Origin of the sequence: Nocardia sp. CA-129566 (assembly GCF_050956075.1) — a bacterium.
GTDB lineage: Bacteria > Actinomycetota > Actinomycetes > Mycobacteriales > Mycobacteriaceae > Nocardia.
Genome location: NZ_CP192085.1, coordinates 8,370,763 through 8,601,448, shown reverse-complemented (window position 1 = coordinate 8,601,448; position 230,686 = coordinate 8,370,763). Strand labels below are relative to the sequence as shown.

The 230,686-nt window shown below is 66.6% G+C and carries 188 protein-coding genes, 1 tRNA gene and 2 pseudogenes (2 of these 191 running past the window's edge); 109 read left to right on the top strand and 82 right to left on the bottom strand.

The features are described 5' to 3' along the window. Together ACQP0C_RS38215 and ACQP0C_RS38210 are read left to right on the top strand one after the other, a co-directional pair. On the top strand, positions 1–1,076 hold the final stretch of the coding sequence (locus ACQP0C_RS38215; protein ID WP_433728178.1) for an ATP-dependent DNA ligase. It extends 1,234 nt beyond the left edge of the window; the window shows 1,076 of its 2,310 coding nt (coding positions 1,235–2,310); the start codon falls outside the window, past its left edge; its stop codon occupies positions 1,074–1,076. A 113-nt stretch (positions 1,077–1,189) separates the two neighbouring features. Next, complete coding sequence (locus tag ACQP0C_RS38210) at positions 1,190–1,369, top strand: antitoxin (RefSeq protein WP_433728176.1); 180 nt, start codon at positions 1,190–1,192, stop codon at positions 1,367–1,369. 50 nt (positions 1,370–1,419) lie between these two features. Here ACQP0C_RS38210 and ACQP0C_RS38205 read toward each other — a convergent pair whose 3' ends face one another. Then, on the bottom strand, positions 1,420–2,067 hold the full coding sequence (locus ACQP0C_RS38205) for a cysteine hydrolase family protein (protein ID WP_433728174.1): 648 nt from the start codon (positions 2,065–2,067) through the stop codon (positions 1,420–1,422). Positions 2,068–2,423: 356 nt separating this feature from the next. Here ACQP0C_RS38205 and ACQP0C_RS38200 point away from each other — a divergent pair, with 356 nt between their 5' ends. After that, positions 2,424–3,590, top strand: a complete 1,167-nt coding sequence (locus tag ACQP0C_RS38200; protein ID WP_433728172.1) for a lipase family protein — start codon at positions 2,424–2,426, stop codon at positions 3,588–3,590. Positions 3,591–3,656: 66 nt separating this feature from the next. Here the strand turns inward: ACQP0C_RS38200 and ACQP0C_RS38195 are convergent, their stop codons facing one another. The 5 genes from ACQP0C_RS38195 to ACQP0C_RS38175 form a co-directional block, all read right to left on the bottom strand. Then, positions 3,657–4,301 (bottom strand): ammonium transporter, encoded by a 645-nt coding sequence (locus tag ACQP0C_RS38195; protein WP_433728170.1) that lies wholly within the window; start codon positions 4,299–4,301, stop codon positions 3,657–3,659. A gap of 212 nt (positions 4,302–4,513) precedes the next feature. After that, complete coding sequence (locus tag ACQP0C_RS38190) at positions 4,514–5,230, bottom strand: hypothetical protein (protein WP_433728168.1); 717 nt, start codon at positions 5,228–5,230, stop codon at positions 4,514–4,516. A 17-nt stretch (positions 5,231–5,247) separates the two neighbouring features. Next, the gene (locus tag ACQP0C_RS38185; RefSeq protein WP_433728166.1) at positions 5,248–5,985 is read right to left on the bottom strand and encodes an energy-coupling factor transporter transmembrane component T family protein; all 738 of its coding nucleotides are present in this window, start codon (positions 5,983–5,985) and stop codon (positions 5,248–5,250) included. Beyond that, the gene (locus tag ACQP0C_RS38180; RefSeq protein WP_433728164.1) at positions 5,985–8,123 is read right to left on the bottom strand and encodes an ABC transporter ATP-binding protein; all 2,139 of its coding nucleotides are present in this window, start codon (positions 8,121–8,123) and stop codon (positions 5,985–5,987) included. The genes ACQP0C_RS38185 and ACQP0C_RS38180 overlap by 1 nt, the downstream gene beginning before the upstream one ends. 73 nt (positions 8,124–8,196) lie before the next feature. Next, entirely contained in the window at positions 8,197–9,663 is a 1,467-nt protein-coding gene (locus tag ACQP0C_RS38175; protein ID WP_433728162.1) for a flavin-containing monooxygenase, read from the bottom strand. A gap of 142 nt (positions 9,664–9,805) precedes the next feature. Between ACQP0C_RS38175 and ACQP0C_RS38170 the strand changes: the two genes are divergently transcribed. Further along, complete coding sequence (locus tag ACQP0C_RS38170; protein WP_433728160.1) at positions 9,806–10,864, top strand: AraC family transcriptional regulator; 1,059 nt, start codon at positions 9,806–9,808, stop codon at positions 10,862–10,864. Here ACQP0C_RS38170 and ACQP0C_RS38165 read toward each other — a convergent pair. Next, the gene (locus ACQP0C_RS38165; RefSeq protein WP_433728158.1) at positions 10,861–11,640 is read right to left on the bottom strand and encodes a metallophosphoesterase; all 780 of its coding nucleotides are present in this window, start codon (positions 11,638–11,640) and stop codon (positions 10,861–10,863) included. The two genes, ACQP0C_RS38170 and ACQP0C_RS38165, sit on opposite strands and share 4 nt — an antisense overlap. Positions 11,641–11,820: 180 nt before the next feature. Further along, on the bottom strand, positions 11,821–12,258 hold the full coding sequence (locus ACQP0C_RS38160) for a MarR family winged helix-turn-helix transcriptional regulator (RefSeq protein WP_433728156.1): 438 nt from the start codon (positions 12,256–12,258) through the stop codon (positions 11,821–11,823). An 86-nt stretch (positions 12,259–12,344) separates the two neighbouring features. On the opposite strand from ACQP0C_RS38160, the gene ACQP0C_RS38155 reads away from it, so the two are divergent. The 3 genes from ACQP0C_RS38155 (at position 12,345) to ACQP0C_RS38145 (ending at position 15,602) form a co-directional block, all read left to right on the top strand. Continuing rightward, positions 12,345–12,998: a TIGR03086 family metal-binding protein gene (locus tag ACQP0C_RS38155; RefSeq protein ID WP_433728154.1), complete on the top strand. Its 654-nt coding sequence runs from the start codon at positions 12,345–12,347 to the stop codon at positions 12,996–12,998. A gap of 313 nt (positions 12,999–13,311) precedes the next feature. After that, a complete protein-coding gene (locus tag ACQP0C_RS38150) occupies positions 13,312–14,502 on the top strand; it encodes an NAD(P)/FAD-dependent oxidoreductase (protein ID WP_433728152.1) in 1,191 nt (396 codons plus the stop codon). Positions 14,503–14,642: 140 nt separating this feature from the next. Continuing rightward, on the top strand, positions 14,643–15,602 hold the full coding sequence (locus ACQP0C_RS38145; RefSeq protein WP_433728150.1) for an RNA polymerase sigma-70 factor: 960 nt from the start codon (positions 14,643–14,645) through the stop codon (positions 15,600–15,602). A gap of 151 nt (positions 15,603–15,753) precedes the next feature. Here ACQP0C_RS38145 and ACQP0C_RS38140 read toward each other — a convergent pair whose 3' ends face one another. The 4 genes from ACQP0C_RS38140 to ACQP0C_RS38125 all read right to left on the bottom strand — a co-directional run bounded on the left by ACQP0C_RS38140 (position 15,754) and on the right by ACQP0C_RS38125 (position 20,667). Further along, on the bottom strand, positions 15,754–16,524 hold the full coding sequence (locus ACQP0C_RS38140) for an RluA family pseudouridine synthase (RefSeq protein ID WP_433728148.1): 771 nt from the start codon (positions 16,522–16,524) through the stop codon (positions 15,754–15,756). 21 nt (positions 16,525–16,545) lie between these two features. Beyond that, a complete protein-coding gene (locus ACQP0C_RS38135; RefSeq protein ID WP_433728146.1) occupies positions 16,546–17,553 on the bottom strand; it encodes an adenylate/guanylate cyclase domain-containing protein in 1,008 nt (335 codons plus the stop codon). A 113-nt stretch (positions 17,554–17,666) separates the two neighbouring features. Then, a complete protein-coding gene (locus ACQP0C_RS38130) occupies positions 17,667–19,997 on the bottom strand; it encodes a galactose oxidase-like domain-containing protein (protein ID WP_433728144.1) in 2,331 nt (776 codons plus the stop codon). A gap of 64 nt (positions 19,998–20,061) precedes the next feature. After that, positions 20,062–20,667 carry a PadR family transcriptional regulator gene (locus ACQP0C_RS38125; protein WP_433728142.1) on the bottom strand — a complete coding sequence of 202 codons (606 nt, stop codon included), beginning with the start codon at positions 20,665–20,667 and terminating at the stop codon, positions 20,062–20,064. A gap of 115 nt (positions 20,668–20,782) precedes the next feature. On the opposite strand from ACQP0C_RS38125, the gene ACQP0C_RS38120 reads away from it, so the two are divergent. Continuing rightward, the gene (locus tag ACQP0C_RS38120) at positions 20,783–21,244 is read left to right on the top strand and encodes a hypothetical protein (RefSeq protein WP_433728140.1); all 462 of its coding nucleotides are present in this window, start codon (positions 20,783–20,785) and stop codon (positions 21,242–21,244) included. Positions 21,245–21,314: 70 nt separating this feature from the next. On the opposite strand, the gene ACQP0C_RS38115 is transcribed toward ACQP0C_RS38120, so the two are convergent. Both ACQP0C_RS38115 and ACQP0C_RS38110 read right to left on the bottom strand, forming a co-directional pair. After that, on the bottom strand, positions 21,315–22,697 hold the full coding sequence (locus ACQP0C_RS38115) for an FAD-binding oxidoreductase (protein WP_433728138.1): 1,383 nt from the start codon (positions 22,695–22,697) through the stop codon (positions 21,315–21,317). A 75-nt stretch (positions 22,698–22,772) separates the two neighbouring features. Next, a complete protein-coding gene (locus tag ACQP0C_RS38110; RefSeq protein WP_433728136.1) occupies positions 22,773–23,273 on the bottom strand; it encodes a protein-tyrosine phosphatase family protein in 501 nt (166 codons plus the stop codon). A 206-nt stretch (positions 23,274–23,479) separates the two neighbouring features. Here ACQP0C_RS38110 and ACQP0C_RS38105 point away from each other — a divergent pair, with 206 nt between their 5' ends. Continuing rightward, positions 23,480–23,701, top strand: a complete 222-nt coding sequence (locus tag ACQP0C_RS38105) for a hypothetical protein (RefSeq protein WP_433728134.1) — start codon at positions 23,480–23,482, stop codon at positions 23,699–23,701. Positions 23,702–23,937: 236 nt separating this feature from the next. On the opposite strand, the gene ACQP0C_RS38100 is transcribed toward ACQP0C_RS38105, so the two are convergent. From ACQP0C_RS38100 to ACQP0C_RS38080, 5 genes are all read right to left on the bottom strand, one after another. Continuing rightward, positions 23,938–24,456, bottom strand: coding sequence for a hypothetical protein (locus tag ACQP0C_RS38100; RefSeq protein WP_433728133.1), 519 nt, complete (start codon positions 24,454–24,456; stop codon positions 23,938–23,940). A 127-nt stretch (positions 24,457–24,583) separates the two neighbouring features. Then, entirely contained in the window at positions 24,584–25,567 is a 984-nt protein-coding gene (locus tag ACQP0C_RS38095; RefSeq protein WP_433728131.1) for an aldo/keto reductase, read from the bottom strand. Between the two features lie 85 nt (positions 25,568–25,652). Then, a complete protein-coding gene (locus ACQP0C_RS38090; protein WP_433728129.1) occupies positions 25,653–26,231 on the bottom strand; it encodes a TetR/AcrR family transcriptional regulator in 579 nt (192 codons plus the stop codon). A gap of 28 nt (positions 26,232–26,259) precedes the next feature. Then, positions 26,260–27,480, bottom strand: coding sequence for a cytochrome P450 (locus tag ACQP0C_RS38085; RefSeq protein ID WP_433728127.1), 1,221 nt, complete (start codon positions 27,478–27,480; stop codon positions 26,260–26,262). A 78-nt stretch (positions 27,481–27,558) separates the two neighbouring features. Then, positions 27,559–27,936, bottom strand: coding sequence for a metalloregulator ArsR/SmtB family transcription factor (locus ACQP0C_RS38080; RefSeq protein ID WP_433728125.1), 378 nt, complete (start codon positions 27,934–27,936; stop codon positions 27,559–27,561). A 116-nt stretch (positions 27,937–28,052) separates the two neighbouring features. Here ACQP0C_RS38080 and arsM point away from each other — a divergent pair, with 116 nt between their 5' ends. Further along, positions 28,053–28,859 (top strand): arsenite methyltransferase, encoded by an 807-nt coding sequence (gene arsM, locus ACQP0C_RS38075; protein ID WP_433728123.1) that lies wholly within the window; start codon positions 28,053–28,055, stop codon positions 28,857–28,859. Between the two features lie 10 nt (positions 28,860–28,869). Here arsM and ACQP0C_RS38070 read toward each other — a convergent pair whose 3' ends face one another. The 4 genes from ACQP0C_RS38070 to ACQP0C_RS38055 form a co-directional block, all read right to left on the bottom strand. Continuing rightward, positions 28,870–29,775, bottom strand: coding sequence for a LysR family transcriptional regulator (locus ACQP0C_RS38070; protein ID WP_433728121.1), 906 nt, complete (start codon positions 29,773–29,775; stop codon positions 28,870–28,872). 118 nt (positions 29,776–29,893) lie between these two features. Beyond that, on the bottom strand, positions 29,894–31,315 hold the full coding sequence (locus ACQP0C_RS38065) for an amidase (RefSeq protein WP_433728119.1): 1,422 nt from the start codon (positions 31,313–31,315) through the stop codon (positions 29,894–29,896). Positions 31,316–31,334: 19 nt separating this feature from the next. After that, positions 31,335–31,832: a DUF2871 domain-containing protein gene (locus ACQP0C_RS38060; protein ID WP_433728117.1), complete on the bottom strand. Its 498-nt coding sequence runs from the start codon at positions 31,830–31,832 to the stop codon at positions 31,335–31,337. Beyond that, positions 31,829–32,266: a DUF4267 domain-containing protein gene (locus ACQP0C_RS38055; RefSeq protein WP_433728115.1), complete on the bottom strand. Its 438-nt coding sequence runs from the start codon at positions 32,264–32,266 to the stop codon at positions 31,829–31,831. The genes ACQP0C_RS38060 and ACQP0C_RS38055 overlap by 4 nt, the downstream gene beginning before the upstream one ends. 228 nt (positions 32,267–32,494) lie before the next feature. Here ACQP0C_RS38055 and ACQP0C_RS38050 point away from each other — a divergent pair, with 228 nt between their 5' ends. Further along, complete coding sequence (locus tag ACQP0C_RS38050) at positions 32,495–32,995, top strand: tetratricopeptide repeat protein (protein WP_433728113.1); 501 nt, start codon at positions 32,495–32,497, stop codon at positions 32,993–32,995. 137 nt (positions 32,996–33,132) lie between these two features. Further along, positions 33,133–33,987: pseudogene (locus tag ACQP0C_RS38045) on the top strand (glycosyltransferase 87 family protein); the annotation flags it as partial. A 251-nt stretch (positions 33,988–34,238) separates the two neighbouring features. Here ACQP0C_RS38045 and ACQP0C_RS38040 read toward each other — a convergent pair. Beyond that, entirely contained in the window at positions 34,239–36,110 is a 1,872-nt protein-coding gene (locus tag ACQP0C_RS38040; RefSeq protein WP_433734771.1) for a potassium transporter Kup, read from the bottom strand. A gap of 445 nt (positions 36,111–36,555) precedes the next feature. On the opposite strand from ACQP0C_RS38040, the gene ACQP0C_RS38035 reads away from it, so the two are divergent. From ACQP0C_RS38035 to ACQP0C_RS38000, 8 genes are all read left to right on the top strand, one after another. Next, positions 36,556–37,224, top strand: a complete 669-nt coding sequence (locus ACQP0C_RS38035; protein ID WP_433728111.1) for an MspA family porin — start codon at positions 36,556–36,558, stop codon at positions 37,222–37,224. A gap of 59 nt (positions 37,225–37,283) precedes the next feature. Further along, entirely contained in the window at positions 37,284–37,961 is a 678-nt protein-coding gene (locus tag ACQP0C_RS38030) for an MspA family porin (RefSeq protein WP_433728109.1), read from the top strand. Positions 37,962–38,093: 132 nt separating this feature from the next. Beyond that, positions 38,094–38,741 (top strand): YcnI family protein, encoded by a 648-nt coding sequence (locus tag ACQP0C_RS38025; protein ID WP_433728107.1) that lies wholly within the window; start codon positions 38,094–38,096, stop codon positions 38,739–38,741. A 118-nt stretch (positions 38,742–38,859) separates the two neighbouring features. Next, the gene (locus ACQP0C_RS38020; protein WP_433728104.1) at positions 38,860–39,450 is read left to right on the top strand and encodes a hypothetical protein; all 591 of its coding nucleotides are present in this window, start codon (positions 38,860–38,862) and stop codon (positions 39,448–39,450) included. Positions 39,451–39,833: 383 nt separating this feature from the next. Beyond that, positions 39,834–40,472, top strand: a complete 639-nt coding sequence (locus ACQP0C_RS38015) for a sigma-70 family RNA polymerase sigma factor (protein ID WP_433728102.1) — start codon at positions 39,834–39,836, stop codon at positions 40,470–40,472. Continuing rightward, positions 40,472–41,107 carry an ATP-binding cassette domain-containing protein gene (locus ACQP0C_RS38010; RefSeq protein WP_433728100.1) on the top strand — a complete coding sequence of 212 codons (636 nt, stop codon included), beginning with the start codon at positions 40,472–40,474 and terminating at the stop codon, positions 41,105–41,107. Before ACQP0C_RS38015 ends, ACQP0C_RS38010 begins: the two co-directional genes overlap by 1 nt. 52 nt (positions 41,108–41,159) lie before the next feature. Continuing rightward, positions 41,160–42,002, top strand: a complete 843-nt coding sequence (locus ACQP0C_RS38005; protein ID WP_433728097.1) for a metal ABC transporter permease — start codon at positions 41,160–41,162, stop codon at positions 42,000–42,002. Next, entirely contained in the window at positions 41,981–42,769 is a 789-nt protein-coding gene (locus ACQP0C_RS38000; RefSeq protein ID WP_433728094.1) for a metal ABC transporter solute-binding protein, Zn/Mn family, read from the top strand. The genes ACQP0C_RS38005 and ACQP0C_RS38000 overlap by 22 nt, the downstream gene beginning before the upstream one ends. Before the next feature lie 44 nt (positions 42,770–42,813). Here the strand turns inward: ACQP0C_RS38000 and ACQP0C_RS37995 are convergent, their stop codons facing one another. Next, entirely contained in the window at positions 42,814–44,436 is a 1,623-nt protein-coding gene (locus ACQP0C_RS37995) for a class I adenylate-forming enzyme family protein (protein ID WP_433728092.1), read from the bottom strand. Then, a complete protein-coding gene (locus ACQP0C_RS37990; RefSeq protein WP_433728090.1) occupies positions 44,433–46,229 on the bottom strand; it encodes a CoA transferase in 1,797 nt (598 codons plus the stop codon). The genes ACQP0C_RS37995 and ACQP0C_RS37990 overlap by 4 nt, the downstream gene beginning before the upstream one ends. 127 nt (positions 46,230–46,356) lie before the next feature. Between ACQP0C_RS37990 and ACQP0C_RS37985 the strand changes: the two genes are divergently transcribed. After that, the gene (locus tag ACQP0C_RS37985) at positions 46,357–47,556 is read left to right on the top strand and encodes an acyl-CoA dehydrogenase family protein (protein ID WP_433728088.1); all 1,200 of its coding nucleotides are present in this window, start codon (positions 46,357–46,359) and stop codon (positions 47,554–47,556) included. Between the two features lie 7 nt (positions 47,557–47,563). Here ACQP0C_RS37985 and ACQP0C_RS37980 read toward each other — a convergent pair whose 3' ends face one another. The 6 genes from ACQP0C_RS37980 to ACQP0C_RS37955 form a co-directional block, all read right to left on the bottom strand. Then, complete coding sequence (locus ACQP0C_RS37980; protein WP_433728086.1) at positions 47,564–48,724, bottom strand: hypothetical protein; 1,161 nt, start codon at positions 48,722–48,724, stop codon at positions 47,564–47,566. After that, positions 48,721–48,843, bottom strand: coding sequence for a hypothetical protein (locus ACQP0C_RS37975; protein WP_433728084.1), 123 nt, complete (start codon positions 48,841–48,843; stop codon positions 48,721–48,723). Before ACQP0C_RS37975 ends, ACQP0C_RS37980 begins: the two co-directional genes overlap by 4 nt. After that, a complete protein-coding gene (locus tag ACQP0C_RS37970) occupies positions 48,840–50,045 on the bottom strand; it encodes an MFS transporter (protein ID WP_433728082.1) in 1,206 nt (401 codons plus the stop codon). Before ACQP0C_RS37970 ends, ACQP0C_RS37975 begins: the two co-directional genes overlap by 4 nt. Positions 50,046–50,202: 157 nt before the next feature. Continuing rightward, the gene (locus ACQP0C_RS37965; protein ID WP_433728080.1) at positions 50,203–50,451 is read right to left on the bottom strand and encodes a hypothetical protein; all 249 of its coding nucleotides are present in this window, start codon (positions 50,449–50,451) and stop codon (positions 50,203–50,205) included. A 5-nt stretch (positions 50,452–50,456) separates the two neighbouring features. Then, positions 50,457–50,927, bottom strand: a complete 471-nt coding sequence (locus tag ACQP0C_RS37960) for a DNA-directed RNA polymerase subunit beta (RefSeq protein WP_433728078.1) — start codon at positions 50,925–50,927, stop codon at positions 50,457–50,459. 62 nt (positions 50,928–50,989) lie between these two features. Further along, entirely contained in the window at positions 50,990–51,151 is a 162-nt protein-coding gene (locus tag ACQP0C_RS37955) for a hypothetical protein (RefSeq protein WP_433728075.1), read from the bottom strand. Positions 51,152–51,410: 259 nt separating this feature from the next. Between ACQP0C_RS37955 and ACQP0C_RS37950 the strand changes: the two genes are divergently transcribed. Both ACQP0C_RS37950 and ACQP0C_RS37945 read left to right on the top strand, forming a co-directional pair. Then, the gene (locus ACQP0C_RS37950) at positions 51,411–52,289 is read left to right on the top strand and encodes a helix-turn-helix domain-containing protein (RefSeq protein ID WP_433728073.1); all 879 of its coding nucleotides are present in this window, start codon (positions 51,411–51,413) and stop codon (positions 52,287–52,289) included. Beyond that, complete coding sequence (locus tag ACQP0C_RS37945; RefSeq protein ID WP_433728071.1) at positions 52,286–52,492, top strand: DUF397 domain-containing protein; 207 nt, start codon at positions 52,286–52,288, stop codon at positions 52,490–52,492. The genes ACQP0C_RS37950 and ACQP0C_RS37945 overlap by 4 nt, the downstream gene beginning before the upstream one ends. A 66-nt stretch (positions 52,493–52,558) precedes the next feature. On the opposite strand, the gene ACQP0C_RS37940 is transcribed toward ACQP0C_RS37945, so the two are convergent. Further along, a complete protein-coding gene (locus ACQP0C_RS37940) occupies positions 52,559–53,146 on the bottom strand; it encodes a GNAT family N-acetyltransferase (RefSeq protein WP_433728069.1) in 588 nt (195 codons plus the stop codon). A 100-nt stretch (positions 53,147–53,246) separates the two neighbouring features. Next, complete coding sequence (locus tag ACQP0C_RS37935) at positions 53,247–53,690, bottom strand: NUDIX hydrolase (protein ID WP_433728067.1); 444 nt, start codon at positions 53,688–53,690, stop codon at positions 53,247–53,249. A 274-nt stretch (positions 53,691–53,964) separates the two neighbouring features. On the opposite strand from ACQP0C_RS37935, the gene ACQP0C_RS37930 reads away from it, so the two are divergent. After that, positions 53,965–54,882 (top strand): TIGR04222 domain-containing membrane protein, encoded by a 918-nt coding sequence (locus tag ACQP0C_RS37930; RefSeq protein ID WP_433728065.1) that lies wholly within the window; start codon positions 53,965–53,967, stop codon positions 54,880–54,882. Positions 54,883–55,205: 323 nt separating this feature from the next. Here ACQP0C_RS37930 and ACQP0C_RS37925 read toward each other — a convergent pair whose 3' ends face one another. Next, the gene (locus tag ACQP0C_RS37925) at positions 55,206–55,616 is read right to left on the bottom strand and encodes a RidA family protein (protein ID WP_433728063.1); all 411 of its coding nucleotides are present in this window, start codon (positions 55,614–55,616) and stop codon (positions 55,206–55,208) included. Positions 55,617–55,694: 78 nt separating this feature from the next. Between ACQP0C_RS37925 and ACQP0C_RS37920 the strand changes: the two are divergent. Beyond that, a pseudogene (locus ACQP0C_RS37920) lies at positions 55,695–56,066 on the top strand (winged helix-turn-helix transcriptional regulator); the annotation flags it as partial. Positions 56,067–56,155: 89 nt separating this feature from the next. Here ACQP0C_RS37920 and ACQP0C_RS37915 read toward each other — a convergent pair. Both ACQP0C_RS37915 and ACQP0C_RS37910 read right to left on the bottom strand, forming a co-directional pair. Continuing rightward, positions 56,156–56,521 (bottom strand): darcynin family protein, encoded by a 366-nt coding sequence (locus tag ACQP0C_RS37915; RefSeq protein ID WP_433728061.1) that lies wholly within the window; start codon positions 56,519–56,521, stop codon positions 56,156–56,158. A gap of 64 nt (positions 56,522–56,585) precedes the next feature. Further along, on the bottom strand, positions 56,586–57,518 hold the full coding sequence (locus ACQP0C_RS37910; RefSeq protein WP_433728059.1) for an NAD(P)H-binding protein: 933 nt from the start codon (positions 57,516–57,518) through the stop codon (positions 56,586–56,588). A 66-nt stretch (positions 57,519–57,584) separates the two neighbouring features. Between ACQP0C_RS37910 and ACQP0C_RS37905 the strand changes: the two genes are divergently transcribed. The 3 genes from ACQP0C_RS37905 to tsaA all read left to right on the top strand — a co-directional run bounded on the left by ACQP0C_RS37905 (position 57,585) and on the right by tsaA (position 60,131). Beyond that, positions 57,585–58,556: a LysR family transcriptional regulator gene (locus ACQP0C_RS37905; RefSeq protein ID WP_433728056.1), complete on the top strand. Its 972-nt coding sequence runs from the start codon at positions 57,585–57,587 to the stop codon at positions 58,554–58,556. A 166-nt stretch (positions 58,557–58,722) separates the two neighbouring features. After that, positions 58,723–59,679, top strand: a complete 957-nt coding sequence (locus tag ACQP0C_RS37900; RefSeq protein ID WP_433728054.1) for an alpha/beta hydrolase — start codon at positions 58,723–58,725, stop codon at positions 59,677–59,679. A 47-nt stretch (positions 59,680–59,726) separates the two neighbouring features. Continuing rightward, positions 59,727–60,131 carry a tRNA (N6-threonylcarbamoyladenosine(37)-N6)-methyltransferase TrmO gene (gene tsaA / locus ACQP0C_RS37895; RefSeq protein ID WP_433728052.1) on the top strand — a complete coding sequence of 135 codons (405 nt, stop codon included), beginning with the start codon at positions 59,727–59,729 and terminating at the stop codon, positions 60,129–60,131. A 172-nt stretch (positions 60,132–60,303) separates the two neighbouring features. Here the strand turns inward: tsaA and ACQP0C_RS37890 are convergent, their stop codons facing one another. Beyond that, a complete protein-coding gene (locus tag ACQP0C_RS37890; RefSeq protein ID WP_433728050.1) occupies positions 60,304–61,131 on the bottom strand; it encodes an SDR family NAD(P)-dependent oxidoreductase in 828 nt (275 codons plus the stop codon). Positions 61,132–61,376: 245 nt separating this feature from the next. On the opposite strand from ACQP0C_RS37890, the gene ACQP0C_RS37885 reads away from it, so the two are divergent. From ACQP0C_RS37885 to ACQP0C_RS37870, 4 genes are all read left to right on the top strand, one after another. Continuing rightward, complete coding sequence (locus ACQP0C_RS37885; protein ID WP_433728047.1) at positions 61,377–62,567, top strand: NAD(P)/FAD-dependent oxidoreductase; 1,191 nt, start codon at positions 61,377–61,379, stop codon at positions 62,565–62,567. Beyond that, positions 62,564–63,484: an RNA polymerase sigma factor SigJ gene (sigJ, locus tag ACQP0C_RS37880; RefSeq protein ID WP_433728045.1), complete on the top strand. Its 921-nt coding sequence runs from the start codon at positions 62,564–62,566 to the stop codon at positions 63,482–63,484. The genes ACQP0C_RS37885 and sigJ overlap by 4 nt, the downstream gene beginning before the upstream one ends. A gap of 20 nt (positions 63,485–63,504) precedes the next feature. After that, positions 63,505–64,047 carry a YceI family protein gene (locus tag ACQP0C_RS37875; protein WP_433728043.1) on the top strand — a complete coding sequence of 181 codons (543 nt, stop codon included), beginning with the start codon at positions 63,505–63,507 and terminating at the stop codon, positions 64,045–64,047. A gap of 130 nt (positions 64,048–64,177) precedes the next feature. Next, positions 64,178–65,119, top strand: a complete 942-nt coding sequence (locus ACQP0C_RS37870) for an alpha/beta fold hydrolase (protein ID WP_433728040.1) — start codon at positions 64,178–64,180, stop codon at positions 65,117–65,119. Positions 65,120–65,265: 146 nt separating this feature from the next. Here ACQP0C_RS37870 and ACQP0C_RS37865 read toward each other — a convergent pair whose 3' ends face one another. Further along, complete coding sequence (locus tag ACQP0C_RS37865) at positions 65,266–65,475, bottom strand: TOBE domain-containing protein (RefSeq protein ID WP_433681062.1); 210 nt, start codon at positions 65,473–65,475, stop codon at positions 65,266–65,268. A 178-nt stretch (positions 65,476–65,653) separates the two neighbouring features. On the opposite strand from ACQP0C_RS37865, the gene ACQP0C_RS37860 reads away from it, so the two are divergent. Further along, positions 65,654–66,058, top strand: coding sequence for a pyridoxamine 5'-phosphate oxidase family protein (locus ACQP0C_RS37860; protein WP_433728037.1), 405 nt, complete (start codon positions 65,654–65,656; stop codon positions 66,056–66,058). 74 nt (positions 66,059–66,132) lie between these two features. On the opposite strand, the gene ACQP0C_RS37855 is transcribed toward ACQP0C_RS37860, so the two are convergent. The 4 genes from ACQP0C_RS37855 to ACQP0C_RS37840 are packed head-to-tail and all read right to left on the bottom strand — an operon-like array spanning position 66,133 to position 69,180. Next, the gene (locus ACQP0C_RS37855) at positions 66,133–67,182 is read right to left on the bottom strand and encodes an ABC transporter ATP-binding protein (protein WP_433728034.1); all 1,050 of its coding nucleotides are present in this window, start codon (positions 67,180–67,182) and stop codon (positions 66,133–66,135) included. Then, positions 67,179–67,991 carry a molybdate ABC transporter permease subunit gene (modB, locus tag ACQP0C_RS37850; RefSeq protein WP_433734770.1) on the bottom strand — a complete coding sequence of 271 codons (813 nt, stop codon included), beginning with the start codon at positions 67,989–67,991 and terminating at the stop codon, positions 67,179–67,181. The genes ACQP0C_RS37855 and modB overlap by 4 nt, the downstream gene beginning before the upstream one ends. Beyond that, the gene (gene modA, locus ACQP0C_RS37845; RefSeq protein WP_433728032.1) at positions 67,991–68,770 is read right to left on the bottom strand and encodes a molybdate ABC transporter substrate-binding protein; all 780 of its coding nucleotides are present in this window, start codon (positions 68,768–68,770) and stop codon (positions 67,991–67,993) included. Before modA ends, modB begins: the two co-directional genes overlap by 1 nt. A gap of 11 nt (positions 68,771–68,781) precedes the next feature. Beyond that, the gene (locus tag ACQP0C_RS37840) at positions 68,782–69,180 is read right to left on the bottom strand and encodes a TOBE domain-containing protein (protein ID WP_433728030.1); all 399 of its coding nucleotides are present in this window, start codon (positions 69,178–69,180) and stop codon (positions 68,782–68,784) included. A gap of 268 nt (positions 69,181–69,448) precedes the next feature. On the opposite strand from ACQP0C_RS37840, the gene ACQP0C_RS37835 reads away from it, so the two are divergent. The 4 genes from ACQP0C_RS37835 to ACQP0C_RS37820 all read left to right on the top strand — a co-directional run bounded on the left by ACQP0C_RS37835 (position 69,449) and on the right by ACQP0C_RS37820 (position 74,167). Continuing rightward, a complete protein-coding gene (locus ACQP0C_RS37835) occupies positions 69,449–70,000 on the top strand; it encodes a class I SAM-dependent methyltransferase (protein WP_433728028.1) in 552 nt (183 codons plus the stop codon). A 127-nt stretch (positions 70,001–70,127) separates the two neighbouring features. Continuing rightward, positions 70,128–72,341 carry a hypothetical protein gene (locus tag ACQP0C_RS37830; protein ID WP_433734769.1) on the top strand — a complete coding sequence of 738 codons (2,214 nt, stop codon included), beginning with the start codon at positions 70,128–70,130 and terminating at the stop codon, positions 72,339–72,341. A gap of 105 nt (positions 72,342–72,446) precedes the next feature. Next, the gene (locus ACQP0C_RS37825; protein ID WP_433728026.1) at positions 72,447–73,391 is read left to right on the top strand and encodes an ATP-binding cassette domain-containing protein; all 945 of its coding nucleotides are present in this window, start codon (positions 72,447–72,449) and stop codon (positions 73,389–73,391) included. After that, positions 73,388–74,167 (top strand): ABC transporter permease, encoded by a 780-nt coding sequence (locus ACQP0C_RS37820; protein ID WP_433728023.1) that lies wholly within the window; start codon positions 73,388–73,390, stop codon positions 74,165–74,167. The genes ACQP0C_RS37825 and ACQP0C_RS37820 overlap by 4 nt, the downstream gene beginning before the upstream one ends. Here ACQP0C_RS37820 and ACQP0C_RS37815 read toward each other — a convergent pair. Then, a complete protein-coding gene (locus tag ACQP0C_RS37815) occupies positions 74,151–77,327 on the bottom strand; it encodes a BTAD domain-containing putative transcriptional regulator (RefSeq protein WP_433728021.1) in 3,177 nt (1,058 codons plus the stop codon). The two genes, ACQP0C_RS37820 and ACQP0C_RS37815, sit on opposite strands and share 17 nt — an antisense overlap. 310 nt (positions 77,328–77,637) lie before the next feature. On the opposite strand from ACQP0C_RS37815, the gene ACQP0C_RS37810 reads away from it, so the two are divergent. The 3 genes from ACQP0C_RS37810 (at position 77,638) to ACQP0C_RS37800 (ending at position 80,028) form a co-directional block, all read left to right on the top strand. After that, a complete protein-coding gene (locus ACQP0C_RS37810; RefSeq protein ID WP_433728019.1) occupies positions 77,638–78,282 on the top strand; it encodes a DUF4097 family beta strand repeat-containing protein in 645 nt (214 codons plus the stop codon). Between the two features lie 310 nt (positions 78,283–78,592). Beyond that, positions 78,593–78,787 (top strand): ferredoxin, encoded by a 195-nt coding sequence (locus ACQP0C_RS37805; RefSeq protein WP_433728016.1) that lies wholly within the window; start codon positions 78,593–78,595, stop codon positions 78,785–78,787. A 20-nt stretch (positions 78,788–78,807) separates the two neighbouring features. Beyond that, a complete protein-coding gene (locus ACQP0C_RS37800; RefSeq protein WP_433728014.1) occupies positions 78,808–80,028 on the top strand; it encodes a cytochrome P450 in 1,221 nt (406 codons plus the stop codon). 1,035 nt (positions 80,029–81,063) lie between these two features. On the opposite strand, the gene ACQP0C_RS37795 is transcribed toward ACQP0C_RS37800, so the two are convergent. Next, positions 81,064–81,594 (bottom strand): hypothetical protein, encoded by a 531-nt coding sequence (locus ACQP0C_RS37795; protein ID WP_433728012.1) that lies wholly within the window; start codon positions 81,592–81,594, stop codon positions 81,064–81,066. A 310-nt stretch (positions 81,595–81,904) separates the two neighbouring features. On the opposite strand from ACQP0C_RS37795, the gene ACQP0C_RS37790 reads away from it, so the two are divergent. Continuing rightward, complete coding sequence (locus ACQP0C_RS37790; protein WP_433734768.1) at positions 81,905–82,552, top strand: type IV toxin-antitoxin system AbiEi family antitoxin domain-containing protein; 648 nt, start codon at positions 81,905–81,907, stop codon at positions 82,550–82,552. After that, a complete protein-coding gene (locus tag ACQP0C_RS37785; RefSeq protein ID WP_433728010.1) occupies positions 82,549–83,298 on the top strand; it encodes a nucleotidyl transferase AbiEii/AbiGii toxin family protein in 750 nt (249 codons plus the stop codon). The genes ACQP0C_RS37790 and ACQP0C_RS37785 overlap by 4 nt, the downstream gene beginning before the upstream one ends. 434 nt (positions 83,299–83,732) lie before the next feature. Here ACQP0C_RS37785 and ACQP0C_RS37780 read toward each other — a convergent pair whose 3' ends face one another. The 6 genes from ACQP0C_RS37780 to ACQP0C_RS37755 all read right to left on the bottom strand — a co-directional run bounded on the left by ACQP0C_RS37780 (position 83,733) and on the right by ACQP0C_RS37755 (position 88,758). After that, a complete protein-coding gene (locus ACQP0C_RS37780) occupies positions 83,733–84,020 on the bottom strand; it encodes a tetratricopeptide repeat protein (protein ID WP_433728008.1) in 288 nt (95 codons plus the stop codon). Further along, positions 83,971–84,258, bottom strand: coding sequence for a tetratricopeptide repeat protein (locus ACQP0C_RS37775; RefSeq protein ID WP_433728006.1), 288 nt, complete (start codon positions 84,256–84,258; stop codon positions 83,971–83,973). Before ACQP0C_RS37775 ends, ACQP0C_RS37780 begins: the two co-directional genes overlap by 50 nt. A gap of 290 nt (positions 84,259–84,548) precedes the next feature. Next, on the bottom strand, positions 84,549–85,142 hold the full coding sequence (locus ACQP0C_RS37770) for a hypothetical protein (RefSeq protein ID WP_433728004.1): 594 nt from the start codon (positions 85,140–85,142) through the stop codon (positions 84,549–84,551). Between the two features lie 216 nt (positions 85,143–85,358). Beyond that, on the bottom strand, positions 85,359–86,060 hold the full coding sequence (locus ACQP0C_RS37765; protein WP_433728002.1) for a hypothetical protein: 702 nt from the start codon (positions 86,058–86,060) through the stop codon (positions 85,359–85,361). 730 nt (positions 86,061–86,790) lie between these two features. Then, positions 86,791–87,738, bottom strand: a complete 948-nt coding sequence (locus tag ACQP0C_RS37760) for a helix-turn-helix domain-containing protein (RefSeq protein ID WP_433728000.1) — start codon at positions 87,736–87,738, stop codon at positions 86,791–86,793. A gap of 789 nt (positions 87,739–88,527) precedes the next feature. Continuing rightward, positions 88,528–88,758 (bottom strand): hypothetical protein, encoded by a 231-nt coding sequence (locus ACQP0C_RS37755; RefSeq protein WP_433727998.1) that lies wholly within the window; start codon positions 88,756–88,758, stop codon positions 88,528–88,530. 642 nt (positions 88,759–89,400) lie between these two features. On the opposite strand from ACQP0C_RS37755, the gene ACQP0C_RS37750 reads away from it, so the two are divergent. Next, entirely contained in the window at positions 89,401–89,730 is a 330-nt protein-coding gene (locus tag ACQP0C_RS37750) for a trypco2 family protein (protein WP_433727996.1), read from the top strand. A 148-nt stretch (positions 89,731–89,878) separates the two neighbouring features. Then, entirely contained in the window at positions 89,879–93,127 is a 3,249-nt protein-coding gene (locus ACQP0C_RS37745; protein ID WP_433727994.1) for a tetratricopeptide repeat protein, read from the top strand. Between the two features lie 808 nt (positions 93,128–93,935). On the opposite strand, the gene ACQP0C_RS37740 is transcribed toward ACQP0C_RS37745, so the two are convergent. The 3 genes from ACQP0C_RS37740 to ACQP0C_RS37730 form a co-directional block, all read right to left on the bottom strand. After that, positions 93,936–94,008 (bottom strand) — tRNA-Arg (locus ACQP0C_RS37740). 782 nt (positions 94,009–94,790) lie between these two features. Then, positions 94,791–95,624 carry a DUF1542 domain-containing protein gene (locus ACQP0C_RS37735; RefSeq protein WP_433727991.1) on the bottom strand — a complete coding sequence of 278 codons (834 nt, stop codon included), beginning with the start codon at positions 95,622–95,624 and terminating at the stop codon, positions 94,791–94,793. A gap of 80 nt (positions 95,625–95,704) precedes the next feature. Continuing rightward, the gene (locus ACQP0C_RS37730) at positions 95,705–96,847 is read right to left on the bottom strand and encodes an acyl-CoA dehydrogenase family protein (RefSeq protein WP_433727989.1); all 1,143 of its coding nucleotides are present in this window, start codon (positions 96,845–96,847) and stop codon (positions 95,705–95,707) included. Positions 96,848–97,065: 218 nt separating this feature from the next. Between ACQP0C_RS37730 and ACQP0C_RS37725 the strand changes: the two genes are divergently transcribed. The 6 genes from ACQP0C_RS37725 (at position 97,066) to ACQP0C_RS37700 (ending at position 104,405) form a co-directional block, all read left to right on the top strand. Continuing rightward, on the top strand, positions 97,066–97,791 hold the full coding sequence (locus tag ACQP0C_RS37725) for a ParA family protein (protein WP_433727987.1): 726 nt from the start codon (positions 97,066–97,068) through the stop codon (positions 97,789–97,791). Continuing rightward, positions 97,791–98,723, top strand: coding sequence for a hypothetical protein (locus tag ACQP0C_RS37720; RefSeq protein WP_433727984.1), 933 nt, complete (start codon positions 97,791–97,793; stop codon positions 98,721–98,723). The genes ACQP0C_RS37725 and ACQP0C_RS37720 overlap by 1 nt, the downstream gene beginning before the upstream one ends. Before the next feature lie 701 nt (positions 98,724–99,424). Then, a complete protein-coding gene (locus ACQP0C_RS37715; RefSeq protein ID WP_433727982.1) occupies positions 99,425–100,672 on the top strand; it encodes an NlpC/P60 family protein in 1,248 nt (415 codons plus the stop codon). Between the two features lie 210 nt (positions 100,673–100,882). Beyond that, positions 100,883–101,278: an ArsR/SmtB family transcription factor gene (locus tag ACQP0C_RS37710; RefSeq protein WP_433727979.1), complete on the top strand. Its 396-nt coding sequence runs from the start codon at positions 100,883–100,885 to the stop codon at positions 101,276–101,278. A gap of 356 nt (positions 101,279–101,634) precedes the next feature. Next, a complete protein-coding gene (locus ACQP0C_RS37705; RefSeq protein ID WP_433734767.1) occupies positions 101,635–102,561 on the top strand; it encodes a cation diffusion facilitator family transporter in 927 nt (308 codons plus the stop codon). Positions 102,562–102,764: 203 nt separating this feature from the next. Next, a complete protein-coding gene (locus ACQP0C_RS37700; RefSeq protein ID WP_433727976.1) occupies positions 102,765–104,405 on the top strand; it encodes a long-chain fatty acid--CoA ligase in 1,641 nt (546 codons plus the stop codon). Between the two features lie 15 nt (positions 104,406–104,420). Here ACQP0C_RS37700 and ACQP0C_RS37695 read toward each other — a convergent pair whose 3' ends face one another. The 3 genes from ACQP0C_RS37695 to ACQP0C_RS37685 all read right to left on the bottom strand — a co-directional run bounded on the left by ACQP0C_RS37695 (position 104,421) and on the right by ACQP0C_RS37685 (position 106,578). After that, positions 104,421–104,969, bottom strand: coding sequence for an HD domain-containing protein (locus tag ACQP0C_RS37695; RefSeq protein WP_433727974.1), 549 nt, complete (start codon positions 104,967–104,969; stop codon positions 104,421–104,423). Positions 104,970–105,078: 109 nt separating this feature from the next. Continuing rightward, positions 105,079–105,471, bottom strand: a complete 393-nt coding sequence (locus ACQP0C_RS37690) for an SCO5389 family protein (RefSeq protein ID WP_433727972.1) — start codon at positions 105,469–105,471, stop codon at positions 105,079–105,081. A gap of 60 nt (positions 105,472–105,531) precedes the next feature. After that, positions 105,532–106,578: a nitronate monooxygenase gene (locus ACQP0C_RS37685; protein WP_433727970.1), complete on the bottom strand. Its 1,047-nt coding sequence runs from the start codon at positions 106,576–106,578 to the stop codon at positions 105,532–105,534. A 305-nt stretch (positions 106,579–106,883) separates the two neighbouring features. On the opposite strand from ACQP0C_RS37685, the gene ACQP0C_RS37680 reads away from it, so the two are divergent. From ACQP0C_RS37680 to ACQP0C_RS37650, 7 genes are all read left to right on the top strand, one after another. Further along, complete coding sequence (locus ACQP0C_RS37680; RefSeq protein ID WP_433727968.1) at positions 106,884–107,708, top strand: M23 family metallopeptidase; 825 nt, start codon at positions 106,884–106,886, stop codon at positions 107,706–107,708. Between the two features lie 106 nt (positions 107,709–107,814). After that, positions 107,815–108,798, top strand: a complete 984-nt coding sequence (locus ACQP0C_RS37675) for a DNA-binding response regulator (RefSeq protein WP_433727966.1) — start codon at positions 107,815–107,817, stop codon at positions 108,796–108,798. 285 nt (positions 108,799–109,083) lie between these two features. Beyond that, entirely contained in the window at positions 109,084–116,547 is a 7,464-nt protein-coding gene (locus tag ACQP0C_RS37670; RefSeq protein ID WP_433727963.1) for an amino acid adenylation domain-containing protein, read from the top strand. Positions 116,548–116,764: 217 nt separating this feature from the next. Further along, on the top strand, positions 116,765–132,277 hold the full coding sequence (locus ACQP0C_RS37665; protein WP_433727961.1) for an amino acid adenylation domain-containing protein: 15,513 nt from the start codon (positions 116,765–116,767) through the stop codon (positions 132,275–132,277). Positions 132,278–132,462: 185 nt separating this feature from the next. Next, positions 132,463–143,313, top strand: coding sequence for an amino acid adenylation domain-containing protein (locus ACQP0C_RS37660; protein WP_433727959.1), 10,851 nt, complete (start codon positions 132,463–132,465; stop codon positions 143,311–143,313). Between the two features lie 274 nt (positions 143,314–143,587). Next, positions 143,588–144,583, top strand: a complete 996-nt coding sequence (locus tag ACQP0C_RS37655; RefSeq protein ID WP_433734766.1) for an alpha/beta hydrolase — start codon at positions 143,588–143,590, stop codon at positions 144,581–144,583. A 264-nt stretch (positions 144,584–144,847) separates the two neighbouring features. Beyond that, complete coding sequence (locus ACQP0C_RS37650; RefSeq protein WP_433727957.1) at positions 144,848–146,095, top strand: Nramp family divalent metal transporter; 1,248 nt, start codon at positions 144,848–144,850, stop codon at positions 146,093–146,095. A 141-nt stretch (positions 146,096–146,236) separates the two neighbouring features. Here ACQP0C_RS37650 and ACQP0C_RS37645 read toward each other — a convergent pair whose 3' ends face one another. Both ACQP0C_RS37645 and ACQP0C_RS37640 read right to left on the bottom strand, forming a co-directional pair. After that, positions 146,237–146,644 (bottom strand): nuclear transport factor 2 family protein, encoded by a 408-nt coding sequence (locus ACQP0C_RS37645; protein ID WP_433727954.1) that lies wholly within the window; start codon positions 146,642–146,644, stop codon positions 146,237–146,239. 10 nt (positions 146,645–146,654) lie between these two features. Beyond that, entirely contained in the window at positions 146,655–147,584 is a 930-nt protein-coding gene (locus ACQP0C_RS37640) for a zinc-binding dehydrogenase (RefSeq protein ID WP_433727952.1), read from the bottom strand. 109 nt (positions 147,585–147,693) lie between these two features. Here ACQP0C_RS37640 and ACQP0C_RS37635 point away from each other — a divergent pair, with 109 nt between their 5' ends. After that, entirely contained in the window at positions 147,694–148,050 is a 357-nt protein-coding gene (locus tag ACQP0C_RS37635; RefSeq protein WP_433727950.1) for a winged helix-turn-helix transcriptional regulator, read from the top strand. Positions 148,051–148,125: 75 nt separating this feature from the next. Here ACQP0C_RS37635 and ACQP0C_RS37630 read toward each other — a convergent pair whose 3' ends face one another. After that, a complete protein-coding gene (locus ACQP0C_RS37630; RefSeq protein WP_433727947.1) occupies positions 148,126–149,151 on the bottom strand; it encodes an SDR family oxidoreductase in 1,026 nt (341 codons plus the stop codon). Between the two features lie 90 nt (positions 149,152–149,241). After that, on the bottom strand, positions 149,242–150,045 hold the full coding sequence (locus ACQP0C_RS37625; protein ID WP_433727945.1) for an enoyl-CoA hydratase-related protein: 804 nt from the start codon (positions 150,043–150,045) through the stop codon (positions 149,242–149,244). A gap of 163 nt (positions 150,046–150,208) precedes the next feature. On the opposite strand from ACQP0C_RS37625, the gene ACQP0C_RS37620 reads away from it, so the two are divergent. Then, positions 150,209–151,483: a TetR/AcrR family transcriptional regulator gene (locus ACQP0C_RS37620; protein ID WP_433727943.1), complete on the top strand. Its 1,275-nt coding sequence runs from the start codon at positions 150,209–150,211 to the stop codon at positions 151,481–151,483. Positions 151,484–151,821: 338 nt separating this feature from the next. Here the strand turns inward: ACQP0C_RS37620 and ACQP0C_RS37615 are convergent, their stop codons facing one another. Continuing rightward, a complete protein-coding gene (locus tag ACQP0C_RS37615) occupies positions 151,822–153,342 on the bottom strand; it encodes an aldehyde dehydrogenase family protein (RefSeq protein ID WP_433734765.1) in 1,521 nt (506 codons plus the stop codon). Positions 153,343–153,713: 371 nt separating this feature from the next. On the opposite strand from ACQP0C_RS37615, the gene ACQP0C_RS37610 reads away from it, so the two are divergent. The 4 genes from ACQP0C_RS37610 to ACQP0C_RS37595 all read left to right on the top strand — a co-directional run bounded on the left by ACQP0C_RS37610 (position 153,714) and on the right by ACQP0C_RS37595 (position 157,130). Further along, a complete protein-coding gene (locus ACQP0C_RS37610; protein ID WP_433727941.1) occupies positions 153,714–154,715 on the top strand; it encodes an ATP-binding cassette domain-containing protein in 1,002 nt (333 codons plus the stop codon). Then, positions 154,715–155,533 (top strand): ABC transporter permease, encoded by an 819-nt coding sequence (locus ACQP0C_RS37605; protein ID WP_433727939.1) that lies wholly within the window; start codon positions 154,715–154,717, stop codon positions 155,531–155,533. The genes ACQP0C_RS37610 and ACQP0C_RS37605 overlap by 1 nt, the downstream gene beginning before the upstream one ends. After that, complete coding sequence (locus ACQP0C_RS37600; protein WP_433727937.1) at positions 155,530–156,384, top strand: ABC transporter permease; 855 nt, start codon at positions 155,530–155,532, stop codon at positions 156,382–156,384. The genes ACQP0C_RS37605 and ACQP0C_RS37600 overlap by 4 nt, the downstream gene beginning before the upstream one ends. Before the next feature lie 155 nt (positions 156,385–156,539). Continuing rightward, on the top strand, positions 156,540–157,130 hold the full coding sequence (locus ACQP0C_RS37595; protein ID WP_433727935.1) for a Uma2 family endonuclease: 591 nt from the start codon (positions 156,540–156,542) through the stop codon (positions 157,128–157,130). A gap of 28 nt (positions 157,131–157,158) precedes the next feature. On the opposite strand, the gene ACQP0C_RS37590 is transcribed toward ACQP0C_RS37595, so the two are convergent. Continuing rightward, a complete protein-coding gene (locus ACQP0C_RS37590; protein WP_433727933.1) occupies positions 157,159–158,355 on the bottom strand; it encodes a lycopene cyclase family protein in 1,197 nt (398 codons plus the stop codon). 109 nt (positions 158,356–158,464) lie between these two features. After that, positions 158,465–158,941: a hotdog fold domain-containing protein gene (locus ACQP0C_RS37585; protein ID WP_354960685.1), complete on the bottom strand. Its 477-nt coding sequence runs from the start codon at positions 158,939–158,941 to the stop codon at positions 158,465–158,467. A gap of 657 nt (positions 158,942–159,598) precedes the next feature. Between ACQP0C_RS37585 and rpsJ the strand changes: the two genes are divergently transcribed. From rpsJ to rpsQ, 11 genes are read left to right on the top strand one after another with little or no spacing between them, the layout of a single operon-like run. After that, positions 159,599–159,904, top strand: a complete 306-nt coding sequence (gene rpsJ / locus ACQP0C_RS37580) for a 30S ribosomal protein S10 (protein ID WP_003938093.1) — start codon at positions 159,599–159,601, stop codon at positions 159,902–159,904. Positions 159,905–159,918: 14 nt separating this feature from the next. Then, positions 159,919–160,584, top strand: a complete 666-nt coding sequence (gene rplC / locus ACQP0C_RS37575; protein ID WP_433727931.1) for a 50S ribosomal protein L3 — start codon at positions 159,919–159,921, stop codon at positions 160,582–160,584. After that, the gene (gene rplD, locus ACQP0C_RS37570) at positions 160,581–161,255 is read left to right on the top strand and encodes a 50S ribosomal protein L4 (protein ID WP_364391070.1); all 675 of its coding nucleotides are present in this window, start codon (positions 160,581–160,583) and stop codon (positions 161,253–161,255) included. Before rplC ends, rplD begins: the two co-directional genes overlap by 4 nt. Further along, positions 161,252–161,557, top strand: coding sequence for a 50S ribosomal protein L23 (gene rplW / locus ACQP0C_RS37565; RefSeq protein ID WP_040686547.1), 306 nt, complete (start codon positions 161,252–161,254; stop codon positions 161,555–161,557). Before rplD ends, rplW begins: the two co-directional genes overlap by 4 nt. Before the next feature lie 33 nt (positions 161,558–161,590). After that, on the top strand, positions 161,591–162,427 hold the full coding sequence (gene rplB / locus ACQP0C_RS37560; protein ID WP_433727929.1) for a 50S ribosomal protein L2: 837 nt from the start codon (positions 161,591–161,593) through the stop codon (positions 162,425–162,427). 15 nt (positions 162,428–162,442) lie between these two features. Next, the gene (gene rpsS / locus ACQP0C_RS37555) at positions 162,443–162,724 is read left to right on the top strand and encodes a 30S ribosomal protein S19 (protein WP_040686549.1); all 282 of its coding nucleotides are present in this window, start codon (positions 162,443–162,445) and stop codon (positions 162,722–162,724) included. Continuing rightward, positions 162,721–163,131, top strand: coding sequence for a 50S ribosomal protein L22 (gene rplV / locus ACQP0C_RS37550; RefSeq protein ID WP_387295067.1), 411 nt, complete (start codon positions 162,721–162,723; stop codon positions 163,129–163,131). Before rpsS ends, rplV begins: the two co-directional genes overlap by 4 nt. Continuing rightward, positions 163,132–163,941 carry a 30S ribosomal protein S3 gene (gene rpsC, locus ACQP0C_RS37545; RefSeq protein WP_355179663.1) on the top strand — a complete coding sequence of 270 codons (810 nt, stop codon included), beginning with the start codon at positions 163,132–163,134 and terminating at the stop codon, positions 163,939–163,941. Between the two features lie 3 nt (positions 163,942–163,944). Continuing rightward, positions 163,945–164,361 carry a 50S ribosomal protein L16 gene (gene rplP / locus ACQP0C_RS37540; RefSeq protein WP_014349059.1) on the top strand — a complete coding sequence of 139 codons (417 nt, stop codon included), beginning with the start codon at positions 163,945–163,947 and terminating at the stop codon, positions 164,359–164,361. Next, positions 164,361–164,600, top strand: coding sequence for a 50S ribosomal protein L29 (rpmC, locus tag ACQP0C_RS37535; protein ID WP_040686552.1), 240 nt, complete (start codon positions 164,361–164,363; stop codon positions 164,598–164,600). Before rplP ends, rpmC begins: the two co-directional genes overlap by 1 nt. After that, positions 164,597–164,863: a 30S ribosomal protein S17 gene (gene rpsQ / locus ACQP0C_RS37530; RefSeq protein WP_364391063.1), complete on the top strand. Its 267-nt coding sequence runs from the start codon at positions 164,597–164,599 to the stop codon at positions 164,861–164,863. The genes rpmC and rpsQ overlap by 4 nt, the downstream gene beginning before the upstream one ends. A 100-nt stretch (positions 164,864–164,963) precedes the next feature. On the opposite strand, the gene ACQP0C_RS37525 is transcribed toward rpsQ, so the two are convergent. After that, positions 164,964–165,452, bottom strand: coding sequence for a hypothetical protein (locus ACQP0C_RS37525; protein ID WP_433727927.1), 489 nt, complete (start codon positions 165,450–165,452; stop codon positions 164,964–164,966). Positions 165,453–165,564: 112 nt separating this feature from the next. On the opposite strand from ACQP0C_RS37525, the gene ACQP0C_RS37520 reads away from it, so the two are divergent. The 6 genes from ACQP0C_RS37520 to ACQP0C_RS37495 all read left to right on the top strand — a co-directional run bounded on the left by ACQP0C_RS37520 (position 165,565) and on the right by ACQP0C_RS37495 (position 172,416). Continuing rightward, positions 165,565–166,776 carry a helix-turn-helix domain-containing protein gene (locus ACQP0C_RS37520; RefSeq protein WP_433727925.1) on the top strand — a complete coding sequence of 404 codons (1,212 nt, stop codon included), beginning with the start codon at positions 165,565–165,567 and terminating at the stop codon, positions 166,774–166,776. 4 nt (positions 166,777–166,780) lie between these two features. Then, on the top strand, positions 166,781–167,242 hold the full coding sequence (locus ACQP0C_RS37515) for an NUDIX domain-containing protein (RefSeq protein ID WP_433727923.1): 462 nt from the start codon (positions 166,781–166,783) through the stop codon (positions 167,240–167,242). A gap of 226 nt (positions 167,243–167,468) precedes the next feature. Then, positions 167,469–167,894 carry a hypothetical protein gene (locus ACQP0C_RS37510; protein WP_433727922.1) on the top strand — a complete coding sequence of 142 codons (426 nt, stop codon included), beginning with the start codon at positions 167,469–167,471 and terminating at the stop codon, positions 167,892–167,894. Between the two features lie 109 nt (positions 167,895–168,003). After that, entirely contained in the window at positions 168,004–169,287 is a 1,284-nt protein-coding gene (locus tag ACQP0C_RS37505) for an MFS transporter (RefSeq protein ID WP_433727920.1), read from the top strand. A gap of 419 nt (positions 169,288–169,706) precedes the next feature. After that, positions 169,707–170,180, top strand: coding sequence for an EXLDI protein (locus ACQP0C_RS37500; RefSeq protein WP_433727918.1), 474 nt, complete (start codon positions 169,707–169,709; stop codon positions 170,178–170,180). 49 nt (positions 170,181–170,229) lie between these two features. After that, positions 170,230–172,416 (top strand): MMPL family transporter, encoded by a 2,187-nt coding sequence (locus tag ACQP0C_RS37495; protein ID WP_433727916.1) that lies wholly within the window; start codon positions 170,230–170,232, stop codon positions 172,414–172,416. 135 nt (positions 172,417–172,551) lie between these two features. Here ACQP0C_RS37495 and ACQP0C_RS37490 read toward each other — a convergent pair whose 3' ends face one another. The 5 genes from ACQP0C_RS37490 to ACQP0C_RS37470 form a co-directional block, all read right to left on the bottom strand. Further along, positions 172,552–175,344: a hypothetical protein gene (locus ACQP0C_RS37490; RefSeq protein ID WP_433727914.1), complete on the bottom strand. Its 2,793-nt coding sequence runs from the start codon at positions 175,342–175,344 to the stop codon at positions 172,552–172,554. 160 nt (positions 175,345–175,504) lie between these two features. Beyond that, on the bottom strand, positions 175,505–175,900 hold the full coding sequence (locus tag ACQP0C_RS37485; RefSeq protein WP_433727912.1) for a VOC family protein: 396 nt from the start codon (positions 175,898–175,900) through the stop codon (positions 175,505–175,507). Positions 175,901–175,926: 26 nt separating this feature from the next. Then, complete coding sequence (locus ACQP0C_RS37480; RefSeq protein ID WP_433727910.1) at positions 175,927–176,670, bottom strand: lysostaphin resistance A-like protein; 744 nt, start codon at positions 176,668–176,670, stop codon at positions 175,927–175,929. Between the two features lie 87 nt (positions 176,671–176,757). Then, positions 176,758–177,708 carry an RluA family pseudouridine synthase gene (locus ACQP0C_RS37475; protein ID WP_433734764.1) on the bottom strand — a complete coding sequence of 317 codons (951 nt, stop codon included), beginning with the start codon at positions 177,706–177,708 and terminating at the stop codon, positions 176,758–176,760. A gap of 178 nt (positions 177,709–177,886) precedes the next feature. Further along, positions 177,887–178,054, bottom strand: a complete 168-nt coding sequence (locus ACQP0C_RS37470; RefSeq protein ID WP_433727908.1) for a hypothetical protein — start codon at positions 178,052–178,054, stop codon at positions 177,887–177,889. A 301-nt stretch (positions 178,055–178,355) separates the two neighbouring features. Here ACQP0C_RS37470 and ACQP0C_RS37465 point away from each other — a divergent pair, with 301 nt between their 5' ends. After that, positions 178,356–178,958 (top strand): maleylpyruvate isomerase N-terminal domain-containing protein, encoded by a 603-nt coding sequence (locus tag ACQP0C_RS37465; protein ID WP_433727906.1) that lies wholly within the window; start codon positions 178,356–178,358, stop codon positions 178,956–178,958. On the opposite strand, the gene ACQP0C_RS37460 is transcribed toward ACQP0C_RS37465, so the two are convergent. Both ACQP0C_RS37460 and ACQP0C_RS37455 read right to left on the bottom strand, forming a co-directional pair. Then, a complete protein-coding gene (locus tag ACQP0C_RS37460; protein ID WP_433727904.1) occupies positions 178,948–179,511 on the bottom strand; it encodes a TetR family transcriptional regulator in 564 nt (187 codons plus the stop codon). The two genes, ACQP0C_RS37465 and ACQP0C_RS37460, sit on opposite strands and share 11 nt — an antisense overlap. Beyond that, positions 179,508–180,560: a saccharopine dehydrogenase gene (locus ACQP0C_RS37455; RefSeq protein ID WP_433727902.1), complete on the bottom strand. Its 1,053-nt coding sequence runs from the start codon at positions 180,558–180,560 to the stop codon at positions 179,508–179,510. The genes ACQP0C_RS37460 and ACQP0C_RS37455 overlap by 4 nt, the downstream gene beginning before the upstream one ends. Positions 180,561–180,975: 415 nt before the next feature. Between ACQP0C_RS37455 and ACQP0C_RS37450 the strand changes: the two genes are divergently transcribed. From ACQP0C_RS37450 to ACQP0C_RS37440, 3 genes are all read left to right on the top strand, one after another. After that, positions 180,976–181,881: a sulfotransferase family protein gene (locus ACQP0C_RS37450; RefSeq protein WP_433727900.1), complete on the top strand. Its 906-nt coding sequence runs from the start codon at positions 180,976–180,978 to the stop codon at positions 181,879–181,881. 94 nt (positions 181,882–181,975) lie between these two features. After that, on the top strand, positions 181,976–183,823 hold the full coding sequence (locus tag ACQP0C_RS37445; protein ID WP_433727898.1) for an ABC transporter ATP-binding protein: 1,848 nt from the start codon (positions 181,976–181,978) through the stop codon (positions 183,821–183,823). Next, positions 183,820–185,556, top strand: a complete 1,737-nt coding sequence (locus ACQP0C_RS37440; RefSeq protein ID WP_433727895.1) for an ABC transporter ATP-binding protein — start codon at positions 183,820–183,822, stop codon at positions 185,554–185,556. Before ACQP0C_RS37445 ends, ACQP0C_RS37440 begins: the two co-directional genes overlap by 4 nt. Positions 185,557–185,633: 77 nt before the next feature. On the opposite strand, the gene ACQP0C_RS37435 is transcribed toward ACQP0C_RS37440, so the two are convergent. Both ACQP0C_RS37435 and ACQP0C_RS37430 read right to left on the bottom strand, forming a co-directional pair. Then, positions 185,634–186,341, bottom strand: a complete 708-nt coding sequence (locus ACQP0C_RS37435; protein WP_433727893.1) for a siderophore-interacting protein — start codon at positions 186,339–186,341, stop codon at positions 185,634–185,636. Between the two features lie 130 nt (positions 186,342–186,471). After that, a complete protein-coding gene (locus ACQP0C_RS37430) occupies positions 186,472–186,942 on the bottom strand; it encodes a hypothetical protein (RefSeq protein WP_433727891.1) in 471 nt (156 codons plus the stop codon). A gap of 165 nt (positions 186,943–187,107) precedes the next feature. On the opposite strand from ACQP0C_RS37430, the gene ACQP0C_RS37425 reads away from it, so the two are divergent. Next, entirely contained in the window at positions 187,108–188,397 is a 1,290-nt protein-coding gene (locus tag ACQP0C_RS37425) for a SidA/IucD/PvdA family monooxygenase (protein ID WP_433727889.1), read from the top strand. A 77-nt stretch (positions 188,398–188,474) separates the two neighbouring features. Here the strand turns inward: ACQP0C_RS37425 and ACQP0C_RS37420 are convergent, their stop codons facing one another. Further along, positions 188,475–189,137, bottom strand: coding sequence for a GNAT family N-acetyltransferase (locus ACQP0C_RS37420; RefSeq protein ID WP_433727887.1), 663 nt, complete (start codon positions 189,135–189,137; stop codon positions 188,475–188,477). Positions 189,138–189,322: 185 nt separating this feature from the next. Here ACQP0C_RS37420 and ACQP0C_RS37415 point away from each other — a divergent pair, with 185 nt between their 5' ends. The 5 genes from ACQP0C_RS37415 to ACQP0C_RS37395 are packed head-to-tail and all read left to right on the top strand — an operon-like array spanning position 189,323 to position 204,052. Beyond that, complete coding sequence (locus ACQP0C_RS37415; protein ID WP_433727885.1) at positions 189,323–190,093, top strand: thioesterase II family protein; 771 nt, start codon at positions 189,323–189,325, stop codon at positions 190,091–190,093. Positions 190,094–190,100: 7 nt separating this feature from the next. Then, on the top strand, positions 190,101–191,429 hold the full coding sequence (locus tag ACQP0C_RS37410; RefSeq protein WP_433727883.1) for a polyketide synthase: 1,329 nt from the start codon (positions 190,101–190,103) through the stop codon (positions 191,427–191,429). After that, entirely contained in the window at positions 191,422–194,436 is a 3,015-nt protein-coding gene (gene nbtC / locus ACQP0C_RS37405; RefSeq protein WP_433727881.1) for a nocobactin polyketide synthase NbtC, read from the top strand. The genes ACQP0C_RS37410 and nbtC overlap by 8 nt, the downstream gene beginning before the upstream one ends. An 11-nt stretch (positions 194,437–194,447) precedes the next feature. Next, positions 194,448–198,968, top strand: a complete 4,521-nt coding sequence (locus ACQP0C_RS37400) for an amino acid adenylation domain-containing protein (RefSeq protein ID WP_433727879.1) — start codon at positions 194,448–194,450, stop codon at positions 198,966–198,968. Positions 198,969–199,012: 44 nt separating this feature from the next. Beyond that, positions 199,013–204,052, top strand: a complete 5,040-nt coding sequence (locus ACQP0C_RS37395; protein WP_433727877.1) for an amino acid adenylation domain-containing protein — start codon at positions 199,013–199,015, stop codon at positions 204,050–204,052. Positions 204,053–204,273: 221 nt separating this feature from the next. Here the strand turns inward: ACQP0C_RS37395 and ACQP0C_RS37390 are convergent, their stop codons facing one another. Further along, positions 204,274–205,254, bottom strand: coding sequence for an ABC transporter substrate-binding protein (locus tag ACQP0C_RS37390; RefSeq protein WP_433727875.1), 981 nt, complete (start codon positions 205,252–205,254; stop codon positions 204,274–204,276). A 215-nt stretch (positions 205,255–205,469) separates the two neighbouring features. On the opposite strand from ACQP0C_RS37390, the gene ACQP0C_RS37385 reads away from it, so the two are divergent. From ACQP0C_RS37385 to ACQP0C_RS37375, 3 genes are all read left to right on the top strand, one after another. Further along, positions 205,470–207,182, top strand: coding sequence for an MFS transporter (locus ACQP0C_RS37385; RefSeq protein WP_433734763.1), 1,713 nt, complete (start codon positions 205,470–205,472; stop codon positions 207,180–207,182). A 43-nt stretch (positions 207,183–207,225) separates the two neighbouring features. Then, positions 207,226–208,272 carry an MAB_1171c family putative transporter gene (locus ACQP0C_RS37380; RefSeq protein ID WP_433727873.1) on the top strand — a complete coding sequence of 349 codons (1,047 nt, stop codon included), beginning with the start codon at positions 207,226–207,228 and terminating at the stop codon, positions 208,270–208,272. A 157-nt stretch (positions 208,273–208,429) separates the two neighbouring features. Continuing rightward, complete coding sequence (locus ACQP0C_RS37375) at positions 208,430–208,816, top strand: hypothetical protein (RefSeq protein WP_433727871.1); 387 nt, start codon at positions 208,430–208,432, stop codon at positions 208,814–208,816. A 231-nt stretch (positions 208,817–209,047) separates the two neighbouring features. Here the strand turns inward: ACQP0C_RS37375 and ACQP0C_RS37370 are convergent, their stop codons facing one another. Further along, positions 209,048–211,084, bottom strand: a complete 2,037-nt coding sequence (locus tag ACQP0C_RS37370) for a M13 family metallopeptidase (protein ID WP_433727868.1) — start codon at positions 211,082–211,084, stop codon at positions 209,048–209,050. A 96-nt stretch (positions 211,085–211,180) separates the two neighbouring features. After that, positions 211,181–213,223 carry a M13 family metallopeptidase gene (locus ACQP0C_RS37365; protein WP_433727866.1) on the bottom strand — a complete coding sequence of 681 codons (2,043 nt, stop codon included), beginning with the start codon at positions 213,221–213,223 and terminating at the stop codon, positions 211,181–211,183. A 346-nt stretch (positions 213,224–213,569) separates the two neighbouring features. Here ACQP0C_RS37365 and rplN point away from each other — a divergent pair, with 346 nt between their 5' ends. The 4 genes from rplN to ACQP0C_RS37345 are packed head-to-tail and all read left to right on the top strand — an operon-like array spanning position 213,570 to position 215,012. Then, complete coding sequence (gene rplN / locus ACQP0C_RS37360) at positions 213,570–213,938, top strand: 50S ribosomal protein L14 (protein WP_040686591.1); 369 nt, start codon at positions 213,570–213,572, stop codon at positions 213,936–213,938. 1 nt (position 213,939) lies between these two features. Next, entirely contained in the window at positions 213,940–214,257 is a 318-nt protein-coding gene (gene rplX / locus ACQP0C_RS37355; protein WP_355183835.1) for a 50S ribosomal protein L24, read from the top strand. A 1-nt stretch (position 214,258) separates the two neighbouring features. Continuing rightward, positions 214,259–214,822, top strand: a complete 564-nt coding sequence (gene rplE / locus ACQP0C_RS37350) for a 50S ribosomal protein L5 (RefSeq protein ID WP_355183833.1) — start codon at positions 214,259–214,261, stop codon at positions 214,820–214,822. 4 nt (positions 214,823–214,826) lie between these two features. Next, the gene (locus ACQP0C_RS37345) at positions 214,827–215,012 is read left to right on the top strand and encodes a type Z 30S ribosomal protein S14 (protein ID WP_062983162.1); all 186 of its coding nucleotides are present in this window, start codon (positions 214,827–214,829) and stop codon (positions 215,010–215,012) included. A gap of 87 nt (positions 215,013–215,099) precedes the next feature. Here ACQP0C_RS37345 and ACQP0C_RS37340 read toward each other — a convergent pair whose 3' ends face one another. Both ACQP0C_RS37340 and ACQP0C_RS37335 read right to left on the bottom strand, forming a co-directional pair. Next, on the bottom strand, positions 215,100–215,750 hold the full coding sequence (locus ACQP0C_RS37340; protein ID WP_433727862.1) for a Uma2 family endonuclease: 651 nt from the start codon (positions 215,748–215,750) through the stop codon (positions 215,100–215,102). Between the two features lie 68 nt (positions 215,751–215,818). Further along, complete coding sequence (locus ACQP0C_RS37335) at positions 215,819–218,626, bottom strand: helix-turn-helix transcriptional regulator (protein ID WP_433727860.1); 2,808 nt, start codon at positions 218,624–218,626, stop codon at positions 215,819–215,821. 276 nt (positions 218,627–218,902) lie between these two features. Here ACQP0C_RS37335 and rpsH point away from each other — a divergent pair, with 276 nt between their 5' ends. The 9 genes from rpsH (at position 218,903) to map (ending at position 224,440) form a co-directional block, all read left to right on the top strand. Next, positions 218,903–219,301 carry a 30S ribosomal protein S8 gene (gene rpsH, locus ACQP0C_RS37330; protein WP_433680969.1) on the top strand — a complete coding sequence of 133 codons (399 nt, stop codon included), beginning with the start codon at positions 218,903–218,905 and terminating at the stop codon, positions 219,299–219,301. A 15-nt stretch (positions 219,302–219,316) separates the two neighbouring features. Further along, a complete protein-coding gene (gene rplF, locus ACQP0C_RS37325) occupies positions 219,317–219,856 on the top strand; it encodes a 50S ribosomal protein L6 (protein WP_433727857.1) in 540 nt (179 codons plus the stop codon). Positions 219,857–219,858: 2 nt separating this feature from the next. Continuing rightward, positions 219,859–220,266, top strand: coding sequence for a 50S ribosomal protein L18 (gene rplR, locus ACQP0C_RS37320; protein ID WP_354952713.1), 408 nt, complete (start codon positions 219,859–219,861; stop codon positions 220,264–220,266). A 31-nt stretch (positions 220,267–220,297) separates the two neighbouring features. Next, a complete protein-coding gene (gene rpsE, locus ACQP0C_RS37315) occupies positions 220,298–220,960 on the top strand; it encodes a 30S ribosomal protein S5 (RefSeq protein ID WP_040686598.1) in 663 nt (220 codons plus the stop codon). Continuing rightward, a complete protein-coding gene (gene rpmD, locus ACQP0C_RS37310) occupies positions 220,961–221,140 on the top strand; it encodes a 50S ribosomal protein L30 (RefSeq protein WP_062983142.1) in 180 nt (59 codons plus the stop codon). 1 nt (position 221,141) lies between these two features. Continuing rightward, positions 221,142–221,585: a 50S ribosomal protein L15 gene (gene rplO, locus ACQP0C_RS37305; protein WP_433727855.1), complete on the top strand. Its 444-nt coding sequence runs from the start codon at positions 221,142–221,144 to the stop codon at positions 221,583–221,585. A gap of 138 nt (positions 221,586–221,723) precedes the next feature. Next, a complete protein-coding gene (secY, locus tag ACQP0C_RS37300) occupies positions 221,724–223,046 on the top strand; it encodes a preprotein translocase subunit SecY (protein ID WP_433727853.1) in 1,323 nt (440 codons plus the stop codon). After that, positions 223,043–223,588 (top strand): adenylate kinase, encoded by a 546-nt coding sequence (locus ACQP0C_RS37295; protein ID WP_433727850.1) that lies wholly within the window; start codon positions 223,043–223,045, stop codon positions 223,586–223,588. The genes secY and ACQP0C_RS37295 overlap by 4 nt, the downstream gene beginning before the upstream one ends. Positions 223,589–223,642: 54 nt before the next feature. Continuing rightward, on the top strand, positions 223,643–224,440 hold the full coding sequence (gene map / locus ACQP0C_RS37290; RefSeq protein ID WP_433727848.1) for a type I methionyl aminopeptidase: 798 nt from the start codon (positions 223,643–223,645) through the stop codon (positions 224,438–224,440). 1,725 nt (positions 224,441–226,165) lie between these two features. On the opposite strand, the gene ACQP0C_RS37285 is transcribed toward map, so the two are convergent. Together ACQP0C_RS37285 and ACQP0C_RS37280 are read right to left on the bottom strand one after the other, a co-directional pair. Beyond that, complete coding sequence (locus tag ACQP0C_RS37285; RefSeq protein ID WP_433727845.1) at positions 226,166–226,948, bottom strand: class I SAM-dependent methyltransferase; 783 nt, start codon at positions 226,946–226,948, stop codon at positions 226,166–226,168. Positions 226,949–227,023: 75 nt separating this feature from the next. Further along, complete coding sequence (locus ACQP0C_RS37280; protein WP_433727843.1) at positions 227,024–227,569, bottom strand: helix-turn-helix domain-containing protein; 546 nt, start codon at positions 227,567–227,569, stop codon at positions 227,024–227,026. Between the two features lie 73 nt (positions 227,570–227,642). Here ACQP0C_RS37280 and ACQP0C_RS37275 point away from each other — a divergent pair, with 73 nt between their 5' ends. The 3 genes from ACQP0C_RS37275 to ACQP0C_RS37265 all read left to right on the top strand — a co-directional run. Beyond that, entirely contained in the window at positions 227,643–228,650 is a 1,008-nt protein-coding gene (locus ACQP0C_RS37275; RefSeq protein WP_433727841.1) for an alpha/beta hydrolase family protein, read from the top strand. A gap of 125 nt (positions 228,651–228,775) precedes the next feature. Further along, positions 228,776–230,671: a PPE domain-containing protein gene (locus tag ACQP0C_RS37270; RefSeq protein WP_433727839.1), complete on the top strand. Its 1,896-nt coding sequence runs from the start codon at positions 228,776–228,778 to the stop codon at positions 230,669–230,671. Further along, positions 230,668–230,686, top strand: the 5' portion of a protein-coding gene (locus ACQP0C_RS37265) for an ESX secretion-associated protein EspG (RefSeq protein ID WP_433727837.1). It continues 770 nt past the right edge of the window; only the first 19 of its 789 coding nucleotides appear in the window; the start codon lies at positions 230,668–230,670; its stop codon lies beyond the right edge, outside the window. The genes ACQP0C_RS37270 and ACQP0C_RS37265 overlap by 4 nt, the downstream gene beginning before the upstream one ends.

The following is a 230,686-nucleotide window of genomic DNA, read 5'->3' as shown; positions in this document are numbered from 1 at the left end:
ACGAGGTCATCGTCACCTTTCACGGCGAGCGACTGCGGGGTCGCTACGCGCTGATCCAGACCAATGGCACCCAATGGCTGATGCATCTGATGCAGGACCAGTCGCCGCAGGAGGATGGATCGGACGATGGTGCGAAGCGGCCCGCCAGCGGTCCGGTCGGACCGCTGGCCGCGATCACCGTGCCGAAACCCGCGGGGCCGGTGCCCCTGCCACGTGGCCTCACGCCGATGCTCGCGACCGCGGGCGAGGTCGCCGAACTCGATGATGCCCAGTGGTGCTTCGAAACCAAATGGGACGGCTTCCGGCTGATCGCCGAAATCGAGTCCGGCGCACTGACATTGCGCAGCCGACGGGGTAATACCGTGACCGATCGCTATCCCGGGATCGCGGTGCTCGCCACCGAATTGGCCGACCACGATGTGGTTCTCGACGGCGAGGCGGTGGTGTTCGACGATCACGGAGTGGCCAATCTCGGTCTGCTGCAGGCGGATGCCGCCCGTGCCGTTTTCGTCGGCTTCGATGTGCTGTACCTGGACGGGACCTCGCTGATCCGCAAACGGTATTCGGACCGTCGGCGGGTGCTCGAGGCGCTCGCCGCCAATGCGCCCACGCTGATGGTGCCGCCGCGACTGGACGGCTCCGGCGCCGATGCGCTGCGCCGCAGTCAGGAGCAGCGCATGGAGGGTGTGATCGCCAAGCGCAGGGATTCGGTGTATCTGCCGGGTAAGCGCGGACATTCGTGGGTGAAGCAGCGCAACTGGCGCACCCAGGAGGTGTTGATCGGTGGTTGGCGGCGCAGCGAGGCCCGCGACTTCAAATCGCTGCTGGTCGGCATACCGCACGATGGCAGGCTGTACTACGTGGGGCGGGTCGGCACCGGTTTCAGTGAGCCGGTCATGCGCGAGCTGGCCGAGCGGCTCGGCAAGTTGGCGCGCAAGACCGCCCCGTTCGACAACGACCTCACCGCCGAGGAACGCGAGGATGCGGTGTGGGTGACTCCGAAACTCGGTGGGACCGTGCGCTTCATGAACTGGACCGAGACCGGTCGCCTCTGGCATCCCGCCTGGGTCGGCTGATCGGTCGGCGGGCCGAGTGTGACGGTGGTCGCCGATGGTTTGCCGGTTGATTCGGGTATTCGCTGGGTATCGTGAGTTCGCGGTTGTGTCGGCTCGAAAACGAGGAGTGCGTGGTGGATTTCAAGAATCTGGCGAACAAGGCCATGGACCTGGCCCAGCAGCATGCGGACAAGGTGGATACCGCCATCGATAAGGTGGGCGATCTCGTCGACAAGCAGACCGACGGCAAGTTCGCGAACCAGGTCGACGCGGCGCAGGAAGCCGCGAAGAAGGCCATCCACCAGGACAGCTGAGTTCGCCGCTGGCGGAGGCGGTCCGCCGATCCGCCAGCGCACGCGGTCGGTCAGCTCTGTTCGCGGGCCAGCAGCGCAATGATGGTCGCGCTGTCGGTGACCATGGCATGTCCCTGGAACTCGAATTCGTCGTAGGCCCGCGCCATCGCCTCCTTATCGCGGCCGCCGACGGCATCGCTGATGATCACCGGCACGAAGCCGAGATCGGTGGAATGGGTGACCGTCGGTGCGATGCCGATCTCCAGTGCGACGCCGGTGATCGCGTACGCGCCGATGCCGAGATCGCGCAGCACCGCGGCCAGTGGGGTGCCCTCGAATGCCGACATCGAGGTCTTGTCGAAGATCACCTCGTCCGCCGTCGGCCGCAACTCCGGGACCAGTTCGAAGGCCGGGGTGTCGCGCTGCAGGATGAATTTCACATCGTCCACGGAATCGACCTGCTGCCAGCTCATTGCCATTCGCAGCGCGAAGGTCCCGCTGAGCCGCCGCGGCAGGAAGAAGTGCCGCAGGAAGATGATCGGATAACCGCCGCGGCGGGCCGCCTCGACAATGCGCGCCACCCGCTCGATGATCTCGGGGCCGTCCGGCAATTGGGAGAGCACGCCGACCTGCATGTCGTAGACGATCACCGCCATGCGGTGCGGCGCACACACATCGGCGAGTCCTTCGGGAATGTCCAGTCCGTTGCCATGCCGCATGGTCAGCTCACTCCTATTCGACACCGGTCACGGCCGGGGTACGGCCTGCCGGTGATTCGGTTGCGCGATAGCCACTTCCAAAGCGTGCCGGAGCCCGCTTCGACCCCACTGTAACCATGTCGGAAATCGGACATGTGCGGCGTCGTCGATGCCCCCGAATGACCGTTGCCGGGGCCTCTGATCAGGCAGTACGGTTGTGGCACTCGAGATCGGGCGGAGTCGGCGCAGACGCGTTCCCGGCGTGCTGCGCGTCGCGCCGCGTCGGAACACTGGAGGCCCCGATGAAACATTTGCATGCACCATTCGTCGGAAGTCACCGGATATCCGCTCCCACAGCGATACCGATCATCCTCGCGATGGTGGCGTTCGCCGTCGTACCCGTCGCCGCAGCGGTGCCCACTCCGGATCAGGATCCGTTCTACTCGGCCCCGGCCGACGTCGGCGAATACCCCGCCGGTGCCGTGCTGCGGACCCGATCCATCGCGTTGTACGGTCTGCCGCTTCCGGTTTCGGCCTGGCAGGTGCAGTACCGGACCAATGACGGGAACGGTGGGCCGATCCCGGGCACGGCCACCGTGCTGGTTCCGAATTGGCCCTGGTTCGGTCCCGGCCAACGGCCGCTGCTGTCGTATCAGATCGCCGAGGACAGTCTCGGCGTCCGGTGCGCGCCGTCGTACGCGCTGCGCGGTGGCTGGGATCTCGGCGGTGCGAACAGCTATATAGATACGCTGTTCATCGCGGAGGCATTGCGTCGCGGCTGGGCGGTGGTGGCCAGCGACTACGAGGGGCCGGACTCGCGATTCCTGGATGGCGTCAATTCCGGCCGTGCGGTGCTCGATGGCATTCGTGCCGCTCGCGCGCTCGCGCCGGATGGGGTCGGACCGGCGAGTCCGGTCGGCGCGTGGGGTTACTCCGGCGGTGCCTTCGCCACCCTATGGGCGGCCGAGCTGCAACCGGAATACGCGCCGGATATCGAGTTCGCGGGGATCACCTCCGGCGGGGTGCCCGCCGATTGGCCAGCCATGGCCCAAGGCGTCGACGGCACCATGCAGGCGGGTCTGGCGATGCTGGCGCTGGTCGCGATCGTGAAGAACGAGCCGGATTCCGGTGTGTCGGAACTGCTCAACGAGCGCGGTCGCGCCGCGGTCGCCGAGGATGCGGCGGCCTGCGGTCCGGATTTCGTCATCAAGTACGTCGACGCGCACGTCGACGATTTCGCCGCCGTGCCGGATGTGTTGTCCCACCCGTACTTCCGGGCGGCGACCGACCGGCAGGAGTTGGGTGGCAGTGCCCCGGTCGCGCCGCTGTACCTGTACCACAGCACGACCGACGACGTGATCCCCGTCGCGGGATTCACCGACCTGCTGGGCCGGTACTGCGCGCAGGGTACCGATATCAGCTCCGTGTACTCGGCACTGCCGGGACACGATGTGACCGCTCTCGGCGAGGCGGCCGGTGCGATGGGCTTCCTCGCCGATCGCTTCGCCGGTATACCGGTGGCCCCCGGCTGTCATGACGGGTGAATACGAAAGACGCGACGCGCTAGGGGATTCGTAGCGACGTCGCGTCCGGAGTGCGTGTTCGCGGCCCTACTTGACCGGCGGGTCCTGCCATTTGGTGGTGCCGGGCGCGGCGGCCAGGGTGCTGATCAGATCGATGCCCGCGATGACCAGTGCCGGTCCGCCGACCACGATGGTGCCGATGATGCCGCCGATACCCGCACCGGCGATGACGCTGGCGATCACCGTCGGTCCGCCGATGATGCCGGTGAGTCCGACCAGGGCGCCGATCACCGTGCCGAGAAAACCGCCGATCGCGGTGGCAATGCCGAACTGGGACAGGAAGTTGTCCTGTGCGCGCTGATTCTCCCGCGGTGACGCGATCGGCGTCGCCACCTGGTGTGCCTGCGTGTAGTCCTTGACCGCGGTCAACTCCAGCACCCGGCCGGCGTCCTCGACCTTATGCGGCAGCGCGAATTCGTATCCGTCCTGCCGGAACGACAGCGGCAGCGTGACGACCGTATTGCCCGCGATGTCCTTGATATCCACTGTGTTCGCCGACATCTGGAACGACCCGTTGGTGAGTGTGGTGACGATCTTGTCGCCCACCAGTTTTGCCTCGTAACCGATATCGGGCACGGGCGTGGCGCTCGGCTGCGCATAGGAGGTGCCCGCGCCGACCGCGACCGCGGCGACGATCGGCACGGCGGCCGCGGTGATCTTGCGGAGAATCATTCCGGTGGTCCAATCTTCATCAGTTCTTGCAAGCCGTAGCAACACTCCGCACGCGAAGAATCCTTCCCCCCGGCGCCGTGCAGAGTCACGATGTGATCAAGAGAACAGCACTCCGATGACAATGTACCGTGTACGAACGGTTTCGAGGAATGCTTTTCGGGGTATTCACTCTTGCTTGGTGACTAATCTTGCTACGGCTCTTGACTATACGGTCACGGAAACGGTTGCAGAACGTTGATGGCGCGGGCGATCACCAAGATCACCAGCACCAGCGAGATCGCCGATTGCACCATCATCATCGCCTTCGCCCACCGCGACATCGGCATCACATCGGTCGGGCTGAACGCCGTCGCATTGGTGAACGACAGATACAGATAGTCGAAGAACTCTGGCTCCCACTCGGTTTCGGTCAGCTCCGGATTCTGCATCTGCACGAACAGGAAGTCCGGCAACGGCTTTCGCGCATAGGCGCGGGCCGCGGGTCCGCCGCGATCGAACTCCCAGTACCAGAGGCCGAATACCACCACATTGGTCAACCAGACCGCCCCGCCCAACTCGAGCAGGTTCACGGGATCGCGAAGGGTGCTCTCGAGGTCGAAGGCCCATCTCGGAGGCCACTGGATCAGCGCGGCCACCAGCCGACCCGCCGAGATCGCCGTGGCCAGACTCAGCACTCCGGTCAGCAGCAGGCCGCTATTGCGCAGCCACCGCTCCTCCCGGTTGACCCGGAACGGATTCACCACCACCAGCACACCGAGCAGCCACACCTCCAGTGCGGGCAGCAGCAGCCAAATGGGCTGCGGCCAGAGTTTCTTCAGCGGCCCGAACTGCAACCCAACGATCACCAACACGGCCAGCGTCACCGCGACACGGGACTCTCCCTCTGTCTTGCGCTGCCACGCGGGCACCTCGTCGCTTTGCTCCGGCACCGGGCCAGTATCGCCGATCAGGTGAGCAGATCGAGTACGACCGCGCCGACGCAGACCGCGATGACCACGGTCAGCGCCAGCGCATCATTGCGTCCGGGAGAGTTGGGGCGGGCGGTGAGCTGTCCGGTGCCGCCGCGCGCGGTAATGGCCTCGCCGAGTTCGGTTGCCCGGCGGCTGGATACGGCCATGGCGGCGGTGAGGATATCGACGAGCGGATTATCGGCGGCGCGATAGAGCCCGCGGTCGCGCGGGCGCAACCGGCGTGCCGCCCGCAGCACCCGGATCTCCTCTATCAGCAGCGGCAGTCCGCGCAGCGTGAGCGCGATGACCACGGCGCATTCGTCGACGGGCACCCGGAGTTTGCGCAGTGGGGCACCGAGTTTGGCCAGTGCCGGGGCGATATCGCCCATGGGGGTGGTCCAGGCGATCAGGAACGAGGCGGCCAACAGGACCAGGCCGAAGACCATGACATTGATGTAGCGCAGTACGGCCTCGGTCCCGATCGGCACATTCAACAGCGCGCCGACGCCGATCGCCGCCCAGAACCACCACGGCAGGCGCGGCAGTGTGCTCAGCGGGAGTTTGGCGAGCGCGCCGATCGCGATCAGGAATGCGACCATCAGGCCGAGCACCCACCAGGACGGCAGGAACATCAGCACCAGGCTGATCAGGAAGACCCCGATCATCTTGGTTCCGGCCCACAGGCGGTGCACCGGGCTGGAAACCGGTACCTCGCGGAATAGGACGGTGCTCATCAGTGTCCTCCGTTCCCGAGCCGCCAGGCCGGATCGCCCGGGCGTGGTCCGGGTAGCGCGGCGTGGGAATCCAGCTGGTGCGCAGGCAGGTTCGCGGCCGCGGCGGCGTCGACGACGGGGTCGGTCTCCAGGATGCGCCCGGCCTCGAGGTGGACGGTGCGGTCGCAGACGGCGGCCATATCGCGCACGTCATGCGAGATGACGATCAGGGTGAGCCCGGAATCACGCAGGTGGGCAAGCAGTTCCACGACATCGGCTCGGCCCTCGGGGTCCAGTCCGGCCAGCGGCTCGTCGAGTACCACGACCGGCGCGTGACTGGCCACGATGGCCGCGAGCACCACCCGCTTGGCCTGTCCGCCGCTGAGTTCCTCGATGGACCGTGCGGCGAGTGCGCGATCGAGCCCTACCGCGTCCAGTGCGCGTCCGACCGCACCGGAACCGGTGGCGCGCCCGCCCCAGTCCGCGATCTCGGTGCCGACCGTCTGCTTCTGCAACTGCAGCCGGGAGTGCTGGAACGCCAGCTCGACCCGGCCGATCTGCTTGGCGATCGGCCGGCCATCGACTTCACAACGGCCGGAACTGGGGTGGATCAACCCGGCCATGATCCAGGCCAGTGTCGACTTGCCGGATCCATTGCCGCCGACCACCAGCAGCGCCTCACCGCGCCGCACGGTCAGGTCGACACCGTGCAAAGCCGGTGCCGCCCACGGTGTTCCGCGGTTGTAGGTATGGCGGACATCGCGCAGGCGCATGATGGTCTCGCCCATCGGGCGGCGGCGGATCGTGCAGACCGGCTGCGGCCAGGCGGGCAGGTGCTCGACGGTCCGGCCACCGGCCAGATGCACCACTCGATCGGCGGCGGCCGCATCGGCCTCGTGATGGGTTACCAGCACCACCGCCATGCGGTGGCGCTTGGGCAGTTCGGCCAGCAGTGCGACCAGATCGCGGCGACCGTCCGGGTCGATCATCGAGGTGGCCTCATCGGCGATGAGCAGGGCGGGGCGGCGGGCCAGCGCCGCGGCCACCGCGAGTCGCTGCTGCTGACCGCCGGACAGCGTCGCGGTCTCCCGATCGCCCATGCCGTCCAGGCCGACCTCGCGCAACAGAGCGTCGATATCGACCGCGGCGGCGAGTTCGGTGGACAGACCCCAGACCACATCGTCGGCGACCAGCACGCCGAGGGTCTGACTCTCCGGCCGCTGCAGCACCAGCGCGGTGCCGCCGAGGTGGCCGAGGCCGGCGGCGCCGGGACGGTCCACACTGCCCGAGGTCGGTGGGCGACCGGCGAGCAGCCGGGTCAGCGTCGACTTCCCGGATCCGTTGTGGCCGACGACGGCGACGAACTCACCGACGTCGACCGTGAGATCGATGCCGGACAGTGCGTCCACCGACATGCCCGGATAGCGGAATCCGGCACCGCGCAGCCGCACCGGCAGCGGCGCGATGGGCCGGTCGTCGGGTGGTGCGTCGAGCCGATCCTGACTGGGCAGCCAGGCCAGCCGGTCGAGTACCGAGCCGAGGACGAACCAGGAGAACACCGCCGTCACGATGATGCCCACGAGCACGCCGCCGCCGACCAGGGCCCACCACCAGCGGATCGCGGCGTCGGCGGCGTCGGCGATGCCACGTCCGAGCGGTTCCAGCTGTGCCTGCTGTGCCGCGATCCGCTCCAGGCCGTCGGCGGTGCTGCGAATGGTGTTGAACAACAGCGTCCGCGACCTGGACAGCACCAGCAGAGTTCCGATGGCGAAGGCCGCGAACCCGAGACCGGCGAGCACGGACAACCCGACCACCGCGGGCAATCCGCCGCGCCGCCGTTTCACCGTGCCGATGATGCCCCCGATGGTCGCGGAGCTGATGATGCCGAATGCGGGCACCAGGCCCGCCGCGACAAAGCTGACCAGTGCGGCCGCACCGGTCGCGGTGATCAGGGCGCGGAGCCGATAGCGCTGCGCGATCATGGCCAGCGGTACCGCGGCGACCAGTTGCAGTGCCGCGGCGAACGGGATCAACGCGCCAACGGTGACCAGTCCGACGGTGGCGCCGCCGAGCACCGCACCGGCGGCGAGCTCGATCGGACGCAGCGGTCCGCGCTCGATGGCTCGCTCGGTGGGGTGCACGCCGGGCCGATCACTCACGAAACAAGTCTGCCAGCTTCCTGTGCAGAGTTCGTGTGGTCTTTTTGTGGAGACTATGTGGCCGTGGTTGCGTTCACGCGACCCGCGTCAGTTCGTAATCGTCGGCTCTGAGCTTGCGGACGCGACGACGGTAGGCCAGTTGCCGACCCGGCCAGTTATTGGTGATGCGGCCCGAGCCGGTGCGATACCAGCTGGAGCAGAAGTTCCACGGCGTGCGCGCGAGGCGCTGCTGAACCGCGCTATTGAACCGTGCCTCCGCCTCCTGGCGCACCTCGAGCACATGGCCGGGACGCGCGGCGAGCAGTTGTACGGCCTGACGGATATAGCGGGCCTGCGATTCGATCATGTAGATGATCGAGCCGACGCCGAGATTGGTATTGGGTCCGTAGACCAGGAACAGATTCGGGAAGTCGGGCACGGTGATCCCGTAGTAGGCGTGCGCCCCGCCCTCCCAGGCATCGGAGAGTTTGCGACCCCCGCGACCGTAGATGTGCATGGGCCAGAGGAATTCGGTGCCCTTGAATCCGGTGCCGTAGATGATCACCTCCGCCTCGTGCACCGTGCCGTCGGCGGTGCGCACGCCGTTGGGCACGATCTCGGTGATCGCGGTGGTCTCGACCCGCACATTCGGCTCGGTGAGGGCGGGGTAGTAATCATTGGAGAACAGGCCGCGCTTACATCCGATCGGATAGTCGGGGGTGAGTTTGGCGCGCAGTCCCGGATCCGGCACCTGCTCTGCCAGATGTTTGGTCGCGATCCGGCCGACCCCCCGGGCGATCCAGGGGAATTCGACCAGGCCGAGCGCGACGAATTCGGCGATGGCCCACCAGCCGAAGCGTTCGACGAGCAGTGCGCCGGGTAGCCGCGCGAAGAGTTTGTGCTGGATCGGGGTGTAGTCGGTGTCGAATTTGGGCAGCACCCAGGCCGGTGTGCGCTGGAACAGTGTGAGGTGCTCGACCTTCGGCTGGATCGCCGGGATGTATTGAATGGCGCTGGCGCCGGTGCCGATGCAGGCGACGCGTTTGCCGGTCAGCTCGACGCCGTGATCCCATTCGGCGGAGTGGAAGGCCTGGCCGGTGAAGGAATCGATGCCGGGAATATTGGGCATGGCGGGCCGGGACAACTGGCCGACCGCGGAGATCAGCACGTCGGCGGTGCGGGCGGCCCCGTCCCTGGTGCGCACCGTCCAGCGGCCCGAGGTGTCGTCGAATTCGGCCTCGGTCACCTCGGCGCCGAAATGAATATCCTCGAGCAGCCGGTGGCGCTTCGCGACGGTGCGCAGATAGTCGTGGATGGCGACCTGTCCCGAGTAGCGTTGCGGCCAGTCCGGCTTGGGCTCATAGGAGAACGAGTACAGCGGCGACGGCACATCGCAGGCGGCACCGGGATAGGTGTTCTCCCGCCAGACCCCGCCGATATCGGTGCTCCGCTCCAGCACGGCGATATTGTCGAAACCGTTGCGCCGCAACTCGATTGCCATTCCGATGCCGCCGAAACCGGCACCGATGACAATGACCGACGGCCGCTCGCCAGCTGTCATGTGACACTCCTCACAACGCGCTATGAATCCCACTCTAGAACTGCGCGACCGGCCGTGACCGGCATATCGGGGCCGACCCTTTCGAGCGACCTGCAAGCAGTCGCTACGGAGCCTATCGAGATTTTCGGCCATAATGTCGGCTGTGGAGCGGGTACAGGATCCGGGCATCCGCGACTGGAACTTTCCACGCGGCGTCGCCAGCGTGGCGCTGATGATCGGTTACGCCGGTGAGCGCGGCGTGCCCCTCGCGCGCATGCTCGCCGGGACCGGGCTGACCGAGGCGCTGCTGCACGACCCGGACGCGCAGATCGATGCGCGGACCGAACTCGCGGTGATCCGCAACCTCGTCCGCGAACTGCCCGATACGCCCGCACTCGGTGTCGAAATCGGCCGCCGCTATCGGATCACCACCTTCGGCATTTTCGGCTTCGCCTGTGTCAGCAGTCCGACGCTGGGTGAGGCGATCTCGTTCGCCCTGCGCTATCTGGAGCTGAGCTTCACCTTCTGCCTGCCGGTCGCGGAGTGGGGCGATGGTGAATTCGTCGCCTGGGTGCACGACGAATCCATTCCGGCCGATGTGCGCCAGTTCCTGGTCGAACGCGATGTCAGCGCCATGCATCAGGTCATGAGCGACCTGATCGGCAAACAGTTGCCGCTCACCAGAGCCGAATTCCGTTTTCCCGAGCCGACCTATGTCGATCGGATCATGGAGTTCACTCAGGTCCCACCGCGATTCGGTTGCCCGCAGAATCTGTTCGCCATCGATCCGGCAGTGCTGGAACAGCCACTGCCACAGGCGAATGAGCACACCTGGGCCATGTGCCTGGCCCAATGCCGCGATCTGGTGGACCGCCGCCGCGCCCGCACCGGCATCGCGGCCGAGGTGCGCGAACTGCTGGTCCCCGGCGGTGTCGACGGATTCGCGGCACCGCCCGGAATCGATGCCGTCGCACGGGATCTCAATATGAGCACCCGTACCCTGCGCCGCCACCTCGACGCGGCGGGCACCAGCTACCGCGCGCTGCTGGATGAGGTCCGCCGCGCACTCGCCGAGGAGATGCTGACCGCCACACCGCTTTCGGTGAGCGATGTGGCCATCCGGCTCGGCTACGCCGAATCCTCCACCTTCATCTACGCCTTCAAACGCTGGACCGGCGCGACACCGGCCGTCTACCGGCGCGAGCGCGTCGTGCGGCGCTAATTCGGCGGCACGCTGATCCAGCCGCCCATCGCGATACTGCGGAAATGCGTTGTCATGCGGTGGGTTTCGTCGATCACGTGCAGGGCGACGGCCGGGTCCGGCGCGTAGTCCATGACGCGGTCGGGCAGTTCGAGTTCCCACTCGCCGCCCAGCACCGATGCGGTGCTCGGTGCGACTAGCAGCGGGCGGCCCGCGAAGGTGGTGACGGCCGCGGAATGCGCATGTCCGGTGAGCACACCGACGATGCGTTCGTCGGACGCGACGACCTCGGCGAATTTCTCCGGCTCGGCCAGCGAGATCGTATCGATCACCGGGCTGAACAGATGGGCGGGCGGATGGTGCAGCGCCAGCAGAATGGGCGCGTCGGCGGGCGCCGCGGCCAGTACGCCGCGCAGCCAGTCGTAGGTCTGCTCGGTCAGTTGGCCACCGGATTCGCCGGGAATGCTCGAATCCAGCAGGGCCACGGTCAGATTGCCGACCCGGTGCGCGTGGTTGATCGGCGCGGTCGAGGCGGGTTCGCCGAGCAGCGTCTCGCGGAAGGCGGCGCGGTCATCGTGATTGCCGGGCAGCGTGTAGACCGGGATATCGGCATCGAGCGCCATGCGGGCCTCGGCGTACTGATCGGATTTGCCGGAATCGGTGATGTCGCCGGTCACCAGGATGGCATCGGGCCGGCGGCGCAGATCGGCGAGGAAGGCCATCACCCGCTCGGCGCGTTCGGCGTTGCGGGCGCCTAGATCGAAATGGGTATCGCTGATCTGAGCCACCAGGATCATCGGCGTTCGCTTTCTCTGGGATATCGCTCCATTGCGTCAGAGTGTGCCGACGTCGCGTGCACGGCACTCCATCAGGCTAGATGACCTGCGGGTTCCGCGTCGCCATGAGGCTGACCACCGGTAGAAAGCCGGAGGGTCGGTAGTGGTGGCGGACACAGCGATACCGGCGGGTTTCGGATGTCAGCCCTGCTGTCCGATGATCGACGCCCACAGCGTTTGCATCGACCGTAGGAAGGCCTTGCGCTCGGCGGGGGGCAGTGGGGACAGCAGCCGGTCCTCCTGCTCCTGGATATCGCGTTGTGCACGATCGCGAGTGGTTCGACCGGTCGGGGTGAGCGATACCAGCCGCGCGCGCCGATCGGCCGGATCCGGAGTACGTCGGATGAGGTCGCGCTGTTGGAGTTCGTCGAGCACGCCGATGATGCGGGTCTTATCCGCGCGGATCTTCTTGGCCAGTGCGGCCTGGGTGTAGACGGGTTCGTCGCCGAGGCCGAGCAGGACCACATAGCCCCACATCGTCAGTCCGTGTCGCTCGAGAACCGGCAGCTCCGCGGCGGCGAGGGCGCGGCCGAGCGGCACGAGCATCGCGGCGAGATCGGGGCGCTGCACTTGCGGCATGAGTAGAAAATACTGCTTGGCAAGTGATAAGCATGAGCTTACGATAAGCTTGCGCTTACTAATTTGGACACATCGAGAGGACTGAAATGACCACCGATTCCGAAACCAGTGCGGTAACCGCCGAACTGCGCACCCTCAATGAGCTGGGGGCGAAGGTCGATCTCATCGCACTCGACGCGCAGGCCGTGCGCGCCAGCATCGATGTCGTTTCCCATGTCACCGCCGCCGATCTGGCCAAGCCGACGCCCTGCGCGGGCTGGACGCTGCACGGGCTGCTGGCGCACATGATCACCCAGCACTACGGTTTCGCGGCCGCTTCACGCGGCGAGGGTGACCTGTCGCTGTGGCGGCTGCGTCCGCTGAGCGAGGACCCGGTCGCGGATTACCGCGCCGCCGCCGAACATGTGCTGGCGTCCTTTGCCGAGGACGGTGTGCTCGAGCGGACCTTCCCGCTACCGGAATTCACCCGGGCCTTCGAATTCTCCGGAGCCGAAGCGGTCAGCTTCCACTTCATCGACTACGTCGTGCACTCCTGGGATGTTGCCCGAACCCTCGGTCGGACAGTGAGTTTCGACGACGACCTGCTCGCCGCCGCATTACCGGTGGCCGAGGTCGTCCCGGGCGGCAAGGCGCGGCTGGCACCCGGCGCCGCGTTCGGCCCGGTGATCGCCTGGTCCGGCGACTCCACCCTCGACGACATCGCCGCCATCCTCGGCCGTTCCCCGAACTGGCCCGCATAGGTCTATACGCCCGCGAGTCCGGCGGTCGCCGCGCACCGATCAGCCTGCCGCGCACAGAATCGCCCGGTATCCCGTGCGCGGCACGCGAAAATGCTCGGCTGGCACCCGACGGCGCGTTCGGTCCGGTGATCGCTTGGTCCGGCGATTGCACCCCCGACGACATCGTCGCCATCCTCGGCCGTTCCCCCAACTGACCCGCATCGGGTCTGTGCGCCCGCGGACCGGGCGTGCCGAGTGATCTGCTTCACATGGTGTCAGGATTTTCGTCGCTGCGGTGTCTTGTATTCGAGCCCCTCGGAGCGAAGGAGACACCATGAGCAAGAACACCAATGTGGTCGTGATCGGCGGCGGATATGCCGGAGTGATGGCGGCCAATCGTTTGACGCAGCGCGACGACGTGACGGTGACCGTGATCAATCCGCGCCCGGTCTTCGTCCCGAGGCTGCGGTTGCACCAGCTGGCTGGCGGGACCCACGATGCGGTCGTCGACTACCAGGAGGTTCTGGCCGAGGGTGTCCGGTTGGTCGTCGACAACGCAACGCGGATCGATGCGGTCGAACGCAGTGTGATGCTGGCCGAGGGTGACGGTATCGGCTACGACTACCTGATCTACGCGGCAGGTAGCGGCAACGCCGGGCCGCGGGTGCCGGGCGCGGCCGAGTTCGCCTACCCGGTCGCGACTTTGGAGGCTGCGCAGCGGCTGCGGTCGGTGCTCCTCGACACGCCCATGGGGGCCGCGGTGACGGTGATCGGGGGCGGCCCGACCGGAGTCGAGACCGCCGCCGAGCTGGCCGAGCAGGGGCGCAAAGTCACCTTGGTCTGCGGTGGTGTCCTCGTTCCGTACCTGCACCCCAAGGCGCGGCGCACGGCCCACAAGTACCTGGCCAAGCTGGGGGTGAACGTCATCGAGGGCCCCGATGCAGCCGTCACCGCGGTGACGCGGGACACCGTGCGGCTCGGTGATGGCCGGACGCTGGCGAGCGACGTCACGATCTGGACAGCGGGCTTCGGGGTGCCCGACCTGGCCAACCGCAGCGGGCTGAGCACCGATTCCGCCGGGCGTGTGCTCACCGACGAGACGCTGACCAGCGTCGACGATGAGCGCATTATCGCAGCGGGCGACTGTGCGGCACCGTCGAATCTGCCGTTCCGGATGAGCGCCTACGTCGCGTACTGCCTGGGAGCGCACGCCGCTGACACCGTGGTGCACCGGATCGCGGGTGAGCAGCCCGCACCGATCGACCTGTCGTTCATGGCCATGTGCCTCAGCTTCGGACGGGAGGCCGGGATCTACCAGCTCGGCCACAAGAACGAGACCGGCATGCGGCTGTACTTCAGCGGGTCCGTGGGCAAGAAACTGAAGGAATTCGCCTGCGAAGCAGGCATCAAACACCTCGCGACCGAGGCACACAAGCCCGGCTCGCATCACTGGTTCAAAGACGGCAAACACCGGCCGCAACTGCTGGCGGCCCAGTGCGACAACACGACGGCATCGGTCGCGTAGGACACCGAAAGTCGTCACGCCCCGCTGCCGGTGACCTGCCCGCACGGATGGCGGCACCGCCCCTTGAGCCGGGCCGCCGCACGCCAGGTCATCGGCGGCCCGGATCGAACCGCTGCAAACGGGAGACAGGAGAGGACTCCATGGACACAACGAGTCACCCCGGCGGACAGCGGCGGCCCGGCGGCGCGGCAGCGGGTCGCGATCTCGGTGACCGCGCCACCGTCGAGGCGACGGAAACGTTTGTCGCGCACCGCAAGCTGCTGTTCACCGTTGCCTACGAAATGCTCGGATCGGCGGCCGACGCCGACGATGTCCTGCAGGAGACCTGGTTGCGCTGGGTCGCGGTCGACGCGGCGCACGTCGAGGACCACCGCGCCTACCTGGTTCGGATCACCACCCGCCAGGCGCTCAACCGGCTGCGGTCGATGAAGCGCCGCAGGGAGGCGTATGTGGGGTCCTGGCTGCCGGAGCCGCTGCTCACCACCGCGGATGTGGCCGCCGACGTCGAACTGTCCGAAAGCGTTTCGATGGCGCTGATGCTCGTGCTCGAGACATTGACCCCGACCGAACGGGCGGTGTTCGTGCTGCGCGAAGCATTCGGAATCGGCTACGACGAGATCGCGGCCGCGGTCGACAAGACCCCCGCCGCCGTACATCAGATCGCCCACCGAGCCCGCCGCCACGTCGAAGCCCGCCGACCGCGCCGGTCGGTCACCGCGCGCCAGGCCGAGGCGGCTGTCGAGGCATTCCGGCATGCGCTCGAGACGCGGGACCTGCGGGGCCTGCTCGACGTGCTCGCCCCCGACGTCGTGGCGATCAGCGACGGCGGTGGCATCAAACAGGCCACGCCGCGACCGATTTTCGGCGCAGACAAGGTCGCCCGTTTCATCGTCGGCGGCCTCACCAAGCACAACGTCACGGTTACCGTCGAGCCGACCACGGTCAATGGCGGCCCCGCGCTGGCTCTGCACGTCGACGGGGAACTCGACGGCGTCGTTGCGATGCACGTGGAGGACACCCACATCACCGGCATCTACTACGTCCGCAACCCGCAGAAACTGACCTATATCGAATCCGAAACCCCACTCACCCTGCGATGAACACCGGTCCCACTGTTCGAGGAGTAGATATGACCACGCGAGCACCGCTCGCCACCGATGCGTTTCCGACCGGCACCCCGGAAGGTGTGCAGCGCAGGGGAATTGTTCGGTGAACTCGGGCGCGGCTCACGAAAAGTTTGCGGGCGCTTGGCTATTCGATGGTGTGCAGCAGATCGTCGGCGCGCTGGAGGATCGCGTTGGTGTCGGGAGCGGGCTGGATCGGCTGCCAGAAGTCGGAACTCGGCGTGGCTCGCACGGTGAGTTCCGGGGGCGTGCGCCACGGTGCGGCCAGGCCGAGTTGCCAGGAGTGCAGGTAGGTCCGGTCGTACCGGCCGGACCTGTCGAACAGCGGGTCGCCGAGGATCGGATGTCCGATCCAGGCCAGGTGCACCCGGATCTGGTGGCGGCGGCCGGTGATCGGGCGCACCACGAGCAGGGAGTGTTCGTCGGTGCGCAGGACCGTCGCGAATCGGGTGACCGATGGATAGTTCTTGGTGGCCAGTAGGTCGGTGTCATCCACGAACCAGCGGCCCGCCTGTTCGCGAATGCGCTCGCGGGGCGCGGCGATGCGCACCCGGTTCTTGCGCCCGACACTGAGCGGCAGTTCGATGACGCCGCGATCGGGCAGTCCGGTCGACTCGACGATCGCCAGATACGCCTTCTCTGCCGTCTGCTTATTGAACTGCCTGGTCAGCTGCCCGTGCGCGGTCAACTCCTTGGCCAGCAGCACCAGTCCGGAGGTCACCTTGTCGATCCGGTGCACCGGGTACAGGGTTTCCCCCGCCGCGGCCGCCGCCTCGACGACATCGGTGTCGTGCCGCTCACCGGTGACCGAAATCCCCGCGGGCTTGTTCAACGCCAGCACCGCGGCGTCCTCGGCGATGATGCAGCTCGCGCGCAGTTCGGCCCACTCGAAATCCACCGGACGAGCTTAGGTCCTGCGCTATCGCCTCTTACCATTGCGCCGCAGTGTGTGCGGACGCAGGCGATTGAAGCCGCGGACGCGGACGCTGCGCAGGTTGCGGATATCGAACTCCGGATTGCCCTCCAGCGCGGCGGCGGCATCGTCATCGATGAGTACGGTGCCCGGGCGGGCGACGCCGGTGAGCCGGGAGGCGATATTGACCACCGAGCCGTACAGATCGCCGAAGCGCTGCAGTACCGGACCGTATGCCACCGCGACCCGCAGTTCGGGTGTGCCGCCGACCATCATCGTGCTCTCCTGGATGGACAGTGCGATCCGGGCCGCGTCGGCCGGATCCTCGGCCGCGAACATGACCTCGTCACCGACGTTCTTGATGACCCACCCGCCGTTCTCGGTGATCGCGGCGGTGGTGGTGGATTCGAACGCCTCCAACAGCGTCGAGAGTTCGTCCGGATGCAGATGCCTGGTGAGCCGGGTGTAGCCGACCATATCGGCGAAGCCGACCGCCAACTCCCGCACCGCCTCGCCCGCTGTGGTGCCCGGGTCGAGCGAACGGGCCACCGCCGCGGCCAGATGGCGGCGCCAGGCGTAGGTATTGATCTGTTCGAGCGTCGAGATGGCCGCCTCGGTGGCGGTGCGGGCGGTCTCGGCCGGATCGGCGCCCGGCCCGGCCTCGGCGATGCGATCGCTGATCTCGGCGAGCACCATGTCGACCTGCCATTCCGCGAGTCGCGCCATACCCTGGCCGACGGTGCGCACGGTCGCGGCCTGCTGCCGGGAGTCGGCGGAGGAGAGCGCGTTGAGCGCGCGGAAATTGCGGACCGCGGCGATATCGGCGTCGGTGTAGTCGACCGCGTCGTCGTCGACGCCGGCCGGGAAGCCGAGCGCCCTCCACAGCCGTTTGGTAAGGGTGGTGTTCGCCCCGGATTGCTCGGCGACCTGGGTCCGGTTGTAGCGGCGAGGTCCGTCGAGCAGATACGACTCCACGACCGACTCGACCAGCTCGGATATCTCGGTGGGGACCATGATCGGTACCTTACGGGCCGGGCCGTGCCCGCAGGGTGGCAACCGAGGCGGGTAATGGTGACCGCACGGTCGCATCGGCCGCCGACTGTGGTCGGTCACAATCGGCGGTGCGCTCAGCTCAGGTGCAGCCACTGTCCGGTCGATGGCACGCCCTGGTCGTTCACGACGAACACCAGATACCAGCCCGGTGGTGCGAGCGCCGGATTGGTCGGCAGCGTGATCGTCACCGAATCCGGTGCGGTGCTGGTGAATTCGAGATCGATCAGGCGTTGCTCGTTATCGGAGGAGTGGGTGCAGGCGCCCGGGCGGACGAGATTCACCTCGCGCAGGGTGGCGGCGGTCGTCGCGGTGACGGTTGCGCCGTAGGCGACGGTATCGCTGGCCAGCGCGAGCCGCGGCCGCTCGCCCTGGAACAGATAAGGCGGCCAATAGGTTTCGATGCGCAGTTCCTCGGTCTTGCGCGCCGGATTGGAGCCCGCGGTGATCACCTTGCCGTCGGGGGTGAGCAGCGCGATGGAGTGGTAGAGCCGCGGGACGCGGCACGGTGCGGTGTGCATCCAGGTGCCCATGGCCGGATCGAAGATCTCGGCGTGCGGTGGTGCGGCGTGCGCCATCTCCTCCATGCCGGAACCGCCGGTGGCCAGCACCGTTCGGTCCGGGAGCAGTACCGCGCTCAGGTGCATTCGCGGGTGGTCCATCGGCGGCCCCGGTTGGTATTCCGGTGCCGCCGCGGTCAGGTCGACGATTCTGGTATCGGCCAGCGCCGGTGCGGGACTGTGCATATCGAAACCACCGCCGCCGAGGATCATGACCCGCTGCTGTTGCGCCGGTGGCAGCAGCACGCTGGTGGACTGATTGCGCGATCCCGGATCGGTGAGGCCGGGCACCTCCACGGTGGCGCCGGTCGCCGGATCCCAGATCGACGGTCGCATACCGTTGTTCGCGCCGTACTGGCCGCCGGTGTAGAACAGCCTGCCGTCGGCGAGCAGGACGAGATGTCCGTACATCGGGATCGGGCCGGGCGAGGGCAGCTGGGACCAGGTTTCGGTCCCGGCATCGAAGACTTCCGGAATGACGGATAGGAAGTTGTCGGTGCCGAGACCCGATACCGCGACGATATTGCCGTTCGGTAGCGGTGCCAGTGCCGGATACCAGCGCCCGAAGGTCATATCCGGCTGAGCATTCCAGGTCGAGGTCGCCGGGTCGAAGATCAGTGCGTCCCTGAGCCCGTAGAACGGGTCGTAGCGTTCGGTGCCGCCCGCCGCGAGTAGTCGGCCATCCGGCAGGAACGCCTGGCCGACACAGAACAGGTCGATCGGGGTGGCGGGCGCGCTCAGTTGCGGCCGCGGGTAATGCCATACGCGAGTGCGGAATTCGTGCGCGTCGTGCCGGTCGGGATCGTTACCGGAACCGGCGAAGAACAGCACGTCACCGGTGTGCAGTACGGCTGCGTGCACCGGGTTGATCTCGGTGCCGAAATCGAGAATTCGCCACAGGCCCATATGCGGCGCGTGCGTGAGATCGGTCTCCAGTTCGAGCACGCGCAGATATCCGGCATTGGGCCCCTCGGGTGCGTCGATGGTGAATACCACCAGCTCCGGCGGCGCGTCCGCATGGGGCAGCAAAGCCACTGCCGCGCCTTGGTTTTCGGCGAATCCCCAGTCCGTCTTGGCCCACACGCTCCAGCCGTCGACCGCGTGACCCGAACCCTCCAGACCCCAGCCGATGGTGTAGACACCGGCGTTCACACCGTCGGGATCGTCCACCGCGAAGACGATCAGTTCCGGCCTGCCGTCGCCGTCCAGATCCGCGGCGGTGATGCCCGCGCCCTGGTTCTCCCATCCGTACCAGTCGGGCACCTCGAGCCACGGTGTCCATTCGCCGACCGCCCCGTCGACGGTCAGGCCCTTGGCCAGCCGGAACTGTCCGCTGTTCGGGCCCGGCGGATTGTCGACCGTCAGCAGGACCAGGGTGGTCTGGCCATCGATGGAGGTGAGGCAGATATCGGCGCCTTGGTTCTCCCACCCGTACCAATCTGGTACGGCGATCCACGGCGTCCACCCACCGGTCACCGTGCCGTCGGCGTCCAGATCGCGCCCGATCCGGTAGAACCCCTGGTTCTGGCCGGGGGGATTGTCGATGAGGAAGACCACCAGGTCGAGCCGACCATTGCCGTTCAGATCCCCGATGGCGATGCCCGCGCCCTGGTTCTCCCAGCCGTACCAATCTGGCACCGGCAGCCACGGCCCCCAACTCCGCGTCGTTCCATCGGTGGCCAACCCCTTGCCCACTCGATAGGACCCGGTGTTCTGCCCCTGTGGATCGTCCACCATGAGCACGACGACATCCGGTGTGCCGTCACCATCGATATCCGCGACCGCGATCCCGCAATCCTGGTTCTCCCAGGCGAACCAGTCGGGCACCGGAACGAATTTGCCTGCCACGCAATACATCGTCGCGCCGCAGGCGCCAAAGTGCGCGCTGTGCGGCGAAGTTGGCCGATCCTGCCTAGGACTGCTGGTACGGCAGCAGGGATTCCCTGGACCAGGTCAGCGTGCCCGCGGCCAGATCGGCGATAACACTATCGAGCCAACGCAATTCGGCCTCGGTGACCGCACGCTGGTACTCGTCTTCCAGCATCACCACCCGGGGCAGATGCATCGCGGCGGCCTGTGCCGCATCGGCATCCATCTCGGCGAGCTTCGCGCGCACCGACTTTGCGCGCCGCTCCAGTTCGGTGCGGGCGCCGTCGGGGCCGAGCAGCATTAGAAATGACAGTGCCGCAGGGAAATCCGGATATTCGTTGCGCGGTTCGCCGATCATCTCGGCCAGCCAGCCGGCGCAGGCCGCGCGGCCAGCATCGGTGATCTCGTAGACGGTGCGCTCGGGATATTGCTGATCGCGTCCGGTCTCGCGCACGGTGACCAGCCCGGCCTCCTGCAACCGGCCGATCGTCTTGTACAGCGCGGCGCGCTGGGCGACATTGACGACCTTGTCCTTGCCCCACTCCTTGATCCGCCGCTGGATCGCATAGGGGTGCATCGGTTCCAGATGCAGGATGCCGAGCAGCGCCATCGCCAGTGGCGAGCGCTTGAACTGCGTCGATGCCGTCATACCGACCATTCTAGTGGTGTCCGGACAACTAGGGTCTCAAGAACTAGTTGCAAAGGAACTAGTTTGTGTGTCACTATTGGTTCACCAGCGGAAGCCGCCCGGAAGGAACAGAGAAATGACCGCCAAGACCGCCACCCGGATCCACGTCGACCACGAGACCACCAAGCGCCTCGGTGACTGGACCGCCGCCGATACCTTCGACGTCACCGCTCGCTATGGCAGCGTGGTCATCGACCTGCGCTCGCCGCTGATCACAGGCGACGGCGAGATCGTGGTGCACGCCGACCTCGACCACGCCATGGTCAAACTGCTCGTCCCCGACGACGCCGTCATCGACCAGACCGAACTGCGGTGGACCGGGCGCGGTCGGGTCAAGGATTTCGCGCGGCCCAAGGACGCAGCGGGCCGTGTCATCCGCCTCACCGGCACCAGCAACCGGAGTGAATTCCGTGTGCACCGTGCGGGTATCGCGGTGCTGTCGGCAATGTTCTCGCGGGAGTTCTTCGAGGATGCGCGCCGGGCGCACCGGGAGGGGACCCACCCCACCGTCGCCGATCCGGCCAATGCCCCACGCTGATCCGCGCGGACGTCAGTGCCCAGCCTCGGGTGGGTACCGAGGCTGGGGCACTTGGCATTTCGCTGCGGATTCAGAGTGCGAGTGTCGGGTGCAGTCGGTTGTCGGGATCCGCGGCGGTGCGGATGCGCCGGAGTCGGTCGAGGTTGTCGGCGAAGTAGCGGCGGGGGGAGTCCGATGGTTCGAGATAGTTGACGTACGCGCCTGCCGAATGTGAACCGAGATTTCGATGGGCATCGGCGATCCACTGCCCGGTGTCGGTCGGACCGTCGACGATCCACTGCAGGACGGCCGCGTGGTCGCGCCACGGGAAAACCGTTGCGTCGCCGGGGAGATCGCGCACCGCACCGTCGAGCGGGTCGATGAGTACTCGGCCGGTCGCATCCGTGAGCGTGGTGAGGGTTTCGATGATCCGGTCGGCCAGGCCGGTCGAAATATTGGCTACGACATCGGATCCCGCGACCGCGCAGGTGCGTGGCGCATCGATGCCACCGGCGAGCGCGTCGATCGCCTCGAGATGGTCGAGGGTCTGTCGCCGGACGGACAGCGGGTCGGTACCGGTGGCCGCGGTCAAGGTGCGGGTGTGTTCCGCGCCGGTGTCCGCGGCGCAGACCAGTAGGACCGTGCAGTCCATGGCGCCGTGGCCGTCGGTGGAGGCCTCGACATTGGCCCAGGCGCTCCGGTCCGCGGTCGACAGCCAGTCGGCCCAGCCGGTGATCACTTGTGCCAGTCGTTCGGCTGGAAAGGTCAGGCGCACTATGTCTTTGGGTGTCGCGGGGCAGGTCAGGAAGGTCAGCGAGGTGACGACGCCGAGTTGCCCGCCGCCCCCGCGCAGCGCCCAGAAGAGGTCCGGGTCGCTGGTTGCGGAAACCTCCGCCGACTCACCACTGGAAACCACGATGTGCGCCGAATCGAGCCGGTCGCATGACAATCCGTGCTGCCGCGACTCGATGCCGATACCGCCGCCGAGTGTCAGACCGGCGATGCCGACCGTCGGACAGGTGCCGAGGGGCAGGGTCTGCCCGAATCGGTGCAGACCGTGCTGCACATCGGATAACGAAGCTCCGGCCCCGACGGTGACCCGGCCCCCGTCGTAGCGCACATCGCGCAGTGCGCGCAGATCGATGACCAGCGTTCCGTCCGCCGCGGACGCCCCTATATAGGAATGTCCGCCGCCGCGCGCCGCGATCCGCAGTCCGGACTCCGCCGCGAATGCGACCGCCGCGCGCACATCCTCGACCGATGTCACCTGGACAACGGCGGCCGGAGTTTTCGCGTCGAACCGGGGATCGAAGAGTTGTTTCGCCGAGGCGTATTCGGCGTCGCCCGGCCGCAGCACGCGGCCACGCCACTGCGGGGGTTGTGCGGCGGCACCGCCCGACCATGCGAGAAATCCGGAGCTGGCCAGCGCCGCCCCGGCTCCTAGTGCGCCGCGCAGAAACGACGCCCGTGACATGCGATTGCCGATGCGATGGACCCTATCGCCGCGACCCGTCGCCGCCGCGCCGCCGCACCGGAGGCGTCTCGGCGGCTATTCGAGATCGGAGAGGACCTGCGCCGTGTCGAGGCCGGTCGTCAGATAGTTGACGAAATATTCGTTGTTCAGCGCATAGGGTGAGCGCCGCCGCCGGATCAGGGCGATCGCGTCATCGACCGCATAGCCCAGGTCGAGCAGGGTCTGTGCGACCACCAGCCCCGACCGGTTGTAGCCGTACTGACAGCGCACCATGACCATGCGCCGCGCGCGGACCGCCGCGGCGGCGATCACGGCCAACTCACGCGCCGCCGCCAACTGCTCGGCGTGCAGCGGCCCATCCGGTATCGCGAGGTGATGGTGTTCGATCCCGGGTCCCGGCCCGTGCCCGTCGGCCTGGAAAAGACTGATCACCACATCGAATTCGGTGCCGACCACCACGGGCACCCGTACTCCGTCGCCGCTCCCGTAATGATGTCCGCCCATCCACAGCTGCGGCACGATCTCATCCCACGGCGCATCCGCGTCGGGTGTCGGCATACCTTCGATCCGCACCATCGCTGCCTCCCCACGGCCACCGGCCCACACCTGCCGGGTCGGCCTCATTCCACGGTACCGTCGGCCAGCGCCGCCGCAACGGCCCGAGAAAATGCGCGGATGCCCCGGTTCCGGGGGCAAGCCTTCTTTGGTCTGTCCACCAAGATCACGGGCCCGATAACGTCCCAACGAACGGTGCCCCTCGCCGTTCGGAAAGGATCGACATAATGCGCACCCGCCTCCGCGCCGGACTCTTCATCGGCACCCTGCTGCTGGCCCCCATAGCCGCCACCGCCCCAGCCTCGGCCATCCCCCTCGAACCGGCCACCCCCACCACCCAAACCACCCCCTCCGACCAGGCCACCCCCATCTGGCAGGTCTGCACCACCCCAACCCCCGACCTCACCTGCTACCTGATCACCCTCTCCTCCAGCGGCTCCGGCCGCTGACCCCCACCCAAAAACCACGCCTAAAAGTTGAGAAGGCGCTGGTGCCGGGCGTTCTCGACGTTTGCCTGCATGAGCGCATGGTGATCGCTTGTCCAGGGCTGGATTTGCTGGGCCGAGTGTTCGGGTTTCGGGGGATGTTCGTCGGAAGGTTGGTGGCGCGAGGGTATTTCGGGGCGTGATCGAGTGGGGAATGGGTGCCGGGCCGCGGCTCGGCACCCATTCGATCTGGTGGAGGGTCAGCTGAAGCGGACTTCGGTGATGCGCAGCGATGCGGCGCGGACATCGCCGGACAAACACGGGCCGGTCAGTGCTGATGCGTTGATGATGCCGCCATCGTCGATGACCATCTGCCCGCCGGTGCCGGGGCCATCGACGATGACCACGGTGTTGGTGTTCGCGGTAGCCATTCCGCTCGGGACGTGCCAGGGGCCCCTGATCCGACTGATCTGACCATTCGACCAGTTGATCGACCCGTCGATATTCCCGGTGGCGCCCAAGCAGCCGCCGGTGCCGTTGAAGGTGCCGTTCACCGTGGCGGTGGGGGCGGGGGTGCCCGTGCAGCTGCTGAGGTTGCCGCTCCACGTCGCCGTGATCGGCGCACTCGTCATGCTCAATGGGGTGGTGGTGAAATCGAATTGGCCGCCGGAGCAGCCTCCGGCGATCGGATCGGCCGTGGCCTGCGCCGCACCGAAGACCGTGGTGGCGAGTGCGGCGGCGGCAACCGATGCTGTCGCGATCTTCCGGGAAATTGCCATGTAATTACCTTCTCCTGTTGATCGGCTGTGACCTGATGGAGCAGCTAACGACTAGCAAAGCGGGAAGATCGTAATCCGTGCGCCGTGGACCCTTATCGGCACCCGCCGATAAGGGCCGTGACCAGTGTCAGTGCCCGGCGGCCCTGGCGAGGTGCTCGGGATAGCGTGCCCCGGCGAATGCGGTTGCTGGGGCAGCGGCATCGATGCGGGCGAGATCGTCTGCGGTCAGTGTGATCTCGACGGCGGCGACGTTCTCCTCGAGGTAGGTGCGGCGCTTGGTGCCGGGGATGGGGACCACATCGTCGCCACGGCTCTGCACCCAGGCGAGGGCCAACTGTCCTGCGGTAATGCCCTTTTCGGCAGCCAGCTCGCGCAATGCCGCGACGATGGCGAGGTTGCGGTCCAAATTGTCCTCGGCGAATCGCGGTAGGCGGCGGCGCATATCGTCGGCGGGCAGATCGGCGGTGGAGGTGATCGCACCGGTCAGGAAGCCGCGGCCGAGTGGGGAGAAGGGCACGATGCCGATACCGAGTTCCCGGCAGGTCGGCAGCACCTCGGCCTCGATATCCCTGGTCCACAGCGACCATTCGCTCTGCAGGGCGGTCACGGGGTGGACCGCGTGCGCGCGACGGATGGTCGCCGCCGAGGCCTCCGAAATTCCGAGATGGCGCACCTTGCCCGCTTGTACCAGCTCCGACAGCGCGCCCCAGGTCTCTTCGATCGGGACATTCGGGTCGACGCGGTGCTGGTAGTAGAGGTCGATGTGATCGACACCGAGCCGGGCCAGTGACGCATCGCAGCTCTGCTTCACATACGCCGCATCGCCACGGGCGCCCATGGAACCGTCCTCGCCCCAGACGATGCCGAATTTGGTTGCCAGCACTACCTTTTCGCGGCGGTCGGCGATGGCCTTGCCCACCAGCCGCTCATTGGTCTCCGGGCCATAGACATTCGCGGTGTCCAGCATGGTCACGCCCAGATCCAGCGCACGGTGGATGGTGGCGATGGATTCGTCATCGTTATCGCGCACGCCATAGGCCTGGCTCATGCCCATGCAGCCCAGCCCCTGTGCACCGACGGTCAGCTGTCCGAGCTTCCTGGTCGCAATCATGCGTGGCTCTCCTCCTTGGTCGACGATCGAGTGACGCACGTCCTCGACGCTACGACCTGGAGTGCCCTCCAAGTCAAGGCATAATTCAGTTCGCGAAGGAGCCGATGACGACCGGGGCGACGAACTGTTCGAGCATGGCACGCTCGTCGGCATCGTCGCGACCGGGGGCGGTGAGCAGCGACATGATCACGCGGGCCAGCCAGCGTGCCAGGCGGGATCGGTCGGGGTCGGTGGTCGGCGGCAGCAGGCCCGCGGCAATAGCCTCGATGACCTCGGAGGATTGCCCGATCTCATTGGCAATGCCCGCATCTCCCGCGGTGAACCAGGCGATGAGTGCCGGATCGGCGCGGACCTCGCGCAGTGCGGCGAGCATGACGGTGACAATGCGCTCGCCCGGATCGGTGATATCGCGAGCCTGCTCCGCGACCGCCGCCGCGACCCGACGAGCCTCGCGGTGCACGAACGCGATGCGCAGGGCTTGGCGGTTCGGAAAGTAGCGGTACAGGGTGGCGCGCGAACAGCCCGCGGCCTTCGCGACATCGCCCATTCCGGTATTCGCCACACCACGCTCGATGAACAGCTGCGCCGCGGCGTCGAGAATCTGTTCGGCCGCGATATCGGCGCGCCTGGGACGCAGCCAATCTCCGGGCCGCCCGCCCGTCACCGGGCCGCCCCGTATCCCACTGCCGCCTTCATGGCGACACCCGGAACGGCACCCGGTCCGGCCAGCGCACATAGCTGCCGGGGGCATAGCGGACGCGGTCGATATCGACGACGAAATCCGGACAGCGCGAAAGCAATTCCTCGAGCGCCACACATGCGACCATGCGTGCGGCGGCCGCGCCGAGGCAGTGATGGTTGCCGTGGCTGAAGGTGAGGATCTGCTTGGGCCGTCGAAGCACATCGAGTTCGCTCGCGTCGGGACCGAACTCGCGTTCGTCGCGGTTCGCGGAGGCGTACAGCAGCAGTGCGCGGCGTCCGGCCGGAATGGTCGTGCCGTGCATCTCGGTGTCGCGCACCAGGGTGCGCGCCAGGCCCTGCACCGGCGAGGTGAGCCGCAGGAATTCCTCGACCGCGTCCGGGATGAGCGCCGGATTCTCGATCAGCAGCCGTCGCTGATCCGGTCGCTCGGTGAGCAGTTGCACCGCACCGCCGAGATTGCCGGTGGTGGTGTCGTTTCCGCCGGTGATCATGGTGAAGGCGAAGCCGAGAATCGAGATGATGCCCGCGTAGTCGCCGTCCGCGCCCATGCCGGCGGCGACCAGATGCGAGATCGTATCGTCGGCGGGCTCGGCGCGGCGGCGTTCGATCAGCTGGGTGAAGTACTGCATCAATTCACCGATGGCCTCTTGGGCATCGAGCGGACTGCCGCCGGCGGAGGCGGTCATGATGAGATCGGTCCACTCGTCGAATTTCGGCCGATCCGGTTGCGGCACACCGAGATAATGCGCGACCACCATGCTGGGCAGCGGTTTGAACAGTTCGACGACGATATCGCCCTCGCCCGCCGCCCGCAGCCGCTCCAGCCGCTCGACCACGAATGCGCGCACCTGCGGTTCGACCGAACGCACCTGGCGTGGCGTGAAGCCCTTCATGACCTGCTTGCGGAAGGTCGTGTGATCCGGCGGATCGGTGAAGACGAACGGCCGCGGCTCGGGCAGGCCGATTTCGCCGAGATCGCGATAGTCGACGGTCAGCCCGTTCGCCGAGGAGAACGTCGTGACATCGCGCGCCGCCGCGTGCACATCCGCATAGCGGGACAGCACGTAGTAGTCGCTCGCCGGATCATCCTGGGGCACAACGTGATGCACGGGATCGTGCGCCCGCAGCTCGGCATACATCTGCCACGGGTTGCGCCAGGTCTCCGCGGACCTCAATTCGAACCGCGGCCGGTGAGACAACTCCGTCTTCATGAACCGAGCGTAAGACAAAACCTCAAAACTGTCTAGAACGCGTTCTAGGCAAGGTCCGCCGCGCCAGTGCGGGCGTGCTCATTCGGCTACGGTGACGGGCTCGGCACCCGTGGTACTCAGGATGGCCGAAAGTCGTTGCGGCACTTCAGGTATCGCCCAGTAGAAAACCCAGGTGCCACGACGCTCGCTGTCGATCAGGCCGGCCTCGCGCAGCACCTTGAGGTGGTGGGAGATGGTGGGCTGGGACAGGTCGAACTGTGGGGTCAGCTCGCAGACGCAGACCTCCTCGCCGGGGCGGGAGGCGATCAGCGACAGCAGCCGTAGCCGGACCGGATCGGCCAGCGCCTTGAACGCCGCCGCCAGCTCCGTCGCCGCCCCGTGGTCCAGCGGGCTGGTCAAGGTCGGGACGCAGCAGGCGTTGGCGGAGCCGATTATCGGCAGATCCTGTTTCGACACCTGTCTATATTGACATTCATCGATTCAGGCAGCAATCTGGATCGATATTCATCAATACAGCCAGATTGGCGGGGGTCTTGTCGCGACCTGGTGAACCTACGAACTAGGGGAGCGTCGTGACCGATCAGTACAGCGAACTTCGTGAGACCGTCCGAGCGCGGTATGCCGAGGCCGCGAATATGGTTGCCGACAGTGGTGCCGCCAACGATTGTTGCGGCAGCCCTTCGGTCGAGGTCGACGCCAACTTCGGCGCCAGCCTCTACGGGGCTGCCGACCGCGACCAACTCCCGATCGCCGCGACCGCCGCGTCCCTGGGCTGCGGCAATCCGACCGCGGTCGCCGAACTCCGCGAGGGCGAGCGGGTGTTGGATCTGGGGTCCGGCGGCGGCCTCGATGTCCTGCTGTCGGCGCGGCGCGTCGGTCCGACCGGTAAGGCGTACGGGGTCGATATGACCGACGAGATGCTGGCCCTGGCGCGGGAGAACGCCGCTAAGGCCGAGGCGGCGAACGTCGAGTTCCTGAAGGGCACGATCGAAGCGATCCCGTTGCCCGCCAACAGCATCGATGTGGTGATCTCCAACTGCGTTATCAACCTGTCGGTCGATAAAACCGCCGTATTCGCCGAGATGGCCCGCGTGCTCGTGCCCGGCGGGCGGATCGGGATCTCCGACGTCGTCGCCGACGATGCGCTCTCGGCGCGGCAGCGTGCCGACCGCGGCGATTATGTCGGCTGTATCGCCGGTGCGCTCTCGTTCGCCGAATACCGCGCCGGGCTGGCGGCCGCCGGCTTCACCGAAATCGAGATCACCGCAACCCATTCCGTGGCCGACGGCATGCATTCGGCGATCGTCAAGGCCGTCAAACCAGTGCCGCAGCCGACTGCCGAGGTGGCACCGTGCTGCGGACCGACCTGCTGCTCATGAGGCGCAGCGGTCAGTTGTCGCCGACGACATCGGATACCGTTTCGGCGAATGCCCGGATCAGCGGACTCTCCGCGGCGGTGCGCCACACCAGTGCCCAGCGGGAGGGCGCGGCATCACGGATCGGCACGAATGCCAGGCCCGGCCACGGGTAGTAGCCCGCGAACTCCGCGACGACTCCGGCGACGCACTGTCCGGAGGTCACCGTGTTGACCACCTGCTGCCACGTGGACATCACCGGGCCACGCGCTATCGGCCGGCCCGACGGCGTATGGAAGGGGTTGATGGCCTCCTCCATGTAATGGGGAATCGAGTCACCCGCCACCACCGTGCAGTCGCCGAGATCTTCCAGGCAGATCGAATCGCGTTGGGCGAAGGGGTGATCGGCGGCGACCATGAGCAGCACCGGGGAGGTGTGGGTGACCGGGCCGACGGTGAGATCGGGTTCACGCACCGGCAGCCACAGCAACGCCACATCGACCTCGCCGGACCGCAACGGATCCAAGGGCGCTGGCGGCTGGATCTCCCGATGCTGTAGCTGCGCTGCCGGATAGCGGTGCTGGAACGACTCCATCGCCTCGACGAGATCGTCGAGCCCGAACGGGTGCGGTCCGATACTGCCCAATGTCAGCACCCCGGCGGTGCCGCGCGCGGCGGCGGATACGCTCGCGACACCGTCCATGATCTGCCGGTATCCCGCATTGAGCTCCTGATACAGCTGTGCGCCCAGCGGGGTGAGCCGGACCGCCCTGCTGGTGCGGTCGAACAGCGCGCCACCGACACGCCGTTCCTGCTTCTTGATCGATTGGCTCACCCTCGCCTGGGTGACGTGCAGACGCTCGGCCGTGCGACCGAAATGCAGCTCCTCGGCCAGTGCCAAGAAGATCTCGATATCCCGTAACTCCACTTCGGTCCTCACATCAATACACGCGAGATGTGAATACCGTAGTTGCCGGTTACGAGAAGTGATCAGTTCAAATCGATTATCGGGTCGATCGATTCCGCACGACAGCCAGCGTGACGCTCGCACCGAGAACTCATCGGGAGTCGGAGTCGCCCGATCGTGGTGAAATCGGGGTCTCGAGTCGGAATGCGGCCTCGATGCGGGCGGCGGCTGCGAGCCCGCGGCGTTCGGCGAAGGGGGCGGTGATCAATTGCACCCCGATCGGCAGTCCTTCGGCCGATAGCGCCGCTGGCAACGTGACGGCGGGCAGGCCGAGATAGTTGGCGGCAATGGTCAACTGTTGTGCGGCATACATGTGCGCGACGTTCGCGCTACCGCCGAGGTCGTAGCCGACCGGCCAGGGCAGGGCCGCCGATACCGGGCCGAGCACGATCGGATGGTCGGCGAGGAACCGAGACCAAGCGGCGCGCAGCGTGAGACGCTCGCCGAGCGCGGACATGTAGCCCGCCAGGTCCAGCGGCGGGAACAGTTCGAGCGCGGCGTCGATGAAGGCGTTGAGCCCTTGGCTGCCGACGCGGCGCATGAGATCCAGACGCTGGGTCACCACCTCGGTCGAGACGAGTCGGCCGTAGGCCGTTGCCGTTTCGTCCAGCCGTGGCGCTGCCACCTCGGTGATCGGATGCCCGGCGCGCGCGAGCGCATCCGCGGCCTGCCGCACGGCCGCGCGCACCTGCGGATCGATGCTGCCGTCCGCGCAGACCGCGACCGCGGGCGTTGCGGTGGGATCGTCGAGGTCGCGGGCCGGGATCCACGCCGGATCACGCACATCGCCATCGATCATTACCGCGAAGGCGGCCGATAGGTCGCGCACCGAACGGGCCACCGGCCCTGGCGCGGCGAACAGCTGGTTGGTCGGCGCGGGTGCCGGTCCGGGCAGGCTGGACGCGACCGCGACCCGGCCGGGTGTCGTGCGCAGGGAGGTGACGCCGCAGAACGCGGCGGGCACCCGGAGGGAACCGCCGAAGTCGGTGCCGAGTCCGAGCGGTGTCATACCGGTCGCCACGGCGGCGGCGTCGCCGCCGCTGGAACCGCCGGGGCTGCGCGAGGCGTCCCATGGATTGATGGTCGGGCCCGCGGCGTCATTGTCGGTGTGCCAGCGAGTCGCGAAGTCCGGCATATTTGTTCGGCCGATCACGATCGCACCGGCCCGCCGCAGCGCTGCCACCGACGGCGCGTCCGACGGCGCGACCGCGTTCGCCAATGCCGCGACACCCCAGGTAGTAGGGCTGTCGGCGACGTCGAGATTGTTCTTGACGGTGAACGGCACCCCGTGCAGCGGTCCGATCGGCTCCGCGCGCCGATCGGCCTGCGCCGCCGCGTCCAACGCCGATTCCGCGAATACGGAGGTGATCGCCGCGATCGAGGGATCGATCTCCGCGATCCGCGCCAGATGCGCCGACACCACCTCCGTCGCCGTGACCTCACCCGCCGCGATCATGGCGGCGAGTGACACCGCATCGCGCGTCCACAGCGCGGTTGCCTGGCCTGTTGTCATCATTTCCTCATTTCGTGGGTCAGGCGATTGCCGGTTCAGCGATATCGCTCGCGCGCTCGGGAGGGGGTTCGCGGGCCGGATCGGGTTGTGCGGCAAGGCGTTTGCCGAGCAGCACGAACAAAAGGATCAGCCCGGCCGTCAGCAGGATGTGACCGGCTCCGGCGAGCAGCGCGATCACTTCGGAGCTCGATCGCCCGAGGACGGTCAGGGTGCCGTGGACGGTCATCGCGGCGACGGTAATGACCAGACCGATGTTGTAGACGGTGAAAAACCAGCCGAACAGCCGGTGCGCGCTGAGGACGAACAGCTTCTCCAGCGCAAGGACGATGAGGAACAACAGCATCCCCAGCGCCAGCAGATGGGTGTGGACCACACCGAGCTGGGTCTGCCCGGTGAAATCCTCGATCTTGGTGAGTTCCCGGTAGTACAGACCGGAGACGACCCCGACGATCATGTAGATGTGGGCGGTATTGAGGATCGTCTTCATCGCCGTGGTGTTCATTGCGGTGCCCGTCATCGCTTCTCGCCCCGCAGCAGCAGTGCTGCGGTGGCACAGACGAATGCCGCGGTGAGGCCGTGGACGCCGATCGCAGTGGCGGTGGAGCCGTGGCGGAGCAGAATGGTCAGCATGTCGCCGGTGGGCATCAACGCGATGGTCACCAAGGCGATGCCGGCAGCGCGCCGCTGCCGCGCCGCGATCAGCGCGAACACGATCAGCCCGGTCACGATGTCGCGGACGCCCTTGATATTCAAGAATCCGGTGGCCTCGCCGCGCGGCCAGTCGGGCAGGCCGAAGTTCGGTGCCATCGAATCCGGTGCGAGCAGGTAGCCGCACCCGACCGCCATGATGAACGCCGCACCGAGCAGGGCCCCGGCGGTGCCGAGCCGATCGGTGACGGTGCGCGAACCTTCTAGGGCCGCAGTGGTTTCTGGGTGGTTTTGAACGGACAACGATCTCTCCCGCGTCAAGGTGTAGAACAGTGCCGGTGTCGGCAGTTCCACCCTGCAATGCGCCCGCCTGCCCGATCAACGACGGATCGGGTAATGACCTATTAGTCCAGAGTTATCGCCGATGCGGTGGATCGCGCAGCGGCCACATCGGTGGGCGCACCAATCGAGGGCGCGTTCGGCTACGAACAGCTGCGTAGTACGCACCGATTATTCATCGAAGGGGGATCAATGCGCAGGTCGGCGTTCTGGTTCTGGGGCAGCAGGATTGGAGCGGGGGTGGCCGCGTATTGCGCGATCTTCGCGGTCGGATCATGGTTTTCCGATAGCGGCTACTGGCGAGCCTATGCGGTCGCCGGGATCGGCGGCGTCGTCGCGTGGTGGTTCGGTCACCGGCTGGGACTGCGAACCGCGGCCGAGGAGCGCGGGCCAGTGGCGCATCCGGACATTGCCCAGCGTCGGTGGGAGCTCGGGCAATGTATCGACGCGTTCGGTGCGGAGGATCCGCGCACGCTCGGGGCCCAGCTGGTGCTCGCCGATGCGTGCTGGGCGTCGGGGCAGCAGGACGAAGCGCTCTACTGGTACATGGCAACCCACGCCAGCTGCCTGCGCGCCCTCGGTTCCGACCATCCGATGTCGATCAAGGCAGAGCACCAGTTGCGCGACGCGCACCGCCGATCGAGATTCGGCCTCGGCGAGAATGATTCGGCCGGGTCGTCGGATTCGTCGTAGCCGACACCACCCTGATCGCGGACGCATTCGGCGGCGGTGCCCCCACCTGCGTCTCGTGCTGATCAGGATCCCGATGGTTAGGCTGCGGGCTTGTGCGTGGGCTGTCGCGGTTGTGGTTGGTGTGGGGTGTCACTCGGATGCTGATGGTGGTGTTCACCGGAGTGACGGTGCTGCCGCACAGCATCTGGGATGCCGCGGCCGCGGACTTGACGCTGTACCGCGAATGGGCCGAACTCATTGTGTCCCAGAATATTTTCCCGCTGCACGACGAGCGGTGGCAGTACCCGCCAGGTGCCGCTGCGCTATTGGTGCTGCCCTGGCTGCTCGGTGGCGGGCACGGCTACAACTGGTTGTTCTTCGCACTGGTCGCCGCGGCGGACGCGGGCGTGCTCGCCCTGTTGATCCGGGCCGCGTCGCGCGAGGGCCGGGAGACCGGGCCGTGGGTCTGGACGCTCGGGGTGGCACTGCTGGGCCGGGTCTGTTATGGCCGATTCGATCTGATCGTGGCGGCGGCCGCGGTCGTCGCACTGCTGTGGGCGACGCGCCGTCCCGCGGCGGCTGGCGCGGCCGCCGCCGCGGGCGTGCTGCTGAAGGTGTGGCCGCTGGTGGTCGTGCTGGGGTTGCGCTGGCGGGCGCTGTGGCGGATGAGTGCGGCGGCGGCCGGTGTCGGGGTGCTGGCGAGCGTGGGGCTGACGGTATTGGGTCCGGGCGCGTGGTCGTTCCTGCAGTTCCAGTCGAAGCGTGGCTTGCAGATCGAATCCGTCGCTGCCACACCGCTGTTGATCGCTCGGCTGATGACCGGCGACTGGCGCATCGTGCATCGCTATGGGGCCGAGGAGTTGTCGGGGCCGGGGGTTTCCGCCGTGGCCCTGGGATGCGTGACGGCCATGATCATCGGCGGCGCGGTGCTGCTGGTCGCCTGGTGGCGCATGCGCCCGCCGGCAGCGGATCTGGCCTTGGCCGCGGTGCTGCTCGCCTTGGCGACCAGCCGGGTACTCAGCCCGCAGTACCTGGTGTGGGCGGTGGCGGTGGCCGCGGTCTGCGCGCTCGATTCGCGCACCACGCAGCGCCCCGTCGTGGTCCTGGTGCTGGTTACGGCGCTGGCGAGCCAGGTGGAATTCCCGTTCGTCTACGACCGGGTGGCCACCGGAAGCTGGCCGGGCGTGCTGGTTCTGACATTGCGCAACGGCCTGCTGGTGTGGGCAACCGGGTGGTCGATTGTGCGGCTGTGCCGCAGCACCGGCTACACCTCGATTTGTGAGCCCATGATGACCGTGCAGTCGCGGGGAAGGCCGAAGTATTCGGCGGCGTCGGCGGTGATGTGGCTGGTGGCGATGAACAGTCGCTTGCGCCAGTTCGCCATGGTCGGGGCGTCGCCGCGGCGCAGTTCGATGGTCGAGAGGAAGTACGAGGCCTGGTCGAGTTGCAATAGGCCTTCGGTTTCCGCGGGGTCGAGCAGGGCCAGTGCGGCGGGCACGTCGGGGGTTTCCATATAGCCGTATCGGGCGGTAACGAAGATGATGCCGTCGTCGCGGTAGCCGAGGTGGTCGATGGCGACGCGCTGGTCCAGCGGAACGCGTGGCACGGGCTCGGTTTTGATGGAGATGATCACGATCTGCTTATGCCGGACTTGGTTGTGCTCGACATTGGCCCGCATGGCCAGCGGCGCGGTTTGTTTGCCGCGGTTGAGGAAGATGGCGGTGCCGGGAACGGTGATCGCCGAGGTAGCTCCGCTCTGTAGTTCTTCGACGAATTCGCCGAGCGATCCCTCGCGGCGTTCGCGCTCGGCGGTGACGATTTCGCGGCCGCGCTGCCAGGTGGTCATGATGGTGAACGCGGTGACGCCGATCAGCAGCGGCAACCACGCCCCGTGCACGAGTTTGGTCATATTGGCCGCGACGAACAGCAGGTCGACCGCCAGCAATGGGATCGCGCCCAGCGCGATCAGCCACAGCGGTGTCTGCCATTTCGCGCGGGCGACATAGAAGAACAGCAGCGTGGTGATGGTGATGGTGCCGGTGACCGCCATACCGAATGCGTAGGCCAGCGCCGCCGAGGTGCGGAAGGCGAAGACCAGGGTCAGCACCGAAACCATCAGCAGCCAGTTGATCCATGGCACATAGATCTGGCCGATGGTGGACTCCGAGGTGTGCGCGATGCGGAGCCTGGGCAGATAGCCGAGCTGGGCGGCCTGCGCGGCGACCGAGTACGCGCCGGTGATGACCGCCTGGGAGGCGATGACGGTGGCCGCGGTGGCCAGCAGCACCATCGGTAGTCGCCCCCATCCGGGCACGAGTAGGAAGAACGGGGCGCTGATATTGGCGGGATCGTCGAGGATCAGCGCACCCTGGCCCATATAGCTGAGTACGCACGCGGGGAAGACGAGGACGAGCCAGGCGCGGGTGATCGATCGGCGGCCGAAGTGACCCATATCGGCGTAGAGCGCCTCGGCGCCGGTGACCGCGAGCACGATCGCGGCCAGCGCGAAGAAGGCGATGCCGAAATGGCCGAACAGAAAGCTCAGCGCATACGTCGGTGACAGCGCTCGCAAGATCTCCGGATGTTTGCCGATGCCCGCGATACCGCACACACCGATCGTGACGAACCAGGCGATCATCACGGGCCCGAAAACCCGGCCGACCGCGGCGGTTCCGCGCTTCTGGACCAGGAACAACGCCACGATGATCACCGCGGTGATCGGCACGATCAGCTCTTCCAGCGAGGGTTGTACGACCTTGAGTCCCTCGACCGCCGACAGCACCGAGATCGCGGGGGTGATCATGCTGTCGCCGAAGAACAATGACGCGCCGAAGATACCCAGCGCGGACAGTACGGCGGCGGTGCGGCGGCCGCCCGGCGCGCTCCAGCGCCGCAGCAGCGTGATCAGCGCCATGATGCCGCCCTCGCCATCGTTATCGGCGCGCATCGCCAGCAACACATAGGTGACGGTGACAATGATCATTACCGACCAGAACACCAGTGACACCACACCGAATACGTTGTCCCGGCTGACCGGAACCGGGTGCGGGTCGCCGGGGTTGAACACCGTCTGCAGGGTGTAGATCGGGCTGGTCCCGATATCGCCGAACACCACGCCCAGCGCACCGACCACCACCGCGAGCCGGGCCGTATCGTGCGTGCCGGACGCACCCGACGCCTCTGCTGTCGCTTCCGTATGCGGTCGGTCGGTCACGATGATCCTCCTCGGCGCGGATCGTTGTGCCAGCTGCCCGCGCATCGTGCCGGACGATACCGGCCCCACCCGCCACCTTCAGCACATCCCCGGCTACACGCCGTTTCCGAGCCGTCCTGAACGGGGACGGGAGCGGCCGTTCGAGCGATAGCAAGGCCGGATGCGTATCGCTGCCAGGGCGTGATGGACCCGCTGTACGGCTTCGCTGGTATCGCGCTCGGGATCGTGACTCGCGCCACAGGATTGCTACAGGTGGGAACTCCCGAGGTTCGCGTGCGACTACCGATCCGTCAGCGCCGATGCCCGCGGATCTCGCGGTGTCACCAACGCTGAATCGTCAAGTGGCACACCTGGTGAAGGGTTGGTAGTGAGAGAACATCGTGGCTTCGGCGTGCGCCGGGGTCTGGGGATTGTCGGGGCGGGCGCGGTTGTGGCCGTTGGTTTGCTGTCGACGGGTGCCGCGAATGCCGATGCGTTCGTCGCATTGCCGGACGGGCAGAAGGCCGGTCCGGGCGTGAACGTCATCCGCAATGGCGAGCATGCGATTGTGTCGCCCTCGTTGGCGGCCAATGGTGCCGGTCGCACGGTGTGGGTGTCGGGTAATGCGATCGCCGAGGTCGCTGTCACGCCGGAGGGTGCGGTCGGGCCCAATAACGGCCCTTCGGGCGCTGCGGGCACCAATAATTCGTCGACACATGGCATTTCGCAGCTGAGCACGGGTTACATCGTCGGGTGCCAGGTCAGCATTGCCGACAACGCGATCTCGGCGGGAGTGTCCGGCGGAATCAACCTGAGTGGGGGATCGCTCGGCGGCTCGGTGGGCCTGAACCTCGGGCCCGGTGAGGTGAAGTTCGTTCAGATCGACTACAAGGACATTCCGAAGCCCGGCACGTACTCGGTGGAGTATCAGGACGCCGAGATCGAGATCCAGGGCTGTGCGGGCTATGCGCAGGCGCGTGCGTACACCGTTGTCGAAATCATCGGCGACCACTACTCGAAGACCACCCTCTATGGGGCTCCGTTCAGCATCGGCTGACCCCGTATCTGTCGAATCTCCTCTCGTTCAAGCGAATTCACTCTTCGAGGAAGTCAAAGATGATCAACCGCAAGCTCATTGCCCGGCTCGCCGGCCTGGGTATCGCGACCGTCGCAGCTCTGGGATTCTGCGCAACGGGCGCGGCGAATGCCGATACCTTCGTACCGCTGCCCGGCGCGCACCTGACCAAGACGCTGTCGGACGGCACCGTCGTGGACATCACGCTGTCGGGTGAATCGGCGAATATCAACCCCTCGATGGGGGCGACGCCGCTGCACCGCAATGCGTGGGTGTCGGGGACGGCGTCGGTCGAGTTGTCCGGGCCCGGCGTCAGGGGCGGCCGCATCGCCCCTGGTTACGTTGTCGGCTGCCAGGTCAATATCGCCGGTGGTGGCGCCAATAGCGGTGTGACGGGCACGCTCGACTGGAGTGACGGGCAGAACGTCAAGCCGGGTGTGGGCACCAATAGCGGCGCCAATCTGACATTGGGGCCAGGCCAAGCGAAGTCGTTCTTTCTGCTCGACCTCGAGCAAGCAGATGATTTCGGCCAGGAGGCCCACCGGATCCGGCACGAGTTCAAGGGTCCCAGCGGTGGTGTGTCCTGGGCCGATGAAACCATCGACCTCAATGGATGTGCCGGGTATGCCCAGGCCCGTTCCTTCGTGGGCGTCGAGGTGGAGACCGCCAACGTCGTCACCTGGGTAACCGTGTGGGGCGAGCCGTTCAGTATCGGCTGAGCGATATTCCGATTCCTACCGGCTGGGTCGCCGGATGAGCCGATATCCCTGGTAAAGGGGCATCGCGAGGCTATCGTCACTGCTGAGCATCAGTTGCGTTCGATTCCTTTTTCAGAAGGAGTGATCTCGACGATGAACAAATCTTGGTTGGGACGTGCGGGCTTGACCGGTGTCGCCGCAGCCGCCGTCGTGGTGATCGCCGCGGCTCCCGCATCGGCTCATGTCACGGTGTCGGCGCCGGATGCGGCGCGTGGTGGTTCGGCGGTGCTGGAGTTCCGGGTACCGAACGAATCGGTGACCAATAGCCCGACCGTCGAGTTGGCGGTGCAGATTCCGGGTGTGACCGCTATCGATACCGAGGCGGTGCCCGGCTGGAAAGCGGTGACACACAAGGACGGCAATGTCACCACTGTCACCTGGACCGCCGACTCCGGTGGCGGGATCGGGCCGGGACAGTTCGGGGAGTTCTCGGTGCTCGCCAATGGACTTCCCGATATGGACAAACTCACCATGCCAGCAGTGCAGACCTACGCTGACGGCGAGGTCATCAAGTGGGATCAGTCTGCCAGCGATAAGGGTGAACCCGAATACCCTGCCCCCACATTGGCTTTGGCGGCCGAACAGTCCGGTGGGGCCGAAAACCACGGCGACATTCCGGCGATGTCGACCAGCGGCGGGGCCTCCAGCGATGACACCGCACGCTGGCTCGGAGTCATCGGTATCGTGCTCGGCGCGCTCGGTCTGCTGATCGGTGGCGGCGCGGTGATGCGGCGCAAGTAATGATCGAAACCTCGGATCACGATCCGTCGTGACGGCTTGGATCAGCAGATGACCGAGCGCGGCTGATCGAGCCCTTCCGACTCGCACGCGCGTGCCGAATGGGAGGATGGGCATTGTTATGAACCGCTTGCCCATATCGCCGCACCTGCGGGCAATCCGTGCGGTGATATTCGCGGCGATCGGTGTGTTGTTGTCCGCTGTCGGCCACGCCGAGGCGTCCGGGCACGCGGTGTCGTTGTCGACGCTGATCGTGGCGTTCGCCGCGACGGGTTCGGTGGCGTGGGCGCTGGCCGATCGGCAGCGGGGAATCATTGCGATCGGCGGTGGCCTGCTGGTGATGCAGGCGGCACTGCACCTGTGGTTCGGTGTCGCGGTGGTATCGGGCGCGCATGGCGCATCCCACGCTGTGGCGGTGCCGGGTTCCCTCGCACACGCGGGTTCGCTGGCGATGATCGCCGGGCATGCGGTGGCCGCGGTGATCTGTGCGGTGTGGCTCTGGTGCGGCGAGCGGGCTTTGTTCGCACTGTTGCGCGCGTTGTATTCGCGGATTCTGGCACCGCTTTTGCTGGTGTTGATCCACTCGATAGTGGACGAAGCCGGGGTCGGTATTCCGGTTGTTTCCGAGTGTGCGGCTGTGCCCCTGCGCGGTGCCGTGCTGCGTCATGTGGTGGCTCGACGGGGACCGCCGGTAGGCGTGGTCGTGGTCTGAGAGTCCGCCACGGGCAGCCGGAATGGTTCCGGTGCAGTGGTGCGGGACCGGTAGCCGACGATCCGGTCGGCGCTACATCGGTTCGGCGTGCACGAGTGGCGGACGCCGCCGCCGTGGCCTGCGCGTCCGTCCTGGACGGTAGGTGCGGCGAGCTTTCGCCCAGCGGTCGCCGCAGGAAGGTCCGCGCACTCGTCGGTGCGCGGGGATAAGCCCATGTGCGACCGGTCTTTTCAACGCCGCGTGCTGCGGCGTCGCTGAACCGAGATTGTTCGATAAATGCATTCACTATTGAGAACGCTGCCGTTCGGCAGTGGTATTTCGTTGTCCCTCCTGACATTTCCCGTGGTGCACCCGGGTGAGTCGTGCCGGTCTGGAAACCGCTCATGTCCGACGAAGAACTGACCGCGCTCGCGCTGGCGGCCGGTAAGGGGGATCGGGCGGCGCTGGCCGAGTTCATCCGAGCGACGCAACGTGATGTGTGGCGTTTCGTCGCCCACCTGACCGATGTGCAGTCCGCCGACGATCTCACGCAGGAGACCTTCCTGCGCGCCATGCGCAGCCTGCCGCGGTTCGCGGGTCGGTCCACCGCCCGGACCTGGCTGTTGTCGATTGCGCGGCGGGTGGTCGTCGACCGGTTCCGCAGTGCCGCGGCCCGACCGAAGAACGCGCAGCTGGCCGAGTGGCAGCAGGACCTGGACCATCGCCGCGCGCACGAAAGACCGGATTTTCCAGAGGAAATGGCGATTGCCGATCTGCTGCGCGGCCTGCCCGCGCAACGGCGGGAGGCATTCGTCCTGACCCAGGTACTCGGCCTGTCCTATGCCGAGGCGGCGCAGACCGTGGGTTGCCCGACGGGAACCATCCGCTCGCGGGTCGCGCGGGCTCGCGAAACCTTGGTCGCGCTGTTGCAGGCGGCGCAGACCCCCGCGTCCGGGGAACCGATCGGTGCTCCCGTGCGACTACCGCTCGGTGCGCACCGCCCGATCGGTGGGATCGGGCCGGGTATCGCGGAGGTGGTGTGATGGGCGGGCTGGAGCTGCGGTTGGCGGGGGTGTCGTGCCGTCACGGCCGCATCGAGGTCGTCAGCGATGTCGATCTGGATGTTCCTGGCGGGCAGCGAGTCGCGCTGACCGGCACCAACGGTTCGGGCAAGACGACGCTGCTGCGTGCGGTGCTCGGTCTGCACGGCGCGGTCCGCGGCGAGATCACGGTCGGCGGGCGTACCGGCGGCGGCACTGCCGAGCAGGCGTGGCGTCGCCGGGTCTGCGCATGGATTCCGCAGCGTCCGGCGGCTGGGCGGTTCCCGCTGCTCGCCGGTGAACTGCTGGCCAGCAGCGGGGACCGGGCGGCGGCCGAGGCGATGGCGGCGCGGCTCGGGGTCGCCGCGCTGATCGACCGACCGCTGGACACGCTGTCGGGTGGGCAGTTGCAGCGCATGCACCTGTCGCGCGCGGTGGGCTGTGTGGCGGCGGGCGCGGGTGTCGTGCTGGCCGACGAGCCAACGGCCGCACTCGATTTCGCGGGACAGGACGAGGCGGCCGAGGTTTTGGCCGGACTGCCGGTCACGCTCGTCGTGGTCACCCACGATCGGGCGCTGGCGCGGCGCTGCGACCGGGTGCTGGAGATGGCGGCGGGCCGGTTGCGGGAGGTCGAATGAGATTCGTTGCTGCGGTGCGCATTCCGGCAGTTCGCAAGAAGCGGGTGGCACCGTGAACGGGCCCGCGGAGGTGGCCGATCTGCTCGGGCTCGTCCCGGTGCGGCGGGCCGGACTGGCATTGCTGCTCGGGTCGATCGGGTTGCCGATCGTCGGGGTGGTGATCGTCGGGCTCGACATCATTGCGGTGCGGTTCGCGATGATGCACGTCGCGTTGCTCGGCGCTGCCGTCGGGATGCTGACCGGACTCGATCCGGCGCTGTGCGGGCTGGTGGCCTGCGCGGTCGCCGGAGCCGGGATCTCGCCGCTGGCCCGCACACCGGAAAGCCTGTCCGGGGCAATGGGATTGCTCATGAGCCTGGCCATCGCGGCGGCGTTGCTGGTGCTCGCGCTGGCGGGGGTGAACGCGTCATCGGCGTTCTCGCTGCTGTGGGGCTCGATCCTGTCGGTGCGCACCCAGGACGTGATAGTGCTCGCGGCACTGGCGATTGCGGTGCCCGCGCTGTTGTGGTGGCGGCGGCGCGACCTGGCGCTGCTGCTGCACGATCGGGAGTTGGCGCTGGTATCGGGGGTGCCGGTGCGGTGGCTGACGCTGGTGCTGCTGGTGTTGGTCGCGGTGGCGGTGGCCGGGGCGATTCGACTCACCGGTGCACTGCTGGTCGATGCGCTCACGCTGCTGCCCGCCCTGGCCGCGCGGCGACTCGGCCGTTCGCTGACATCGATCATCGGCTGGGCCATCGGTATCGGCGTCACGGTCAACCTCATCGGCTTCGTCCTCGCCCTCGCCTTCGACCTGCCACCAGGGCCGGTCCTGGTCCTCACCGCGGGGGCAGTCGCCCTCGCGGCCCACCTGATCCCCGAACGGAGATACAACCCATGGCACGTTTCCACCCACTGACCGCGGGGCTGGCCCTCGTCGTCGCCGGTGTACTGCTCGGCGGCTGCTCCAGCTCCGACGGCGACCACGACCACGACGGACACCAGCATCCGAAGATCGTCGCCACCACGACCTGGGAAGCCGCGTTCGCGAAAGCCGCAGGCGCGCAGGATGTCACGGTGATCGTGCCCGCGTCGGTGCACCACGCACCCGACTACGACCCCAAGCCGTCGGATCTGACCGCGGTCGCCGAGGCGGATTTCGTGCTGTACGCGCCGTTCGAACCGTTCGCCGCCAAGATCAAGGAGGCGGCCGGTGCCAAGGCGAAGCTGATCGAGGTGAATCTCGACAACTCCGCCGATAAGGCGACCGCGCAGGTCAAGTCGCTCGGTACCCAGTTCGGCACCGCGGCGGCCGCCGATGCCTGGACGGCGACATTCACCGCCGAATACGACAAGCTGGGCAAGGACATTCGGGCCGCATGGCCGGGCGGCAAGCAGCCGACCGTGGTGGCGCAGGTCTTTTCGACGTGGGCGGCGCAGTTGGCGGGTGCCGAGGTCGTCGGCACCTATGGGCCCGAAGCCGTGACGCCGGGACAGCTGTCCGCGCTCGCGGCGAAGAAGCCCGAGTTCGTGCTCGACAACGCGCACATGTCGAGCGGAACCGTGCTGCCCGACAGCGGCGCGAAGCAGGTGTCGATCGTCAATTACCCGAGCCGAGATCAGGAACTGCTGACCGTCTACCGTGACGCGGCCGCCGCGTTGAAGAAGGTCATGTCCGGTTCCTGAGGACTGTGGGGCAGGCAGGTGAAGTGTCTGCCCCACAGCCGATTTCAGCCGATCGCGGCCCGCATGGCCGCCCGGTCCGGTTTACCCGCCGGAGTCAGGGGCAGCGCATCGAGCAGCAGCAGCGATTCGGGATGCTTCCCTCGCTCCAGTCCGTGCGCACTCAGGTGTGCGCACAATCCGTCCAGGTCAGGTGTGCGACCGGGGCGCGGCACGACGCATGCGGCGAGCCGTTCACCCAATCTCGGATGCGGCACACCGACGCACGCGACATCACGGATGTCGGGGTGACCGGCGAGCAGCTGCTCCACCTCGGCCGGGCTGATATTCGCACCACCCCGGATCACGATCTCCTTGAGCCTGCCGACCACGTGCAGGCGTCCTTCGGCATCGAGAACGCCGAGATCTCCGGTGCGGACCCAGCCGTCGTCGGTGCGATAGCGGGCATCGAGTTCGGGATCGCCGACGTAGCACAGCGGGGTCATCGGGCCGCGCGCCACGATTTCACCGGTCTCACCCGCGGGGGCGGTTTCGCCGGTATCGATGTTCGTGATGCGGATCTCGGCGACGCGGGGATTCGGGCGGCCGACGATAATGCCGGGACCGGCTGCGGCCGTATCGGTTTCGCCGATATCGGTGTGGCAGTTCACGCCGTCGGCGGAACCGTAGAGGTTGATGACCGAGCAGCCGAAGGCGTTTTCGGCTTCCTCGGCGGTGGCTCGGTCCAGCGGTGCACCGCCGAGCACGAGTGCTCGAAGCGAGCTGGTATCGGTGCCGGATGCGTTGTGTTCGAGCATCATTCGGATCATCGCCGGGACGCCGAAAACGTGGGTCGGCCGGTGTCTTTCGATCGCGGCCAGTGCGGCCTCAGGGGTGAAATAGTCGAGCAGGATGAGGGTGCCGCCATGTCGGGCCAGGGTGACGGCGGTGCCGCTGCTGCCGAAGGCCGAGGCGAGGGGGACCAGGAACAGACAGCGCGGCGGTTCGCCCTCGAGCAGCGCGGCCAGGAAGTTGCCGCGGCCGCCAGCGAGCGCATTGTGTGAGTAGGCGATCATTTTCGGCTCCGACTCCGAACCGGAGGAGACCAGGATCCGGGCGGCGGCATCGGGATCGGGACGAGCCGGGACGAACAATTCGCCGTCCGCGCGCAGCAGTTCGGCGAAGGAGATACATCGCTGCGGGGCGGGGTCTTTGCCGACGGCGGCGACGAAACGCAGGTTCGGCAATTCGCCGAGCAGCGCAGCGAGGTCCTCCGCGTGGGCGTGGCCGCGGAAATCGGTGGCGGCCAGGACGCCGACGGCTTCGGCGCGGCGCAGCAGCGATTCGGCCTCCCGCATGCCGCGGCCCGCCGGAAACGGCAGCGCCACCGCGCCCAGCGCGGCCAGGGCCAGGTCGGTGATGACCGCTTCGCGCGAGGCCGGAAGCTGTACGCCGACAACGTCTCCGGGACCGACGCCCGCGGCGGCCAGACCCGCCGCCAGACGACGCACCAGCCGGTCGAGTTGGGTGTAGCAGACCTTGCCCTTGGCATCGAGCAGCGCGGTGCGGTGCGGGTCCAGGCAGCGCTGCGCACGAAACAGCGAATACAGATCGAGGTCGGGACACGCGCCGTCGGCGGCCCACGAACGGCGCAGCCGACGCGGGACCAGATCATGTAGCACAACGCTCATCGGAAGCTCCAGGGAGACGAAACAGTAACAGCGCCGAGTGAGTCGGTGGTCATGGCGTCGGTGAAGCGCGGGTCGCCGGGCAGATCGGCCAAATCGGTGGTCACCGCGGTGGCGTCGATTCCGCTGTCGCGCAAGGTGGCGACGGCTTGTGCGGTGGACAGACCGCGGACCCGGTCGGCGTGCTCGATGGCCGCCGCGGCGTGCTCGTCGGTGGGAGCGAGCCACCCGTCGGCGGTGGCCAGTGGTCGGCGGAACCCGGCCGGTCGGCGCGGGTCCAGGCCCTCGGTGGCCCGGCGCAGCGCGGGCGCGGTGAGCAGATTCGCCGCCGCGAGCAGCGAGGATTCGACCCGGACACCGCGACCGGTCTGCTCGCGGGCGAGTAGCCCGGCCAGGATCGCCTCGCTGCCCAGCATGCCGCCGAGCACATCGAGCAGCGTCATCAGCGACGGCATCGGTGTTTCATCCGCGGGCCGCGCGGCCTCCCCGACGCCGGTTCGGGCCTGCACCATGAAGTCGGTCCCCATCGGGGCATCGGTGAGCCGCCCAGCCCAGCCGCTGGTGTAGGCATAGATCAGGCCGGGGTTGGCCGTCCACAGATCATCAGCGCCCAAACCGAGCTGCTCGGCCTTGCCGGGCGCCCAGTTGTGCAGAAACACATCCGCTCCGGCCGCCAACTCGCACAACCGTTTGCGATCTTCGGCCGATTTGATATCGATCTCGACCGCGTCCTTGCCCCGGTTCAGCGCCAACCAGCGCGCGGAGATATCCGAGCAGGTGGGCGGCATACCGCGCAGCGGATCGCCGCCCGGCGGCTCGATGCGCACCACATCCGCGCCGAGCAGCCCGAGCAGATGCGCGGCCAGCGGAGCCTGCACCCGACGTCCGGCCTCCAGCACGGTAAAACCCGCGAGCGGACGATCGGCGGTCGGTACGGAACCCGAAGCGACAGTGTGCCTTTCGCTGCCGAGGAGCAGCTGCCACGGCATCGTGTCCTCGCCATTGGTGCGCATCTCCTGGCCGCGCTCGGTGAGTGTGCGCAGTCGGCACACGTCCGCGCCGGACGCGTCGGCGGCGGCGCGCACCTGCGCCCAGCTCCGCAGCGCGGTGGTGTCGTGCAGTGCCCGGGGAATCGGTGCGCAGGCGGTCGCATAACGGAATTGAAAGGGTCGCCAGCCTTTTCGCAACGCATCCTGTGGTGCGTCCAACGCCCGCCAGAAGTCGGCCCACACACCGACTTCGAGGGCTTCTACCTCGAATTGGACGCCGTCGGCGGTAGTGAAGGGCGGCCCGCCCGGGGCCAGCGAGGTCGCTTCGTCATCGTCGGCGCACGCCGCCGCGAGATACTGGGAGATGGTCAACAAGGCCGTCCTGTCGACCGCAACGTCTACTCCGGTCAGCGCACCGCCGCGGGCGCGACCGATCAGTGCGGCGAGAAGTCCCTGCACCGTGAGGATTCCGGCGGCCGTCGAGGCGTAGTCCACTGCCAGACCGCGCGCAGTGCCGTCGCGTCGGCCGTGTACGAGCATCAGTCCCGCCGCGGCCTGCGCGGTCGCTTCGTCCTGTATTCGACTGCCCGATCCGCCCCAGGCCACCGCGGCGTGCACGGCACTACCGTCCGGGCCGGTCAGGGTCAGCGCGTCGGCGTCGCCGTCGACCGGTTCGGCGCCGAGCAACCGCAGGTGTTCGGTTGCCGTGGTGATCGGGCCGGGTGGGCTCGCGGTGCGAAATCGCATGCCCCGCAGGGGTGCCGTTAGCTGGTCGGTGCCGGGTGTCCGCATGGTGCCGGGTGTCATGGCTCTCCCTGTTGAACGGTCGCGCTGTCCGTGGGAACTCGGCGCGGCTGCGCGCCGACCAATCCCTCGGACAACAGCAGTCGGACCGTCGGGCACTCGGGTTCCCGGTCAGCGTGGAGGAGAAGTCATGACGCCGTTCACATCTCACAGTGCGGTTGCGGCCACTGCCGCATCGAGGCCGCTCGGGCCGGATGTGGATATCGCGGAATTGCGGGCGCGCGTGGCAGCTTTCGTCGCGGAGAACGTGGTGCCGCAGGAAGACGTGCTCGACGCGGGTGGGCCGCGGGCGGCCGTCATATCCGCAGAGCTGCGGGCGGCGGCGCGGACGGCGGGGTTGTGGGCGTTGCCGCTACCGGTCGAATGGGGCGGCCAAGGACTTCCGTTCGCCGACTACGTGTGCCTGGCCGAAGCCGAGGGCGCCAGCGATCACGGGCCAGCGCTCCTCGGCTCGGCCTCGCTGCTGGATGTGTCGATGCTGCAACGACATGCCAGCCACCGTGTTCGCGAGAGCTACCTGAACGGTCTGGTCTCCGGTGAGCTGCGCGCCGCCTACGCGATGACCGAACCCGATACGCCGGGCACCGATCCGGCCATGACGACCACTCGCGCGACCGCCGAACCGGATGGCTCGTGGACGCTGACCGGTCGAAAGTGGTTCGTCAGCGGCGGCGCCGATGCCGATGTGATCACCGTGCTGGCCCGCACCGATGGCGAGGCGCCCAGTCGCGAAGGGCTCACCCTACTGCTGGTGCCGACCGATACGCCCGGCTTCCAGATCGTGCGCGAGGTACCGGTGTTGGGCGTCGGTGGGCAATGGGAGATCGAAATGGACCGGGTCCGGGTATCCGGCGACCACGTGATCGGCGACCCCGGGCGGGCACTGGCCATCGCGGGCGAGCGGCTGCAACTCGGCCGAACGCTGCGGTGTCTGCGCTGGCTCGGCCAGGCCGAGCGCGCGTATGCGCTGATGTGTGATCGGGCCCGCGGCCGCAACCAGTCGCGCGGGCCATTGGCCGAACGGCAACTGGTGCAACAGCATGTCTTCGAGTCCTTGCTCGCCATCCGCGGCACCCGGCCGCTGGTACACAAAGCGGCCGCACTGATCAGCGCTGGTCACGATGCTCGGGTGGAGGCCGGTCTGGCGAAGGTCGCGGCGGCCCGAACGCTGCAGCAGGTCGCCGACGCCGCGATCCAGATTCACGGCGCGGCCGGGCTGGGACCCGATACCGCGCTACCTCGGCTGCTGCGCACGGGTCGGATGGCACGCATCCTCGATGGGCCCGATGAGCTGCACATCGAGGCCGTGGCGCGGCGGGTGCTGCGCTGACTCGGGTTCAGGTGTCGAACGGTGCGACCGCGCCGGTGTGGATGGCCAGGGCGAGTGCGAAAAAGTAGTCGCCCCAGATGAGTTCGTGCGCGGTGGCCAGGTTGCGATCCAGGTCATAGCACCCGTCCAGCAGCATGCCGGAATGGTTCAGATGCCGGGTTGTCAGCTGCTCGAGCATCTTGATCGCCCTGTTTCTCAGACCCACCGCTCGGTCCGGAATATGGTGTGCAGCAGCAAGTTTGAGCAGTGCGACGACTTCTATGGCGGCTGCGGAGGTGTCCGGCGGCGCGTCCGGTGTCAGCTCTGCGGGCGGAATCAGCGGGGCGGTGTCATCGATCAACTCCTCGGCGGCGTCCAGGTAGCCGGTATCGATATGCCAGCTCGCATCCGCCAGCGCCAGCAGCAGCCAGGCCCGTCCTCGGCTCCAGCCCGTCCTCGGCTGTGAGCACGCAACCCATTCGCCGTCGGTCCACGCCCAAGCCGGGGTGAACACCGGGTCGGTGCGCCATCGGATGAGGTGGGTATCCAGATGCGCTTTGGCCGCGGCCGTACCCGATGCCGTGGCCAGCAGTGGCTGCGGGCGCGCAGCGCAATCGCCGTCGGCCCAGCCCCGTGCCGGGGTGGACACTGGTTCGGTGCGCCGTGGGGTGAGGTGGGTGTCCAGATGCGCTTTGGCCGCGGCCGTACCCGATGCCGTGGCCAGCAGCGGCAGGATGCCCGCCACGCCATCGACGCGGGCCAGCAATCGCGGGCCGCCGAAGGCCGAACCCCATGGCAGCACGCCGAGTTCGTGATCGAAGTCGTCCAGACAGGCTCGTGCGGCTTCCGCGCCCAGTTCGGCAGCGGTGCGGTCACCTCCGGCGTTGGCCGCCAAAGCTGTTCCGTACCAGAAGATCAACCCGCGGGTCGCGGTATCCGCGCCGACCCAGTCCGCCAGGCGAGCGGTCACCTGCGCCGCGGCGGAACGGTCGTCGGCCGATCCGGTGTGCAGAGCCCGCAGCCACAGCAGACCCGCCCAGAAACCACCGGTCCAGGAACCCCGCGAGGTCGTCACCCACGCACCGCTGTTGCGCTCGGCATACAACGGCAACCGCTCACCCACGACAGCGCGCGTCTTTTCGGCACGGTCCAACACCGAATTCAACGCCACCTCGGCCCACCCGCTCATTCCTGCACCTCACCTGGGTAGTCCCCGATGCGGCGAAGCTGCGGATCGCGCCCGAGGCCCAAACCTGTGGATTCGGTGCCATTCGGCTCCGGCGTGACCTCGGCGTTTCGCTCGCTCATGCCCGGTCCCGCAATGCCCATACCACGGCGACACCCGCGGCGGTCACGAACTCCGCGGCCACCAGCAACCAACTGCTGCTGTAACCGATCGAAGGCACCACCGCGCCGAAAAGCGGTGGCCCCACCGCGAACCCGGCAAAAAACCCGGCCGACACCAATGCCGAGTCCCGCCCGGCCCGACCGGGTGCCGCCCGTTGGATCACCAGCACCATCGACACCGCATTACCCGCCATCCCGAATATCCCGACCGCGACGACCGCAACCCAGACCAACCCGCTCACCAGCGGTGCCGCGGCCATGAGCCCCGCAGCGCCCGCCGATCCGACCGCCAATCCCGCGGGCAACACCACCGCCATGCCGGGCCTACTCGCTACCCGCGCCCACCCGATCCGTCCCGCGATCCCGGCCACGCCGAGCACCGCGACGAGTGTCCCCGCCGTGGCGGCGCTGAGCCCGAGCCGACGCTCTCCGAACAGCGCGAGATAGGTATTGATCGAGGCCATTCCCGCACCCAGGAACAGTGAGTACACCGCCAGCCAACGCACGACGCTCGCCCCGGTCGATGCCACACTCGTCGAACCCATTGCGGCAGAGCCGATTTCCGGCTTGGTCGGCGGTGGATCGGTCGGCAACGTCCACCACACCCACAACGTGACCAGCACCGCCGAACCGGCCGCCACCAACACCGACACCCGCCAACCGGCGACCGCCGCCAACGCCGTCAACGGCAGCCCCGCCGCGATCGCGCCCAATTGCACGCCGGACTGCTTCGTGCCCGTCACGCCCGCTCGCTGCGCAGCCGGAACAACGGCCAAAATCGCCTTGTTGGTCGCCGGATTCGCTAATGCCTGCGGTAACCCACCCAATCCAACCGCCACCAGCAACACCGCGTAGCCCGGCGCGGCAGCGATCAACCCCAACGCGAGCGCGACCAGCCCCAACAAGGCAACCAGACATCGCCGCGGGCCGAGCGCATCCACCGCCCGCCCGGCCATCGGCGACAGCAAAGCGGCAGTCCCGAACCCGACCGTCGTCGTGAACCCCAACATCGCCGCGGACAACCCGAGATCCGGCACGATCCGCGGACCCAGCGCCCCCACCAAGAACAGTTGCAGCATGGAAAAACCCATGGCGGCGGTCAACACCCCTGCCACCGACACCGTCGCCACCCGGTCCGCACGGACCTGCGGATGCGTCTGCACCGCCGTTCTCCTCCCAGCCACGCCGCCGTTCGGCGACCCGAACTCACGTAGTCGGGCAAGAGGTTGTCCGGGTTCCCAGCGGAATTCTCCGACCGATTACTTCGCAGGCCGACCGCGCCGATTGCCGTGATGCGCTATGACTGATGCCGACGAACGGTCATCCATCCTCGATGTCGCGAACGCTGGTCGGGTTGATCGTGATCGCGTCGGCCCGGTCCAGATCGGCGTCGGAGTCGGATATCCAACCGTCCGTGACCCGGATCAACGAGCCGTCCGCGCCCTGATAGATCGGTGCGCTCGCGATCGGAGCCAAGGCGAGTTTGTGGGGCGTGTCCTCGTTGAACATGGTGAGCAAAGCCCGTACGGACGGGGCGATTTCGCGCTGCCCGGGCTCGAGCTCGGACATCCGCTTCACGCTCCCGTCGGTGCGGCGGTATCGCCGACCACGCGCGCCCCGATGAGCGGATGCGATACCGCCGGAGATCGGCCCGATCCGGTACAGGCGCGGATGGCGTCGACAACTTTGCGCCCGGAGGGGCGGAAGGTGCATCGTGGTGGTTCGATCCAGCGTCGGAACTCCGCGCATCGGTCACTCGGGCTCGGCAATGCGATGGTGCCGCCCGCCCGGACAACGGACACATTCAATCGGAACATCTCCGCGAACAAGCTGTCATCATCGGGCAGATCGGGGCGCACCAGATACGTCCACCGATTCGAGCGTGGATGCGACAAGATCGGGCCGACACCGGAAAGTCCTTGCTGCATATGAATTTTGACGGCGTGCCCCAGTGGTGCAGGCATGATCAGGCCCGAGATGTATTCGGCACTCATGACGATGCGGCCCAGATGCGGTGGATCGATGTTCGCGGGAAGGTCGCACACCTGCCGGTAGTAGACGCAGCGGGATGCTGGAGTATCCCCAAAAGCTATGTGCTCCACGAGATTTAGATCCCTTCGTCGTGATGGTCGATGCCGGATGGCTCGGCGGAGGCCCACTCACGTAGGGCGTCCGCGAAGCGCGCGACAAGCTCGGCTGGCAAGTCGACGGCAACAGCGACCGGCGGACCGACGAATGGAGTGCGTTGCGGTAGCGCTGGATTCAACATCGTGACCCCCTGGTACGGCGTTGGACTCGGGTGCGCCCGGCCCCGACAACCCCTGAATATCCTCGGGCGGAAGCGGACTGCCTGAGGGGCAAGCTGGCCGTTCTCCCTAACCGGGCGCATATTCAGTTCAGCACCGCTACCACGGATTTGGAACATTCCCCGTCGTATTTTCGTCAACGAATACCCGAGATTCCATAGCGTCGTTCAGACTGGTTCCCAGACGAACGAGAGTTGTTAGCAACCCTTTGGAGCCGACAGCATGACCACTAGTTCGACCCTCCCGCGCCGGATACTTGCGCGCCTGCTCAAGGAAAAGCGGGAAGCGGCAGGGATCGGCCCGGATGACGCCCGTCGAGCGATCGGCGTATCGAAGCAGACGTTCTGGAGGATGGAGACGGGGCAACCGACCCGGATCAATCCCCTGTTCATCTCGCACCTTGCCCAGATGTACGGAGTTGATGACAGGACCACGGACGTCCTCTTGGGGCTGACCGAGGAGTCGCAGCGCAAGGGATGGTGGCACGCCTACGGAGATACGATCCCGAAGCACTTCGATCTCTATGTTGGCCTGGAAGACGCCGCCAAACGATTCAGCGCGTACCAGGCGACGCTACTTCCAGGACTGCTGCAAACCGCGGAATATCGGCGCGCGGTGATCTGGACCGAGATCCCGGCCATGCCGACCAGCGAGGTCGAGCGCCGCATCGAAATCCATACTCGCAGGCTCGCGCGTTTGGAGAGTCGAACCAACGCGCTCGAGGTCAACGTCTTGCTGGACGAGTCGGTATTGCGTCGTGTCGCAGGCTCACCGGAAATCATGGCCGCCCAACTCGCGCACCTGGTCGAGGTTGACCGATTGCCGAACATCTCGGTCCGGGTTGTGCCGCTGGCGGCCGGACTGCACAAGGGCACGAGTGCAGGGTCATTCATCCTTCTCGAGTTCCCCCGTCACCCAACCGCGCAGCTGACGGAGCCACCCGTGATCTACATTCAGGGAGTTACCGGCTGTCTGTACCTCGAAAAGACGGACGAGGTCGATCAGTACCGAGACGCCTATGCTGGGATTCAGGGCGTAGCCCTGGATGAGGCCGAGAGCCGCGGGCTCATCCTAGAGATTGCAGAGGAGTTGACCCGGTGAGTGTCGATCTGTCTGGGGCGCAATGGTTCAAGAGCAGCCGGAGTTCGGCTAACCAAGAGTGCGTCGAAGTTGCGTTCCTCGATGGCGGCATGGTCGGTGTTCGCGACTCCAAGAACCCTGCTGCTGCGGCCCTGGTCTTCTCGCCGGGCGAGTGGAAAGCATTCACTGCTGGCGTCGTCGACGGCGAGTTCGATCGCTCCTAGAACGAGCAGAAGCTCGGTGTAGATTCTCGGAATAGTTATCCGGAATCCGTGTGTCTGACAAGACGCTCACACGTTCCGGCCCTGGCCGTCTTTGATCCAGAACATGCCTCGGCCCGATTCCGCAGGCGCGCGTACCTCGCGTGGCGCGACGCGGTCGAGCCGGTATCCGAGTCGGCGGGGGACTGCGGCGCTGCGAATGTTGGCTTCGTCGCAGCGGATTTCAACGTGGTCGATGCCGGGTAGGGCCAACGCGATTCGAGTCAGCGCGGCGGCCGAGCGAGTGATCACTCCTCGGCCGGTATGCGCGACATGGCACCAGTAGCCGATTTCCAGTGCGCGCGGGCCGATGTGGTCGTGGATTCCGATCGCACCGAGTACGGTCCCCTCGACGTCGAAGATGCCGTAGTTGCAGCTTCCGTCGGGGCTCGGCCAGCTCGTCGCCATCGCGTCGCCGAAGGCGCGGTGCTGCTCGAGCGCCATGGGTTCGGCGAGCCAGTCCATCCATGGATGGAGGTGGTCGAAGGAGGCGCTTATCGCGTCGAATCGGGGCACCAGATCCTCGGGCTGCCACCGACGCAGCAGCAGATCACCCAGGTCGATCTGATGAGGCGGCGCAATACCGGGCGCAAGCGCGGCTGGTTCCTCGGTGTTCATCTTGGGATGTTGGCAGCTCGATCCGTTGTGGGGCAACGCAATAACGTCCGCAGCGCCGACAGCCGACGGCGAGCCGGTCGGCCATCTAACCGGACGGCGATCAACCGCTCGCGCGACCCAGAGCTGGCCTGGTCCGCCACAGCTCAATGCCAATGTCCACGAGTTCGACTCGGTCGAGGTGGACGACGTCGTCGAGCGGATGCCAGGCGGCGAGGTCGGTCGAGCCGTTGATTTCGTTGCGGAGTTCGCCAGCGGTGATCCGTCCCTCGTACACGATTCGGAGCCCGTGGAAGTCGGCGAATTCGCCTCGAGGGCGCGGGTACCGGCGGTTGATCGAGTCGATGCCGATGAGGCCGATGAGCTCGGCGGTGTACCCGGTCTCCTCGGCTACCTCACGGACGGCTGTTGCGATCGGGTCCTCGCCATGGCGCATTCCGCCGCCTGGAAGCGTCCACCGCTTGCCGCCGTCGGGCGCTATCCACCGGGTCAGCAGGATCTCGGTCGCGCCGACGGCTTCCCGCACGCACACAACGTAGGCAGCCACTCGCAACTCTTTCTGCACTCTGCGAGGCTACTCCGAGCGAATAGCGCTATTGGGCAACACAATTCGGCACTGTGCCGCAATGCATCCGCATGCCGCCACGAGGGATTCGCTCAGACCTTCGAGGGCCCACGCGGACGGGGTGTACTCGGCCCGCATCGAATCCCGTTGCGGCACAAGCGTGTCGGGAGGGGATTCCTGAGCGAGCCGGTCACTGGGCGATCGCGCCGATGTGCCTCATAATTGGTTCACGGCCACATTCGGGGAGGGTTCGAACATGACGGGTTTCGTTCTTATCGTCCTGTCCGCGCTGCCGGTTGGGGGATCGGCGCTACTGCGTATCCCGTTGTGGGTGCGTTCGATCCCGGAATTGTCTGCCAGTGAACTCGGCTATCTATACCACGGCGGGCGCGGCGCTGTCGTCACCGCGGTCAAGTCGCTGGATATGGACGACGTGATCACGATGAACGCGCGCCGGAATTTCCAGCGGACCAGGAAAACGCTACCTTCGGACGCCGACGAGTTGGAGCGCGCCGTCTTCACCGATGTACGCGGCCCTGCACGGTTGTCCGAGCTGCCCGAAAAACGGTTCATCCGAAGGGAGTTGGCGGCGACGCGGGACCGGCTCGCGCAGGCAGGCCTGATACCGCGTCCGTGGTGGCGTCGGACGATAGTGGTGGTCACGCTGATTCTGATTGTGGTGGCTGTGGCAGCGTATGGCGAGTCCGATGCCGTCACCTGGGGCAATCTGGCGGTGTTGGTTGCGGGGATTCTTGCCGCGCTCTGCCTGCTGCTATTTAGTCGGCGAACGATCGCGGGCGGGCGGTTGCTGCGCCGGGAGCGTCGCGAGAGCCGTCGTGCACTCGCCGACTGGGAGCCCGCGGAGCCTTCGCCCGCCGGTCCGGCCCTCGACGAGACGGACTCCGCACAGGGAACGGAATTCTTTCGAAACCAGCACTCGCTGTTCAAGCGATTCGTGGCGCTGGGCATGACCGTGGACCTGACCGCGGTCACAGGAATCCCGGTGCCGAGCTATGGCGATCACGGCGGCTCCGATTCGGACGGCTGGCATTGGGGTGGCTTGGGTATCTGGGGTTCATCGGACAGCGGTCACGGGCACTACGGCGCTGGTCACGGGCACTACGACGGTGGTTGCGGTGGAGGTGACAGCGGTAGCGCTGGCGGTGGCTACTGACAGCGTTCCGGGGACGGTGAGCCGTTGTATCACCGATTACCGCGCGGGAAGCCGCCAGGCGTCCCCAACCCGAGAACGACTGCTAGGCCGATGTCACCGAGGTCTACCGGCCCCGCAGGTACCGGTTCGTGACCCGACACGATTAGGACTGTGCGGTAACCGATGATCTCGGACGGCGATTTCGAGATTCCGCTCCCTCCGCTGGCCGTTGGTGAACGGCGTTCGCCAGCTGCGATCCACAGCGCACCGGGCAGGTTCAGTGGTGAGGATCGCCCGGATCCGAACGAAGCCTCACCACTGTCCATGACGCGGGGGCCTGGATCTCAGTCGAGCACGGCGAACGCCTCGACCTCGACGAGTACATCGGGCTCGAACAGGTAGTCGACGCCGATCGCCGACAGGGGCGGCAACGGCTGCGGTATCCCGAGTTCGTCTGCGACGCACTCGATTCCTGCGACGAAGTCGTGGTACTTGTCCGGGCTCCAGTGCGTGACGAAGAACCGGAGACGCACCACGTCGGCGAAGCTTGCCCCGGCCCCGGCGAGGCCCCGTGCGGTGTTGCGCAGTGCGTGCGCGACCTGACCCGTGAGGTCACCTGTCGCGACCGGGTTGCCGACGGCGTCGCGCGCGATCTGGCCGGCCACGTGCACTTGGCGAGTACCCGTGCTGATCGAAACATGGTGGTACGGAACAGGAGTGAACATGCCCTCCGGGGTCAGCAGCTGTACTGCCATGGGTGTCCCTTTCGCTATCGGAGTAGGTATCCGATGTCTACCTGGTACTCCAAGGGAACTTCAACGAGACTAGGTGTCATGCCGGAAACCGCTCCTTCACAGTCGGACAGCCTTCAGCTCACCGCGCAACACCGCGAGCTGCTCGACCACGTGCTCGACAAGTGGTCACTCCAGATCCTCGACGCACTGTGCGAACGGGGCCCGCTGCGCTTCAACGAGCTCCGTCGAACGATCCCCGCCGTGACGCAGAAGTCGCTCACGGCCGCACTCCGGCGCTTGGAGCGCAACGGGATGGTCGAGCGCGTTATCACAAGTACGCGACCCGTCGCCGTCGAGTACCGCCTCACCTCCCTCGGACGGTCGTTGCAAGACCTCATCGACGCACTCCTGCGCTGGGCCACAACCACACTGCCCGACGTCGAGCGCGCCCGCGCGCGCTTCGACGACCAGGCTCGAGCCGAAGAAATGCCATCGCTGTCAGATCGGAAGCAGTGGCGCAAGCGTGAGACCAGATCTGGAGCCGCAGGTCGCGCGGGGGTTCAGGTGGTGATGGTGGCGACGGGTTCGAGTCCGTAGGTTCGGGCGTACCCGTTCTCGGTACCGACGAGGAGGTCGATGACCTCGAAGTAGCGATCCCAGAACGGGGTTTCGCGCAGTGCGTCGATGAGGAGATGATAGGCGTGGTGGTCTTCGGCTTCCCATACCCAGACGTCGGTGATGCGTGCGGAGTAGAACTCGGTGTCGTAGAAGCGTGACCGTACGCCGGTGGTCTTGGCCTCGATGGCGGGCAGGACCTGGGTGGTGAAGGCGTCCACACGTTCCTGGATGGTCAGAGCGAGCCACTCGGGTGTGGTCTTGACGAGCATGAACGCCGTGACCGGTAGTTCGGTTCTTTCAGCGGGCATCAGGGTGCCTCCAAAGGTGTTGGTGCGCTGGGCATCGTGGTTTCCGGGCGACGGGTGGTGGGCCTCAGGACCGGACAGCGGGCATGAGGGTCTGGGCGCACCACTGCTCGAAGCTGGTGGGGGACGCGGTATCCGGGGTGCGGGCGACTCCGGCGTCGAGGCCCTGGTCCTTGGCCCGCTTCATATCGACGACCCCCTGGACGAACTCCTCGTTGAGGCCATAGCCGACGAGGGTGGTGTACAGCTCGTCGAGCGGCTGGCGTTCGTAGCGGACGGGGCGGCCGAGCTGTTCGGTCATGATGCGGGCCACGTCATTGGGCGACAGGTCCTGCGGCCCGAGGACGGGGACGCTGTCGGTGCCGGTCCACGAGCGGTCCAGCAGCAGGCCGGCGGCGACGGCCGCGATGTCGGCGACAGCGACGAGGGGGGCTTTGCGGTCGGCGTCGACGACGTCGGTGAACACGCCCTTGTCGCGGATCGAGTCGGACTCCTCCAGGAGGTTCTCGAAGAAGGACGGGTTGGCCAGGGCACGGTAGGCGACGCCAGCGCCGGCGATGAGGTCGTCCATGGCGAGGGAGGCGGTGACCAGGCCGGCGCAGTCGGCGACCGGGGTACCGCGGCCGAGCGCGGAGACTCCGACGACATGGCCGACGCCGTGCGCGGTGATCGCCTTCACGGCGGGGCGGGTGAAGCCGCTCCAGCCGTCCTGCGGGGTCCGGGAGCCGTCCGGGGGGACGAGCCAGAAGACGGCGTCCGCGCCCTCGAAGGCCCGGTCGAGGACCCCGGCGTCTGCGTGCGAGCCGGTGATCACCTCGACGCGTTCGCGCGCCGCGTCCGGGAGCCGCGCGGGATCGCGCACGATCACCCGCAGTTCCTCACCCGCGGCGGGGGCGGACTCCAGGAGCCGGGAGAGCAGGGGACGGCCGATGTTCCCGGTCGGAGCAGTAATAACGATCATGAAAGCCTCGCAGGTCTGTTGGATCGGTACACCCGTCATCCTGCGGAGCGCCAAGCGTTGCCACAATGGGAACTTCAGCACGGAATCATTGACTGAAATGGAATAATGCTGGTGAACAGCCCGAATCCGGTCATCGACGCCAATCTCGCCATCGCGCTGGACGCCCTGCTGGCCGAGCACAGCGTCACCCGCGCCGCCGCCCGCCTGCACACCTCGCCCGCCGCCATGAGCCGCACCCTCGCCCGCCTGCGCCGCATTCTCCAAGACCCCCTCCTGGTCCGGGCCGGACAGACCATGGTCCCCACCCCGCGTGCCGAGGCCCTGCGCGACGAAGCCGCGGCAGTGGTACGCAGCCTCGCAGCACTGCTCAGCCCCGGCACGGGCGTCGACCCCGCCAGCCTGAGCAGCACCTTCACCATCCAGACCGCCGACCTGGTCGGCGCGGCACTGGCCCCGCGACTGCTGCAACTGGCCCAGCAGGAGGCGCCGGGGGTCTCGTTCCGGCTCCGGGCCGAGGAGCTGGAGGCCGGATCGGCACTCCGCGACGGCCGGATCGATCTGGAGATCGGATCCATCGACCACGTAGATCCCGAAACCCAGGTCGAAGAACTGGTCAGTCTGCGCATGGTGGCGGCCGTCCGGCCCGGCCACCACCTCACCCAAGAACCCTTGACCCCGGCCGGGCTCGCTGCCGCCCAACACGTCGCGGTCAGCCGCCGTGGCCGGTTCACCGGCCCGCTCGACACCGCGCTGGCCGAGCACAACCTCCACCGGCGGGTCAGCGTCGTCCTCCCCAGCCACCTGGCCGCCATGACCCTCGCCGCCCGCACCGACGTCGTCTGCCTCGTACCTGCCGCACTCCCCGGTGCCGATCCGTCGCCCCTCACCGACGACGCGACCAACCTCGGACTGCACCTGCTCGACATCCCCCTGGCACTGCCGCCGCTGACCATCGGCATGGCCTGGCATCCCCGACACACAGCCGACGGCGCCCACCACTGGCTCCGCAACGCCATCCGCCGGACCCTCCGCACGCCCAAGAGCCCAACCACATCATCTGACACGCGAAGGCCCTGATCTTCTCGCCTGGCGAGTGGGGATACCAGGCAGCGTTCCTGCCTGCCGAGGCGACGTAGGCGAGTATGTCGAGAGTCACAGGGCGGCACTGTCACAGGGATCAGAGCGCAGACATCTTGTGGTCGTCCACTGCGAGCACTTCGCTCGTTCGTATCGAGGAGCCCCCGTGTCTTTCACTCTCGAGCCCCAGGTTGCCCAAGCCTACGCCCCGTTCGCCGCCGCGATGGCCGACAGCACACCCCCACCGGTCGGCGATGTCGCCACCAGGCGCATCGTGTTCGAGGAACGCATCGGCCAGGCCGACGCCGCCCAGCCGTTCCCGGATGGTACCGCTATCACCGACCACCGACTGGTCACCGCGGACGGCGCGACGATCCGATTGCGTTGGTACACAAGAAAAGACACCTCCGATATACCTGGCCCGGCCGCGCTCTATCTTCATGCCGGCGGGATGTTTTTCGGCCACATCGACCTGTTCGACGGATCGGTTTCCCGGTATGTGTCCGCCAGCGGCACCCCGTTGCTGGCGGTGGACTACCGGCTCGCCCCTGAGCACCCCCACCCGGTCCCGGTCGAGGACGTTTACGCGGGGCTGGTCTGGCTGCATGAGCACGCCGACGACCTTGGGGTCGATCCCGCTCGCATCGGTGTCTTCGGTGACAGCGCCGGCGGTGGCCTCGCGGCCGCGGTGTCGATCCTGGCCCGTGATCGCAAGGGTCCTGCTATCGCGAAACAAATCCTCGTCATGCCGATGCTCGACGACCGCACCCCGTCCCCCGATCCGCAGCTGGCGCCGTTCGTCACGTGGTCGTGGGATGACAATCGCACCGCCTGGCAGGCTTTGCTCGGCGACGCTGCCGGTGGGCCCGACACCCCGGCCTCCGCCGCACCGGCCCGCGTCGCGGATCCGGCCGGGCTGCCACCCGCCTATATCGAAGTAGGTCAGCTCGACATCTTCCGCGACGAAGCCCTCACCTACGCCGTGCGTCTGAGCCGGGCCGGGGTCCCGGTCGAATTCCACCTCCATCCCGGTGTGCCGCACAGATTCGAGACAGTTGCCTTCGCCTCCGACACCGCCCGGCGCGTCATGGCAGACCGCCTTCGCGCCCTTGTCTCACTCTGACTGCGACCGACGTGGAACCCCTTGCTGCCCAACGAAATGGAGACACCGTGACCGACTACCTGCTGCGCCCGATAGGGCATATCGAATCCGGGCTCACCGATCCGACCGCGGCTCCGCGGCAACCCGATGAAGGAGCCCCGCAAGCCTGGCTGATCCTCGACGAGCGGTACGTGCGCGCACTGGACGGCGTCACCGCCGGCACGGACGTGCTACTGCTCACCTGGCTGGACCGCGCCGATCGCGACACCCTCACCATTCACCCGCGCGGGGACACCACCCGTGCGATCAGCGGAGTCTTCGCCACCCGCGCCCCGCACCGGCCCAACCCGATCGGTCTGCACCACATCCACATTCTCGCCATCAACGGCACCCGCATCCATGTCCGCAACCTCGAGGCTCTCAACGGCACGCCGATCCTCGATCTCAAACCCCTCCTCACCACGGACCGCTGACCCGTTCCATGGGCGCCCGAAAGGCCGCTACCGGCAGGCAATCGCGCTCCGGGTGTGCCTGCCGGTAGTTTCGCCGGGATGCAGCTGGCGAACTGATCTGCGCGCGAATCTCGGCCCGGCCCAGGATTATTCGACCTGAGCCGGGCCGGGCAACGCTGCGGGACGCCTGCGATCAGACAGCGGAGGTGTGCCCGTGCGCCTTCGTTGCGAGGTCCTGCCAGTTGGCCCAGGTCTCGAGCCGGTCGTTGTAGACCTGCGAAACGATCTGGTTGCCTTGGGATCCGAAGAACACTCGCAGGGGTGGGTTGGCGGAGTCGACGATTTCGACGAGCGCTCGGCCTGCCGCGGCGGGGTCGCCGAGATCGAGCGTCTGCGCGTAGGCGGCGAAGGCTTCTCGGAGACCGGCGTAAGCGGGGTCGGCCTCGGCGTGGACGCCGCCGGCCGCGCCGTCGGTGGCGTAGGAGCCGGGCTCGACCAAGGTCACTTTGATGCCGAAGCCGGCGACCTCTTGGGCGAGGGATTCGCTCAGGCCTTCCAGGGCCCACTTGGAGGCGTGGTACGCACTGCCCAGCGGCCACGCGGCCAGACCGCCGACCGAGGAAATCTGGATGATGTGCCCGCCACCGTTGTCACGCAACTGCGGCAGCGCGGCCTGCACGACCCACACCGCGCCGAACAGATTGGTCTCCAACTGATCTCGAAGTTGCTGCTCGCTCAGTTCCTCGACAGCGCCGAGCAGGCCGTAGCCCGCATTGTTCACGACGACGTCGAGCTGGCCGAAGTGCTTGGCGGCGCGCTCAACGGTCGCGAAGACGCCTGCCCTATCGGTCACGTCCAGGTCCAAGGGGAGGATGGCCTCGCCGTAGGTGCCGACGAGTTCCGCGAGACTGTCGGCATTGCGGGCGGTTGCGGCCACCCTGTCGCCGTTGGCCAGTGCGGCCTCGACGAAGCTTCGGCCGAGGCCGCGGGAGGAACCGGTGACAAACCAGACCTTGCTCATGACGTCTTTCCGTTCTGTCTGCATTGGCGGATGCAGCGAGGAGGGTCGTCCTCGCTGCCGATGTTCGGTGCTGCTGCACCGAACGACCACAAGATGCCGCCGACCCGATCCCTGTGACGGCACGACAGCGTGACGTGCGTCACCTGCCCGACCCTTTGAAGGATCGACGGGTGAGCTGCGTTGGCTTCAATGGTGACCTGCGTCACGTGTTGTTATGTCTTGGTGGTCGGCGGTGTCCTGAGGGCATGAACGAGCGCAACAGCACCTACACCAAGGTCGTCGTGATCGGCGGCGGCTACGCCGGGACCGTGGCGGCCAACAGGCTGCGGCAGCGCGACGATGTCGAGATCACCCTGGTCAACTCGCGCCCGAAGTTCGTCCAACGCCTGCGGCTGCACCAGTTCGTGGCTGGCACCGGTGAAGCCGCGGTCGACTACGGCACGCTGCTCGGTGACGGCGTGCGGCTGGTCGTCGACGACGCCGTCCGCATCGATATCGCCGCGCGGACCGTGGAGCTGGCATCGGGCCGCGCCTTGGACTACGACTATGTCGTCTACGCGGTCGGCAGCACCGCGGCGCTGCCCGCATCGGTACCCGGAGCAGCCGAATTCGCCTACCCCATAGCGGAATTGGAGCACGCGCAGCGGCTGCGTACCGTCATCGGCGAGTTGCCGCCGAACGCTGCGGTCACCGTCGTCGGCGGCGGGCTCACCGGCATCGAGACCGCCGCCGAGCTGGCCGAACAGGGTTATGCGGTCACGCTGGCCTGCGGCGATAGATTGGCTCCCACGTTCTCGGAGCGGGGGCGGCGATTGGTGGCCGAGTGGATGGCCAGAAATGGGGTCGAGGTGCTCGACAACGTGCGGGTGGCCGAGGTCCTGTGGGATGGGGTGATACTGGCCGACGGCAGCGTGGTGCCCAGTGCGATCACCATCTGGACCGCCGGTTTCGGTGTGCCGGACCTGGCCGCACGCAGCGGCCTGCAGACCGACGCACTCGGCCGGCTCATCACCGACGAAACGCTGACCAGCATCGACGACGACCGCATTGTCGCGGCCGGTGACGCGGCCGCGCCGTCGGGGCGGCCGCTGCGGATGAGCTGCCAGGCCGCTGGGCCCCTCGGCGCGCAGGCCGCCGACACCGTGCTGGCTCGCCTCACCGGTGCTCAGCCTGCGGTGCTGGACATGGCCTTCCTGGGTTCCAACGTCAGCCTCGGCCGTCGGGCCGGGATCGTGCAGTTCAGCCACAAGGACGACACACCCATGAACGCCTATATCGGCGGCCGCATCGGTGCGCCGATCAAAGAAACGGCCACCAGGTGGACGCTATGGGGAATCCGGTGGGAAGCTCGCAAGCCCGGCGCGTTGTTCTGGGCCAAGGGCGGCCGGCAATCCGAGCGGCCGGTGGTGGCCTCCGAGGTGGTGGCGAACCCGTGAGCGCTACCGACGAGCATGCCGAGCGGTTCACCCTGCTGCGGCCGCTGCTGTTCACGATCGCCTACGAAATCCTCGGCTCCGCAACCGAATCCGACGATGTGCTACAGGACAGCTACCTGCGCTGGGCGCAAGTCGACCTCACGACCGTGCGGGACACGAAATCGTTTCTGGCGCAACTGGTTACCCGTCAGGCGCTGAATGCGCTGCGGGCCAGTGCCCGGCGCCGCGAGGAGTACATCGGCCCATGGCTGCCCGAGCCGCTGCTGTTGATCGAACACGATGCCGCGGCCGATATCGTGCTCGCCGAATCGGTGTCGATGGGGATGCTCGTACTGCTGGAAACGCTCACCCCCGATGAACGCGCGGTGTTCGTCCTGCACGAGGTGTTCGGCTTCGACTATGACGACATCGCTACGGCGGTAGGCAAATCCGTGACAGCGGTGCGCCAGATGGCGTATCGGGCCCGCGCCTACGTGCAGGCGCGGCGCAACCGGTTCGGACCGATCGATGCCGCGCGCACCGCCGAACTCACCGAACGGTTCATGACGGCGGCGACCACCGGTGATATGGCGGGCCTGATGTCGATGCTCGCACCGGATGTCACCTGGACCACCGACAGCGGCGGCAAAGCCACCGCGGCGGGCCAGCTGGTGATGACGGGTGCCGAGCAGGTGGCCCCGATTCTCATCGCGCTGTTCGGCCCGATGCAGCGCAGGCCCGACGTGCGGATCGAGCCGGTGAACTGCAATAGCGAGCCCGCTGTTGCCATCTACGCCGGCGACCGCCTCGAAGGCGTCGTCTTACTCGAAATCGTCGAGGGCAGGGTCAGCAACGGCTACGGCATCCGCAATCCCGACAAACTCGCCGCCCTGGCAATCGCGCGCACCATCACCCGCAACACCCACGAAAATCCATAGCTCACCAGGAGTGACCAACCATGGCAACCACGATCGAACTCAGCGAACTGACCGGTGCCTACGTCGTCGATACCGGCCACACGCGGATCGGATTCATCGCCCGGCACACCATGTCCACCAGGGTGCGCGGGAGGTTCGGTGAGTTCGAGGGCAGCGCGCACCTCGACGGCGACGAACCGTCGAAATCGAGCGCCCAGCTCACGATCCAGGCGAAGAGCATCGACACCGGCAACCCGCAGCGCGACGATCTGCTGGGCAAAAAGTTCTTCGGCGTCGGCGACCACCCGACGATCACCTTCACCCTGACCCGGGTGGAGCAGTCCGACTCGACCACCATCACGGTCACCGGTGATCTGACCATGCGCGGTGTCACCAAGCCGGTCACCGTGGACTTCGAACTGACCCGCGCGGACATCGACGGGCAGGGCGCCTTCCGAGTCGGCTTGACGGGCAGCGTCACGATCAACCGCAAGGACTGGGGCGTGCATTGGAAGGCGGCCCTGGGCATGGTCAGCCCGAAGGTCACGCTCGAGTTCGACGTTGCCCTGATCCGGCAGTCCTGACCAGGGAGAACCCGACAGCGTTCCCGGATGTGACACACGGCACCGCCGGACTGCGTCACGAAAGAGCTGCCGGCCTCGTCCAGGACACGAGACCGCTGGCGCGGGAACACCTATGCGAAAGGAGAATCGAATGCCGAGCGACGGGATCTCACACCTTCGACGTCGATGGTTGCGAGCGCTGTCTGCGATCGTGGCTCTGCTGTCGATCAGCGTGGCGATGCCGGCGGTATCGCATGCGGACAGCCCCGCGGAGTCGCCGACTCTCGATGGTGGGCAGTTCGTCGATACCGCGGTGGCGCGCTTTCATTTTCTGAAGGCAGGCGGGGGACCGCCGATCGTTCTGCTGCCGGGCGGCACGCTCTGGTCCTACACCTATCGCGACACCATTGCCGCGCTCGCCACCGGTCACACCGTCTATGCGGTCGACCTGCCGGGTTCGGGGTTCACCACGCTGCACGATCCGGATTTCGGATACGACGTGCGGGCCATGGCGGAGTCCTTGCGGCAGTTCATCTCCGCGATCGGCCTTACCCGTGTCTCCGTGCTGGCGCATTCCCTGAGTGGTTCCGTCGCCGTGGATTTCGCCGCGCGATATCCCTCGGAGGTGGATCAACTGGTGCTCATCTCACCGCTGGTCCTGGATACCGAGCTGAATGCGAACATGCGGCTGATGCGCACGCCCGTCCTGGGTGAACTGGCCACGCGAGTGATGACCGAGGACATCTACGTGGCCGGATTGCGCGGGGCGTATGCGCACCCCGAGGCGTTGACGAAGGAACTGGCGGACACGTACTGGATTCCGCAGAGCCATGACGAGAACCGCACCGCGATGTGGAAGCAGCCACGCAATCTCGATCTGGCCGAGGTGCAACGAGAGGCGGGCACGATCAGAGCGCGGACACTGATCCTCTGGGGAGAACTGGACACTGTCGTGAGCCCCTCGCAAGCGCAGCCGCTCGCACAACTGATCCCCAGGGCGACGCTGCGAATGCTCGCAGGCGCGGGCCACAACGCCCACGAGGATGATCCCGCCGCTGTCGACGCGGAGCTGACCGCATTCCTCGACCACTGACGATCGAAGCCGAATCTTCGTGTCGGGTCCGGGCTGTCGGCGCAATGTAGCTGCACTGCTGTGGGTTTCGCGCTGTGGGACAGTGCGGAGGATGGTCGATCCCCTGCGTCCGGTCGCCCGGTCGAGACCGCGCGACCGGACCGGCACTACTCGATGCCGAGGGTGACTTCGGTTGATTTGATGAGGACTTTGACGGGGGAGCCGTCGGTGAGTGCGAGGTCGTCGACGGCGTCGCGGGTGATGGAGGAGGTGATTTCATCGCCTCCGGTGAGTCGGACTCGTACGACGGCCATCGCCTCACCGCGGGTGACCGAGATGACGGTGCCGTCGAGTTGATTGCGGGTGCTCAGTCGCATGGCAGTCAGTCTAGGCAGCGGTGTGTCCAATGGGTGGGATGTGGCGGATCCGGGACCCGGGGCGATTCTGTCAGCGGTCAGTAGACGTCGCGGACGGGCCCTATCGGCTCGGGCGAGGACAACTCGGACCAGGGGAAACACCGCCGTCGGTGCCCGGCGCGACGGGTAGGCTTGGCAGATGAGCGCCGAGGTGCGGCTGGACGAGCTCGTGAAAGTTATCGAGCAATACAACCTCGCCTACCTGATCAGCATCGGCGACGACGCCCGGCCACACGTGGTCGCGGTGGATCCGGTCGCGCGGGAAGATCAACTCCAGATCGTCGAGCCCGGTCGACGTTCACGCCGCAACATTTCCGCACGTCCCGCGCTCACCTTGCTGTGGCCGCCATCGCAGCCAACCGGGTACTCGCTCATCGTCGACGGCATCGGCGCACTGCACGATGACCGCATCGACATCACAGCTGTCCGCGCGATCCTGCACCGCGCTGCCGCAGCTGACTCCGCACAGACCGACGACGGCTGCGGCAGCGATTGCCGCCACATTCCGGTCGCCGACGCGCGGGCCACGTCGGCAGAGTCATAACGCACGCGACGGTCGCGTTCATTGAAATATCCGAAGAACTGGAACCGGCTCCGCGTGGTATTGCGTAGGGCCGATCACGCTGGGTAGGTGTGGACTTCGGTGGCTTTGACCGCGGCCCACAATGGCGCTCCGGTCTGCAAACGCAGATCGGCAACGGTTGCGGGGGTGACGTCGGCGAGGACCGATGGGCTGCCGTCGAGGCGGACTCGGGTGGTGTGGGCGTGCTGTTCGAGTCCGATGATGGTGACCGGCCAGGTGTTTCGCGGGCTGCCCGCGGGTTGTTCGGGGTGCAGGCTCACCGCGTTGGGTGGGAATGCGACATGGACCGCGCCTCGAGCCGGTTCGGCCACGGTGAGTGTTCCGCCGTCGTCGAGGTCGACGGTATTGCCGTGGGCGGTGCCGCGATAGAGGTTGAGGCCCACCAGGTTCGCGACATAGTCGGAGCGTGGTCTGCGGGCCACTTCGCTGGGCGGTCCCTCCTGGATGATGTTGCCGTCTTCGACGATGACGAGGCGGTCGGCGAGCACCATGGCGTCGAGTGGATCGTGGGTGACCAGCACCGTATGCCCGGTGTAGTCGGCGAGGTGATGGGCGAGGTCGGAGCGAACCTGTAAACGGGTGCTCGCGTCCAGTGCGGCCAGCGGTTCGTCGAGCAGCAGCAGCTGCGGGTCGGTGGCCAGTGCGCGGGCCAGGGCAACGCGCTGCGCCTGGCCGCCGGACAGCGCGCGTGGTTTGGCGTGTTGGTGTTCGGCGAGGCCGACCCGGTCGAGCCAATACCTCGCGCGGTCGCGGGCCGCGCGGCGGTGCTGCCCGCGGGCGCGCAGTCCGAAGGCGACGTTGTCCTGGGCGGACATGTGCGCGAACAGCAGGTAGTCCTGGAATACGACGCCGACCGCGCGGCGTTCGGCGGGGGTGAACAGCTTCGGCGGTGCGTCCCAGGTGTTTTCGTCGAGACGGATGCGCCCGCCGGTGAGTGGGGTGAGTCCGGCCAGCGCCCGCAGTGCGGTGGTTTTGCCCGCTCCGTTGGGGCCGAGCAGTGCGACGACCTCCCCGGCCGCCACGGTGACGCTGATATCGAGTTCGAATCTGTCTCGGGTGATATGTATTTCGGCATCGAGGGTCATATCGCGCCTCGTGTCCACCGGTCCCGCAGCGCCGCGAGTACGGCCACCGAGACGAACAGCAGTACCAGGCTGAGCACGATCGCGTCCTCGGGATCGGTTTCCAGGGCGAGGTATACCGCCAGCGGCATGGTCGTGGTCTTGCCGGGGAAGTTGCCGGCGAAGGTGATGGTGGCGCCGAACTCGCCGAGTGCGCGAGCCCAGCACAGCACCGCGCCCGCGATCACACCCGGCATGACCGAGGGCATGGTGACCCGCCGGAAGGTCAGCCAACGCGATGCGCCGAGGGTCGCGGCGGCTTCCTCGTAGCGGGGGTCGGCTCCGCGCAGTGCGCCCTCGACGGAGATGACCAGGAACGGCATCGCCACGAACGCCTCGGCGACCACGACCCCGGCGGTGGTGAAAGGCAGTGAGACACCGAACCATTCGTGCACATGGCGGCCGATGATGCCGCGCCTGCCCAGTACCAGCAGCAATGCGACCCCGCCGACGACCGGCGGCAGGACCAGCGGGACGGTCACCAGCGCTCGGAGGAATCCGAGTCCCGGTATCTCGCCGCGCGCGAGCAGCCAGGCCAGTGGGATACCGAATACCAGGCAGACGACGGTCGCCAGGCTCGCGCATACCAGCGATAGGCGCAGTGCCCGACCGACTTCGGCGCTGAACAAGCGGTCGGGCATGCCGTGCCAAGGTGCGCGCAGCAGGAGCCCGACCAGCGGCAACAAAAGGAACGCCAAGCCGCAGACGGCGGGCAGCACGAGGATGAGCGGTCGCCGCCCGCGTGCTGCCTGCCGTCGCGCCGACGTCCGGATCACGGGTTGTCGAATCCCGCCTTGGTGAATACCGCGCGGGCCTGGTCGGATTCGATAAAAGTGACGAAGGCTGCCGCGGCGGCGGAGTTGGGTGCCTTGGCCAGTGCTGCGACCGGGTAGTCGTTGATCGCCTTGTCGGCCTCGGGGAAGTCGATGCCCTCCACCTTGTCGCCTGCGGCCTTGACGTCGGTGCGGTAGACCAGCGCAGCATCCACTTCACCGAGGGTGACCTTCGTCAGCACGGCTTTGACATCCGCCTCACGGGTGTCGGGCTGCGGATCGACACCCGCGACCTCGAAGACGGCCTTGGCGGCGGCACCGCACGGCACCTGCTCGGCGCACAGCGCGATCTTCGGTTCGGTCTTGCCGAAGTCGGCGAGTCCGGTGATGTGGCCGGGATTGCCCTTGGGGACCGCGATTTCGAGGCGGTTGCGCACGAAGGTCACCGGCTTGGCGGTGATATCGCCCGCGTCGACGACCTGCTGCATGTTCTTCGGCGCCGCCGAGGCGAATACGTCGACGGGGGCGCCCTGCTTGATCTGTTCCGCCAGTGCCGAACTCGCGCCGAAGCTGTAGACGACCTTGGTGCCGGGGTGCGCGGCCTCGAATTGCTTGCCCAGTTCGGTGAACGTCTCGGTCAGCGATGCCGCCGCGAATACCGTCACCGTTCCGGAGATCTTGTCGGTGGGGGCCGAGTCGGACGATTTGTCCGATCCACAGCCGACCAGTGTCAATGCGACGGCGCCGGTCAGGGCAACCGCACTCAGCGAACGAATCATCCTCATCCTCATCAACTTTCCGGGATTTCTACAACAACGTGGGTGGACTTGACCGACGCGACCGCCACGCTGCCGACCTCGAGGCCGAGCTCGTCGACCGATTCCCGGCTCAGCAGGGACACCAGCCTGAAGGGCCCGGCCTGCATCTCGACCTGGGCCATCACCGTGTCCTTCACGATTCGTGTCACGATCCCGCGCATCCGATTCCGCGCGGAAGCGGCCACCGTGGCACCGGGCTCCGGCGCCTCCGCGTTGGCCTGCAGAAATTCCGCCAGCTCACGGCCGCTCACGCCCTTGCGACCGCTGTCCAGCTGGATCGCGTTCAGTCGCCCCTGATCGATATACCGCCGCACGGTGTCATCGCTGACACCCATCAAAGCAGCAACCTCGCTGATCCGCAGATTCGACACGAGTGGCAGCATATTTCCGTATCCACGGAATGTATAGCCGGATTCGCACGCTCCAGCGGATCATTACCGATACTTGCGTGGCGGCTGCGCGCCGCGAGAGCTATTCGAAACACGGCGACCGGTGGGGTCGCCGCCCATGACCCCTGTATCGACACGCACCCCGCGCACCCCGTACCATGCGGCGGGGCAGCCGATCTCCAACAGTCCGCAGAGGAATCTATTGGGAACCAGCCCGGTCTACCGCAATGCAACCGTGTACGAACTACTCATGCGGGGGCTGTACGGGCGGCACTATCAGGCCCGGTTTCGCGCGCTCGCGGAGCTGATCCCCTATGGCGCCGACGTCGTCGACGTGTGCTGCGGTCCGGCGACGCTGTATACCCGCTACCTGCGCGGCTGGGTGGGCACTTACACCGGCCTGGACCTGAACAGCCGGTTCATCGCTCGACTCAACAAGGCGGGCGGGCACGGCATGGTGTGGAACGTTCACTCCGAGGTCCCGTTTCCGGAGGCCGACTATCTGGTGATGCAGGCGAGCATGTACCAGTTCCTGCCCGAGCCGGTCCCGGTCCTGGACCGGATGCTGGCGGCCGCGCGCAAGCACGTCATCATCGCCGAACCGATCCGGAACCTGGCGTCCAGCAACAACCGCATGGTGGCCGCGATCTCGCGTCGCTATACCGACGCCGGTGAGGGGGCACAAAGCCATCGCTTCACCGAGCAGACATTGGATGAGCTGTTCGGTCCGTACGAATCTCGGATCCTGCACCGGTCGTTGATCGCCGGTGGTCGAGAGAAATTGTTCGTGCTCGCGGCATGAGCGCATCGAATTCGGGGATGGTGAGTAGGGTGTGGAACTCGTGACCGACAGTGCAGTGTCGAAGCCAGCGCTGGCCGAACCCTCGGGGGCCACGCAGAATTCCGCTTCCGAGCCCACTCGGCGAGATATCTCGCGGTGGGCGGCGGTCACGGCGATCGGGGTCATCGCCGGATACGCCGCGGTCCTGCTGGCCAACGTCCGTCACTTCTATACCGACGACACCGAATCCCAGTACACCGGCCTGTGGGTGGCGCTGGGACGGGCCCTGCGCAACGGGCAGTTCCCGGTGCTGTGGCCGGATCGGTGGATGTCGGGCAACAACACCATCGACGATGCGGGCCTGTTCAATCCGCCGCAGCTGTTGATCGACCTGATCGCGCCCTCGGTCGACAATCTGGCGCTGTACGCGACGATCGTCAAACTGATCTTCTCGATCATCGCCGCCCTCGGTGTGTACCGGGTCTGCCTGGCCTACGGTGGCCGCCCGGCGTGGTCGGCAGCGGCGGGCATCGCGTTCCCGCTGTCGGGTTTCTTCCTGTTCTTCGACGAGGCCAGCTGGATGACCGCCCTCACCGGCACGGCTTGGCTGGTGCACGCCTGGGCGGCGTCGGTGCGCTACACCCGTGGCAAGGCCGGTCCCGTTCCGGTGTTCGGGTATCTGTATCTGACCATCTCGACGCAGTACATCTTCCCGGCCGTGGAAGCGGCGTTGATGCTGCTCGCGGTGGCCGTCGGGGAGATCGTGTACCGCCGCGCGTGGAAACCGGTGCTGCGCCTCGCGTTGGCGGCCGCCTGCGCCGGGCTCGCCGGACTGCTCACGTTCCTGCCGAGCATGCTGGCGGCGAAGGTGACCTGGCGCGGCGTCTCCAGCATTATCAACGACCAGTTCCTCACCGTGCCCTGGTCGGAATCGCTGAACGCCAGCCTGCCGAGCACACTGCCCGCCTTCACGTCCTGGTGGGGCTATATCCAGCCGATGCCGCTCACCTACGTCGCCTGGTTCCTGATCCCGGCACTCGCCTTCATCGATTGGGGCCGGGCGCGGGAGGCTTGGCGGGAACTGTCCGCGGTCGCGCTGTTCACGCTCATCATGCTGATGTGGACCGCGGGCCCCGGCACGATCGGACCGCTGCGCTGGCCGGTCCGCGTGCTGCCGATGCTGGCGATCGGCCTGCTCGTGCTGGTGGGTGTGCTGCTCGGCCGCTACGGCACCGTCCGGAACTGGCGCCACCGCGGCATCGCCGCCGGGGTGCTGATCCTGGCGCTGTGGGTGCGGTCGTTCTCCGCCGACCCGCACAACGTGTTCCGGCACATCACGGCGGCGCTGGTGATCGCCGCGGTAGGCGCGGGCGTGGTGTGGCTGGGCCGGCGCCGGGGCACCGCCGCGGCCGTGGCGCTGACCATCGTCGCGATGTTCCCGATCGCCTACTACCAGGTCAATGCCGCCCAGCCGACGCCGATGCCGTGGAATCTGCCCGCGAACCGGGCCGAGGCTCGAGCGGCGTTCCCCGACTTCACCGGCACCACCCTGCAGCTCGGTGAGCGCGGTCTGCTGCAGCCGACCGACAAGAGTCTCGAAGGCGCGTACGGTTCACTGGTTTTCGGCAACTACGCCGAGGACATGGAACTGAACTACGTCAACGGATACACCCCGACCGGCCATTACTACTTCGGCGAAATGCTCTGCATGCGATGGGATTCCAGCGTCTGCCCCGACGCCTACCGCCGCGTGTTCGCACCCGAGCGCAGCACCGGTCGCCCGCTGGTCGATCTGATGCTCATCGACCGAGTCGTATTGCAGAAGGCCCTGTTTCCCGACGCTCGCAACCAACCCTCCCCTGAGGGTTGGAAGTGGGTCGACTACCCGGGCCACGAGCGCTATATCGCCGTGCTGGAGCGGATCAACGGCCCGGTCTCCGTGGTGAACGGCCGCGTCGCCGACGCCCGAAACGTCACTGCCACGTCGGTATCGGAGACCAACACCGAAAGCCGTGTGCGCGTCTCCTCCGACACCGGCGGCCGCGTGGTGTTCGCCCGACTGGGCTGGCCCGGCTACCGGGTCACTCTCGACGGCAAGCCGATCCCGTTCACGACGGTGGCCAAATCCTTTGTCGCCGTGGATATCCCCGCAGGCACCCGCGATGCCGACCTGGAGCTGACCTGGCGCCCACCCGGCTGGAAGATCGGTCTGGCCGCCTTGGCCGCCGCAGTGATCGGTACGGGGTTGCTGCACTGGCTGTATATCCGCTCCCGGCGCAAAGACGAGCCGGACCACGAGCTCAGTGCGACCGACCGCGAGTTGGCGGACATCATCGCGGCCGGACAGCAGTCGCCCGAATAGGACTTTCGCCACCGCTTGTCCGCTGTGACCAGGCCGAACACCGTGTCAGTCGGCGTGTCAGGTCGGTATCAGGTCGGTATCAGCCGGGCTGGCGACTGTGTTCACATGAACAACGCAGCAATCGCAGCCTCCGGGCTGCGGAAGGCATACGGGGACAAGACGATCCTCGACGGCATCGATCTGAATATCGGTGCAGGCACGATCTTCTCCCTGCTCGGTCCGAACGGGGCGGGCAAGACGACGACGGTGAACGTGCTGACCACCCTGCAGAAGGCCGACGGCGGCACGGCGTACATCGCCGGGCACGACATCACGGCCGAGCCCGAAGCGGTGCGCAAGGTGATCGGGGTCACCGGTCAGTTCGCCGCGGTGGACGATCTGCTGACCGGTGAGGAGAACCTGCACCTGATGGCGGATCTGCACCGCATGCGGGGCGCCCAGCGCAAGCAGGTGGTCGGCGGACTGCTGGCACGATTCGATCTCGAGGAGTCGGCGCGCAAGCTGGCCTCGACCTACTCCGGGGGCATGCGCCGGAAGCTGGACCTGGCGATGACGCTGGTCACCAAGCCGGACATCGTCTTCCTGGACGAGCCGACCACGGGACTGGATCCGCGCAGCCGTCGCACCATGTGGGAAATCGTCCGGGAACTGACGGCCGATGGTGTGACGATCTTCCTCACCACCCAGTACCTCGAGGAAGCCGATCAGCTGGCCGACCGGATCGCGGTGCTCGACCAGGGCCGCATCGTCGCCGAAGGCACTGCCGAGGAGCTCAAGCGCCGGGTACCCGGCAGCCACATCCGGCTCCGATTCACCGATGCCACGGAACTGGAGACGGCGGCGCGGATCCTGCCCGGCTCCACCCGGGACGACGAGGCCCAGGCCCTGCGGGTGCCGGGCGACGGCGGTTCCAAATCCCTGCGCGACCTGCTGGACCGGCTCGCCGCGCACTCGATCGAGGCCGACGAGGTCGCCATCCACACCCCTGATCTCGATGACGTTTTCTTCGCCCTGACCGGGCACCCCACCACGGAGGCTGTCGAACAATGAGCACCATCACCGCACCCAGCACCTTCTCCGCGGCGCTGGCCGACTCGTCGACCATGCTGCGCCGCAACTTCAAGCACATCGCCCGGACCCCGGTCACCATCTTCAACGCCGCGCTGATGCCGGTCGTCATGATGCTGATCTTCGTGTACGTCTTCGGCAACGCGTTCAATGTCGGCGAGAAGTACATCAACTACTCGACGCCGGGCATGATCCTGCTCGCCATCAGCTATGGACTGTCGGGCACCGCGGTCTCGGTGAGTTCCGATATGGCCAAGGGCATCATCAACCGCTTCAAGGTCATGTCCGTCTCCCGCAGCGCCGTTCTGATCGGCCACGTCGTGGCCACCATGCTGACCAACCTGGTCGCCATTGCGGCGGTCATCGGCGTGGCCTTCGCACTCGGCTTCCGGCCGGACGCGACCGCCGTGGACTGGCTCGGCGCGATCGGCGTCATGGTGGCGACCTCGTTCGCGGCGTCCTGGCTCACGGTCGCGCTGGGCATGGCGGCCAAGACCCCGGAATCCGCGGGCATGAGCGTGGTGCCGCTGATCATGCTGCCCTTCCTGAGCAGCGCGATCGTCCCGGCCGACCAGATGGGCCAGGGCATCCGGCAGTTCGCGCAGTACCAGCCCTTCACGCCGATCATCGAATCCCTGCGCGGGTTTCTCACCGGCGACCCGTCCGGCGGCTACACCGCCGCGGCGCTGGCCTGGTCCGCCGGGTTCGCCATCGTCGGATTCCTGTGGTCGCGTGCCACTTTCAACAAGCGAGTGTAGTCGCGACCAGTTCCTGCCAGTCCGCCTCCGCACCCTCGTTCGTCGCCTCGGTGAATCTCTCCGCACCGAGGCGACGTCGTGCTGTCTGCGCTATGCGCTCCGAATCCGGCTGCGCACGATCGGACAGCCCCGGCACCGCCGCGGTCGCCGCGAGCAGCCGAACGGCCTGCTCGGTCTGCTCCGCGCGCAGTGCCAGATCCGCGATGCCGACGAGCACGTGGGCGAACAGGAGAGCATGCCCGGCCTCGGATGCCGCCCGGAAGGCCGCGGCGTGATGGGACCGGGCTTCGTCGAGATCCGCGGCCAGGTAGCCGAGCAGGGTATTGATCGCCGCGCTGTTGTGCGGGTGCGCGGCGTCGCTGCCCAGATTGGTTGTGGCGACGCCGATCTGCCGGTGGGCCTGCTCGGTATCGCCGCTCCAGCGGGCCAGCTCGGCCCTGGTCAGGGCCACTTCGGCCAGCGCGGCCGCCCAGCCGGTCCGATCCGCGTAGCGCTGCGCGTCGGCGACCGCGGCCGCACTCGCCGCGGTATCACCCAGCAGCCAGTACAACTGAGCCTGCCGCCCCCGCATCCGGACCACGTCCTCGATCGCGCCGACCTCGGTGACCACTGCGATCGCCTGCTCGAAAAGTTCACAGGCGGAAGCGAATTCACCGCGCGCCGCCATCTGATCGGCCAGCTCGGTCAGTGCGAAGGACATCCCCCAGCGTTCACCGATGGCCCGGAACTCGGTGAGCGCCGTCCGCAGAAACTCCTCCGCCTCCCGCGTGTCCTTGCCGAGCACGATCCGCATCTTGCCCAGCTGCAGCCGCGCCAGTGCCCGCACCCAGGGATCCGCATTGGTGAGCAGTGCTTCGAACGCGGGCAGGTACTCCTGCGGCCCGTGCAGCAGACGTTCCAGTGCGACAACGAAACTCAGCGTCGGATGGCGGCCCTCGGTCTTGCCGCTGAACCGGTACGCCTTGTGGATCCATTCCGCCAGCTGGTTTTCGTCATTGCGCCCGGAGCTCAGGAAGTGCACGGCCATCCCGTACACCGTGGCTCGGGTCTCGTCGTCCACCTCACCGGGCAGGTCGGCGGCCGCGATAACGAAATCCATGCCCTCGGCCTTGTGCCCGCCCAGCCACCAGTACCAGCCGGCGGCCGCCGCGAGCCGCAGCGCCTCGGCGGCGTCACCGGCCGCGAGCGCGCCGCGCATGGCGATCGCGATATTGTCGTGCTCCGCCTCGAGGTCGGCGAGCCACTCCAGTTGCTCGGCACGGCGCAGATGCGGCTCCGCGGTCGCGGCGAGTTCGGTGAAGTGCGCCAGATGCGCCCTGCGCGCCGAATCCGCTTCGCCCGCTTCCATGAGCCGGTCGCGGGCGTACTGCTTGATGGTGCCGAGCATGCGGTAGCGCGGCCCGTCGTCGGATGCGATGCGCAGCAGCGATTTGTCGGTCAGCGCGGTCAGCAGGTCGAGCACCTCCCACTGTTCCACGGTGTCATCGGAGCAAACCTGTTCGGCCGCCTCCAGACTCGCGCTCTCGGCGAACACCGCGAGCCTGCGCAGCACCATGCGTTCGGCCTCGCTGAGCAGCTCCCAGCTCCAGTCGACCACCGCGCGCAGCGTCCGATGCTGCGGTATCGCGGTGCGGCTGCCGCCGGTCAGCAGGCGGAACCGATCGTCGAGGCGGTTGGCGAGCTGATCGAGGGACATGGTGCGCAATCTGGCCGCCGCCAGTTCGATCGCCAGCGGTATCCCGTCGAGCGCCCGGCACAGGCGCGCCATGGTGGACAGGGTGTCGGCATCGATCGCGAGATCCCGGCGCACCGCACCGGCCCGGTCCCGCAACAGCTGTACGGCTGGGGAGGATTCGATCTCGGCGGGATCCGCGTTCTCGGCGGGCGACACCAGCGGCTCGACCTGCCATATCGCTTCACCCGTGATGCCGAGCGGTTCCCTGCTCGTCGCCAGGATCCGCAGCCGCTGACATTCCCCGAGCAGCCGGTGGGCGAACGCCGCCGCGGCGTCGATCACGTGCTCACAGTTGTCCAGGATCAGCAGCGTCTCGCGCTCGCGGATCGCCGCGATGAGCCGCTCCATCGGTTCCGCGTTCGGTGCGCCGCCGAGCAGCGCGTCCCGGAGCCCGAGCGCGGCGAGCGCCGATTGCGCGAGGTTTTTCCCGCCCCCCTGCCCGTCGGGCCCACTCCCCTTTTCACCGTTGGTGCCGACGGACGCCAACTCCACCAGCCAGGCCCCGTCCGGTAGGTCGTCGAGCAAGGTCCGCGCGGTTTCCAGCGCCAATCTGGTTTTGCCGGAGCCGCCGGGCCCGGTCAAGGTCGTGAGCCGGTGTCCCGCAATGAGTTCGCGCACCGCGGCGATATCGGGGTACTTGCCGACGAAGCTGGTCAGTTCGGCCCGCAGGTTCGTCTTGCGGTCTTCCTCCCGTGCTCCCACTTCGCCGCGCAGTAGCGCGACATGCAGTGCGGAGAGCTCCGGTGCGGGATCCACACCCAGCTCGTCGGCGAGGGCTTCGCGGGCCCGCTGATACACGGTCAGTGCCTCGGCACCGCGACCCGCGGCGGCCAGCGCCCGCATCAGCGCGGCGACGAGCCGTTCCCGCACCGGATTCCGGGCCACCTCCTCGGTCAGCTCGGCGACCAGCTCCGGACCCCGGCCGAGGCGGATCTCCGCTTCGTATCGATCCTCCAGGGCGGCGAGGTGCAGCCCCTCGAACCGGGTGACCATCGCGTCGACGGCCGCGCTTTCGCGCACGTCGACGTCCTGCATGGGCGCACCGCGCCACAATTCGAGTGCCTCGCGCAATAACGGTGCCCGTTGCAGGTCCGTACCGCCGCGGGCCTGGTCGAGAAGCTGTTCGAACCGCACGGCGTCGACAGCCCGGGGTTGCACCGCCAGCCGGTATCCACCGGCCTGCACATCGAGTGACCCGTCCGGCAGCGCCCGGCGCAGCCGGGAGACCAGCGCCTGCAAGGCATTCGCCGCGTCGGAGGGCGGCTGCTCACCCCAAACCCAGTCGACCAGCTGCGTTTTCGGAACCGCGCGACCGGGTTCGAGCGCGAGGGCGATCAACAGCGCCCGCAGCCGAGAACCAGATATCTCGATCAATCCGCCGTCATCCACTCGGATCTCCAGCGGTCCTAGCACCCCGATCTGCACCGGACCATTCTGCCGTGGATGATCGGCGGTCACCGGGTCGCCCTTCCCGCGCAGGACAACCGCTCCGGCGGCGGCGACGGGGCCCTGTGCGAAGCAAGTTGCCGGGCAAGCGATCCAATGGCCGCCCGTTCATCATCCTTACCCGCTGTGACCAGGGCAAACATCGTGTCGGTCGCCGTGTCAGGTCGGCGTCAGCTCGATATCAGCCGGGCTGGCGAAAGTAATCCACGTGAACAGCACAGCGAGTGCGGCTTCCGGGCCACGGAATGCCGCCCGGTTCACACACCAACCGATACTGAAGGAGCCAGCCATGCCCGCATTCGAGACCCTGGAACCGATCGCCGTCGCCGTCGAGATGCTCTCCGGCAACGTCACCGTGATCGCCTCCGACCGAACCGACACCGTCGTCGAGGTCCGCCCGGCCGATGCGTCCAAGAAGGGCGACGTTCGCGCCGCCGAGAACACCCGGGTCGATTTCGTCGGTGGCACCCTGACCGTGCAGACGCCCAAGGACTGGCGGACCTACACCCCGTTCGGCGGCAACCCGTCGATCGAGGTGACCATCGAGGTGCCCACCGGTTCCCGCCTGAAGGCCACCGCCGGTGTCGGCCGCGTGCTGAGCACCGGCGAACTCGGCGACTGCGACGTGGAGGTCTCCGCCGGCGACATCGTCCTCGATCGCACCCGCGGTGCGGTGACCGCGAAAGTCGCCATGGGCGACATTCGCATCGGCGAAGCCTCGCGCGGTGTGCTGCGGCTGGAGACCTCCAAGGGCGAACTGGAGGTGGGTATCCACCCGGGCAGCGCGGCGCGGCTGGAAACCAACGCCCTGAGCGGCACCGTCCAGAACCTGATGGAACCGGCCGGTCGCTCGCGGGACATCGAGGACATCGTGCAGGTCTACGCGCGCAACTCCTACGGCAACATCATCATCCGCCACGCCACCGCCGTCTGACGCACCCGGATCCGTCGGCTCGGGTCATGGAGAGTAGGCGACCGGGGGAGGTCCGAGCTCGGCAGGTACGCGAAATGCGGAGAGCCGAAACGAGATCGGACCTCCAACAGGTCGAACACGGTGTCAGCTCGGTGTCAGGTCGATATCAGCCGGGCTGGCGACAGTGTTGCTGTGAACAGTTCAGAAATTGCGGCTTGCGGGCCGCGAAAGGCGTACGGGGACAAGGCGATCCCCGCTGGCATCGAGCTGCGCACCGAAGCGCTCGGCTACGGCGCGCTCCCTCCCGGTTATGTGGAAACAGGGGTAACCAATGGAAATCAAGGTTGACCGCGAGCGCTGCATCAGTGCCGGCATGTGCGCACTGACCGCCCCCGGAGTGTTCGACCAGGACATTGAGGACGGCCGAGTGGTGGCGTTGGAGTCCACGCCCGCGCCCGAGCGGGAGTCGGCCGTGCGCGAGGCCGTCCAGCTGTGCCCGTCCGGCGCGATCACCGTCGTCCAATAGCCGCTACGAAAGGTATTCCGATGAGTCACCCCATCCCGCACGGCCTTCCCATGGAGCGCGACGCGGGCCCCTTCGACCCGCCCGCCGCGATCACCCGGTTGCGCGAGGCCCGCCCGGTCTGTCCCATGCTCTTCCCCGATGGTCACGAGGGCTGGCTTGTCACCGGCTACGACGCGGTCCGCAAACTCATGGCCGACACCCGGTTCAGCTCCCGCCAGGACATCGGCGTTGTCCATATTCCGTACGAGACCCCCGGTATGCCCGTGGCTACCGAGCCGTCCCCACAGGTGCCTGGCTTGTTCATCGCCATGGACCCGCCCGACCACACCCGGCTGCGGCGCAAGCTGACCGGCGCCTTCACCGTCAGACGCGTGAAGCAGCTCGAAGAGCGGATCATCGACATCGTCGAGCGGCAGCTCGAGGAGCTGGCGCGCCTGACCCCACCGGTCGACCTGGTCAAGGAGTACGCACTGCCGGTGCCCTCGCTGGTGATCTGCGAACTGCTCGGTGTGCCCTATGCGGACCGGGAGACCTTCCAGGTCAACTCGGCCAAGTTCCTGGTCAGGGACCAGTCGCTGGAGGAGAAGATGGCCGCGTACGGCGCGATGACCACGTACCTGGCCGGATTGGTCACGCGCAAGCGCGCCGAACCCGGCGAGGACATACTGTCGGATCTGGCCCGCGATGACGACCTCAGCATCGAGGAGCTGGTCGGCATCGCCTTCCTGCTGCTGCTCGCGGGCCACGAGACCACCGCCAACATGCTGGCACTTGGCACCTTCGCGCTCTTGGAGCATCCGGAGCAGCTGGCCGAACTGCGCGCCGACCCGGATCTGCTGCCCGATGCCGTCGAGGAACTCATGCGCTACCTGTCCGTTGCCGACATCTTCTATCGCTACGCCACCGACGACATCGAACTCGGCGGGGAAACGATCGGCAAGGGATCGACCGTCGTTGTCTCGCTGCTGGCCGCCAACCACGACCCCCAGCGCTTCGACAACCCCGACACCCTGGACATCCACCGCAAGGCCCGCGGTCACACGTCCTTCGGCCACGGCGTCCACCAATGCCTCGGCCAGCAACTGGCCCGCATCGAGATGCGCGCCGGTTTCGCCGGACTCCTGCGCCGCTTCCCGACCCTCGAACTCACCATCCCCGCCGACGAGGTGAAACTCAGAACCGACATGAATATCTACGGCGTCCACGAACTGCCGGTCACCTGGACGGAAACGCCTCGGTAATACCCAGGCCGATACCGCAAAAGCCGCAGGGGCGGGATCCGAGGGGTTCCCGCCCCTGCGGCGGAACGCGACCTGGGACCCGACCAGCCGCCCCGTGCCGCAGTGGACCCGCCCCGGCGCAACTCGTGCAGACCCTCGGCCGGCACGACCACCACCACTGACGCGCCTTCGTCGACGACACTGGGCGGACGTAACGGCTTGTCCGAGCGGGTGTTTCGGGTCAGCCGAACTCGCGGTTGCCCTGCGCGTGCCGGAAATTGGCGTATCGCGGAACGATGCTGCGTCCGCGACTACGAAACCCGACCCGATCACGACGAAGCCATCGTCTACATCGCCATGATCGCCGACTCGCCCGCACCTGACACAGTTCTCAGACGCTCACTTAACAGGATAGTTATCTTCTAAATTTTCTTTCTCCGGCCGAATCGTCAGGTAGCCAGCGGTATGCTGTTGTTGACGCCTTCCGCGGTACCAAATGACGTCCTGTCCGGTTCGGTCGATGCTGCAGCTGTCGGCCAGCGCCGGAATGCGCGTTCCTGTCGGGACGCATCATGTACTTCACCAAGGAGCGAATCGCGTGTCGCACAGTCGATTCGGCACGCAACGCACTCGCAGCCCAGTCCGGTAGCTCGGCAGCGCGGCCTACTACGCGGACGTCATAACGCTCGTCGTAAGGAAGCAAAATGTCCAGCAAGATCGTCAAAACCCTAGCCGCGACTGTTATCGCCGCGCCCCTGTTCGTCCTCGCGGCGCCCGCAGCCACTGCCGATTCGGCTGCCGCGGCGCCTCCGTCGCCCTCCGTCACTCCGGTCCAGGGGGGAGGATCATTCGGATCAGCTGCGATATGTTTCCCCCTCGGCAGTGTCGTCTGGTGCATCTGAGTGAGCGTCTGAGAACTCCGTTGTTGGGTATGTGACGCTCGAGATTTCAGGGAACTCCTGGTAGAGCAGTGATTGCTGTACCAGGAGTTCCTTGACTACCACGCACGGGCTGGTCAGAAGCGAGGTATCGGCTGCAAGCCCGGAAACGAGCTACTCAAAGGAGAAAAGGCCTGACCCAGTCGTTGAACCGCTGGGCCATCGCCGCCTGCGCTGTCGCGAGGACTGCTGAGGGGTCCTCTGTCACCGTCAGGCCGAACTGCTGGTCGAGCCAGGCTACATACTCGTCGTGACCGTCGCTGTATGGCTCGTCGGCGCTGCGGTAAAAGTAGGCTTCTTCCGAGTCGACGTGTATCTCCGAGTCGAAACCGAGAAGCTGAAATAACTCCCGCACGTGGCGGGCGACAACGTGTTCCCCGCCTTCATCTCCGAAGACGACCACCGGCAGGGTGGCTGGATCGGCCTCCTCGTCGAGCCGCCAGAGCGCGTAGAACGAGCCGGAACCGTTGGCCTGCGCGAAGGGGATCAGCCGGTCGGTGAACTCCGGGTCCTTCGACCAGCCCGCCACCAGCCCGGAGACGTCCCCGAAATCCGTAAGCCCGAATCCGTCGGCGTAATTTTCGAAGCCGAGCCGGTCTTGCAGTTCCTTCAACAGGTTCAGTTCCGCGACGGGCGAGTATGCGTTCACTGTGTCTCCAAGCAAGCTAGCGGGACATCTGCCTGTCCACTTCTCCGGACAGGTTGGCTGTGTTGATCATGCCGCTAGTTCGGGCGAGGTGCAGGCGTGTGCCCTCGGCAGGGCAGGCAAAACATGGGCAACTGAGAAACGCCTGGTCGCCGTGGAGGTGTACCCGGTCTGAGCGCTGCCGATCGCGCAGTGTCCGTTGGCAACCCCGGGCCGCCGACAAATCCGGGCGGTGGACGAGGCAGTGGCCATTTCCTACGGTAGTATGCATTTCATTGGGTAATAGCCAACAATATGCATAGTTCCGGAGGTGATGCTGGTGGCCGGGCATCGCAGTACACCGCTGCCCAGTGAGCTCTGGCGGGCACCGCTTCGAACTGTGCGGCCCCAGGACTTGGCCGACATCTACGTCCAACCGGGGCCCGAGATCGCGCGGCTCGTCGATCGGGGAGTGCTGCACCGCGTCGCTCACGGCTACTACATCATCGTCCCACCGGACTATGTCGGCCGGACCTGGCTGCCCGGTCTCGAGGCGGCGGCCGGGGGTATCGCGTCGTCGATTTACGGGGCGGATCAGATCGTCGTCATGGGCATCAGCGCGGCCCGCCTGCTGGGAGCCATACCTCGTGCATTGGCGACCGCGGTTGTCGCGGTTCCGAGTCAGCATCGGCCGATCGCACTGACCGACCGTTCGGCACGGGTTCGATTCGTCCGCCGAAATACCGACGCTCTCGACGCCGAGCGTATCGAAACTTCACTGGGTCCAGCGCTGGTCACTACTCCGGAACAGACGGTGCTCGATCTTGCCCGGCGCCCGGAGCTGGGCAATGCCGAGGCCGAGGTTCGTTCGGCGATCGAGACGCTCTACCGCCGGTGTGATTCGGCGAGGCTCGCACAGCTCGCTACTGAGCAGCGTCTGGGTGTGGCGCTTCGACGTGCGGAAAGTTGGGGCGGAGTATGAGCATCGACGAACGTGACAGTGTCGCAATTCAATTCGGAGTTTCCCCGGAGCAGGTTGAGCGCGATCATCTGATCTCCCATCTGCTAGCGGCAATCAGCCGAGGGTTCGGTGACCGATTGCACTTCATCGGCGGAACTGCCCTTGCCCGTACGCATCTGGTGAGCGGCAGGCTCAGCGAAGACATCGATCTGCTTGCGTTGGACAACCGAGCGGTACTGGCAGCTGAACTCGACGCTGCTTTGCCGCGATCGGTCGCGCGGAGCTACGGTCGGCTGGAATGGGCACCGTCGTTGAGCAATGTCCCGGATACCGGGGCCGCCCATCTTCGCTCCGCATCCGGTGTGTCTGTCAAGGTCCAGTTGCTGTCGGCACGTGGCAGATCGGTGTGGCCGACTGAACTCCGCGATCTCGAGCAGCGGTACAGCGACGTGCCACCAGCCGAACTTCTCGTGCCCACATTGCCAGCTTTTGTTGCAGGGAAGACCGCAACATGGCACGACCGTCGCGCATCACGCGACCTGTGGGATCTTTGGGCGCTGAACGACATCGGCGCGATCGACGGCGCTGCGGGAGCGTTGTACCGGAAGTACGGCCCGACCAACCGGCTCCCCGCCCCACAATTGTTCGATCGTGCACCGGATGAAGACCACTGGAACGCACAGTTGGCCGGGCAGACACGATTGACGATCAGCGCCGAGATCGCGCTGGCCGCGGTTCGAGATGCCTGGGCGCGTGCCGCTGAGTGACTGGTGTAACTCAGATAGCCCTGGCGCCATGGGCGCGCTCCCAGCGACGAGCTGGGGCGTTCGCTGACGGCATCGATCCGGCAGCGCCCGAGCTGAGCTGATCGAATTGCCCACCCACCTATCAGACGGTGAGTCGGTCATCGGGACAGAACCACGTCCATGCCCGCTGCGAACTCCCATACAGAATCCTGTCGAGCCGGGAACTTTGTCGCAGGTTGGTGACTCAGGCACGAACCTGCGTCATCTCACCTGGGGTTTTACTGCCAACGCTGGGCCTACTTGGAGTGGTACGGCACCGGAAATCGCTTTGACCTGTGGAAACGTCTGTCGCAGGTTGGTGCCCTCGGCAGGACACGCAAAACATGGGCAACCGGGAAACGGCTGATCATCGTGGGTGCCTACCCGGATCTGATCGCCCGACCGGCGAGAGTGCGCTATCCCAGCGTTCGCTGTTGATCTGGAATCGACCGGCTTTGCTGGTAGATCAGGTCTCCGCGGGTGCGCAGGGTTTCTTCGTGCTCCGAGCCGAGCACGCGGGTTCGTGCATCGAGCAGTCGCTGGTAGTCGGCGGCGGCGCCTTCGTGGTCGTCGGCGTCTGCTCGACAGCTGGCGGGAGCGCCGAGCGCTCGGAGCGTGTCTGGGTTGTCGGCGCCGAGCACGCGTGTTCGCAAGTCATACACCTGCTGATAGTCGGCGGTCGCGGTGGCGAGGTCGCCTGTCATCGCACGGGAGGCTGGCGAGGTTGTACAACGCATTCAGCGTATCCGGGTGGTCGGCTCCGTGGACACGTGCCCGTGCCGTGTGCAGTTGCCCATAGTCGTCGACCGCGCCCGCGTAATCGCGGCAGTCGAAACGGAACTCGGCGAGCCGACGCAGAGTGGTCAAGGTGTCGGGATGATCGGACCCCAGCAGGCGAGTCTGGTCGGCGATCAGTTTCTCGTACTCCGAGACGATGCTCATCCGTTCACTGTACGGTCGAAAAGGCTATGTGTTGCCGCCGAAAGGATCTCGGCTGTCTACTCGACCTCGGCGATCTTGCGTTTCTGCTCCCCGGACAATCTGGCCCTTTCGACCTCACCCCGATTGATCTGGACTTGGCAAATCCAGCTCCGCAGCCTCTCCGGGACGAAATCGGTTACACCTCAACCACATCACCGCCAACTGGAACGTGCGCTACTGCCGATGCGCGTTCGGGTGGCGAATCGCTACCAGACGAAGTTCTCCGAGCGGGATTGAGCAGGTCGTGCGGATCAGTACTCCCAGGGGCCGAGCCCCGCCTCGTATGCGGCTGCCTCGTCCTTGTCGTGCAGGAAACGCGGGTCCGCCACGCCCTCGAGCGAGGTGTCGCTGATCGGCCCTGGATGCCACTCATTGCGCACGAGTTTCAACAGGAACTCGGCCATTCCGCACGGGTACACCGACCACTCGTGGTTCATGCGCGAGTACACCGCGACCGGCCATCGATCCGGGTCCTGGTCCGTCGTGATCCAGCACAGAGTGTCGGCCGCAGCTGTTCCGCCCCAGATGAGCAGGTCCTCCAGCCGATACCGGCCCCTGTCGGCGGGAGCCCACTCGTTGACCCCCTCGTCCGCGAGCGCTGCCTCCGAGAGCCTCGATACCTTCACCATCCGCACCTCCTCCGAGGAGACGACAGGGGTGAAGACGACGACCATCTCCTCGATCGTGCCGCTGCCGAAGGCTGCCACGAAGGACCGATAGTCGGCCGGGAAAGCAGTTTCGTAGATCTTCTCCGCCGCACTCCAGTTGACGGTGTCCCCGCAGGTCGGCCCGATGCACGACAGCACTTCTCCCAGGCCCGCCATGGCAGGCTGATCCTCACTCACGCTCCAGTTCCCATCGAGTCGGTGCCCCTGACCATGTTGGGAGGCAAGCCAATTAGAGAGCCACACCAAACCAGACGGTGGGCAGCCGCATGAGAGAGCACCCCACCGGGCACCTAAACCGAATCCTGGCCGGGATCCGGTCTACACACCAGTCTCTAACTAGCCGATGAGCGGTTGTGCGGTGATCGTGGAGCTGGTCGTTCGTCGCGTAACTGGTTATTGCATCATCTGGATGTGTGGGTGCTCATGTGATGTCGGGCAGATTCGGATGATCTGGTTGTTGTTGTCGGAGACAGAGATCTGGGTCGGCATGCTCGGGCCGCCTTGTACAGCACCCCACGAGATGTTGGCAGCCTGGTCCTCGTGTGGGATCCAGTGGTGGATGTCAGATTGCCACTCGTCGCTGGCGATCGTCAGTAGCGGCTCGGTCGGGGTGCCGCAGGTGGGGCAAGGGTTCGGATAGGGATCTTGCATGCCCCATCTGATAAAGCCGCCGATCTTCCATCCGGGTGCGATACACAAGAAGTTGTAAGGGTGATCGTCGTCTTCAAGACCGCCGAACTCGACTCCGGGAATCTGGGCCATGGTCCACCAGTCCACTCGTTGCCGAAGCTCCCCCTCGAGCTCCCCTGAGTGCGGGTATTCGATCACTTGTTCCGGATCGATCATGCACGGTTCGGGCACCAGGTCTTCCTCGTACTCCGCGGGTTCCGGAGGATCCATCAGAACGTCGGTGATCGCCGCTGACGACCGCCAGAACAGTGCGGTCTTGGGCATACCATCGTCGTCGTGCTCGAAGGGGCACCACAACACTTGCAGCAGGTCCGCCCCCTCGGGCGGAGACAAACCGGGCACGTCACGGACGTACAACTGCGCGACCGGCACCATCGCAATCGAACCGTCGGACTCCGGTTCCAAGTCGTGGTCCTCAGCGTGGCAGTACGGCCATGGCTCGCTCGCCGGCCACAACAGTGGCCCCCCGATCGAACTGTCGTGCGCCGATGGTGTTCCCGGACGGGGGTGCAACCGAGTCGCGGTGCGGGCCAGTGGCGCCAGCTCAGGAAAGACGGCCACGAGATCGACCGGACGTGGCGGCGTAGTGCGAGTCATACAACAACCTCTGGAGGAACGCGGAGACGTTCGATTTCGATGATGGATGGGACCGGCGCGGTCTCGTCCCGAGGTTAGGGGTCCGGGCCTCGATCAACTTCCCATCATTGGGTATCTGCCAGTGCATGGCCTCGGGGGCATGACATCTCGACATGAACTGACATGCCGCTGGGCGCGCGGTTCAAAGCGGCCATCGGGCAGGTTTGAAGATCAACCGGCCGAGGTCATCTTGGCCGGGTACTCGAAATCGTGTGTGAACAACGAACAGTGCCATGAGGATTCGAACCTGTGACGGCAAAAACCGCCCTGGCCTGTGAAAAGCTGTCGCAAGTTTGTGCCCTCGGTAGGACACGCAAAACATGGGCAAATGAAAAACGCCTGGTCATCGTGGGTACGTATGCCGTTTGAGGGATCGTGGGGCCCTGCGGAAGTCGGGCAATCGGCCCCAACTTGATGGTGCCCTGGGCGGGGCACATCGAACATGGGAACGGGGATGACCTGCGGCTTTCGGGTGGGGGCTGGTGATCGTAGCGACCGGCTATCCCGCGGTGCTGGTACCGAATAGCTGTTCGCGCATCTGGGCCGGGGTTTGCCCGTAGCGCTCTCGATAGGCTTCTCGGAACCTGCGTGTGCTGGGAAAACCCTCCTCGAAGGCGATCCTGTCCATGTCTACTGGCAGCGCAGTGGACAATCGCCGATGCGCGCGCTCGACGCGGATCGCGCGCAGCATCGCACCCGGTGAGGGGTACTCGGCACTCTTCAGCACTTTGTACAGCGTTCGCTCGCCGATGCCCAACATCGCGGCAATGGTCTCCGGCGTCACCCGGGGATCGTTCGCGTGATCTTCGATCAGACGTCGTGCGCGTTCAGCGTCTGTCGCGCGCTTGCCGAATTTGATAGCTGGGGAGGGGTTGAGTGCCCCATCGAGCAGCGCGAGCGCGCTGGAAAATGCGACGCTGAAATCTGCTGCCGTCCAGCCCTTGGCCTCGACGAGCAGTCGAACCTGTGTCTCCAGCGCGTGCACCAAGGGACGCTTCTCATCCAGCGCGAGCGGGGCAGCTGCAGCGCGTGCGAGATCGATCGATTTTTCGGGGACGGTCATGATCAACGCGCTGATGGTCTCGTCGTGCGTCATCCACAGCGGGCGGCCCCAATGGAAAAAGCCGATTTTGCCAGGGTGGAAGATTTCCCTGGAATCGCCTTGTTCGAACTCGAAATGCCCTTGCAGCGGGACGAGTAGGCGATAGCTGTTGTCGCCGTCGTTTCGCACATTGCGCTGAGAGCGCTGGTAGTCGAGCGAGGTGGAGGTGAACTCGACGATCTGGAATTGGCCGACGTTCTGGGCAAACGCTTTGGAGCTGAACTCGTCGGCGCGGAACCTCAGCCCAACCGATCCCTGCCGGTGATGGAGGTACTCATGCCACGACGCCGCCGGGTCGTCATCATCGGTCGAGAAGGTCTCTTTCTGGTATTCCGCATCGGTCACACCGACCCCCGTCGCACACTGCCGCAGGCTCCAAACTGACCAGAAGCTTACAAGGGAAACGGCAGGCGCCCGAGCCGTGACGACAGACAACTCGGCAGTGTGGTCGGTCATTGTGGAACGTGCCGGCCCAGCAGCGCCGTCCGCAAGAGCCGCGCACAGGCGCACGCTTGCCGCTGCTCACTTCCCGTGCGGCTGAACCGGAAGACGGCGATGCCCATTTGGCCGCCACAGCAGCTGCAACGGGTCGCGAAAGATCCGGGCCAGGCTGTCGGCTGCTCGTGCGGCGTTCGTGGCGGGCAGAAAGTGACTGCGAATGGGCAGGAAAACGGTAGAGACCCGACGGCGGCGCAACCTAATGTGCGAGACAAGCTTTCGGCTCGAGACAAGTAAGGCAGGGACCGATTACCGACAGAGAACCCTTTCGAATGCGGGGCCCGGCGCCTTCCGTGGTCCGTGAATTCCACTGTGGGTCAGGAGAATTCGCGGCCGACCTGCACCTGCGCGCCGACCGCGACTCCGAACACCAGACGAGTGAAGTCCTCGCCCAGATCCTGTCGCGGCCGGACGGGAGCCACGAGCCTCCGGACGCCCTGTTGACGGGAGATGCAGCGACATTGGGCCAGTAACCGTGAGGACTGCCCCCGCGCAAGCATGCTGTGTGGCAGGCCCTGATAGAGGCGGGAAGTCAAAGCGGATACCGGCCGGAAATATTGAAAATAGATTTCTCGGTCTGAAAGTAGGAGGGGAAGACCGAGGAACAGCCGATAGAGGAAGGAGGCTGAATGAATTTCACCCTTTGAAAAAAACAAGTGCTGGCCAGGCTTGCGGATGGCAAGTATCACTCGGTGAAAACCGGCTTGCAGCGTGGGTATTCCAGTCGGCGCCGGCGAGCTCGGTCCATCGGACTGCGCCGGTGATCGACAGCCCGACCAGGTCGCTGAGCACCATGGCGGGCACGGCGGCCGCGGTTGCCATCAGCGCGGTGTTGCGGCCGACGCGGGCGGGAGTCTGCTGACGCAATGCGATCCGTCGCCCACGCTGCACGCTCGCCCGATATCTGATCAGTCCTACCCGTCAGTCGCCGAGGAACAGGAGATATCCGTTGGCGCGAAGCGCGGTCGACGCCGCTCGCCTCAGCAGGTCGACAGCCTGCCGTTCGGCATCGGTCCGTACCCGATCCCCTCGATCTGGTCCAGGATCAAGCCGAGCTGGTACCGGTTGAACATGGTGTCGCCGTACCGGTAGATAGTAGATACCCCGTACCAAACTGGTGTCGGGCTGCCCGGCGCACAGCCTGTACAGCGTTTCGTCTGCATCGTCACCGAAACGGTGTTTCTCGGCATGGTTCATGTCCTGTACGACGATGGTCGATGTCACGGTCGTCCTGCCCGCGGTCGCCGAAACTCTCCGCGTCTCCCTCACCTCGGCCCTCATGGGCGACCTCAGTGCGTTACTGGGTTCCCGTCAGCTGCCTCACCGGGTCAGTTGTGTTGCGGAGGAGCCGGGGCTCCGCGACTACTAGGCCCAGTTTGATCCTGACCGCCGCAGCGAGCCCAGTCGTCAACGTTCCGTGGTGATTTCGCCGATGCGGCCGTTGCCGATCCGGCGTATGTTCATGCCTGCGATATGGCGGTTTGTGTTCGACGTAACGATGGGGTGAGCATGGAGATCGAGTTGGCGGACGCGGTCGCGGCGGTGCGTGAGGAATTGCTGCACGCGGCGGCGCGGGGGATCGGGCAGCGGGTGGAGTTTCTGGTCGGCCCGATCCAGCTCGAGTTCGCCGTGGAGCTGCGTCGGGACGCCAAGGCGAAGGCGGGGTTCAAGGCGTGGGTGGTCTTCGGCGACGCCGAGGGTGGCCTCTCCCGGGCCCGGACGCATCGGGTGTCGGTGACCTTGACGCCGGCCGGTCCCGACGGTGGCCGCTTGCTGGTGTCCGGTGATCCGGCTCAAACGGACGGGCCCGGTGACGTCTCGGACACGATCGGCCGCTGAGCACCCCCACCGTGACGGCAATGTCACGAGTAGGGATGAAAATGTCGCGAATAGACGATGAAACGGACTCGGGGTGGAGCGAGAGCGGCTGACGGGGGTCACTGGCGCGGGCGGGCGAGGCTCAGGATATGTGGTGGCGCCTCGGCTCGTGCTGACCTCAGCCCATGTGGTCGACGCATACGGCGCAGTGGCCATGGTGTTTCGGCCCGGTCGCGCGGGTCAGTTCGTGGGTCACGTGGTATGGCGCGGCACACCCGGCGGCCGCGACGATGCGGCCTTGGTCGAGATCGACGATCCAGAGTGGACGCCGGTGGAGGGCGCAGCTCGGCGGGGTACGTCGGTGACCCACCGGCCCGGACTCCCGTGCGAGTGCTGGGGTGTGCCCAACGTGACGCAGCGTGCCGGTCACCCGATGGACACCGCGCAACTAACCGGCAAGCTCAACCCCGGCGACGGGATGGTCGGCGACCGGTTCTTGATCCGCCTCGAGGGGCACCCACCTGCCACTGGCCGGGATGGTCATTCCCCGTGGGGTGGGTTGTCGGGGGCGGCGGTGTTCAGCGGTAAGTTGCTGATCGGGGTGGTTGCGGCCGACCCCGCCGCGTTCGAGCATTCGGCGTTGGAAGTCGTGCCTTCCTATGTGCTGCACCATGATTCGCAGTTTCGTGCTGTCCTGGACAGCTACGGCCCGGCGACGGTAATCGAGGCCGCGGAGTTAGCGGGTCTGGCCACCGAGGAAACCGGTCTTCACGTGCAAGCCGCAGATGTCTCTCCGGCGGCGCTGCTGACCGCGCGGCGGGCCGTCGTCGGCTTCCGCGGCCGCAACGAACTGCTGAAGGATTTGCGGAAATGGGCCGAGCAGCCGGGCCTCGGGATGTGGTTGGTGCATGGTCCCGGAGGCCAGGGCAAGACCCGCCTTGCCCGCCACTTCGGCGAGAAATTCGCTCACCTCGGTGCACAGGGCCAATTCGTGCTGTGGCTGAACCACGAAGCCAAGGACCTGACGGTGATCGCGGACACGGTAGTGCCGGTGCTGGTCGTGGTGGACTATGCCGAGTCCCGCCCCAGCCAGTTGGCCGCACTATTAACGGCGCTGGCCGCCACCCCTCGGTCGCCGTCGGTGAAGGTGCTGGTGTTGGCCCGCACCGCCGGGGACTGGTGGAACCAGCTCGCCGACGCCAGCGACGCGGTGACCATACTGCTGAACGCCGCCACCGTGACGGAGCTGCCGGTGCTTGATGCCGCCGACATCGACCGCCGGGACGGCTACCGGGCGGCGGTGGCCGCGTTCGCCGACGAATTGGCCCGTCTGCCAGGACACGCCGACACCGACTGGCCGGCACGAGCCCAGGCGCTTGCTGATCGACCCCTGCCGTCCACAACGGCGGCGTGGACGGTGCTGGCGATCCAGATGACGGCCCTGGCCGATCTACTGGACGACACTGCCGAACCAATTGTGCCCCAAGATAATCCACTAGAAGTAGCGGCAGGTGGGCGTGGCGCCGGGCATGGTGAGAGCCCGGAGGAGCGAGTGTTACGCCATGAACGCCGCTACTGGAAGAACACCGCCGAAGCCGCCAAGATTTTCCCGGACCTGGGTATGGGCACGTTGACCGATGCCATCGCCGCCACCGTCTTGCTGCCGCCCCCAGCACCGACGCTGGCCAACGACTGGTTGGCTCGGATCCCCGGACTGTCCGATCGGGATCGACGCCGTCGGGTCCGGGAGTGGTTGGCCGGTCTGTACCCGGCCGCCAGTCCGTACGCATTCGGCCAACTGGAACCCGACCGGCTGGCCGAGCACCTGATCGGCACCCTCATCGCCGACCACCCTGCGACCTCAATCGCCGAAACCCTGGCCGCCGACGTCGACGGCGAGGACGCGACCAGGTGGGTGAGCGTGTGCGCCCGAGCCGCGGCACACCCCGGCCTCGGCGACCCCGTCGGCGAGATGCTGGCGCGAATGTTCAAGAAGCATCCCACGACCGTGGCGGTGGCCGCATTGGAGGTGGCACCCGGACTGGAGGTACCCAAGCCGCTGGTACATGGGCTGAAATACTTCGTGCACGATCCGGCCACTCCGACCGCCAGCCTGGCGAGTGTAGCCGATGCTCTGCCCAAGTCCAGCCTGCTCTGGGCCGAAACCGCAGCGGAACTCTTCGATGTGCTGAACGCCCGGTGCCAGCCGGAGGAGCCCGATGTCGACGCTGTGCGGAAATTGGACATATTAGGCGTCGACAGAACCCAATTCATCAACGAGACCATCGGGATCACGAACAAAGTCGCTGAGTCGCACGGCTTGCGTGCGGAGTGGTCTCGACCCGACGTTGCCTCGAACCTGGCTCGACGCGCTCTATGGTTGGCGGATTTGGGTCGGCGGGAGGAAGCGCTGGCCGCGAGCACCGAGGCCGTCGAGATCTTCCGACGGCTGGCCAAAGGCGAGGACGCCGACTCCCTGCCCAGCCGTGACCCCTCGCTGTACAACCTCGCAATGAGCCTAGGTAACCACTCCAACTTGTTAGAGGCTGTGGGTCGATGGGAGGACGCCCTGGCCGCAATCAGCGAGTCCCTCCAGATCTTTAAACGATTGGCTAACGCACGTCCGGACGCTTATCTCTCCAACGTTGCCGGGAGCCTGAGCAATTACGCTGCCATATTGGGGGACTTGGGTCGGCGGGAGGATGCGCTGACGGCGAGCGCTCAAGCCATCCAGATCTATCGACGACTGGTTAATGGCAAGGCGGGCCAGGACGCCTTGCTCCACAACTTCGTCATGACCCTGGGCAACCACTCAATGCAGTTGCTGAACTTGGATCGGCTGGGTCGGCGGCAAGGTGCGCTGGGGCAAGACGCGCTGGCTGCGACCACTGAAGTTGTCCAGATACTGAGACAACGGGCTGAGGAGCGTCCGGACGCCTTCCTCCCCGACCTCGCTATCAGTCTGGGAAGCCTCTCTAGCCAGTTGGAGGCTTTGGGTCGGCGGGAGGATGCCCTGGCCGCGACCATTGAAGTCGTCGAGATCTACCGGCAACTGGCTGAGGCACGTCCGGACGCCTTCCTCTCCGAACTCGCCGGGAACCTCAACAATCTCGTTTTCCCGTTGCTAGTCTTGGATCGGTCGGCGGAAGCGCTAGACGCGGTCACCGAAGCCGTCACCATCCGACGTCGGTTGGCTAGAACGCGCCCCGAGAGGTTCCGCCGCGAGTTCGCCGGGAGCCTGAACGACCTCGCCGTCGTTTTGGAAGTCCTGGGTCGGCTAGAGGACGCGCTGGCCGCGATTACAGAAGCCGTCATCATCCGACGCGAACTGGTGAAGACTCGGCCCGATGTCCACCGAGCTGAACTTGATCAGTCACTGAGAATACTTTCCAGACTCCAGGGCAATCGCGACACGTAACCGACTTCGGCGGAATAGTCACTGGCTACCGGCTCGCGCCGGGAACACTCCCCGTTCGTCGCAGCCGCGCTAACCATCGTTCTCCAGCGGCGATAGGAGACTGGACGGGATATGAGGTGCGACATAGGTATTACTGGCTGGTCATACCGGACGCAACTCAGGAGGGAGCTGCGGAACTTTTCTGTGGTACCGAGCTTCGCGCTCGTCGAGCTCGCCGAACGCCGCCCGAAATGCTGGCAATAGTTGACGAGAGTGAGCGATAATGCCGCTGACCGCGTGATCGGTGGCGGTTGAGAGCGCTGGAGGCAATAGAACCGAGACCGAGACACAAGCCGCCCACCGCCCCCTTCGATCGCCTACTGCGCCGCGACCGCGCGGATGTTTAGGAGTCGGCGCGGATCGGCCCCCATTTCGGCAGCGGCACTGGCGAATTCGTCGAGTATCCACATCCCGGCCCGGCCGAAGTACTCACCGGACGTGAGCGGCAGTCACTAGGCACACGAGCCCGCCCTCGCGCCGAGAGACACCCTGCCACTCGTGCGTCCTGACTGTGCAGGGCAGCAACGCGCCGCGGAGAAGCCCGCCACATCGGCGGATCCGGATGGTGACATTGGCAGGCGGGTTGCTGCGAAGTCGGCCGGTCCTGAATCCCGGCGAGTTGCCGACCTGGTTGCCCATGTTTTGTGTTTCCTAGGGGGCTCGCACCAGGTCAACCGTCTGACCTGCACATTTCGGTTCTTGTTGGCGATCCGAAAGCGATGCACAGATCAGAAAACCTGCTGACCTGCGGAAACGTGTCGCAGGTGTGTGCCCTCGGCAGGATTCGAACCTGCGACACCCGCTTTAGGAGAGCGGTGCTCTATCCCCTGAGCTACGAGGGCTGATCTGGTAGGTGCCGGAGCGCCTATCGGGACTTCGGGGAGTCTACCGGGTCGAGTCCGTAGGGGCCGCATCGATTTGGCGGGGAGCGTGAATGGGGGCGTCATCAGGTCGACGTCGAATCGGTGTTGACCCAGGTGGAGTGACTGTCTGAGACTGTTTGCGGTTCGATTTGTTTCGGTGGAACTCCGGGCATGCAATGACGCAAGCTGGAGGCTCGCGGCGGCGATGGGTCCCCAGGAGCTGTGGCTCGATGTCGCGACGGGTCGCTAAGGTGTGTCGAGCGTTCGACTCCGGAAATGTCGACCCGACGGTCGCCTCTGGTGCGGAGCCGACCTCCGCTAGGCGTTGGCCCCTGGCGTGAGGTCGGCTTCTGTCGCGTCGTACGTGAAAGTTATTACTGTGTAGCATTTCTCGATGGCGGGGCCACGATATTCGGGTTGACGAGTTTGCCGCCGGGCGGCGGTCCACATCGGCGCGCCGATGGGCGCGGCAGTGGCCGGGACCGCCGTAGCGACGGTGCCGAGCGTGCCGATGCGAAACGCGGCCGCGGAGATTCGGAATGCTTCGGCCGAAAACCTTGTGTAGGAAGAGGAGTGGACGGGCGGGCCCGAGGGTGGTTGCCTTGGTTGCTGACTCGTCTGCGCGGAAGATCGATGGCGTAAACGTATTCGTCGTGGATCTGGACGCCCGAGACCAGACTGTCTCAGACGATAGAGTGGCAGTCGAGAGCTGGTGCTAGGGGAGGGCTATTCCGGTGGGACCGGCGTGCGCGGTCGGGCGGTCAGAACCCGCCGTCGAACCCGCCCCCGTCGAACCCTCCGCCATCGAATCCACCCCCATCGAAACCGCCGCCACCCGAGTCGTAACCGCCTTGATCGTCGGAATATCCGCCCTGATCGCCCGAGTCGTACCCCTGATCCCCGCTGGCCGCATCGAGCCCGTCCTGATACCCCTCGCCATAACCACTTTCGAAGCCCTGCACGTCATACCCCACCCCGGACATTCCGGAGAACAGTGACGAGAACAGCAGTGCCGAACCCAAACCCCATGCGCCAGCGATCAATGCGGGCCGCCACCATGGTTCGGAGTACCAGCCCGCAGGCACCGGCCGACCCGCGACCCGGCCGCCCGGATAGTAATTCGGTGTCTCCGCCGAGGGGTTCGGCGAGGCGGCGACCTGGCGGCCCTCGTATTCGACGACCCGGTTCTCGGTGACCCGACCCGCGGTGTCCTGACCGTCCAGCGCCGGAATCACCGGGCCGGGATCCATGCCCATCGCGATGCGCGCCGCCCGGATGTAGTACATGCCCTCGGCCGCGGTCTGCTTGGCCAGCCGCGCCTGGGCGGGCGTGCGCGCCTGCTCGATCTGCGATCCGGCCGCGATATGCCGTTCCGAGGCGTCCGCCAGTGCCTGCTTCGCCGCCTCATTGCTGCCGTTGAGGTTGTACACCTGGCCCGCGAGCCGTTCGATCAGCTGCCTGGCGTCGGCGGCCGCGTCGTCGAATTCCCGTACCGCGCGCTGTTTGGTCTGCTGCGTCAGGAAGACGACATAGGCCGCCGCGAGCAGAATGACAACGCCGATCAGTAGCCACAACACCGCTCGCGCCCCTTTCATCCTCGGTCCCAGGTCGCCCCCAGTTTACTGGGGACTAGCTGAGACTCGGCTGAGTTCGGCGGCGGGGAGAGCCGCCGTCTCTATTGTCCGGCGAGCTGGCGGGCGATGACCAGACGCTGGATCTGATTGGTGCCCTCGAAGATCTGCATGACCTTCGCCTCGCGCATATAGCGCTCCACCGGGAAGTCCTGGGTGTAGCCGTAGCCGCCGAGCACCTGCACCGCGTCGGTGGTGACCTTCATCGCGGCGTCGGTGGCGATCAGCTTGGCGACGCTGGCCTGACGCGAGTAGGGCAGCCCGGCATCGCGGCGGCGGGCGGCGTCGAGGTAGGTCGCGCGCGCCGAATCCACCGCCGCGGCCATATCGGCGAGAACGAAGCCGAGGCCCTGGTGGTCGATGATGTGGCGACCGAAGGCCTGTCGTTCCTTGGCGTAGGCGACGGCATCGTCGAGGGCGCGCTGGGCGAGACCCGTCGCGACCGCGGCGATGCCGAGCCGACCCGAGTCCAAAGCGCTGAATGCGATCGAAAGTCCTTGTCCCTCAACGCCTATCAGATTTTCGTGGGGTAACAAGGCGTCGTCATAGGCCGCGGTGGTGGTCGGGATGCCGCGCAGGCCCATCTTCTCCTCCGGCTTGCCGAAACTCAGGCCTTCGGTATCGGCGGGCACCAGGAAGCACGAGATTCCACGCGACCCTTCGCCGGTCCTGGCGAAGAGTGTGTAGAAGTCGGCACGGCCGCCATTGGTGATCCACGCCTTCGATCCATTGATCCGATATCCGCCCTCGACCGCGGTGGCCCGGCAGCGCAGTGCGGCCGCATCGGATCCGGCATGCGGCTCGGAAAGGCTGTAGGCGCCGATGGTTTCGCCGGAGAGCATGGTCGCGAGCCAGCGCTGCTTCTGCTCATCGGTGCCGAAGGTGAACAGCGGATGGCAGGACAGGCTGTGCACGCTGACCGCGACGGCGACCGCTGCCCAGCGGCTCGCCAACTCCTCGAGTACCTGCAGATACACCTCGTACGGCTGATCGCCGCCGCCGAATTCTTCCGGATACGGCAGACTCAGCAGCCCGGCCGCGCCGAGGGCGGGAAAGACGCCGTCGGGGAAGGTTCCGGTCTTCTCGGACTCGACCACGCGCGGCTCGAGCACCTTATCGGCGATATCGCGGGTCAGCTCGATCAGGTCGCGGGCCTCGGGGGTCGGCAGCATCCGGTCAACAGGCATGTCACCTGTTCTACCCGGTCGGCGCCGGGTTGCCGCAGGGTGGTCGGCTGTGTCCAATTGGACACAGCGCCGCATCCGACTCGACGCCGATAAATGGCGCGTCGGCAATCAACGGTAATTGATCTCCGCTGTGCGAAACTGGCCCCGAACAGCTGACAATTTCGAGCGACCTGCAAGCGGTCGCTACGGTTGCACTCCTCACCCCCGGAGGACTGTCCATGAAGAATTCTGTTGCGTCACTGGAGCTACCCGAACCCCTGGTCATAACGCTGGGGAATCTCAAAGGCGGCGTCGGAAAGACCACATCAGCGTTTTTCTTGGCCGCATATTTCGCGCAGATCCATGAATTGCGAGTGCTGGTGATCGACGCCGATCCGCTGAGTCAGACCGGATATTCCTGGTATCGGCGGCTGGTCAAGGGCGGGATCGAGGTGCCGTTCGAGTTGATCGCCTTCCCGTCGCGGCACGTCAACGACTGTATTGCCGACAATTCCGGGAAGTACGACGTGATCATCGTCGATGCCGGAGGTGAGTCGGCCGAGATATTCAAGGCCGCCATTCCGCAGAGCGATGAGCTGATTCTGTTGACCAGCGTGAGTCCCTCGGAGGTGAAGCGGGTACCGAGTACGTACAAGGCCGCGGAGGAGGCCGCGATGGATAGCGGCCGCGAGATCCGGGTCCGCGTGCTGATGACCAAGGTGCCGGTGACGATGAAGAACGGTGTGAACGTCTCGACCGAATATCGCACGCAGCGCGGAAATCTGGAGGACGCGGGCTACGACGTATTCGAATCCTATTTGAGCGCGTGGAAATGGTATCGGGAGGCGGCCGACGGTGAGGTCGGCGAAGGTGCCGAGAATCCGATCGTGGACCTGGGGGAGTATCTCCAGGTCGGGGACGAGTTGGTGAGCCCGTACGGGGTCGCGGTGGAGGTGCCGGCCTGATGCCTCCGCAGCGCAGGAAGGGTTCCATCGGATCCGTGGGCAAGGGCTCGATCGGTGGCGTGAATCCGTTGGCGGACAGCGCCGAACACACGCCGCCGGTATCGCCGCTGCGTGACGCCGAGTGGCGGTCCGGAGCGCTCAGTGCCGCGTCCCTGGAGGTGATCGCGCCGCCCGCGAACGCAACCGCGCCGATCCTGGATGCGACGGCCCCGCTCGCCGAGGTGACCGCACCGCTCGCGGATGCGGTCGCCGGTGCTGATGTGCTGGCGATGCCGCTGCCGGTGCCGAGCGCGGCCGAGGTGGCGGGTCCGCTCGACGCTCGTGAGCGGGCACAGCTGACGGCCTGCGAATCGTCCATCGACGGTCTGCGCGTCGCCTTCTGGACGGCCGGACGGGCGCTGCAGATCGTGCGGGACGGCCGCCTGTACCGCGATCGGCACGCGACCTTCGACGAGTACGTCGAGCAGCGCTGGGATATGCAGCGGTCGTATGCGCACAAGCTGATTCGGGCCTGGCCGCTCGCCGCGAAACTGCATCCGGTCGCACCCGCCATCAATGAGGGACAGGTCCGCGAGTTGCTGCCGGTCGCGGTCCAGCACGGTGAGGATGCCGCGGTCACGGTGTATACGACCATCGCGGACACCGACGATGTGAAGGTCACCGCGGGCAAGCTCCGGGAGGCGGTCGCATTGCTGCCGGAGCGGTTCGACAAGGCCGAGGTGGTCGCCCTGCTGCAGGCATGGTTGCGCGGGGAGCTGCGGGACCAGTCGAACCAGCGGGCCGTCGATCTGTTCGCGGCCGTGGAATCGCGATTCGCCGCGCTGACGCGACGAGTTGTCAAGGGCTCGAACAATGATCCGGCGGCGGCGCGTGAATTCGCCGCGAAACTACGAACTCTCGCCAGACAGATCGAGGAACAGATCACCGCGTGAGTGACTTCTTGCCGAAAATGCCCCGCCGCGAAAGCAGTTGCGCGACGGGGCATTTTCTATTAGTTATGATTTTGTTATCGCGATATCGTGTGTTGCGCCTTGTAATTCGCTAGAACTGTCGAAATATAGACGCTCGGATCCACTGGACTACAGATCACCGTGATGGTTTTCGAATCAATTCGAGGTCTTGGTGAAGTCCTACACGCCAACGCAGTACGGCGTCGCACGGCCAGCCAGGACCTTCGATACGAGCATCGGAGGACCGGATCATGGCATCATCTTCGGAGGGTCGATATTCCCGCTTCCTGCGGCGCGCGCTCCCATGGGTCGTCGGCGCAGGGATCGTCGCAGGCGCGGCCATTGCCGCGACACTGCTGGGAGGACAGGCCGCGGCGCAGCCGCTGACGATTCCAGGTATCGGGACATACGAAGTCCCGGACGAGTTTTCGATTCCAACCTCGACTCCCGTCGAAATTCCGACGGAGAGGCATGCATCGCCCGCTGCTATTCCCGCGGTTGCGGAATCCGCCGTTCTTCCCGAATTCGCCCCTGCCGAAGTTCCGGGGAAGGAACTTTCGGCTCCGCTCACGGTTCCGAGTGCGGAACTGCCTGCACGCCTCGCCATTAGCGGCGCGGAACATGCTGTACCCCTGGCAGTTCGGAATACAGACCTCCCAACCCGGTCGGGGTTGCTGGCGGCCGTGCGTGCGGCGCTCCCGGTGATTCCCGCGATCGGTGATCGCGTCACTGTCTCGGAACTCGCGCCCGTTGTGGTTTGGGGTAAGGAGCGTTCGGCGCTCCCCGCGATTGCCGCGGTTGGTGATTCCGTCGCCCCTGTGCAGGTCGCGCCGAGCGCCGCTTCGGATAAGGAGCTTTCGGCACCGCTTGTGCGTCCCAGTGCGGGATTCGCTGCGCCGCTGCGTGTGCTGGGGATCGAGCGTTCGATGTTGCCATTGGTTGCTGCGGTTGGTGATTCCACTGCTCCTGCGGAGGTCGCGCCTGTCGCGGTTGCCAGTGCGGAACTTTCGGCCCCGCTCGCTGTTGCGGCTGCGGAACTGCCCTCGTCTCTGGTCATCCCCGGCACGGAACTGACGGTTCCCGTTGCGGCAGTCTCGCTCCCATCCGAAGCGCTGGCGGCCGCGCTTTCGGCGCTCCCCGTGATACCTGCGATCGATGATTCCGCCGCTCCTGCGCAGCTCGCGCCGGTCGCGGTTCCACCGACGGAACTTTCGATGCCGCTCGCGGTTACGGGTGCGAACTTTTCGGCGCCACTCGCGGTGCTCCGGTTCGGGCGTCCGTCGCCGATGGCGGTGCCGGGTGCCGAACGTGGGCCGACGGTTCCGGGGACCGAGACCACAGCGATTCCTGAGACGGCGAATTCAGCGCCGCTGGCACCTCCCGGGTCGGAACGCTCGGCGGCTCAGAGCCCGGACCGTCCGGTGCCCCTCGGAATTCCGGGTGTGGAGCTGTCGATACCCGCGACGGTTCCGGGGACCGGGATTCCACTGCCCGCCGATGTGATCCGCAACCAACTCGCGCTCCTCGCCGGTGTCCTCGGCATCAAGCCGCCTACTACGACGCCGGCGCCCGCATTGTCGCCGCCGCGCACGCACGGCGCGATCGCCGTCGACGCCGCGCGAACCAAAGTCGGCACCGAGTACAGCATGGGCGCGACGGGTCCGGATGCCTTCGACTGCTCCGGACTGGTGCAGTGGTCTTACGGACAGGCCGGGGTGAAGGTGCCGCGCACGAGCTACGAGCAGCTGTCCGCCGGTACTCCGGTTTCCCGGGACGAACTGGAGCCCGGTGACGTGGTGTCCTTTTATGGCGGCGGTCATTCGGCCCTTTATGCCGGTGACGGCAAGGTCATCCACGCCTCGACCTACGGGGTGGGTGTGACGACGTCGCCGCTGTCCTCGATGCCGTATGCGGGGGCCCGCAGGTACTGACCGCGCGGCTCGCCAGCGATATGAAATGCTTCCGTCTCATTTACGTCTTCGTCGGCAGGTCGACTGGCCAGAATGTGTCACACCGACTAAGACAATTAGCAGTTCGAAGTGGAGCGGACCGGTCTGTCGGCGGCCGAGCAGGGGGTGTCGCCGCCGGACCGGTCCGAAGGGGCGGTTTCGTTCCCCGGCCCACCGTTCTATTATCTGCGTATGAATGCAGATAGCGAGCTTATTCGGCCGCCGCTCGCGGAGGACCAGGTCGGGCTGGTTGTCGAGGTTTTCCGGATGCTGGCGGACTCGACCCGCGTGCAGGTGCTGTGGGCGCTGGTGGATCGGGAGCTGTCGGTCAATGATCTGGCCGGTCATATCGGCAAACCCGGCCCCTCGGTATCGCAGCATCTGTCGAAGTTGCGGATGGCTCGCCTGGTTCGGACCCGCCGCGCCGGTACCACGATCTTCTACAGCCTGGAGAACGAACACGTCCGCCAGTTGGTCGTCGACGCGGTGTACAACGCCGAACACGCCGGCCCCGGTGTACCCGCGCATCATCGCGGCGATGGCGTGGTGCGCGAACTGCCGTCCCGCGATCAGGCGGTGTCGGAATGAGTCACGAGCGCGATCTCGAACGGTGGCAGGTCATTTCGCACGGACACGGTGAAGATGTCCGCAATGCCCAGTCGCACAGCCATAGTGCGAATGCCGCAAACGGTCGCGGAGACGACCGCGACCACGGACCGGAACACACCCACAGCCACGGACCGGCGGATGGTCACGAATCCGAGGTCGGTCATCGGCAGGGCCACGGGCACGAACATGGCCCGGACCACGACCATGGGCCGGGACACGGGCACGGTTCGGGACACGGGCACGGTTCGGGACACAGGCACGGTTCGGGACACGGTCACCATCATGCGCACGGTGCGGGCCACGACCATGACCATCCGGGCGGTCTACGGGGCGCGCTGCGCGAGATCTTCGTGCCGCACAGCCACGATGCCGCGGACAGTGTCGATGATGCGTTGGAGGCCAGTGCGGTCGGCATTCGTGCGGTGAAGATCAGTCTGGCGGTGCTCGGGGTTACCGCGCTGCTCCAGGTGCTGATCGTGGTGGTGTCCGGGTCGGTCGCGTTGGCGGCGGACACAATTCACAACTTTTCCGATGCGCTGACCGCGGTGCCGTTGTGGATCGCATTCGCGCTCGGTCGCCGGGCCGCGACCCGGCGCTATACCTATGGATTCGGGCGGGCCGAGGATCTGGCCGGGTTGTTCGTGGTCGGCATGATCACACTGTCGGCGATCATCGCCGGATACGAGGCGGTGCGCAGGCTGATCGATCCGGTGCCGATCCAGCATGTGAGCTGGGTGGCGGCGGCGGGGCTGATCGGGTTCGTCGGCAATGAGACCGTCGCGCTCTATCGGATCAGGGTCGGGCGGCGCATCGGTTCGGCGGCGCTGGTCGCGGACGGATTGCATGCGCGGACCGACGGATTCACCTCACTGGCGGTGCTGATCGGCGCCGGCGGTGTCGCGCTCGGCTTCCCATTGGCCGACCCCATTGTCGGACTGTTGATCACCGTCGCGATCCTCGCGGTGCTGCGCACGGCCGCACGCGATGTGTTCCGCCGCTTGATGGATGGCGTCGAACCCGCGCTGGTGCACACCGCCGAGCAGGCGTTGGCCGCCGAACCGGGCGTGCTCGGTGTGCGCAGCCTGCGGATGCGCTGGATCGGGCACCGCCTGCACGCGGATGTCGAACTGGACGTCGCCCCGACCATCACCCTGGCCGATGCCCACCGCTTGGCCCACGGCGCCGAGCACACCCTGACTCACGCCATTCCCAAACTGGATACCGCCCTCGTGCACGCCTATCCGGCTCACGCCGCGGCTTGAACCCGGAGTCATCCGGACGCCCCGAGAGCGACAATGTGACGTGCCTCACGAGTTCGGCGTGAGCTGCGGTAACTAGGGGCGCTCGCCTGCTCATGTGATTCGCGGTCGCCCCTTCCGTCCGACCTACGCTTGGGTAGCATCCGGGGTGTGATGTGGCTCATGGTCGGCAGGCCGCCGTAGCCACCGAAGAAAAAGGAGTACCGATGTTGAGCACCATGCAGGACGAGCCGTTGTCGTTGGCGACGTTGCTGCGCTACGCATCGACGTTCTTGGGCGATTCCACCGTATCGACCTGGACCGGCACCGGCGTACGCACCATGACCTACCGCGAGCTGGGCGCGGAATCGGCGCGTCTAGCAAATGCGTTGCGCGGCTTGGGAATTGGTGTCGGTGATCGCGTCGGCACCTTCATGTGGAACAACAACGAGCATATGGTCGCCTATATCGCGGTGCCCGCGATGGGGGCGGTGCTGCACGCGCTGAACATCCGGTTGTTCCCCGACCAGGTCGCTTTCGTGGCCAACCACGCCGAGGATCAGGTGGTGATCGTCGACGGCTCGCTGCTGCCGATGTTCGCCCAGTACCTGCCCAATCTGAAGACCGTCCGCCACGTCATCGTGGCCAATGGCGATGCCGCCGCACTGACCGCGCCCGAGGGGGTGCGGGTGCATTCCTACACCGAACTGCTCGCCGCGCAGCCCGACACCTACGACTATCCGGTGATCGACGAGCGCTGCGCCGCGGCGATGTGTTACACCTCCGGCACCACTGGTGATCCGAAGGGTGTGGTGTACTCGCACCGCTCCAACTGGCTGCACGCCATGCAGGTCAGTGCGAACAACGGTATGGGCCTGTTCGAAACCGATACCATCTTGGCCATCGTGCCGCTGTTCCACGCGAATGCGTGGGGTCTGCCGTATGCGGCGTTGATGTCGGGTGCGAATCTGTTGATGCCGGACCGGTTCCTGCAGCCGGGTCCGTTGCTCGAGTGCATGGCCGCGCAGAAGCCGTCCTTCGCTGCCGCGGTGCCGACGATCTGGGGTGGGGTGTTGGCGGGGTTGGCGGCGAATCCGCAGGACATCACGCATTTGCGTGCGGTGGTGGTGGGTGGTTCGGCTGTTCCGCCGTCGATGATGCGCACCTTCGAGGACGCTCACGGTGTGCGGGTGCTGCACGCGTGGGGCATGACCGAGACCTCGCCGTTGGGTAGCGTCGCGCATCCGCCCGCGACCGCGGTCACCGAGGAGGACAAGTGGGCCTACCGGGTGACCCAGGGGCGTTTCCCCGCCGGTGTGCGGGCGCGTCTGGTCGCCGACGACGGCGCTGTGGTGGCCAACGACGGTGTGTCGCTGGGTGAGCTGGAGGTGCGTGGCGCGTGGATCACCGGCTCCTATTACTCCCCGGACGGGGCGGCGGTGGATCCGGAGAAGTTCGATGACGGGTGGCTGCGTACCGGCGATGTCGGCAAGATCAGCTCCGACGGTTATCTCACCCTGGTCGATCGTTCCAAGGATGTGATCAAGTCCGGTGGTGAATGGATCTCGTCGGTGGATCTGGAGAACGCGGTGATAGGTCATCCGGCCGTCGCCGAGGCCGCGGTGATCGGTGTGCCCGACGACAAGTGGGACGAGCGCCCCCTCGTCGCGATCGTGCTCGCCGACGGCGCCGAGACCAAACCCGAAGAGCTGCGTGAATTCCTGGCCGACAAGTTCGCGAAATGGCAACTGCCGGAACGGTGGACCTTCATCGCGGAGGTCCCCAAGACCAGTGTGGGCAAGTTCGACAAGAAGCGCCTGCGCGCGCAGTACGCCGACGGTGAGCTGACGGTCACCACGCTGTCCTGAACGAACGACCCCGCGTCACCACTTGAGCATGGGCAGTGGTGAGGCGGGGTTGGTTCGGATCCGCCGCGCCGCCAGTTGCACCAGCCGGCGGTGGAAGCCCTTGTCCGGATAGCGCTTCGCCAACGCGCGATAGGTCGAGCGGGGTACGCCGAAACGTCCGAGTAGGCCGAATTCGACGTCGATGGCGTCTGCTCGGCGCAAGATTTCGATCGGATCGGTACTGCTGCCAGCGGGTCGAATCTTGTGGTGCTGGTCGATCATGGCGACGACCAGATCGGCCAGGTCGGGTCGGTCGATCTGGTCGAGCCACTGCAGGGCGAGGTCGGCGGAGGGCGCGAGGTAGTCGAAGGTGCCCGCGGTCCAGATGCCCAGGTCGTGAAAGGCCGCGGCCGTCAGGTACTCCTCGCGGGTGCTCGGCACGGGCCCCGAGCCACCGGCGAGCAGATCGCACAGCTCCAGTACCCGCAGCACGTGATTGGTATAGGCCACGCGATCCGAACCGAGTTGCGGCAGCCAAGGATCGAGGCGCCTGTCGACCTCGTCGCGAAGATCGTTGCTGCTCATGCGCGCTCACATTACGCGCGATACCGCCGATACGGCGGGAGCATCGGCGGTATCGCCCAGCACCTCGGCGCGGCCGGAAGTTCGTGCCGCGCCGAGGTTTCGTGCTGTATCAGCAGTTACGGAGTTCGGGGCTCTGGTTCAGCAGTTGGGCGCGCGTCCCGATGAAGGTGGTGTAGGTATCGCCGCCGACCGCGGAGATCGGGAAGGCCGCGACCCGGTGGCAGTTCTGGAAGGCGAGTTTCACGTTGAAGTGGCGTTCCAGGCCGCCGCGGATGGCATCGGAGGCCATGGCGCGCAACAGTTGTCCACGGGCCACCTCATCTGGCGGCGCAACGACATTATCGGCGAATTCGACTGTGCCGGAATGCAGCTCGCCGGCCACCCGGCTGACGACCTCCCAGGCGTAGGGGAGGGAGAGCCGGACAACCTCGACGAAGTCGGCGTCGTCGACCTCGCCGCGTTCGGCGCGTTCGAGTAGGGCGGTGGGAACATCGAGGGACATAGCGCTCTCCTGACCTGGATGGCTGTTGCGATGCCCCTCGATTCTAATCGGAAACTGTTGTCAACAAGACTGGATTCGTCCCGAAAGTGCTGTGGTCAGTGCGGTTTTCGCATCCGCGGCCAGCTGCCTGACCAGATCGCCGGCCGGTAACTCGGGTGCCAGTTCGTGGGTCTGGCCCGCCCACATATTCACCTCCTCCGGGTTGCCCGCTGCCCGCGCGGCGGCCCGCAACGGCGCTGTGGCGTAATGGATTTCCGGGTAGGCGGCCGGTGCCGTCGCGGTGTGTTCGTCCATGAACCGATTGCGCAGACCGCGCGCCCGGCGGCCGGTGAAGGCGCGGGTCAGCATGGTCGGGGTGGCGGTACCCAGCGCGGCGCGGTGCACCGCATTGGTGCCCGCCTCCGGGCAGCGCAGGAAGACGGTGCCGAGTTGCACGGCCGACGCGCCCGCCGCGAGCGCCGCCGCGATGCCAGCGCCGGTGGTGATGCCGCCGGTGGCCACGATCGGCCGTTCCACGGCGGCGTCGAGCAGTTGCAGCAGGGCGAGCAGTCCCAGTGGGTCGGTGGCGTCATCGGCGATGCGATCGACGAAGGTGGCGCGGTGCCCACCCGCCTCGGCGCCCTGTGCGATCAGCACATCGGCGCCCGCCTCGACCGCGATCCGGCCCTCGGCGACCGAGGTGACCGTCACCCACGCCTCCGAGCCCGCCGCGTGCAGCCGGGCGATCTCCGCGGCGCTGGGACAGCCGAAGGTGAACGTGACCACCGCGACCGGGGTGTCGACGAGTAGGTCCAGCTTCGCGTCCCAGTCGTCGGTGTCGTACTTCGGCGCGCCGAGTTCGTGCGTGCGCCCCAGTTCGGCCAGGTAGTCGGCGAAACCCGCTGCCGGTGTGGCGGGTCCGGGGGTGAAGAGATTCACCCCGATCGGCGCGGTGGTGAGTTCGCGCGTGGCTGCGAGTCCGGCCGCGGTATCGGCGACGGTCAGATATCCGGCGGCCAGCAGTCCGAGCCCGCCCGCCGCCGAAACCGCCGCGGTCAACTCCGGAGTTGACGGTCCGCCCGCCATCGGCGCCAGCACGATCGGAATGCTCGATTCGTCGAGGATCACGCATCTCAGTCTGGCCCATCGGCCGCGGCTCGTGACCGGCGCGGGTCGCCCGAAAGTCACGGGGCCGTGATGTCCCGTTAGGCGTCTGACCAGGCTCTTACCCGCGACTTCCGAGGAAAGGTTGCGGAATGGTCACGACGAGGTAGAGTTCCCATCACAACGGACACCGAAACGTTACATAGTTCGGAACCGGCGAATCGTTACAGAACGGTCGGGGCCGACTCGGGATCCATTGAGCCACTGTAGGTCGAGCGCTAGGACCAGCTTTGTCGCAGCATCGGGTAGGCCCCAGTTCCATAACCGTCATGAGCCTCATCGGTGAAGGCGGTACGGGTCGGCCGACACGGCATCGCGCCGAGCCGTCGACCACCGACCGGGTGAAGGTCGCGGCCGGTGTCGCGGTCGCCGCCGGCGCTCTCATCGGCGCCACCGCCCAGGTCGCTCCGGCCATTGCCGCCCCGCTGCTGCCGGGTGCGCACGACGGGGACGAGGAAGCCGCCGCGCCCATCACGTTCAAGGGCACGGCGGAGTTACCCGTCGAAGAGGTCAAGGCCGCGTCTCCGGTCGCCGAGGTCGCGCAGGCTGTCGCCACTCCGGTGGCCGCGCCGGTCGCGGCTCCGGTCGCCAACCCGTTCGGCATCGGCGGTCTGCCGCCGGAGATCGCGGGCCCGCTGGCTCAGGTCGAACAGATCCTCAAGGGCGCACAGCAGCAGATCGCCCCGGCCGCCGCGGTGCGGCCGGTCGCCGGTGAGATCAGCTCCGGATTCGGTTCCCGCTGGGGCGAATTCCACTACGGCCTCGACTTCGCCGATCAGCTCGGCGCCCCCATCCACTCGGTGAGCAATGGCACCGTGATCGAGGCGGGCCCGGCCTCCGGCTTCGGCCTCTGGGTGCGGGTGCAGCAGGACGACGGCACCGTCGCGGTCTACGGCCACGTGAACGAGATGTTCGTGCAGGCGGGTCAGCGGGTGAACGCGGGCGATGTCATCGCCACCGTCGGCAACCGCGGCAATTCGACCGGACCGCATCTGCACCTGGAGATCTGGGATCAGAACGGCAGCAAGGTCGATCCGATGCCGTACCTTGCCGCCAAGGGTGTCCCGCTCCAGTGGGGCCCGTCGGCGCACTGATTTTCTTGCCCGGCTTGAGATTTCGACGTTCACAAGGCCCCCGCGGCGACCGGTCGGTCGTTAGGCTCGGGCCCGTGAGCGAGCGGAGTGCCGGCAAGGTGCAGTCATGACCGAGCTGGGCGATATCTTCGAGCCGGGATCACCGCATGGGCGTACCTACGCCGTGCTGGTGCATCACCCGCGTTCCAGTCTGGCCGAGATCGCGGGATATCTGGGTGTCTCGAGCGAGGCCGCGTCCGCATCGCTGGAGGTGCTGACGGGGCTGCAGGCCGCGGTCAGCCAGCTGTCCACCGACGGCGAGGCCATCTGGGACGCGCACGCCCCCGAATCGCTGTCGGAGGCCGAGGCCCGGCGCAGACAGCACGAGATCAACCAGATGCACGCCGCGGCGGCGCGACTCAGCGAGACCTTTCGATCGGTGCGGCGCTCACCGCGCACCAATGGCGCGATCGTTCCGGTCTTCGAACGCATGGAGATGCTGGCGGATTTCGAAGAGGTGCAGACCTCGGCCCGCACCAGCGTCAAGGTGATCGAACGCGGTCCCTTTCTCAGCGATCCGGAACGCGAGCGACAGTTGTTCCTGCTCAAGCGCGCTCGGATCGGCGAGGGCATTCGCTATCAGACGCTCTATCAGGACACCATCTACCAAGACGCGGAGCGGCTGCGGCACGCGCTGGCCACCAATGCCAGCGGCGCCCAGGCACGTACGCTGCCAGAACCGCCGTTCAAACTGATCATCAGCGATGACGAGCGGGCCAGCCTGGTGCTGCATGTCGATGAGCGGCGGCCGGATCCGATGGGTCTGCGCATCACCGGATCGCCGGCGCTGCGGCTGCTGGTGAAGACATTCGACGTGCTGTGGTCGCTGGCCGCACCGATTTCGGTGAATCCGGCGGCCGAGGAGCTCGACGAGCGGGACAAGGCCATCCTGACCCTGATGGGTTTGGGTGCGACCGATGACACCATTGCCCGCAGGCTCGGCATGTCCCGCCGAACTGTGGTCCGGCGCACAGCGCGGCTGCTGGAGCGTCTCGGCGCCAGCACCCGCTTCCAGGCCGGTGTGCAGGCGACCAGGCGCGGATGGTTGTGACTGGGCCACCGGCTCGAGTGAACAACAGGGGGCGAGTGCGGACGGTCACTACCGGTCCCGGGGAGCCGTGTCGAATGTGAGCAAATTCACTCACGCCCCGCTGGTCCGCAACATCGTCCACGCGAGTCCGATACACATCTGTCACGTCTGCGCCCATGCGGCGCAGGCGAGACCGCGCATGCTGCAGGCTTATATGATGGCTCGGACTGCGCTGGCCCGGTGCAATATGCCCTCGAAGGAGGGCGGGGCAGGTCCTAGCTCGACGCGAGAGGTAAATGCACTCGAATGGAAACTGCCCGCCGTTCCGCCCGTGGTAGTCGTCGCCGCAGGTCGGGCAGCCCGCTGTTCGCGCAGCTGCTCACCGCTGCGGTGGAGTCCGCGGCGACCTCGGTCGCGCTCCGGTTCAACCCGACCGGCGATCCGGCCGATCAGCGTGAACTCACCTACCGCGAGCTCGATGCCGCATCCTCGCGGGTGGCGCGCGAACTGATCGAGCGCGGGATCGGCGCGGGCGACTTCGTCGCGATGGGCATTACCCGTTCGGTGGAATCGATCGTCGCGCTTTGGGCGATCGCGAAGACGGGCGCGGCCTATGTGCCGGTCGATCCCAACTATCCGCCGGAGCGGATCGAGCACATCGTGACCGATTCGGGCGCCGAATTCGGCCTGACCACCAAGGCGCATCGGGCCAAGCTCGGCACCTCGACCTATTGGATCGAACTGGACGATCCGGTGGTATCCGAGCGGATCGCCGCTCGGCCGGACCATCCGGTCTCCTATGCGGACCGGGTGCGCGTGGTGAACGAACAGCACCCCGCCTATGTCATCTACACCTCGGGTTCCACCGGTAAGCCGAAGGGCGTCGCGGTCACCCACACCGGTCTGGCCGGTCTGGCGGCGGTCGGTGAGCAGTATCTGATCGACGCGGATGCGCGTGTGTCACATCTGAGCTCGCCCAGCTTCGACTTCTCGATGATGGAGACGCTGTTCACCTTCTCGGTGGGTGCGACGCTGGTCATCGCGCCGCCGACGGTATTCGGCGGCGTCGAACTCGCCGATCTGCTGCGCCGCGAACAGGTCAGCCATCTGCTGATCACGCCGGGTGCGCTGGAATCGCTGGATACCGACGATCTCGATGAGCTGCAGGTCGTGGTGGCCGGTGGCGACCGGCTCGGCGCGGATCTGGTGGCGCGCTGGGGCGATCACGGCCGGTCCATGTTCAATGCGTACGGGCCGAGCGAGGCGACCGTCATGGTCACCAGCACCGCGGCGCTGGTGCCCGGTGAGCCCGTCACCGTCGGCTCCGCCATTTCGGGCGTCGGCGCGTTCATTCTCGATGCGCGCTTGCGTCCGGTGCCCGCGGGTGTCGTCGGTGAGCTCTATGTCTCGGGTGCGGTGCTCGCGCAGGGCTATCTCGGCCGCCCGGAACTGACCGCGGAGCGCTTCGTGGCCAGTCCCTTCGGCACCGACGACAACCTGGGTGGGCGCCTGTACCGCACCGGAGATCTGGTGCGGCGTACCGACGCCGGCGTGCTGGAGTATCTGGGCCGCTCCGATTTCCAGGTCAAGATTCGCGGCCTGCGTATCGAACTCGGCGAGATCGACAATGTGCTCACCGCGCATCCGGATGTCGACTTCGCGGCCACCCTCGGCAAGACCCTGCCCTCGGGCACGACCGCGCTGGTGTCCTATGTGCTGCCGCGTGCCGATGCCACCGTCGATACCGGTGCGCTGGCCGCCCATATCGGGGAATCGTTGCCCGACTACATGATTCCGTCCGCCATCATGGTGCTGGACGAGATTCCGCTGACCCCGGTCGGCAAGGTGGACCGGGCGGCGCTGCCCGAACCGGTCTTCGCGGCGCGGCAGTTCCGCGCGCCCTCGACACCGGTCGAGCAGATCGTTGCCGAGGTGTTCGCGGCCCTGCTGCTCGGCGGTGCGCAGGATGCGCGCGTCGGCGCGGATGACGATTTCTTCGAACTCGGCGGCAATTCGCTGCTGGCCGCGCAGGCGGCCGCGCGCATCGGTTTCGCACTCGACGTGCGGGTGCCGGTGCAGGTGATCTTCGAGGCATCCACGGTATCGGTGCTGGCCGAACGGGTTGAGCAGCACGCGGGTTCGGCCAGCGGCCGGGCGCTGACCGCGCAGACCCGCCCCGACCGGATCCCGCTGTCCTATGCACAGCAGCGGATGTGGTTCCTGAACCGCTTCGATAGCGCGAGCGCGGTCAACAACATTCCGCTCGCGGTGCGGCTGTCCGGGCGACTGGATATCGATGCGCTGCGCGCCGCGGCGCGCGATCTGGCCGAGCGGCACGAGGTGCTGCGCACCATCTACCCGGAGATCGACGGCGAGGGTTTCCAGGTCGTGCTGCCCGCGGGCGATGTGCGCGCGGTGCCGGAACTCGCGGTGACCACCGCTGCCACACCGGAACTTTCGGATCTGATCATCGCCGAGGTACTTGCCGGATTCGATGTGACGACCGCGCCGCCGGTGCGGCTGCGGCTGTTCCAACTCGACGAATCCGAATACGTGCTGGTATGCGTGGTGCACCACATCGCAGCGGACGGTTTCTCGCTCGGCCCGCTGGCCCGCGATCTGATGTCGGCCTACTCCGATCGGGTGCGCGGCGGATGGCCGCAGTGGCCGCCGCTTGCGGTGCAATACGCCGACTACACCGTCTGGCAGCGCGAAACACTGGGCAGCGAGGACGATCCGGAATCGGTTTTCGCCCAGCAGATCGCCTTCTGGCGCAACGCATTGGCCGCGCTGCCGGAACAATTGGATCTGCCCGCGGACCGGCCGCGTCCGGCCACCGCGTCCAACCAGGGCGCCGTCATCGCCTTCGAGGTCGCCCCTGACGTCCACGAGCGACTGAATCAGCTTGCGCACGAACACAATTCGACGCTCTTCATGGTCATGCACGCAGCGCTCGCGGTGCTGCTCGCCCGGCTGTCGGGCACCCGCGATATCGCGGTGGGCACCCCGGTGGCCGGTCGCGGCGAGGCGGCGCTGGATGATCTGATCGGCATGTTCGTCAACACCCTGGTGTTGCGGACCGAGATCGATCCCGCCATGACCTTCGACGAGCTGCTGCGCACGGTGCGCAAGACCGACGTCGCGGCCTTCGGACATGCCGATGTGCCGTTCGAGCGGCTGGTCGAGCTGCTGGATCCGGTGCGCTCGGCGGCGCGGCATCCGCTGTTCCAGGTGATGCTGGTATTCCAGAACCTGGCGCGCACCGAGTTGGAGCTGCCGGGGCTGACCGTCGCGAGCGTGGATCACGCGGTATCGCTGGCGAAATTCGATCTGCAGCTGGAGATCGCGGAAAATACTGCGGCGCGTGCGACGGGCCCGCAGGCGGTAGCGCAGCGTGACCACGTAGAGCCCCGGGAGCGCCGCGAATCGGATACCGCCGCACAGGGGATGTCGGCGACCTTTACCTATGCCATCGATCTGTTCGACGCCGCGACGGTGCAGGACTTCGCCGACCGCTTCCTGCGCGTACTGTCCGCGGTGGCGGCCGATTCCGACGCGGTGCTCGGCGATATCGATCTGCTCGCCCCCGGCGAGCGTGATCTGGTTCTGCACGAATGGAATTCGGACGGGGCGAAGGTACCCGACGTGACCCTGGTCGACCTCATCGGGGAGCAGGCGCGCCGCCGTCCGGATGCGATCGCGGTCCGATTCGGCGATACCGCACTGAGTTTCGGTGAACTGCAGCGGCGCGCGAACCGGGTGGCGCGGGCGCTGATGGCGCGCGGCGCCGGTCCGGAATCGCTGGTGGCCGTTGCCGTCGGGCGGACCGAACAGCTGCCCATCGCGCTGCTCGGTGTGCTCACCGCGGGTGCCGGATACCTGCCGATCGACACCACCTACCCGGCGCAGCGGCTCGAGTTCATGCTCACCGACGCCCAGCCGACCTGCGTGCTGACCACCGCCGATCTGATGGCCGATTTGCCGGCGACGGAGCTGCCGGTCGTGCTGCTGGAGGACACCGCGGGCTTCGGCGAATCGTCGATCACCGATATCGAGCGCACGGCCCGTCTGCGTCCGGACAACCTGGCCTACGTCATCTACACCTCGGGCTCCACCGGCATTCCGAAGGGCGTCGGTGTGGCCCACCGCAATGTGGTGGAGCTGTTCGCCAATACCCAGCTGATGTTCGAATTCGATGAGACCGATGTGTGGACGCTGTTCCACTCCTTCGCCTTCGACTTCTCGGTATGGGAACTGTGGTGTGCGCTCGCCAATGGCGGCACCGTCGTGGTCGTCGACTACCTGACCTCGCGCTCCCCGGAGCAGTTCCGCGAGTTGCTGATTCGCGAACAGGTCACGGTGCTGAACCAGACGCCGTCGGCGTTCTATCAGCTCGCCGAGGCCGACCGCGCCTCGCATGCGGGCGACCAGGGCAAATTCGCACTGCGCTATGTCGTATTCGGCGGCGAGGCACTGGATCTGCGCCAGCTGCGGCGCTGGTACGAGCGCCACGCCTACAACGCGCCGTGGCTGGTCAATATGTACGGCATCACCGAAACCACGGTGCACGTATCGTTCCTGGCGCTGGATGAGCAGCTCGCCGAGAATCCGGCCAGTGCCATCGGTCGCGCGCTGCCCGGTCTGGAGAGCTATGTGCTCGACGATCGCCTGCACCCGGCGCCGGTCGGGGTGGCCGGCGAAATCTATGTCAGCGGTGCGCAGCTGTCCCGCGGCTACCTCGGTCGGCCCGGACTCGCCGCGGCCCGCTTCGTGGCCAATCCGTTCGGGGCGCCGGGCTCGCGCATGTACCGCACCGGCGACCTCGGCCGCTGGGCCGGTTTCGGTGGTCAGGCGAATCTCGAATACGCCGGTCGCAGCGACCAGCAGGTGCAGTTGCGCGGCTTCCGCATCGAACTCGGTGAGATCGAGGCGGCGCTGCTCGCCCAGCCCGGGGTCAGCCAGTCCGTCGTACTGGTGCGCTCCGACGAGCACGCCGGCGACCGGCTGGTCGGATATGTGGTGGCCGAGGCCGATTCGCCAGTGGACGACACCGAACTGCGTGCCGCCGTCGCCGAATTCCTCACCAGCTACATGGTTCCCGACGCGATCGTCGTATTGGACGCACTGCCGCTGACCCCGAACGGCAAACTGGACCGAAAGGCGCTGCCCGCACCGGAATTCGTCAGCGGTGTCACCTACCGCGCCCCGCAGACGCCCATCGAACAGGCCGTTGCCAGCGTGTTCGGCGGACTGCTCGGTGTGCGCGATGTCGGCCTCGATGACGACTTCTTCGGTCTCGGCGGCAATTCGCTGCTGGCCACCAGGGCGGTCAGCCGGATCAATGAGGCGCTGGACGCGAATGTCTCGGTGCGCGAACTCTTCGAGGCCTCGACCGTCGCGACGCTGGCCGCCCGGATCGTGCCCGGTTCGTCGAACGGTTCCCGTGCGCCGCTGGTTTCGTCGGCGCGCCCCGAGCGGGTGCCGCTGTCGCTGGCCCAGCAGCGCATGTGGGTGCTCAACCAGTTCGACACCCGCTCGGCGGCCTACAACATCCCGCTGGCCATCGGCCTGACCGGTGCGCTCGATGTGCAGGCGCTGCGCGATGCGGTCGCCGATGTGCTGGAACGGCACGAGGCGCTGCGCACCCGCTACCCGGCGACGGGTCCGGGTGGACTGCCGTACCAGCAGGTCCTGCCGGTCGCCGAGGCATGGCCGGGCGGACTCGCGGTCGAGTCGACCACCGAGCCCATCGTGCGCATCACCGAGCTGATGTCGACCGGATTCGATGTGACCGAACAGGTTCCGGTGCGCGGCGCGCTGCTGCGCGGCGATAACGAAAACCGCCATCTGCTCGCCATGGTGGTGCACCACATTTCGGCCGATGGCGCCTCGATGGCCCCGCTGGCCCGCGATCTGATGCTCGCCTACGCCGCGCGCTGTGCGGGCAATGTCCCGACCTGGACGCCGCTCGAGGTGCAGTACGCCGACTTCGCGATCTGGCAGCGCGAGGTCATCGGCAGCGATGACGACGAGAATTCGGTGGCCGCACAGCAGTTGGCCTATTGGCGTGAACAGTTGGCCGGACATTCCGGCGCGCTGGAACTGCCGCTGGACCGGCCGCGCCCCGCGGTGCCGTCCATGCGCGGCGCGTCGACCGGTTTCACACTCTCGCCCGAGGTACATGCCGGGTTGATCCGCATTGCCCGCGAACACAATTCGTCGCTGTTCATGGTCGTGCACGCGGCGCTCGCGGTGCTGCTCGCGCGGTTGTCGGGCAGTTCCGATATTACGATCGGCACCCCGATCGCCGGCCGCGGCGAGCGCGCGCTCGACGATCTGGTCGGCATGTTCGTCAACACCCTGGCGCTGCGCACCGCGACCGAATCGGCGACCACCTTCGACGCCCTCGTCGAACATGTTCGCGAAACCGATCTTTCGGCCTTCGGCAATGCCGATATCCCGTTCGAGCGGGTGGTCGAGGTGGTGCTGCCGAACCGCGCGACCTCGCACAATCCGCTGTTCCAGGTGGTGCTGTCGTTCGACAATATCGAGCCGCCGAGGCTGGAACTGCCCGGTCTCACGGTCGCGGCACTGGATACCGGCGCGGTCGCGGCGAAGTTCGATCTGCAGCTGACCATCGAGCCGCGCCATCGCGAGGACGGCGCACCCGGTGAGCTGTTCGCGGTATTCAATTACGCGACAGACCTTTTCGACGAGTCGACGGTGCAGGCCTTCGGGCGCAGGTTGACCCGCATCTGCACCGCGGTGGTGGCCGATCCGCAGGTCAGCGTCGGCGATATCGATATCCTCGATGCGGCCGAGCGCGATCGCAGCGCGGCCGCACCGGATAGTGCGCTCGAGCAGGGCGCCGACGGTGTTCCGGTCACCAGCGGAGCGGCGCTGACCCAGGCGCTGGCCGCCGCGGTGGAGGACGATCCGGACGGACCCGCGGTGGTCTTCGGGGAGGACGCCGTGTCCTTCCAGGAGCTCGACGCCAGGTCCTCACGACTGGCGCGGGTGCTGATCGGCCGTGGCTGCGGGCCGCGCACCGGCGTCGCGATCCGGCTCGATCGGAGTGTGGACGCGGTGGTCGCCACCTGGGCGGTGCTCAAGGCCGGTGCCGCGCTGGCCCCGGTCACCGGATTCGACGCACCGCCGCTGGCGAGTGCCCGCAGCGCGGCACTGCCCGACGGGCTGGAGATCAAGGTCGGCCTGACCATCGGCCGCGCTCCCGTCGACACCGGCGGCATCGACTGGCTCGCCCTCGACGATCCGGCCGTACTCGGTGCGATCGCCGCCGAATCGCCGCGACCGGTGACCTATGCGAACCGGACCCAGGCGCTGCGCGGTGAGGATCCGGCCTTCGTCGCCGGGGTGGCGTTGTCCTACAACGACATCGCGCTGGCGACCAAGCGACTGCGGGCGCGCACCGAGCTGACCTTCGAATCGCGTCTGTTCCGGTACGGCCGCGCGGATTCCGCTGCGGCACTGCTGGAAGTCGTCGCGGCTGGTGAGAACGGTGCGTCGGTGGTGGTGACGGCGGGCGGTGAGCTGGACAACGTAACGCTGTCGGCATTGTTGGCCGACGAATGGGTGACGCATCTGTTCCTCGATCGGTCCGGTCTGGGTACCGTCGATGTGACGGGGCTGGAGGATCTGCACGCCGTGGTGCTGGACGACGGCGCGCCCGCGCCGGAATTCGGCGCCGTCGCAGCCGTTGTCGAAGTCGATGCGTTGCTGGGCGTCCAGCGGCCGGGCGACCCGAGTTGATCTTCCATCCGGAAGATCCATCGGCCTGTGCGCATACAGGCCGGCACCGGCGGCGACCGGTCTGCGAAGTGACGATGGGCGAGGTGAGGAAAGTTCCTATGGTTGGGGTGCCGGGACATCGGGTGCTTGGGCAGGATCGGACGCGGCGGCGTCACGATCTGATGCGGTCGGCGTCGTATGCCGCGACCCGCGAGCTGTCGCTCGGAGGGATGTTCGCGTGACGCGGCCCCCTCGCACTCGCCCGGTCCGGACCCGGCAGCCGCGGGTCACCACGCTGCCGCAGCTGATGGCCACCGCGGTCGAGGCGAATTCGGACGGCACCGCCGTCGTCTTCGCCGATGCCACCGCGACGCTGGGACAGCTGAGCTACGCCGATCTCGACGACCGGTCCACCCGGCTGGCCCGGTTGCTCATCGAACGCGGTGTCGGTCCGGAAGACCTTGTGGCCGTGGGTATTCCGCGATCGCTGGAGTCGGTGGTCGCGGTATGGGCGGTGGCCAAGACCGGCGCCGGATTCGTGCCGGTCGATCCCAACTACCCGGCCGAGCGGGTCGCGCATATGGTGACCGATTCCGGTGCGGTGCTCGGCCTCGCCATCGCCGAGGTGGCCCAGCGGCTGCCGGATCGGGTCGAGTGGCTGGTCATCGATACGCCCGAATTCGCGGTGCGCCTGGAGGAATACTCGGGCGAGCCGATCACCAATGCGGACCGGGTCCGCGCGGTGCGGGCGGAGCATCCGGCCTATGTCATCTACACCTCGGGTTCCACGGGCAAGCCGAAGGGTGTTGTCGTCACGCAGGCCGGACTGTCGAGCTTCTGTGATGAACAGCGTGAGCGCTATCGCGTCACGGACCAGTCGCGCACACTGCATTTCGCGTCGCCGTCGTTCGACGCATCGGTGCTCGAGCTGCTGCTCGCGCTCGGTGGTGCGGCCACCATGGTGGTGGTCGCGCCGAATATCTACGGCGGCGACGAACTGGCGAGGCTGCTGCGCAGGGAACGGGTGACGCACGCGTTCATCACCCCGGCCGCACTCGCCTCCGTCGATCCGACCGGACTCGACGATTTCCGGGTCGTGGTCGCCGGTGGTGAGGCCTGCCCGCCGGATCTGGTGCGGCGCTGGGTATTACCGATCGCGAATGGTCGGACCCGTGAGTTCTTCAATGGCTATGGGCCGACCGAGACCACCATCATGACCAATATCAGCGCGCCGCTGATACCCGGTGAGACCGTGACGATCGGCGGTCCGATCCGGGCCATCACCGAATATGTGCTCGATGACCGGTTGAATCAGGTGCCCAGCGGGGTGGTCGGCGAGCTGTACATCTCGGGCGCGCAGGTGGCGCGCGGCTATCACGCTCGCCCGGCGCTGACCGCATCGCGTTTCGTGCCGAATCCGTTCGACCCCAGTGGTTCTCGGCTCTACGCCACCGGTGACCTGGTGCGCTGGACCGCCTCCGGCGAGATCGAATATGTCGGCCGCAACGACTTCCAGGTGAAGATCCGCGGCTTCCGCATCGAACTCGGCGAGATCGATGCGGTGCTCGGCGCGCACGACAGTGTGGACTTCGTCGTCACCACCGGGCACACACTCGATACCGGCGCAACGATTCTGGTGTCCTATGTGCACGCCGCGGGCAATGCGGTGGTGGACACCGACGAGCTGACCGCCTTCGCCGAACGCTCGCTGCCCGCGCATATGGTGCCGACCGCCATTATCGTGCTCGACACCATCCCGCTGACCCCGGTCGGCAAGCTGGACCGGCGCGCACTGCCCGCCCCCGTACTGGAGACCAAGAAGTACCGGGCGCCGGAGACCGAGATCGAACAGGCCATCGCCGAGGTGCTCGGCGAGGTGCTCGGCATCGAACGCATCGGTCTCGACGACGATTTCTTCGCACTCGGCGGCGACAGCATCACCTCCATTCAGGTGGTGTCGCGGGCCAGGGCACGCGGTGTGATCTTCACGCCGCGCGACGTTTTCGAATCGCGCACGGTGGCCGTGCTCGCCCCGCTGGCCACCATGGGCGCACCCGCCGAGACCGGCGTCGAGCTGGCGACCGGGCCGCTGGTCGAGCTGTCGCAGGCCGATAGCGACCGCTTGGCGCGCGAATATCCGAAGCTGGCCGAGGTCTGGCCGCTGACCCCGCTGCAGTCGGGCATGCTGTTCCACGCGCAGCTGGCCGAATCCTCGGTCGACGCGTACATGACCCAGTTCATGGTCGATCTCGGCGGCGATGTCGATCCCGAGCGGCTGCATGCCGCGGCCGTCGCCGTGGTGGGTCGGCATGTCAACCTGCGGGTGGCCTTCGCCGAGGATTCCGACGGCAATCCCGTGCAGGTCGTGCTCGATGCGGTCGAAGTGCCCTGGCGCGCTATCGATCTCAGCCATCTCGGGTCGGACGCCCCCGCCGAACTGCGGCGGATCATGGCGGCGGATCTGGCCGACCACTTCGATATGCGCACCGCGCCGCTGCTGCGCTTCGCATTGATCCGTTCGGCCGCCAATGCTTACCACCTGCTGGTCACCAGCCATCACATCCTCATCGATGGCTGGTCGATGCCGCTGTTGACCCAGGATCTGCTGACGCTCTACGTCCTCGGCGGTGATGCGTCCCAGCTGCCGCAGGCCCGTTCCTACCGTGACTATCTGGCCTGGCTCGGCGCACAGGACCACAGCGCCGCCCGTGCCGCGTGGCGGGAGGTGCTGGCCGGTATCACCGAGCCGACGCCGCTGGCCCCGATCGATCCGGCGCGCGAAATCTCGGCTGGCGTAGGCGAAATCGACTTCGAGCTGTCCGAGGACGACACCAGGGCGCTGAGCCGGTTGGCCGCCGATGCCGGGGTCACCGTCAATACCGTCATCCAGGCTGCCTGGGGTCTGCTCATCGGCCGCACCGTGGACCGCGATGATGTGGTGTTCGGCGCCACCGTTTCCGGGCGGCCGCCGCAGCTGGACGGCATCGAGACCATGGTCGGGTTGTTCCTCAACGCGATTCCGGTTCGGGTGCGGCTGGATGCCGACGATACGCTGGCCGGGCTGCTGCGCCAGCTGCAGGCCGAGCAGGCGGCGTTGCTCGACCACCACTACGTGGGGCTCAGTGAGATCCAGGAAATCGTCGGCGTCGAAGGGCTTTTCGATTCGCTGGTGGTCTTCGAATCCTTCCCGGTCGACGGCAAGGCGCTGACCGCGGCGGCGGGCGCGATCGACGGCATGAATATCACCGGCGCGGTCGCGGTGAACGGCACGCACTATCCGGTGACCGTGGTGGTCGTGCCCGATGTCCGCCTGCACGTCACCCTCAAGTACCTGCGCGATATCTACGACGAGACGGCGGCACAGGCACTCGCCCAGCGCTTCTCGGTGCTGATCGGCCGGTTCCTCAGCGATCCGCTCGCCAAGATCGCCGAAGTGGACGCGCTGACCGACACCGACCGGGCGGTGCTCGACGCCGCCAATGCCACCGAAGTGCCCGAGCTGCTCGATGATTCGACGCTGCTGACGCTGTTCGACGCGCAGGTCGCCCGCACCCCCGAGGCACCGGCGGTGATCTTCGGCGATACCACGCTCAGCTACGCCGAACTCGACACCCGCTCGCGCGAACTGGCCCGTGAGCTGGCCGGTCGTGGCGTCGGATCGGAATCGCCGGTGGCCGTTGCGATGCGGCGCAGCATCGAGATGGTCGTCGCGATCTACGGTGTGCTGCGGGCGGGCGGTGCGTATGTGCCGATCGATCCCGACCATCCGGCCGAGCGCAGCGAATATGTGCTGACCAGCGCGGCTCCGGTCTGTGTGCTGACCACGACCGCGACCGGCTTCGAAACCGAGACCGCCGCACCGCTGGTGCACGTGGACGTGCTCGACGCCGCCGATGCGTTGATCTTCGGGGAGCTGCTCGCCGATACCGTCGCGGCACCGCATCCGGACAACACCGCCTACATCATCTACACCTCCGGTTCGACCGGTCGGCCCAAGGGTGTGGCGATCACCCATCGGCAGATGGCGAACCAATTCCGTTGGGCGCAGCGCACCTATCCGCACGGTCCCGGCGATGTGGTGTTGCACAAGACGCCGATCACCTTCGATATTTCGACGTGGGAACTGTTCTGGACTCTGCAGACCGGTGCCGCGGTGGTCGTCGCCGAACCGGACGGACATCGCGATCCCGCGTATCTGGCCCGGGTGATCGACGAATATGCCGTCAGCACGGTGCATTTCGTGCCGTCGATGCTGGATGCATTCCTCGATGGCGCGTCCGCCGGTGCGACCGCGCATCCGTCGTTGCGGCGGGTGTTCGCCGCCGGTGAGGCGCTGTCCGCGCAGAGCGCGACGCGCTTCACCCGCGTCCTTCCGGATGCGGACCTGTTCAACTGGTACGGGCCCGCAGAGGCCACCGTCGTCACCGCCTACCCGGCCGAGGTCAACGGGGGCGTTGCGATTCCGATCGGCACCTCGGTCGCGAATACCCGGGTGCATGTGCTGGACCGGCAGTTGCGGCCGGTGCCGGTCGGCGCGGTCGGCGAGTTGTATGTCGCCGGTGTGCAGTTGGCGCGTGGCTATGTGAACGCACCGGCGCTGACCGCCGAGCGGTTCGTCGCGCACGCCAGTGGTGAGCGCCTGTACCGGACCGGCGATGTGGTGCGCTGGGTGCCCGGCAAGGGCGCACACGCGCTGGAATACCTGGGCCGCAGCGACTTCCAGGTGAAACTGCGCGGCCAGCGCGTGGAGCTCGGTGAGATCGAGACGGTGCTGCTCGGCTTGGACGCGGTGCAGCGCGCGGCGGTGGCGCTGGTCAACGGGAGCACCGGCGATCGGCTGGTCGCCTACGTGGTGCCCGCGCCGGGTGCCCGGATCGACGATGACGCCCTGCTCGACCACGCGCACACCGCGCTGCCCTCGTACATGGTGCCGTCGGCCATCGTGTGGCTGGATGCCCTGCCGCTCAATGCCAGCGGCAAACTCGACCGCAAGGCGCTGCCCGCACCGGAGTTCATCGGGCGGCCCTACCGCGAACCCGCGACTGCGCTGGAACGCGCCGTCGCCGAGGTATTCGCGGAAGTACTCGGCATCGAGCGCGCGGGCGCGGACGACGATTTCTTCGACCTCGGCGGCAACTCGCTCGTCGCCACCCGCGTGGTGGCCCGGCTCGGCACCGCCATCGGCAGCCGCGTCCCGGTGCGCGCGGTGTTCGAGGCGCCGACGGTGGCCGCGCTGGCGGCGGCGATCGCGCCGAGTGCCGGTCAGCGCCGCGAGGTCCCGCTGGTGGCCGGTCCACGGCCGGAACAGATTCCGCTGTCGCTGGCGCAGCAGCGCATGTGGTTCCTGAACCAATTCGATACCGAATCCGCGGTGAACAATCTGCCGGTCGCCGTGCGGCTCACCGGCGCACTGGATATCGCCGCACTGCAGCAGGCCGTCGCCGATCTGGTGCAGCGGCACGAAACCCTGCGCACCGTCTACCCGGCCGACCGGGACGGTGTCGCCCATCAGGTGATCGTGCCCGCGGCGCAGGCGGTTGCGGATCTGACGCCGCAGCCCATCGCGGCGGATGCGTTGCGCGCGAAGGTCGTCGAGATCATCGCGGCCGGCTTCGATGTCACCGATCAGGTGCCGTTGCGCGGTGCGCTGTTGCAGGTCGTCGCGTCCGAAGCACCGACGGACGAGTATGTGCTGGTCTTCGTGGCCCATCACATCAGCGCGGACGGCTGGTCCATGGGACCGATGACCCGCGATCTGATGCTGGCCTATGCCGCGCGCGCCGCCGGTGTGCTGCCCGCGTGGCAGCCGCTGCCGGTGCAATACGCGGATTTCAGTCTCTGGCAGCGGGAGGTGCTCGGCTCCGAGGACGACCCGGACAGCCTGATCACGGCGCAGACCGAATTCTGGCGCACCGCGCTGGCCGGTCTGCCCGACGAACTGAACCTGCCCGCCGATCGGCCCCGCCCGACGACACAGTCGTTCGCCGGCGGCACCGTCGGCTTCACCGTCGAGCCGCGGGTGCACCGCAGGCTGCAGGAACTCGGCCGCGAGCAGAACGCGACCATCTTCATGGTCGTGCACACCGCGCTCGCGGTATTCCTGGCGCGCCTGTCGGGCACCCAGGACATCGCGGTCGGCACCCCGGTCGCCGGACGCGGCGCGGCCGAATTGGACGATGTCATCGGCATGTTCGTCAATACCCTGGTGTTGCGGACCCCGGTGCGCGGCGGTGCGACCTTCGCCGAGCTGCTGTCCGTGGTCAAGGATCGCGACCTGCAGGCCTTCGCACATGCCGATATTCCGTTCGAGCGCCTGGTCGACCTGCTGAATCCGGAGCGCTCCACGGCGCGGCATCCGCTGTTCCAGGTGGCGCTGTCGTTCCAGAATCTGCCGGACAACTCCTTCGAGCTGCCCGAATTGCGGGTCGGCGCGGTCGATCTCGATATCGACACTGCGAAATTCGATCTGTCGCTGGCGATCACCGAACTTGGCGCTACTGCTGCGGGCGGCGGCGGCATGTACGCCGAATTCTCCTTCGCGCGTGACCTGTTCGACGAGTCCACCGTCCGGGTATTCGCCGACCGGTTCGTGCGCCTGCTCGAGGCGATCACGACGCGGCCGGAGCTGCCGGTGGGCGATCTGCCGCTGCTCGCCGAATCCGAGGCGAAATTCCTGACCCGGGTGCAGCCGGATCATGTGATGGCCGGTGGGTTGTTGCCGGATCTGCTGATGCGTGGACTGCGCCGTGGTGCCGATCGCACGGCCATCCGCTATCAGGGGCGTTCGGTCAGCTATCGCGAGCTGGACGAGTTGTCATCGCGGTTGGCCCGGGTGCTGATCGAGCGTGGTGTCGGTCCGGAAAGTCTCGTGGCGGTTGCCTTGCCGCGCTCGTATGAGATGGTCGCGGCGGTTTCGGCGGTGTCGAAGGCCGGTGGTGCGCATGTGCCGGTCGATCCGAATTACCCGGTGGATCGGGTGCGGCACATGTTGACCGATTCGGCCGCCGTGGTCGGTCTGACGACTGCCGAATACCTCGGTCAGTTGCCCGACGATGTGCAGTGGCTCGCGCTCGATGACGCCGAGACGGAAGCGTTGTGCGCCAGCCGATCCGCGGCACCGCTGACCGATGCCGATCGGATCGCGCCGCTGCGGCTGCATCATCCGGCGTATGTCATCTACACCTCGGGCTCGACGGGTATGCCCAAGGGCGTCACCGTGACCCACGCCGGGCTCGGTGGTCTGGTCGACCACGCGGTCGGTCTGTATCGGCTGGAGCCGAAACACCGTTTCCTGCACATCTGCTCGCCGAGCTTCGACCCATCGGTGCTGGAATGGCTTGTCGCCCTTTCGGTCGGCGCCACCTGCGTGATCGTGCCGTCGGCCGTTATCGGCGGTCCGGAACTGGGTGAGCTGCTGCGCACCGAGCAGGTGACGCACGTGATCATCACTCCGGCGGTGTTGGGCACGGTGGATCCGGCTGGGTTGGATCAGCTCGAGATGCTGTCCGTCGGTGGTGATGTCACGACTCCGGAACTGCTGGCGAAGTGGCAGCCGGGTCGTCGGTATTACAACGGCTACGGCCCGACCGAAACCACCATCATCTCCTCCTACGGCACGCTGCAAGCGGGTAGGCCGATCACCATCGGCACCCCGGTGCACGGCATGTCGGCGCTGGTACTGGACTCGCGCCTGCACCCGGTGGCCCCCGGCGTCGCGGGCGAGCTGTATCTGTCCGGTGGCGGACTGGCGCGCGGCTATCACAACCGTCCCGGGCTGAGCGCCGAGCGCTTCGTGCCGAATCCATGGGGCGAGCCGGGCGGGCGGATGTACCGCACCGGAGATGTGGTGCGCTGGTTCGCCGAACCCGAGGTGCGGGCGGGCAATGCGGCGCTGCCGTCGGTGCCGTGGGTGCTCGACTATGTCGGGCGCTCGGACTTCCAGGTGAAGATCCGCGGCTACCGGATCGAACTCGGTGAGATCGACGCCGTCCTCGGCGGGCACGCCGATGTCGAGTTCGCGATCACCCTCGGCAAGCAGACCGATGCCGGGGTCACGATCCTCGTGTCGTATGTGCTGCCGGTGCCCGGCCGGATCATCGAGCCCAGCGTGCTCACCGACCACGCGGCGCGCAGTCTGCCACCCCATATGGTGCCTTCGGCCGTCGTCGTACTGGACGAGATACCGCTGACCCCGGTCGGCAAGCTGGATCGCAAAGCGCTGCCGGAACCGGTCTTCGAACGGGTCGCCTTCCGCGCGCCGAAGACCCATACCGAACAGATCGTGGCGAGTACCTTCGCCGCGGTGCTGCGCATCGGCACCGCCGCGGACGACCGTCGCTACCTCGGCCTCGACGACGACTTCTTCGCACTCGGCGGAAATTCGCTGCTGGCAACGCAACTGGTGGCGCGCCTGGGCGCGGCACTGAATACCCGCGTGCCGGTTCGGGTGCTGTTCGAGGCGTCCACCGTGGCCGAACTCGCGGCCGAGCTCGAAAAGCTCGTCGGCACCGGCGGCCGCAGGGCACTGGCGGCGGGTGAACGGCCGCAACATATTCCGCTGTCGCTGGCCCAGCAGCGCATGTGGTTCCTGAACCGGTTCGACACCGACTCCTCGGCCTACAACATCCCGATCGCGGTCCGGCTCACCGGCGCGCTCGATGTGGAGGCGCTGCGGCAGGCGGTCGCCGATCTGGTCGAGCGGCACGAAATCCTGCGCACCATCTACCCGCAGACCGATGCGGGCCCGGTGCAGCTGATCCTGCCCTCGGATCAGGCCGCGACGAAGCTCGAGATCCGCGAGGTGCTGCCGGATGAGCTCGAATCCGCCGTCATCGAGCTGACCTCGACGATCTTCGATGTCACCACCGAGGTGCCGGTCCGGGTCGCGCTCTTCGATATCGACGGTGCGGACCCCGAATACGTGCTGGCGATGGTGGTGCACCACATCTCCGGCGACGGTTCCTCGGTCGCACCGCTGACCCGCGATCTGATGATGGCCTACGCGGCCCGTGCCGCGGCCGCCGCGCCCGGCTGGGCGCCGCTGACCGTGCAGTACGCGGACTTCAGCATCTGGCAGCGCGAGGTGCTCGGCAGCGAGGACGATCCGGATTCGCTGGCCACCGAGCAGATCGCCTACTGGCGCGATGCGCTGGCGGATCTGCCCGAACAGCTGGATCTGCCTTCGGATCGGCCGCGTCCCGCGGTGCAGACCTTCGCGGGCGGCACCGCCGAGGTGCGCATCGATCCCGAAACCCACCGGGCGCTTATCGAATTGGCGCGCGCCGAGGGTGCGACGCTGTTCATGGTCGTGCACACCGCACTCGCGGTACTGCTGGCCCGGTTGTCGGGCACCGATGACATCGCCATCGGCACCCCGGTGTCCGGACGTGGCGAGGCCGCGCTCGACGATCTCATCGGCATGTTCGTCAACACCCTGGTATTCCGCACCCGAGTCGACGCCGGTGCGTCGTTCGCCGAGCTGACCGCACGCCAGCGTGAGGCCGATATCCAGGCGTTCGCGCATGCGGATATCCCGTTCGAGCGGTTGGTCGAGGTCCTCAATCCGGTCCGCTCGACCGCGCGGCATCCGCTGTTCCAGATCGGGCTCTCGTTCCAGAATCTGGAGCAGTCCACCCTCGAACTGCCCGGCCTGACCATCTCCGGTGTCGGCATCGATACCCAGGTGGCGCAGTTCGATCTGAACCTCATTGTCAGCGACGCCTACGACGAGCACGGCGTACCCGCCGGTATCGCGGGCCAATTCGTCTACGCGAAGGACCTTTTCGATCAGGCGACCGTTGAAGGCTTCGCCGAGCGGTTCGTGCGTCTGCTGGGCCGGATCATCGCCGCCCCTGGCTCTCCGGTCAGCGAACTCGACCTGCTGGCTCCGGCCGAGCGGGAGCGCATGCTGCTGGACTGGAACCAGACCGGCCATCCGGTCGCCCCCGAACTGCTGCTGGACGGTTACCGCCGTGCGGTGGCGGAACATCCGGATGCCATCGCGGTGGCCTACGAAGGCGCCGAGCTGACCTATCGCGAATTCGACCAGCGCGTCAATCGGCTGGCCCGACGGCTGATCGAACAGGGGGTCGGCACCGAATCCCTGGTGGGCCTCGCGATTCGACGCTCACTGGATCTGGTGGTCGGCATGTACGCCATCGTGACCGCCGGTGGCGCGTATGTGCCGCTCGATCCGGATCATCCGGCCGAGCGGATCGCGCACATTCTCGATACCGCCCAGCCCGCGGCCGTGCTCACGACCACCGCCGATGCCATCGCGGTGCCGGGTGATACGCCGGTGCTGCACCTGGATGCCTTGGAGCTGGACCGATTCGACGCGACCCCGGTGCGCGCCGACGAACTGCTGCGCCCGGTGCGCCCGGAGAACCCGGCCTACGTCATCTTCACCTCGGGCTCGACCGGACGCCCCAAGGGCGTCGCGATCTCCCATGCCGCCATCCACAACCAGACCACCTGGATGCTGGCGCAATACCCGCTCGGCGTCGGCGATGTGTACCTGCAGAAGACCGCGACGACCTTCGACGTCTCGCTGTGGGGCTATTTCATGCCGCTGCGCACCGGCGCGAAACTGGTCGTGGCCACCCACGACGGCCACCGGGACCCGGCCTATGTCGCGGAAACCATTGCCGCGCAGGCCGTGACGGTCACCGACTTCGTGCCCTCGATGCTGACCGTGTTCGCCGCACACACCCCGGCGGGCACCTGCCCGACGCTGCGGGACATCTTCGTGATCGGTGAGGCACTGCCGCCGGAGACCGTCGCCGCGGTGCGCGCGATGTCCGAGGCCAGGGTGCACAACCTCTACGGCCCGACCGAGGCCGCGGTCTCGGTGACCTACTGGGAGGCGCGCGGCACCGACCGCCCCGGTGTCCCGATCGGTCTGCCGCAGTGGAATACCCAGGTGTACGTGCTGGATTCGCGGCTGCGGCCGGTGCCAGCGGGTGTCGCGGGTGAGCTGTACCTGGCCGGTGACCAGCTGGCGCGCGGCTATGTGCGCCGACCCGATCTGACTGCCGATCGGTTCGTGGCCAACCCGTTCGGCGACGGCACACGCATGTACCGCACCGGCGACCTGGTCGTCTGGCGGGAGACCGCGGCGGGCGGTGTCCTCGACTACATCGGCCGCACCGACTTCCAGGTCAAGTTCCGCGGTCAGCGCATCGAACTCGGTGAGATCGAAACCGCGCTGCTGGCCGAGGCTTCGGTGAGCCAATCCGTCGCGGTGGTGCTGCCATCGGCGCTGGGTGACCAGCTGGTCGCGTACGCCGTGCCCGCGCCGGGTGACGAGATCGATCAGGCCGCACTGCTGACATCGATCGCGCAAACCCTGCCGGCGTACATGATCCCGGCCGCCATCGTGGCGCTCGATGCCTTCCCGCTGAACACCAGCGGCAAGCTGGATCGCAAGGCGCTGCCGGAACCCAGTTTCGCCAGCCGCGAATTCCGTGCCCCGGCCACGCCGGTCGAGGAGATCGTGGCGGGCGTGTTCGCCGATGTGCTCGGCATCGACCGTGTCGGCGTCGACGACGACTTCTTCGCCCTCGGCGGCAATTCGCTGATCGCCACCCAGGTGGTGGCCAGGCTCGGTGCCGCGATCGGCGGCCGGGTGCCGGTGCGCGCCCTGTTCGAGACCTCGACGGTCGGCGGGCTCGCGGTCAAGATCGAGCAGCACGCAGGATCCGGCGGTCGCCGGGCACTGACGGCCGGGCCGCGCCCGGATCGGATTCCGCTGTCGATGGCCCAGCAGCGGATGTGGTTCCTCAATCAGCTCGATCCGTCCTCGGCGGTGAACAATATTCCGGCCGCGGTGCGCCTGACCGGTGCGCTGGATGTGGCCGCGCTGGAGCTGGCCGTTGTCGATCTGATCGAACGGCACGAGGTGCTGCGCACCGTCTACCCGCAGACCGATGACGGTCCGGTGCAGCTGATCGTGCCCGCCGAGCAGGCGGTGCCGGATCTGACGCCGGTCGAGGTCGGTGCGGCCGATTTGCCCGCGCGGGTCATCGCGACGGCCTCGGCCGGATTCGATGTGACGACCGAAGTTCCGGTGCGGGCGACGCTGTTCCGGGTCGAGCGGACCGACGCTGGCGACTGCTCGCAGGTCGCTCGAGACCACACAGAGCATGTGCTGGTGCTGGTGGCCCATCACATCAGCGCGGACGGTTGGTCCATGGGTCCGTTGACGCGCGATCTGATGATCGCCTACGCCGCCCGCTCGGCCGGTGCGACTCCGGCCTGGGCACCGCTGCCGGTGCAGTACGCCGATTTCAGCATCTGGCAGCGCGAGGTGCTCGGATCGGAGACCGATCCGGACAGTGTGATCAGCGCACAGGCCGACTACTGGCGAAACACGCTGGCCGGCATGCCGGACGAGCTGAATCTCCCCGCGGATCGGCCGCGTCCGACGACACAGTCCTTCCGCGGTGGACGGGTCGTCTTCCCGATCGGCACCGAACTGCACGGCGGGCTGCGCGAACTCGCCCGCGCCAATAACGCGACCATGTTCATGGTCGTGCACACGGCGCTGGCCGTCCTATTGTCTCGTTTGTCGGGCACCGACGATATCGCCGTCGGCACCCCGGTCGCCGGTCGCGGTGAGGCCGAACTCGACGATGTGATCGGCATGTTCGTCAACACCCTGGTGCTGCGCAGCGAGGTGTCGGGCGAGCTGAGTTTCGATGCGCTGCTCGCGCGGACGAAGGACGCGGATCTGCGGGCCTTCGGGCACGCCGATATTCCGTTCGAGCGGCTGGTCGACCTGCTGAATCCGGTGCGGTCGACGGCCCGGCATCCGCTGTTCCAGGTGATGCTGTCGTTCCAGAACCTGCCGGACAGTTCGTTCGAGCTGCCGGGCTTGCGGATCGGCGCGGTCGATCTGGCGATCGATACCGCGAAATTCGATCTGTCACTGACCATTCAGGAGGCCGCGCCGGACGCGGACGCGGGCATGGTCGCCGAATTGTCCTTCGCCAGGGACCTTTTCGACGATGCCACCGTGCAGGGCTTCGCGGACCGGTTCGTCGGTCTGCTCGAGCAGATCGTGGCCCGGCCGGATACCCCGGTGGGCGATATCGATCTGCTCAGCGATACCGAGCGGGCCGCGGTGCTGTGGCGGTGGAACGACACCAGCCGTGAGCTGGGTGCGGTCGGCACGCTGGTGGATGAGTTCGCCAGGCAGGCGGCGAATACGCCGTACGCGGTCGCGGTCGTGGACCCGGCGACCGGAACCTCGTTGACGTATGCCGAATTCGGTGCGCGCGTGCACCGGTTGGCGCGGCGACTCATCGAAGCCGGTGTCGGCCCGGAAAAGCTGGTCGCCCTGGGTCTACGGCGTTCGGTCGATCTCGTGGTCGCGGCGTATGCGGTGCACGAGGCCGGTGGCGGGTATGTGCCGCTCGACCTCGACCAGCCCGCGGAGCGGATCGGCTATGTGCTCGATTCGGCCGCGCCGGTGTGCGTGCTGAGGACCACCCGCGACGATTTCGACGGCGGCGCGTTGCCCACGCTGACCCTCGATGAGCTCGACCTGTCCGGATACTCGGACCGGCCGATCACCGACACCGAGCGCATCGCACCCGTGCGGCCGAGCAACCCGGCCTACGTCATCTTCACCTCCGGCTCGACCGGTCGCCCGAAGGGTGTGGCCGTGCCGCATTCGGCGGTGGTGAACCAGATCCGTTGGATCACCGGCGAATACGGCATCGGTGCCGATGACATCGTGTTGTTCAAGACCCCGGCGACATTCGACGTGTCGGTGTGGGAGTTGTTCGGCCCCTTGTCCACCGGTGGCCGGATCGTCGTCGCGAGCCCGGATGGCCATCGTGACCCGCAGTACCTGGCGGAAGTCATTGCGGCCGAGCGGGTCACCATGACCTCGTTCGTGCCCTCGATGCTCACCGTCTTCGCGGGTGCCGTCGACGCCTCCGCGCTGACCTCGCTGCGCACCCTGCTCGTCGCCGGTGAGGCCTTCACCGCCGACGCGGTGCAGGCCATTCGCAAGGTCAGCTCGGCCGAGCTGTACAACCTGTACGGCCCAACCGAATTCGCTGTACACGCGACCCACAGTCCGGTGGCCGCCGGGATCAAGGGCGCGGTGCCCATCGGCCTGCCGGTATGGAATGCCCAGGCCTACGTGCTGGATTCGCGGCTGCACCCGGTGCCATCGGGTGTCGCGGGTGAGTTGTACCTGGCCGGTGCGCAATTGGCGCGCGGCTACGCCGGTCGCACCGATCTGACGTCGGATCGTTTCGTGGCCAACCCGTTCGGCGCGCCGGGCGCACGCATGTACCGCACCGGTGACCTGGTCACCCGCAATGCCGACGGCTCGATCGGCTACCTCGGTCGCACCGACTTCCAGGTCAAGCTGCGTGGTCTGCGCATCGAGCTCGGCGAGGTCGAAACCGCCCTCACCGCGCACGATTCGGTGGCCCAGGCGGTCGCGCTGGTGCGTGTGGATGCGCGGACCGGTGACCAGTTGGTCGCCTACGTCGTGCCCGACAACGGTGCGACGGTCGATGCCGAGAAGCTGCGGAGCCAGCTGGCCGAGCATTTGCCGTCCTATATGGTCCCGGCGGCCATTGTGGTGCTCGAGGTCATGCCGCTGAACCCCAATGGCAAGCTCGACCGCCGCGCACTGCCCGAACCCGTCTTCGCGGTACGGGAATTCCGCGCGCCCTCGACCCCGCTCGAAGCCACCGTGGCCGATGTCTTCGCCGAGGTCATCGGCGTCGAGCGGGTCGGCATCGATGACGATTTCTTCAGCCTCGGCGGTAACTCGCTGCTGGCCGCCCAGGTCGTCAGCCGACTGCGCAAACTGACCGGCGCGCAGATCAAGGTCGCCTGGTTCTTCACCGAGCCAACCGTTCTCGGCATCGCCGAGCAGATCATCGCGGTACTCGAAGACGAACACGATTTCGAATCCAGCTCCGCGGCCGCTCTCGGCGTGATACTCCCCATCCGCGCTACGGGTACGAGAGCGCCACTGTTCTGTGTGCACCCGCTGGCCGGACTGTCGTGGTCCTACGCCGGATTGGCCAGGGTGCTCCCGGCCGATCAGCCGATCCTCGGCATCCAGTCGCCCGCGCTGTCCGAGGACGACTACCAGCCGGGTTCGATCGACGAGATCGTGCGTCGCTATGTCGCCGAGATCCGAGCGGTGCAGCCGCAGGGTCCGTACCGGGTGCTGGGCTGGTCGCTCGGCGGCAAACTGGCGCACGCGGTGGCGACTCAGCTGCAGGCCGATGGCGCGCAGGTCGAGCTCTTGGCGATCCTCGATGCCTACCCCGGTGGCGACTTCACCGATTTCCGGACCCAGATCCGCCAGGCCTTCACCGAATTGGGGTTGGACCCGGCGGCACTGCCGGAGGCGGAGAACCTGCAGGAAATCGGCGACGAGGCGCTGGCCGCACTGCAGGCGATGGTCATCGGTGAGGGCCTGGACGTGCTGACAGCGGATCGGCTGCGCCTGATCTACCGCACGGCGATGCGCACGGTCGAGCTGGAATCGCAGTACCGGCCACGGGTGTTCCGAGGGCGGCTCGAGTTCTTCAGCGCCACCGGTGATGCCGAGGCGCGCGCCGATCGCACCCCCGCCGACTGGCAGCCTTTCGTTTCCGGTGAGATCATCGATCGCCCGATCGGGGTGACGCACGAGTTGATGACCTCGGCCGAAGCGTTGGACGAGATCGGTCCCAGGCTCGCTGAGCTGCTCGAAACCCCTGAGCGCAGGTGATAAGCCGGGAAACGCGGGTAGATCGTCGGTGTGAACAAGCGGCCAATGCGGTAACGATCGGCGTCTGACCATGCGATGCTTCTGAGTAAGCGCTGGGTGGGGAGCACTTTAGGGATTACAGGGTAGGTGAGCTCCTTCATGTTTCGGGTGGTTGGACAACGTCGGCATGAGGAAGCGGTGAGCGCGTGACGCGCCAGGCTCGCGTGCGACCGGCACGGGCACAGCGGACGCGAGTTATCACCCTGCCGCAGTTGATGGCGGCCGCCGTGGAGGCCAATCCCGGCGGCCTCGCCGTCGTATTCGCCGATGCGAACCGCAGTTCCGCGGGGCTGCGGTACGCCGAGTTGGATGAGCGTTCGACCAGGCTGGCCCGGCTGCTCATCGATCGTGGTGTCGGCCCGGAGGATCTGGTCGCCGTCGCCATCCCGAGGTCGGTGGATTCGGTGCTCGCGGTGTGGGCGGTCGCCAAGACCGGTGCCGGATTCGTTCCGGTGGATCCGAACTATCCGGCGGAGCGGGTGGCCCATATGCTGACCGACTCCGGAGTGAGTTTCGGGCTGACGGTCAGTGCGGTCCGCCGCGGCCTACCCGACTATGCCGAATGGCTATTGCTCGACGATGCCGTCACCGCGCAAGGACTGCAGCGGTATCCGGTGGACCGGGTGACCAATCAGGATCGGGTGCGGCCGCTGCACGGCGCGCATCCGGCCTACGTCATCTACACCTCGGGATCGACCGGTGTCCCGAAGGGCGTGGTGGTCACCCACCAGGGGCTATCCGGTTTCTGCGATGAGCAGCGCACCCGGTATCGGGTGACGAGTACCGCGCGGACACTGCATTTCGCGTCGCCGTCCTTCGACGCGTCGGTGCTGGAATTGCTGCTGGCACTCGGTGGCGCGGCCACCATGGTGGTGGTGTCGCCGACCGTCTACGGTGGTGCCGAACTGGCCGCGGTATTGCGGCGCGAGCGGGTGACGCACGCGTTCGTGACGCCCGCGGCACTGGCCTCGGTGGAACCCGAGGGATTGGACGAGCTGCGGGTCGTGGTGACCGGCGGTGAGGCGTGTCCGCCGCAGTTGGTGCGGCGCTGGGTATTACCGATCGCGGGCGGTTTGCTGCGCGAGTTCTTCGACGCCTACGGTCCGACCGAGGCCACCGTCGCCACCAATATCACCGCGCCGATGGTGCCATGGGAGCCGGTCACCCTCGGCCCGCCCATCCATGGCATTACCGCCTATGTGCTCAACGATCGGCTGGTGCCGGTGCCGAACCGGGTGGTCGGCGAGCTATATGTCGCCGGGGCGCAGCTGGCGCGCGGATATCTCGGCCAGCGGGCGCTCACCGCGGCGCGCTTCGTGGCCAATCCGTTCGAACCCGGCACCCGGCTCTACCGCACCGGCGATCTGGTGCGCTGGACCGCGACCGGTGAACTGGAGTATCTGGGCCGCAATGACTCCCAGGTGAAGATTCGCGGTTTCCGCATCGAACTGGCCGAAATCGACGCGGTGCTCGGCTCGTCGCCGAGCGTGGACTTCGCGGTGACCGTCGGGCACGAGCGCGACAGCGGAACCACCGTCCTGGTGTCCTATGTGCACGCGGCGCAGGGGCGCACCATCGATCCGGTGGAGTTGAAGTCGCTGGTCGAGCGGAAATTGCCCGCGCATATGGTGCCCGCCTGCATTACCGTGCTCGACCGAGTGCCATTGACACCGATGGGCAAACTGGACCGGCGGGCATTGCCGGCACCGGTCTTCGAGGCCAAGGTATTCCGCGCGCCCTCGACACCGGTCGAACAGATCGTCGCGGGCACCTTCGGCGATGTGCTCGGTGTCGCGCGCGTCGGCCTGGACGACGACTTCTTCGAGCTGGGCGGCAATTCGCTGCTCGCGACCCAGGTGACCGCGCGGCTGGACGCGGCGTTGGACACCGAATTGGCGGTCCGCGATCTCTTCCACGCCGCGACGGTGGCCGCCTTCGCCGCGGTGGTCGAACGCACCGCCGGATCCGGCCGGGGGCGACCGCGCCTGATCGCGGGGGAGCGGCCGGAGCTGATCCCGCTGTCGCTGGCCCAGCAGCGGTATTGGTTCCTCAACCAGTTCGACACCGAGAGTTCCGCGGTGGACAACATTCCGCTCGCCGTACGGCTCTCGGGTGCGCTGGATATCCGCGCGCTCGGTCTGGCGATCGGGGACGTGCTGACCCGCCACGAGGTGCTGCGAACCACCTATCCGAGCGAGGGCGGGCGGGCGCATCAGGTCGTGCATCCGGTGCCGGAGAACTCCTTCGCGCTGGTGCCGACCGAGGTCACCGAGGACGAATTGGTGCCGCGGATCGTCGAATTCGCCGCCATGACCTTCGATGTCACCATCGAGGTGCCGGTCGCGATCGGACTGTTCCAGATCGCACCGCGTGAGCACGTTGTCGCATTGACGGTGCACCATGTCGCCGCCGACGGTGCCTCGATGGGGCCGCTGGCCCGCGATCTCATGGTCGCCTATGCCGCACGGGTGCAGGGGCAGCCACCACAGTGGGCCGCGCTGCCGGTGCAGTACGCCGACTACGCGCTGTGGGAGCGCGAGGTACTCGGTTCCGAGGACGATCCGCGATCGCTTGCCGCACAGCAGATCGCGTACTGGCAGGACAGACTGGCGCAGCTGCCGGACCAATTGGAGCTGCCAGCGGATCGCCCGCGTCCGCCGGCACAGTCCTTCCAGGGCAGATCGGTCCGATTCGAGATCTCCGCGGATCGGCATGCGCGGCTGCACGCGCTGGCACGGGCCAACCACGCTTCGCTGTTCATGGTCGTGCACGCGGCGCTGGCCGTCCTATTGTCTCGTTTGTCGGGCACCGACGATATCGCCGTCGGCACGCCGATCGCGGGCCGTGGCGAGCGTGAACTCGATGATCTGATCGGCATGTTCGTCAACACCCTGGTGTTCCGTACCCGGGTGCGGCCCGGCGACACCTTCGCCGATCTGCTCGCCGAGGTACGGGAGCGGGATCTGGAGGCGTTCGCGAACGCCGATGTGCCGTTCGAGCGCATTGTCGAGGCCATGAACCCGGTGCGCTCGATCGCCCGCAATCCGCTGTTCCAGGTGGGCCTTTCCTTCCAGAACCTGGCCGACACCACCTTCGAACTGCCCGGACTTTCGGTCGGCGCGGTCGATTTCGACCTGCAGTTGGCCAAGACGGACCTGCACATCTCGCTGGCCGACCGCTACGGCCCGGACGGTGCACCCGCCGGGATCCTGACCGACTTCGGCTATGCCACCGACCTGTTCGACGAGACCACGGTGCAGGGGTTCGCGGATCGGTTCCTGCGGGTGCTCGACGCCGTCATCACCGATGTCTCGGTGCGCGTGGGCGAGATCGAACTGCTGGCCGTCGACGAGAGTTCGCGGATTCTGGCGGACTGGAACGACACCGCGCACACCGTCGATACGACGGCGACCTTGGTATCGCTGTTGGACGCGACGGTGGCGGCGGCACCGGATGCGGTGGCGCTGGTATCGGATCAGCCGGGACGCAAACTCACCTACGCCGAACTCGATGCCCGGGTGAATCGCCTGGCGCGGTATCTGATCCAGCGCGGTGTGCGGCCCGAGGACCGGATCGCGCTGGGCATTCGCCGGTCGATCGATCTGGTCGTCGCCATGTACGCGGTGGCGAAATCCGGTGCCGCCTATGTGCCCATCGATCCGGATCAACCCGCCGAGCGCATCGAATACATCCTGCGGACCGCGCGACCGGTCTGCCTGTTGAACACCGCCTACGACGGATTCCACACCGATGTGGTCGATTCGGTGACGATCGACGATCTCGACCTGTCCCGATATCCGGACACGCCGGTCGCGGAGCGCGAACGCCGTTGGCCACTGCTACCGGGGAATACCGCGTATGTGATCTTCACATCGGGTTCGACCGGGCAGCCGAAGGGGGTCACGGTCTCGCACGCCGCGATCGCCAACCAGTTGCTGTGGGAGACGGCCGAGTTCGGCCTCGGCGCCGATGATGTGGTGCTGCTGAAGACGGTCGCCACCTTCGACCTATCGGTCTGGGAGTTCTGGACGGCGGCGGTCTGCGGGGGCACCCTGGTCATCGCCGCACCCGATGGTCATCGGGATCCGGCCTATCTGGCCGAGCTGACCGCACGCGAGTCGGTGACGACCTTGCATATCGTGCCGTCGATGCTGGACGCCATGTCGACCGGACAGCTGTCCCGATCGCTGCGCCGGGTGCTGGCGATCGGTGAGACGCTGCCCGTTTCGACCGCACAGCGGTTCCGTCAGGACAATGCCGCCGACCTGTTCAATCTGTACGGCCCGACCGAGGCCGCGGTATCGATCACCGGCCATCGGGTGACCGATGCGGATACGGTGTCGGTGCCGATCGGTGCGCCGGAGTGGAACAGCCGTGTCTACGTACTGGATTCGCGTCTGCGTCCGGTGCCGGTGGGCGTCTCCGGAGAGTTGTACCTGGCCGGTGTGCAATTGGCACGTGGCTACTTCGGACGTGCCGATCTGACGGCGGAACGGTTCGTGGCCAATCCGTTCGAGTCCGGCGCGCGCATGTACCGGACCGGCGATCTGGTGGCCTGGAACGAACAGGGCGAGCTGGAGTACCACGGCCGCACCGACTTCCAGGTGAAGATCCGCGGTTTCCGCATCGAACTCGGCGAGATCGAGACCGCCTTGCTCGCCCGGCCCGAGATCGCGCAGGCCGCGGTGGGAGTCACATCCGATCCGCGGATCGGCGATCGGCTGGTGGCCTACCTGGTGCCGGCGACCCCGGTCGAGGTCACCGAGGTCAAGGCGGCACTGGGTGCGGTGCTGCCGTCGTACATGATCCCCAATGCCTTCGTGACGCTGGAAGCGTTGCCCCGCACTGCCAATGGCAAGCTGGACCGCGCCGCGCTACCCGAACCCGAGTTCGAGAACCAGGTCTTCCGCGTGCCGTCGACCCCGATCGAGGAGATCGTGGCCGGCGTCTACGGTGACGTGCTCGGCGTGCAGCGCGTCGGGCGCGACGACGATTTCTTCGATATGGGCGGCAATTCGCTGCTCGCGACGCAGGTCGCGGCGCGGATCGGCGACGCACTCGATACCAAGGTGCTGGTGCGATCGGTCTTCGAGACGCCCACTGTGGCAGGACTGGCCGCCAAGGTCGAGACCCATATCGGATCGGGTCGACGGCGGCCGCTGCTGGCCGGACTGCGGCCGGAGCAGGTGCCGCTATCGCTTGCGCAGCTGCGGATGTGGTTCATCAACCAGTTCGATCCCAGCTCGGCGGCCTACCACATCCCGGCGGCCATCCGGCTCTCCGGCGAGCTGGATGTGACCGCGCTCGGCCTGGCCGTCGAGGATATGGTGGCCCGGCACGAGGTGCTGCGCACCGTCTACCCGCAGACCCCCGACGGCCCGGTGCAGGAGGTGCTCGCCCCGAGCGAGGTGCCGATCGATCTGGTCCCGATTCCGATCGCGGAAGCGGCCGCGGCACAGGAGGTTCGACAGGTCGTCGCGGCGGGCTTCGATGTCACCGTCGAGGTGCCGTTCCGCGCCACCCTGTTCCGGCTCGATACCGGCGATCACATCCTGGTCTTCGTCGCGCATCACATCGGCGCGGACGGCTGGTCGATGGCGCCCCTGGTCCGCGATGTCATGCTCGCCTACTCGGCGCGCAGTGCCGGTGAGCCGCCCGCGTGGGCGCCGCTACCGGTGCAGTACGCGGATTTCAGTGTCTGGCAACGCAATGTGCTCGGCTCCGAGGACGATCCGGACAGCCTGATCTCGGCGCAGGCCGACTTCTGGCGCACCGCGTTGGCCGATCTGCCCGATGAACTCAACCTGCCAACCGATCGACCACGCCCGGCGCTGCGGACCTTCGCTGGCGGACGCACCGAATTCGCGATCGACCCGCAGGTGCATGCCGGTCTGGCGCGGCTGGCGCGCGAACACAACGCCACCATGTTCATGGTGGTGCACGCCGCGCTGTCGGTATTCCTGGCGCGCATGTCCGGCACCGCCGATATCGCCATCGGCACACCGGTGGCCGGTCGCGGCGCCGCCGAACTCGACGACATGATCGGCATGTTCGTCAATACGCTGGTGCTGCGCCTGGACGTGCCCGGTGCGAGCACCTTCGGCGATCTGCTCGTCCGCGCCAAGGAGACCGACCTACACGCCTTCTCCCATGCCGACCTGCCCTTCGAGCGTTTGGTCGAGTTGCTGAATCCGCCCCGCTCAACCGCACGGCATCCGCTGTTCCAGGTGTCGATGTCGTATCTGAATCTGCCGACCAGCACCTTCGAACTGCCCGGATTGCGCGCGGATACCTTCGATTTCGCGGTCGACACCGCGAAATTCGATCTGTCGCTGACCATGTGGGCACCGGGTACCGCCGAGGACAGCCTGCGCGGTGAATTCAACTTCGCGCGGGACCTATTCGACGACGAGACGATCGCGCGTTTCGCGGCGCGGTTCACCCGACTGCTCACCGAAATCGTCGCGCGCCCGGATACTCCGGTGGGTGACCTGCCGCTGCTGGAGGCGGCCGAAGAGCGAGCGCTGACGCCGGTGCGGCGCGGTGCGCCGCCCGCCGTCCAGCTGCTGCCCGACCTGCTGACCAGTGCCGTCGGCGCCGATCCCGAGCATGTCGCGGTGCGGTCCGCCGGTCGCTCGATCACCTACCGCGAACTCGACGAATACTCCTCGCGGCTGGCGCGGGTGCTCATCGATCGCGGCGTCGGACCGGAAAGCCTTGTCGCACTGGCCTTCCCGCGCTCCCTGGAAATGGTCGCCGCCTTCTGGGCGGTCGCCAAGGCCGGTGGCGCGCATGTGCCGATCGACCCCACCTATCCGGCGGAGCGGATCCGGCATATGGTGACCGACTCCGGCGTCGTCCTCGGCATCACCACCTCGACCTACGCGGAGCACTTGCCCAACGGCTCGAGTGGCACCGCCTGGCTGGAGCTCGACGATCCCGCGATCCACACCGCGGTGGCCGGGAAGTCGCCGGCACCGGTCGCCGATGCCGAACGGCTGACGACGCTGCTGCCGCAGCATCCGGCCTACGTGATCTACACCTCCGGCTCGACGGGTGTCCCCAAGGGCGTCACCGTCACCCACGTCGGCGTCGGCGGGGCGGTGGCGTACGCGAGTGCCCTGTTCCAGGTCACGGCGAACCACCGCTTCCTGCATCTGTGCTCGCCGAGCTTCGATCCGTCGGTCCTGGAGTGGCTGTGCACCTTCCACAACGGCGCGACGCTGGTGATCGTGCCGTCCACGATTCTGGGCGGCCCGGATCTGACCGCCCTGCTGCGCACCGAGCGGGTCACCCACGCGATCTTCACCCCGGCCGTACTCGGCACCGTCGATCCGGCCGGTCTGGACGAATTCCGATACCTGACCTGCGGCGGCGATATCACCTCGCCGGAACTGGTCGCCAAATGGCAGCCGGGGCGGCACTTCTTCAACGGCTACGGTCCGACCGAGGCGACCGTCGCCGCGTCGTGGAGCGAGATGATCGCCGGGCAGCGCATCACCATCGGCGCGCCGGTGCCGGGAACGCCGATGCTGGTACTGGATTCGCGGATGCGGCCGGTGCCGCCCGGTGCGGTCGGCGAACTGTATCTCGCGGGCACCGCACTGGCGCGCGGCTACCACGACCGTCCGGTGCTGACCGCGCAGCGCTTCGTCGCCGACCCGTGGGGTCCGCCAGGTGCGCGGATGTATCGCACGGGCGATCTGGTGCGCTGGGTCGGCGAAGCCGAGCAGTGGGAGCTCGAATACATCGGGCGCGCGGACTTCCAGCTGAAGATCCGCGGCTTCCGCATCGAACTCGGTGAGATCGACGCGGTGCTCACCGGCCACGACGACATCGAATTCGCCGTCACCATCGGCCGGGAAACCGCGACGGGGGAAAAGATTCTCGTCGCCTATGTGCGCGCGGCACTCGGACGCACCATCGATACCGCCGAACTCACCGAATACGCGGCGCGCAGTCTGCCGCGGCATATGGTGCCCGCGGCCATCGTTGTGCTCGACGCGGTGCCGGTGACGCCGGTCGGCAAGATCGATCGCGCCGCCCTGCCCGAACCCGAACTGGCCCAACGCCCCTACCTCGCGCCGTCGACGCCGCAGGAACAGGCCGTCGCCGACGTATACGCCGAGGTGCTCGGCCTCGAACGGGTCGGTGCCGATGACGACTTCTTCGCACTCGGCGGCAGTTCGCTGGTCGCGATGCGCGCGGTGGGCAAACTGCGCGAGCTGACCGGTATCGCGGTCCAGGTGCAGTGGTTCTTCACCGATCCCACCGTCGCGGCGCTCACCCAGCGCCTCATGGCGGCCGATGAATCCGGGGACCACGACGACCACGGATTGAATGCCGAAGCCGCCCTCGACGTGGTGCTGCCGATCCGGCACGGCACCGCGGCACCGCTGTTCTGCATCCATCCGATGGCCGGATTGTCCTGGTGCTATACCGGTCTCGGGCAGTATCTGCCCGCGGACACCCCGATCTTCGGTGTGCAGTCGCCCGCACTGTCCGAACCGGATTTCCTGCCGGTTTCGGTGGACGCGATCGCGCGCCGCTACGTCGAGGAGATCCGTGCGGTGCAACCGGACGGTCCCTACCGGCTGCTGGGGTGGTCGCTGGGCGGTTCGCTGGCGCACGCGGTCGCGGTCGAATTGCAGTCCGCCGGTGCCGAAGTCGCATTGCTGGCCATGCTGGACAGCCGCACCGGCGGCAGTATCGCCGACTTCTGGGCGGAGCTGCGCGCGGCCTTCGCCGAGCTCGGCATCGGCCCGGAGCAGTTGGGCGACAGCAATATCCGCAACCTCACCGAAGAGGCCCTCGCGGTCCTGTACGCCAGCATCCCGCCGGAACTGGCCCTGCTGACCCCGCAACGCCTGCGCCAGTGCTACCGCGGCGCGGTGCGCTCGGTGGAGCTCGGCATCAACCATCAGCACAAGGTCTTCCACGGCACGCTCGACTTCTTCAGCGCCACCGGCCACACCGCCGAATCCCGGGCCTGGCGCCCCTATGTCGACGGCACGATCACCGAACATCACATTGCCGCGACCCACGAGCTGATGACAACCCCGGCCGCCTTCGCCGAGATCGGCCCGGTCATCGCCGGATTGCTAGCGTTAAAGTCCCAGCCTCCGGTCGAGGACGACAGCGAGCAGACAGCGATGCCGGTCAACGAGCCAGTTGCCGAAGACGCCACGGCATCAACCGAATCCGACGCATTCGCCGATACCCCCGCGCCGGTCGAACGCGAGTATGCGACCGAATACGAGCGCGTCGGGTCGGTCGATTACGAGCGTGCGGGTTCGGTTGACCGTGAGCGTGCGGAGTCGGTCGATTACGACCGTGCGGGTTCGGTCGGATACGAGCGCGTGGATTCGGTCGATCGTGAGCGTGCGATCGAATACGAGCCCGCGGGATCCGCCAGCGAATACGCCGGATCGGTCGATACCCCGACCGCATCCGAATACGACTACCCGACAACGATTCTTGTCCCGGTACAAGTCGATGCCCCGGCACCGGTCGATGACTCGACGTCGATCGATGACCTGCCGCCCACCGTCGAGGCTCCGGCGCTGGACTTCGACGACGAAGACGACGAAACCGAGGCCGCCGACCGGGCACCCGAGGTCGCCGAGTCCGAACACGTCGCATTCGCGATCGACACGGCGGCACACGATGACCCGTTCGAACTGGCGGTCCCGCACCGACCCGAGGAACCCGACGACCGCCCCGTTCCGCTATCGCTCACCCCGAATGCCGTGCGGCTCTTGGATTACGGAGCCGAACTGCGCGTCATCACCCTCGATATTCCGCCCAACTTCTCACCGGAGGCGGTGCAGTTCGCCGTCGATACGGTGCTGGAACAGCATCCGATGCTCTGGGTTCGCCTGCACCGCTCCGGTCTCGGGCCGGATCCGGTCTTCGAGATTCCGGCCGAGGCCCAGCGCCTCGACGAGGCCTTCCTCGGGCTGGAGTACACCGCCGATCAGACCCCGCCGCCGCTCGACGACGTGGTGCGCGCCGTGGCCACGGAACTGGATCCGGCGCACGGCCGCAATATCCGCTTCGTCCTGGTCGGCGGCCGAGAGGTGCCCTCCACCATGGTGGTGGTCGCCAATGGTCTGGTGGTGGACGACACCTCGTGGCGCACCATCATCGACAAACTGTCGCTGGCGTGGTCGCGCGGCAGGCACCGGACACCCGCCGTGCCCGAGTCCGGGCTCGCCGATCTGCTCGATGTGCTCGCGGAGCGGGCCAGCGGCCCGGCCGCGATCGAGGAAGTGGCGTGGTGGCACCACACCCTGAGCGTGGTCCCCGCGGCCACGGCCGGTGCCACGGGAAAGAATCTGAACTCGCGTCGTCGCATCTCGCTGACCATCACCACCGAGGGCACCGCGGCCATCGTCGCGGCGGCCGCCGCGCACGGCGCGAGCGTCGACGAGGTGCTGCTGACCGCCGTGGCCCTCGCGCGGATCACCTCCGCCGGCGAAACCGTCACCGACGCCATCGGCCCGGTGGTCCGTCTGCTCGCCGACAGCCGGGGGATGGCCGAGACCGATACCCTCGTCGGCGCCTTCACCACCGCCTATCCGCTCCCGATCGGGCTGGAGGGCATCGATATCGAGGAGGCGCTGGTCGGTGGCCACGCGGCGGGTATCGCGATCCAGCAGATCCAGCGGCTCACCGGTGCGGTGCCGTCCTACGGCGTCGGTTACGGGTTGCTGCGCTATCTCAATCCCGATACCGCCGCCGCCCTGACCGCGCTGCCGGTCGGCCGGTGCGCGCTGCGCTATCGGGATCTGCGCCCGGCGCGCGTGCACACCGACGAACCGGCCACCGATCTGCTGCTCGATATCACCGCCGACGCGACCGCCGACGGTCTGCTCGTGCGCTTCGACTACGCGGCCGAGGTGTTCGGTGGCGACGAGGTCAAGACCTTCGCCGAACACTGGATCCGGGCACTCGGCGGGCTGGCCGAACACGGTCAGCGGGTGCGTGCCGGATGAGTTCGCCCGGGTCCGGATCCGAGGCGACCATGATCACATTCCAGCAGCTCAGACACGGTCGAGCAACATTGCGGTAACGATGTCCAGTATTGTCACGACTAAATAGGCCGTATGGTCGGGCATGGTGTCGTTGGCACAGGCCCCGACGGTCTGGGGAAGCCCACCCGTAATCACGATACGAAGTGAAGGTGTGAAATTGATGCGTAGTCTGATCCGGCGTCGCGGCACTCGTGCGGCGGCGGTGATCGCGGCAACCGCGGCATTCGCGGGAGTCATGTCCGGCTTCGGCGCATCCACGGCGACGGCCGACCCGATCATGGATTCGAAGACGCTGCTGGCGAATCCCGTCTCGGCGGACGGCTCGAAGATCACCAAGGCCGAGTACAAGGACGATCGCAGCATCCGCCTGCAGGTCTACTCCGCGGCCATGGACCGCACCTTCCCGGTCGACGTGCAGCGCCCCGCCGACGCCTCGGTGCCGCGCCCGGTCCTGTACCTGCTCAACGGTGCGGGCGGCGGCGAGGACGACGCGTCCTGGGTGGCCAAGACCGACGCGCTGAAGTTCCTCGGCGACAAGAACGTCAATGTGGTCCAGCCGATCGGCGGCAAGTGGAGCTACTACACCGACTGGATCAAGGATGATCCGGTACTCGGCCGCAACAAGTGGAAGACCTTCTTCACCGAGGAGCTGCCGCCGCTGATCGACGGCGCGCTCGGCACCAATGGCACCAATGCCATCGCGGGCCTGTCCACCTCGGGCACCACCGTGCTCGCGCTGCCGATCGCCAAGCCGGGCCTGTACAAGGCCGCCGCCGCCTACAGCGGCTGCGCCCAGACCAGTGATCCGGTCGGCTCGGAGTTCGTCAAGCTGACCGTCGAAACCTGGGGCGGCGGCAATGTCGAGAACATGTGGGGCCCGATCGGTTCGGCGGACTGGAAGGCGAACGATCCCTACGTCAATGCCGAGGGTCTGCGCGGTACCGAGCTCTACATCTCGACCGGCAACGGTCTGCCCGGCCCGTACGACACCCTGAACGGTCAGTACGCCCTCCCCGGCTCCTACGGTCTGGCCAACCAGATCCTGATCGGCGGCATCATCGAGGCGGGCACCAACTACTGCACCAACAATATGAAGACCAAGCTGGATTCGCTCGGCATTCCGGCCACCTTCAACTTCCGCCCCTCCGGCACCCACTCGTGGGGCTACTGGAACGACGAGCTGCACGCCTCCTGGCCCACCCTGGCCCGCGGCCTCGGCCTCGGCCTCTGAGGCAGCCGCCGGGAGATAGTTGCTCGACCCGACCGCCCCGATGTGTTCTACAACACAATCGGGGCGGTCGGTCTTTTTTGTTGGGTTTTCGCGTTCTTACTGTTTTCGCAGGTATATGGGTAGCTCGGCGGATGTGGGTCAGCTCAACTCGTATCGGACCGGCGGCCGCTGGCGTCGCGGTCGCGGCACCCGAGTTCGGCTTGCAGGTTCGGATGAACGGGATCTACTAACCAAAAAGTTCGGTAACCCGTAAAATTCTGTTCTGTGAGTACAACCCTGGTCGAATCGGCGCGTAACGCGACGACCCGGGCGAGATCTGTCAGCGTCTTGCTCGGCCCGGCCTTCGTAGCGGCCATCGCCTATGTCGATCCCGGCAATGTGGCGTCGAATATCAGTGCGGGCGCCGAGTTCGGCTATCTGCTGGTCTGGGTCATTGTGATGGCCAATGTGATGGCCGGGCTGGTGCAGTTCCTCTCCGCGAAGCTGGGGTTGGTCACCGGTATGTCGCTGCCGGAGGCGGTCCGGTCGAAGTCGAGTCGTCCGGTGCGGCTGGCCTATTGGGTCCAGGCCGAGACCGTTGCGATGGCCACCGACCTGGCCGAGGTGGTCGGCGGCGCGATCGCGTTGAAGCTGCTGTTCGATCTGCCGCTGCTGGTCGGCGGGCTGATCACCGGTGTGGTCTCGATGGCGCTGCTGCTCGTGCAGAATCACCGCGGGCAGAAGCCGTTCGAGCGGGTGATCACGGGTCTGCTCGCCGTCATCGCCGTCGGCTTCCTGGCCAGCGTGGTGATTTCACCGCCGTCGGTCCCCGGCACCGTCGGCGGTCTGCTGCCGCGCTTCCAGGGTTCGGAGAGCGTGCTGCTCGCGGCCGCCATGATCGGCGCGACCGTCATGCCGCACGCGGTCTACCTGCACTCCGGACTGGCCCGCGACCGCCACGGTCAACCCGAGGTCGGGCCGATCCGCACCCGGCTACTGCGGATCACCCGGTATGACGTCGGACTGGCCATGGTGCTCGCGGGCACGGTCAATCTGGCCATGCTGCTGATGGCCGCGAATACCCTGCGCGGCCGCGAGCATGTCGACACCCTCGAGGGCGCGCATGCCGCCGTCGGCGATGCGCTCGGCCCCGTCGCCGCGCTGCTGCTGGCGATCGGCCTGCTGGCCTCGGGCCTGGCATCGACCTCGGTCGGCGCGTATGCGGGCGCGATGATCATGGAAGGCCTACTGCGCCGCAAGATTCCCCTGCTGGCCCGCCGTCTGGTCACGCTGGTCCCGGCCATCATCATCCTGGCGGTCGGCATCGATCCCACCCGCGCGCTGATCGTTTCGCAGGTGGTGCTCTCGTTCGGGATTCCGTTCGCGCTGATCCCGCTGGTCCGTTTCACCAGCGACCGCGTCCTGATGGGCAATGATGTGAATCACCGAGTGACCACTGGCCTCGCCTGGTTGGTCGCCATCATCATCAGCTTGCTGAATGTGGCACTGATCTACTTGACCATCACCGGCTAGTGCATCCCGATGCGTTGCTCCAGTAACGACCCTGCGCATACTGTCCCCGCGCTTGTTTTCATGCCGCCCACCTTCTCGTCCCGCGATTCCGTGCGCGACATGTCCATCGATGCGCGGGAACAGCCTGAGGGCGAGGGCGGCCTAGGCGAACAGCGTGCGCTGAGCATAGGCGGTGTCGAAATACTCACGGGCTTCGGCGATTTTGCCGTCTTGGACGCGGAACACGATCGCCACATTGTTGACGTACTGCTCGCCTGCCTCGGTGGTCGCGCGGGTGGTCCATTCGGCTACCGCCTGCGCGCCGTCAGCCAGCACGGTCCGCACCTCCTGCGCGATCGGCTGGGACAGATCCATCCGCTCGACCATCTGCGCGACGAATTGCCCGAAGATCTCCTCCGGTCCGGTCCAGGTCCGCGCGGTCGGCAGCTCGCCGAACAGAGTCCAGGTCGATTCCGGTGTGAAGAAGGCGGCGGCGCGCTCGGCATCGCCGGATCCGAGCGCCTCGATATAGGCCAGGATCGTGGCACGGGTCTGCTCGGTGCTCGACATGGTCGCTCCTTCAGGCGTCGATGGTGAGGATCGCGTTGCCGCGGATCCGGCGGTTGTTCAAATCGGTGAGCACGCTCGCCGTTTCGGCCCAGTCGGCGACCCTACCGATCTCCGGATGCAGGCCGCCCTGCGCCGTCAGATCCACCAGGACGCGCAGATCTTCGGCATCCGTGGTGTCGGCGACCCAGTGCGGGAAATGCTTCAGCGTGAACGGGCTGACCGTGAGGTATTCGAAGAAGCTGAGCCGGATCGGTCGCAGACTCGCCTGGCCGAACCACAGCACCGTGCCGCCGGGCGCGATCCGGGCCAGCGCGTCCGCGAAGACATCGCCGCCGACCGATTCGAAGATCACCTCGAAGGGCCCTTCCGCATCGGCGACATCATGGATGACGGCAGCGCCGAGTTCGGCCAGTCGGGCGCCGCGCTCGGGGGAGGCCGCGACCGCCGTCACCGCAATGCCTGCGGCCGTTGCCAATTCGACGAGATAATGGCCGACCCCACCGGATGCGCCGGTGATCAGCGCCTTCTTACCGGCCGTGGCCTCGACGTGGCGGAGCAGACGCAGCGCGGTCAAACCCGCGAGCGGCAGCGCGGCCGCGGTAGTGGTCGGCACCGCGTCGGGCAGTTCGACCACTGCGGATGTCGGCACCGGCACCCGCTCGGCCCAGCCGCCGCCCTCGGCATGACCGACCACGCGGGTTCCGACGGCGGGCCCCGAGCCGTCGGCGGCGGCCGCGACCACGCGGCCGACCACATCCTGTCCCATAACCGTGCCCGGCGCGGTCGGGGTGCCGTAGGCCCCGGTCATGGCGAGGATTTCGCCACGGTTCACCGAGAATGCCTCGACCTGGATGACCGCGGCGTCGTTGGCGGGCGTGGGTTCGGGGGTCTCGGCGAATCGCACCAAGGTCCGATCACCGGTTGCGGCAAGGGCTTTCATCTGAATTCCTCCTGGTCGTTGCGATGAAAACGACACTAAGAGGGTTGGTATCCAGGTGAAAGAAGGCAGTAATTAGTGGTATAGGTACCTGGTGGATACCAACGATCCCATGGCATACGACGTCTTCAACCTGAACTGCCCGTCCCGTGCGGTTTTCGACCGGCTCGGTGAACGCTGGACCGGACTGGTGCTGCTGGCCCTGAAACCGGGCACCCTGCGCTTCTCGGAGTTGCGCAGGCAGGTGCAGGGCATCACGCAGAAGATGTTGACCCAGACCCTGCGCGCTCTGGAACGCGACGGCATGGTGTCGCGCACGGTCTATCCGACCGTACCGGTCACCGTCGAATACACCCTCACCCCGCTCGGCCACAGCCTCAGCGCCGCGGTCGATGTACTGCGGACCTGGGCCATCGAGCACATCGACGAAATCAATACGGCCCGAGCGGAATACGCCGCAGTCAGCTAGCTCATCACTCGACCCGAGGGAGCGAGTCTTACGAGCGACGTTCGCGGCGCCGCAGGCGCTGCAAATTAAACACGGTCAGACCCAGTTCTCGATCCAGTACTTCCAGATCAGCGGGGCGTAGGCGGCCAGCGGCGGCACCTTGATATCGGTGCCGGCCAGTGCGGCGGTGGCGTTGCGGCAGTCGAACCAGCAGCTGAATTCGCTGTGCTCCAACACATCCTGGGGCACACCGACGCGGGGGAGCAGCCAACTCGTACCGGGGATGCGCAGCACCATCTCGAGAGCGCGCTTGGGCATCACCTCGACCAGATGCGGCGCACCGGCCTCATCGGCGAACAGATTCAGTGCCTCGGCGGCGCTGTGCCGCCGCGGATCGACCAGATGGTAGGTGCTGGCGGTCGAGTCGGGCTGGTGCGCAAGGTGATCCAGGGCGCGGGCCACGAAATCGACCGGAACCATATTGGTTTCCCCCAGCTTCGGCACCAGTACCGGCAGAATCCTGGGCAGCTGCGCGGCCATCCGCAGCAGTCGGAAGAAGTAGTAGGGCCCGTCGATCCGGTCGATCTCGCCGGTGCGCGAATGTCCGATCACGATCGGGGGCCGATAGATGCGCCAGCCGATGCCGGACTCGCGCACGATCTTCTCGGCCTCGAATGTGGCCCGCTGCATCGGCGAGGTCAGCATCTGGCCGACGTCGAACATGTCCTCGGCGAACAGGCCCTCGAATCCGCCCGCCACATCCACCGTCGACATATGGTGCAGCAGCCCGGCTGTCAGCTCCTCGGCGACATCGATGACATTGCGGGTGCCGCCGCCCCGTTCGGTGAGGTCATAGCTGGACGCCAGATGGAAGATATGGTCGATCGAGCCCCGGTGCTCGGCGAGCCAGCCCGGATCGATGCCGAGCCGAGGCGCGCCGAGATCCCCGCGCACCGGCCGTACCCGATCCGCACCCATCCACTCTCGGGCACAGCAGGTGTACCGGTCCGCCGAATCGATGCCCGGCCGTACCAGCACATGAATATCACCCTCGCGTTTCAGCAGCTCGGGGACAAGAAAACGACCGATAAACCCAGTTGCTCCGGTAACCAGGTAAGCCATAGCGGATCAACATAGTCGCTCGTTCGGGCGCGGCTGTGCCCGGGATCACTTGCCCGCCTCCTCGAGCCCCCGCGGAACTGGTCGGCGCGATCAGTCCGCGAAGACCGGCTTGCGCTTGGTGAGCATGGCGGTCGCGCCTTCGATGAAGTCGGGGGACTTCAGCAGTTCGCTCTGGCCGGACTTTTCCGCGGCGAGTGAGCCGTCGAGCGCCGACAGGGTCGCGGCGTTGAGCGCCTGCTTGGTGAGTTCGAGCGCGCGGCGCGGGCCAGCGGCGATCTTGGCGGCCGCCGCCTCGACCAAGGCGTCGAGTTCGTCCTCGGGGACCACGGCGGTGAACATCCCGGCCGCCTTGGCCGCCGGCGCGGGCAGCCGCTCGCCGAGCAGCGCCATCTCCGCGGCCAGCGCGCGTCCGGCCGCCGCCGCGACCATGGTGGCCGCGCCGCCGTCGGGCATCAGGCCGATATTGATGAAGGCGAGCAGCAGGTAGGAGTCCTCGGCGGCGTAGACCAGATCGGCGGCGAGCGCGAGGCCGACACCGACACCGGCGGCCGCGCCCTTGATCCGGGCGATGACCGGAATCGGAGCGTCCACAATGGCTTTCACGAGCCGGTTGGCCGCGTCCATCACCATGTCCGACGATATGCCGCGCTGCGCTTCCGACGCGGTTGCGGCAAGATCGGCTCCCGTGCAGAAGTCGCCGCCCTCACCGGTCAGTACGATCACCCGCACCGAGCGGTCCGTGGCGGCGGCCAGGAAGGTGTCACCGAGGGCGACCATCGTGTCGTAGTCGATGGCGTTCTTCCGCTTCGGCTTGGTGATCGTTACGCGCAGCACCTTGCCGTCGTGGACGGCGCTGAAGCCCGCGGTGGTGGTCGCGGAATCGGGGTCGCTCATGTGCTGCTCCTGGTCTGGAATTCGGCGGGTGCTGGGTTTTCCCAGGGACCCACGATCGCTACGGCCGACCATGAATGGTGGTTAACTTTGCGAATTGTGGTTAACTTAGGATGATTTGTCCGGCGCTGTCAACCGGCGGCGCCGCCGCAGAACGGAGAGCTACATGGTCGCGGATCGCAGCGAGGTCGACATCGCTGGCGATCGCTTGCGGGTCACTCGGAACAACCCCGATCCCGCGCGCTCGGACGCGGGTGCGGCCCGGACGGCCGCGGGACCCATCCCATCGGTTCGGCGTCGCCCGAAGGATCGCAAGGTCCAGATCATCCGCGCCGCCGCGCGCGCGTTCAGCGAGCGCGGGTACTACCCGGTCGGCGTCGACGAGATCGCCGCCGAGGTCGGCATCTCCGGACCCGCGCTGTATCGCCACTTCGCGAACAAGTACGCGCTGCTGGTCGCGGCCGCCGAGGAAGGCGCGCTGCACCTGCTGAAGGTCGCGCGCGGCGCGGACGACCCGAACCTGCCACCGGAGGCCAGGCTCGACGCGCTGATCAAGGCACTCAGTGACCACACCATCGACATCCGCCGCGAGGCCGGGCTGTACCGCTGGGAGCGGCGCTATCTGGAGGCCGAGGACCGGGCCCGGATCAGGAAGGTCTACGACGCGCTGAACGCGCTGCTGGCCGAGCCGATCGGACAGCTGCGCCCCACCGCGCCGCCCGCCGATGTGGCGATGCTGGCCGCCGGGGTGCTCAGCGCCATCGCCAGCATCTCCTCCCATCGCACCGCGCTGGCCACCGCCCGGCTGCTGCCGCTGCTGCGCGAGATGTGCTGGTCGATCCTGCGCGCCGAACTGCCGCCCGCACCGACCGAACCCGACCCCGGACCGGCCGCCCGCGGCCTGCCGATCACCTCGAAGCGCGAACAGCTGCTCACCGAGGCGATCCGGATCTTCGGCCGCCAGGGCTATCACGAGGCCAGCATCGAGGAGATCGGCGCGGCCGTCGGCATCAATGCCTCCAGCGTCTACCGGTACTTCACCAGCAAGGCCGATCTGCTCGCCGCCGCCTTCCATCGCACCGGTGACCGAGTGGCCATCGCGATCACCGAGGCGCTGGCCGAGGCGACCAGCCGCCCCGACGCGGTCCGGCGCATCGCCGACCGCTACGCCCGGCTCACCTTCTCGATGCCGGAGATCATGCCGGTCTATTACGCCGAATTCAGCAATCTGCCGCAGGCCGAACAGCACAAGCTGCGCGCCATCCAGCGCCAGAATGTGCTGGAGTGGGCCAACCTGCTCGACGGCGATCAGATCGAGGCGCGCTTCCGCGTGCACGCCGCGCTCGGTCAGGTGATCGACGTCGGCCGGTTGACCAAATTCGACGCACGGCCCGAGCAGATCGCGCGCGTGTGCGCCCTGATGGAAGCCGTCTGTGTTTGATTTGCAGCGCCTGCGGCGCTGCGTGTTCGCGGCCCCCTGGTGTCTCGCGTCCGAGCCGTCGAGACTCGCGCCTGCGGCGCATGCGCTTCGACGGCTCGGACGCGAGACGGGCCGCGAACGTCGCTCGTAAGACTCGCTCCGTCGTGGTCGGCGATGTGCGAATCAATCCGCATCTGACGTATGCCAGGCGAGACCGGCACTGCTGGCGCATACGCTTTCACTGTTCGGCTGAGTCGATGGCCGCGCGCCTCCGTGTGGACGCGAGACGGGCCGTGAACTCTTCGCTCGTAAGACTCGCTCTGCGGCGGGGTATGCAGTGATCCGCAGTGGGGTCAGCTCTAGCGACCGTGGCGCACTCGGAAGATGGTCTTTGCCGTGCGCAGATGCCGGGTGTGGCGATCGAAGGTGGACAGGTTCACCGGGGCGCGGTAACGCTTGCGGGCGATGGCCAGCGTCCGGCTGAATTCGCGCAGTCCCTGGTCACCGTGATGGTGTCCCTGCCCGTATTCGCCGACGCCACCGAACGGCAATGCGGGGATCCCGGCGTACGCGGTCGAAGAATTGATGGTCACAACGCCGACCCGCAGCTGTTCGGCGAAGGATTCGATGCCGTGCACATCGCGGGTGAACACCGACACCGCGACACCGTTGCCGACCGCGTTGATCCGCCGCGCCGCCTCGTCCATATTCGCGACCTTGTTGACGATCAGCACCGGCCCGATGCCCTCACCGGTGATCGCGACACTTTCCTCCGGCACCTCGGCGAGCACGATGGGTTCGATATAGGGCTCGCGTATCGAGTCCAGTCCGCCGACCACCGCGCGCCCGCCCCTGGCCAGCGCGTCGCGCACCTGTCTGCGCACCACGTCGACCTGTGATTCCAGAATCATCGGACCGTAGGAGGCGCGCCGATCCGCGCCGGGGCGCAGCCGCCGCGCTTGCTCGACCACCAGTTCCAGGAAACGGTCGTAGACGGAGTTGGCGACATAGGCCCGCTGGATGCCGGTGGAGTTCTGGCCCGCATTGGCCATCGCGCCGAAAACCGCGGCCTCCGCGGCCTCGTCGAGTTTGGCGTCGACGTGAACCACCATGGTGCCCTTGCCATTTCGCTCGACCACCACCGGCGTCATGGTCTGTGCGCACAGCGAGATCACCTCGCGCGAGCCCGCATCCGAACCGGCGTAGGCGATTTTGTCCACCTTGCCGCGGCACAGCGCGGCGGTGGTGGCGTGATCGCCGGTGACCACTTGCAGCACAGGCTGATTCGGCGCCAGTTTGTTCCAGCTGTCGGCCAGCCAGACCCCGACGCCGGTGGTGAGTTCATCGGGTTTGAACACCACGGCATTGCCCGCGGCCATCGCATAGGCGATCGAACCCATCGGGGTGAAGACCGGGTTGTTCCACGGTCCGAGCACGCCGACGACGCCCAGCGGCAGATAGCCGACGGACGCGTGCTGATTGCGGCTCAGCCAGGTCGATCCGAGCTTGCGCCGATCGAGTACCCGGGCGGCGTTGCGGGCCGCCCAATCCAGGTTCTCGACGGCGAGCATCACCTCGATTGCCGCGTCCGCCTCCGGTTTTCCGGTTTCCTCGCAGAGGATCTCCACCAATTCGCCTGCGCGCCTGGCGATGCTGCGCTTCCAGTCCAGTAGCCAGCGTTTGCGGGCGCTGAATCCCAGTTCCGCCCACCACTTTTCGGCGGAGCGTGCGGCGCGCACGGTGCGGTTGAGTTCACCGGCGCCCATTACGGCGTAGTTGCCGACGATTTCGCCGGTGCGCGGGTCATAGGACGTCAGCACGTTCGGTCGGCCCGATCCTCCCGTATGCGCTGCCAGCCTCGGCTGCGCGGTCTCGGCCATGGTCACCTCTCGCAGGGTCGATCCGCCGCAGACCGCTGTCCGCTAGGTGAAAGCGGTACTGCCGCAAACGAGTGAGTGCGTGTTCCCCCGTCTAGCAGACTATGGTCGTCGCGACGGCCCGACAAGGCGCTCACACCGCCCCTGCGCTGCCCTTGACGGCCGCGACCAGCGACGATCGCCACCGCAGTGGATCGCCCGCCGCAAATGTGATTAAGGACACACTTAGGTTGCGGACTAGTGGGTATGGCGCGGTCGGCCCTGCCGGAATGCGCGGGCCGGTAACATCACGCCTGGCGGCAGGGATCACCAACCGGGACGTATTCATGCCTAACGCCTAGCGACCGCCGCCGATCAGACACACTGGAGAGTTGATGCCGAGCTTGAACCCAGCGGATTCGCACGTGAGCGACCCACCGCTCGAAGGTGGTGAGGCCGCGGTCGTCGTTGCCGACGTCCGGAAGTCATTCGGCGATGTGCATGCGCTGCAGGGCATCAGCTTCACCGCCGAGCGGGCCAGCGTGCTCGGCATCCTCGGGCCGAACGGCGCGGGCAAGACCACCATGGTCAAGGTGCTGTCCACCCTGCTGCGCCCGGACTCGGGTACCGCCGTCGTCGCGGGCCACGATGTGCAAAAGGATCCGGCGGGCGTGCGGCGCTCGATCATGATGACCGGTCAGTACGCCGCACTCGATGAGAACCTCTCCGGCCGCGAGAACCTGGAGCTGTTCGGCCGCCTGATGGGCCTGGGCAAATCCGCCGCCCGCAAGCGCGCCGACGTTCTGCTCGAGGAATTCGACCTGGTGAGCGCGGGGCGTCGTATGGTGCGCAACTATTCGGGCGGTATGCGTCGTCGCGTCGATATCGCCTGCGGACTGGTGGTGCGCCCGGAGGTGGTGTTCCTCGACGAGCCGACCACCGGTCTGGACCCGCGCAGCCGTCAGGGCGTGTGGGATCTGGTGACCGCGCTGAAGAACCAGGGCATCACGGTGCTGCTCACCACGCAGTACCTCGAGGAAGCCGATGTGCTCAGCGACAACATCATCGTCATCGATAAGGGCACGGTGATCGCCGAGGGCACCGCCGACGAGCTCAAAGAGAAGACCGGCGGCAGCTACTGCGAGGTGGTGCCGCTGGATCCGACCCAGCTCGGCAAGGCCGCCGCCGCGCTCGGCGACCTGGTGCCGGCCGCGGTGCTCGCCGACATCAATGGCGGGGACCGGCTTTCCATTCCGGCGCCCGATGGTGCCGCCACCCTGTCCGAGGCGCTGCGCCGGCTCGATGCCGCCGCGATCCAGCTGGCCGATATCGCGCTGCGGCGGCCCTCGCTCGATGACGTATTCCTGTCCATCACCGGCCATTCGGGCGGCCACTAGTGAGTTCCGCAACCGTTGAGCAGCCCGATACGGCGCTGCTCTTCGCCGAGCTGCCCGCGGCCCGGCTATCCTCCTTCGCGCAGTGGCAGGCGCTGACCGGGCGCATCGTCCGGACCATGGCCACCAAGGGCGAACTGATCGTCGCGATGATCACCCCGCTGGTGTTCACCCTCGGCTTCTATCTGCCGCTGCGGTACGTGATGAAGTTCCAGGGCATCGACTATGCCCAGTTCGTCATGCCGATCATCGTGCTGCAGACCATGGCCTTCACCATGATGTCGAATGCGCAGCTGGCCGCCTACGAGGCGCTGACCGGTCTGAGCACCCGACTGCAGACGATGCCGATCGGCGCCATGGTGCCCTTGAACGCGCGCATCGCCGCCGGGTTGGTTCGTTCGCTCACCTCGCTGACCGCGGCCGTCATCTTCGGCTACATGATCGGCTTCCGATTCGTCGCCGGCGCCGGTCAGGCCGTGCTGTTCTGCGTGTTCTCGATCGCGGTCGGTACCGTGCTCGCAATCGGCGCGGACGCACTCGGCAGTCTGACCAAGAGTCCGGAATCGCTGAGTCAGGCATTGACATTGCCCACCTTGATCTTCGGCATGCTCTCGTGCGGATTCGTCCCGGAGCGCAGTTTCCCGATGTGGATCCGGCCGTTCGTGCGCAATCAGCCGATTTCCCAGTTCTCCTTCGCGCTGCGCGATATGGCCCATAACGGGGTGAGCTGGGATGTGCTGTGGGTGCCGCTGGTCTGGTTGGGTGGTGCGGCGATCGTCTTCACCCCGTTGGCGATCTGGGCGAGCGTGAGGCGGTCATGAGTTCTGTCGAGACTGTGGAGCGCACCGAGATCGACGGGTTCGAGATGCTGCCGCGGGTTATCGCGCCGTCCGAACGCGCGCTGTCCACCTGGGTCGTGCACAGCCTGATCCAGTGCAAGCGACTGCTGCTGGTGTGGGCGCGCGATCCGTCGACCACCATCCAGACGCTGGTCTATCCGGCATTGACGCTATTGATGTTTCGCATCGTGCTCGGCAATTCGATCACCGCGGCCACCGGCATGCCGAGCATCTACGGGCAGGTCGCGCTGATCACGCTGGTCGCGGCGATGTCGGGTGCCGTGGTCAGTGCGCTGGGATTCAAGGGTGAGAAGTTCACCGGACTGCTCGGGCGCTTCTGGACCATGCCGGTGCACCGGGCGGCCGGACTGACCGGCAGGCTTTTTGCCGAGGCGGTCCGTGTCCTGGTCACCACCCTGTTCGTGATCGCGGTCGGCTTCCCCCTCGGCTTCCGCTTCGGCCAGGGTCCGCTCGCGGCGATCGCGCTCATCGGCATTCCGGTGCTGTTCGGCGTGGGCTTCGCCGTGCTCGTCACCGCACTGGCGACCATTACCGAGGGCGTCATGCTCGTCAGCCTGATCGGCATCTTCAACACCCTGCTGATGTTCTTCAACACCGGTTTCGTACCGGTCTTCGCCTACCCGATCTGGCTGCAGGACGTGGTCTCCAACCAGCCGATGAGCTGTGCCATCGATGCCATGAAGGGCCTGTCCTACGGCGGTTCGGTAGCCGAACCCCTGCTCAAAACCGTCGCCTGGGTAGTAGGCCTCACCATCGTGTTCGCCTACCCCGCCATCCGCGGCTACCAACGCGCCGCCGAAACCGGCGCCTGACGATGACACCGCGGTCAGCCCTGGTGGGCTGACCGCGGTATCGATGACCAGACGCTCTGTGTCACCCGAAACAGGCGTCTGACCAGGTTCTCGATCGGCCGCATCGGTCATAGTCGACCCGTATGCTGAGGGCACGAGCGGAGGAGGTGTCAGCAGTGACCGCAGCCAAGGCGCATGAGCCGCAGAGGGATCCAGCAGATGTCTTGTTGGAGGGCTTCCACGCGCTGGAGACTCCTGAAGGATTCCGGGCAGAGCTGATCGAGGGGGACATCATCGTGACACCACCGCCGGACGGTAATCACGAGCAGAACATCTCCACGCTGATTCGTCAGGTGTACCGGCAGTCCGCAACAGAGTTTTCCTTCTCCGGCAATAAGGGACTGTTGCTGGACCGTGGCGGACTCTGCCCGAGAAACCACTTGATTCCCGACGGCGTATTCGTCCCCGACGGCGCATTCACGGACGAACCCTCATGGATGCCGGTCGGCAAGGTCGTTATGGTCGTCGAGGTCACCAGCTCGAAACCGGATTGGGATCGCAAGACGAAGCGATACTGCTACGCCCGCGGAGCGGTGCCGCTCTATCTACTCATCGATCGGCAGCAACAGACCATCACTCTCCTCGGTGAACCCGGCGGTGAGGCCGACCTCGTCGACTACCGCTCGGAGATCAGAGTGCCCTTCGGCAAACCACTCGAACTCCCGGCACCCTTCTCGTTCACGCTGGAAACCGTCGAATTTTGTTGAGGCGCAGATACTTCGAATGATCGGGGCGTCATTCTGTGCGTCGCGGGATGCGCTCGAGTGGCTCCGCGAAATCGTAGTTCAGCCAGCGGTTTCGGTGCGTCCAGCCGACCAGGTCGTAGCGCCAGCGGAAGGGCCAGGTGTGGGCGACGGTGTTGAAGAGGACGGCGCCGAGGACGGCGTAGTCGTCGTGGGCCGAGAGTAGGGCGCGTTGGCCGCGTGGGGTGGCGCTGAAGAAGGCGTCGAACATGGCGATGGACTGTTCGGTGGTCAGGCGGCCGAGGCCCCAGAGGCCGCGCATGCGCATCCAGTACACCAGCCGCGCCCGCCACGGCCAGAGTTCGGCGATGGGGTCGCGGCCTTGCCGCAGGGCCGCGACGGCGGTGTCGACGAGGGCCAGCGAATCGGCGACGCTGTAGCCCGTGCAGGGATGCATCATGCCGCCGCGGGAGCCGAACGGAATCGCCTGGGCGGTACCCTTTTTCGGCGGTGGCTGATCGAGCGGATAGTGCGCGGCCTCGGTCGGCTCATCGCCGGTGAGTCGGATGCCGTGTGCGGCAAGGCGGTTCAGGGTGCGCCTGCGCAATTCGTGCTGCGGCATGCCGCCGCGCAGGCCGAGGCTGGTCTCCTCGAAGATCACGGTGCCGTCGCCGAGCGGGACGGCGTAGAGGAACGACGGCGGTTCGTCCGGACCCGCACCGTTGTCCGGGCGCCAATCCAGTAGCAGCCCTTCACCTTCGGTGATCATCGGCGCCGCGGTCTGCGCGTCGACGAAGATGCCGTGCGCGCTCGCGGCCCGGCGCTGTCCGAGCGTGGGCAGTCCGCGGGTATCGAAAACCGTTGCCGCTCTGATGATCGTGCCGTCGGCGAGCTCGACCTCATTGGCATCCACTCGCGCGGCCCGACCGGCGAACACGGTGGCCTCATCGAGGGCGAGCGCATCGCGCAGACCGGTTTTCGACAGCACGCAGTAGGGCCGGTCGATGCGATGCTCGGAATTGGTCCAGACCGTCGGCTTCGGAATGCGCGCGGCAATGGCGCTGGGCGGCAGCCACTCCGGCAGCTCATCGATCCAGCAGGAGAAGGTGGGCGGCCAGAGCCGGTCGGGGCGCGGATCGACGGCCGCCACGGCGCATCCGGCCCGCATCGCCCGATGCGCCAGCGCCCGTCCGGTCGGCCCGAGCCCGACCACACAGAGGTCGAATTCCCGGACCGCGCTGTCACTCATGCTTCGCATTCAATCCGCTCCGGCCGTACGCCTGCAACACCGCCCCTGCCCCGCAGAATCCCGGCCCCGGTGCGCCGGTCGCCGGTGCGAGACCGGGCGCGGGCATTGCCTACTTGGGCGTGACCCAGGTGGTGATATCGGCGTGCACGACCTCGAGACCGTGCTTGTCGTAGATGGATACCGGCACGACCAGTTCCCGGCCCTCGGTGATCTCGGTGAAGTCGGGCAACTCGGCCAGCTTCGCCACCGCGCGCAGCCCGGTCTCGGCCTTGGCCAGGTACTGCACATTCATCGCCTTGGGGATCCAGCGGTGGGTATCGGGCACCGTCGCCTCGCTCAGCATTCCCATGGCCACCTCGGCCAGATTGCATGCCGCGATCGCGTGATAGGTGCCCAGATGGTTGTGGATACCGAACCACTTCGGCGAGGTCACCTCGCACAGCCCGGGTTCCAATCGCACAACGCTCGGCAGCACCGTGCCGAAATAGGGCACCCGGGCCACCATGCCCAGCGAGAACAGGGTGTGCCCCAGCCGATTGTCCGGCAGCTTCGTCCAGATGCGATGGGTCGCGGTCTGCTTCGTCATACCCTTATCTTACTCAGAAGTAAGTTCGGTTTCGGTAGGGTCGTGACATGCTTTTCCGGCGCCCGTCATCGGCCGTTCGCCGCGCGGTGCCCCGCTGCGTTCGACCGCGATCGTCATAGCCCCGCAACCGGTGGCGCGCCCGGGATTCGGGCTCTGACCTGGTGGCGGGTTGAGAGGTGGGGGCGGATTTGATGTCGTCAACGGCGTCGGGCATACTGTTCGGGTTGCCTTGCACCGGGTCATGCCGTTCCGCGGTTGTGGCGGGTGGCGAGGCGAGCAACACCCAATCGTGTACCCCGCTGGCTGCCAGCGTGGGTACGTCCGGGACAACGTTCCAGGCCAGGTGAAGTTTCGAACCGGGGCCGAGGAATGAGCGGACGGGCGACACGCCCGACCGCGTGGACCGGAGAACCATGACAGATGAACAGCGGCGAGACTGTCGCATGCCAACCGGCGGAGCCGGGCGGTGTGCCCGGTCGGGGTCTCACTGTGTTGGATCTGCCCGAGCGGGGGCCCTGCGTGGTTGCGCAGGCTGCCTCCTCCGGGCCTGACCCACTCGGGCTGGGACGTCTTCGTGTGTTCGGGCTGTGCAATTGAAGGTGGTACGGAAGCCGGCTTCCGGACCACGAACGATAAGCGGAGAAAAGGACACTTAGCGTGGCGGGACAGAAGATCCGCATCAGGCTCAAGGCCTATGACCACGAAGCGATCGACGCGTCCGCGCGCAAGATCGTGGAGACGGTGACCCGCACCGGGGCCCGTGTGGTCGGGCCGGTGCCGTTGCCGACCGAGAAGAACGTGTACTGCGTCATCCGTTCGCCGCACAAGTACAAGGACTCGCGCGAGCACTTCGAGATGCGGACGCACAAGCGGCTGATCGACATCCTCGACCCGACGCCGAAGACGGTTGATGCCCTGATGCGCATCGATCTCCCGGCCAGCGTCGACGTCAACATTCAGTGACGGGGACTCGAATCATGACTGATAACAAGAACAGGCCCGCGGCGGGCATCCTGGGCACCAAGCTCGGCATGACCCAGGTGTTCGACGACAAGAACCGCGTCGTCCCCGTGACCGTCATCAAGGCCGGACCGAACGTCATTACCCAGATCCGCACCGTGGAGCGCGACGGCTACAGCGCCGTCCAGGTCGCTTTCGGCGCCATCGACCCGCGCAAGGTGAACAAGCCGGTCTCCGGCCAGTTCGCCAAGGCCGGTGTCACCCCGCGCCGCCACGTCGCCGAGATCCGGGTCGCGGACGCCTCCACCTTCGAGGTCGGCCAGGAGATCAACGCCGATGTCTTCGAAGAGGGCGCCTACGTCGACGTCACCGGCACCAGCAAGGGCAAGGGCTTCGCCGGCACCATGAAGCGCCACGGCTTCCGTGGTCAGGGCGCCTCGCACGGTGCGCAGGCGGTGCACCGTCGCCCGGGTTCCATCGGTGGCTGCGCCACCCCCGGCCGCGTGTTCAAGGGCATGCGCATGTCGGGTCGCATGGGTAACGACCGCGTCACCACGCAGAACCTCTCGGTTCACAAGGTGGACGCCGAGAACGGCCTGCTGCTGATCAAGGGCGCGATCCCGGGTCGCAAGGGCGGCGTCGTGATCGTCAAGAGCGCAGTGAAGGGTGGTGCGCACGCATGACCAGCGTCGAGAAGAAGACCAACCTGACCCTCCCGGTCAAGGAACTCGGCGGCAAGACCAACGGCACCGTCGAGCTCCCCGCGGAGATCTTCGATGTCACCGCGAACATCTCGCTGATGCACCAGGTCGTCGTCGCGCAGCTCGCCGCCGCACGCCAGGGCACGCACGCGACGAAGACTCGCGGCGAGGTCTCCGGTGGTGGCAAGAAGCCGTACCGCCAGAAGGGCACCGGTCGCGCCCGTCAGGGCTCGACCCGCGCGCCGCAGTTCACCGGTGGTGGCACCGTGCACGGTCCGCAGCCGCGTGACTACAGCCAGCGCACCCCCAAGAAGATGATCCGCGCCGCACTGCGCGGAGCCCTCTCGGATCGTGCGCGCAACGAACGCATCCACGTGATCAGCGAACTGGTCGCGGGGCAGACCCCCTCGACCAAGACCGCGAAGTCCTTCCTGTCCGAGCTGTCGGACCGCAAGAAGTTCCTCCTCGTCCTCGGACGTGAGGACATCGCGGCCTGGAAGAGCGTGCAGAACCTGGAGTTCGTGCACCCGATCGCGCCGGATCAGCTCAACACCTACGACGTGCTGGAAAGCGACGAAGTGGTGTTCAGCGTCGAGGCCTTGAACGCCTTCGTGCACGGCCCCGCCGAATCCGCACAGGAGGAGAGCAAGTGACCACGATCGCCGACCCCCGCGACATTCTGCTGGCGCCGGTCATCTCGGAGAAGTCCTACGGACTGATCGAGGAAGGCACCTACACCTTCATCGTGCACCCGGATTCCAACAAGACGCAGATCAAGATCGCCGTCGAGAAGGTCTTCGGCGTGAAGGTGACCAGCGTCAACACCGCCAACCGTCAGGGCAAGCGCAAGCGGACCCGCTTCGGTTACGGCAAGCGCAAGGACACCAAGCGCGCGCTCGTGACCATCTCGGCCGACAGCAAGCCCATCGAGATCTTCGGAGGCCCGGTCGCGTAAGCGCCTGGGATTCCAGAAAGCAGAGAAGAACTCATGGCAATCCGTAAGTACAAGCCGACTACGCCGGGCCGTCGTGGCTCCAGCGTCTCGGACTTCGCTGAGATCACTCGGTCGACCCCCGAGAAGTCGCTGATCCGCCCGCTGCACAGCAAGGGTGGCCGCAACGCCCACGGTCGCATCACCACCCGGCACCGCGGTGGCGGCCACAAGCGTGCCTACCGTCTGATCGACTTCCGTCGCCTGGACAAGGACGGCATCCCGGCCAAGGTCGCGCACATCGAGTACGACCCGAACCGCACCGCCAACATCGCGCTGCTGCACTACGTGGACGGCGAGAAGCGCTACATCATCGCCCCCAAGGGCATCGTGCAGGGCACCCCGATCGAGTCCGGCCCCACCGCCGACATCAAGCCGGGTAACAATCTGCCGCTGCGCAATATCCCGACCGGTACCACGATCCACAATGTGGAGCTGCGTCCGGGTGGTGGCGCCAAGCTGGCCCGTGCCGCCGGCATGAGCATCCAGCTGCTCGGTAAGGAAGGTCCCTACGCCACGCTGCGTATGCCCTCCGGTGAAATCCGCCGCGTCGACGTGCGCTGCCGCGCCACCGTCGGCGAGGTCGGCAATGCCGAACAGTCGAACATCAACTGGGGTAAGGCCGGCCGTATGCGCTGGAAGGGTCGCCGCCCCACGGTCCGTGGTGTCGTCATGAACCCGGTCGACCACCCGCACGGTGGTGGTGAGGGCAAGACCTCCGGTGGTCGCCACCCGGTCTCGCCGTGGGGTCAGCCGGAAGGCCGCACCCGCAAGCCCAACCGTCCGAGCGACAAGCTCATCGTCCGCCGTCGCAAGACCGGCAAGAAGCGCTGAAGGAGGAGGTAAGAAATGCCACGCAGCCTCAAGAAGGGCCCGTTCGTCGACGACCACCTCCTGGCGAAGGTGGACGTGCAGAACGAGAAGGGCAGCAAGCAGGTCATCAAGACCTGGTCCCGTCGTTCGACCATCATCCCGGATTTCATCGGTCACACCTTCGCCGTCCACGACGGTCGCAAGCATGTGCCGGTGTTCGTCTCGGAGTCCATGGTCGGCCACAAGCTGGGTGAATTCGCGCCCACCAGGACGTTCAAGAGCCACGTCAAGGAAGACCGGAAGAGCAAGCGGCGATGAGCGAATCAAACACAGCGACGGTTCAGAACCCGACTGCCCGGGCGACGGCGAAGCACGTTCGCGTCACCCCGATGAAGGCTCGCCGTGTCGTGGACCTGGTCCGCGGCAAGCGGGTCGAGGACGCACTCGCGATCCTGAAGTTCGCGCCGCAGGCCGCGAGCGAGCCGGTCGCCAAGGTCGTCGCCAGCGCCGCGGCCAACGCCGAGAACAACCTCGGCCTGAACCCGGCCACGCTGGTCATCTCGACCGCGTACGTCGACGAGGGCGCGACCATGAAGCGTTTCCAGCCGCGGGCCCAGGGCCGCGCGTTCCGGATTCGCAAGCGCACCAGCCACATCACCATCGAGGTCGAGAGCGTGCCCACCGCCGGTGCTGCTCGCAGCCGCCGGAAGGGAGGGGCAAAGTAAATGGGACAGAAGATCAACCCCCATGGCTTCCGCCTCGGTATCACCACCGACTGGAAGTCGCGTTGGTACGCGGACAAGCAGTACGCGGACTACGTGAAGGAAGACGTCGCCATCCGCAAGCTCCTGGCCACCGGCATGGAGCGGGCGGGCATCTCCAAGGTGGAGATCGAGCGCACCCGTGACCGGGTTCGCGTCGACATCCACACCGCGCGTCCCGGTATCGTCATCGGCCGCCGCGGCGCCGAGGCCGACCGCATCCGCGCCGAGCTGGAGAAGCTCACCGGCAAGCAGGTGCAGCTGAACATCCTCGAGGTCAAGAACCCCGAGTCGGATGCGCAGCTCGTTGCCCAGGGTGTGGCCGAGCAGCTGTCGAACCGTGTGGCGTTCCGTCGCGCGATGCGCAAGGCCATCCAGTCGGCCATGCGTTCGCCGAACGTCAAGGGCATCCGGGTGCAGTGCTCGGGCCGCCTCGGCGGCGCCGAAATGTCGCGCTCGGAGTTCTACCGTGAGGGTCGGGTCCCGCTGCACACGCTGCGCGCGGATATCGACTACGGCCTCTACGAGGCCAAGACCACCTTCGGTCGCATCGGCGTGAAGGTCTGGATCTACAAGGGCGACATCGTCGGTGGCAAGCGTGAGGTCACGGCCGCGGCCGCGCCCGCCGCTGGTGACCGCCGCGAGCGCCGGGAGCGGCCGAGCCGCCCGCGTCGGTCCGGTTCCTCGGGTACCACCGCGACCAGCACTGAGGCCGGGCGTGCAGGCGCTGCCACTGCGGTTGCCGACGCCCCGGCAGAAACACAGGAGGGCTGACGCATGCTGATGCCACGGAAGGTCAAGCACCGGAAGCAGCATCACCCGAGCCGCAGCGGCATGGCCAAGGGCGGCACTTCGGTCGCGTTCGGTGAATTCGGCATCCAGGCTCTCGAGCCCGCCTACGTCACCAACCGGCAGATCGAGTCCGCGCGTATCGCGATGACTCGCCACATCAAGCGTGGTGGCAAGATCTGGATCAACATCTACCCGGATCGCCCGCTCACCAAGAAGCCCGCCGAAACCCGCATGGGTTCCGGTAAGGGTTCGCCGGAGTGGTGGGTCGCGAACGTCAAGCCCGGACGCGTGATGTTCGAAATGAGTTACCCCAACGAGGAGATCGCTCGTGAGGCCCTGCGCCGTGCGATGCACAAGCTCCCCATGAAGTGCAGGATCGTGACCAGGGAGGAGCAGTTCTGATGGCTACCGGTACACCGGCCGCAGAGCTCCGCGAGCTCAACGAAGAGGAGCTCGTCGCCCGCCTGCGCGAGTCGAAGGAAGAGCTGTTCAATCTGCGCTTCCAGATGGCGACGGGTCAGTTGGACAACAACCGTCGCCTGCGCGTCGTGCGTCACGAGATCGCGCGCATCTACACGGTCATGCGTGAGCGTGAGCTCGGCCTGGCCTCGGCACCCGCTGGCAAGGGAGATGCGGCATGAGTGAACAGGAAAAGCGCGGTACCCGTAAGGTCCGCATCGGTTACGTGGTCTCGGACAAGATGAACAAGACCATCGTTGTCGAGCTGGAAGACCGTACGCGGCACCCGCTCTACGGCAAGATCATTCGCTCCACCACCAAGGTGAAGGCGCATGACGAGAACGAGATCGCCGGTATCGGCGACCGCGTTCAGCTGATGGAGACCCGTCCGCTGTCGGCCACCAAGCACTGGCGTCTGGTCGAGGTGCTGGAGAAGGCCAAGTAGTTTCAGCGACTGCTTTGCGGTTCGCTCGAAATGACAGCTCTGAAAAGGGCCGTCCCCCGGAGTATTTCCGGCGGGACGGTCCTTTTTTATTTGCGCCGAGTCAGATAATTTCGCGTTGCCGGTGGTTCGCCTTTATCGGTCGCAATGCGAGCGCGGTAGTGATAAGCGTCGACAACGGGGGCAGGCGCTGATCTCGCTCGGGCGGGTTGACCCAGTAGGCGCCCTCCCGGGTGTGCCTGCCGAGGCCGGTCGGGATCATCAGCGCACTGCCGACGATCGGAACATGGATGTCGTTGCGGGAGAGCAGGTCCAGTACCCGATAGCCGGGGGCGTAGTCGACGGCTGCGATGAAGGTCCAGCGAATCTGTCGAGCCAAGAGCGGACCGGGGCTGCCCTGCTGGCGGAGCGCGGCCAGCAGTTTCTCGGCGAATAGCTTCGGCACGTGAACGATTCCCACCGCGTTCGTCACCGGCAGCATGACATAGCCGCCGCGTTCTTCGGCGGGCAGGTGAAACTGCTGGCGGTAGAACGCGACCCAATCGAGCACGGTCCGAACCTCTTCGATGTTCACGGTAAATTCCCGTCTCATCTGGCAGTGATGTCGTTGGCTTAGCAGTAGCCTGAGCCTTGTTCGAGTTCGCGCCCGGAATTTCCTTCCGGGATCCTTTCCAATTGAGGTGGAAGATCGGCCTGTGCGCGGAATGACGCAGAATCTCACCATCGGGGAACGGGTGGCTTGGTATCGCCGCCGCCGGGGTATATCCCAAGAAGCTCTCGCCGGGCTCGTCGGACGCACCGACGACTGGATGAGCAAGGTCGAGAACAACCGGATCCCATTGGACCGGCTATCGGTGATACGTCTGCTCGCCGATGCCCTCGATGTCTCACTAGGCGATCTGATCGGTGAGCCGACACTGCTGGACTGGACCAGTGACAGCGGGGTTTCCACCATCCCCGCACTGCGCGCCACATTGATGGACTACAGCCACCTGATGCGCACCTCGTCACCATCGAGCATCAGGTCCCAATCGTTGCAGCTCCCTGCGCTCGAACGGGATCTGAGCGAGGTATTCGCCGCGTATCAGGCCGCGAAGTTCGGCTTTGCGGCGGGGCGACTGCCGGTGCTGCTGTCCACGGCGCTGTCGATGGTGCAATGCAATGGGGATGAACCGAGTAATCGAGTATTGGCACTGGGCTATCAGGTCGCCGCGTCGGTGCTGACCAAACTCGGCGAAACCGACCTGGCCTGGAATGCGGCCGAGCGCGGACTCGCCGCCGCGCAGCGTGCCAATGATCCGGCGATCATCGGATCGTTGATCAGGACCGTCGCTTTCACCGTAATGTCAACGGGCCGGGTACAACCGGCCGTGAATCTGGTGGAAGCCGGAGCCGACTATCTGCAATCCCATCTCGGCGCGAACCGCCCGGATGTGTGGTCCGTGTACGGGACGCTGCTGCTCGTCGGTTCGATGGCCGCGGCCCGCAATAACCGACGAGATACCGTCCAGGGCTTTCTCGCAGAGGCAGATCATGCGGCGGCGCGGTTGGGTGGCGACCACAACTACCTGTGGACCGCCTTCGGCCCGACGAACGTTGCGATCCACCGGGTCAATACGGCCATGGAATTGGGCGATGTGCAGATCGCGCTGAGCCTCGGTCCCACCCTCGATACTTCCGCATTGCCGATGGAGCGCCAGATCCGCCATCAACTGGAACTCGCTCGTGCATTCAATCTCGCTGGCCGCCAACAGGATTCGATCACCACAGTGCTCGACGCCGAACAGGCGGCCCCGGAACAAGTTCGCCACCACTACCTGAGCCGACAACTCGTACTCACCTGGATGCGCAGTATCCACGGCAGTCCCTCGTTCGCATTGCAAGCCTTGGCCAAACGAATGCAGATCGTGAGGTGATCCAATGGTCGACGGGGACAAGCGGTTCGCGCGCGCACGAATGGCGGCGGGGGCGCTATTCGTCCGTGGTGACGAGGTGCTGTTGGTGCACAAGACCTATGGCAACGGTTGGGATATACCCGGTGGCTATGTAGAGCCGGGTGAAGCGCCTACCGCGGCCTGCCGTCGCGAGGTCCGTGAGGAGCTCGGAATCGACCGTGCGCCAAGGCGATTGCTCGCCCACGACTGGGCGCCGAGCCAGGGCGAAGGCGATAAGGCGCTGTATGTATTCGACTGTGGCGAACTCGGCGAGGATGAGCGCGCCATCGAACTTCAGGCAACTGAACTCGACGAATGGAAGTGGGTTCGCATCGATAAGGTCGATGAGTATGTCGTTCCCAGGCTGGGCCGCCGCCTCAGGCAGGCCCATTCCGCCTACTTCGACGGTTGCACGGCCTACCTCGAACATGGGGAACCTGCGCCCTGAGGTGCATGAGCGCAGCCTTGAATATCGTCGACGACTCGCCCGCGGCCCTGCGGGAATGGCTGCCGCGGTATGCCGAAATCCTCGGCGCGCCCGCACCGAAGTCCGCGCCCGCCGCGCTGGCCCGGCTGGCGGTCGGCGGCTGGGGTGTCGCGTTCATGAACGAACTGCGCGGCGCCGATAACGTCCGCGCCCGGCTGCGGCTGAACTGGCGGCCCCGATTCACCTCGTGGGCATTTCTGGTGACGGTGGTGTCCAGGCTGGCTCTCGATCAACTGCGTTCGGCCCGGGTCACCAGGGAGGCGTACACCGGTCCCTGGCTGCCGGAGCCGGTATCGGCCGACACCCCGGCGATCTCGCCGCGCTGCGCGAACTGCTCAGCGAAGACGTCGTCGCCTACAACGACGGCGGCGGCAAGGTGCGCGCGGCCCTGGAGCCGATCGTCGGCATCGACGCCGTGCTCGCATTCGTCACCTGGCTGCGGGCCAATGCGCCGCTCGATGGGGTCCGCACCATCGAGGTCAATGGCGAACCGGCGGTAGTGACCCGCCGGGGCGAGCATGAACAGGTACTCGCGATCGATATCCGAGCCGGACGAATTCACGCGCTGTACGGAATTCTCAACCCCGAAAAACTCGCCCACGTGCAATCCTGAACTGCCGCAAGGTGGGGTGCGTCGAGGGATCGATCAGTGTGCCTTGGTGCTGGCAGCTATGTCCATCACCCTGGATGGGGAAAGTTGAGGGGGCTCGTGGGTTGGCTGGATGACGGTTCGGCCGGGCCGAATCATGGGATTAATTGGTGGCGCGGGGACGGGTGGGCGTGACACCCTCGACCGAATGCGGTCCTATCGCGAGGTCCTGTCGAACTCGGCGGTGCGCAATGTGCTGCTGCTGGGGGTGATGGTTCGCATACCGTTCTTCGCCGGGGCGGTGCTGCTGGCGCTGCATGTGGTGCAGACGCTGCACGGGTCGTACGCACAGGCCGGTGCGCTGAGTTCGGTTGTCACCCTGTGTATTGCGGTGAGCGGTCCGTGGCGGGGGCGGATGCTGGATCGGTTCGGGCTGCGGCGCACGATTGCGCCGTCGATCATTGTCGGGGCGGTGTGCTGGTCGATCGCGCCGTTCGTCGGGTACGGGGCGCTACTGGCGCTCGCGGCGGTGGCGGGGCTGTTCGATATTCCGATCTTCACGGTGGTGCGCCAGGCCGTGATCGCGGCGACCACCGAACAGAACCGGCAGCCCGCCCTGGCGTTGGAATCGGTGTCGGTGGAGACGGCCTTCATGGTGGGGCCGGTGCTCGGCGTCGCCGCCGCGACGGCCTGGTCGACGACGCTCACCCTGTTCGGGATGCAGATGGCGCTGGTGCTGGCAGGTGTTTTCGTGTGGGTGCGCAATCCGCCGCTGCGCTCCGATGACAACGATCGCTCGGCCGTCGTCCCGCGGCGCGCGTGGTTCCGCCTCGAATTCGTCGCGCTGTGCATCGGTGCGAGTGCGGCGATCGCGGTGCTCGCGGGTTCGGAGTTGACCTTCGTCTCCGCCATTCGAGAGTTCGGCGCGCAACGGTGGCTCGGTGTGGTGATGGCCGTCTGGGGTTTCGGTTCGCTGGTCGGCGGACTCGTCTACGGCGCTCTGCATCGACCGATCTCGACCTACCTCCTGCTCGCCGGGCTCGGCGCCATCACCATTCCGATGTGCTTCGCCGTCGGACCGCTATCGCTCGGCGTGACCGGGCTCATCGCGGGCGCACTCTGCGCGCCGACGCTCGTCGCATCCGTCGACCAGCTGAGCCGGATCGTTCCGGAGGGTGGACGCGGTGAAGCGATCGGCTGGCACGGTGCCGCCATGACGCTCGGCAACGGCATCGGCAGCTCACTCGCCGGAGTCGCCATCGACGCGGGCGGATTTCCGGCGGGCTTCGCGGCGGCCGGGGCGCTCGGACTCGGACTCGGTATCGGCCTGGCGCTGCTGGTCAGCGTGGCGCGGCGGCGGCGCGCAGACCAGGAATCGCACCCCGCCCTGGCTGGTGGTGAGGGCGCGCGGCCATAGGGCTTGCGTTATACGTATACATCTACTTATAGTGAATCCCGACGGACACCGCGGAGCGTGCTCGGGGGTACCGGAGAACAGCAGATCAACTCGTCACAGCGGACCGAAACCGGGTCCGCTGGCGCTGGTCCCATGCGTAATTGCATATTCATTTATGAGATGAGGTAGTCATGGCCGCGGATTCGCACACACCCTCCCGCGTGAACGGTTCGACCGTGGGCGTGGTTGATATCGGCCGCGAGCTGGTCGACGCCGAGGAGACGATCGAAGACCTCGACATCTGAACCCATCGGCGGCCCTCGGAGATGACCGAGGGCGCGATCGCCGGAAAGAACAAGATCCACCGACGACGGAATCCGACAGGAACCGTCGATAGAACATCATGCGCATGTGCGCATTCATTTATGAAATGGGGAGTTATGACCACCGAGCACAACGCACCTACGGATGCCGAATCCTTGGCCGTCGTCGTCGATGTCACCAAGGCGAGGCCGGGCGAAGCCACCGCGGCGGCGGGTGAGTTCCAGGAGATCCTGCTCGAGGTCGGCCCGGGTGGCGGGCGCAAACAGCGCTTCCAGGGGCGACTGCTCGGCCAGGCGCGCAGCTACACGACCGATGGTGTCGAGCTGACCCGGGTCTACCTGAGCCGCAAAGGCAAGTACGTGGTGCATCGGCGGATATCCGAATGGTCCGACTTCGCGGCGGTGAGCTGGATCAAGGACTGGAAGAAGAACTGGCGCGACATATTCGACATCGACGAACAGGCGTGGGCCGACTACACGGTCGAAATCATCGAATCCTTCGAGGATCTGGCCGGCCGGATCCCGTCGAAGATCTACCGCTCCCTGGTCGATATGACCCAGCATCCGCAGACCGAGGATCTCGATATCTGAGCCATCGGCTCCCGAGTCTCGTACCGATTCCCGAAAGGAATTGTCCCGCATGTTCGCTCGATTGGGCGCGATCGTCGTTCACAACCCGTGGAAGGTGATCGGTCTCTGGCTGCTCATCATTATCGCGGTGGTGGCCTCGGCGCCGGAACTCAAATCGACCACCGATCAATCCGCCTTCCTGCCATCGCACTATGAGTCGATTCAGGCAATGGAATTGCAGCAGAAGGCATTTCCGCAGAATGAGGCGCCCGCGGCGCTACTGGTCTTCGTGCGCTCGGACGGTGCGCCGCTGAGCGCAGCCGATTCGGCTGGTGTCGCGACGATCGCGGCCGAGTTGAACGACCAGCGCATCAAGGATGTCATCGGAATTCAGGCCGGTCCGGCCTCGGAGAACCGGCTGGTGCAGATCGCCGCCGTGCAGATGACGAAGGTGACCAATGCGGGCGATTCCACACAGAGCGATGCGGTCGAGAAGTTGCGTGACGCATTGCGGGAGCAGGTGCGAGGCACGGATCTGAAGGCGGGCGTCACCGGTCAGGCGGCGCAGATGCTGGATCAGACCGAATCCAGTGCCAAGGGGATGGCCATTATCGGTATCGCCACCGTCGTGCTGATCCTGGTGCTGTTGCTGATCATCTTCCGCAGCCCGGTGATCGCGCTGCTGCCGATCATTATCATCGGCGCGATCTCCAGCACCGTCGGCGGCCTGATCGCCATGGCGGCCAAGGCATTCGATCTGCAGGTGGACAGCTCGGTGAACTCGATCCTGTTGGTCGTGCTCTTCGGCGTCGGCACCGACTACATCCTGTTCCTGATGTTCCGCTACCGGGAACGGCTGCGCGCGGGCGAGGATCCGAAAACCGCCATGGTCAGCGCGGTCACCAAGGTCGGTGAGGCCATTACCTCGGCGGCGGGTGCGGTGATCATCGCCTTCATGGCGCTGACCCTCTCGACGCTCGGCATGTTCCGTGCGCTCGGTCCCGCGCTGGCGATCGCCGTCGCAGTGGCGCTGCTCGCCGGGCTGACCCTGGTGCCCGCCGTCGTCTCGCTGCTCGGCACCAAGGTGTTCTGGCCTTCCAAGGCCTGGCGGCAGGAGCCGAAGGGGGCGCGATTCGGCGCCGTCGGCGCGGCGCTCGGACGGCGGCCGGGGGCGTTCGCGGCGGTATCCGGTGGTCTGCTGGTGGCTTTGGGTGTGCTGGCCTTCGGCTTCGATCCGACCTTCGATCTCAGCTCCGGCTCGACTTCGGACACCTCCGAATCCACGGTCTACAGCAAGGAATTGCTCAAGGGGCTGCCCGCAGGATCGACCCAGCCTTCCGATGTGCTGCTGCACTCCACCAATGGCGCACCGCTCGATGGTGACCAGCTCACCGGCTACCGTGCCGCGCTCGCGGCGGTGTCCGGCGTGAGTCAGGTGGGGGCGCCGACGGTTTCGAGCGATGGCATGGCCGCCGACTTCCAGGTGACGCTCGCGGGCGCGCCCGAATCGGATGCGGCACTGGATACGGTGCGCGATCCGTTGCGGGATACCGCACATTCGATGGCGCCCGCGGGTAGCACGGCCGTCGTCGGCGGGATCTCCTCGGTGTACGTCGATTTCCAGGATGCGATGATGCGTGACTACAAGATCGTGTTCCCGGTGGCCGGAATCCTGATCATGATCGTGCTCGCCCTCCTGCTGCGCAGTCTGGTTGCCCCGTGGTACCTGATGGCCTCGGTGTTCCTCGGCTTCGCCGCCACGCTCGGCGCCGCGGTCCTGGTGTTCCAGCACTTGCAGGGCAACTCCGGGCTGATCTTCACCCTGCCGGTGATCATGTACCTGTTCGTGGTGGCACTCGGTACGGACTACAACATCCTCATGGTCGCACGGTTGCGTGAGGAGGCCCGTGCCGGGAACGAGCCGAAACAGGCTGCGGCCCTTGCGGTGCGGCACACCGGGCCGACCGTTGCCGCGGCGGGTGTGATCCTCGCGGGCACCTTCGCTTCGATGATGTTGGCGGGCAATAATGTGCTCTCCCAGATGGGGTTCGCCATCTCGGTCGGCATTGCGATCGCGGCATTCGTGATGGCGATGTTCTTCACCCCGGCCGTGACCGCGCTCATCGGTCACCGCGCGTGGTGGCCGGGGCACGGGGATCGGGATTCTTCGGGTGGGTCCGGCGACAGCCGGTCGGACGAGGGGCATTGGGATCAGTACGCCTACGCGGACACCTATTACAGCTCCGGAGCCCAGTAGCCCCGGGCGGCGCTGGTCGAATACCGGCCAGTGGCAGGGGTGAGTTCAGCCGCTGAATGAGCAAGAGGCCGTCCGGCTCGGAATATCCGAGCCGGACGGCCTTCGCGTATCAGCTGATCGCAACCCCGTGCCCGATCAGCTGCTGATCGCGTAAGGGCGGCGGACCCGCCTGGCGAACTCCAGGACCTGGGCGATGGCGGTACGGGAAAGTCCGACCTCCGCGCCGATGCTGGTCGGGGTCCATGATTGATCGGCGAGCATGAGGATTTCGGCAAGCTGCTCCACCGGGATGACCGAAAGTCCGCGCCCCGCGATCGCACGCGCGACCGACCACACCTCGATGTCATCGCTCTCCGAGCCGAGGTTCTCGGCCAGTAGCTCATCGGCCGAAAGTGATTGCACGACTTCGCTGATCACCTCGCTGGTGGTGCGGCGCTGGTCGAGCTGCCTGACCTCGGCTTCGGGTTCCTCGGTGCGGTGCTGCGAATGTTCGTGATCGGCGACGCGGGCGTCCCCGGTGCTCGAGCGATCCGGCTGCGGTTCCACCACGCGCCCGATGCGCTCGGCCGGGGTGGGCGCCGCAGAGCTGTGGGTGCTACGCCGGGCTTCGGTCCGCGTTGGGGATTCGGTTCCAGTGTTCGAGTACTGAACGCGAGTCGTGGCGGCGGGCGCACGGTTCTCGGCCGCGTCGCGACCGGTTCGAGTCATTGGTTCGACTGTCGCGGTATCGAAGATGCTCAGTTGCGAATCGGCGGCGGTGCGAAAGGTGCTTGCCCGATGAGAATCGGCCGCTGCGGCACTAGCAGTGGGGTGCTGTTCGGGAGCGCGGGCTGTATCTGCCTGTGCTGATCGGGGGTTGATGCCCGAGGTAGGAGTCGTGTGCTCGTCACGGGTGCTGGCTGCGGTCGCTGCGGAAGCCGCGTGCTCGTTGCGTGGGCTGGCTGTCGTCGCCTGTGTTGCTTGCGGTGTGATGCCGAAGCCAGCGGCGGTGTGCTCGTCACGGGTGGTCGAAGCTGTCGCCAGTGGAGTCGTGTGCTCGTCGCGCGGGTTGGCCGTATTCGTCTGCGCTGTCTGCGATGCAACGCCTGAGCCAGGAGTGCGCTCGTCACGGGTGCTCATGGGAGCCGTGTGCTCGGTGTGAGTGGTCACCGGTGCGGTGCGGGGCTCGGCCCCAGCGGCGGCAGGAGTCGTGTGCTGGTCGCTGGTGTTTGCGGCGGTCGCCGGTGCGGTGGCGGGCTGGGCCGTAGCGGCAGTGGTGTGCTGGTCGCTGGGAGCCGGTGATGTGTGGGGCTGGAAGTTCGCGGCGGCGCGGTCTTCCGCAGGGCTCGTGGCGGGATCGGATACGAGACGCGGATCCAGGTCTGCGTGAATCATGTGCTCGCCGAGGGCGCTCGGGGCAGCAGCCGGATTATAGGTCGGCTGTGGGTTCTGGCCTGCTGCGGCGGTGGGGGTGTGGGGTGCGGAGTGCGGGGAGATGCCGTCGGTCGTCGCGGATTCGTCGAGCGTCGCGCGGATGGCGGCTGCGTCGTGGACACGTGCGTCACCTGCGCTGGAGGCGGGGGTGGGCGGTTGGTCGATCGACGGGGGTTGGCTTGCGCCGTAGAAAGTTGCCGACGGGGCGGAGATATCGTCTGCGCTGGTTGCATCGGGTCCGATTTGCGCGTTGGGCGTTGTGCGCGTGGCAGTTTCGGTATGCCCGGTAGTGGCTGCCGCGCTGGTTTCGGCGTAATTCGGCTCCGCATGGTTCGAGATCGGTTGGGCGGCAGGGTTGGTGAAGGTTCGCGCGCCTGCATGGAGCGAATCGGTGGACGGAATGCTCGCCGAACCGCCAGCGTGCCGGTATTCGTCGACGGCCGGGATCTGCTGGGTGACACGGCCGTTGGTCGAACGGGTGCTTTGGGCGTGGTAGACCAGGGTTTCCGTGCAGTCGAGCCGGGAGACGGGCACCGCCTCGGGCTGCGCACCGCGCATCGCTGCCTCGGCGACATGAGATGCGTGGGGGTCGGTCATATCGACCGGAAAGCGGACGCCCGCCTGGTCGAGCAAGGGGTCGAAACCCTTGGCGGCGAGCAGTTCTCGGCGGTCGGTCGGTTCGTCGGCGCGGAAGGTGGTGATCGGTGCGCCGCGCTCGGTGGTGACCCGGTGCCGGGGTGGGACCTCGGGCTCATCGTCGACCAGGGGGACACCATCGATGAGCAGGGCATAACGCGCGGAAACCCAGGCGTGCAACCAGATCACGACACCGACCATGACGGGGGCGATCGCATATTCGGCGGCCTGCCCGAAGGAACCGGCGGCCAGATGCGGGCCCGCGTTGAGCGCGACGGTCGTGCCCAGTAGCGCGGTTTCGAAGAAGACGACCTTGCCCCGGTCGAGTTCACGGCCCCAGCGGGCGGCGGTGGTCGCGGCCACCATGATGGTGATGATGGGGATCGAGATCATCGCCTCGATCCCATAGCTCAACCAGTACAGCGGATCCGCCATATTTCCGCTGGGCACCAGGTTGTGCTGGACATTCACCCCGGCCCACACCATGCCGAGCACCACCACCGCGATCAACGCACGCGATGACCACTCGGCCCTGCGGTACAACTGGGCAAGTCGCGCATCCTGATTCGACACCCGCCGCCGCGCCGCCAGCGCCCGCCGATGCCAGCGCGCGTCCGCGTCATCGGCGCGCTGAATCGCGGCCGTGGTCCGCCTATTACGCGTCTCCGCCGCCAGCTCGTCCTCGACGGCCCGCTTGCGCTGCTCCCGCCGCTGCGCCCGAACCCACTGCGCGAGTTCACGTTCCGCATCGATCTCGGCATCGGACAACACCTGCACCAGTGCCGCGTCATCCTGCAGCGGCAACCGACCACGTGCGTTCGCGACCCGCTCGGCCAACGCGGCAATCTCGGACCCATCGGTCGACTGTTTGTCGCGCATCGCGAGCCTTCCCGGGAGTAGGTGTCATCTCGACGCAGACCTACTTGCTCGAACATATGTGTGATCGCACCGAGATTAAACCGCTACCCGCCCGAGGTCAATGCTCGCTGTCCGAAAACTCGAACAAACGCGCGAACCCGACGCGCCGCAGGCGTAGGGCTCAGGCATTCTTGTGGCAGACGGCCTCGAGCATGACTCCGTCGGGACCGGTCCAGAAGGTGGCGTAGTACGGCGGCGGGTACTCGGGGAATTCTTGCGGCGCGTGGATGATCTCGTCGCCGCGAGTGCTGGCCCAGATGTATACGTGGTCGACGGCGGCGCGGGTGCGGACCATGAAGGCGAGGTGTTGGAGACCGGGAGCGGTGCGGGTGTAGCCCGCGGACTCGGCGGGGTAGAAGAAGATGTACGTGCCGGGCTTGTTGTTGGCGGGCCAGTAGGCGAATTGGTCGGCCGCGCTGATCAGCGGCGCGTAGTCGAGCAGGGGCATCAGCTCGTCGTAGTAGGCCTGGGCGGCTGTGAGATCGGTGACGTTGATGCCGAGGTGTCCGAGGGGCATGTTCGGAATTTACGCCCGATCGGGGATCAGGTCAGGGTGGTGTGCCAAACGATGGCGGCGGCCAGCGCACCCGCGCCGTTGACCGACCAGTGCAGCGCGATCGGCGCCAGCAGGCTGCCGCTGCGGCGACGGAGCCAGGTGAAGACGACACCCGCGGCCGCGGTAGCGACCACGGCGAGGAGGATGCCGATGATCTGGCCCGCGGCGCCGCCGCCGAAGAATCCGGTGAGGCCGCGGTTGCTGGTGGTCAGGCCGAGCGATGAGGCGATATGCCAGAGGCCGAAGAGCAGCGAACCCGCCGCGAAGACCCCGCGCGCGCCGTAAACGCGGTCCAGGGTGCCGTGTAGGACGCCACGGAAGGCCAGTTCCTCCGGGATCGCGGTCTGCAGCGGGATCACGATCATCGATGCGATGAGCGCGCCGGAGATGGTGGCGTAGCGGTCGGCCAGGAAGAACGGCCGGGTGATCGGCAGCAGTGCGCCGATCGCCACCACCGCCAGCACCAGGCCCACCGCGCCGAGTGCGTAGAGCGTGCCGCGCCGCCAGTGCCGCGGCGAGAGGCCGAGTTCGGACCAGCCGAGTCCGCGTCGGCGCATCAGCGCGAGCAGGACCACGGCGGCGATCGGAACGGTCAGGATGCTCGCCCACGCGGTGGTGAAGTGGGCGATCAGATTGGTGCCGGCCAGGACGATCACCACAACGGCCACGTCCAGATAGGCGTGCAGCTTATGGCGGGGCGGGGCCGCTTCGACGAGGTCCTGTTGCAGCATCGGGTCCAGTCTACGGACGTCCGCAACCGGCGAGCGTCCGCTGAGCTGCGGGGGCGGCGTCATCGTCATGGTCTTATCGGTTTCGCATTACCCGCCGTCAGCGTTAATGCCGGTCCGCCAGCCCTGCGGATCCGCCCACGCCTGCAGCGTGCGGGCGCTGTCGAAGCGGCGGGGCGCGCCGCTGATCGGATCGGTGAATTCGAGTGATGCGGCCAGCAGTTGCAGTGGCCGGGTGAAATCGTTCACAGGTTTGTCGGTGAGCACCGGATAGAAGTCGTCGCCGAGGATCGGAATGCCGAGCCCGTTCATGTGTAGCCGCAGCTGATGGGTGCGTCCGGTCCGTGGCCGCAGCCGGTAGCGGCCGAGTCCGCCGCGCTGTTCCACCAACTCGATCCAGGTCTCGGCATTGGGCTCACCTGCGACCTCCTGTGCGGCGAGCACCTGCTTTTCCTTGATGATGCGGCTGCGCACCGTCCGCGGCAGCGCCAGATCCGGATCGAAGGACGCGATGGCCTCGTATTCCTTGTGCACCGTGCGCTTGTGGAACATGGTCTGATAGGCCCCGCGCCGGGCCGGATTGATCACGAAGAGCACCAGCCCCGCGGTGACGCGATCGAGCCGGTGCGCCGGAACGAGATCGGGTAGGTCGAGTTCGCGGCGCAACCGGACCAGGGCGGTCTGCAGAATGTGCTGGCCGCGCGGAATCGTGGCCAGGAAGTGCGGCTTGTCCACCACCAGCAGATCATCGTCGCGATGGACGATGGGGATATCGAATGGCACCACGGTTTCGTCGGGCAGATCGCGATGGAACCAGACCGCACCGCCCGGCACATAGGGCGCGTCCGGGGCGATCGGACCGGCCAGGTCGACGATGCCGCCCTGATGTAGTAGCTCGTCGATGCGCGCGGCCGGTACTCGCGGCAGCCGCTCCACAAGGTGGTCGCGAATCGTCGCCCAGCCACCCTGCTCCGGTAGGCGAAGCCGGGCCGGGTCCAGGCCGTGCCGCTTGGGCAACGGCGGCTGCTGCCTCCTTCTCATCGCCAATGACCTTAGCCGCCGGTAAATCCCCAGCTCACAGCCGGGTCGGGCGCACAGCCCGCGCAGTCGATCAGGGGTGATCCGCCCCGCGACCGAATATTCGGCGTGGAATTGGTCTTCGGTCATCGAGGTGGAGGCGAGTCCCGCACGTCGAGACCGCCGTGTCGATTCCGGGTCGCTACGGCTCGGCGCGTTCGTCCAAGACCATCCGACGGGACTCGACCAGGGTCTGTCTGGCGCGGCGGCGGACCTTGCAGATATCGACGCTGCAATACAGGTGCACTTGCATCGCGCGGTGCGCTTGCTCCTTGGTCAGGTCGCCCGGATCGTGGTGGCAATCGCTCATATTCGAAATAATTGTCGTGACAAACATTTTCACAACTCCAGCCGCAGTCGCATTCTGTTCAGCAGCAGAAGCTAGTGACGTTCGGCCGCGAAAGATACCGGTATGGCCCGCCGTTCACACAACCTTCCTCGGCGCGTCGAACAGGCGAAATCCGCGGGTCCGGGGTGGTCGTTCGATCGAAAGCCCGGCGCGCTCGGCGATACCATGAGTGGGCGGTGGCCATCGACCACATCGCATGCGTTGCCAAGTGTCCGTGAGGTTTTCGACATCCGACTTATCCACGCGATGAATAGGGGATCGAATGAATACCGAACTTTTGGAAGAGCTTTGGCGGTCATGGGCCGAGCGCGGGGCCGAGTTCACGGCGGCGCAGTGGGCGACGCCGACCCGGTTGCCGGGCTGGTCCGTGCGCGCCCTGTTCGCCCATGTGGCACCCGACGCGACGGTGCTGAAGGCGATGCGCGAGGCTCCGGTACCGGATGGGCACACGGTGACCAGCGGCGCGGAAATCCTGCGAATCTTCAACAGCCCCGGCGAAATCGCGCAGACGGCAGCTGATGAAATCGAGGAGGCGGCGCGCAAGGCGGCCGAGACGATGGATATCGACGAGCTGTTGCGCCGATTCGACACCGACGGGCTCGCCGAATTGGATGCGGTGCGGCCCGGCGATGTGCTGGCCCATCCGATCCTCGGACGCGTGACCTATCGGGCGTTCGCCGAGGTCGCCGTCGTCGATGTCACCGTGCATCTGCTCGATCTCATTGCGGCGGTTGGCGGTTCGCCGGTTCCGGAACCGGCGCTACGGCTCACCAGGGAGATACTTGCCGCGGTGCCCGATCCCGTCGAATTCATCGAGGCCGCGACCGGGCGGTCGAAAGTCGCTGTGCTGCCGGTCATGCGGTAGTCAGCAGGGTGAGCGCGGTATCGCGGACCACGCGGTCGGTGGCGTCGGAACGATTGGCGGCGACGCCCGAGCGCATCAGTGCCGCGCCCTCCATGAGCGCGACGAAGGTTTCGGCCCGCGCGCGTGCGGTGGCCGCATCGCATCGGGGCTGCCGTGCGCGAATGAATTCCGCTACCTGACGGACGTATTCGGCGTAGAACTCGGTGACCGCGGGCCGGATGGTCGGTTCCGCGGCCGCGATCGCCCAGATCTCGATGAACAGGCGCACCGCGGATTCGTCTTCCTGCTCCGAGAGCAGGTATGCGACAGCGGATTCCGGATCGGTGACATCGCGCAGCCGGGCCCGCGACCGGTCGATCACCCGCCGCAGCACCGCTTGGATCAGCTCGGTCCGGCTCGGAAAGTAGTGCTGCAGGTGGCCGATGCGCACATCCGCCGCGGCCGCGACGGCGCGCATGGAGGTCTGCGCGTAGCCGAGGGTGCGGAGCAGTTCTTCCGCGGCATCGAGGAGCGCGTCCTGGCGGGCCGCGCCGGCGGCGTAGCGGCGGGTCACGGCGTGACCTCGATGTCGACGCCGGCGTGGGCCAGCTCGGTGAGCCGATCCTGCGGCCGGGTCGCGGATTCCGGGAAGGAGACACCGGCGGGTGCGTCCCCGTCGAGCACGCGGCGCAGGCCGATCAGCGCGCCGACCGCGGTGAGATGCGCCTGACCGGCGGGATCGAGCACGGTCGCGGATCGGGTCCCGCCCGGGCCGGTCACATCGATGCGCAATGCGGCGGTCGCGCCGTCACCCGGCGAATACAGCATTGATCGCCGCAGCGGACGCCAGCGATCGCCGCGCGCCCGGCGGAAGAATCCGAATTTGGCCGCGGTGAGTAATGCGGTCGATGCCGCGCTGGAATCGAACCCGATTCTGGTGGCCGCGGTCGCCGCACCGAGGGTGAGTGGAAATGTGAATTGCTCCGGGGTATCGATGCGGGCGACTCGGGTCTTTGCACCGCCGATACGCACCTGCCGGGAATCCCGCAGTGGCATCGTCATGCGTCGAACACCATTCTGGATTACCTCGAATTCCATGCCGAGTCGGTCCATGAATTCCACCGAGTCGACCCCGGCCCGATCGGCAAGCGCGTAGCGAATTGCGATATCGACTTCGTTTGCTCCGCCCACTTGTTCGGCGAGCGCGGCGGTCACCAGTCCGGTGACGCCGCCCATCCAACTCGAGGAAAGTAGAACCGGTGCGGTGGGGTGCAGCGTCGCGGCCACCACGGCGGCCCGAGTTAGGCGGGTTGTCCAACGGGTGATGTCGACGTAGGGGATGCCCGCGCGCACGGCGGCCCGCAGCACGCGGTCGTCGGGATCGTTGACCGTACTCACCACCGCGCGCGCCTCGGCATGGAAGTCGGTGGCGTCGGTGAGGTCCCACTGCGCGACCCGTGCGCCGAGTTCTCCGCCAAAAGCGCTGCCCCGCGCGGGGTTTCGGCCGGTGAGCAGCAGGGGCCACTGTGCGGAAGCGAGGCGGGCCAGTTCGGTGCCGACGGTGCCGTAGCCGCCGACGATGAGGACCGGTGCGTTGATGTCGAACAGCAGGTGATCGGACATGCGGCAAATATAGGTCGTATGACCTAGATTGTCGAGTCCACCCCCCGGTTAACGGGTCTTGTGAAGTTGCCCAAATCCGATGCATCGTCTTCTCCGGATCGGATCGGCATGACGGTTCATGCGGATTCAGTTGTCGCCGAGACGAATTCGGCGCTACGGTGATCCGCATTCGATTCCGAAGGGCAGCGGGATCGAGGACAGGAGGTAACAACGTGTGCTTCCTCTATTTGCGCGTCCAGAGCCGCCGAACCATTCACCACGCTTGGTTCGGTTCGACGTCCGCCGCGGGCCTGGCGGCGACGATCAAGTAATGCGAGGGGAAGTTCCAATGTCAACAGGGGTGACGCCGTCGAGTGTGCAAGATTGCACTTCCGACAAGTACACGAAGGGGTTCGAAGTATTCGAAGAATGGCAAATGCACCGCTACAACCGGGAGAGTTACCTCGCGCATCCACTGCGCTCCGTGCAGCTGGGAATGCGCTATCTGACACTGCCGCATTATTTCGGCAGAGTACCGCCGGTTCGGCTGTGGTTGCGGCGCTTCGGCGGGCCGCGAGTTTCGCCGGATTTCGCCTGTGTCGGCGCGCTGAAAAGCGGCACGACCGACCTGGCCAGCTACCTCATGCAGCATCCGAGCATCCTGGCGCCGCTGACCAAGGAGATCGGCCACGGCTACCCGCAGTTCTGGGGGCCGTACTTCCCGACCGAACATGAGAAGGCCGAGGTGCTGCGATGTACCGGCCGGGCGCTGACCGGCTATTTCGACCCACTGCTGCACGATCTTCCCTTGATCGACAACTACAGTGCGGCCCGTCCGGACGCCAAGATCGTCATGATGCTGCGCGATCCGGTGGATCGTGCGCATTCGCACTACAAATGGGATCTGTTCCTCAGTAGCAAGGACGGCCTGCGCGCCATGCCGTACGGCAAGAGCTACGCCGACTACATCGGATACGCGCTGGACATGTTTCCGGCCCCGCCGCCGCCGACCTCGCTGCCCTCCATGCCGGTACTCGCCACCGGTGTCTACGTGCACTCGGTTCGCCGCTGGCTGCAGGCCTTCGAGAGGGACAACGTCTACATCGTCTCCGCCGAGGACTTCTTCGCCGATGTCTCGAAGACAGTGCGCGGCATCCAGGAATTCCTCGAACTGCCAGCCGTCGAGCCGGTCCGCCATCACGTGTTGAACCGCAATCCGCTCGAATTCCCGGAACCGGACGATGAATCGGTGGCGCGGCTGCGCGAGTTCTATCGCCCGTGGAACGAGCAGCTGTTCGAGGTAATCGAGCGTGACCTGGGCTGGAATGAGCGCGAGCCGTAGATAACTTAGCCTAACCTATCCTCTTGGTCTGTTGTGTGTGAAGATGGGTCCGATTCGGGCGGCACCCGCACGAAGGGTTGAGAGGTGAGGACATATGACGGTGGAGCTCGCGCCGCCGCTCCCCGCGACGGAGACCGGTAATCGGCCGCCGAAAGCGGTGCAGCAGGCACGCAAGCGGCGGGAAGCCGAGGCGCGCAAGGAGATTCTCGCGCCGGTGCGGCGCACCCTGATGCTCGCGAGCGCCCTCGTCATGATCGCGTCGGTGTGCACGGTCGTGCCGTTCATCCTCATCGTCGCGGCATGCCGGGAATTGCTCGCCGAGCCGATGGACACCGGACAGGTGCGGGGGCTGCTGCTCGCTGCCGTATGCGTGCTCGTTGTCCGTGCCGTGCTGCAGGCGGTGGCGCTGACCTGGTCGCACCTGACCGACGGCGGCTACCAGCTGACCTTGCGCCAATTGCTCGCGGCCAAGCTGACCCGAGTGCCGCTGGGCTGGTTCGTCGAACGGACCTCCGGTGAGGTGAAGAAGCTGCTGCAGGACGATGTCGAGGCGCTGCACTATCTGGTAGCGCATGCGCGACTGGATTTCGTTGGTGCGCTGACGGTTCCGCTGGTCACGCTCGGCTATCTGTTGACGGTCGACTGGCTACTTACGCTGGTGCTGCTGGTTCCGCTGATCTGCTATGCCATCGGGTTGAGCCGGATGCTCGATCGCGACGGCCGCGACCGGTTGGTGGTGTACGAGCGCTGGGAGCGGCGCACCCAGGAAGCGGCCATCGAATTCGTGGACGGCATCCAGATAGTGCGCGCGTTCGGGCGGTCGGGCCGTGCGCACCAGGCGTTCCAAGAGACCGTCGACGCCCAGGCGAGCAGTCTGAATCGACTCAAGCAGCCGGTTATTCGATTGCAGTCGGCGATCGATGCCGTGGTGTCACCGGTGTTCGTGATGCTGCTCATCATCGCCGCCGGACTTGTCGCTGTCGGCCTCGATTGGCTTGCCCCGCTGGATGTTTTGCCCTTCCTGCTGGTCGGACTGGGTCTGGGTAGCTCGCTGCTGGGGCTGGGTTATGGGACCCAGGCGATGCGTGCCGCGGGTGCCGCGGCGGTGCGCCTGAACGAACTGCGGCAGACGCCCGAACTGGACGCGGCGGCACCGGCCGATTCGGCCGAGGCCGACGGCGCGCCCGCCGGACTGGTCCGGTTCGAGGATGTGCGTTTCGGCTACCGCGCCGGACATGAGGTGCTGCGCGGCATCGACGTCGAACTCGCGCCGGGCACCATCACCGCGCTGGTCGGTCCGAGTGGGTCGGGCAAGTCCACGCTCGCGAAGCTGCTGCCCCGCTTCTACGATGCGACCTCGGGTCGAATCACCATCGGGGGCAGGGATATCCGGTCCTATTCGAGTGCAGAGCTATACCGCACGGTGGGTTTCGTATTCCAGGACGTGCGTCTGATCCGCGGCACCATACGGGAAAACCTCCAGCTCGCCCGTCCCGATGCCGACCAAGCCGCCCTGGAGCGGGCGGCCCGGGCCGCACAGATCCACGACCGGATCACGGCGCTGCCGCGCGGCTACGATTCCGAAATCGGTGTCGATGCAACACTGTCCGGCGGTGAGGCGCAACGGCTTTCGATCGCCAGGGCGCTGCTGGCCGACACTCCGGTGCTGGTACTGGACGAGGCGACGGCCTTCGCCGATCCGGAGTCCGAGGCGGCGGTGCAGGACGCCCTCGCCGTCCTGGTCGCGGACCGCACCGTGCTGGTCATCGCGCACCGCCTGCACACGACTACCGGAAGTGACCGGATTCTGGTGCTGGACAACGGGAGTCTCGTCGAACAGGGCGATCACGCGCGCCTGCGCGCCGCGGGCGGCATGTATCAGCGACTGTGGGAGATCAACGAGGCTGCGCTCGACACCATCGCACTGGAGGAAACACGATGATTCGCAAGGTGTTCGGGCTCGTCCCCGCCGAATTCGCCCACCTGACGCCGAAGTTGCTCGCGGCCATCATCGCGCAGGCCGCGAGTCAGGCCGTTGCCTATGTGCTGCTGATCCCGGTGCTGGAAGCACTGTTCGGCGACGACCTCGGCCGCGCCTGGTGGTGGACGCTGGCCATGGCGGTCGCCGTCGGCGCGGTCATCGTCTTCGGCTATCTGCAGGCCACCATTGGCCTGCGGATCGGCATCGGCATGCAGCGCGGATTGCAGCACCGCATCGGTGATCACCTCAACGCCCTGCCGCTGGGCTGGTTCGGTGCCCAGGATGCGGGCGCGCTGTCGCGGGTGGTGGTCGACAATGTCCGCGAAGTGCAGGGGCTGGTGGCGTATCTGCTGGCCAAGATGCTGACCAGCGTGGTGGTTCCGCTCGGCGTCGCGGTGGGCACGCTGTTCGTCGACTGGCGGATCTCGCTGGCCATGCTGGTGGCCGCGCCGGTGTTGTATGTGGTGAACCGTTGGGCGAACCGCAGCTACAGCCGTTCCGACGAACGGATGCACAGCGCGGCAACCGAAGCCAACTCGCGCGTGATCGAATTCGCGCAGGCCCAACCGGTGTTGCGGGCTTTCGGCGCGGTCGGCTCGGGCAACCGGGCACTCGACGGTGCGCTGCGCCGGCAGCGTTCGGCCGCCAATGGCCTTGTGCTGTCGACGGTTCCGGGGCTGATGGTATTCGCGTTGCTGGTGCAGGCGGTGCTGCTGGTGCTGGTGTATCTGATCGTCGGACGGGTGAGCGACGGCGCCATCTCCGTCGTCGCGGCGATCGCGCTGATCGCGGTGAGTTCCCGGTTCGTCGAGCCGCTGAACCAGGCCGCGCAGCTGGCCACGGCATTGCGCTCGGCCGCGGCCGCCGCCGACCGTGTGAACGCCCTGCTCGCCGAACCGGTACTGCCCGAGTCGGATTCGCCGGTGACGCCGGGCGCGCCGAGTGTCGTGTTCGATCGGGTCGAGTTCGGCTATCAGGCCGAGGAGCCGGTGCTGTCCGATATCACCTTCACCGTGCCCGCGGGCACCACCACCGCGATCGTCGGCCCGAGCGGCGCGGGCAAGACGACACTGCTGCGGCTGGCCGCACGGTTCTACGATGTCGGTGCGGGCCGGGTCGAAGTGGGCGGTCACGATGTGCGCGATCAGCCCTCGGCCACGCTGCTGGATCAGCTGTCGCTGGTCTTCCAGAACGTCTATCTGTTCGATCAGTCGGTGGCGGACAACATTCGGATCGGCCGTCCGGATGCCACCGACGCGGAGCTGCATCGCGCGGCGGAGGCCGCCAGGGTGGACGAGATCGTCGACCGGTTGCCCGACGGCTATGACACTGCGGTCGGCGAGGGCGGCGCGACCCTGTCCGGTGGTGAGCGGCAACGGGTTTCGATCGCTCGCGCACTGCTCAAGGATGCGCCGATCGTCCTGCTCGACGAGGCGACCAGCGCGCTGGACCCGCACAGCGAGGCCGTCGTGGTGCGTGGAATTCACGAACTTACCAGGGACAAAACGGTCATCGTGGTAGCGCATCGGCTGGCCACCATCGCGCACGCCGATCAGATTCTGTTCCTGGACAGCGGGCGGATCGTCGAACGTGGCACGCACGCAGAGCTTTTGGCGCTGGACGGTCGGTACGCCGACTTCTGGAACGAGCGATCGCGCGCGACGGGTTGGCGGTTGGAACCAGCACCCGCTTAGGGGACGGGGTCGCCAGCTGGACCAGGAAGCCGATCACCAGCAGAACAGCGGGATGATCTCCGGCGCTGCCCGGAAAGCTATTTCCAGTACGCCTGGTACTTCATGGCGGTCTTGGGAAGGCCGTGCGTCTGCTTGAAGGTCTTGACGATCGATCTGGTGGTGTGCCCGTCGCAGGCGATCCATGCGAATGCGTCAGCGGGGCAGGTGATTTCCTGGGCGGCTTCGCGCAGCATGCGGCCGTCGTCGATGCGCTGCAGCCAGGTCACCGTGTGATGCGGTTTATTGCGCAGCGGGATCTGCTGGTCGGATTCGTACTGCCATTCCAACCAGACCCGCGCCGGGGTATCGCCGATCGAGTCGAGCAGCGAATTGATCGCGGGCAGTGAGGCGGTATCGCCGAAGACGAGGTATTCGCTCGGCGCTACCGTCGGCAGTTGGAAGTCGGAACCGAGCACGGTGACGTCGAGTTCGTCTCCGACCGAGGCGTTTTCGGCCCAGCATGCGGCGGGCCCTTCGTGCAACGCGAATTCGATCCACAGGCGATCGCCCGCTGGATCCGGGTCCACCAGGGTGTAACCCCGGTGGTGCAGCTTCTCGCTGGCGCTGTCCGGAATCCAGCAGCGGATCCACTGCGTGGGATGTACCGGATGCTTTTCGAGCAGCCCGCCGGCGGTGAAGCCGAGTCGCAGGTACTTGTCGGTGACGTATTCGCTCGAGGTGACGGTGAGTCGGTAGTCGTCGCCGCCCCATGCCTTCACCATCAGGCCGTTGAATCCTTTGCCCATGAAAGTAAGGTTAGCCTAACGACACTTGAATGTCTTGCGGTGCCCACCGCGACTGTTCGGCAACGGCCGCTTGCCGCGTCGGGTTGCGCGGCAAGCGGCCGTCATATCTCTACGTCGCAGTCGATTTCGATCAGCAGGGCAACGAGAGCGCGGATGCGAGGTTGCACTGCGCCTCCCGGGTGAACTTCCAGGTGCCGTCCAGCTGCCGCCAGGACACGGCGTAGTTGAAGTCCGGGTATCCCTCGGTGGTGACGCGCAGGGTCGCATCGATGCGATCGCCGGACACCGACGGGTTGACGACGTTGTAGCGCAGGCTCGGCGGGGCGGCTGCCAGCAGTCCGGCGATCGCGTCCATGGTGCCCAGCCCGGCCTCGCCCGCTTCGAGTTCGGCCGCGCGGGCGGCCCGAGATGCGCTGGTATTGATGGCGACGCCCAGTTTCGCGGTCAGTTCGCCCGCACTCGGCGTCTCGGCGCGCAGCGGCGCGGTGATCGGCGCGGCGGTGGCGGGTGCGATGGTGGCCGCGGCGCCGGCGAAGGTGGCGGTGAGGGCCAGTGCCGCGGTGGCGATGCGCGCGGCGAGCGTGTTTCGGGTGTCGATCATCTTCGGTCCAATCGTGTTTCGGGTGTGAGTGTCGCCGCTCTGGACGTCACTCGGGTTCAATATAAGGTAAGGCTATGCAAACATAGATGGGCCGGGTGTGTGCAAACGTGTGGCGACACACACGCAGACCGGACGGCGGTGCAGCGCGGGAGAAAGTAGAGATCGGTGGAAACGCTTCTTGTGGTCGGTGCCGGCCCGAAAGCCCTTGCGGTAGCGACGAAAGCGCATGTGCTGTACGAACTCGGCCTGCCGGCCCCGCGGGTGGTGGTCGTCGAGGCGAGCGCGGTCGGCGGCAACTGGTTGCCGACCGGTGGCTGGACCGACGGTCAGCATCGGCTGGGCACGAGCCCGGAGAAGGATGTCGGCTTCCCTTATCGCTCGACCTGGGCGCGCGGGCGCAACCAGGAGATCAACGCGGCCATGATGGCCTACAGCTGGACCTCGTTCCTGGTCGACCAGGGCACCTACGCCGAATGGATCGACCGGGGCCGTCCGAATCCGCACCACCACGTCTGGGCGAAGTACCTGCAGTGGGTGGCCCGCCGCATCGATCTCGAACTGACCACCGGCACAGTGCGATCCGTCGCCGCGGCCGGTGCGGGCTGGTCGGTCACGGCAACTGCTGCCGATGGGATCCCGACGCGCGTTGACGTGGACCGATTGATGATCACGGGTCCGGGGCGGGCCGGCAAGGCGCTGGCCGAACACCCCCGGGTGCTGAGCATCGCGGAGTTCTGGGACTTGGCGGGCAGGCGCGATCTGCCGGTCTCGTCCCGGGTGGCGGTGATCGGCGGCGGCGAGACGGCCGGCTCGGCGCTGGACGAGTTGGTGCGCCACGGCATGCTGTCCATCTCGGTGATCTCGCCGATGGCCACCATCTACACCCGCGGTGAAAGCTACTTCGAGAATTCACTTTTCAGCGATCCGATCAAGTGGGCGGCATTGACGATCGAGGAACGCCGCGACGTTATTCGGCGGACCGATCGGGGTGTGTTCTCGGTGCGCGTACAGGAGAGCCTGCTCCCGGACAGTCGGGTGCACCATCTGCAGGGCCGAGTGGTTCGAGTGGCGGACCAGGGCGACGGTGTGGCGCTGACGCTGCGCAACGAAATGCGCGCGGATCAGGTGCACGTCTTCGATCTGGTGGTCGATGCGACCGGCGGACAGCCGCTGTGGTTCCTGGATCTGTTCGACCAGGATGCCGCGGATCTGGTCGAGTTGGCGGTCGGCGGTCGCCCGACACAATCTCGGATCGAGGCGTCGATCGGGTACGACCTGGCGGTGACCGGACTCGACTCGAAGCTGTACCTGCCGAATCTGGCCGCCATCGCACAGGGCCCTGGATTCCCGAATCTCAGTTGCCTCGGGGAACTTTCGGACCGGATCTTGCGGTCCGAGCCGGTCCGGCCGCGGTCCGCTGCGTACCTCGCCGGGGCCGCGCGCCCGCGCGAGTGAGCGTGGGTGCTCGCGCGCTCATTCGCGCGGCCCGGGCCGACTGCGGTGCGGTGCCGACGTGGCACCGCATGCGGTCCCTACCGCAGCGTTACTGCATCCGCAGGGGTGCGCGGCAGCGAATAGAGGGAGATACGGCGATCCGACCGGATGTCGAATTCACCCAGGCTGGGCCAGTCGTTTTTCTCGCACAGCCGACGCACCGCGACATTGCGGTGATCCGGATCGGCCATGATGCGACGGCATTTCGGCTCGGCCGCGAAGATTGCGGGCAGCAGCGCCCGAATGAACTCGGCCATGAATCCGCGCCCGACCAGTTCGATATCGGCGGTCGCGAGGTGCAGCGCCACGTCGTACGGGTCGGCGTGGTAGAGCCGGGCGATCTCGTCCTTGGCGGGACGGTACAGCTCGAGATAGGCCACCTCGCGGCGGCCGAGTTCGGGGCGGCCCGCGGCGGCGAAGTCGTAGCCGACCAAGATGGGCCGGGAATAGCTGCCTGCGAGCTGAGCCTGCCAGTCCTGCCTGCGCCGCTGCGCCGACCACGGCTGCTCCCAGGCCGCGAGCAGATGAGGGCGATTCATCCAGTCCGCCAGGGTTTTCGGGTCATCGCTGTCCGGGTCGGCGAGGCGCAGGTCGAAGGGCGCGGGCAGCGTCGGGAGCGGCGGTGCGGGCGCGGCGCGGACCTCGTCGGAGGTATCGGTCAACTCGCGGGCGAGGACATAGGGCGTCCCGGTCGGGTTCATCGGTGTCGAGCTCCGTTCGCTATCACCTAGGCGATATGGCAGTAAGGTTATCCTATGCTAACCTGCATCGGTCAGCGTGGCCCGGACCGTCCGAGGAGGTCGACAAGGGTCGGCGTCCGCTGTGGTCGAATTCTTCCGCCGCAGTGGCTGCTCGGCTGACACCGCGCGATGTAGGAGCCGTTGTGATGCCGAAAGCCCTTGGCTGGATTCGTCAATTCCACAAACCGACCTCGGAGGGTCGTCCGCTCCTGGTGGTATTTCCGCACGCGGGCAGCGGCGCCTCGACCTACCGCGGATTCTCCAAGCGATTCAGCGCGGATTTCGATGTCGCCGTCGTGCAGTATCCCGGCCGTCAGGACCGGGCCGCCGAGCCGATTCCGGCCACCATTGCCGAGCTGGCCGCAGGTGCACTCGCGGAATTCCTGAAATCGCCCTATCGACGCGATGTTCCGGTGACCGCTTTCGGACACAGCATGGGTGCGATGGTGGCCTTCGAATTCGTGCGTCAGGCAGAAGCCGCCGGTGTCGAGGTCGCATTGCTCGGCGTTTCCAGTGCGGTCGCACCGCCGCTGGTGGTCGACCAACCACCGCATCCCGACGAGGACGAGGCTCTGCTGGACCGGCTTGCCGCACTCGACGGCACCGGCGCCGACCTGCTGGCCAACCGGGAGATCATGCGAATGGCGCTGCCGGTGCTCGAGGCCGACTACCGCGCGTTCGACAGCTATGTCTGCGATCCGGACGTCCAGGTGCACGCCCCGATCCAGGCCCTCGGCGGCGCCGCCGACGAGTTCGTCACCGTCGCGCATTTGCGCGCCTGGGCCGCGCACAGCCGAAGCGGATACGCGGTAACCCTTTTCGACGGCGGACATTTCTATCTGCACGACCACGTCGACGGCATCGCCGAAATGCTGGCTGCGGCCGTTCGCGAAAGACAGTCCGTTTCTCCACGTTAGGTTCACCATGGCAGGATCTGTTACCGGGGGCGAAGACCACATCGTCGTTGTCGGAATGGCGGTGGAGGCGCCGGGGGGAATCGATAGTCCACAAACATTCTGGTCGGCACTGGCCGAATCGCGGGAACTCATCGGTCCATTTCCCCGGGACCGGGAATGGCCGCTCGCGCAATTGCTTTCGCTCGGTCGTAAGGAGGGTTGGTCCGATGTTCGCGATGCGGGCGGATTCCTCACCGGAGCCGCGGAATTCGATCCGGCCTTCTTCGGCATCACCCCGCGCGAGGCGGCGGCCATGGACCCACAGCAGCGCGTGGCGATGCGCGTCGCCTGGCGTGCGGTGGAGGCCGCAGGTCTGAACCCGGTCGCGCTCGACGGTGACGGGGCCGGTTGCTGGATGGGTGTTTCGGCGTTGGAGTACGGGCCGCGGATGGCCGAGGTCAGTGCGCTCAGCGGATTTCGGGTGACCGGAACGGCGCTCGGCGCGGTGGCCGGGCGGATCTCGCACAGCCTCGGACTGGTCGGGCCGTCGATCAGCGTCGACACCTCCTGCGCGTCGTCGTTGACTGCAGTGCACCAGGCCGCGGCCGCGATCCGCGCGGGTGAATGTGAGTGGGCACTGGCCGGTGGGGTGTGTGTCATGGGTTCGCCGGGCATGTTCGTCGAGTTCTCCAAGGCCAATGCCCTGGCTCGGGACGGTCACTGCCGCCCCTACTCCGCCGACAGCACCGGAACGCTGTGGGGCGAGGGCGCGGGAGTCATTGTGCTGGAGCGGGAATCGCGGGCACGGCGGCTCGGTCATCGGATCCACGGTCGGCTGCTCGGATCCCGCGTCAACCACAATGGCAAGGGCGCGGCGTTGGCCGTGCCGAGCGCGGCCGCCCAGGAACGGTTGATCCGGGACGCGCTCGCCGCCGCCGAGCTTCCCGCGGAACTGATCGGACTGGTCGAGGGCCACGGTACCGGCACCCCGGTCGGCGACCCGCTGGAATTGACCGCACTTACCAAGATCTACGGTGCGCCGGACCGTGCCGGCGGCGGCGCGAAGCTAGGGTCGGTGAAGTCGAATATCGGTCACGCGCAGGCGGCTTCGGGGATTCTCGGCTTGATCAAGATGCTGCTGTGCGGCGCGCACGGCCACATCGCACCGAGCCTGTGGTCGGACAATCCGACCAGCGCCATCGACTGGGAGTCCACGAGTTTGCGCTTGGCCGCGAAATTCGAGCCATGGGAACCGGTGGACGGCCTTCGCTACGGGGCTGTGTCCTCGTTCGGTGTGGCGGGCACCAATGCACACGCCATCGTCGCCATGCCGGAGTGGGAGGACACCGATGTCTAGCCATCGTCTGCCGGACGGCACGGTCCCGGTACTGCTGTCCTCCGATACCGCTGCTGGTGTACGCGCCGAGGCCGCCGCGATCCGCACCTACCTGGTCGAGCATCCGCGCGTTACCCCGGATCGACTGGCGGACATGCTATTTCGGACGCGGCCCGCGCGTCGGTACCGCGCACTTGTGATGGCGACTGAACGCACGCAGTTGCTGGACGCGCTGCACGCCGTGATGGATGACGTGCCGCATGACGCGGTGGTGCGCTCGGACGGTCCGGCCAGCGTGCGTCGCGTCGGATTCGTCTTCCCCGGCCAGGGCAGCCAGCATCCCGGCATGGGGCGGCTGTACTACGACCTCTCGCCCGACTACCGCAGTGTCGTGGACGAGTACGCGGCGCTGCACGAGGACCGCTTCGGGCACGACCGGCCGCTGCGCTATCTGCTCGGCGCGCCGGACAGCGCGGCCGAGACGCTGGCGGATGTGCAGCCCGCCAGAATGTTTCACATGCTCGGCCTCGCCGCCATGTGGCGGGCGGCCGGTGTTTCCCCGGCCGCGACGATCGGGCACAGCCAGGGGGAACTGGCGGCCTGTGCCGTCGCGGGAACCGTGACACCGCGCCAGGCCGTACTGGTGGTCACGCATCGCGCGGTGCTCGCCGAGCGGGTCGCGTCCGGTGATTACGCGATGGCGGTGATCGGCACCGATCGCGAGAGCTGTGAGGCAATGCTGGCCCGGCATTCGGGCTGGGCCGAGATCGCCGTGGTCAATTCACCGCAACTGGTCGCGGTGGCCGGTGAGCGCGCCACGATCGCAGACCTGATCGCGGTCGCGACCGAGCAGGACCGCTTCGCCAAGGAGATTCAGGTCGCCTATCCGGCGCACACCTCGGTGATGACCGAACTGCGGACGGATTTCGAACGGGTGCTGACCGACGAGCTCGCCGACGCGACCTTCGCGCCGAGCGAAATAGGTTGCTATGGAGCCACTCTCGGTGCCGCAGTGACACCCGAACTGAGCCAGCGCGAGTACTGGTATCGGAATCTGCGCAACCGCGTCCGTTTCGACCGGGCGATCGCGGCCGCGGCGGATGCGGTGGACACGTTTATCGAGATCGCCGAGCATCCGACATTGCAGGTGGTGTTGCAGGAAAATCTGGCATCGAGTGCGCACGCATTCCGGGTGGTCGGCACGTCGCTGCGCACCGCGACCGGACTGGGCGAATTCACCCGCAATCTCGCCGAAGTGGCGGTGCACGATCTGCACTATCCCTGGGCGGCGCTGCGCACCGGTGCGCCGACTGACACCCCGGCACTGCCGCTGTGCGATTTCCCGCCGACTGTGCTGAACCCGAAAAAGCTCTGGGCGTCCTACCGTTCGATGCAGGACGATATTGCCGAGGTAGAAGCGTCACCAGTGCGGCTGGTCGAGGAGTGGACCGCGCTGTCGCGGCGCTCGCCCGCCGAACCGCGTCGACTGTTACTTACCGGTTCCGCCGACGAACTCGCCATTGCCCTGGCGGAGCGGGCACCCCGATATGGCGCCGAAGTACTCGATGGGAATTCGGACCCCGACACGGTGGCGCTGTTGCTGCCGACGACCCCTGCCGCCGACATGGCGGGAGCGGTGGCCGAGTTGGCCGATTTCGCGGCCACGATGGACCGACGGCCCGCCTTCGCATCCGGTGTCACCGAGTGCTGGCTGGTGACAACGGGTGCCGAGACGGTCGCTCCGACAGAGGTCGCCGCATCGGGGCACAGCGCGGCGGCGGCCGCGTTCCGGTCCCTCGCTCTCGACCATCTCGGCATCGCGTTCCGGCACCTGGATCTGCCGCCGGACGCGGCTGCGCTCGACCCGAAGTCGTTGGCGGATCGCGTCATCGATGCGCTGCATGTGGTGGACGAGCCGGAACTTGCACTGCGCGGGGGCAAGCCGTACGCCAAGCGCCTACGCGTCGTCGAATCCGATAGCGCCGCACCGGCTCCGAACCTGGACGAGATACTGATCGTCGGTGGCACCGGGCACGTCGGCCTACGGTTCTGTGAGCAGTTCTGCCGCGACGGCGCGCAGCGCATCACACTGGTGGGCCGACGCGGGGAAAGCCCGGAGTTCACCGAGCGACTACGGACCTTGCGCGCGCTCGGCTCGACCGAGATCGAGGTGGTGGCCTGCGATATCACCGACGCCGCGGCGGTGGCGGAGCTGGCTGAGCGCTACTGCGCACATCCGGTCGACCTCGTGGTGCATGCCGCGGTCAGCTACGTGTGGTCCGAACTCGACGCGGCGGCGGTAGCGGCGAGCACGGGCGCGAAGGTACTCGGCCTCGACACGGTATTGCGCACAGTGCCATTGGCCGAGCACGCCACAGTGCTGCTGTGTTCCTCGTTCGTGGCCACGCTCGGCGGTCGCGACCAGGCGCTCTATGCGGGCGCCAATCGTATCCTGGACGCGCTCGCGACGCGGCTGCGGGCCGAGGGGCGAGACTGCGTCGCGGTGCAGTGGGGACTGTGGGAACTGCCGCACCACGCCGAGATGGAATCCCGGATCACGGGTGCGGGACTGTTGCCGATGCCGCCAGCCCAGGCGATCGCGGCGGGTCTGGCCGATCGCTCCCGCAACAGCGTGGTGCTGGCCGCGGACTGGCGGCGGCTGCGTGAGGTCTGCGAAACCATCGGCTTGGCACCGGTTTTCGCGCCGGCGTGGGATCAGCTGACGCGTCCAGCATCCGAGTCGGAAGTACCGCAGGCACCGGCACCTGCCACGATCGCCGCACCGCAGCTCCCCGCGAGTATCGCGGAAGTCGTTCGCCGCGAACTCGATCGGGTGATGCTCGGCGACGGCGTCGAGGCCATCGACGGCTCGATTCCATTGGTCGCCTTGGGCATCGACTCGCTACAGGCGCTCGATCTGCGCACTCGGATCAAGGCGACGCTCAACCGCGAGGTGCCGGTGACGACGATCCTGCGGGGTGCGTCCCTCGATGAGGTCGTGCAGCTCGTATCCGAGAACCAAGGCTGAGGAGGCCCGTCATGGCGGAAAACACGCCCGCGCCCGAAATCGAGGACGTGCTCGCGCTGAGCCCGCTGCAGGAGGGTCTGTTCTCACTGGCCAGGCTGGCGGGGGAGGGCGACCTCTACACGGTGCAATTCGTGCTCGAGGTCGTCGGTCCGGTCGATATCGCCCTGCTGCGGCGTAGCGTCGAGGCGATCCTGCGGCGCCATGCCAACCTGCGGGCCGCGTTCTGGGACCGCGATCTGCCGCGGCCGGTACAGATCGTGCCCGTCGCCGTGGACCTGCCGTGGACCGAATGCGACTGCACTGCGGGCGAACTCGACGATATCGTCGCCGTGCAGGCGCGCCGCCCGTTCGACCTGGCGCGCGGCCCGATGCTGCGGGTGCTGCTGGCCACGTTGCCGGACGAGCAGCGGCGGCTGGTCATCACCGCGCACCACATCCTGCTCGACGGCTGGTCGCTCGGCGTCTTCTTCCGCGAGCTGTTCGCGTTGTACCAGGCGCGCGCCGCGCCGGACGCGCTGCCCGCGCCCCGGCCGTACCGGGATTACATCGGCTGGCTCGCCGCCCGCGACACTGACGCGGCCGTCGACGGCTGGCGCGAATATCTGGACGGACTCGACCCGCTCATCATCGCTGATCGCCGCGATGGCGCAGTGAACACCACCGTCCCGGCGATCCACACACTGACGCTGGGCGCCGCCGACACCGAGCGGCTGACCGGATGGGCGCGCGCCAACGGGCTCACGATGAATACCGTCGTGCAATACGCCTGGGCGATTCTGCTCGGCAGGCTCACCGACCGCCAGGACGTCGTCTTCGGCACCACCGTCTCCGGCCGCCCGGACGAACTGAGCGGCGTGGAGACCATGATCGGTCTATTCATCAACACGATTCCCACCCGAATCCACTTGGACGACAAACGATCCGGTGTCGATGCCATGCGGCTGCTGCAGCGCGAGTCTGCTGTCATGCGTGATCTGGCGTATGTGAGCCTGTCCTCGATCCAGCGCGCGGTGGGTGTCGGCACCCTGTTCGACACGCTGTTCGTCTTCGAGAACGCTCCGATCGGCGATGTCCTGAAACCCACCGTCACCGCCGACGGCACCCGGTTCCGGCCGATCGCCTCCGAAAGCCTCACGCATTACCCGCTCGCGGTCACCTCGTTCCTGCTGGAAGGGCAGCTGGTGGTGGTGATCGAGGTTGTCGACGCGGCCCTGGGCGCGTTGTCGGGCAAGGACATCGGCGCACGGTTGATCTCGGTGCTGCGCGGTCTGCCAGACCTCGGCGAGCGGGGGCCGGATGCCTGCGACATCCTGCTGCCAGGGGAGGCCCCGCTGCCGCCCGCGGCCACCGTCGCGGAGGTGGTCGGGCACAGCGTGCCGGAGCTGTTCGCACGCCAGGTCGCCGCGACGCCGGACGCGCTCGCGCTGAGCACCACGCACGAGCGCTACACCTATCGTGAACTATCGGACGCCGCCGGTCGAATGGCGGCTGCCCTGAGCGCGCGGGGTGTCGGCCCGGAAGATGTTGTCGCACTGGCGATGCCGAGGTCGGCCCGCTCGATCGTCGCGATTCTCGCCGTGCTGTCCGCGGGTGCCGCGTACGTGCCGGTGGATCTCACCCTGCCCGCTACGCGGATCGAATCCATAGTGCGCCGAGCGCGCCCGCGACTGGTCTTGGGTGACAGCGCGGACGTGCTCGCCGAAATCGCCGACCTGCCGCCGACGCTGTCGCTGGACGCGCTTGCCGATGACCTGCCGATCGCCGCACCGGTCGCGGGCCGACCGGATCGGTGCGCCTATCTGATCTTCACCTCCGGCTCCACCGGAGAACCGAAGGGCGTCATGGGTACGCATGCCGCACTGGCCAGTTATTTCGCCGACCACCGCGACCGGGTGTACCGCCCCGCGGTGGCGCGGCTCGGACGGCCGCTGCGCATCGCCCATGCCTGGTCGCTGAGTTTCGATGCGTCCTGGCAGCCGCTGATCGGACTGCTCGACGGCCACGCGATCCACCTGTTCGAGGCCGAGGAGATGCGCGATGCACGCGGGCTGGTCGAGGGCATCGTGCGCCATGAGCTGGACATGATCGACACAACGCCATCGATGTTCACCCAGTTGGCGGGCGCCGGTCTGGTCGAATCGGGCCGGATCCGGCTGTCGGTGCTCGCGCTCGGCGGCGAGGCGATCGGGGCGTCGCTGTGGCAGCAGCTGTGTGCCCTTCCCGATACCGCCGTGCACAACTGCTACGGACCGACCGAAACCACGGTCGAGGCGGTGGTGGCCGCGGTGACCGATGCCGATGCCGAGCCGACCATCGGCGCGCCGGTGACCGGCATGACCGGCTACGTCTTCGACTCTGGTATGCGCTCGGTCCCGGTCGGCGTGGCGGGTGAGCTGTACCTGTCCGGCGCGCAGCTGGCGCGCGGCTACGCGGGCCAGCCGGGGATCACGGCCGAGCGGTTCGTCGCCGACCCCTACCGCGCGGGTGAGCGGATGTACCGCACCGGAGATCTGGTGCGGCGCTTGCCTTCCGGCGATTTCGCCTATCTGGGGCGGGCCGACGACCAGGTGAAGATCCGCGGCTACCGGATCGAGCTCGGCGATATCGAAACGGCGCTGCTCGCGCTGCCCGGGGTGCGTGCGGGAGCGGTCATCGTGGTGCGCCGAGCCAGCGGGCCGAGCCTGGTCGGCTTCGCGGTCGGCGGCGGCCTCGACGCCGCAGCGCTGCGTGCCGCGCTCGCCGAGCAATTGCCCGGATATATGGTCCCGCAACGCGTTCTGGTCGTCGGCCAGCTACCGGTGACCAGCAACGGCAAACTCGACACCAAGCGGCTCGCCACACAGGCGCTGACCGAACTGAGCGTCGCCGGGGCGGTGCCCGCGCGCACCGAAACCGAACGTCGACTGTGCGCGGTGCTCACCGATCTGTCCGGCGGCCCGACGCCCGGCATCGATGACGACCTGGTCGGCCTCGGGTTGGACAGCATCGTGGCCATTTCGCTGGTGAATTCGCTACGCCGCGAGGGTATTTCGGTCACTCCACGGATGGTGCTCAGCTCGGCGACGATTCGGGAGCTGGCTGCTCGCATCGATGCGGGCGCCGAGACAGCCCCCGCGGCCCGCGTGGCGGACTATGGCCCGGTGGGCCCGGTGCCGATCGTGTCGTGGATGCACGAGTACGGCGGCTACCGCAGATTGGCCCTCAGCAATCTGCTCGAGCTGCCAACGGATATCGACGCCGCGAGTCTGACCATTGTGCTGCAGTCGCTGCTGGACGGGCACGATCTGCTGCGGTCGGTGTTCACCGCGTCGGCAACCGACTACGGGCTGAGCACCCGCGCTCCCGGCGCGGTGCGGGCCGAGGACATCCTGTCCCAGGCGCGAGTCACCGGCGATCTGGAGCCTTTGCTGAGCGAGCGGGCGCGAGCGGTGGCCGAGCAGATCGATCCGTTCGCCGGTGCGATGATTCGCGCGGTGTGGTTCGTCCGTGCCGACGCACCCGATGTGCTGCTGCTGACCATCCACCACCTAGCGGTCGACCCGGTGTCCTGGCACGTCATCAGCGCCGATCTCGCTGCGGGCTGGGCGCGGCTGCGCGCCGGACAGACACCGCACCCGCCGCGGGAACACACCGGCTATCGGGAGTGGTCACGTCTGCTCGCGACCCGCGCGGGCACGGAAGCGGTTGCGGCCCAGCGTGACTACTGGGTGCGTCAGGTCACGGGCCCGGACCCGGTGCTCGGTAGTCGGCGGCCCGACCCGCGCACCGACACGTGGGGCTCCTACCGGGTGAGCCCGGTGCCCGCCTCGGCGGAGGCGACCGCGGCGATCCTGCATGGTCTCGGCGGCCGATCGGCCGGGGTACGCGAATTCCTGCTCACCGCACTGACCATCACCCTGGCGAGTTGGCGCATCGAACGCGGTCAGGATGCCACGGCCGGTGCCTACCTGGCGCTGGAGGGGCACGGCCGCCAGGATGCGGTGTTCGGTCCCGAGGTCGACACCGCGCACACGGTGGGCTGGTTCACCAGCATCGTGCCGGTCCGGCTCGGCCTCGGCGCGGATTGTGTGGATATCGCAGTGGCACAGCGGGATCCGGCGCGAGCGGCGGCGCTGCTCGATGCGGTTGCCGCGCACCTGTCGGATATGCCGAACGAGGGTGCGGATTACGGCGTGCTGCGCTACCTCGACCGGCAGGCCGAACTGGTGCGTGCCGACGGACCGCAGGTGCTGTTCGACTACCTCGGCCGATTCGACCTGGCAGGTGCGGGTCAGCCGTGGACCCCGATCCCGGACCTGGCGCTGCACGAATGTCTGCCGCGCATACCGGAACCGGATTTTCCGCTGCGGTACGCGCTCGACGTGATCGCCGGGGTGCGCACCACCGCGGCCGGTCCGCAGCTGGTCACCATGTTGCGCTGGAGCGAGGCGCTGTTCGAGGCGGCAGAGGTGGACCGGCTCACCCGGCTCTGGCACGACGCCGTCGCCGCGCTGGAGCGTGCCGTTTCCGCGGTCGCCGTCGGCGCCAACTGATCGATCGAAACCCCAGAAACCACAGCTCATTCAAAGGATTTGCGATGTCGGACGATATTCTCGAGCGGCGCAAGCGGCTACTGCGGCAGCGTCTGCAGGAACGTCAGTTGACCGCGACGAGCCTCGCGCAGGCGCCGACCAGGGCGGCGGGTGCACCCGCACCGTTATCCTCGGCGCAGCAGCGAATGTGGTTTCTGCAGACGGTCGATCCCGAGGACACCACGTTGAATGTGTGCGTCGGTTATCGGCTGGTCGGCCCGCTCGACGCGGCGCGATTGCGGGCCGCGTTCGATACCGTACTGGCCCGGCACGAAATCCTGCGCACCACCTACCATGTCGACGCCAACGGACAGCCGTATCAGCTCTCCCGTGCGGACGCCGAAATCGCCTGGCAGCAGCATGATCTCACCGACTTGCCGACAGGCGGGCGGACCAGGCGGGTGGAGGTGCTGGCCCGGCGAGAGTTCGGTCGGCCCTTCGACCTGACCGCCGAGACACCGCTGCGGGTGCTGCTGATCCGCACCGGCGCCGCCGAGCATGCGCTGATCCTGGTGATTCATCACATCGGCTGGGATGACGATTCCTGGCCGGTCTTCTTCAGCGAGCTCAACGCGGCCTACCGCGGCACGCCGGGCGAGCTGCCCGAAATCCGCAGGCAGTACGCCGATGTCGCGTTCACCGAGCGGCCCGCCGAGGACGCGGCCGACCTGGCGTACTGGCGCGCCACGCTGACCCCGCTGCCCGAGCGGTTGGAGCTGCCCGGTCGGGCCGGTGGCCCGGTGACCCGGGCCGCGGACACATGCGTGGCGACATTGCCGCGGGACCTGCTCGATCGGGTCGCCACGGCGGCCCGCGATCATGCCGCTACCCCGTACATGGTCTTGCTCGCGGCGTTCCAGGCGCTGATCCAGCGCTACACCGCGGCAACGGATTTCCTCGTAGCGATGCCGGTGACCGATCGCCGCGGCCCCGCGGCGGAAGCGCTCATCGGCTACTTCGGAAACACGCTGCTGCTACGTGCCCGCCCGGCGGGCGCGCAGACCTTCGCCGAGCTCGTGGACGCGACCAGGGATGGCTGCGCGGGCGCCTTCGGCCACCAGGGCATCGGTGTCGAGCAGGTGGTCCGCGCGGTGCGCCCGGATCGGGTGGCCGGCCGCGACGGCCTCGAACAGTTGGTCCAACTCAGTTTCAGTGTGCGCGGCAGCGCGAACGGCTTCGACCTGCCCGATATCGCCGCCACCGAGCTGGAATTGGCCGCTTCGGTCGCGCAGGAGGCCCTCGGTTTCATGGTTGTGCTCGACGAGGCGGGTGCACGGATCGAGGCCACCTACCTGGTGAGCCAGTTCGACCGACCGCTGGTGTCCCGGTTGCTCGACCACTATCTGCGGCTGCTCGACAGCGCGGTGGCCGATCCGCGCAACCTGGTACGCGATCTCGACATGTTCGGCGCCGCGGGCCGCGACGAGATCCTCGCGGTGTCGCGCGGACCGCTGGTCGAGCTGCCCGCCACCACCCTTGTCGATCTGGTGCAGCGTCAGGTCGTCGCCACACCGGACCGAGTCGCCGTCGTCTCCGATACCGTCGAGCTCAGCTACCGCGCCCTCAATGAGCGCGCGAACAGGCTGGCGCACTGGCTGATTCGTCAGGGCACGCGGGTCGAGGACCTCATCGCGCTGCGGCTCAACACCTCGGTCGAATTCATTGTCGCCAGCCTGGCGGTCATGAAGTCCGGTGCGGCCTACTTGCCGATCGATCCCGGCTACCCGGCCGACCGCATCGATTATCTGCTCGCCGATGCCCGGCCGGTGCGCTCATTGGCCGTGGCCGAACTTGCCGCCGCGGAAGCCGCGGCTGCCGAGCTGCCGGTCACCGATCCGGCCGACGTGCACCGGCTTTCGCCGCTGCGGCCCTCGAATACCGCCTACGTCATCTACACCTCGGGTTCCACCGGCAAGCCGAAGGGCGTGCCCGTTCCACACGACGCCATCGCCGATCATCTGGTGAACTTCGCCGCGGATTGGGACACCGGCATCCCGGAGCGGGTACTGCAGGCGACCTCGGTCAGCTTCGACGCGTCGCTGGCCGATATCTACCTGCCGCTTATCGCCGGTGCCTGCATCGTGGTCCCGAAACCCAATGCCTACCGCGATATTCCGTATATCACCGAACTGATCGCCCGGCACGGGATCACCGTGCTGCCCATGGTTCCGTCCATGCTGGCCGCCTTCCTGCTGCTCCCGGAATCCAACGACTGGCGGGCGCTGCGGCATGTCCCGGTCGGCGGTGAGGCACTGCCCGGCGAGATCGCCGATAGGTTCGCCGCGCAGTTCGACGCCGAACTGCGCAACCACTACGGGCCGACCGAAGCGGTCGTGTGCTCGACCTCGATGCCGGTGCACGGTCCGCAGGGCGCCAGGATCGTGCCGATCGGGTTTCCCAACCGCAACGTCTACGTCTACCTGCTCGACGAGTCGCTACGCCTGGTGCCCCCAGGGGTGGTCGGCGAGATCTACCTCGGCGGCCCGCAGTTGGCGCGGGGCTATCTGCACCGGCCGGCACAGAGCGCGCAGCGTTTCGTCGCCGACCCCTTCCTGCCCGGCGGACGGCTCTACCGCACCGGCGATATCGCGCGCCGCACCGTCGACGGGGAGATCGAATTCATCGGGCGCGCCGACGAACAGGTGAAGGTGCGTGGCTTCCGCATCGAACTCGGGGAGGTGGAGGCGGCCGCGGCCGACCACCCCGACGTCGCGCAGTGTGTCGCGCTCGTCACCGAGCATGAATCTCTCGGGGCGATCCTCACCGCCTACCTGGTACCGGTGCCCGGTGCCCAGATCGACCCGGTCCAGGTGCGCGCGGTCGTCGCGGCCGCGCTGCCCGAACATATGGTGCCCGCGGCCTTCGCGGTGATCGATGCCGTGCCGCTGACCACGCACGGCAAACTCGACCGGCGTGCGCTCCCGGAGCCGGTGCTGACCGTATCGCGCAGCTATCGAGAACCGCAGTCGCCGACCGAGATCCGGGTCGCCGCGCTGTTCGGCGAACTGTTCGACACCGACCGAATCGGCGTGGACGATTCCTTCTTCGAACTCGGCGGGCACTCGCTACTCGCGGCCCGGCTGGTCACCATGATCCGCGCGCACTTCGGGCTGGACATCGATGTACGCGCGCCATTCGATACCCCGACCGTCGCCGGGCTGGCGGCCCACTTGGTTGCCAGCTATCGGGATCGGTTCGGCGCCGACCTCGACGACGCGGCGCCGTTCGATCCGTCCACTGCGGACACGGCGGGCATCGCGTCGAAGCAGCAACGGCCGGAACGTATTCCGCTGTCCTACTCGCAGCGCGCACTCTGGCTGCGGCGGCGGCTGGAGGGCCCCTTCGAATGGGAGAACTTCCGGTTCGCGGTCCGACTGGACGGACCAGTGGACGCCGATGTGCTGGCCGCGGCGGTCGCCGACGTGCTGGCACGGCACGAGGTGCTGCGCACCACGTTCCCCGAGTACGAGGGCACACCGCATCAGCTGGTGCGTCCAGCTGGACCGGTCGAGCTGCCGCGTACCGTGCTCGGCGGTACGTCGGCCGAGGCGCAGGCTCGGCTGGAACGCGAGTTGGCCACGGCGGCGGAGTATGTGTTCGACCTGGCCGACGAACTGCTGGTCCGCCCGCACCTCTATCACCTGGACGAACAGACCCACGTGCTGTCGGTGCTGATGCACCACATGGTGACCGATGTGGAGTCGTGCCGGATCTTCATCGATGATCTGACGACGGCCTACTGCGCGCGGCTGGCCGGCGCGGCGCCGTCGTTCCCCGAACTGCCCCTGCAGTTCGCCGATTTCGCGCTCTGGCAACAGCACCATTTCGACCACGCGCCAGGCACTGCCGAGCTCAGCGAATACGGCGCCGCGCGGCTCGAGCACTGGCGCCGCACCCTGGCCGATCTGCCGGTGGAGATCGCGGTTGGGCACGATCGGCCCCGCCCGTCCCGATTGGGTTGCGCGGGCGTCAGCACCACGCGGACCGTGCCGGGCGGAACTTGGCACGCGGTGCGGACGCTGGTCGAGGAGTCCGGCACGACCGAATTCATGGTCTGTCAGGCCGCCGCGGCGGTGCTGCTGCACGCCCTTGGAGCCGGTGATGATCTGCCGATCGGTGCGACCGTCGCCAATCGAATCGGTCCCGCCGTTGATCGGAATATGGGCCTGTTCGCCGATATGGTCGTGCTGCGCAACGACTTGTCCGGCGACCCGACTCCGCGCATCGTGCTCGATCGGGTGCGTGAATCCGCGCTCGGCACGCTCGGCCACCAGGATGTGCCGTTCGAGCGTATTGTCGAAACCCTCAATCCACCACGGATGCTGGCCCGCAATCCGCTATTCCAGGTGATGATGCACTTCGGGCAGCGGCCGCGGCCGGTTCCGTTCAGTGCGGACGGCGCAACCACCGTCACCGCGTTGACAACCCAGTACGACGTCGCGTTCATGGACCTGCACCTGGATTTTCTGGTCGAAGCCGACGGTGAGTTGACCGTACGCGTGGTGGTCAACTCCGATCTCTACGAGCCCGCGACCGGCGCGGTGTTCGCCGACGCGCTGGTGACGACCATCACCGCGTTCGCCGCGAAACCCGATGTCGCGGTGTCGGATCTGAGGGTGACCCCGGACGGCTGGGACGCCACACGCACGGTTGTGCACCGCGCAGGTGCGGCGGTGGTGCCGGTCGAGATCGAGGACGGTCCGCCGCGGACCGACACCGAGCGGACACTGGCCGCATTGCTGGAGGAGTTGCTGGAGACCACCGACATCGGCCGCGCTGACAGCTTCTTCGCCCTCGGCGGTGACAGCATCATCGCCATCCAGTGGGCGACCAGGGCGGGTGCGGCCGGGCTGGCACTGACCCCGCAGTTGGTGTTCGAGCATTTCACGATCGGCGCATTGGCTGCGGCGATCGATGCGGGGGGCCCGGTGGTGGTCGAGCCCGCCACAGCCGCCGATGATCATCGGCACGCGCCGATGACGACGTCGGGGCTGTCGCAGGACGCCCTTGCCATGCTGCGGGACTCCTGGGCCGCGCAGGGCTGAGCATGCGACCGGTGCCGTGCTGCAGGATCGGCACGCACCGGAGGGTGTTATTCGTTCGGGTCGGCCTGACACCGGCGGCGGGTGGCTGAAACGGGCACCGGCCCTTCGGGATCCGAATCCGCCACGAAGAATCCGCACCGGTGCGGGTCGTCGGCGAATTGCGCCGTGATGCCAACGGGCAGCGTCGAATCCGCGGCGCCGAGCCCGTCCAGCCGGGGAACCTACTTCGCCGCGGCGGAGAAGTAGGGCTCGAGCTTGTTCAGGATGTAGGGCACCGATAGTGCGGACGGCTGGTTGATCGCACTGATCTCCTGTGTGGTGAGGAACGCGACCGCGCCTTTCTGCACCGCGGGCAGTTGTGGATAGCCCGGCAGCTGACGGTACTTCTCGTCCATGCCCGGGGAGTAGCCGGCCAGCAGCAGATCGGCCCGCAGCGCGTCCACCCGTTCCGGTGACAGCGCCAAGCGTCCCTGGGTGGCGGGCATATCGGTGATGTTCTTGGGAATGGTCATGCCGAGCTGCGTAAAGACCTTGCTGGAGCCGTCATTCGGGTCGGTCAGCACCATCAGCTGCGCCGGACTCGCCAGCCAGGTGCTGACGAAGGTCTTACCCGGCAGGCCCGGATTCGCCTGCTTGATCGCGTCGATCTTCGCGTCCACATCGGCGATCACCTTGGTCGCCTCGTCCTGCTTGTGCAGCACCTTGCCCAGCGCGGTGACCTGCTCCTGCCACGGCGCCACCGCAGCCTGGGACAGACCGGGCAGGGTCGGCGCCACCTTCGAAAGCTCGTCGTAGGTCTTCTGATCCGCGATGAACGGGTCGGCCAGAATCAGGTCCGGCTCCAGCGCCGCGACCTGTTCGGCGAGATTGCCGGTGGTGCTCAGGGACTTCGCCGACTCCAAGGACTTGGGTTCCCAGGGCGCCGTGCTCTTGGACGCCACCGCGACATTGTCGACGTAGCCGATCGGGACCACGCCGAGCGCCAGCGCGGCGTCCATCCATTGATTGCCGAGGGTAACGATCTTCTTCGGGGTGCCAGCGATCGTGGTCTCGCCGCGCGCGTGCGTAATGGTTACTGCCGCGCCGCCGGAATCGGAGTGGTCGCTCGACGATCCGCACGCGGTGAGACCGAGGGCCACGGCACCGGCCAGCGCGGCCACCGCCGCCCGCGTCCAGCCCCGGGATGCCCGAACAGATTTCATCGTGGAACCCTCCTTCGCGGTAACTCAGCCAAGGCTAACCTATCTGGGCTCGGTCTTGGCGATCACCTCGGCCCGTTCTGGAGGGTGGGATTCCGATTTGATCGTTACATCAGCTAATTATATAGTTTGCTGAGGTAATAAATCAGCAAGGGGCCGCCGTGACGATTCCATCCGCCGATCTCGATCTCGACGACATCCAGACCATTCGTCGTCGCATGCGCTACGACCGAGATCATCCGCACTACAAATGGGTTGTCCTGACCAACACCACGATCGGCGTACTGCTCAGTGCGATCAATGCATCGATCGTGTTGATCTCGCTGCCCGCAATCTTTCGCGGCGTCGGCCTGAACCCGCTGGAGGCGGGCAATGTCGGCTACCTGCTCTGGATGCTGATGGGATATCTGCTGGTCACCGCGGTTCTAGTGGTGATGTTCGGGCGGCTCGGCGATATCTTCGGCCGGGTCCGGATCTATAACCTCGGTTTCACAGTGTTCGCCGCGACCGCGGTCCTGCTGTCCTTCGACCCCTTGCACGGTGGTGCGGGCGCGATGTGGATCATCGTCTGGCGGGTGGCACAGGGCGTCGGCGGCGCAATGCTGATGGCCAACTCCACGGCCATCCTCACCGACGCGTTCCCGGCGAAGCAGCGCGGCACCGCCCTCGGCATCAATATGGTGGCCGCGGTCGCTGGCTCATTCCTCGGCCTGATCATCGGTGGCGTGCTGTCGGAATGGGATTGGCGCGCGGTGTTCTGGGTGAGTGTGCCGATCGGCATCCTGGGCGCCATCTGGTCGTACCGCTCGCTGCACGAAGTCGGCCAGCGGACCGAGGGCAAGGTCGATTGGGCGGGCACCATCACCTTCGGTCTCGGACTCACCGCACTGCTCACCGGTATCACCTACGGCATCCAGCCCTATGGCGGGCACCCCACGGGCTGGTCCAACCCGTGGGTGCTCGGTGCGGTCATCGGCGGCATCGCCCTGCTCGGCGTGTTCTGCATAGTGGAGACCAAGGTCGCCGAGCCTATGTTCCATCTGTCGCTGTTCGGCAACCGCGCCTTCGGTCTCGGCAACTTCGCCAACCTGATGGTGTCCATCGGCCGCGGCGGCATGCAGTTCATGCTGATCATCTGGCTGCAGGGCATCTGGCTGCCGTTGCACGGCTACGACTACGAATCGACACCGCTGTGGGCCGGTATCTATCTGCTGCCGCTGACCGTGGGATTCCTTGCCGCTGGACCGGTTTCGGGTTGGCTGTCGGACCGCTACGGCTCGCGCCTGTTCACCACCGGTGGCGCGATCCTTGCGGGCCTCACCTTCCTGTTGCTGCTGATCGTCCCGGTCGACTTCCACTACTGGGTCTTCGCCGCGATCATCCTGCTCAACGGCATCGGCTGCGGTCTATTCTTCTCCCCTAATACCGCCGCCATCATGTCGAGCGTGCCCGCAGCGCAGCGCGGCGCCGCCTCCGGCATGCGCGGCACCCTGTTCAACGGCGGCAATGCACTGTCGATGGGAATCTTCTTCTCCCTCATGGTCGTTGGTCTGGCCGCCAGCCTCCCGTCGGCACTCGACAGCGGCCTGCGCGCCCAGGGCGTCTCCGCGGGCGCTGCGACCCAACTTGCCGATCTGCCGCCGGTGGCGAGCATGTTCGCCGCCTTCCTCGGCTACAACCCGATCCAGGAATTGCTCGGCCCCACCGGCGAATTGGCCAGGCCGGGCGTGCATGCGGATACCCTCACCGGTCAGCAGTTCTTCCCACATCTGCTCACCGGACCATTCCACTCGGGTCTCGTCGTGGTGTTCGTCGCGGCCGCCGTGATGATGTTCCTGGCCGCCGCGGCCTCCTTCTACGCCGGCGACAAATACGTCGAGGACGAACAGGCCGAACTCGCCGAAGCCGACGAACTCGTCGGCGCACGTTGATCCACTTGGTGCGCGGCGCACCGGAGTTCTACTGTCTGGGGGCATGAACTCCCTGCCCGCGGCGGTGATGGTGGCGATAGGCGTATTCGTCGCCGCGATCACCATCGGCCGGTGGCTGCTGGTCAACGACACCCTCAGCAACCGGCTGATCAATCGGGCGCTCGCATGGGATCTGATCGGTCTGCTCGCCTTCGTGGCGGTTGGTCGGCTCGGTTCCGCGGACCTCGCGTTCGATCTGTTCGCGATCTTCGGCGCGCTGACCGTGGCCAATGTCTTCGGCTTCGCCAGGCTGCTCGACGGAGCGGACATGGGTACGTCCGCTCGACGCCAACGCACATACGACGCGATCGCGGCCGCGGCCGGGTGCGTCGTGCTGGTGGGCACGGTCGCCACGCGCATGGGTCTTTCCGTCGATTGGGGATCGACGGTGTGGTTGCTGAGTGCGATGCCGACCATCTGGTCCGGTTTGCTGATCATCCGGGCCTGTGTGCGGGAACTGCGCGCCGCCGAGGCCACCGCGAAGGAACGGCTCACCTACTGCGCACTGCTCGTCGTCGGCGGGTATAGCGCGGTGGCTTCGATGATCGCCCTGGTACGAACGGTCCACGGCACTCGCCCTGACCAGGCCGGGCCCGCTTGGGCGATCGGTACGTACGCGACTCTGGTCCTGCTCACCGCGCTGATCGGGATTCCGCTTTGGAATGCGCTGCTGGCGCAGGCCGGGTTGGATCGGGCCGGTCGGTGCTGTCGCCGACTGCGGCCGCTGTGGCGTGTGCTCACCGCGGCGGTACCCGAGGTGGTGCTGGAGTCCGCGAGTCAGGGCACCGGGGGATCGGCGTCGCGGCTGTATCGGATGACGGTCGAAATCCACGATGCCCTGGTGCAATTGAAGCCCTTCGCCCCGGATGCCGAGGCGCACGCCGATATCCGCGAATACGCACGGTGCATCGCGCAAGCCGCACAGGCGAAGGCTGATGGCAGATCGGCGCCGGTCATCGCCACCGGTCGCGCCGCCCCGCTTGCGCTGTCGGACCACGCCGACGAACTCCGCTACCTGCTGGATCTGGCTCGCGCGTGGCCCCGACGATGAATTGATGTCACGTCATCGGTTACTGACCTATTGAACGTGCCGCTAAGTAGCGGTACGTTCAGTGTGTCATGTCGATCCTTCCGTCCGTGAAGTATCGAGATCGAGCCCATTCAGTTGGGCGTTGATCGACTGATGCATATCGAAAGAGGTATTTCTGATGATTCGAAGTAATTCCGCCGGACGTGTCCGGCCATTGATCGCCCGTGTCGCAGTGGTGTCCGCGATGGCGCTGACCCCGATCGCCGCGGTTGTGGTTCCTGCACTCGCTGAACCCGCGCCCGCCCAGGAGCCAGCGATCGTATTGGTGGAACAGGGTGCGGACGTTCAACAAGGCGAGGAGATCCACGGGCACCACGGTTACGGCGGCTGGGACCGTGGTGGTTGGGACCGCGGTGGTTGGGGCCTCGGTGGTTGGGACCGCGGTGGTTGGGGCCTCGGCGGCTGGGGCAACCGTATCTGGCCCGGCTACCCGGGTTACTGGCCCGGCTACCCAGGCATCTGGCCCGGCTACATCCCCATGCCCTCGACCGGCAGTGCCATCTGACCTGCCCGGTCCGAGCGCCCGAGCGCGAAAGCCCTTCGGCTGGAAGGGCTTTCCATATGCATGAGCCCGGCCCAGCAGCCGGGCTCATGCGGCGATCCGCGCGCCGCCGAATACCGCCTGCACCGGAAGGATCTCGTGCGACTCGGGCACGTTGTGCCCGGGGAGATCAGCTTCGCGGACCTGGTTCGGTAACGGCGGAGCCCGGCGCATCGCCGAGCTCCGTACCGGGTGTCAGAGGGTGATGCGGTCCTTTTCAGGGAGGAAGAGTTTGTCGCCGTCCTTGACGGTGAAGGTGTTGTAGAACTGGGCGATATTGCGGACGATCTGGTTGCAGCGGAATTCGTTGGGGGCGTGCACGTCCTGGCGCAGGCTGATGGTGGATTCCTCGGTCTGCTTTTCCCGCCAGCTGCGGGCGTAGGAGAAGAACATCTGCTGGAAGTCGGGTTCGATGCCCTCGCGCTTGGCGGCGATGCGGTAGGCCTCGACGGCGATTTGCAGACCGCGCAGATCGGCGAGGTTCTCGCCGACGGTGAGCGCGCCATCGACGTGATACCTGGGATCGAGACCCTCGGGTACCAGCACATCGAATTGCTCGATCAGCTGTTTGGTTTTGGCCTCGAACGCGGCCAGGTCCTCGGGGGTCCACCAGTCGCTGCGGTTGCCGTCGGCGTCGTATTTGCGGCCCTGATCATCGAAGCCGTGGCCGATCTCGTGGCCGATGGTAGCGCCGACCGCGCCGTAGTTGACCGCGGTCGTGGCGTCCTTGTCGAAGAACGGCGGCTGCAGATAGGCGGCGGGGAAGGTGATCTGGTTGCTGGTCGGGGAGTAGTAGGCGTTGACGGTCTGCGGTGACATACCCCATTCGGATTTGTCGACCGGAGTGCCGAGCCGATTGAACGCCTTCTTGGATTCGAAAGCGCTTACCGCACGCAGCGATTCGATCAACTTGCCCCTGGTGATCTTCAGCGCGGAGTAGTCATCCCACTTGTCCGGATAGCCGATTCTGGCCTCGATCTTGTCGAGCTTGACGATCGAGGCATCCCTGGTCGGCTGCGACATCCAGGACGAATGGGTGAAGTTCTCCCCATAGGCGGCCATGAGGTCGGCAACCATCTGCTCGGCCCGATCCTTGGCGGCGGGCGGAAAGTGCTTGTCGACATACAGTTTGCCGAGCTGGTCGCCGAGATTCTCATTGACGATGCCGACGCCGGACTTCCAGACTTCCGGTCGCTCCTCGAGCCCGTTGAGCACCTTGCCGACGAATTCGAAGCGGGCGTCGCGGATCGCCTTGGGCAGGAAGCGGGCATACTCCGCGACCACATTGACGCGCAGGTACTCCCGCCACAGCGCGATATCGGTATCGCCCCACAGCTGCGCCGCCGCGGTCACGAACGAGGGCTGCGCGACCACGATCTTGTCGAACAGCGAGCGCGGTCGATCGGTATTGCCCGTCATCCACGGATCCCAGTCGAATTGCGGTCCGAGCGCGACCAATTCGGACCAGCTCATCAGGTTGTAGGTGGCGTCGGTATTGCGATTGCGCACGCTGTCCCAATGCGCCGCGGCGATCTTGGTCTCCAGATCGACCATGCGCTGCGCGATGCCCGCTGGATCGGCGAAACCCGCGCCCGCGGACATCTTCTCGACATAGGTCTTGTAGCCCGCGAGCTGCTTGGCGTATTCCGGCTTGCGGTAGTACTGCTCGCTGAGCCCGATACCCGATTGGCTGACAGTGGGGATATAGGCGTTGGAATTCTTGCGATCGATCCCGATACCGATGCCGATCAGCCCGGAGATCGGCAGCTCGGCCATGACCTTGGCCAGATCCGGTTTGGTCGCCGCGCCGTCGATCTTGGCGAACAGATCGGCCAGCGGCGTCATGCCGAGCGTTTCGAAGGTGGCCTCGTCCAGCCGCGCGTCGTAGAGATCGCGAATCTGCTGCGCCTCCGAACCCGCCTTCGGATCCTTGATGCCCTCGATGATCTCGTGCAGCTGATCCAGCGTCCGATCGCTGGCGTCGCTGATCGCGCCGACCGCGGCCTTATCCGGCGGCAGCTGGTATTCGCGCAGCCACTTGCCGTTGACATGCCGGTACAGATCGTCCTGCGGCCGGATCGCCCCGTCCGCACCGCCCATATCGACCCCGGTCAGCTGGACCGAACTCGCATCCTTCGAACAGGAGACCAGGGCGACAGCGGCGGGCACCAGCCCGAGCGCCACCAGGAAGGCGCGACGGTCCAGCTGACCAGGACGACCGGATGATGTCACGAAGATTCCTCTCCCGATGCGGTCCGGCCGCATCCTCGTCATACGCGATAGTGCTGGTCCGAGGCTACCTGTCCCGGGCAGTGCCAGCCCGTCGTATCAGAGCGAGACGCGCTGGTCCGAGGGCAGGAACAGCTTGTCACCCGGTTGCACGCCGAAGGTGGTGTAGAACTCGTCGATATTGCGCACCACCTGATTGCAACGAAACTCGTTGGGCGCATGCGGATCCATGGCCAGTCGCAATTCCAGGTGCTGCTTCGTCGATTTGTCCCGCCAGATCCGGGCCCAGGACAGCAACATTGTGCGGTGGTCCGGGTTGTCCTTACCGTCGCGTTTGTCGGCTATGCCGAGGGCGGCCAGGGCGATGCCGAGTCCACGCAGATCCGCGAGATTCTCCCCGACCGTGAGCGCACCGTCGACGTGCCTGCTCGGATCCAGGCCAGTCGGGACCAGCGCGTTGTACTGCTCGATGAGCTGCTTGGTCTTGATTTCGAATGCGGCCCGGTCCTCGGGCGTCCACCAGTCGCGCAGATTGCCGTCACCGTCGTAGCGGGACCCCTGATCGTCGAATCCATGTCCGATCTCATGACCGATGATCGCCCCGATCGCGCCGTAATTGACCGCGGCCGCGGCGTCCTTGTCGAAGAACGGCGGCTGCAGAATGGCGGCCGGAAACGAGATCGAATTGGCAGCCGGGTCGTACATGGCATTCACCAGTTGCGGCGGCATAGCCCATTCGGACTTGTCGACCGGGGTGCCGAGCCGTGCGAAACGGCGCCTGGTCTCGAAACGCTTCGCGGCACGGACGGATTCGATCAACTTGCCGCGCGTGATCGTCAACCCGGAGTAGTCGATCCACTTGTCCGGATAGCCGATCTTCGTGACGATCTTGTCGAGTTTCGCGATGGCGGCCTGCCTGGTCGGCGGCGACATCCAGGTCGAATCGGTGAAGTCGGCCCGATAGGCGGACATGAGATCGGCGACCATTGCCATGGCCCGCTCTTTGGCCGCGGGCGGAAAGTGTTCGTCCACATAGAGTTTCCCGAGCTGCTGGCTGAGATTCTCATTGATGGTGCCGATGCCGTCCTTCCACAGCTCCGGACGCTGCTGCTGACCCTGTAGCACCTTGCCGACGAAATCGAATTCGGCATCGGCAATGGCCTTGGGCAGCAGCGCTGCGAACTGTTTGACCACCGCCATCCGCAGATACTCTCGCCAGGCCGCGATATCGACCTCGGCCCAGAGATTTCCGGCCACCGTCACGAACGACGGCTCGTCGACCACGATGCGGTCGAACAGGGCGCGCGGTCGGTCGGTAGTGCCCGCCAGCCACGGCTCCCAGTCGAATTGCGGTGCGAGCGAGGTCAATTGGGCCCAGCTCATCGGGTTGTAGGTGGCATCGGGATTGCGCAGCCGAACGTCGTCCCAGAAACCGGCGGCAATCTTGGTCTCCAGCTCGAATACCCGCTGGGCAGTGCCCGCGGGATCCGGAAAGCCCGCGCCCCCGGCGACGCGTTGCAGATAGCTCTGATATGCGGCACGCTGCTCGGCGTATTCGGGCTTGCGGTAATACTTCTCGCCCAGATTCGGGTCGATTCCGGACTGGGAGATATTCGCGATGTACTCGGCCGAGTTCTTCTGATCGACCCCGACGGACAAACCGATAAGGCCGCCGATCGGCAGTCCGCCCATCACCTTGGCCAGATCCGCTTTGGTCGCCGCGCCGTCGATCGCCGCGAACAGATCCGTCAGAGGGGCCACGCCCAGCCGCTCGATTTCGGCCAGATCGACTCGAGCATCGTAGAGATCGCGGATCTGCTGTTCGGCGGACCCGGGCTTCGGGTCGCCGATGCCTGCCACGATCTCGCGCAGCTGCTGCTCGACCCGATCGCTGACCTCGTCGAAGGTGCTGTACGACGGCTTATCCGGCGGCAGCTGGAAATCGCGCAGCCAGCCGCCGTTGACATGGCGGAACAGATCGTCCTGCGGCCGGATCGCCCCGTCCGCACCGCCCATATCGACTCCGGTGAGCCGCACCGGCTGATCCCGCGAGCAGGAGACCAGCGCGGTGGCCGGAATCACGCCGAGTGCGATCAGGAAGGTGCGACGACCGAGCCGGGCGGAGCGCGCGGACGAACTCAAGAGAACCCCTCTTCCAGCGGTGATGTGGAATGCACACAGTTCTACTGACGATCTTGCTTTTTCCCGAGGGTAGTAACGTCGCAGCTCGCGAGCACTGATCGGCGCGGTTTCACAGCGGAAGTTCAGCCTCGGTTGCTGGGCCCTGATTTGGGACCGACCTGGGCATTCACCTACACTGAACCGGTTGCCTGCGGGAGCTGTGCCCGCAATCCGGCCGCGAACCCCCAGTGGTTGGGTCATCGAGATCCAGATAACCGCTGGTAGGCGCGCGTTCGGGTGGTGACACGACCATGCCCGTCGGGTCGGCAATCCGGCGTGCGTATACATCCAGGTCAAGGAGGCTGAAGTGATTCAGCAGGAGTCGCGACTGCGCGTCGCCGACAACACGGGTGCGAAGGAAATCCTCTGCATCCGCGTTCTCGGTGGTTCGTCGCGTCGCTATGCCGGTATCGGTGACATCATCGTCGCCACCGTCAAGGACGCCGTCCCCGGCGGCAATGTCAAGAAGGGCGAGGTCGTCAAGGCCGTCGTCGTGCGCACCGTCAAGGAGCGTCGTCGCCCGGACGGTTCGTACATCAAGTTCGATGAGAACGCGGCCGTGCTGATCAAGGCGGACAACGACCCGCGTGGCACTCGTATCTTCGGCCCGGTCGGCCGCGAACTGCGCGAGAAGAAGTTCATGAAGATCGTTTCGCTGGCCCCGGAGGTGCTCTGACATGAAGGTGCACAAGGGCGACACCGTGCTCGTCATCTCGGGTAAGGACAAGGGCGCCAAGGGCAAGGTCATCCAGGCCTACCCGAAGGAGAACCGGGTCCTGGTCGAGGGCGTGAACCGGATCAAGAAGCACGTCGCGAACTCCGCCAACCAGCGCGGCGCCTCCTCGGGCGGCATCGTGACCCAGGAAGCCCCCATCCACGTGTCCAACGTGATGGTCGTCGACTCCGACGGCAAGCCGACCCGTATCGGCTACCGGACCGACGAGGAGAGCGGCAAGCGGGTCCGGATCTCCCGTAAGAACGGGAAGGACATCTGATATGACCACCTCTGAGCAGACCCAGCCGCGCCTGAAGACCCGCTACCGGGCCGAGATCAAGGACGCGCTGAACAACGAGTTCAACTACGCCAACGTGATGCAGATCCCGGGCGTGGTCAAGGTCGTCGTGAACATGGGTGTCGGTGACGCCGCGCGCGACGCCAAGCTCATCAACGGCGCGGTCAAGGATCTGGAGCTGATCACCGGTCAGAAGCCCGAGATCCGCAAGGCCACCAAGTCGATCGCGCAGTTCAAGCTGCGTGAGGGCATGCCGATCGGCGCGAAGGTCACCCTGCGCGGCGATCGCATGTGGGAGTTCCTGGACCGCCTGGTCTCCATCGCGCTGCCCCGTATCCGCGACTTCCGCGGCCTGTCGCCCAAGCAGTTCGACGGCAACGGCAACTACACGTTCGGCCTCAGCGAGCAGTCGATGTTCCACGAGATCGACGTGGACTCCATCGACCGCCCGCGCGGTATGGACATCACGGTGGTGACCACCGCGACCAATAACGAAGAAGGCCGTGCCCTGCTCAAGCACCTCGGCTTCCCGTTCAAGGAGAACTGAGCACATGGCTAAGAAAGCACTGGTCAACAAGGCCAACAGCAAGCCGAAGTTCGCCGTTCGCGCCTACACCCGCTGCCAGCGCTGCGGCCGCCCGCACGCGGTGTACCGCAAGTTCGGCCTGTGCCGCGTGTGCCTGCGCGAAATGGCGCACCGCGGTGAGCTCCCGGGTGTGCACAAGAGCTCCTGGTGAGCTCGCGCTCCCTGTGAGCGCACCCGCACAAAACTGAACAAGGGCACGGCCTCCACCGGAGGTCGTGCCCTTGCGCGTTTGGGGAGTTCAGAATTCGAGTTCGGACCAGGGGATGTGGATCGGGAACGGGTGGTCGATTTCGATAGCCTCGGACTCGCTGGGTGACCAGGTGCCTGCGAGGATGTAGTTGGCCTGGTGCAGTACCGTGACGCCGGGTGGCGCCGCGACCTCCGGCGTCAGGACGTAGGCGTGGACATGGGCTATCGCACTTTGGTGGGTCGCGAGGGTAACTTCCCAATACCACGGAATTCCGGCATCGGCGTAACGCGCCTTCTTCAACTCCATGTCGGCGTCGGAGTTCGACGGCGACAGAACCTCGCCGACCAAGAGGACTCCGTCGGATCGGACATATTGGTATGGCTCGTCCAGGCATCGGAAGATCATGAAGTCCGGCGTGACGAAGTCGGATTTTCCTGTCCGCCCGAAGAAAACGTTGGTCTCGGTGCTCACCCTCCAGCACCGCTCGGGGTCCGCCGTCATGTTGCTGCGGGCGCAGCGGCGCAGCCCGCTCCACAAGAGGTTGGTGAACTCCGGGTGTTCGTCTGGTCCGCGTCGTAGCCAGACAACGCGACCGTTCCAGAGTTCGATCTGCTCCGCGATCTCTTCGGGAAGCTGTTCCAGCTCCTCCCAGGTCATGTACTCGGGGAGGTCCGGACGCTCGATCTGCGGACCCGACATGGTGCCATGCTAGCCGGGCGTGGCGACAATTTGCCCTGGTTGCCGCGGCCGGGAAATCACCCACGGATTCAGTGGGGTTGGGGCATGGCGGTGGCGATTTCGCGGCGTGAGCGGAGGTCGAGTTTTGCCAGGATGTTCGAGACGTGGGATTGAATTGTGCGGCGGGACAAGAACATTTGGGCTGCGATGTCGGTGTTGGACAGGCCCTCGGCGGCCTGCACGGCGACTTTGCGTTCGGTGTCGGTGAGGGCTGCCCAGCCGGATTTGGGGCGGTTGCGGGGGCCGCGGACGCCGCGGCGGATTCCGTAGGGGCGCACGCGTGCCACCGCGCGGGCGGAATCCCAGGATGCGCCGAGGCCGGAATACAGTTCGATCGCGGTGTCCAAGGCGTTGCGGCACTCGGGTCCGCGGCCCGCGGCGGCGAGTAGGACGGCGGCGTTTTCCTGCGCCTGGGCCTCGAACAGTGGGCGGCCGGATTGTTGGAAGGCGCGCGCAGCCGCGAGGAGGTCATCGGGATCGGAGTCGGCGAGGCCGCGACACAGCAGGGCCGTTCCGGTGCGCGAGGCGGTCGGCTGCCGGGTGAGGAGTAGATCCGCGCTGGCCGCTACCGACCGAGCCGCGTGCGCATCACCGACTTCCGCGGCCAAGCGCGCGATATCCGGGAAGATGTAATGCAGTGTGGCCGCGGCCAATCCGTCGGCAAGTCGCTGATGTGCGTCGAGGAGTAGTTCCAACGCCAGGTCGGCGTGACCGCGGGCCTCATGGGTCAGGGCCTTGACCCACGGATGGAAATGCGCGTAGCCGATATTGCCCGGTCGATCATCCGGTGTGGGCAGGCCGTCCGGGTCCGGCAGGAAGGTGCCGCGGCGAATTCCGATGAGCGCCGCGACGGTGTGTGCGACCGTCGCGTATCCGAGCACATCGGGTGTCTGCATACTCGCTGTGCATTCGGCCAGCGCGTCGTCCCAGCGCCCGCCGACCAGGTACATCCGCGCCTTGGCGACCAGGTTCGAAGACAGATAGACGCCGCGGAATCGGCGGTTGCGCCCGATGGCCGTCTTCAGCACCTCTTCGGCGTCGGTCAGCCGATCGAGTTCGATCAGGCAGTGCGCGTAGAGCGCGTACGGATCGAATTGGTCGGGCCCGGTCCCGTCCTCGAAGAGGGCCGGGATCCGAGCACTCAGGTCCAGCGCCTCGTCGAGCTGGCCCTGGGTATAGCGCACCGCGCCCACCGCGGTCAGCCCGTATCCGGTGGCCAGTGGGTTCCCGGCGCTCTCGCCGAGCGATACCGCCTGCCGACCGGCCTGCTCCGCGGCCGCGAACCGCTCGAGGAAGAAATTGCCGAGTCCGGACATACCCAGAAAACGGGCGGCGTCCTCGACGCCCAATTCCCTGGTCGTGCCCAGCTCGCTGGCGGAGAGCACCTCCTCGGCGACCGCGACCGCATCGGCCAACCGGCCCTGGGCTTGATAGATCTGGGCGAGCAGCCAGCGCAGTTCGATATCGTCGCTGTCCTCCGACCGGGTGAGCAGCGCCTCGCGCACCACCGATTCGGCCTCGGCGGCGTTCCCATCCCACAGCAGAGCATGAATTCTCAGCCGGATCAGTACCGAAAGCCGTGCCGCATCGAGATCCAGCGCCGTAGCGACCCGGCTCAACAACCGTTTCGCCAGTTCAGGCGCGCGAACGATCAGCTTGTCGGCGGCGCCGATCAGCCAATCGAGGCTCGCTGCGTCCAAGTCGCGGTCGGCGACCGACAGATAGTAGGCAACCCGTTCGATCGGCGCATCGGTCGACTGGAGCGCCTGTCCGGCTCGTTGGAGCAGATCCGACCGCAGTGAAGCGGGCAGCCGATTGGCCAGTGCATCGCGGATAAGATCGTGTCGAAACGCCAGCTCGGAGTTCACCCGGATGAGCAGCCCGCCATCGAGTGCCTCGGTGACGGCGCTCCAGACATCCAGAATCGGGATCTGCAATACCACCGCGAGGTCCGCGACATCGATGGTCGAACCGAGGGCCGCGGCCATCGGCAGCACATCGCGCGTCGGGCGGGACAGGAAGTCCAGCCGCTGCGTAATCGCCTCGGCCAATGACGCGGACGTGTTCGCGACGACAGCCCCCGCGGGATCGGCGGTATCGGCGACCACCCTGATCGCCCCGTCGCGCACCAGGGCAGCCACCAATTCCGAGACATGCAGCGGATTTCCACCTGCCTCGGCGACCCTCGCCAACAACCGAGGTCCCGGCACGGCGCCGACCAGTTGATGCACCAGTTTCGCGGCGTCGGTCGCCGGCAGGGCGTCGAGCCGCAGCACCGGGGCCTGCCGTGCGACAAGTTCGGCCGACAGCGCGGCGAAGGCCGGATCGCGCGGCAGCGGCCGGGCCGCGAGCACCAGCAGCAGCGGCAGTTCGTCGACGAGCGTGCAGAGCCGGTGCAGCAGCGTCAGGCTCGAACGGTCCGCCCAGTGCACATCGTCCATGACCAGGGCAATCGGGCCTGCGGCGCACCAGGTGTCGATCTGGTCCAGAATCGCCTCGGCGATGGTGAGTTCATGGGTCGCGGCCACATCGCCCACGCGATCTCCGCTGCGCAGCGCATCGATCGGGGATGTCGGGCCCGCGTCGTCGAGCCAGGAGCACACCCCGGCGAACGGCACGCCCTGCCGCAATTCCTCGGCGGCGCCGACACGGATGTCCAGGCCCGCGGCCGCGAATGGGTTTCGCATCGCTTCCAGCAGTGCCGATTTGCCGATTCCCGGCTCACCCTCCACCAGCACGACGCACCCGTGTCCGGTGGCCGCACGCCGTGCGAGTGCCGCCAGACTCGCCACTTCGACATCGCGACCGACGAGTGCGGTCGCGAAGGAATCCTGCACGCGGGTGAGTGTAAGCGGCGAACCCCGGATTTTGTCCTGGTAGCGACCTTGCCTACACTAGAGCGGTTGCTCGGGCACCTCTGTGCCCGCATGTCCTGGATACAACGACTGTATCGACGTATGGGCGGCCCGGGCACCGAGAGCTCTGATGAGAACTCAATCCGGTCGGCAAGCGTCGGCCGGACCGCCGAATTGCTATAGGCCCACGGCTGGCGTGCGCGTGCGTACGCCGGTGTTGCATGGGAACCGTAGCGAGAAAGGTGTCAAGGTCGAACCATGACCATGACTGATCCGATCGCAGACTTCCTGACACGTCTGCGCAACGCCAACTCGGCGTACCACGATCAGGTGAAGGCTCCGCACTCGAAGCTCAAGGCGAATATCGCCGAGATCCTCAAGCGCGAGGGTTACATCGCCGACTACCGGACCGAGGACGCGACCGTGGGCAAGACCCTCGTCGTCGACCTCAAGTACGGCCCAAGCCGTGAGCGCAGCCTGCAGGGCCTGCGCCGCGTCTCGAAGCCGGGTCTGCGTGTGTACGCGAAGTCCACCAACCTGCCCAAGGTCCTGGGCGGCCTCGGCGTGGCCATCATCTCCACGTCGACCGGTCTGCTCACCGATCGTCAGGCGGCCAAAGCTGGCGTGGGCGGCGAAGTCCTCGCCTACGTCTGGTAAGGGGAGGTAGGACACATGTCGCGTATTGGTAAGAAGCCCATCGCCATTCCTGCCGGTGTCGAGGTCGACATCGACGGCCAGAACGTGTCGGTGAAGGGTCCCAAGGGCACCCTGACCCACGTCGTCGCCGAGCCGATCTCCGTCACCAAGGGTGAGGACGGCCAGCTCGAGGTCGCCCGTCCGGATGACCAGCGCCAGAACCGCTCGCTGCACGGCCTGACCCGCACCCTGGTCTCGAACATGATCGAGGGCGTGACCAAGGGCTACGAGAAGAAGATGGAAATCTTCGGCGTCGGTTACCGTGTCGCTGCCAAGGGCTCGAACCTGGAGTTCGCCCTCGGCTACTCGCACCCGGTGCCGATCGAGGCCCCGGAGGGCATCACCTTTGCGGTGGAATCGCCCACCAAGTTCTCCGTGTCCGGTATCGACAAGCAGAAGGTCGGTCAGATCTCCGCTGTCATCCACGGACTGCGCAAGCCCGACCCGTACAAGGGCAAGGGCATCCGCTACGCCGGTGAGGTCGTTCGCCGCAAGGTCGGAAAGACGGGTAAGTGATCATGGCGCAAACCGAAAACCAGAAGGCCAAGCGCATCCCGCGTGGCAAGGACGTGTCGACGACGCGTCGCCTGTCGAAGGCCCGCCGTCACTTCCGCCTGCGCAAGAAGGTCGTCGGTACCACCGAGCGTCCGCGCCTGGTGGTCAACCGCTCCTCGCGGCACCTGCACGCACAGCTCATCGACGATTCGGTCGGCAAGACCATTGCCGCCGCGTCCTCGATCGAGGCCGATGTGCGCGCACTGGACGGCGACAAGTCGGCCAAGGGCAAGAAGGTCGGCGAACTGCTGGCCGAGCGCGCCAAGGCCGCAGGCATCGAGGCCGTCGTATTCGACCGTGGTGGGCACGACTACCACGGCCGCATCGCGGCGCTGGCCGATGCCGCTCGCGAAGGTGGGTTGAAGTTCTGATGACTGCAAACATTTACGGAAGGAACGTCTGATGCCGGGACGTCAGAGGCGTGACGGCGGCAGCGGACCCGCCGGACAGCAGAATGGTGCCGCCGGTGGCGGCGACAGCCGCGACGGCCGCGGCGGTGGCCGGGATCGTCGCGGTGGCGGCGACCGCCGTGACCAGCAGGCCGATAAGAACCAGCTCGAGCGCGTAGTCGCGATCAACCGCGTCTCCAAGGTCGTGAAGGGTGGTCGTCGCTTCAGCTTCACCGCCCTGGTGATCGTCGGTGACGGCAACGGTCTGGTCGGCGTCGGCTACGGCAAGGCCAAGGAAGTTCCCGCGGCCATCCAGAAGGGTGTCGAGGAGGCTCGCAAGGGCTTCTTCCGCGTCCCGATGATCGGCTCGACCATCACCCACCCGGTGCAGGGTGAGGCGGCGGCCGGTGTGGTCATGCTGCGTCCGGCCTCGCCCGGTACCGGTGTGATCGCCGGTGGTGCGGCGCGCGCGGTGCTGGAATGCGCCGGTATCCATGACATTCTGGCGAAGTCGCTGGGTAGCGACAACGCCATCAACGTCGTGCACGCGACGGTTGCGGCGCTCAAGATGCTGCAGCGTCCGGAAGAGGTCGCGGCTCGCCGTGGTCTGCCGCTCGAGGATGTGGCTCCGGCCGGCATGCTGCGTGCGCGCGCTCAGGCAGCAGGAGGTCGGTAAATGGCAGATCTCAAGGTGACCCAGATCAAGTCGTCGATCGGCGCCAAGGCAAACCAGCGGGAGAGCCTGCGCACGCTCGGCCTGCGCAAGATCCGCCAGACCGTGGTTCGTGAGGACAACCCGCAGAACCGCGGCCTGATCAACGTCGTGCGCCACCTCGTAACAGTTGAGGAGGTCTGACATGACCATCAAGTTGCACCACCTGCGTCCGGCTCCCGGCGCCAAGACGGAGAAGACCCGCGTCGGTCGCGGTGAAGGCTCCAAGGGCAAGACCGCGGGCCGCGGTACCAAGGGCACCAAGGCTCGCAAGAATGTTCCCGCCGCCTTCGAGGGTGGGCAGATGCCGATTCACATGCGGCTGCCCAAGCTCAAGGGCTTCACGAACCCGTTCCGCACGGAATACCAGGTCGTGAACGTCGGCGCGATCGCCAAGCTGTTCCCCGAGGGCGGCGAGGTCGGCAAGGCGGAACTGGTTGCCGCCGGTGCGGTTCGCAAGAACCAGCTGGTAAAGGTTCTCGGCGATGGCGAGATCGGCGTCGCGGTCCAGGTGACCGTCGACAAGGTGACCGGCGCCGCCAAGGAGAAGATCACCGCGGCCGGTGGCACTGTCACCGAGCTGGGCTGACGGTACTCTGCAGATAATGGCACCGGACGAGTGGAGAGCTCGTCCGGTGCCACTGTTAGAGTTCAATTGTTGTCTGCCAAGCCTCGTCATGGGTTTTCTATATCCGTGGCATGACCATGTCGTTCGCCAGGAGGATCTGTGCTTTCCGCCTTCGTATCGGCCTTCCGGACTCCGGACTTACGGCGGAAGATTCTCTTCACGCTGGGGTTGATCGCGCTGTACCGCTTGGGTGCGTCGCTGCCGTCCCCCGGCGTCGATTACAAGAGCGTGCAGGAATGCATCGACCTGGTCTCCGGCGGTGATTCCGCGGGCATCTATCAGCTGATCAACCTGTTCTCCGGTGGTGCGCTGCTGCAGTTGTCGGTCTTCGCGATCGGCATCATGCCCTACATCACCGCGAGCATCATTATCCAGCTGCTCACCGTCGTTATCCCACGCTTCGAAGAACTGCGTAAAGAAGGCCAAACCGGCCAGAACAAGATGACGCAGTACACCAGGTACCTCTCGATCGCACTGGCGATCCTGCAGGCCACCGGACTGGTCGCGCTCGCGGCTCGCGGACAGCTGCTGCAGGGCTGCCAGAAGGACATCCTGGCCGATACCAGCATCTTCGGCATGATCATCATCGTGCTCGTGATGACCGCCGGTGCCGCACTGGTCATGTGGTTCGGCGAGCAGATCACCGAGCGCGGCATCGGCAACGGCATGTCGCTGCTGATCTTCGCCGGTATCGCCGCGCGCATCCCGAACGAGGGCAACAACATCCTGCAGAACCGCGGCGGGCTGGTGTTCGGTCTGGTCTGTGTCGCCGCGTTTGCCATCGTCAGCGGGGTCATCTTCGTCGAGCAGGGCCAGCGCCGGATCCCAGTGCAATACGCCAAGCGCGTGGTCGGCCGCAAGATGTACGGCGGATCCTCGACCTACCTGCCGCTGAAGGTCAACCAGGCCGGTGTTATCCCGGTGATCTTCGCCTCGTCGCTGCTGTATCTGCCGAACCTGGTCGCGCAGCTGACGTCCTCGAAGAACAACCCCAACCCCAGTTGGTGGCAAGAGACCATCCAGAAATACCTGGTGAACCCGGGGAACCCGGTATACATCGCGATCTACTTCGGTCTGATCGTGTTCTTCACCTACTTCTATGTCGCGATCACCTTCAACCCGGAGGAACGCGCCGACGAGATGAAGAAGTTCGGCGGCTTCATTCCGGGGTACCGCCCAGGTAAGCCGACCGCCGACTACCTCAATTTTGTATTGAGCCGCATCACTCTGCCCGGCTCGATCTACCTCGGTCTGGTGGCCGTCCTGCCGAATCTGTTCCTCGATATCGGCGCTTCCGGTGGCACCCAGAACCTTCCGTTCGGTGGCACCTCGGTGCTGATCATGGTGAGTGTCGGCTTGGACACCGTGAAGCAGATCGAAAGCCAGCTGATGAATCGAAATTACGAAGGGTTCCTCAAGTGAGACTTGTACTGCTCGGACCGCCGGGTGCCGGAAAAGGTACTCAGGCCGATCTCCTGTCGGACAAGCTGGGTGTCCCGCACATCTCCACCGGGGACCTGTTCCGCACCAATATCTCCGCCCAGACCCCGCTGGGGCGTGAGGCGCAGAAGTACATCAACGCTGGCGATCTCGTACCGAGCGATGTGACCAACCGCATGGTCGAGGCCCGGGTCGCTGAGCCGGATGCCGCGAACGGCTTTGTGTTGGACGGCTACCCGCGCACGGTCGACCAGGCCGACGCGCTGGAGAAGATCCTCTCGGATATGGACAAGAAGCTCGACGCGGTGCTGTGCTTCGTCGTGCCCGAGGACACCGTGGTCTCCCGGATGATGGCGCGCGGTCGCGCCGACGACAACGAGGACGTGATCCGCAACCGGCTGCGGGTGTACCGCGAGGAGACCGAGCCGCTGCTCGAGCACTACGACGGTCTGGTCGTCTCGGTCGACGGCGTCGGCGAGATCGACGAGGTCAATGTCCGTGCCTTGCGCGCCCTTGGGCACTGAATGCTGCCCCCTGCGGAGCAAATGATGCCGCTCGGAATGGAGCACTGAGGCCGGATGGTCTTCAACCGCAAGAAGAAGGTCGTGCCGTTCCGCACGGCAGGTGAACTGGATGCCATGGCGGCGGCGGGCGCGGTCGTCGGCCGCGCGCTCGTCGCGGTGCGTGCGGCCGCCAAACCCGGGGTCTCCACCCTGGAACTGGACGAGGTCGCCGAGCAGGTGATCCGGGATGCGGGCGCCGTGCCGTCCTTCAAGGGCTACCACGGCTTTCCCGGTTCGATCTGCGCATCGGTGAACGACCGTGTGGTGCACGGGATTCCGACCGCCGCGGAGATTCTGGCCAAGGGCGATCTGGTTTCGATCGACTGCGGCGCGATTCTCGAAGGCTGGCACGGTGATTCGGCCTGGACCTTCGGCGTCGGCGAGATCATCGAGGCCGATCAGCTGCTCAGCGAGGCCACCAAGATCTCGATGGAGGCCGGTATCGCGGCGATGCTGCCCGGCAATCGGCTGACCGACGTCTCGCATGCCATCGAAATGGGTACGCGCGCGGCCGAGAAGCAGCACGGTCGGTCCTATGGGATCGTCGACGGCTACGGCGGGCACGCCATCGGCCGGGAGATGCATATGGATCCGTTCCTGGCCAACGAGGGTGCACCGGGCAAGGGCCCGAAACTCGTCGTCGGATCGGTACTCGCGATCGAGCCGATGCTGACCTTGGGCACCACACAGACCAAGGTGCTCGACGACGACTGGACCGTGGTGACGCTCGACGGGAGTCGTGCCGCGCACTGGGAACATTCGGTCGCCGTCACCGAGGACGGCCCGCGGATTCTCACGCTGCGTCCGGAGTAGGCGCGGTACCGGACATTGCTCCGGGACCGGATCTCTCGATGCCGAAGGTTGGGTGGCATCGAATAATGCGTTGGGCCAGAACGGTGTTGGTGCCGGACGTTGGTCGGCGCTGGACCTCGTTGGCCCCGGGTGATGGCCGGCAGACCCTTGTGCAGTGCCGGACATTGTTGGTACGGGATCTTGGCTTAGCGCCCGATGTTGCTTGGTGCTGGAATCCCGTTGGTGCTGGGCATTGGTCGGCACGGGCCCTTGCTCGGTGTTGAACGTTGGTTGGCGCGGGACGTGCCGGACGTTGGTCGGCACGGACCTTGCTCATTGCCGGACACTGGTCGGCACGGCAGCTTGGCTTGGCGCCCGATGTTGCTCGGCGCTGTGCCCCGTTGGTGCCGGACATTGGTTGGTACGGGAGGTTGCTCGATCCCGGACAGTGGTCGGTACCGACCATTCTCGGTACCGAACATTGCTTCGGTGCCGGATTCTCCTTGGTGCCGTATATATCTCGGCACCCCGCGATTCAGCAGCACACATTCGTGCTGAAACCCCTACGGCACTACACATTCGGGCAGGCACCATACGTTGGGCGGCACCATAACCTCAGGCGTCACCGTACGCCGCCCTGGACGAGTGATCACCATGCACTCATGCAGGTAAACGTCGAGAGCGCACCTGCATGAGCGCGTTCTCGGCTGGTGGCAGGGTTAGGGAGGGCGCGAGGTTGATGGGGCTTGGGGGAGCCCTGGGGGCTGGGGGCGTGTGGGTTGTGTTGGACACATGTTGGCGTTGAAAAGTCGTTTGTGTGAATGGCTTTCGGTTTCGTCTGGTTCGAGTGCGGTGGGTGTTAGGGTTCAGGTGTTGGGCGGGGCGGTCACGGGATCGAGGCCGGGGGTGACGCTGCGCGGCGAGGAGTCGAGCCGCACCGACGCCTGTGGGGCGTGAACGTTCGGGGACGACGGCTTCGGACACGATGCGTCCGCTGCTGGTCCTGACGTTACCCAGCTTGCGCTGGATCGGTGACGTCGTTCCTTGCACCCGCGTCCGTGCGTGCAGCCGCACCTCGGGGGTCGTGTAGGGGATCGACCGCTACCACAATGGTGATGATTTCCCTCCGATTCGTTCTGAACTTCAACGTTGGAACAAGCGTATGTCCGGGAGATGGGTGCTAACCCGAGTAGGTAGCTACTCGAATTCCCTTGTGGGATCGCGTAGTTCTGCGGCGAACCGCAGCCGGCCCGTCGGCCCGGTCGGTCGGCCTGCTGCCTCTCCACACAGCTCAGAGCCGGTGCGCCGGGATGCGTGGGGTAGCGCGTAGGTAGCGGCTTCCGCTAGACGCCTTGGTCCCGCGGCGGTGTGGGTATCGGCCGGATCGCGTACGTGATCGAACCCGCGTCGGCTGAACGGTTGGACTTCCCAAGACCCTCGGGCATGTGGCGGTTCGGTATTGGCAGCCGGGTCATGTGGGTGATCGAGGTTTTCGGCCGAGTGGTGGGTCTGCTCAATCGTGCTGTGGCGATGGCATGTGGGTGGCGGGGGCGTGTGGGTGTTCGGGGGTTCTTGGCCGAGGGGGCTGCTCAATCGTGCTGTGGCGATGGCGTATCGGTGGCGGGATCGTGTGGGTGATCGAGGGTTCTTGGCCGAGAGGGGTCTGCTTATCGTGCTGTGGCGATGGCATGTGGGTGGCGGGGGCGTGTCGGTGATCGGGGGCTCTCGGCCGGAGGGTGGTTTCGCTCAATCTTGGTGCGGCGATGGTGTATCGACGCGGCGGATTGCTCGGATGACATCGGTTCGGAGGGGGAAGTCGAATTCGCCCTGGGCGGTTTCGGGTTGACTGCGCAGATAGGTCGTTATTCGATCGAGCAGTTCGGTACGCTGCTGTGCCGGTATCACCACTGTGCGCGAATGCGTTCCGATGGTTGCGGTGAGGGATTCGGCAGTCCTTCGATGAGTGTGCGCGAACTCGGACTTTTCGAAGTCGGTGAACAATGGGTGCGACGGAACCTTGTCTTCCGACCCTGCGGATGGATAGGGCGCGCTCGCACGGACAACCTGCTGTAGCCCGGCGACCCATTCGACGCGGCCGTCGTCCATATTCCAGAATGCGGCGAATACGCCGTCCGCGCGCAGCACCCGTGCGATCTCCGGGAAGGCTCGCGCCTGGTCGAACCAATGGAAGGCCTGCCCGGCCACGACCGCGTCGACCGAGCCGTCGGGCAGCGGAATCGTCTCTGCCGCACCGGAAAGCGCCGTTACCCCGGGGAACCGTGCGACCAGTTCTGCGCGCATCGCGTCGTCGGGTTCCACGGCGATCACCTCGGCGCCGATGGCCAGTAGCCCCTCGGTGAGTTTGCCGGTACCGGCGCCCAGATCGAGTACGACGGGTGCCTCATCGCCGATCGGCGCCAACGCCCAGCGAATGCCCGCTGCCGGATAGTCCGGCCGATGCTCCGCGTAGACGGCGGCCTGCGCACCGAACGAGCTCGCCCGCCGCGCCCAAAGTTCTCCCTGGTCCATTGCCTGGTCAGTCGAATCCCCGGTTCCCGGCACGCGGACGACGGTACCGCGCAAACGTGTGCCGGTGCGGCGGATTTATCGATGCTCGGCTTCTTCGGGGCCGATGGGGAACATGATCGGGCTCAGCAGGTACTGCGAACGACCAGGTGCCGCCGCATTTTTCAGTCGAGGCACGATGGCGGCGCGCATATCGGCGATCAGGCCGAGCAGTTCGTCGTGGTCGAGCCAGAGCGCGTGCTGGCGGTAGCCGACGAGATCGGCTGCCGGATCGGCGTTTTCGCGGTCGAGGTAGGCGTTGAACTCGGCGAGCAGGGTGGCCATCGCGGCCGCGAAGATCGGGCGATGGTCCTCGGGCAAGGCGGATGCGGCCCGATCGGCATCGATCACCGCACGCTCTCGGCGCAGCTGATAACGGCGTTCCACCGCGCCGCGCACGCGCTGTTCCTCGACGACCTCGAGAATGCCACCGGAGGCCAGCAATTCGACGTGGCGGTACACCGTGGCCTTCGAGACGTCCGGCATCCGGGCGCACAGCTGCGTGGTCGTCAGGGTTTGTCCGCCCGACATGGCGTGCACGATCCGCAGTCGCACCGGATGTGCCAGCAGCTCCAAGGAGTCCATGGCGGTTATGTTCTCATCTGTGATACCGTTCTCAAAGTTGAGAACAATAGAAGACCCCCCCGGGGAGGACAGCATGGAACGAACCGAGTCGGCACAGGCGGGCGATGGTGACGTGGAATCGCCTTGGCGGCAGCCGGATTACGTGGATCCGACCGCATTCGACGAGCGGGAGGTCACCGTCGGTTCCGGCGAGTTCGCCGTGCCGGGCACGCTGAGCATGCCGCGCGGCGATGGGCCGCATCCGGCCGTGGTACTGCTCGCCGGTGGCGGGCCGTTCGATCGCGAGGGCACCGTCGGGCCCAACCGGATCTACCGGGATATCGCCTGGGGCTTGGCCAGTCGCGGCACAGCGGTACTGCGCTTCGACAAGGTGACCTTGGTGCATGCCGAGAAGGTCGCGGCGACACCGGAATTCACAATGCGTGACGAATATCTGCCGCATGCCCTAGCGGGCATCGAAATGCTCTGTGCGGCCACGTCTGTCGATGCCGAGCGAGTCTTCGTGGTCGGACACAGCATGGGCGGCAAAGTGGCACCGCTGGTGGCGGCGGCCGCGCCCGCCCTGGCGGGCATGGTGTTGCTCGCCGCCGACACGCAGCCCATGCAGTGGGCCATGGTGCGGGTGCTGCGATACCTAGCGGAGCTGGACCCGGCGTACGTCGCCGCGTTTCCGTCCATCGATACCATCATCGAACAGGCGAAACTGGTTGATAGCCAGGAACTGTCACCAACCACGCCCGCCGCGGAACTGCCCTTCGGCATGAGCGCCGCCTATTGGCTGGACCTGCGCGCCTACGATCCGGTGGCGGTCGCGGCGACGCTGGACAAGCCCATGCTGATCCTGCAGGGTGAGCGCGATTATCAGACCACGGTGGCCGACGATCTGATCGGGTGGCGGACCGGTCTCGCCGATCGACCGGATGTGACCATCCGCACCTATGCCGCCGACGACCATCTGTTCTTCCCCGGTACCGGTCCGTCCGCGCCCGCGGACTACCAGCGGTCCCAGCATGTGGACGCCGAAGTGGTCGCCGATATTGCCGGCTGGATGGAGTCGATCTTGTTGGGGGCCAACGGATGAACCCGAGCATAAGGTTCGGTTAAGACGCTCGGATCCGCTCGGATCGGTGACCTAGACTCGGTATTTGCCCTGTATCCGAGGTGCGGACGGGTGCGGGTTTCGCGGGCGTTGGAGGAGCGGTCGGAGTGGGTAAAGACAGCGGGGCATGGGATGGTCTGAAGAAGACCGCGCAGGATGGGCACAGCATCAAGGTCGAGGCGAATGTGGCGTTGGCCTGTGCGGAAGCCTGTTCGGAGATGATCGGAAAGCTGAAGGCGTACAAGGCGATCGCCGCACAGGCCGAGATCAAGAACCTGGCGGACTTCGGGACCTTCCGGTCCGGAAACCAGCTGGCGACGAAGTTCAACGAGAAGTTGACGTCGATGAACGAGACGTTCGACGACCATATGGATACCCTCGCCGACCTCACCGATCTGTTCAAGGCGGCCGGTGCCGCGTATCGCGGCACCGACCAAACGTCGGCCGATGTCTTCAGTCACCTGGCCCAGGTCAAATCCGATCCCGACAAGGCCGCCGTGAAATTCGAGGCCCCCAAATATTCGGCGCCGGACGACGACAATCCGAAGGTCCCCAAGTCACTGCAACAGGGTGGCGGCATGGACAAGGCCGACATCAAGGTCGAAAGCGGCGAAAACCAGGGGTGGGACAGCCTCAACGCGCTGTACGAGCACATCAAGTCCGGTACCGCATCGGATGCCGGTGGGGTATGGGACTTCTTGGCCACCGAGATCGATAAGGCCGGCGGCACGCTCGAGGAGTCGTTGCACAAGCTGACCGCGGATGCGTGGCAGGGATACGGCGCCGATCAGGCCGTCGGCAACATCAGCAGGTACAGCGACAATATCCGCGAGCTGAGCAACACGATGGTCGTGGTCGCGGAGAACCTGCAGTACACCTCGCGCTGGTTGCATGCGACCAGGGAGGCGATGCCGTCCAACGCGGTGCACAATGGCATGGCCCACTGGGATTCGGTGTGCCTGTCGCACTATCAGGAGAAGTTCGACGAACTCTACGGCGATAATCTGCCGAAGTCGGACAAGGCTTTTCCGGTGTTGCCCGGAGCCCCGGTGCCGGCCAAGCCACCCGCCGCGCCGAAGCCCGAGACCGATCCGAAGGGGGACGGTAAAGGCGATGGCAAGGGTGACGGCAAGGGCGACAAGCGCGGCGGCGGCAATGGTGGAGGCACCGGCGGTGGGACAGGTGGGGGAACCGGCGGTGGAACGGGTGGGGGCACCGGCGGCGGTAGTGGCGCGGGCAAAGCCTCGATTCCTGGTGCCGGGGGCTCGGGGACCGGTAAGGAGACCGGCACCGGGACGGGCACGGGTTCCGGTACGGGCAATGGGACCGGGACAGGCAATGGCACCGGGACGGGCACCGGGACCGGGACCGGAACGGGAACCGGCACGTCGGCGTCGTCCTCGGGGCAGGACATGATCTCCGGGTTGGTGAATGCCCTGTCGCAAGGTATGCAGGCGATCCCCGGACTGATGCAGGCCCTCACGCAATTCCAGGCCCAGCATCCCGCGTCTGCGCCGATCGATTTCGATGGCTTCTTCGAGAAGTTCCCCCAGATCAAGGATCTGATCGCCACGAATCCGGAGCTGAAGCCGCTGGCCGATCTGCTCCACATCCCGGTCAAGGAGGACGCATCGGCGCAGGCAGCGGGTTCGACCGCGCCTGCCGGTCAGGTGCTTGCGGCGCAACCGACCACCGCGGCGCGACTGTTTCCGCGGGCCTCGCTGCCAGGCATCCCCGGTTTCGCGAGTCCCGATGTCGACAAGGTCGAAAAGTTGCTCGAGTCGGCGATCCGCGGTATCGCAGACGGTGTCGGACTGGAGATTCCGAGTGTGTCGTCGGGTGCGGGCCTGCCCGGATTCACCGAGCAGTCGACCGGCTGGGATATCGGCATTCCCGGTGTCGCACAGCAGGATCGGCCCGGACCCGTCGTGGCCCCGGCCGAGGTGGGCGGCGATTCGGCTGTGACGCAGGTCGAACAGGCGCTACCGCTGGGTCGGTCGTGACCCGGACCTGGGAGT

Coding starts and splice junctions, on each gene's coding strand:
- ACQP0C_RS37680 (WP_433727968.1), top strand. CDS start 106,884: ATGAGCCTCATCGGTGAAGGCGGTACGGGTCGGCCGACACGGCATCGC.
- ACQP0C_RS37825 (WP_433728026.1), top strand. CDS start 72,447: ATGAACAACGCAGCAATCGCAGCCTCCGGGCTGCGGAAGGCATACGGG.
- ACQP0C_RS37410 (WP_433727883.1), top strand. CDS start 190,101: ATGGCAGGATCTGTTACCGGGGGCGAAGACCACATCGTCGTTGTCGGA.
- ACQP0C_RS37735 (WP_433727991.1), bottom strand. CDS start 95,624: ATGAAAGGGGCGCGAGCGGTGTTGTGGCTACTGATCGGCGTTGTCATT.
- ACQP0C_RS37785 (WP_433728010.1), top strand. CDS start 82,549: ATGAGCATCGACGAACGTGACAGTGTCGCAATTCAATTCGGAGTTTCC.
- ACQP0C_RS38160 (WP_433728156.1), bottom strand. CDS start 12,258: ATGCCGCAAGTGCAGCGCCCCGATCTCGCCGCGATGCTCGTGCCGCTC.
- ACQP0C_RS37985 (WP_433728088.1), top strand. CDS start 46,357: ATGACGCCGTTCACATCTCACAGTGCGGTTGCGGCCACTGCCGCATCG.
- ACQP0C_RS37780 (WP_433728008.1), bottom strand. CDS start 84,020: ATGACAGGCGACCTCGCCACCGCGACCGCCGACTATCAGCAGGTGTAT.
- ACQP0C_RS37490 (WP_433727914.1), bottom strand. CDS start 175,344: ATGCGCGACAAACAGTCGACCGATGGGTCCGAGATTGCCGCGTTGGCC.
- ACQP0C_RS38085 (WP_433728127.1), bottom strand. CDS start 27,480: ATGAAGACGGAGTTGTCTCACCGGCCGCGGTTCGAATTGAGGTCCGCG.
- ACQP0C_RS37585 (WP_354960685.1), bottom strand. CDS start 158,941: ATGACGAAGCAGACCGCGACCCATCGCATCTGGACGAAGCTGCCGGAC.
- ACQP0C_RS37345 (WP_062983162.1), top strand. CDS start 214,827: ATGGCTAAGAAAGCACTGGTCAACAAGGCCAACAGCAAGCCGAAGTTC.
- ACQP0C_RS37800 (WP_433728014.1), top strand. CDS start 78,808: ATGAGTCACCCCATCCCGCACGGCCTTCCCATGGAGCGCGACGCGGGC.
- ACQP0C_RS37695 (WP_433727974.1), bottom strand. CDS start 104,969: ATGAGCAGCAACGATCTTCGCGACGAGGTCGACAGGCGCCTCGATCCT.
- ACQP0C_RS37385 (WP_433734763.1), top strand. CDS start 205,470: ATGCGCTACGACCGAGATCATCCGCACTACAAATGGGTTGTCCTGACC.
- ACQP0C_RS38060 (WP_433728117.1), bottom strand. CDS start 31,832: ATGACGGGCACCGCAATGAACACCACGGCGATGAAGACGATCCTCAAT.
- ACQP0C_RS38065 (WP_433728119.1), bottom strand. CDS start 31,315: ATGACAACAGGCCAGGCAACCGCGCTGTGGACGCGCGATGCGGTGTCA.
- rpsQ (WP_364391063.1), top strand. CDS start 164,597: ATGAGTGAACAGGAAAAGCGCGGTACCCGTAAGGTCCGCATCGGTTAC.
- ACQP0C_RS37610 (WP_433727941.1), top strand. CDS start 153,714: ATGCCGAGCTTGAACCCAGCGGATTCGCACGTGAGCGACCCACCGCTC.
- ACQP0C_RS37910 (WP_433728059.1), bottom strand. CDS start 57,518: ATGACGGGTGTACCGATCCAACAGACCTGCGAGGCTTTCATGATCGTT.
- ACQP0C_RS37675 (WP_433727966.1), top strand. CDS start 107,815: ATGACCGAGCTGGGCGATATCTTCGAGCCGGGATCACCGCATGGGCGT.
- rpsH (WP_433680969.1), top strand. CDS start 218,903: ATGACCATGACTGATCCGATCGCAGACTTCCTGACACGTCTGCGCAAC.
- ACQP0C_RS37470 (WP_433727908.1), bottom strand. CDS start 178,054: ATGAGCGATTGCCACCACGATCCGGGCGACCTGACCAAGGAGCAAGCG.
- ACQP0C_RS37635 (WP_433727950.1), top strand. CDS start 147,694: ATGGCATACGACGTCTTCAACCTGAACTGCCCGTCCCGTGCGGTTTTC.
- ACQP0C_RS37855 (WP_433728034.1), bottom strand. CDS start 67,182: ATGACCCTCGATGCCGAAATACATATCACCCGAGACAGATTCGAACTC.
- ACQP0C_RS37445 (WP_433727898.1), top strand. CDS start 181,976: ATGACGGTGGAGCTCGCGCCGCCGCTCCCCGCGACGGAGACCGGTAAT.
- ACQP0C_RS37835 (WP_433728028.1), top strand. CDS start 69,449: ATGCGGGGGCTGTACGGGCGGCACTATCAGGCCCGGTTTCGCGCGCTC.
- modA (WP_433728032.1), bottom strand. CDS start 68,770: ATGATTCGTTCGCTGAGTGCGGTTGCCCTGACCGGCGCCGTCGCATTG.
- rplD (WP_364391070.1), top strand. CDS start 160,581: ATGACCAGCGTCGAGAAGAAGACCAACCTGACCCTCCCGGTCAAGGAA.
- ACQP0C_RS37525 (WP_433727927.1), bottom strand. CDS start 165,452: ATGAGACGGGAATTTACCGTGAACATCGAAGAGGTTCGGACCGTGCTC.
- ACQP0C_RS37615 (WP_433734765.1), bottom strand. CDS start 153,342: ATGGCCGAGACCGCGCAGCCGAGGCTGGCAGCGCATACGGGAGGATCG.
- ACQP0C_RS37515 (WP_433727923.1), top strand. CDS start 166,781: ATGGTCGACGGGGACAAGCGGTTCGCGCGCGCACGAATGGCGGCGGGG.
- ACQP0C_RS37285 (WP_433727845.1), bottom strand. CDS start 226,948: ATGGACCAGGGAGAACTTTGGGCGCGGCGGGCGAGCTCGTTCGGTGCG.
- ACQP0C_RS37820 (WP_433728023.1), top strand. CDS start 73,388: ATGAGCACCATCACCGCACCCAGCACCTTCTCCGCGGCGCTGGCCGAC.
- ACQP0C_RS38145 (WP_433728150.1), top strand. CDS start 14,643: ATGGACACAACGAGTCACCCCGGCGGACAGCGGCGGCCCGGCGGCGCG.
- ACQP0C_RS37395 (WP_433727877.1), top strand. CDS start 199,013: ATGTCGGACGATATTCTCGAGCGGCGCAAGCGGCTACTGCGGCAGCGT.
- ACQP0C_RS38010 (WP_433728100.1), top strand. CDS start 40,472: ATGGGCGGGCTGGAGCTGCGGTTGGCGGGGGTGTCGTGCCGTCACGGC.
- ACQP0C_RS38135 (WP_433728146.1), bottom strand. CDS start 17,553: ATGGTCCCCACCGAGATATCCGAGCTGGTCGAGTCGGTCGTGGAGTCG.
- ACQP0C_RS37340 (WP_433727862.1), bottom strand. CDS start 215,750: ATGTCGGGTCCGCAGATCGAGCGTCCGGACCTCCCCGAGTACATGACC.
- ACQP0C_RS37865 (WP_433681062.1), bottom strand. CDS start 65,475: ATGCGACTGAGCACCCGCAATCAACTCGACGGCACCGTCATCTCGGTC.
- ACQP0C_RS38100 (WP_433728133.1), bottom strand. CDS start 24,456: ATGGCAATTTCCCGGAAGATCGCGACAGCATCGGTTGCCGCCGCCGCA.
- ACQP0C_RS37590 (WP_433727933.1), bottom strand. CDS start 158,355: ATGAGTGACAGCGCGGTCCGGGAATTCGACCTCTGTGTGGTCGGGCTC.
- ACQP0C_RS37940 (WP_433728069.1), bottom strand. CDS start 53,146: ATGAACACCGAGGAACCAGCCGCGCTTGCGCCCGGTATTGCGCCGCCT.
- rpmC (WP_040686552.1), top strand. CDS start 164,361: ATGGCTACCGGTACACCGGCCGCAGAGCTCCGCGAGCTCAACGAAGAG.
- ACQP0C_RS37450 (WP_433727900.1), top strand. CDS start 180,976: ATGCACCGCTACAACCGGGAGAGTTACCTCGCGCATCCACTGCGCTCC.
- ACQP0C_RS37915 (WP_433728061.1), bottom strand. CDS start 56,521: ATGCCCGCTGAAAGAACCGAACTACCGGTCACGGCGTTCATGCTCGTC.
- ACQP0C_RS37980 (WP_433728086.1), bottom strand. CDS start 48,724: ATGAGCGGGTGGGCCGAGGTGGCGTTGAATTCGGTGTTGGACCGTGCC.
- ACQP0C_RS37670 (WP_433727963.1), top strand. CDS start 109,084: ATGGAAACTGCCCGCCGTTCCGCCCGTGGTAGTCGTCGCCGCAGGTCG.
- ACQP0C_RS37625 (WP_433727945.1), bottom strand. CDS start 150,045: ATGAGCGACCCCGATTCCGCGACCACCACCGCGGGCTTCAGCGCCGTC.
- ACQP0C_RS37280 (WP_433727843.1), bottom strand. CDS start 227,569: ATGGACTCCTTGGAGCTGCTGGCACATCCGGTGCGACTGCGGATCGTG.
- ACQP0C_RS38150 (WP_433728152.1), top strand. CDS start 13,312: ATGAGCAAGAACACCAATGTGGTCGTGATCGGCGGCGGATATGCCGGA.
- ACQP0C_RS38200 (WP_433728172.1), top strand. CDS start 2,424: ATGGTGGCGTTCGCCGTCGTACCCGTCGCCGCAGCGGTGCCCACTCCG.
- rplO (WP_433727855.1), top strand. CDS start 221,142: ATGACCATCAAGTTGCACCACCTGCGTCCGGCTCCCGGCGCCAAGACG.
- ACQP0C_RS37930 (WP_433728065.1), top strand. CDS start 53,965: ATGACGGGTTTCGTTCTTATCGTCCTGTCCGCGCTGCCGGTTGGGGGA.
- ACQP0C_RS37750 (WP_433727996.1), top strand. CDS start 89,401: ATGGAGATCGAGTTGGCGGACGCGGTCGCGGCGGTGCGTGAGGAATTG.
- ACQP0C_RS38000 (WP_433728094.1), top strand. CDS start 41,981: ATGGCACGTTTCCACCCACTGACCGCGGGGCTGGCCCTCGTCGTCGCC.
- ACQP0C_RS37905 (WP_433728056.1), top strand. CDS start 57,585: ATGCTGGTGAACAGCCCGAATCCGGTCATCGACGCCAATCTCGCCATC.
- ACQP0C_RS37860 (WP_433728037.1), top strand. CDS start 65,654: ATGAGCGCCGAGGTGCGGCTGGACGAGCTCGTGAAAGTTATCGAGCAA.
- ACQP0C_RS37435 (WP_433727893.1), bottom strand. CDS start 186,341: ATGGGCAAAGGATTCAACGGCCTGATGGTGAAGGCATGGGGCGGCGAC.
- ACQP0C_RS37805 (WP_433728016.1), top strand. CDS start 78,593: ATGGAAATCAAGGTTGACCGCGAGCGCTGCATCAGTGCCGGCATGTGC.
- rpsE (WP_040686598.1), top strand. CDS start 220,298: ATGCCGGGACGTCAGAGGCGTGACGGCGGCAGCGGACCCGCCGGACAG.
- ACQP0C_RS37885 (WP_433728047.1), top strand. CDS start 61,377: ATGAACGAGCGCAACAGCACCTACACCAAGGTCGTCGTGATCGGCGGC.
- ACQP0C_RS38185 (WP_433728166.1), bottom strand. CDS start 5,985: ATGAGCACCGTCCTATTCCGCGAGGTACCGGTTTCCAGCCCGGTGCAC.
- ACQP0C_RS38165 (WP_433728158.1), bottom strand. CDS start 11,640: ATGATCCTGGTGGCTCAGATCAGCGATACCCATTTCGATCTAGGCGCC.
- ACQP0C_RS37655 (WP_433734766.1), top strand. CDS start 143,588: ATGTCCGGCTTCGGCGCATCCACGGCGACGGCCGACCCGATCATGGAT.
- rplR (WP_354952713.1), top strand. CDS start 219,859: ATGGCGCAAACCGAAAACCAGAAGGCCAAGCGCATCCCGCGTGGCAAG.
- ACQP0C_RS37465 (WP_433727906.1), top strand. CDS start 178,356: ATGAATACCGAACTTTTGGAAGAGCTTTGGCGGTCATGGGCCGAGCGC.
- ACQP0C_RS38015 (WP_433728102.1), top strand. CDS start 39,834: ATGTCCGACGAAGAACTGACCGCGCTCGCGCTGGCGGCCGGTAAGGGG.
- ACQP0C_RS37600 (WP_433727937.1), top strand. CDS start 155,530: ATGAGTTCTGTCGAGACTGTGGAGCGCACCGAGATCGACGGGTTCGAG.
- ACQP0C_RS38175 (WP_433728162.1), bottom strand. CDS start 9,663: ATGACAGCTGGCGAGCGGCCGTCGGTCATTGTCATCGGTGCCGGTTTC.
- rpsC (WP_355179663.1), top strand. CDS start 163,132: ATGGGACAGAAGATCAACCCCCATGGCTTCCGCCTCGGTATCACCACC.
- ACQP0C_RS38105 (WP_433728134.1), top strand. CDS start 23,480: ATGCGCACCCGCCTCCGCGCCGGACTCTTCATCGGCACCCTGCTGCTG.
- ACQP0C_RS37520 (WP_433727925.1), top strand. CDS start 165,565: ATGACGCAGAATCTCACCATCGGGGAACGGGTGGCTTGGTATCGCCGC.
- ACQP0C_RS37485 (WP_433727912.1), bottom strand. CDS start 175,900: ATGCCCCTCGGACACCTCGGCATCAACGTCACCGATCTCACAGCCGCC.
- ACQP0C_RS37730 (WP_433727989.1), bottom strand. CDS start 96,847: ATGCCTGTTGACCGGATGCTGCCGACCCCCGAGGCCCGCGACCTGATC.
- map (WP_433727848.1), top strand. CDS start 223,643: ATGGTCTTCAACCGCAAGAAGAAGGTCGTGCCGTTCCGCACGGCAGGT.
- ACQP0C_RS37375 (WP_433727871.1), top strand. CDS start 208,430: ATGATTCGAAGTAATTCCGCCGGACGTGTCCGGCCATTGATCGCCCGT.
- ACQP0C_RS38120 (WP_433728140.1), top strand. CDS start 20,783: ATGACCGCCAAGACCGCCACCCGGATCCACGTCGACCACGAGACCACC.
- ACQP0C_RS37475 (WP_433734764.1), bottom strand. CDS start 177,708: ATGAGAAGGAGGCAGCAGCCGCCGTTGCCCAAGCGGCACGGCCTGGAC.
- ACQP0C_RS38115 (WP_433728138.1), bottom strand. CDS start 22,697: ATGTCACGGGCGTCGTTTCTGCGCGGCGCACTAGGAGCCGGGGCGGCG.
- ACQP0C_RS37775 (WP_433728006.1), bottom strand. CDS start 84,258: ATGAGCATCGTCTCGGAGTACGAGAAACTGATCGCCGACCAGACTCGC.
- ACQP0C_RS37950 (WP_433728073.1), top strand. CDS start 51,411: ATGACCACTAGTTCGACCCTCCCGCGCCGGATACTTGCGCGCCTGCTC.
- ACQP0C_RS37620 (WP_433727943.1), top strand. CDS start 150,209: ATGGTCGCGGATCGCAGCGAGGTCGACATCGCTGGCGATCGCTTGCGG.
- ACQP0C_RS37955 (WP_433728075.1), bottom strand. CDS start 51,151: ATGTTGAATCCAGCGCTACCGCAACGCACTCCATTCGTCGGTCCGCCG.
- ACQP0C_RS37430 (WP_433727891.1), bottom strand. CDS start 186,942: ATGATCGACACCCGAAACACGCTCGCCGCGCGCATCGCCACCGCGGCA.
- ACQP0C_RS38095 (WP_433728131.1), bottom strand. CDS start 25,567: ATGATTGCGACCAGGAAGCTCGGACAGCTGACCGTCGGTGCACAGGGG.
- rplX (WP_355183835.1), top strand. CDS start 213,940: ATGAAGGTGCACAAGGGCGACACCGTGCTCGTCATCTCGGGTAAGGAC.
- ACQP0C_RS37990 (WP_433728090.1), bottom strand. CDS start 46,229: ATGACACCCGGCACCATGCGGACACCCGGCACCGACCAGCTAACGGCA.
- ACQP0C_RS37875 (WP_433728043.1), top strand. CDS start 63,505: ATGGCAACCACGATCGAACTCAGCGAACTGACCGGTGCCTACGTCGTC.
- ACQP0C_RS37870 (WP_433728040.1), top strand. CDS start 64,178: ATGCCGAGCGACGGGATCTCACACCTTCGACGTCGATGGTTGCGAGCG.
- rplF (WP_433727857.1), top strand. CDS start 219,317: ATGTCGCGTATTGGTAAGAAGCCCATCGCCATTCCTGCCGGTGTCGAG.
- ACQP0C_RS37275 (WP_433727841.1), top strand. CDS start 227,643: ATGGAACGAACCGAGTCGGCACAGGCGGGCGATGGTGACGTGGAATCG.
- ACQP0C_RS37720 (WP_433727984.1), top strand. CDS start 97,791: ATGCCTCCGCAGCGCAGGAAGGGTTCCATCGGATCCGTGGGCAAGGGC.
- ACQP0C_RS37890 (WP_433728050.1), bottom strand. CDS start 61,131: ATGAGCAAGGTCTGGTTTGTCACCGGTTCCTCCCGCGGCCTCGGCCGA.
- ACQP0C_RS37725 (WP_433727987.1), top strand. CDS start 97,066: ATGAAGAATTCTGTTGCGTCACTGGAGCTACCCGAACCCCTGGTCATA.
- ACQP0C_RS37390 (WP_433727875.1), bottom strand. CDS start 205,254: ATGAAATCTGTTCGGGCATCCCGGGGCTGGACGCGGGCGGCGGTGGCC.
- ACQP0C_RS37790 (WP_433734768.1), top strand. CDS start 81,905: ATGCTGGTGGCCGGGCATCGCAGTACACCGCTGCCCAGTGAGCTCTGG.
- rplC (WP_433727931.1), top strand. CDS start 159,919: ATGACTGATAACAAGAACAGGCCCGCGGCGGGCATCCTGGGCACCAAG.
- rpmD (WP_062983142.1), top strand. CDS start 220,961: ATGGCAGATCTCAAGGTGACCCAGATCAAGTCGTCGATCGGCGCCAAG.
- ACQP0C_RS37505 (WP_433727920.1), top strand. CDS start 168,004: ATGACGGTTCGGCCGGGCCGAATCATGGGATTAATTGGTGGCGCGGGG.
- ACQP0C_RS38030 (WP_433728109.1), top strand. CDS start 37,284: ATGATCAACCGCAAGCTCATTGCCCGGCTCGCCGGCCTGGGTATCGCG.
- ACQP0C_RS37975 (WP_433728084.1), bottom strand. CDS start 48,843: ATGAGCGAGCGAAACGCCGAGGTCACGCCGGAGCCGAATGGCACCGAA.
- ACQP0C_RS37645 (WP_433727954.1), bottom strand. CDS start 146,644: ATGTCGAGCACCGAGCAGACCCGTGCCACGATCCTGGCCTATATCGAG.
- ACQP0C_RS38110 (WP_433728136.1), bottom strand. CDS start 23,273: ATGGTGCGGATCGAAGGTATGCCGACACCCGACGCGGATGCGCCGTGG.
- ACQP0C_RS37480 (WP_433727910.1), bottom strand. CDS start 176,670: ATGCTGCAACAGGACCTCGTCGAAGCGGCCCCGCCCCGCCATAAGCTG.
- ACQP0C_RS37640 (WP_433727952.1), bottom strand. CDS start 147,584: ATGAAAGCCCTTGCCGCAACCGGTGATCGGACCTTGGTGCGATTCGCC.
- ACQP0C_RS38125 (WP_433728142.1), bottom strand. CDS start 20,667: ATGACGGCATCGACGCAGTTCAAGCGCTCGCCACTGGCGATGGCGCTG.
- ACQP0C_RS37700 (WP_433727976.1), top strand. CDS start 102,765: ATGTTGAGCACCATGCAGGACGAGCCGTTGTCGTTGGCGACGTTGCTG.
- ACQP0C_RS37380 (WP_433727873.1), top strand. CDS start 207,226: ATGAACTCCCTGCCCGCGGCGGTGATGGTGGCGATAGGCGTATTCGTC.
- rplB (WP_433727929.1), top strand. CDS start 161,591: ATGGCAATCCGTAAGTACAAGCCGACTACGCCGGGCCGTCGTGGCTCC.
- ACQP0C_RS37810 (WP_433728019.1), top strand. CDS start 77,638: ATGCCCGCATTCGAGACCCTGGAACCGATCGCCGTCGCCGTCGAGATG.
- ACQP0C_RS38020 (WP_433728104.1), top strand. CDS start 38,860: ATGAACCGCTTGCCCATATCGCCGCACCTGCGGGCAATCCGTGCGGTG.
- ACQP0C_RS38025 (WP_433728107.1), top strand. CDS start 38,094: ATGAACAAATCTTGGTTGGGACGTGCGGGCTTGACCGGTGTCGCCGCA.
- ACQP0C_RS38155 (WP_433728154.1), top strand. CDS start 12,345: ATGACCACCGATTCCGAAACCAGTGCGGTAACCGCCGAACTGCGCACC.
- ACQP0C_RS37455 (WP_433727902.1), bottom strand. CDS start 180,560: ATGTCCGATCACCTGCTGTTCGACATCAACGCACCGGTCCTCATCGTC.
- rplE (WP_355183833.1), top strand. CDS start 214,259: ATGACCACCTCTGAGCAGACCCAGCCGCGCCTGAAGACCCGCTACCGG.
- ACQP0C_RS37710 (WP_433727979.1), top strand. CDS start 100,883: ATGAATGCAGATAGCGAGCTTATTCGGCCGCCGCTCGCGGAGGACCAG.
- rplV (WP_387295067.1), top strand. CDS start 162,721: ATGAGCGAATCAAACACAGCGACGGTTCAGAACCCGACTGCCCGGGCG.
- ACQP0C_RS37495 (WP_433727916.1), top strand. CDS start 170,230: ATGTTCGCTCGATTGGGCGCGATCGTCGTTCACAACCCGTGGAAGGTG.
- ACQP0C_RS37415 (WP_433727885.1), top strand. CDS start 189,323: ATGCCGAAAGCCCTTGGCTGGATTCGTCAATTCCACAAACCGACCTCG.
- ACQP0C_RS37500 (WP_433727918.1), top strand. CDS start 169,707: ATGACCACCGAGCACAACGCACCTACGGATGCCGAATCCTTGGCCGTC.
- ACQP0C_RS38195 (WP_433728170.1), bottom strand. CDS start 4,301: ATGATTCTCCGCAAGATCACCGCGGCCGCCGTGCCGATCGTCGCCGCG.
- ACQP0C_RS37965 (WP_433728080.1), bottom strand. CDS start 50,451: ATGTCCGAGCTCGAGCCCGGGCAGCGCGAAATCGCCCCGTCCGTACGG.
- ACQP0C_RS37925 (WP_433728063.1), bottom strand. CDS start 55,616: ATGGCAGTACAGCTGCTGACCCCGGAGGGCATGTTCACTCCTGTTCCG.
- ACQP0C_RS37400 (WP_433727879.1), top strand. CDS start 194,448: ATGGCGGAAAACACGCCCGCGCCCGAAATCGAGGACGTGCTCGCGCTG.
- ACQP0C_RS37995 (WP_433728092.1), bottom strand. CDS start 44,436: ATGAGCGTTGTGCTACATGATCTGGTCCCGCGTCGGCTGCGCCGTTCG.
- nbtC (WP_433727881.1), top strand. CDS start 191,422: ATGTCTAGCCATCGTCTGCCGGACGGCACGGTCCCGGTACTGCTGTCC.
- ACQP0C_RS37690 (WP_433727972.1), bottom strand. CDS start 105,471: ATGTCCCTCGATGTTCCCACCGCCCTACTCGAACGCGCCGAACGCGGC.
- ACQP0C_RS37440 (WP_433727895.1), top strand. CDS start 183,820: ATGATTCGCAAGGTGTTCGGGCTCGTCCCCGCCGAATTCGCCCACCTG.
- ACQP0C_RS37420 (WP_433727887.1), bottom strand. CDS start 189,137: ATGAACCCGACCGGGACGCCCTATGTCCTCGCCCGCGAGTTGACCGAT.
- rplP (WP_014349059.1), top strand. CDS start 163,945: ATGCTGATGCCACGGAAGGTCAAGCACCGGAAGCAGCATCACCCGAGC.
- ACQP0C_RS38205 (WP_433728174.1), bottom strand. CDS start 2,067: ATGCGGCATGGCAACGGACTGGACATTCCCGAAGGACTCGCCGATGTG.
- ACQP0C_RS37630 (WP_433727947.1), bottom strand. CDS start 149,151: ATGGCTTACCTGGTTACCGGAGCAACTGGGTTTATCGGTCGTTTTCTT.
- rpsS (WP_040686549.1), top strand. CDS start 162,443: ATGCCACGCAGCCTCAAGAAGGGCCCGTTCGTCGACGACCACCTCCTG.
- ACQP0C_RS38050 (WP_433728113.1), top strand. CDS start 32,495: ATGCGCAGGTCGGCGTTCTGGTTCTGGGGCAGCAGGATTGGAGCGGGG.